We start from the raw sequence: 228,355 nt of genomic DNA, 5'->3' as shown, positions 1-228,355 counted from the left end.
TGCCGAGACGGACGCCGCAGGCCGATCCGGCGTTGGAACTGATGTTGGCTGCATGGCGGCTGGCATACCGCCGGCCTCATGACCGTCTTGTGACGAGGCCCTCAGAGGTTCAGCGCGACCCACAATTTGCGCCTGGCTGGCCAGCCACGCAGACGCGCCGTTCCCCGGGTGGCGCTGGCTATAGCGCGCCGGTAGAGCTGGACCGGCGCCCTGTCGAGCGCGATCGGGCCCTCGGTTACATCAGGGGGCGACAGGTCCCCGATAGGCCAAGGGGGGCGATCCGGGACCTTTCCTTGGCAACCACAGAGGCTACGGCGGAGAAGGCAGCCACGCTGCCCAGGCTGCGGGTCTCGCGCCGCGTAACGAGATACTCCCCGGCCACGATCTCGAAGTCAGAGACGGTGATTGCCCTGAGCCGAGGGTCGAAACCTCGCTCCTGATCGAGCACGATGCCGATGCCGATCCCCGCCGCAACCGCCTCCTTCACCGCTTCACGGCTGCCGAGGATGAAGCCAGACGGTATGGAAACTTTCATGCGCAACCTCTCCAGCAAGATGATCGCGCGTCTCGCCGCGACGGCGACATTCGCGCTCGCGAGCGGCGCTGCCCTGGCCACGCAGGTCGTGATCTACAACGCCTCCGACTGCGTCAACAGCGCGCTCGTCCGAGCCCGTATGGAGGGCGGTCTCTCGACGACCTCCATGGGCGACGCCAGCATCGGGTTTTCCTTGCCGATGACCGTCAGCGATTCAGAGCTCGATCTGATATTCGAAGCCGTCCGGAAAGTGGCCGAGGCGATCCAACGCTGAACGTCGGATCGTCCGCGCGCCGTCGGATATCGACAAAGGCTTCGGCAGCAGCCCCACCTGCGGCGAGTTCGGCGCGCGGTCGCCGCGGTTCGACAACGCCGTTTGCGGACGCTGGATGACCGCTGCGAAGTCCAGCCCGGGCTGACGTCTCCAAGCTGCGGGCACGCCGCGCTGGCGTGCAACCCGACGCCTAATCGCTCGGCAGGCTGCGAGCGGTGAAATCGCAGCATCGCTGCGCGATGGCGGCGACGCGCTCGGCCAATGGCGAAATATCGCCCTTGCGATGCACGGCGTAGTAGCGCAGCGGCGGGATCGGCGGCTCGGTCTTGATGACGCGCAGGCGGCCGCGGGCGATCTCCGAGCCGAAATGGCTGGCGGTCAGGAAGGTGACGCCGAGCCCGGCCGCGGCGAGCGCCGCCAGGACGTTCAGGCTGTTGCACTGGACCACGCGATTGGACTGCAGCCCGTTGGCAGCCGCCCAATCCAGCACCAGCTTCTGCAGTCCCGAGCCATAAGTCTGGCTCAGGATCGGGTACTTCGCCATCTCACCCAGCGGGATCACGTCCTCCTGCGGGCCGAACCCAGGCGCCGACACCCATTCGAGCTGGACGGAATCGAGCGGCAGCATGGCGAAGTCGGTGCGCTGCGGCGGGTCGAGACCGATGGCGAGATCGAGCTCGTTGGCGCCGAGCTTGCCGAACAGGTCGACGCTGGCGGCAACTTCGGGCACCGGCACGACATTGGGATAATCCTGTTTCATCGCGACGATCAGCTTGGGCAGCCAGGTCAGGGCGACGAGTTCGGTCGTGCCGAAGCGGAAGGGGCCCGAGAGTGTCGCGGCGCCCCCAGCCGCCTCGCGGAAGCGCGGCTCCAGCGCCAGTAGCTCGGCGGCGATCGGCAAGCTCGCCTCGCCGGACCGCGTCAGACGCAGGACGTGGCTGGCACGGTCGAAGAGCGGCCCACCGACCACGGCCTCGAGCTCGATGATCCGCTTCGATACGGTCGATTGCGCCAGATGGAGATGGCGCGCCGCCTCGGTGAAGCCGCCGAGCCGGGCAGTCCAGTAGAAGGCCTCGATCTGCCTCAGGCTCGCTGGCATCGCTCTCCCCGCCTTCTCTGCCGCCGCGTTTCCTAATGAAGAAAAGCGATCGATGCCGAGAAATATATTCGCTTTCTGTCATCGGCACCATGTCACATAATTTCTGTAATGACTCCCTACGGGACAGAATCTTCCATGCCGCTGATCGGTCATCGCAATAATCCAAGCGGCCTCGCCGTCCCCCGCGCGATCCTCGACGGTTTCCGGGACGCTCCGGTCTCGATCATCTCCGACGTGATGAACCGCCTGCACGGGACCAAGTCGCTGCGACCCTATCATCGCTCCGGCCGGCTCCTCGGCACGGCAGTGACGGTCAAGACCAGGCCCGGCGACAACCAGACGCTGCATCGCGCCTACGAAGTGCTGCGGCCGGGCGATGTCCTCGTCGTCGATGGCGGGGGCGACCTGATCCAGGCCCTGGTCGGCGAGATCATGATGAGCCGCGCACGCAAGATGGGCGTCGCCGGCTTCGTCATCGACGGCGCGATCCGCGACGTCGACGCGTTCCAGCAATCGGATTTCCCCTGCTACGCCCGCGGCGTGACGCATCGCGGCCCCTATAAGAGCGGGCCGGGCGAGATCAACGTGCCGATCGCGATCGACGGCATGGTGGTGATGCCGGGCGATGTCGTGGTCGGCGATACGGATGGCGTCGTCGCCTTCGATCGCGCCGATGCGGCCGAGCTCCTCGCCTTGGTGCGCCAGCAGGAAGAGCGCGAGGCAAACGCGCTCGCCGCGATCGCGGAGGGACGCGTCGACACCTTCTATATGGGTGCCGAGAAGGCCGCGCCGTGACCGCGCCTGCGATCTCACTCTCCGCGCGCGTCAGCCGGATCAAGCCCTCGCCCAGCATGATGGCGCGCCGGCGCGCCCAGGAGCTGCAGGCGCAGGGGCACGACATCATCGACCTGACCACCGGCGAGCCCGATTTCGACACCCCTGCCCATATCCAGCAGGCTGCGAACGCCGCCATGGCCGCCGGCGAGACGCGCTATGCACCGGTCAACGGCACGGTGCGCCTGCGCAAGGCGATCGTCGCCAAGTTCGCGCGAGAGAACGGGGTCAGCTACGCCCTCGACCAGATCGTCGTCAGCAGCGGCGCCAAGCAGGTGATCTTCAACGCGCTGGCGGCAACCATCGGCAAAGGCGACGAGGTTGTCATCCCCACGCCCTATTGGGTGTCCTATCCAGACATGGTGCTCGCCTGCGACGGCACGCCGGTGACAGTAGCCTGCGGCGAGAATGCCGGCTTCAAGCTCACCGCCGCGGCGCTGGAGGGCGCAATCACGCCGCGCACGCGCTGGCTGATCCTCAACACGCCCTCGAACCCGACCGGGGCCTTCTACGCCGCTGCCGAGATGACGGCGCTGACCGAGGTCCTGAAGCGCCATCCGCAGGTGGCGCTAATGACCGACGACATCTACGAGCATATCCGCTTCGACGACGGCGAGCCGGTCTGCCCGATCGCGATTGCGCCGGAGCTGCGCGAGCGCACCCTCCTCGTCAATGGCGTCTCCAAAACCTATGCGATGACCGGCTTCCGGATCGGCTATGGCGCCGGCCCGAAGGCGCTGGTCGAGGCGATGAACGTCATCCAGTCGCAGACGACCTCCGGCGCCGCCTCGATGTGCATGGCAGCGGCCGCGGCAGCGCTCGAAGGCGATCAGAGCTTCGTCGAGGAGGCGCGCGCCGCCTATCGGCAGCGACGCGACCGGGCGGTCGAGCTGCTCGACGCAATCGACGGGATGAGCTGCCTGAAGCCCGACGGCGCCTTCTACGTCTATCCGAGTTGCGCCGGCCTTATCGGCCGGCGCCGGGGGGACGGGCGGGTGCTCCAGAGCGATCTCGACGTCGCGCTCTACTTCCTCGAAGCGGCGGGCGTCGCCGTCCTCGACGGCTCGGCCTATGGGCTCTCGCCCTATCTGCGCCTGTCGATCGCGACCTCGCTCGCCACGATCGAGGACGCCTGCGCGCGCCTGAAGCGGGCAAGCGAAGCTCTGCAACGACCATAACAAGGGGATAAGGATGAAGGTCTTTTCGGTTCTCGGCCTCGCGGCCGTCCTCACCGCCGGCCTCGCGGCCACCGCCCAGGCCGACCAGCTCGCCGACATCAAGGCGCGTGGCAAGCTGATCTGCGGCACGCTCGGCACCTCCGAGCCGTTCTCCTTCCAGCATCCGCAGACACGCGAGATCGTCGGCTATGATGTCGACATCTGCAAGAAGGTTGCGGAGGCGGTCGGCGTCCCGCTCGAGCTGAAGACGATCGCGGTCGAGGCCCGCATCCCGGAACTGCTGCAGGGGCGGGTCGACATCCTTGCCGCCAATCTCGGCTATACGCCTGAGCGCGCCCAGCAGATCGACTTCTCCTATTCCTATTTCGTCAGCCAGCAGAAGCTGCTGACCACGAAGGAGTCGGGCATTACGACGATCGAAGGGTTCGGCGGCAAGAAGATCACCGCGCTCAAGGGCTCCACCTCCGAGCAGGGCGTGCGCCGGCTGATCCCGACCGCTGAGACCGTGACCTTCCAAGACACCTCCGCCGCCTTCCTGGCCCTGACGCAGGACAAGGTCGACGCCTTCTGCGCCTCCGAACTGATCCTGGTGAAGCTCGCCAAGCAGTCCAAGGTGCCGATGATCGTGGTCGAGAAGTCGCTCTTCGTCGAGCCGTGGGGGCTCGGCCTGCGCAAGGGCGAGGCGGCCTTCAAGGCTCTGGTCAACGAGACCCTCGCGAAGGCCACCGGCTCGGGCGAGATCGACAAGACCTTCTCGAAGTGGTTCGGGCCGGACACCGCCTTCAACATCCAGCGCGACTACAAGATCGAAGAGATCAAGGGCTGATCTGCAGCGGCGCCTCGGGAACCAGTCGATGACCTATGTCTTCGATCTCGGCAGCGTGCTGAGCGGGAAATATCTCGACTGGTTCCTGACCGGGCTTGCCACCACCCTGGCTCTGACGGCGGTGGCCTGGTGCCTCGCCATGACGATGGGGATCGTCCTGACCCTCATCAGGATGATCCCGTTCCCGCCGCTCGGCTGGTTCGTGGCGCTCTATGTCGAGTACCACCGCAACGTGCCGCTGCTGGTCCAGCTTTTCGTCTGGTATTTCGGCGTGCCTTCGCTGCTGCCACGCCCGGCCCGGCAATGGATCAACGCCCATCACGGCGAATTCCTGTTGGCGGCGGTCGCGCTCGGCCTCGCCGCGGCGGCTTATGTCGCCGAGGATATCCGCAGCGGCATCCGCTCGATCCCGAAGGTGCAGTACGAGGCCGCCCGTTCGATCGGCTTCGGCTATCTCGGCGCAATGGGCTATGTCGTTCTGCCGCAGGCGCTGCGCATCGCCGTGCCGCCGCTGATCAACCAGACGCTGCTCCTGTTCAAGAACACCAGCCTCGCCATGGCGATCGGCGTCGGCGAGCTGACCTATCGGACCCGCGAGGTCGACAGCTACACCTTCAAGACCTTCGAGGCCTTCGCGGTCGCAACCGCGATCTATCTCGCCATCTCCTTCGGCATCATGGCGCTGGGCAGCTGGTGCGGCCACCGCCTCAAGCTCGAGATGCGCTGATGCTCGAGATCCTGCAGAACAACTGGCTGCTCTTCCTGGTCGGGCAGTATCCGCACGGGCCGATCGGCGGCCTCACCATGACGCTGTTCATGGCCTCGATCTCGCTGGCGCTGTGCTTTCCCTTCGCCATCGCGCTGGCACTCGCCCGCTTGAGCCCCTGTCGCTGGCTGCGACTGCCGGCGACCGTGATCGTGCATACGGTGCGCGGCCTGCCGCTGGTCATGTTCATCTTCTGGGCCTATTTCGTATCGCCGCTGATCATCGGCCGGGCGGTCGGCGGGGTCGAAACGCTGGTGATCGCGCTCGTCGTCTACGAGGCGGCCTATCTTTCCGAGATCATCCGGGCGGGCATCGAGAGCCTGCCGAAGGGCCAGGTCGAGGCGGCGACCTCGCTCGGCCTGCGCTACTGGCCGACGACGATCCAGGTCGTGCTGCCGCAGGCGCTGCACAACATGCTGCCGAGCATGGTCAGCCAGTTCGTCTCGACCATCAAGGAGACCTCGCTCGGCTACGTCATCAGCGCCCACGAACTCACCTTCGCGGCCGCCCAGGTCAACAATGTCCTGCTGACGCAGCCCTTCGAGGTCTATGGCATCCTGGCGCTGACCTATTTCGCCCTCTGCTTCGCGCTGACATCGCTGGCGCGCCTCATCGGGCGGCGCATCTCGGCCGGCCGTGGCGGCACGCCCGGCATCGTGATCGCGGCGTGAGGCAAGCATGATCCGCTTCGAAAACGTCGACAAATGGTTCGGGGCGCTGCAGGTGCTGGCCGACGTCTCCGGCGAGGTCCGCCGCGGCGAGGTGAAGGTCCTGGTCGGCCCCTCCGGCTCGGGCAAATCGACTTTGATCCGCACCGTCACGCGGCTCGAGACGATCCAGGGCGGGCGCGTGCTGATCGACGGCGCCGACGTCGCGGCCCGCAGCCTCGACATCAACGCGCTGCGCCGGCGAGTCGGCTTCGTCTTCCAGGCCTACAACTTGTTCCCGCATCTCACCGCGATCGGCAACATCACGCTCGGCCTGACCAAGCTGCGCGGCATGTCGAAGGCGGCAGCGCATGAGCGCGCCATGGAGGAACTCGCCTGCGTCGGCCTGACCGAAAAGGCGAACGAGATGCCCGGCATGCTCTCGGGCGGACAGAAGCAGCGCGTCGCCATCGCCCGCTCGCTGGCGATGGACCCGGCGGTGATGCTGTTCGACGAGCCGACTTCGGCGCTCGATCCGGAGATGGTAGGCGAGGTGCTGGCCGCGATGAAGCGGCTCGCGGCGGCCGGCATGACCATGATCTGCGTCACGCATGAGATCGGCTTCGCTCGCGAGGTCGCCGACGAAATCTGGTTCATGGAAGCCGGCAGGGTGATCGAGCGCGGCAGGCCAGCAGAGCTGACGCATGCCGCCGCTTGTCCGAGGCTCGCAGCCTTCCTGCGCATGGTCGGTCATCACCGATAGGCTTCAGGCTGCCTTTCCCGAGCAAGCCGCGCCTCGAACGCGGACTGGCTCGGGCCGCCCCGAGCTGTTGGCGCTCGTTCCGCGCTTCGTTCGGCCTTGGTATGCCTGTGAGAACGGTTCTTGTTTCGCCCCCAAAAAAGCCCTTCGAGGCCGGCACTGCCACGCTCGAAGAGCTGGCCGGCGTCGGACTAGACCTCACTTCAGCTTCGTCTTCGCTGCCGGGAAATCGCGCCAGAAATGGCCGGTGCCTTTCCGGATGACCACGTCCTGCGGCAGGATGTCGAAGGGCGTGTGGGCCGGCAAGGCGCGCAACTCCTCGAAGCGGTTGGTGAAATCGGTGCCCCTGAGCAGGTCGAACAGGTCCTCGAAGCGGTCGATGACGAAATAGGTCGCCTGGAAATCGTCGATGTAATAGCCGGTGCGCAGCACGCGCTCGAGATCGAAAGCCAGGTGGTGGGCGGAGGGGTCGTCCACCACGTATTTCGCCTCGCCGAAGGACGAGACGATGCCGGCGCCGTAGATGCGGATGCCCTCGGGCTTGCGGATCAGCCCGAATTCGATGGTGTACCAGTTGAGGCGGGCGAGGAACTTCACCCCCTTGGTCTCGACGGCGACCAGTCCGATACGGCCATATTCGTTCATGTAGTCGGCATAGGCGGGATTGGTCAGCAGCGGCACGTGGCCGAAGACATCGTGGAAGATGTCGGGCTCCTCCAGATAGTCGAGCTGCTCGCGGCTGCGGATGAAGGTGCCGGCCGGAAACTGGCGGTTGGCAAGCATCTGGAAGAAGGGGCGCGACGGGATCAGCCCCGGCACCGCCACCACCTCCCAGCCGGTCAGCCGCCGCAACCGTTCGTTCATGCGCGCGAAATTCGGCACGCCTTCGGGGCCGATGCCCAGCGCGGCGAGGCCGTCGAGATATTCCTGGCACACATGGCCCCTCAGGGTCCGCAGCTGACGCTCGAACAGCACGCCCCAGATGGCGCGGTCCTCGGCGGTGTAGCGCTCCCAGCCCTGGTCGATGATGCAGTCCTCGACGGTCTGCGCAGTCAAAAGAGCATGTCCGGACATCGGTTCACTCCTGAGAGCCGGCCCCCAACTCCGGCAGCGAGGCTCCGCATAGCCATAACGAGCGACATGGCCTCGCAGATCCGGCAGCGCCGGGAGTGAATCCAGAATACCCCCTTGGCGGCCAGGCGCGAAGGACGTGAAAGCTTCAGAGCTGCGCTCCCTGCCTGCAGGAGAAAGTGGCCGTGCAGCTACCGGTGGGGCTGCGGCTCTCCAGTTTGCGTGGTTCCGCATGCGGCTTCGCAGGCCGTTTGACAGCTGGCGTGCGATGCAAAGAAAGCCGGTGCCAGCCCACGCGGCCACCTCCGTGGAGCGGCTCGCGATTGCCAGTAGGGTCGGGAAGGACAGAATCTACCGCCGCTTCCGGTCAAGGCGCGCCTTGTTCGCAGTCTATCATCAATCCTGTCTCTTGTTGGGATGCTGCATTTCCCAGTCGCGGACCGCCTCCTTGAGCGCTTCCAACTCGCGGAAACTGCTCCCATCCTGCACCGAGAGCGCCTTGATGCGGTGTTTGACGAGCGCGTAGTCTTCAACTGTCTCGATCGTGAAGCTAGGCGGGTCTGACCTGCAGGATTCCCGCCCGTGTTTGATTGCCGTTTTCATGGGCGACCTCCGCGGACGATGGAGCGTTCGATAATTGATACTCCAGATTTAAGCGCCGGCATTTGCGCCATATCAAACCGATCGCCGCTGCAGGATGGCCGCTGCGCGCGGCACTCCGCCTCCGCAGCCTTATCGCCGTGGCCTCCCACGGCCGACGCGGGGCCCGTCGTCTGCTCCCGGCCAGGCAGACCTCCGAACGCGAGCCAATAGTCGGGTTCCGGCCCAGGTGGTCAGATGGTGCCCACGTCGAGGAAATAGACGGAGCCGGATCGCCGTCATCTCGCAACCCGCCAGCCCGTATCCCTGAGCTTCCGAGCCGGCGTTTTTTTGATTTCTCTCAAAGTGGCGGACATCGATGCGTGTTTGGATCACTCATCGTCCCCGGCTGGCAGGGTGCCACGCGCCGGGCTTCGATCGAGCGGCGCGAGCGCGCAATCCGCGGAGTGACGCCGCCCGCCAAGTCTCACAGGAGGCGATCATGGCAGAAGCACCAACCAAACTCCCGATCAAAAGCGAAACGCGCAAGCCTGGCCTCCCTCAATCCGAATTGGTCGGATTCGATCGCTTCTGGAGCGAGATGGATCGATTGTTCGACAATTTCGGCTTCCGTCCGGGCCGGCGGCCCTTTGCGGCTCCGCTATCCCTCGATTTGTCTCTGCCCCGCTTCGAACGCTGGGGGAGCGTCCCTGCCGTCGACGTTTCCAAGACGGACACGCTCTACGAGATCACGGCGGAGCTCCCGGGCATGGCGCCGGCTGACGTGCAGGTCAAACTCTCGGACGGGCTCCTGACGGTCAGTGGAGAAAAGAAGAGCGAAAAGGAGCGCAAGGACGAAGATGCTTATGTCTCCGAGCGGCACTACGGCTCGTTCCTTCGCTCGTTCCGGCTGCCGGACGATATCGTCGCGGACAAGATCGAGGCTCGGTATGCGAATGGCGTTCTGAGCATCACCGTGCCGCGGCGGGCCAAGGCTCAGCCAAAGGAAGACGTCATCCCGGTCAAAGCGGCCTAACTCGACCGGAAGCCCTCGCCGGCCGGCGCAGTTGAAATTCTCATGAACCAGATTGCTCGCCGCGCCGGCCTCTCGAGCTGAAGACGGCCCCGCATGCCAGAGCGCCCGTCCGCGATCACGAGATCATCGCAAGCATCCGGGTGATTGGCTGGATGATGTCGAGGAGCGGCCATGCTTGCGACACAACTCACGAAGCATGAAGAGCGAAGCATTCGAAGAACCCACTCCGCGTTGATCCCTGCCTACATCTTGCGCGATGACGGCAGCGTCATGAAGTTCTGGCCAAGCGGACATGTCGAGCAGATCGTTCCCCCGCGCGGCGACGACGCTTGTCAGGGCGTCAAAAGAAGCGAGAAAGCGACCAGCTAGCGAGAAGAGGCCACCGGCGGCGCAGCCATCGGGCGGCCTCAAAGCAAGGCCGCTCACGCGCGTTCGTCGACCAGCTTTCTCTCAAGACGGTCAAGAAGTTCGCGTTGCGCCTCCAGGATGCGCAGCCGGGCCTCGGGAAGCGAAAACCACGCCGCCCGGTCGATCTCGGGAAAGCGGCGGATATGACCGCTGCCGCGCGGCCATTCCATCTCGACCTCACTACTGCAACGAGCCTGCTCCGCCGCCAGATCGCCCCTCAGCGCAAAAGCTTCAACGACCTTCCCCGCCCGTTGCTGAATGCATCCGAGCGCAACCAGGGGGCCGGTCGGCACCGTCCCCAATTCTTCTGCGAACTCCCGTCGCGCCGTTTCCTGCGCCGTCTCGCCCGGCTGCGGCTCGCCCTTGGGGATAGACCAGGCGCCTAGATCCTTGCGCTGCCAGAAGGGACCGCCCGGATGGACGAGAAGGACCTCGGCTCCTTCTTCCGCAAGGCGGTACATCAAGATGCCGGCACTGAATGAAGCCATCAAAAAACCTCGGCCCGCGCCCGAATTTGCGATGTGTCAAGGACCGGGCGACGCGGCCCGAGGAAACTCCGCACTGCCGCAGCTCAGGCGGCCGAGACAATCAGGAGGTTCACATGCCTACGATGAAGCCTGTCTCCGACTCCCTCGCTGCCGACCAGATCGGGGCCACAGCGATGATCAATGAAGGAATGCAGATCGTCAAAACCCAGCTCGGCTCGGCAACCGTGCTGCCGCAGAAGATCTGGGAAGCCCAGTTCGCCATGGTCTCCGAAGTCCTGGCCTTCATGGGGCGCCGAATGCAGGCCCAGGCGGAATTCTGCGCCAAGCTCGGTCGCTGCAAGGAGATCGCCCAGGCGGTCGACGCCCAGCAGGATTTCGCCAAAGGCGTCGGAGGCGCTTACGCCGACGAGGCAGAGAGACTGTCCACGCTCGCCCGCCAGAACATGGACGCCTGGACCGGGATCAGCACGCAGTACGCGTCGAACTGGACGAGCGCCCAGAAGGCCGCGGCCTGAGAGGCGCCCTCGAGCCCGTCCGAGCTGCGCCTCGCCGGTCAGCTCGGACGGCTCATCCGGCAGCCTTTGCCGTTCGATGTCATGATGCCGAAGCGGCAGTCGGTAGCAAAGGTCGCCCCGGACTGCCGTCAAACCGGCAGAAGCGGTTCGCAAACATGCACCCTGAGAGCCATATACTCCTTGAGCTTGATCAAGGCCGGCTCGGTATAGCGCCGGTACCGTTCCGTTGCGCGCTGGCCGGAGAAGCCGATGAGAGCGATGGTTCTGAAGGTTCCGGGTCAACCGCTTGTCGAGGAGCGACGCCCCGATCCAGTGCCCGCGCCCGGGGAGCTGCGCATCCGGATCGAGGTATGCGCAGTCTGCCGCACCGACCTGCATGTCGTCGACGGTGAATTGCCCGGCTTGAAATGCCCGCGCGTGCCGGGGCACGAGGTCGTCGGCCGGGTCGATCTGATCGGCAACGGCATCGCGCGCGAGCTGCTCGGCCGGCGGGTCGGCCTCGGCTGGCTGGGGCACACATGCGGACATTGTCGCTATTGCCGCAGCCTTCGGGAAAACCTGTGCGACGAGCCGGAATTCACCGGCTACACGCGCGATGGCGGCTTCGCCACTCATGTCATCGCCGACGCGGCCTATGTCTTTCCGCTGGACGGCTTTGACGATCCGGTCGCGGCCGCGCCGCTGATGTGCGCGGGGCTTATTGGATGGAGGAGCCTGCGTAGCGCCGGCGCGGCCCGGCGGGTCGGCCTCTACGGATTCGGGGCTGCCGCTCACATCCTCGCGCAGATTTGCCATTGGCAGGGCCGCGAAGTCTACGCCTTCACGCGCCCGGGCGACGAAGCGGCGCAGGCCCATGCGCGCGCGCTTGGAGCGTGCTGGGCCGGCAGTTCGGAAGACAAGCCGCCCGAGCCTCTCGACGCGGCGATCATCTTCGCTCCCGTCGGGGCGCTCGTTCCATTGGCCTTGAGCGCGGTAGCCAAGGGCGGGCGCGTCGTCTGCGGCGGCATCCACATGAGCGACATTCCGAGCTTCGGCTACGACCTGCTCTGGCAGGAGCGAGAGCTCGTCTCGGTCGCCAACCTCACCCGGGCGGATGCAACCGAGTTCCTGGGAATCGCCCGGCAGGCCGGGATCGTCACCAAAACCACCGCCTATCCTCTCGAAATGGCGAACGAGGCCCTGTCCGATCTGCGTGCCGGCCGATTGCAGGGCGCCGCGGTCCTGGTGCCGTGAGGCTGCGCGCCATCATCGCCGCGGCTTTCGCCCGGCCTTCCAAGTACCCGCGGGAAGGAGCCAGTGCGCCGGAGCCGCCACCGTCCTTGCTGCGTTTCGTCCTGATATCCGGCGGATGGCATCAGGCGGCGGTCTGTGCGCTGTCCGTCGCGGTCTCCCTGCTCAACGCAGCTCCGATCGAGACGCAGCGACGCATCATCGACACGGCGGTACACCGGGGCCCGATCGCCGTCATCCTGTCGCTCGTGTTGGCGCAATGCACCATCCTGATCGTCTACGGGTTGGCGAAGCTGGCGATGAACATCTATCGCGCCTGGCTCGGCGAATGCGCGACGCAGGACCTGCGCCTCGTGGTGACCCGGCGACTCGCGCAAGCGGATGAGCAGAATCCCTCCTTGGCCAACGGAACCGGCCTCGCCATGATCCTGGCGGAGGCGGACGACATCGGCGGCTTTGTCGGTGCCAGCCTCAGCCTTCCAATCGTCGAGGCCGGCTTCCTGATCAGCGTCTTCATCTATCTCGCTGCGCTCGATCTGGAGATGATGGCGGCCAGCCTGTTGATCCTGGCGCCGCAATTCGTCTTCATTCCAATGATGCAGCGCGCGATCAACCGGCGCATCGCGCAGCGGACCCGGCTGCTGCGGCGCTTCGGCGACGAGATGCTGTCTCCCGGCACCTGGGAGAGGGGCGCGCAGCGCCTGGACGAGGTCTTCACCGTCGACATGGGCGTGTTCAAGGTGAAGTTCTCGCTCAACTTCCTGATGAATCTGACGACGTCCGTCGGCAGCCTCCTCGTCCTGGGCATCGGAAGCGTGCTGGTCGTGCACGGCCGGACCGAGATCGCCACCGTCGTCACCTTCCTGTCCGCGGTCGGCAAGATCGTCGATCCCTGGAATGACATCGTCGACTGGGGCCGCGGTTTCGCGATGACCATGGTGAAGTACGATCTTGTCGTCCAGGCGCTTGCCGGCCCCCCTCCCCCCGACGATGGAGCCCGATCCGGAGCCCCCCGCTCAGAACGGGCCTAGCCGGCTGCGATGACCGGCAGGATGCCGCGAAGCGGGGCCGCGAGCGCCCCGCGAAGCCTTCATGGCAAGGGGTTTCAACGCCTCCGCCAGCGCGAGATAGACGAGCGCGATCGCCAGGATCGACGCCAGGATCGGGGCCGGCAGCGGCACGAAGCCGAAGGGGCGGCCGAGCGGTGTCAGGGCGAGGGCCAGCGCGGCGGCGAGCGCGCCGAGAGAGGTCAGGACGAGAAAGCGGTGCGGCCGGCTGCGCCAGAAGCGTGCCGAGGTTCTGATGACGAAGATCACCAGGATCTGCGTGAGAATCGACTCGACGAACCAGGCGGTGCGGAACGCATCCACGCCCGTACCGAAGACGCCGAGAAGCAATACGAAGGTCGCGGCGTCGAAGAGCGACGAAAGCGGCCCCATCACCAGCGTGAAACGCAGGACCGCACCCATGTCCCAATGCTGCGGCCGCGCGAGATCGCCAGGATCGGCCTCGTCGAACGGGATGCCGGTCTCCGAGAGATCATAGAGCATGTTGTTGACCAGGATCTGCAGCGGGTTGAGCGGCAGGAACGGCAGCACCATCGAAGCGAGCGCCATCGAGAGCATGTTGCCGAAATTCGAGCTCGTGCCCATGCGGACATATTTCATGATGTTCGCATAAGTGCGCCGGCCTTCGGCGATGCCCTGCGCGAGCACGCCGAGATCGGGAGCGAGCAGGACGATCGCCGCCGCCTCGCGCGCGACCTCGGTACCGCCCTCGACCGAGAGGCCGACATCGGCGGCGTGGATCGCCGGCGCATCGTTGATACCGTCGCCGATGAAGCCGACCGTGTGCCCTGCCCTGCGTAGCGCCAGCACGATGCGCGCCTTCTGCTCCGGCGCGATCCGGACGAACAGGTCGATATCTCGCACGCGGGCAGCAAGCGCGGCGTCACCCAATGCCGCGATCTCCTCCCCAGTCATCAGGCCACGCGACGGGAGCGCCAGAGTTTCGGCGAGATGCCGGACGACGGGAGCCGCATCTCCCGAGATCACCTTGACGCACACGCCGGCCGCCGCGAGCTGGCGGACCGCCACACCTGCCGAGGCCTTGGGTGGATCGACAAAGGCAGCACACCCGGCAAAGACGAGCCCGGCCTCATCCTCGCGGACCAGCGTGTCGGTTCCCGGCGCCATGGATCGGCGGGCGACACCGAGCAGGCGCAGCCCCTGTGCACCCCTGGCATCGATGAGGGCGAGAATCCCGCCCCGTGCCGCATCGTCGAGCTTGACGGCCTTGCCATCCGCTCGCTCGAACCGGTCGCACAAGGCGAGCAAGGCTTCGGGAGCGCCTTTGACGATCATCTCCCGCTCGCCGCCTCTCTCCACGAGGACCGAGGAACGACGCCGCTCGAAATCGAACGGCAGATCGGCCAGCGACCGCCAGGAACCGTCATCTTCTCCCGAGGTGGCAAGCAGGGCAGTGTCGAGGTTGTTGCGCAGTCCGCTGCAGAAGCGGCTGTTGACGCGGGCGAGCTCGGTCACGTCGGCGCTTTCGGTGCCGTCGCAGCCGAAGCTCCCGACATGGGCTATCCTCGCTTCCGTCAGCGTCCCAGTCTTGTCGGTACACAACACGTCCATCGCGCCGAGATCGTGGATCGCGGAAAGACGCTTCACCACGACCTTGCGCTGTGCCATCCGCATGGCGCCACGCGCCAGTGTCACCGTCATCACCACAGGCAGCAGCTCGGGCGTCAGTCCCACGGCCAGCGCGACGGCGAACAGGAAGCTCTCCATCGACAAGCCGTGCTGCACGAGCTGCGTCAGCAGGACGAACAGCACCAGGAAACCGGTGAGGCGCAGGATCAGCATGCCGAGACCGTGGACGCCCCGCTCGAAGGCGGTGGGCGGCTCGCTCGCCTGCATCGAGCGAGCAATCGCGCCCAACCGCGTTTCGGCGCCCGTCGCGGCGACGAGCATGCGGACATCACCCGAGACAAGGCTGGTTCCACCAAACAGTGCTGTATTGGTTCCGTCGTTGCCCCGGTCGGACGGCGTCGCCAGTTTCTCGACAGGGAAAGGCTCGCCGGTGAGCACCGCTTCGTCAGCCATCGCATCATGGCTTTCGAGGATCAGTCCGTCGGCCGGGATGAGATCGCCGGCATGAAGGGCGACAACGTCGCCCGGGACGACCTCCCGCACCGGAATCTCGACAGCTTTTCCACTCCGAAGTACCGTGACGTGCACCGCCACGGTGCGCCGCAGCGCGTCGACGGCGTTCTCAGCCTGTGTCTCCTGCACGACATCGAGGGCGATCGACACCAGAACAATCAAAACAATGATGAGCAGGCTCTGCCAGTCGCCGGTCGCGCCCGAGATCAGCGCAGCGATCAGCAGGATCGCGATCAGAGGTTCGACGAGCCGCTTCGCGATCTTGAATAGCAGCCCGCGCCGTAGGCTGGTCACCGCGAGATTGGGGCCACCGCTGCGCAGGCGCTCCGCCGCCTCGCCGTCGCTCAAGCCAACCGGAGTCGACCGAAGTCGTCGCAGCAGCGCGTTCCGGTCTTCTCGCCAGAACTCTCCCTCGCCTGTCGCTGCCGCTTTCGCGGGGGCCGTGGTCATTCCGTGTGCGACCCCCATGGGCATCATCGGGTTCTCGAGCGCCGTGAAGGCAGAGTTCAGCAGATGCGACCGGGAAACGAAACCGATCCGGCCCTCAGGGGGTAATCGCAACCTTGAGCACGCCGTCCCGCTGCTGCGCGAACAGCTCGTAAGCGTCCTTGATGCGCTCCAGCGGGAAGCGGTGCGTGACCAACCCGCCCAGATCGACCCGGCCGGACGCGACGACATCGATCAGGCGGCGCATCCGTTCCTTGCCGCCAGGGCAGAGCGTCGTGACGATGCGGTGGTCGCCGAGCCCTGCGGCGAAGGCGCCGAGCGGGATCGTCAGGTCGCTCGAATAGACGCCCAGCGAGGACAGTGTGCCGCCCGGCCGCAGCACGCGCAGCGCTGCAGAAAAGGTCTCCTGCCGCCCGAGCGCCTCGATCGCGACGTCGACGCCCCGCCCGTCGGTCAGGCGCATGATCTCGTCGACGGGATCGCCCTTCGAGAAGTCGACGATCTCGTCGGCGCCAAGCCTGCGCGCCATCGCCTGCCGCTCCGGAATGCTCTCCACCGCGATGATGCGCGTCGCCCCCATCAGGCGGGCGCCGGCCGTCGCGCACAGCCCGATCGGCCCCTGCGCAAAGACGGCGACGCAATCGCCGATCCTGACCCGGCCGCTTTCGGCGCCGGAAAAGCCGGTCGACATGATGTCGGGGCACATCAGCACCTGCTCGTCGGTCAGCCCCGACGGCACATGGGCGAGATTGACCATGGCATCGGGCACGAGCAAGTACTCGGCCTGCGCGCCGTCGATGGTGTTGCCGAAGCGCCAGCCACCCATCGCCTTGAAGCCGTGGCGCTCGCCGGGGCCGTCCTGCGAGGCGCAGCCGCAGAGGCAGGCGGCGCTGTGTCCCGAAGGCGTGATCGCGCCCGCGATCACGCGCTGGCCCTCCCGGAAGCCCCTCACCTCCGAGCCCAGCTTCTCGATCAAGCCGACCGGTTCATGGCCGATGGTCAGGCCGCGCGCGACAGGATACTCGCCCTTGAGAATGTGGATGTCGGTGCCGCAGATCGTCGTCGTGGTGATGCGCAGCAGCGCGTCGAGCGGACCGACATCCGGAACCGGCTTGTCTTCAAGCTCGATGCGACCTGCCTCCTGGAATACGGCCGCGCACATCATCTTGGGTCGGCTCGTCCGCGTTGCCCTCGGAGCGGACGGTGCGTCGGACTGAAGCATTGGCGACATGTTCGCTCTCCGAAATCGTCGTTGAGATCGCGTGGCCTCAACCTGCCGGGAATCCGCGCCGTTGGATTTGATTCAGCGCAAACCGCATGAAACCCGCGCGCATTTGACGAAAATCAATGCGGACAACCTGCTTCCGCCGCTCAATACTTGGACAAGGGTAGCACTATCGATGCGGAGGTCGGCATGAACGATATCATCCTGTCTTCGGGCACCACCGCAACGGTGCAGCCCAATCCCGGGACCGCCTATCGTGACATCGCGGTCCATCTCGACGGTTCGCCGGAAGACGAAGTGCGTTTGGCTCATGCCGAGGCGCTGGCAGTGCACCACGGGGCGCGGATCACCGGGATCTTTACGAATCTTCTGCCCGATCCTGCCCTTTTCGTGGGTGAATTCGGCACCTCCGCGATCGGGCAATTGGTCGATGACGTCACCGCGGAAGGAGACGCCAGCGAAAAGCAACTGCAACAGCGCCTGAGCCGCCTTGGGGCCGCTCACGAATTGCGCCGCCTGGACGCCTTCCCCGGCCTTCTCGAGCAGTCCGTCACCAGTGAAGCGCGCTGGAACGACCTCTTTGTCGCGACCTGTCCGCGCGGCGACGGCCACGCGCGCTGGCGCCCCATGATCGAGAGCGTCTTGTTCGACGGGGGGAGAGGGCTCTACCTCCTCCCCCCGCAAGCCGTACCACGCTCCGCGATCCGAACCGTTCTGATCGCATGGGTCGACACGCGCCAGAGCGCCCGTGCGGTGGCAGAGGCATTGCCTTTGATCGCCCAGGCGACGCAGGTGCAGATTATTACGGTCAGGGAAGCAACGCATGGACGGCTGGGGGGCGCCGAAGTCCTTGCCGATATCACCGCTCACCTCGCGCGCCACGGTGTCGAAGCAGCCGCAAGCGTGCTGAATTCGCGGGGGTTCATCCCGGATGCCATTCTCGCAGAAGCTGAGAGGATTTCGGCAGACCTGATCGTCGCAGGTGCCTACGGCCATTCGCGTTTCCGCGAATGGGTACTCGGCGGGGTTACCGAGGAACTCCTCGCCAGCGCATCTATCCCGCTCTTGTTCGCGCACTAAAGCAGCCGAGGACATCCCGCGCCTCCTTCGAACAGCTCGCCAGGAGAGGTCGATGGATTCTGTTGATCCGGAAGACCCCGGACAAAAGAGCGAATTCGCGGTGCGTGTCCGGGAACTGCAGGTCGTGTTGGACGGCAAGACGATCCTGGACCACCTCGACCTCGACATCATGCGCGGCGAGATTCTCGGCGTTATCGGAGCGTCTGGCTCCGGCAAGTCGGTTCTGGCGCGCACCATACTGGGCCTCGTGCCCAAACGGAGCGGCGTCATCGAGCTCTTCGGCAAGAATCTCGATGACCTGAGAGAAAGCGAGAGACGAGCCCTCGAACAGCGCTGCGGCGTCATGTTTCAGCAGGGCGCCCTGTTCTCTTCGTTGACGATCGCCGAAAATATCCAGCTCCCGATGCGCGAGCTTCTGCATCTGTCGCCAAGTTTGCTGGCCGAGATGGCCATGCTGAAGATCGAGCTGGTCGGATTGCCGCTTGATGCAGCGAAAAAATACCCGGCAGAGCTCTCGGGCGGCATGACCAAGCGGGCGGCCCTGGCGCGAGCTCTCGCTCTCGATCCCGAGATCCTATTTCTCGACGAGCCGACCTCGGGGCTCGACCCGATCGCGGCCGATGCCTTCGATCAGCTCTTGCTGACCCTCAAGGCAAGCCTGAGTCTGACTGTGATGATGATCACGCATGATCTGAGCAGCCTTCACGCGACCTGTGACGGGATCGCGGCAATTGCACGAGGCAAGATCATCGTCGTGGGAACGCTGCAGCACCTGCTGGCGCACGAGGACCCGTGGCTCCGGCAGTACTTCGCAGGCGAGCGTGGCCGGACCATTTTCTCCGATGAAATCACCGCATGATGCTCGGCCCACCGTGGCGGGGCGAGACCGCATGGCTCCGAAACTTCCCGTAATCGCCGCCTGGAACCATGGCGGGACGTGTTCTGTGCGCGTCACTGACCTCCGTGTGGCAGCGCGCCGCCGCCAAAATGCTCGATGACACAACCACCATGTCATCCCGGCAAGGCGCGGACCGCAGCCCCGACGCAAATGATCAACATCATCGCAGGTACAGCCCAACGCAGATGCCAACGCAGTTCTGCGGCATGGCCGCGCCAACGGAAACCGGGGTGAGCGATGGCGACCGACAGGGCGATTTCGAACATCAGCACCGCGACGAGATAGAGGTAACCAAGCGATATCATCTCGGCGACGGGGGTATTGAGAGAGATCGACCCCGGAAAGGAGGATTCGAAGGTGAAGCTGATCGCGGCCAGGGCCAGTAGCGAGGAGAAGATCAGGCCTCCCTTGTCCTGCTCCTTCAAGCCCGGAGACCACAGCACGAACAAGGAGACCGCCAGCACGGCTGCAATGGGAACGAACACACGCAGAAGATAGCGCTCCGCGTAGCGCGCGATCGTCACGGTCGCGTTGAGGCGCGAGTAGGAGCGCGCGTTCCAGCCGATCGCCAGATCGTTGGTGAAACGCAAGCCGACAGGCCGCCAGTCGACGACCGAGAGCGTGTCTTCGACACCGGAGAACGGCCGGTCGGCCTCCGTTGTCAGAACGATCGCCTCCTGCTGCGCATAGCGCGGCAGCGAGAGACCGATCGTCAGGTGCTGCCGGTCGAATGGAAAGGCGTCCATGTTCATTCGAAAGCGGAAATCGCTTTCGAAGCGCTCGATCACCACCACCTCACCATTGGCGTACACCGAGAGAGCGACCGTGCGGGCGTCCTTGTCGCCGATCTGGTTGTCGAGCGAGAGTCCGGGTGACCAGATGGCCTTCAGATAATTGTCGGCCTCCTCGCCCACCCTGTCCTCGCGGGCGAGGCCATGCGCGACGGCGTCGAAAGCAAGGCGCGGGTCGCGCCAGCGCTGTGTCAATTCGAGGTGCAGCCGTCCCTGCCCGGAGACCTCCTTGATCTCAAGGACGTTGAGCACGCGTAACGCGATGTGGACCCGCACCGGCAATCCCGCTGCCTCCGGCAGCGTGGTTCTGCCACTGCTCGCCCTTTCCTCTCCCGATGCGCCCTGAGGCATACCAAGAAGGATCAAGAGAAGGAGGAACAAGCGGCAAGTCATGAAGCGAGCCGCCGCAGGCGCGAGAGCACGAGGAAGCCAACGAAAGCGAGTATGCCGCCGCAAAGGGCGATGACCCATAGCTCCGTGCTCAGGCGGCGCCAGTCCGACCCGGCGTCCTCCTTGAGCATCAGGACGGTTCCGACCAGCTTGCCGGAAAAGTCGACCAGCGGCTGGCTCATGAACGTGTAGCCGCGTTCGCCGATCTGCCTTCGACCGAACTCCACGTCTCGCTGCGGCTGCGCCGCCCGGGCACGCAGGAGGCTCAGGAACAGCTGATCATCGGTCGACGCCATGATGCTGAGGTCGCCGGCCGAAGGCAGTTTGGGGTCGAGCGCAACGCCAACGAGGGACGCTGCGGAGATCACGGCGATTTCGCTATTGGTCGCCGTTTTGACCAGCTCGATCAAGGGGCGAAGGTCCAGCCCGACCTCCATGGTCCCGAAGAACTCAGAACCACTTTGGACGAGTGCGACACCGCGAATGCCGATGCCGGCGATGCCGATCTCGATCCCGGTCTGGGCACGCCGAAGCCGGTTGGCGGCGACGATCATGGCGCGGAAGGCGGATATGTCGTCGCCATGCTGGTCGGGGCGGTGCATGCGCAGCAGGTAGCGCAGGTCCTTGCCGTGATAGCCGAAGATCTGCACGTTCGCCTGCCGGCTGAGGTATTGGTAGGCATCCTCAGACAGAGACTGCAGTCGACCGCGATCTTCAGCCGCCAGCGCTTCGCGGATCTCGGCGTTGCGCGCAAAAGCCTCGGCGAGCGAGAGCGAGAATTTTGCGGCCTGATCGAAACTGGAACTCAGCAAGGAGCCCACGAGCCGCATCTGCTCTTCCCGGCTACGGGATGCGACGTTCTCGAGGCTGCGATGCTGGTGCCAGAGCATCGCCCCGAGAATGAAGGCGATGAGAAGTGCCGGCAGGCCGGCGCCCAGCAGGCGCCTTCTGAAGGTTGGGCCCATTGACATCTCCCGGCAGCCTACCAACGGGTCATCGCCTGGAAGGCGAAGCGATGGGTCGTGGCACCCATGCGGAGGTCGCCATCGTAGGAGCCGGTCACCTCGATCTGCGGCGTGATGAAGCCCGACAGGCTGGCACCGATGACTGCGCCGTCCCGCGCGGCCTCGGGGCTTCGCGTCAGGAAGCTCGCCCCGAGCAGGCTGGTCTGCAGAACGGCGACATTGTCGGCCAGCTCGTGAGACCAGTAGGCCTTGATGTCGAGGCGCAGCTTCGCGTCGCTCGCCAGCGGCGTCGATAGCCGGGCGCCGAGCAGGGAGCGTGCAGAGGTCTGGCTTTGGCCGCGCAGGGTCAAGGCAAAAGCGCCAGCCTGGGTCTCGGTCAGGCCGTCCTGCTGGAAGTAGTTCAGGCTGATGCCGGCTTCGGGCGACAGATCGAGACCGGCAAGCGAGGCAAGACGATATCCGGCGATGACGTTGCCGAAGACACCGTAGCCTTCGCCCTCCCCATGCGCGAGACGCTGGACATTGCTGAGCTGGATCGTTCGGCGGACGTCCGTTTTGCCGTAGCTGGCTCCGATCGAACCGCGCAGCGTCACGGCACCGAAGTCGGCACGGCCATAGGTTGCGAGACTGTAGTTGTCGACCGCGTCGCGGCCGGCAGCATCGGTCTTCGAGTCTCCGTTCGAGCGTGAGTACCCCAGGGCGGCGCCGACCAATCCGGTCTCGAATGCGGTCCTTTCCGCGCCGACAAGGGCACCGGCGAGGCCGAAGCTCGAGCCCGCTCCATTCGCGTCTCGGCCCGTGCGCCCGAAACCGTAGAGCGCTTGCCCCCAGAGCGCACCGTCCGCGACCGGTTGCACCCGGCCAGGCTCAGCCACGGCGCCGCCAAGGCTGGAATAACCGGCAGCTCCCAGACCGGCCACCGGGTTGGAGCGAGCAGCTCCGCCAGCGGTCAGGCGCTGATCGAGTGCCGTGCCCACCGTCCTCTGCGCGTTCATCATCGCCATGCGGGCATCGGCATAGCTCTGGCCGGATAGCGAACTCAGCGAATTTGAAAGTGCGCTGGGTGCCGTGGTGTAGAGCGCATCGAACACCTCCTGCCGCGCCGTATCCGGGCGGGTACCCGCGGCCGGCCGAACGGTGTCGAGCGCCCTCGCGACGGACCAGGCATTGCCGCTCAGGCCAGCGAGGGCGGCGTAGGAGCCGGGGGTCACGATCAGGGAAAGACCCGAGGTACCATACAGGGCGTCAAAGCGGGCGTTTCCAGGCAGGCCGCTGGCCGGCTGGTCCAGTCCGCTGAAACTGCCGCTCAAGCCCCCCTCGGCCACCAACACACGGAAGGCGGTTCCGAGCGCAGGCGTAAAGACATTGCTCGCATCGCCGGTGATACCACGCAGTACCGGGACGATCCGCCCGTCTACCGTGACATGTCCCAACGTGGTCTGGGCGACGAGGCGGGAATAATTGCCCGCACCGTTGCCTGTGCCGGTTCCATCCATGTCGAGGACGAAGCGGTTCGTGCCGCCGAAGCTCACCGGCCCCTTGACGAACAGCGTTCCCGGGGAATTGCCGGGCATGACCGTGCCGGCGCTGAACAGGCCGGCCTCGATCGATCCGGTTCCGCGCAAGGTGCCCTGCCGACCGACGGACACGGCGGAGGCAACGGAGCCGTTCAGTGCGAGCGTACCCCCGACGACGGAGGTGCCTCCACCATAGGTATTGCGGCCGGTCAGCTCGAGGCGACCTTCGCCCCGCTTGATCAGCCCGCCCGCACCGGCAATGTCATTGCCGAACGTCGCCGAATAGCCTTTCGTGTCGACGTCGAAAGTCTGCACAAACTGGCCAGGGCCGCGCACCGCCTTGCCGACGTTGAGCAAACCCCAGCCGTAGATTTCGGGAGAGCCGAGATCGGTCGCTGTGGTCAGGATCGACTGGACCACCTGCGGAGCTGTCATGAACGGGAAGGCTTCGCGGACGAGGGCCGCCGCACCCGCCACATGCGGGGCGGCCATCGAGGTCCCGCTCGAGAGATTATACGGTTGCGTGGGAGAGATTCCCTTGTCCGGAGTCACGGTCGAGAGGATGTCGACTCCCGGAGCGGCGAGGCACCAAGCGGCCGCGATGCCGCAGTAGTTGCTGAATGATGCGATCTTGCGATCGCGATCCACCGCGACGACGGCGAGCGTGTACGGCTGGAGATCAGAGTAGTTCAGGTGGCTTGAGCCGACCTCGTCGCCGTTGTTGTCGAGAAAGACATAGAGGTTCTTGCCGGCATTCTCCGGACGGATTGCCGGGTAGAATGCGGCCCCCGTCGGATTCTGGGCGATCACCGGCTGGTCCTCACGCTCGTTGCCGGCGGCGAAGACCATGACCATGTCCGCAGCGCCGGCCTGTCGAATGGCCGAGACTTCGGCGGAGGTGCCGTCGACATGGTAGGGCTGGATCGGGACGAGGCTGTAGTCCGGGTTTGGGCTGCCGTCCGGCAGGCTCAGCGAGGGATAGGACGGGCCGTAGCTGCCGTTCAGGACCTTTGCGCCCTGCTCGCTCGCGTAGCGGATGGCGGCGGCAACGTCACCGCCGGCCGGGACGATCGCGCGCAAGGCCAGAATCTCGGCATTGTAGGCAACGCCATGCATGCCGTTGCCGTCTCTCGCAGCGGCAATGGTCCCGGCGACATGTGTCCCGTGCGACGTCCTATCCCGATCGAGGAGGTCGGCTGGATCAGGTCGGTCGAAGCCGAAATTGCGGGACAGTGGCGAAAGCCTGCCGGCAAATTCGGAATGAGCCGGGTCGATGCCGCTGTCGACCACCGCCACGAGCACGCCCCTCCCGCTGAGCCCAAGCGAATAGGCGTCGGCGGCGTTGATCTGGGCGAGTCCATAGCTGGCATTGTATTCGGGCGTCACGAAGTACGCGGGCGCCTGCATCGTGAGGGCCGGCGGGAGGCTGCGGGCCGGGCGTCCGTAAAAGGCATCCGGCAGAGGCGTCCCGTCCGACGCCATGGCGACGAGCGGCACGAGAGCCGCAAGCAGAGGCGCTGCGGTCGAGATGAGGAAGGCAGAACGAAGGCCGGAACGGCGCGCGGCGGAGATCGGCATAGGCAAGGCTCGTGGGCGTCGTCCACCAAGCGTGGACCAGTCGTTCGGCGCGTATCATGAAACGAAAACCGAGGAGATGGCTCGCAGGCGACGTTGCGTCCCAATCATCCGGAACGGCGTATCAGGGGGCGTCTGAATGCCTCTTGACGGTGGGCAGATCTCCGGCGTCTAGAGACCTCTCTGATGCGCGGCGACCGGCAGCGCGGCGTGGGCACGGGCGGGCTCGGCGATGAAGGAAGAAGGCAGCCACGCGCGCCGGATTTTCGGCGACTGGCGCGAGACCATCGCGCCGATCTTCGATGTCCGGCCGCTCGCAGCGGACTGGGATACCGGATTTCATGCCGAGCTCGACCGGCATCATCTGAGCACCGCGCTGGTCGGGCGCGTGGCCACGAGCGCCCAACACTACGAACGCTCAGAAGGCCTGATCGGCGCGGTCGGTGTCGATCATCTGCTGATCCAGCTCTACGAGACCGGTCATACGACGCTCGACCTGGACGGGGAGGAAACGCACGCCGGTCCGGGCGATGTCCTGGTTTTCGACCTGTCCCGCCCGGTGCGGTCGCACGCCAGCGACATGCGGGCTGTCAGCCTGGTGCTGCCGCGCAGCCTTCTCGCCCTCGATGCCAGCAGCCTAGACCGCGTGCACGGCACCGTGCTCTCCTCGGCGAGCCCACTCGGCTCCCTGGCGGGAGATCATCTCCGCAGCCTGCTGAAGGCGGCGCCCACGCTCGAACCGACCGCAGCACCCGATATCGCCAAGGCAAGCGCGCAGTTGCTGTCGGCCTGCCTGTCGCCATCGCTGATGCGCGACCGCGAAGCCCCGGCCACGCTGACGGCGACCGTCGCCATGATCTGCCGCTTTATCGACCGCCATATCGGCGATCCCGGCCTGGATGCCAGAATGCTCTGCAGCGCATTTGGCATGTCGCGCTCGGCATTGTACCGGCTGTTCGCACCGATTGGCGGCGTTTCGGACTACATCCGCCAGCGCAGGCTTGCGCGTGCGCGCCTCGCACTCAATGCCGCGACGCGCGGGAGGGGCGGCGTCGGAAAGATTGCGCGCCAGTTCGGCTTTTCGAGCGATGACGCCTTCTCGCGGGCCTTCAAGGCACAGTTCGGCATCGCGCCCCGGGACGCCGCGCATCTGCGCATATCGCCGTCGATCGAACCGGACGTTGGCAGCCTGGCGAACTGGCTACGACAGCTGGCGTGATCGTTAGCCCCCGAAAGGCCTGCAAAGGTCATTCGCGATGCATCAGTCCACGGCCCAGGTCGTGCGGAGCTAATGACTGACCTGTGAAGACGTAGCCAACTCCTCGCACGGCTTTGATGAGCGGGAGCGCATTCTTGTCAGCCTCGATCTTCTTACGCAGGCGTGAGATCTGCGCGTCAATCGCTCGGTCAAACGCCTCGTAATTGCGGCCTCGCGTCAAATTCATCAATGTATCTCGTGAGAAGACGCGCCCGGGATGCTTAGCCATCACCAGCAGGATGTTGAACTCTCCCGTCGTGAGATCGACTTCCGCTCCCTCCGGCGTCACCAGTCGACGTTGCCGCGCGTCGAGCATCCATCCATTGAATCGGATCACCTCCCCTTCTTCGGTATCGATCGATTGAAGGGGCCGTGAATGGTGGCGGCGCAGCACAGTGCGTAACCTTGCCAGGACTTCCCGCAGATGAAACGGCTTTGCGATGTAATCGTCGGCCCCGATTTCCAGTCCGACGATCCGATCCACAACCTCGTCGCGCCCCGTCAGCATGATGATCGGCACATCCGACCTTGTGCGGACCTCGCGCGCCAGCGCCAATCCATCCTCGCCGCCAGGCAAGATCAGATCCAGCAGAATGATGTCGATCGCGAAGCGCTGCAACGCATCGCGCATCCCCCGCCCATCCGCCACCGCGCTGACGTGATAGCCTTCCTCTTCGAAGTAGCGGGCCAACATCTGGCGGATGCGCGGATCGTCGTCCACGACCAAAATATGGGCGTTGCGGGACGCCGGTTCGGCCATGGCGGAATGTTCCGGATAGGGCCACGGGGCGGATGTTACGATCGGTAACAATTTTATGTACACGCTAACACGCAGACCGTTGCAGCGCCATTCGGCGCGCTTTCTTCCCGCCGAGCAGTTCCGCCCTCAGTTCGCCAACTGGCTGTGCCGGGACATGGTCAACGCTCAAGCGATACCGGTGTTGTTCGCCCGCAGGAATGCCGAAAAGCGCGTGTGCAATCTGGTCTGATTGCGTTTGCCGGCAGAGGCCTTTCTGCCAGTCACATTGAAACGCCCCCTCGCGGACGTTGATAGGCCCGAGACGGGTGGAAAGCGCACCTTGCAGAAAAGGCCGTGTCATGTCCGGCGTCAGAGCGCTGGCTGACCTGTCGCACGCTGCATTGCCTCCCTCGAGTGCGTCTGATCAACTCAAGCCACGACACCAGCAGAATCCATCGTCAGCAGTCAAAAACGCCAAAACCGCGATCCCGCTGTGCCGGGTCGATCCGACGGTCTGTGTGAAAGGGCTATTCCATGAAGGCGACGCTCGTATTGCATGCCACGATCCTCGCCCTCGCCACGGCAGGCATGGCCTCGGCCCAACCGGCATCGCCGGGCGGGAATTCCGGCGGTGCCATCAAGGTCACTCCGGACAACTTCGTTCGGGCCGAGTCCGATCTCTACTTCAGCAATGTCGTCAAGGACGGCGGTTTGGGTAAGTTCGTGCATCGGCGCGAGCCTGCGGCGGTCAACAATCAAACCGTGATCCGCCTGAACCGCGACACGCTGTATTCTGCGGCGGTCTTCGATCTCGATGCCGGCCCTGTCACGATCACGATCCCGGATGTCGGCAAGCGCTTCGTGTCGATGCAGGTCATCAACGAGGACCAGTACACCCCGCAGGTCAGCTACGGCTCTGGCGCCCGCACCGTGACCCGCGAGAAGGTCGGCACGCGTTACGCGATCGTCGCAGTGCGCACCCTGGTTGATCCAGCAGATCCGAAGGATGTCCAGCAGGTGCATGCCCTGCAGGACGCGATCAAGGTCAAGCAGAATGGCCCGGGCACCTTCGTTGTGCCCGCCTGGGATCCAGCGAGCCAGAAGAAGGTACGCGATGCGCTCCTCGTCCTGGCCTCGACGCTTCCCGATGCGAACCGCATGTTCGGCACGAAAGCGCAAGTCGACCCGGTTCGTCGACTGATCGGAGCCGCCTCGGCCTGGGGCGGCAATCCCGACAAGGAGGCCATCTACCTCAACGTCACGCCAGCCCGGAATGATGGAACGACGGTCTACAAGCTGAACGTCAAGGACGTGCCGGTGGATGGCTTCTGGTCGATCAGTCTCTACAATCCGGAAGGCTATTACGAAAAGAACCCGCTCGACGCCTATTCGCTGAACAACATCACGGCAAAGAAGAGCGATGACGGATCGATCACGGTTCAATTCGGCGGCTGCGACGGCAAAATCCCCAACTGCATGCCGATCATGAAAGGCTGGAACTACATGGTTCGCCTTTACCGGCCGCGCGCCGAAATCCTGAGCGGCAAGTGGAAGTTCCCGGAGGCGCAAATCGTTCGGTAAGCGCGGTGCGTCGGCGGCGTTCATGCGAAACGCTCACTGCTTTCAAGCAGAGCCGCCGGCTGCAGGTTCGCCGAATGGACAAAGCTCCGGCAAATTTAATCTTCACTGAGATGAGGTCAGCATGTTCCGCGCTCTCAGCATTTTCCTGATATCGGTTGTCGCTGCTCTTCCTCTGAGTGCGGGAGCACAGACTCCCTCTGCGGAGCAGGTGCGCGCCATCGCGAAGGAGGCCTACATCTACGCCTATCCGATCCTGGAAGGCTATCAGACCTGGCGGAAGCAGGCGGTCGACGACAAGGCGCCTGAATATGTCGGGGGCTTCAACAAGTTCCGGCATTATTCGGAGCCTTTCACTCCGGACAACAAGGACATCGTCACGCCGAACAACGACACGCCCTATTCGTGGGCGTGGCTCGATCTGCGGGCCGAGCCGATCGTGGTCTCCGTTCCGGCCGTGGCCAAGGATCGCTACTACGTGATGCAGTGGATCGACCTGTTCACGCAGAACTTTGCTTATGTCGGGGTGAGGTCGACCGGGTTCGGCGCCGGCAGCTACATGATCGCCGGCCCGAAATGGAAAGGCACCAAGCCCGCGGGCATCAAGCGGGTTTTCCGGGCCGAGACCGACATCGTCGGCACGCTGACGCGGACCTCGCTGTCGGGACCCGAGGATGTCGCGAACCTGAAAGCGCTGCAGGCGCAGTACAAGCTCCAGCCCCTGAGCGCATTCCTGGGCCATCCCGCACCTCCGCCGGCGCCCGCATTGTCATTCCCGGCCTATGACCCCGCCAAGGCGCGCACGCACGACTTCATCGGCTATCTCAACTTCATGCTGCAACTGGCTGAGCCGCCCGATCCCAGCGAAGTGGCCTTGCGCAAGCGCTTCGCAACGATCGGCATCGAGCCGGGCAAGGCGTGGGACCCGGCGAAGGTTGCTCCGGCGACGCTCGCCGCCATCGATGCTGGTGTGAAGGACGGCCAGACCGCGATCGACGCGCTCGCGGCGAAGACTTTCGATACGAACGGCCTCTTCGGCTCGCGCGCGCAGCTCAAGAACAACTACCTCAACCGCGCCGTTGCCGCGATGAAGGGGCTCTTCGGCAACTCGATCGAGGAAGCGTGGTATGGCGGCTATCTCTGCGACGGCACGAAGCCATCCGTCGTGCACTTCACGAAAGCCAGCCTTCCGCCGGGACGCTTCTTCTGGTCGATGACGATGTACACGCTGCCGGACCGGCTGCTGTATGCCAATGCGATCAATCGATACTCGATCGGCGATCGAACCAAGGGTTTGGTCTACGGCAAGGACGGTTCGCTGGATATCTACGTCAGCAATACCTCGCCGGGGGCCGGCAAGGAGAGCAACTGGCTGCCGGCTCCTGCCGGGCGATGCAGCCTCGTTGCGCGCGTGTATGGCCCCAGCAGGGCCGCCATGACGGGGAAATGGAAGCTGCCGCCATTGCAGCCCCTCGGCGCCGCACAATGATGCAGCCCGCCGGGCGCCTCTTCCAGAAGCCATGCACATCGAAGGAATTAGCGGTGCGTTCGCGTTTGCTCCTCGATCGAGAGTGCCTTCCGCGACAGAAACGATCTGAGGCAGCGTTCCGGCCCCCCAGTCTCTCGACTGAGCGCCGGCTCAGCAACACGGTAGCTTTGAGCGCGATCCCTCGTCACCTGCGAGACGGCCTGCGCTGCCGGCCTCCCGCTTATCCGATGCCGTGGGTTTCCGGTCGCGTGCAGACCGGATTCGGCCAGATCGCCTGCACCGTCGTGTGAGAGCCGATCTCGGCAAGGGCTGCGGTTGCGACGACGTCGACGTCGCCCCGCGCCGGGATCCACGCCCATTCCGTCGCCGCACCATGCCGGGCGATCTGAGCCATAACGACGTCCGGCGTGGCATCGGAGGGATCGCCGTGGCGCGCAGCCACGCGCTGAACGAGCATCTGTTCGGGTGCCTGGAGCCAAAGGCCGCAGAACGGCACACCGGCGCGCCGGGCAACCTCCTCGATCCGCTCGCGTTCGGCACGACGGTCGAACACGGCATCGGCGACAGCCGCGTGGCCCTGTGCCAGCGCGCTCTCCGCGAGTTGCGTCATCGCGCGATAGGTCCGGGCAGAGATCTCGTCGCTATAGGCATCGGCGGATAGCCGCGTCTCGGCGGCGACACCGCAGAGCTTCTTTCGGATCCGATCGCTGGCCGAGATCCGAGCGCCAGGCGGCGGCCCGAGCGTCGGTGCGACTTGCGCCGCGAGCGTCGACTTTCCCGAACCCGAATAGCCGCCGATGGCGACGAACATGGGCCGCCTCCCCTTCAGAAGGTCGCGGCAAAGCTGCAGATAAGCTTGCGCCTCGGACAACCGCGAAGCCGAAGGTTTGCCGCTATCGATGGCGGTGACATGTGCACGCACGGCAGCTCTCACCGCCATGAAGAAGGGCAGCAAGCGGATGCCGGTCTCATCGCCCGTGGCGTCGAGATAGCGATTGAACAGGATGTTCGCGAGCGGCGCGAGCTTGCGGTGCCAGAGATCCATCAGAACGAAGGCGAGGTCGTAGAGGACATCTACGGTCGCAAGGTCCTCGTCGAACTCCAGGCAATCGAAAAGCAGCGGCTTGCCCTCGACCAGGCAGATATTGCGCAGATGCAGATCGCCGTGCCCGCGCCGGACCTTCCCTTCCCGCGCTCTCCGGTCGAGCAGCCCCGCATGGCGCGCGAGCGCTTCGCGGCAAGCGGAGATGACGGGCTCCACCTCGCTCCGTGACAGTATATCGGCATGGGCGAAGGATCGTTCGTTGACGGTGAGCACGCGCTCCATTCGCTTCGCCCCGTCGCTGTCGGCCGAGACGGGCGCCGTGCGGTGGAAACGTGCGACCGCTCCTGCGAGCTCGGCCATATCGTCTGCCGTGAGACGCCCGCGCTGCGCCATTCGGTCGAACAGGAAACTGTCGTCGAAGCGTTCCATCTCCAGCACAGCGTCGACCAACTCGCCCTGACCATTCAGCGCCAGATCGCCGTTCCGCTCACGCGTGATCCTATGAACCGCACGATACAGATCTGGCGCGGTCCGGCGGTTCAGCATCAGTTCGTGCTCGCACATCGCCAGTCGCCGTTCCGGCGTCGACAGATCGACGTAAGGCAACTTGACCGGACGCTTCAGCTTGAGGGCGCGGGGGCCGATCAACAGCACAATCGAAATATGGGTGGAAACCATCTCGATCCAGTCGGCGCCACCACCGAAGCCGTCGGACGATCCCAGAAAGCAGATCGTTCCATTCTGGCTGGCAATCTGCATAACGAGACTCCGTTCGAACGAACGATCATTCTCCCGTCGCGCAAAACGGCATTGATATTCGTCAAGTTCAGCCGTCTTAAATCTCTTTCCCTTGGAAGAAGCGCGAACAACCGAACAGCGCAAAACGAAAAAGTGCGTCGGCGCAGTTCTCCAACCAGTCCGCGTGCTTGTTTCGGAGGGACAGCGGACGGCTCGCCGCCAATTTATAGGCAGAGCGCTTAGGAAGGCCGTCGCCATGCCCGAGCGAAGCGCGGTTCGCGAACGAATGCTGCGATGTCAGGTTGCAACCGAAGGAGCCCTGTCTGATACCCGAGACGTGCAACCTGGCTATCACGTCACCATGCCGTCAGGGTTGAGCAGGCGCGTTAGCGGCGCTGGTCTGCGTCGCCATCCATGCGGTCAGAGCGCGGCGCGAGTGGGCCTCTCCTGGCGCCACGTTGCAGAACGGCGCTGATCCCTATTTCACCCGGCGCTTGATGTAAGCGACGAGATCCGCAATCTCGGAACGCGTGAGCGACAGGTTCGGCATGCGCGTGTCATGCGGGTTCGCCAGGAAGGCTGCGAGCGTCGCTTCGTCGAAGCGCCCGGCCCTGCTGATCTGGGCGAAAGTCGGGACAGCGTCGGAGGCCCGCCGCTGCCCGGGAGCAACGACATGGCACTCGGCGCACCAGCGCTCGGCAATCCGCTGTCCTCTGGCGCTATCGGCGGCCGCTCCCTCACTCGCAGGTGCCACGAGCAGAGCCGCAACGACGCCCAAATATGCGCGGCGTCCACCTGCCATCCCCATAACCATACCCTCCCCCGAGTTCCCTTCGAGTGGTTCGCCGGCAACCCCGCGCCGGCGGCGACGCTCGCAGCAGCAGGCCGAGGAAGCATGCCTGGGCGCGGCTGCTGCGCGGTTCGGACAGATCGATGGGGCGGTTACACCAGGCCCGGCGCGCGGGAGGCCGCCGGCAAATTCGCCGCGCTCCGCCGTTTGACCGAGTGCTTTCGACTGCCCGTCACTGTCCCCCCTTCAAGCTGAGGATGTAGGCAGCGACATTGGCGATTTCGTCTGCCTCCAAGATCAGGTTCGGCATTGTAGGGTGAGACGTCCGGAGGAACGCATACAACGCCATCCCGGTCATACCGCGCGTGTTCGCGATCGCGCCGAACGGCGGCGCCTGGGCGTTCGGCGAAGAAGGCTGCCCGCGCTCCACCGCGTGACAAGCAGCACAAGCCTGCCGCGCGAACGCCAGCCCCTGTTGCGTGTCACCCGTCTGCTGCGCGCTCAGGCTTGCAGGCACAACCGAAAGGACCGCACCAACCGCAAAGCCCCGCAGGCGTCCCATGACCAGACCCTCGCTGTTAACGCATTTTATTGAATAGAACAGCAGATGGCTATACCGTCGGCGTCGCGATTACCTTGCGTTAGATCCCGCCCCTGGATCAGCGCGCGCTGGTCTGCAGCACGTTGACCGGCCCGTTCCGACCAGGGGCATTCAGCCCGATCGGATCCGGCTCCAGTCATCATCGTACGCCGCAATTCGTTGGGGCGCGAGACCGGAGAAAGCGATCCCGTCTTCGACGGCTCGGTCTGGGAATGAACGAATGGAGCGCTGCTTCACTCCCGAGAGGATGTGCGATGACCGCCGAAAACGTCAGTTCGTTGCACCGAGAGACAGTTTTATCTCCCTGACCATCGCCATGCAGCCTTTTACATCCTGCTTTTGCGCGAGGATACGGGCTTTGGCCAAGCGATCATCGAGCTCGTTCCAAGCCTCTTTGCTGGCCTGCGCCATCGATTGCGCAGTCGGCTGCCGGTGGAGCCTGGCCTGCGCCGTTTCGTCGTACTCAGGGGTCTCTTTCCGGCTCTGAACGAGCTGTTCAATCTGCGCGATCTCGCGCTGGCATTCTCCCGTTTGGCCAAAGGCCAAAGAGCTTTGAAGGCAGATAACTATCGGCAGCGCCACACCTAACCGTTTCATCATGACGAAACCTTCGAGGCGTTGGACCCTCCCAAGCAACGAGCACCCTATCGCAGGGTTGGCACCTAACAATACGGATCGATCGCATCATGGCCGCGCTAGCCGCATCCGGGGTTCGGAGCTTTCAAGATCGAGCCGCCCGGTATGCTTCTCCGGTCTTCGGCGCGACCACGGTCATATCCACGGCTCGTCCGCGAGAACGCGCGCAGTGTAGCATGAACTCATCGAGAGATTCAGTGGCCACTTGAAGCGCTGGGCTATTGACTTGGAGCTTGCGGCGACGCCGCTGAGAACGGCGCCGATCTCGACCGCGCAAGATCCGCATGAGCGCGTCGGAGACAGATCAAGGCCGAACGCAACTGGCGCATCGGTGGACAGGAACGCGTTCCAGATCCGGCTCGGGCCTCCGAGATGCCGGATACATGCGCGGTTGCGGTATCCGTCTGAGCATCATCAAAGAGGTGGCAGATCGCGGGTCCATCCGCCGCCCAGCGCCTGAAACAGGCTCGTCGCGGCAAGAAAGCGGTTTAATCTGACCTGCGCCAGATTATCCTCGGCGGCAAAGAGCGTCTGCTGGCTCTGCAATACGCTGATGAGATTTGCCGTGCCGCCGCGCAACTGCGCTTCGGCGACTTCGAAGGCCCGGCGCGCACTGGTGACGACCTCTGACTGAAGCCTTTCCTGCCGGGTTATCTGGGTCAGCGCCACCAGTGCTTTCTCGACATCGGCAAAGGACGAGAGAACCGATTGACGGTAGGCCTGCAAGGCCTGCAGTTGTGCCCCCCTCGCTTGGTCGAGTTGGCTTTGCAGGAGCCATCCGTCGAAGATCGGCTGCGTCAAGCCGGCGGCCAGCGTATAGTACCAAGCACCCGGTCCAAACAGCGAGGTCAGCGCCTTGCTTTGGAAGCCGCCAATACCTGTAAGCTGGATCTGCGGAAAGAAGGCCGCCCGCGCTGACTCGACGCTGAAATTTGATGCGGCGAGCTGTGCCTCAGCCTCCAGCACATCGGGTCTGCGGTGCAATAGCTCCGATGGCAGGCCCGGCGTCACCCGCGGCACCGAAACCTTTGCCATACCACCGCTGATCACTCTGAAATTCGCAGACGCCCGGGCGAGCAAAAGGGCCAAGGTCACGTTGTTCTGGGCCGCGGCAAGCTCGAGTGGCGGGACCGTCGCCTTCTGCGTCGCGACGAGTGTCTCCTGTTGGGAGAGATCGAGCTGCGACACCGTTCCGGCGTTGAATTGCTGCCGCACCAGCGTCAGTATCCGCTCGGCCGCGGCGACGTTGCTGTAGGCGATCCGCAAGCGGTCGTTGGCCGTCAGGATCTGGAAGTAGGTATTGGCGACGCTGACGGTCGTACTGAGGGTGACGACGTCGCGATTGTACCTGGCCGCTATGGCATTCTCCTGCGCGGCATATAGGGTTGCTCGGTTTTTTCCCCAGAAGTCGATCATGTAGCTCGCCGTCAGCCCGACGCCGAACTGGGACTTCGTGCTGGACCCCGAACTGCCGCTGGTCGTCGGCAGCCGTATGCGCTCTGCGTTGCCAGTTCCAGTCACGGTCGGGAGCAACGGCGCACCGGCGATCCCGGCCTGCGCATCCGCCTGGACAATCTGTGCGACTGCGACCGCGATGTCGAGGTTGGCGGATTGCGCGGCTTCGATCAGGCTCGTGAGCTCTGCGGAGCGGAAGCCGCGCCACCAGTCGAGACCGGGCAGCGCCGCGTCGGGGCTTCGGTTTCCGCCTCGGTAGCTGGCGGGCACCTCCAAATCGGCAGCCGGATGCTCGCTGCCGAGAATGCAGCCCGACAGGCCGAGCGAAATGGCGACCAAGGCACCGATGCCGTGCCAACCGAACGAAGGCGCGTGCCTTGCCGAGATGCAAGTCGAAGCGAACGCAACGCGATCACACATGCATGGACTCCCCCGCCGATTCTCGGAGTTCATCCGATCGCGCCGCGAAGCGATAGACTTGGTCGGGAAACGGGGAAAGTTTCGGCATGGGGAGCCGTCGCAGCGCAGGCTCCACGGCCTCGCCGTCCTTCCCCATCATGCCGTGGCATCCGGGGCGGGCGCAGGCCGACGTCTGCGCAGCTTCCCGCACCAGGCGCGAAAGCGGTCAGCGTAGAGATAAACGACCGGCGTCGTGTAGAGCGTCAGAATCTGGCTCAGGACCAACCCGCCGACGATGGCGATGCCAAGCGGGCGCCGCAGTTCTCCCCCTTCGCCGAAGCCGATCGCGAGCGGCATCGCGCCGAGCATGGCGGCCATCGTCGTCATCATGATCGGCCGGAACCGCAACAGGCAGGCCTCCTGAATGGCTTCGAACGGGGGCAGGCCGCGCTGGCGCTGCGCGTCGAGCGCGAAGTCGATCATCATGATCGCATTCTTCTTAACGATACCGATCAGAAGGATCACCCCGATCAGCGCCATGATGCTGAATTCGACGCCGAAAGCCATCAGCGCGAGCAATGCGCCGACCCCGGCCGACGGCAGCGTCGAGAGGATCGTTAGCGGGTGCACGAAGCTCTCGTAGAGCACTCCCAGGACAAGGTAGATCGTCACCAATGCCGCCAGGATGAGATAGGGCTGGCTGCCAAGAGCGTCCTGGAAGGCGCGGGCCGTTCCCTGATAGGTGCCGTGGATGGTGACGGGCACACCTATCCGGTTTATGGCGGCCTCGATCGACTCGATTGCCGTGCTCAGCGACACGTCCGCCGGGAGGTTGAACGAGATGGTATTGGCGACGAGCAGCCCCTGATGGTTGACGGCGAGCGGCGTCGCGCCCAGCTCGAAGCGCGCGATCGCCGAGAGCGGTATCATCGTCTCCAGCACCGTGCTGACAGCCGAGCCGGTCGAGACCGCTCCCTTGCCGGTCGCGCCGATGGAGTTGGTGGCGAGATTGCGGGCCGCATCCGCCGCGACGCTGCTCGCCGGGGTCGATTTGCCCGCGGCCGCGACCGTGCCGGCGACCGCATTGGTTGCCTGAGAGCCTCCGACCGACCCGCCGGCAGTGCTGATGAAAACCTGCTTCAGCGTTTCCGGGTTCTGCCAGAAGCGCGGCGCCACCTCCATGATGACATGGTACTGGTTGCGCGCGACATAGATCGTCGACACCTGCCGCTGGCCGAAGGCGTCGTAAAGGGTGTTGTTCACCTGCGCCATGGTGAGGCCGAGGCGCGCGGCCGTATCGCGATCGACGATGACGTTGGATTCCAGCCCCTTGTTCTGCTGGTCGCTGTTGACGTCGGCGAGCGTCGGCAGCGCCTGCAGCGCGGCGGTGATCCTCGGCGTCCATTCCGCGAGATCCTCCAGGGTCGAGCCCTGCAGCGTATACTGGTACTGGGCATTGCCGACCCGGCCGCCTACCCGGATATCTTGAACCGCCTGCAGGAAGAGGCTCGCGCCGGGCACGACTGCCAGATCCCGCCGCAGGCGCGCAATCACCTGGTCGGCAGAGACGACGCGTTCGGCGAGCGGCTTCAGCGCGATGAAGACGCTGCCGGAATTGGTCTGCCCACCGCCGGTGAACCCGACGACGGTGTCGACGGCCGGGTCGGCCTTCACGATCGAGACGAAGCGCGAAAGCTTCTGCTGCATAAGCTGGAAGGAGATGCTCTGATCGGCCTGGATGGAACCGACGATGCGTCCCGTGTCCTGCTGGGGAAAGAAGCCCTTCGGAATGGCGCCGTAAAGATAGAAGTTGAGGCCCAGCACGGCTGCGAAGACCAGCATGATCGCCCCGGGATGGCCAAGCGCGACTGTCAGCGTTCGCCTGTATCCGCCAAGCATCCAGGCGAAGACCCGCTCGCTGCCGCGATATAGTCGGCCATGCCGAAGCTCGGAATTCCTGCGCAGGAGCGCGGCGCACATCATCGGTGTCGTCGTCAGCGAGATCAGCAGCGAGATGATGATCGCCAGCGAGGTCGTCATGGCGAATTCGCGAAACAGCCGCCCGACGATGCCCCCCATCAGCAGGATCGGGATGAACACTGCGACCAGCGAGATGCTCATGGACAGGACCGTGAAGCCGACCTCCTGCGCGCCCTTGAGCGCGGCCTCGCGCGGCTCCATCCCGCCCTCGACATGGCGCGCGATGTTTTCGAGAACCACGATGCAATCGTCGACGACGAACCCCGTCGCGACGGTCAAGGCCATCAGCGACAGGTTGTTGAGGCTGTAGCCCAGCAGGTACATCGCCGCGAAGGTGGCGATCAGCGATACGGACACGGCCACGATCGGCACGAGCATGGTCCGCCAGTCCCGCAGGAACGCGAACACCACGGCGATCACCAGCAGGATCGCGATCAGCAGCGTGCGCTCGACATCGTTGAGCGAAGCCCGGATCGTCGTGGATCGGTCGACGGCCGGCGCGAGATCGATGGCCGGCGAAATGGAGGCCCGGAGCGTCGGCAGGAGGGCCTTCACCCGGTCGACCACGCCGATGATGTTCGCGTTGGGTTGCCGGAACAACACGAGGAGAACGCCGGGCTTGCCGTCGACGAGCCCGGCATTGCGCAGATTCTCGACCGAATCCGTCACCTCGCCGATATCGGACAGCCGGATGGGCGCGCCGTCGCGATAGGCGATGGTGAGGGAGCGATATTGTTGCGCCTTTTCTGCCTGGTCGTTGGCATAGATCTGGTAACGGCGATCGCCGACATCGATCCCACCCTTGGGGCTGTGGGCGTTGGCGCTGGCTACGGCGGCGCGGACGTCCTCCAGGCCGATGCCGTATTTGTAGACGGCCTGCGGATTCAGCTCGACCCTGACGGCCGGCAGCGAACCGCCGCCGACGATGACCTCGCCGACCCCTTCCACCTGAGACAGTTTCTGCGCGAGCACCGTGGAGGYCGCATCGTAGAGCTCGCCCCGGGTCTTCGTGTCCGAAGTCAGCGTCAGGATGAGCACGGGCGCATCCGCCGGGTTGACCTTCCGATAGGTCGGATTCGCGCGCAGGCTTGCCGGCAGGTCGGCGCGAGCCGCGTTGATCGCAGCCTGCACGTCGCGCGCAGCGCCGTCGATGTCGCGCTTCAGGCCGAACTGGAGGGTGATCCGCGTTCCTCCGACCGTGCTTGACGAGGTCATCTCCGTCACATCGGCGATCTGGCCGAGATGGCGCTCCAGCGGGCTCGCCACGGTCGCCGCCACATCTTGCGGGCTTCCGCCCGGCAACGTGGCCTGGACCGAAATTGTCGGGAAATCGACCTCCGGCAGGGGGGAGACAGGGAGCTGGAAGTAAGCGACGGCGCCCACCCCGGCAAGCCAGACGGTCAGCAGCGTGGTCGCAACCGGTCGGCGGATGAAGGTCCCCGACGGGTTCATGACTAAGGCACTTCTTGGGCCGGCGGGACAGCCGCCCCGGCACCGGTGGAGCGCACAGCCAGCCGATCGAACCAGAGATAGATCACTGGCGTGGTGAACAGCGTCAGGAACTGGCTGACCAGCAGCCCGCCGACGATGGCGATGCCGAGCGGATGCCGGAGCTCGGAGCCCACGCCGGTTCCGAGCATCAGCGGGAGCGCACCCAGCATCGCGGCCATCGTCGTCATCAGGATGGGCCGGAACCGCAACAGGCAGGCCTGGCGGATCGCCTCGCGCGGCGCCCTGCCCTCGTTGCGCTCGGCGTCCAGCGCAAAATCGATCATCATGATCGCGTTCTTCTTCACGATGCCGATCAGGAGGATAATGCCGATGATCGCGACGATGGTGAGCTGTTGGCCCGCCATCATCAGAGCCAGCAGCGCGCCGATGCCCGCCGACGGCAACGTCGAGAGGATCGTCAGGGGATGGGTGAAGCTCTCGTAGAGCACTCCCAGCACGATATAGACTGTCACGATCGCCGCGAGGATCAGCAGGACCTGGTTGGACAGGGACGCCTGAAATGCCTGCGTCGTGCCCAGGAAGGTGCTGACGACGCTTCCTGGAAGGCCGATTTCGGCCTGGACCTGCTTGATCGCGCTGACGGCCTCACCGATCGAGGCGTCCGGGGCGAGGTTGAAGGAGATCGTGGCCGAGGGAAATTGGCCGAGATGGGACACCTGCAGCGGTGCGGTTCCCTCGCGGATCTTCGCGACGACCGCCAGCGGCACAGGTCCCCCGCCCACCGATGACGGCAGATAGATCGCCGATAGCGATCGTAGCGAGGTCTGCAGCAACGGATCGGCCTCCAGGATGACACGATACTGGTTTGCATTGGTGAAGATCGTGGAGACGATGCGCTGTCCGAAGGAGTCGTAGAGCGCGTTGTCGATTGTCGCCGGGGTGATACCGAAGCGAGCCGCCTGGTCGCGGTCGATATCGACGAAAACGGCGAGCCCTCGTGCGGAGATATCGCTGGCGACCTCGGCAAGCTGCGGAAGCTCCGCCAGCCGCTCGACGAGCTTCGGTGTCCATTCGGCGAGCTGAACCGCGTCGGCATCCTGCAGGACAAACTGGTACTGCATTCGGCTGACGATGCCCTCGACCGTCAGGTCCTGCACGGGCTGCATATAGAGCGAGATACCCGGCAGCGAGGCTGTGCGCTGCCGCAGGCGATCCATCACCACCGCGATGTTGGACGCGCGCTCCTCATGAGGCTTCAGATTGATCAGGATCCGACCGCTGTTCAGCGTGCTGTTGGTGCCGTCGACGCCGATAAAGGAGGATAGGCTTACGACATCGGGGTCCTTCAGTATCTCGGCGGCGAGCTCCTGCTGCCGCGTGGCCATCGCGGCGAAGGAGACCGATTGCGGCGCCTCCGTGATCGCCTGGATGATGCCGGTGTCCTGTTGCGGGAAGAAGCCCTTGGGAATGACGGCGTAGAGATACCCCGTCAGCCCGAACGTCGTCAGGGCGATCAGCAGCACCATCGTCTGCCGGTCGAGCACCCAGTCCAGCATCCGGGCATAGCCGGCGATGATGCTGTCGAAGGCCTCGCGGCTCGCGCGCTGGAAGCGGTTCTCCGTGGTCTCCGCCACTGGCTTCAGCAGCTTGGCGCAGGCCATCGGGACCAATGTCAGCGAGACGACCGCCGAGATCAGGATCGTCACCGACAGCGTGACGGCGAACTCCCGGAACAGGCGGCCGACCACGTCGCCCATGAACAGCAGCGGGATCAACACAGCGATCAGGGAGACCGTCAGCGAGATGATGGTGAAGCCAATTTGCTCGGAGCCGCGCAGCGCGGCCTCAAGCGCCGCATGTCCCTCCTCAAGATAGCGGGAGATGTTCTCGATCACGACGATCGCGTCGTCGACCACGAAGCCGGACGAGATGGTCAGTGCCATCAGCGTCAGGTTGTTGAGACTGAAGCCCAGCAGGTACATCACGCCGAGCGTCCCGACGAGCGAAAGCGGGACGGACAGGCTCGGGATCAGCGTCGCGCGCGGGCTGCGCAAGAAGACGAAGATCACCAGAACGACGAGTATCACCGCGAGGCCGAGCTCGTATTCGACGTCACGGACCGAAGCCCGGATGGTGACCGTGCGGTCGGTCAGAATCGTCATGTCGACGGCCGCCGGCAGCGATGCCTTGAGTTGCGGCAACAGCGCCTTGATACTCTCGACCACCGAGATGACATTGGCGCCCGGCTGACGCTGGATGTTCAGGATCACAGCCGGCGTCGTGTTCATCCAGGCACCGAGCTTGTCGTTCTCGGCTCCGTCTACGACTTCTCCGACATCGCCAAGCCGGACCGGAGCGCCGTTCTTGTACGCGACGATCAGCGAGCGGTAGCCGCCGGCGGAGCGGATCTGGTCGTTGGCGTTGATCGTCGAAGCCCGCATCGGCCCGTCGAAACTGCCTTTCGGCGTGTTAACGTTGGCGTTGGCCAGCGTGGTGCGCAGGTCATCGATGTTCAGGCCGTAGGCGGCGAGCTTGCGGATATCGGCACGGATCCTCACGGCCGGCCGCTGGCCGCCGCTGATGCTGACAAGGCCCACGCCGGGAAGTTGCGATATCTTCTGCGCCAGCCGCGTGTTGGCGAAGTCCTGCACCTGCGTGAGCGGAACAGTGGCGGAGGTCAGCCCAAGAGTCAGGATGGGCGCGTCGGCGGGGTTGACCTTCGCGTAGATCGGAGGCGCCGGGAGATCCGCCGGCAGGAGGTTGCCCGCGGCGTTGATCGCGGCCTGCACCTCCTGCTCCGCAACATCCAGCGAGATGTTCAGGTCGAATTGCAGAGTGATGACCGAGGCGCCGCCCGAACTGACCGAGCTCATCTGGTTCAGGTTCGGCATCTGGCCGAACTGCACCTCGAGCGGCGCCGTCACCGAGGAGGTCATCACATCGGGGCTGGCGCCCGGATAGAAGGTCTGGACCTGGATGGTCGGGTAATCGACCTCGGGCAGCGCCGCCACCGGGAGAAACCGGAAGGCGAGGATGCCCGAAAGCATGATGGCCACCATCAGCAGCGTCGTGGCCACGGGCCGCATAATGAACGGCCGGGACGGGCTCACGGGGCTGACCTCGCGCCCGCGCGGCGGCCAGTGCCCGCAGGCGGCGGCACCGTTGCATCGAGGGGCGCCCGCACGCTGATCCTGGCGCCTTCACGCAGCTTGTCGGCGCCGTCGATGACGACCGTGTCGCCCGGCTTGAGACCCGACAGGACCTCCACATGGTCGCCATCGGTCACGCCGAGTTCGACCTTGCGGACCGAGACGGTGTCGTTCGCGTTGACGATATAGACGAAGGTACCCGGCACGCCGCGCTGGACCCCCGCGGACGGGATTTGCGTGACGCCTTTGCGCGTATCGAGCAGCAGGCGAATGTTGACGAACTGGTTGGGATAAAGCGACCGCCCCTCGTTTCCGAAGAGTGCACGCAGCTTGATCGTTCCCGTGGTGGGATCGATCTGGCTGTCGAACGTCTGCAGCGTCCCATCTGCGAGCTTCGCCGTGCCGGCGCGGTTGAATGCCTGGACCGGCAGCGTAGCGCCCGTCCGCAGGCGCGCGGCGACCGGCTGCAGATTGTCCTCCGGGAGGGTGAAGAGCACGCTTATGGGCTCGAGCTGCGTGATTACGACGATGCCGCTCGCGTCGCCGGCCGTAACGTAGTTTCCCGCGTCGACCTGGCGCAAACCGGCGCGCCCGTTGATCGGCGAAACGATCCTGCAATACTGGAGATTGACTTCGGCCGCCGTGACCTGCGCGTGATCGGCGGCGACGGTTCCCTCATATTGAGCGACCTGCGCGATCTGCGTATCCAGAGTTTGGTGCGGCACGGCGTTCTGGGCTGACAGTCTCCTGTAGCGCTCCAGGTCGACCCGTGCCCCGCTGAGCAGCGCCTCGTCGCGCGCCAACTGCCCCTTCGCCTGGGCCAGGGCGGCCTCATAGGGACGGGAATCGATCTCGGCTAGCAGATCCCCCTTGCGGAGGTCCTGCCCCTCCTCGAAATCCACCCCGAGGAGCTTTCCGGCGATCTGGGACTTGACCGTGACGGTCGCGAGCGCAGTGACGGTACCAAGCGCATCGAGGTTGATCGCGATATCGCCCTGCGTCGCTTTCGCGGACACGATCGACATCGCTTGAACGCCGCGGTTGGCTCCCACCGGCTTCTCGGCACCCGGTCGCACCCACCACCACAATCCGAGCCCTGCCGCGACCAGAACGACCAACAGCGCGCCAAGACGGCCGCTCCGCGGCTTCGGCGAGACCGTTTGCGAACGATCTGTCACAGGAGCCACGGCTGGGAACTCGGGCTTCTGGTTCATCGCTGCACCGATGCCGCTTATAACTCCACCGGCATGCTATACGTATTTTCGCAGCGCCGCACATGAAACGGGCGTAACCTTCCGTTCATCTCGGACAAATCCATGTGCCTAAGCGTTCATAGGGCGAACTGCTATGATCGCAGCCGCATGGGCTTCGCATGCAACGACGGTGGCCGGTCATGCAAAGCAACGCACCTCTGACCGGATCGGGGCAGCACTCTCCCGGAGGCCCTTCACGTCGCGGAGGTTTTGGGCGCAATGTGCTCGCCGGCTTGACACTTGCGGCGATCACCATCCCGGAGCAGATGGCAACGGCGCGCCTCGGCGGCTTCCCTGTGCAGGTGGGGTTGTTCGCCTTCGTTGCAGCGACGCTCGGCTTCCTGCTGCTGGGCGCCAGCCGGGTCCTCACCGTCGGAGCCGATTCGACGATCACCCCCATCTTCGCCGGCGCGCTCGCCGCGCTTGCGGCCGGTGGCATCATATCCCCGGCGGCGGCGCCGACACTCGCCGTGCTGGTCGGCCTCCTGCTGCTTGGGGCCGGCTTCCTGCGCTTTGGCTGGATCGCCGATTTTCTGTCGACGCCGGTCGTGTTTGGTTTCCTGGCCGGCATCGCAGCCCATATCGTCGTGTCCCAGCTCCCGAGCCTGCTGGGGCTGAACGTGCAGGCGAGCAGTCTGCTTCCCCGGTTGGCGGAAATTTGGGCGGCGCGTGCAGCCAGCAATCCGTTCTCGGCCCTGCTGGGCCTCGGCGTGCTCGCCGTCATCGTCCTCTGCGAAAGGCTGGCGGCCTGGCTGCCCGGGGCCTTGATCGCCTTCGCCCTGGCGACGGCTGCGGTCGTGGTGCTCGGTCTGGAGAGCCGAGGCGTCGCAGTGCTCGGCTCGTTGCCCGAGGGGTTGCCGCCATGGCCGGGCTTCGATCTGTCCTGGGCCGATTTGCGGTCGCTCGTCCCGCTGGCCCTGATCGTCGCGCTCATCGTGATGATGCAGACGGCGACAGTCAGCCGGTCCTTCCGCGACCCCGATGGCTGCGAGCCCGATGTCGGGCGTGACTATCTCGGACTGGCGGGCGCCAACCTGCTTGCCGGGCTGGCTGGCACATTCCCCGTCAACGCCAGCCCGCCACGAACAGCCATCGTCGTCGAGAGCGGGGGCCGCAACCCTGTCTCCGGTCTCGCCGCCGCGGCGCTGGTCCTGGGGCTCGCGCTCTTCGGCGCCGATGTTCTCGCCGATGTCCCCGAGGCAGCCTTTGCCGGCGTTCTCTTCTTCGTGGCCGGGCGGATCTTGAGAGTGGGCCTGATCGTGCAGATCGCGCGCCAGAGCCCGCAGGAATTCGCGCTCGTCCTGCTGACCGCTCTCGCCGTTGCCCTGCTGCCGATCGAAAGCGGCGTGGCCATCGGCATTGGCCTGTCCTTGCTGCACGGCATCTGGATGACGACCCGCAGCCATCTGGTCGAGTTCGGTCGTATCGCTGGCACGACGATCTGGTGGCCACCGGGTCCGGGGCAGCCGTTGACGACCCTTCCGGGAATCCTCGTCGCCGGCTTTCCTGCGCCATTGCTGTTCGCCAATGCGTCCGGGTTCCAGCAGGACCTGCTCGACCGGCTCGCAGAACAAAAGCCGAGGCTGGTCATATTGGAGGCCAGCGGCATTGCAGCCATCGACTATACGGCGGCGCAATCGCTGCTTGCCGTCGCCCGGGCCTGCGAAGAGCAGGGAACCACCTTCGCGATCGCGCGGGTGGAATCCGCACGGGCCCGCGAAGCGCTGGAGCGCTTCGGCATTGTTCGCACGATTGGAGAAGGCCGGATTTTCCACAGCGTCGACGAAGCTGTTACCCAGCTTGGCGGGGGCACTCCCTGCTGAACGGGAAGCGGAGAACATCCGGCATATCAACGAGGTTCGAAAAGGCGCCGAAGATCAAGGGCATCGTCATCTGCGACCGCGCCGAGATTTCCATCACCGGAGCCGACATCCGGCTGCCCGAGGCTGTCTTCGCCAAGGCTCGGAAGCCGGCATACGGACGCTGCAGGCGCAAATGGTAGCAGGCTGCTGTCGACAGGTTGGAGTTCTACGCCGAACTCGCAGCGCTCGATCGAGAAAAAGCGGCGTTCAAGTCTTCCCTCACAAGGTGGGCGTCGTCGCCCTCCAGATCAGATCCGGCTCGATGACGATACCTTGCTGGGCGTTGCGGCCCGCGATCCGGTCGAGCAGCATCCGCATCGCCATCTCGCCGAGATCCTGCTTGGCGATCCTGAGCGTGGTCAAAGCCGGCGACACCAGCGACGCAGCCGGAATGTCGTCGCATCCCACGATCGCGATATCATCCGGCACCCTGATGCCCGCCTGCTCGAGCGGCTTCATCAACCCGAGCGCGATCAGGTCGTTGTAGCAGATCATGGCATCGATCCGCGCGGCCTCGGGCAGGAATCGGGCGGCGATGTCGGCTCCGCCCTGAAGGTCCGGCGTGCAGGGCTGGTCGAAAGCGAGGGAGAGCCCATGGCGCGCCAGGGCCGCCTCGATCCCCTCCCGCCTTTTGCGCCCGCCATGCGACGAGGCCAGCCCGGCAGCGAAACCGAAGCGCCGCCGCCCCTGGGCGACAAGCTGCGTAATGAGGGCCTCCACGCCGGAGCGGTAGTCGACCTCGATGGTGCCGGCATGGCGCTTGGCGACGGATCGGTTGATCAGCACAACGGCCCGGTGCGGCGCGACCGCGCGCAAGAGCCGCTCCTCGTCGAGGCGAGCGCTGCAGATGATGACCCCGTCGACGCGCTTGTCGAGCAGCGTGCCGAGCACCTCCTCCTCGCGCTCGGGATCCTCGACCACATTGCAGGACAGCAGCGTATAGCCGGCCGGCCGCGCCACGAGCTCGGCTCCCCGGATGATCTCGGGGAAGAACGGGTTGACGATATCCGGCACAACGATGCCGACCGTGTGGGAGCGGTCACTCTTCAGGCTCTGGGCGAAGGCATTAGGCCGGTAATTCAGAGCCTGGGCCGCCTCCAGCACGCGCTGGCGTGTTTCCTCACCGGCGCCGCCTCGGCCGTTGAGTACGCGCGAAACCGTCATCGGCGAGACACCGGCCGCCGTGGCGACATCGGTGATCGTGGACGGCCGCAGGGCTGGTTTCATCTCCATGTCGCCTTATCTCACGATAACGATAACTTTTTCCAGAGGCTTCCTTCACAGCCGAAGGCGCAATTTTTTCCAGCTCGATCGCACTATAGTGTCGGTATAGGGCATTCCTCATCGCCGACCCAAGCAGGCTTGACGCCTCGATTGAGATAACGATAACGTATCCCCATAGCGCCCGCCATGAGCAGAAGGCGCAGCGGAGGAAACGATGGCAGCTTTTCCTGGGCGCGCCCTGCGTGGCGTCGCGCTGTCCCTGATCCTTGCCCTCTCCGGCGCCGCCGCGGCCGCCGAGTACCAGGAGGCGCCGGGGCTTTCGGAGCTGGTGAAGGGCGGCAAGCTGCCGCCGGTCCAACAGCGCCTGCCCGAGAAGCCGCTGGTCCTCGCCCCGGTCGAGAAGGCCGGCAAGTACGGCGGCACCTGGCGGCAGGCCCTGATGGGCGGCAGCGACTCGCTGATCGAGCGCTCCGTCGGCTACACCCGCCTCGTCCGCTGGAACCGCGACTGGACCGCGGTCGAGCCCGACGTCGCCGAGAAGGTCGACATCAAGCCGGACGGCACCGAATACGTCTTCCACCTGCGCAAGGGCACGCGCTGGTCGGACGGCGCGCCGTTCACGGCCGACGACATCCTGTTCTGGTACCAGGACGTGCTGATGAACAAGGAACTGACGCCGTCTGCGCCGCGCTGGCTGCGCAGCGGCAACGACCCCGTCACCGTCGAGAAGATCGACGATTACACGGTCAGGTTCCGCTTCACCGGCCCGAACGGCATGTTGCTGGAGAACATGGCGACGACCTTCGGCTCAGACATCCTCGCGGCGGCGCCGGCGCATTACCTCAAGCAGTTCCACAAGAAGTACAATCCCGACGGCGTCGACAAGCTGGTCGCCGAAGCCAAGGCAGCGAACTGGGCAGCGCTTTTCCTCAACAAGACCAGCTTCCCCGGCCGCTGGCGCGATACCGGCCGGCCGGTGCTCGATCCCTGGAAGCTGACCGTGCCCTATGGCGGCACGACCCAGGTCGTGCTCGAGCGCAACCCCTATTACTTCAAGGTCGATCCGGCGGGGCGGCAACTGCCCTATATCGACCGCGTCACCTTCGACATCATGGGAGACCAGCAGGCGATCGTGCTGAAGGCGATCAATGGCGAGCTCGACATGCAGAACCAGCGCCTCAACGGGCTGGAGACGCGCATCGTGCTCGCCCAGAACCGCGAGCGCAGCGGCTACCGGCTGTTCAAGGCGCAGCCGGCCTGGTCGAATGCGATGTGCATCTCGCTCAACCAGACCAGCAAGAACCCGGTGCTGCGCGAGGTCTTCCGCAACAAGGATTTCCGCGTCGCGCTCTCTCTCGCCATCAACCGCGACGAGCTCAACGACCTGATCTATGCCGGCCAGTCGCAACCCTATCAGGCGGCGCCGCGCCCGGGCACCGCGCTCTATGACGAGCAGATGGCGACGCAGTACACCAAGTACGATCCCAAGGCCGCGAACGAACTGCTCGACAAGGCCGGCTTTGCCAAGCGCGATGCGCAGAAATTCCGGCTGGCACCCGACGGCAAGCGCATCTCCTTCGCCGTCGATGCCGCAACCTCGCGCCGCTACCAGATCGACGCGCTCGAGCTGATCAAGAAATACTGGGCCGCAGTCGGCATCGAGATGCAGGTGAAGACGGTCGAGGAGTCCTTCGCCTTCGCCCGCATGCTCGCCAACGAGCATGACGCGATGGTCTGGATCGGCGGCGGCGGCTACGACTTCCTCGGCATCCTCGATCCGAAATGGTACTTCCCCTACGAGAACCAGGCGGCCTTCGCCTCGGCCTGGGGGATCTATTTCCAGAACCCGAAGGATCCCAACGCCGAGGAGCCGCCGGAGCCGGCCAGGCAGCAGCAGGCGCTCTACGTCCAGATGCAGAAGACTCCTGGCACGGCCGGGCAGATCGAGGTGATGAAGAAGATCCTCGCGATCGCCCGTGACCAGTTCTACGTGATCGGCACGAACATGGACGCCGACAATTACGGCGTCGTGAAGAACAATATGCGCAATGTGCCCGATCTGATGCCGGACACGTTCTTCTACATGACGCCGGGCCCGACCAATCCGGAACAGTACTTCTACGAATAGTTCCGGTCAGCGATCCGCAGCCCGGAGCATCTGCTCCGGCCCCCTCCCCGCCCGACCGCACCGGAGGCCCCAGATGCTCCGCTACATGCTGAGACGGCTCGTCTATACGCTCGCCACGCTGGCAGCGGTGTCGGTGGTCGCCTTCCTGGTCATCCAGTTGCCGCCGGGCGATTTCCTGACCTCGTTCAGCGCCAAGTTCGCCGAGCAGGGCGGCTCGCTCGACAACGACACGCTGTCCGCCCTGAAGCTGCGCTACGGGCTCGATCAGCCCTGGTACGTACAATACTGGCTGTGGATCTCAGGCATCCTGTTCCGCGGCGACTTCGGCGAGTCCTTCGAATGGAACAAGCCGGTCTCCGAGCTGATGTGGGACCGGTTCGGCCTCACCGTCCTGCTCTCGGGCATCACCCTGGTCTTCACCTGGCTGGTCGCCCTGCCGATCGGCATCTACAGCGCGGTCCGGCGCTATTCCTGGCTCGACTATGTCGTGACTTTCCTCGGCTTCCTCGGGCTCGCCGTGCCGAGCTTTCTGCTGGCGCTGGCGCTGATGTACGTGTTCTCACGCTATTTCGGCATGAGCGTCAGCGGGCTGTTCTCGCCGCAATATGTCAACGCACCCTGGAGCCTGGCCAAGGTCGGCGACCTCGCCATGCATCTGTGGCTGCCGGTCTTCGTGCTGGCGACCCATGGCACGGCGGCGCTGATCCGCGTCATGCGCGCCAACCTGATCGACGAACTCTACAAGCCCTATGTCCAGACCGCCCGCGCCAACGGGCTCGGCGAGATGGAGCTTCTGTTCAAGTACCCGGTCCGGGTCGCGCTCAACCCCTTCGTCTCGACCATCGGCTGGGTTCTGCCGAACCTCGTCTCCGGCGCGATCGTGACGTCGGTGGTGATGAGCCTGCCGACCGCGGGGCCGCTGCTGCTCTCGGCCCTGCTGGCGCAGGACATGTACCTCGCCGGCAGCTTCATCCTGATGCTGAGCGCACTCACCGTTATCGGCACCCTGATCTCCGACCTCCTGCTCGCGTGGCTCGATCCACGCGTGCGCTACGCCTGAGGCTGGAATGAGCGACATCGCCGCGCCCGCCGCTCCCGAAACCGCCGCCCCGGCGGTCCGCAGGCTTGCCGAAGCCAGTCAGTGGCGGCTGATTGTCCGCCGCTTCCGCCGGCACCGGCTGGCCTATGCCAGCTTCTTCGTCGTCATCGGCATCTATCTCGTCGCGCTGCTGGCCGAGTTCTTCGCGCCCTTCGCGCCCGACGCCTACAATGCCCGCTTCACCTACGGCCCGCCGCAGGCGCTGAGGTTCTTCGGCACGGATGCGGCCGGCGAAACGCACTTCATGTATGTCAACGGCTACCGGATGAGCTTCGACCCGGTGGCGCTGAAGCGGAGCTTCGTGGTCGACGAGAAGTCGGTCCATCCGGTCGTCTTCTTCGCCAAGGGCGAGCCCTACAAGCTCTTCGGGCTGATCCCCTGGGACCGGCATCTGATCGGCCCGGCCGACCCGTCCCAGCCGATGTATCTCTGGGGCGCCGACCGGCTCGGGCGGGACGTGCTGTCGCGCACCATTCACGGCGCGCGCATCTCGATGTCGATCGGCCTCGTCGGCGTCGCGGTCAGCCTCTTCCTCGGCCTGCTGCTCGGCGGCATCTCCGGCTATTACGGTGGCTGGATCGACGAAGTCGTCCAGCGAAGCATCGACTTCCTGAAGTCGATCCCGACCATCCCGCTCTGGATGGGGCTGGCCGCGGCGGTGCCGGCGAGCATGGACCCACTGCTGGTCTATCTCTGGATCACCATCATCCTCTCGCTGATCGGCTGGACGGATCTGGCGCGCGTGGTACGCGGCCGCTTCCTCTCGCTCAGGACCGAGGATTTCGTTCTGGCGGCGCGGCTCGACGGCTGCTCGCGCCAGCGCGTCATCTGGCGGCACATGGTGCCCTCCTTCACCAGCCATATCGTCGCCTCGGTGACGCTGGCGATCCCGAGCATGATCCTCGCCGAGACGGCACTCTCCTTCCTCGGCATCGGGCTGAAGGAGCCGGTGGTGAGCTGGGGCGTGCTGCTCAAGGACGCGCAGAGCATCATGGCCCTGACCACCGCGCCCTGGCTGCTCGCTCCCGGCGCCGCGGTGGTGATCGCGGTGCTCGCCCTCAACTTCCTCGGTGACGGAATTCGCGATGCGGCCGATCCCTATGCCTGAGCCCCGCCCTTACCCGAGCCCGGCGCCGGCGGACGGCGCCACGCCGCTCGTTGCCGTCAGGGACCTCAAGGTCCAGATCGGCACCGATGACGGGCTGGTGCGCGCGGTCGACGGGGTGACATTCGACGTGCGGCGCGGGCGCACTCTCTGCATCGTCGGCGAGTCCGGCTCGGGCAAGAGCGTCACCGGCCGCGCCCTGATGAGCCTGTTGCCGCCGAGCGGCCGCATCGCCTCCGGCAGCATCACCTATTCCGGCCGCGACGGCGAAGCGATCGACGTCACCGCGCTCGACCCGCGCGGCCGCCGGATCCGCGGCCTGCGCGGCAAGGAGATCTCGCTGATCTCGCAGGAGCCGATGGCGGCGCTCTCGCCGGTCCACACCATCGGCCAGCAGCTCGTTCCGGTGATCCGCCGCCATCTCGATCTCTCGAAGAAGGCCGCCGAGGCCCGCGCCGTCGAGATGCTCGGCCGCGTCGGGATCCCAAGGCCGGCGGAGCGGCTGAACAACTATCCCTTCGAATTCTCCGGCGGCATGCGCCAGCGCGTTTGCATAGCGCTCGCCCTCTCCTGCCGGCCGCGCCTCCTCATCGCCGACGAGCCGACGACCGCGCTCGACGTCACCACCCAAGCCAACATCATCGACCTGCTGCAGGAACTGCAGCGCGAGGACGGCCTCTCGATCCTGTTCATCACCCATGATCTCGGAGTGGTCGCCGAGATCGCCGACGATGTCGCGGTGATGTATCTCGGCAAGATCGTCGAGCGCGGCACGGTCGAGGAGATCTTCGCCGATCCGCGCCATCCCTATACGCGGGCACTGCTGAAATCCGTGCCACGGCTCGGCGCCGGGCGCGGCTCCCGGCTCGCCGCCATTCGCGGCATGGTGCCCTCGCCCTTCGACCGGCCGGCGGGCTGCGACTTCCATCCGCGCTGCGATGCGGCGCTCAAGGGCGTCTGCGACGTCGCCGATCCCGGCACGGTCTCGATCGGGCCCCGGCGGGACGTGCGCTGCATCCTTGCACGCCAGCCCTCTGCCATGGAGGGCGCCCGTCATGGCTGATCCCGCTTCGCTTGCACCCGACGTGCTGCTCGAGGTGCGCGGGCTCACCAAGCTGTTCCCGCCGCGCCGGACACTGTTCCAGCGCAAGGCCGCCAATCCCGTGCGCGCCGTCGAGGATGTCTCCTTCGCGATCCGCCAAGGCGAGACGCTGGGCCTTGTCGGCGAATCCGGCTGCGGCAAGTCGACCGTGACGCGCCTGTTGCTCGGCATCCACCAGCCGACCGCCGGCACCATGCGCTATCGCCGGAAGGACGGCGGCAGCGTCGATCTCGACCGTCTCTCGGAGAATGAGCGGCTCGCCTATTGCACCGATCTGCGCCTCGTCTTCCAGGACCCGCAATCCTCGCTCAATCCGCGCCTGCAGGTCCGCGACATCGTCGGCGAGGTGCTGAAGGTCAACCGGCTGGTGCCGCCGGGCGAGATCGAGGCCAAGGTCCGCGAGCTCCTTGCCAAGGTTGGCTTGCGGCCGGAATACGCCCGGCGCTATCCGCATGCCTTCTCCGGCGGCGAGCGCCAGCGTGTCGGGATAGCCCGTGCGCTCGCGACCCATCCCCGCCTCGTCGTGCTCGACGAAGCCGTCTCGGCGCTCGACGTGAGCGTCCGGGCGCAGACGCTCAACCTGCTGCGCGACCTGCAGGAGGAGTTCGGCCTGACCTATCTCTTCGTCAGCCACGATCTCAGCGTGATCGAGTATATCTGCGACCGCGTCGTCGTGATGTATGTCGGCCAGATCGTCGAGATCGCGAGCTCCGAAGCGCTCTTCGCCCGGCCGCTGCATCCCTACACCGAGGCGCTGCTCTCGGCCCTGCCGATCCCCGACCCCGCCCATCGCCGGCAGAACCGCCGCATCCGCCTGCCGGGCGAGGTCGCCGATCCCGCGAACCGCCCGAGCGGTTGCGCCTTCCATCCACGCTGCCGTTTCGCCACCGAGATCTGCCGCTCGACCCAGCCGCCCTTGCGCGATCTCGGCGACCGCAGCGTCGCCTGCCATCACGCCGAGACGCTCACGCTCCGCGGCGTCGACGCCATCCAGATCGGACAAGCCACACATGCCTAAGCACATACCCGCCCGCGACAACGCCAACAGCGCCATCGTCAGCGACGATCCGGCCCTACCGCACGTCCATTTCAACCTGCTGAGACTGCAACCGGGCGAGATCGTCGAGCAGCGCCTGCCGCGGCATGAGAGCGTCCATGTCGTGCTCTCCGGTACGGTCGACATCGTCGTCGACGGGGAACGCTTCGCGGCCGTCGGCAAGCGGCGCGACATCTGGTCGGGCGAGGCGGATTCCGTCTATGCCCCTCCGGGCAGCGCGGTGCGGCTGGAGAATGCCGCCGGCCCCGTCGAGATCGCCGTCGCCGGCGGCCTCTGCGACGACGACGGGCTGAAGCCCTTCCGCATCGCGCCGGAGGCGGTCGCGATGGTCGATGTCGGCTCGCCCGACACCCATAGCCGCCGCCGCATCTTCCACATCCTCGGCCAGAACGGCCAGGGGCGCGCCGGAAACCTTCTCGTCAGCGAGCTCTATGCCGACCCCGGTTGCTGGTCCGGCTATCCGCCGCACAAGCACGATGCCGACCGCGAGGGCGAGACGGCGCATGACGAGCTCTACCATTACCGCTACCAGCCCGGCACCGGCTTCGGCGCCCAGATCATCTATGCCGACGGCCAATCAGAATGCTTCATGGTGCAGGATCGCGACACGATCCTGGTCGATCGCGGCTATCACCCGACCGTCACCTCGCCCGGCCATCGCTGCTACATCTTCACCATCCTGGTCGGGAAGACACAGCGCGGGCTGGTCCAGCATTTCGACGACCGGCACGCCCACCTGATGGCCGCGATCCCTGGCATCCAGTCGATGCGCGACAAATTCAAGTGAGAGTGCATCCGTGACTCCCACAGGAGCTCATCCTGAGGAGCGAGCTTCAGCTCGCGTCCCGAAGGGTGTTCCAGAGCGCACTGGATCATCCTTCGAGACGCGCCTGTGGCGCTCCTCAGGATGAGGGCTGAGGTTTCGATCTCATTAAAATTAGCCGGCAACAAATTAACTCCGCTATCAGCGAAGGACCCGTCATGTCCGAAAAGACCCGCATAGACATCGACCTCGCCGCCCCGACCAAGCGGTTCCGGCGCTTCTGGCGCAGCACGGGCTTTTCACCGGCCGAGCTGCTGCTGGAGCCGGAGATGCGGCAGACGCTCGCCTATGTCGGCGCCGTGCCCAATCGCGGCATCGAATACATGCGCGTGCACTACATGCTCGATCTCGTCACCGCGTCGTCTTTCGGCCGATACGACTGGTCGCGGCTCGATGCGGCCATCGACGTCATGCTCGAGCACCGCATCCGTCCGTTCTTCGAGCTGATGGGCAATCCCTCCTACATCTACACCGACTTCAACGACGTCGCGCAGGCGCATCATTGGCGCGACTTCATGGGTGAGATGGCGGAGCGCTACCGTGCACGCTACGGCGCGGACGAGCTGCGCCAGTGGTATTTCGAGACCTGGAACGAGCCCGACATCTGGTGGAAGCTCGGCGGCGAGACCGGCTTCAACAACTACTACGACGCCTGCTCGGAGGCGCTGAAGGCGGTCGATCCCCAGCTCAGGCTCGGCGGCCCCGGCGTCGCCCGGCGCATCCCGCCGATCTTCAAGAGCTTCCTCGCCCATTGCGACACCGGCACCAATCTCTTCACCGGCGAGACCGGCATGCGGCTCGACTTCATCTCGGTGCATGAGAAGGGCGTGAAGAAGCATGCCGAGGATTTGACGCCGAACAGCCTCGCCATCATCCGGCACGAGATGATGGCGGTCGACTATATCCGCGAGCATCATCCGCGCTTCGCCAACCTGCCTTTCGTCAATGACGAATGCGACCCGCAGATCGGCTGGCATCTCTACCATACCTGGCACGGCATGCCCTATTTCGCCGGGCTCGCCGCCAAGATCATCGACCAGCACCAGCGCCTGATGATCGATGGCGAAGGCGTCGACTACGAGGTCCTCAGCAATGACAACGGCTTCGTCGGCCACTGGGGGCACCGCACGCATCTGACCTATTTCGGGAAGCGCCCGGTGCGCGCCGCTCAGGCCGAGCACAAGACCGACATCGCTGCGCTGGAAGCGCGCCGGGCAGAGCCCGAGCCGTTCGATCTGGTCAAGAAGCCGGCGCTCAGCGTCATGGAATTGCTCGGCCTGCTGAGCGAGCGCCGATTCACACTCGACGGCCAGGGCCTCGACCCCGACCGCAGCGGCCTCGGCGCGATCGCGACGGCGCTGGGAAGCGCCTCCGAGCCGTCCGGCGCGAGCGTGCTCCTCTACAACAGCGTCGACCGCATCTGGCAGTCTGGCGAGAGCACAGTGGAACTCGCTTTTTCCGGGTTGCAGCCCGGTGCCTATGCGCTCGCCACCTTCCGCATCGCCCATGGCAAGGGCGATCCCTTCACCGTCTGGGAGGATCTCGGCGCGCCCGACCTGCCGGGTGCTGCGGAGCTCGAAGCGATGCGCCTGGCGCAGGAGCCCGCCCTGACCGTCGAGCATCTCCAGATCGGCGGCGCTGCGACGCGGCACGAGGTCCAGCTCGACATGCCGCTGCCGTCGGTAGCCTTGGCCGCGCTCGTCCGACGCGTCGATGCCGCGCCCGCGGCGCCCTCCACTCCCCGCCTCCAGGTCTTTGGCGGGCTGAACGGCAGCAACCGCGTTCTGTTCTGGGAGCCGGCGCCATACGAGAGCATCCAGCTCTTCGACGTGCTCTGGAGCGCGCAGGAAAGCGGCCCCTGGCAGGTGATCAACCCGGCCGGCCTGCTCTCGAGCGTCTATCTTGATCCACGCGACGCGACCGGCTTCTACCGCATCCGCGCCCGCGATCTGTTCGGCCGTGTCAGCGCCGACAGCAACTCCATTGCGGCAGCCTGAGAGCGCTCGATATCGGCGAGTTCTCAGACGCGCGACCGGCAAGACGGAGCAACCTCGTCAGGCTGGCCCGACCGCGATATTCCCGGCAGAAGCGGACTCTGGTGTGCCTGAAGCCCGCTTCCTGCCCAAAGCAGACTATCGTTTGAACGATAGTCTGCTTCTGGCGGATTGGGCGGGGTCCACGCCACTTGCCGAAGACAACCGTGTCAGGCCCCTCTCGGCTCTGCAAGTTGCGCGGTGGCCGCCGGCAAAGCCCTGGTCATTCGGCCGGAAGCCGCGCCGCGAGATTTTTCGCTGCCGGCACGATGGCTTCCGCCAGCTTGTGCTGAGCCGCCTCGTCGAAGCGGCTCATCAGCGTCGAGAGCGAGAGCGCGCCGCGCAGATGGCCGGCACTGTCGATGACCGGCGCGGATACCGCCGCCACGTCGGGATCGCGCTCTCCGCGCGAAATCACCAGGCCAGCGTCCCTGATTGGTTGCAGTGAAGGGTCGTGGAGCTCGGTGAAGGCGAGCAGCACGCGCCCGGCGGCGCCGCGGCCGAGCGGCAGCCGCACGCCCTCATCGAGGTGATGGCGGGCCGAGCGCGGCGAGTTGAGCCGGTAGAGGCAGATGCGCTGATCGCCGTCACGGATGTAGAAGGAGGCCGTCTCCTGCGTTGCCTCGACCAGGGCGCGCAGCGTCGGGCGGACATATTCGCCGAGATCGAAGCTGCGCCGGTAGAGCGAGCCTAGCCGCCAGAGCTCGGGCCCCAGGCGAAAGGTACCGTCACCCCCGCGCGTGAGGAAGCGGGTGTGCTCGAGCGAGGCCGCCAGCCGCAGGATCGTGCTCTTGTAGAGCCCCGTCCGCCGGGCCAGCTCGGCAAGGCTCAGCTCCTGGGCCTGCTCGCTGAAGGCCGAGAGAATGGCCAGCGCCCGCTCCACCGCGTCGACTCCCTCCCGTTTCGTGCCGGGTTCGGACATGTCTACCTCGTCATCAAGATCGTTCTGTCTAGTAGAACGCAGTTTGCATCATCATGCAAGAAGCCAAGGCTCACGAGCTTTTTCCGTTCTGTTGAGCGAAACCCTCTTGACGCGACCATCCAGGCCCTGCTAGAAGCGCGACAAAATAGAATGATGTTCTATCAGGAGGAACGATGACAGAGGGGACAGCAGCTGTTCGGCTGCACGACGTCGCTGTGCGCTTTGGCGCCTTCACCGCCGTCGGCAACATGAATCTCACCGTGGGCGACACCGAGTTCGTGGCTGTGGTCGGGCCGACCGGCTGCGGCAAGTCGACCATCCTCAACGTGGTCACCGGGTTGCTTCGGCCGGCCGCCGGTGAGGTCACCGTGTTCGGCAAACCGCTCCAGGGCCTGAACGGCGACAGCGGCTATATGCTCCAGCAGGAAGCGATCCTTCCCTGGAAGACCGCCGAGGACAATGTCGCGCTGGGCCTGATCTTTCGCGGCATGAACAAGGAAGAGGCTCGAGCCAAGGCGCAGATCTGGATGGCCCGGGTCGGCCTGAAGGGCTTCGAGAAGCGCTATCCTCACCAGCTCTCGGGCGGGCAGCGCAAGCGCGTCGCCATGGCGCAGACGCTGATCATGGAACCGCGCATCGTCCTGATGGACGAGCCATTCTCGGCTCTCGACGTGCATACCCGTCGTCTGATGCACCGGATCCTGCTGGATCTGTGGCAGGCGGACCGCCGCTCGCTTGTCTTCATCACCCACGATCTCGACGAGGCGATCACCCTTGCAGACCGGGTCGTGGTCATGTCAGCCGGCCCCGCCAGCCGCGTGATCGGAGAGGTCAACATCACACTGCCGCGGCCGCGCGACGTCTCGGCGCTGGCGACCACCGATGCCTTCGTCAGCCTTTACCGAGAGATCTGGAATCTCCTCGGTGCCGAAGTGGAGAAGAGCTATGTCGTCCAGTAAGTCGCAGACGCTCGCCTTCGCGCCGCCAGTGGACACCACCGAGGATGCCATCGAGGCGCGCCGGCGCAGCGCCGCTTCCGCCTATCGCATGAAGATCAGGCTGACCCGGCTGGTGCTGATCGGTGGCTTCTTCGCCGCCTGGGAAGCGGGCGCCAGAAGCGGCATGATCGACCCGTTCTTCTTTCCGGCCCCCTCGGCCATCCTCGGGCGCATCGCGCAATGGTTCGCGGAGGGCGACATCTGGCGCGACCTCGGCATCACCCTGCTCGAGACCGTCCTGTCGTTCGTGCTCGGTGTCACCGGCGGTACCGCGCTCGGCATCTGGCTCGGCCTCTCGCGCTTCGCGGCCGACGTCATCCAGCCGATCATAAAGGTCTTCAACGCGATCCCGCGCGTGCTGCTGGCGCCGATCTTCGTGATCTGGTTCGGCCTCGGGCTCGCTTCCAAGGTCGCGCTCGGCATGACGATCGTGATCTTCATCGCCTTCTTCAACACCTATCAGGGTGTGCGCGAGGTCAATCCGGTCGTGCTGGCCAATGCCCGCCTGCTGCGGGCCAGCAAGCTCTCGCTGCTGCGGCACGTCTACATCCCATCGGCCATGAGCTGGATCCTGTCGTCGCTCCGCGTCTCGGTCGGCATGGCGGTGATGGGAGCGGTGGTCGCCGAATATCTCGGTTCCTCGATGGGCCTCGGCCATATCATCGCGCAGGCCGAGGGCGTGATGGACGCCACCGGCGTCTTCGCCGGCATCGTCGTGCTCTCCGTCTTCGTGGTGTGCCTCGATCTCGTGGTCGACCGCCTCGAAAAGCGGCTCCTCGTCTGGCGTCCGGCCCCGTCGCTCGACGACGCCTGACCCGCATCGCAACGACAAACATAATCGAGCAGGAGGAAACAGATGACATCGTTCGCAAGCCGGGCTGCGGCCCTCGCCCTCGCGCTGCTTCTCCCGGCGGGCGCTACGCGCGCCGCCGACCCCGAGAACAAGGCGGTTAGCCTCGCCGTCGGCTCCGCCATTCTCAACTACATGCCGCTGGCGCTCGCCGACTCCCTCGGGAACTTCAAGAAGGAAGGCCTCGACGTCACGATCCAGAACTTCCAGGCCGGTGGCGCCAAGGCGCTGCAGGCACTGGTCGGCGGCTCGGTCGACGGCGTGGTCGGCTTCTACGACCATACCATCCAGATGCAGGCGAAGAAGAAGGATATCTCCTGCGTCTTTCTGCTCAACGACGTCCCCGGCATCGTGTTCGGCGTCCGCGCCGATCTCGGGGACAAGGTGAAGAGCGGCGCCGACCTGAAGGGCATGAAGGTCGGCATCACCACGCCGGGCTCGTCGACCGACATGATCGCGCGCTATTACGCCAAGGTGAACGGGCTTGGGCCCCGTGACGTCGAGTTCATCGGCGTCGGCAGCGGCGCCCCGGGCATGAAGGCGCTCGAAAGCAAGGCGGTCGACGTGTTGGGTTTCTACGACCCGACCGCGACCATCCTGACCCGCAAGAACGCCGTGAAAATCCTGTTCGACGGCCGCACCGAGGAAGGGTCGAAGAAGGCCTTCGGCGGCGTCTATCCGACGGCCTGCCTCTATCTCAACCAGAGCTACATCGACAAGAATCCGGAAACCGTGCAGCGCCTCGCCAACGCCATGTTGCGGACCGTGCGCTGGATTCATTCGAACAGCCCGGAGGCCGTCGTCGATGCGATCCCGGCGGCGTACAAGCTCGACGATCGCCAGCTCAACATCGAGATCATGCGCGCCTCGACCGGGCTGTTCTCCAAGGATGGCCGGTTCGCGCCGGAAACCCTGAAGACGCCGCTGTCGGTGCTCACCGCCTATGATCCGGCGATCGCCGCCGCCGGTATCGACCTTTCCAAGACCTACACGAACAAGTTCGCCGACGAAGCCGCAAGGCGTATCGGCAAATAATCCCGCGCAGCCGGAGACAGAAGATGACTATGCCACTTGCGGGCGTGCGCGTTCTCGACCTCTCGAACGTGCTCGCCGGCCCGTTCTGCGGGTACAACCTCGCCCGCCTGGGCGCCGAGGTGATCAAGATCGAGAAGCCGGACGGCGGCGACCTCGCCCGCAAGCTTGGCGCCGATCCCGAGATGGCGGCACGCCTCTCCGGCCTTTCCTTCGTCGCGGTCAATGCCGACAAGCAGTCGATCGCGCTCGATCTCAAGGCGCCGGAGGGTCGCGAGGTCTTCCTGCGGCTCGTCGCCACCGCCGACGTCGTCCTCGAGAACTTCCGCCCCGGCGTCATGAAGCGGCTGGGCCTCGCCTATGACGACCTGTCGCAGGTCAATCCGCGCCTGGTCTACTGCGCGATTTCCGGCTTCGGCCAGACCGGGCCCTGGGCGGGGCGCCCGGCCTACGACCAGATCGTGCAGGGTCTCTCCGGTGTCATGAGCGTGACCGGCGATGAGGAGAGCGCCCCGCTTCGCACCGGCTTTCCGATCTCCGACACGATCTCCGGGTTGACCGCTGCCTTCGCGATCTCGGCGGCGCTCGTCGATCAGAAGCAGAGCGGGCGGGGTCGCTTCATCGACGTGTCCCTGCTCGAATCGACGCTCGCCGCGATGGGCTGGGTCGTGTCGAACCATCTCAATGCCGATGTCGATCCGCAGCCGATCGGCAACGAAAACTTCACCGCCGCCCCGTCCGGGACCTTCCGGACAGCGAACGGGCCGCTCAACATCGCGGCCAACGAGCAGAAGCAATACGAGGCGCTGTGCCGCCTGATCGAACGGCCCGAGCTGATCGACGATCCGCGCTTCGCATCCCGCCAGGCCCGCAAGGACAATCGCCGGGCGCTGACCGCGGCGCTGGAACAGGCGCTCGCCACGCGCCCGGCACGCGAATGGGAGCGTCTGATGAACGCTGCCGGCGTGCCGGCGGGCTGCGTCCTCACCGTGCCGGAGGTGATGGCGGAGCCACAGGTGGCGCAGCGCGGCTTCGTGGAGCCCGTCGATGCCCAGGGCCGCGGCGGTCGCCCGCTGCGCGTGACCCGGCCAGGTTTCCTGCTGGACGAGCCGTTCGCGCCGCCGGCACACCCGCCCGCACTTGGGGCGGACACGACCGCCTGGCTGCGGCGCCTTGGCTATGGCGAAGACGAGATCGAGAGCCTGATCGCGCGCCGGATCGTCGGCTGCGAACGGCACAGGAGCGCAGCATGAACGGTGAAGCTCCGTCCTCGGATCGTGACAAGATCGCCGAGTACTGGTCGACAGGGATCGCGGACATCGCGCCGGGCCGCATCGCCTTTCGCGGCTATCCGATCGAGGAGCTGATCGGCGCCGTCTCCTTTCCGGCGATGATCTGGCTGATGCTGCGCGGCGAGCTGCCGAGCCCGGAGCAGGAGCAACTGCTTCAGGCCGCGCTCGTCGCCTCGGTCGACCACGGCCCGCATGCGCCCTCCATCGCCATCTCGCGCATGGCGGTGTCCTGCGGGCTGCCGCTGAACGGAGCGCTGGCCTCCGCGCTCAACACCCTCGATGACGTGCATGGTGGAGCAGGCGAGCAGGCGCTCGAACTCTATGACGAGCTGCTGGCGAGATGTGCGGCGGGCTGTGGCATGGACGATGCGGCAGCAGCCGCGATCGATGCCTTTATCGCGACGCGCGGCAAGTACCTGCCCGGCTTCGGACACCGCTTCCACCCGGTCGACCCACGCTCCGGCCGCCTGCTGGCACTCGTCGACGCCGCGGTCGGCAAGGGCGGCATCACCGGCCGCTACGCAACGGCCGCACGAGCGGTCGAACGCTGCCTGGAGCGGCGCAAGGGGCGGCTGATCCCGATGAACATCGACGGTGCCACCGCGGTGATCTATGGCGAGCTCGGCTTCGCCGCGCCGCTCGCGCGCGGCGTGTTCTGTCTGTCGCGGGCGGTCGGCATCCTCGCCCATGCCTGGGAGCAGAGCGGACGCGGCGAGCGCAACAAGGGGCCGATCCCGCGCAGCTTCGCCTATCGCTACGACGGGCCGTCACGACGGCCCGTGCCCAGCCGCGAGCGATGAACGCGCCGGTTGCCAATTATCTGCCGCTGCGCCCCGACTGGCTGGCGCAGGCACCGGAGGCTGCGCTCGAACCAGAACTGCCAATCGTCGACGCCCATCACCATCTCTGGGACCGGCCGGGCTGGAGATTCCTGATCGACGATTACAAGGCAGAGCTCGCCGCGAGCGGCCATCGCATCGTCGCCTCCGTTTTCATGCAATGTCAGACAGCCTATGATGCAACCCAGCCGGTGCATCTGCGCCCGGTCGGCGAGACCGCCTATATCGCGGCCGAGGCGGAGCGGCTCGGCCCGGACCAGCCTGCCCTGTGCTCCGGCATCGTCGGCCATGCCGATCTGCGCCTGGGCGCGGCGGTCGAGGACGTTCTTCTCGCGCATCTGGAGAAGGGGTGCGGCAGGTTCCGTGGCATCCGTCACATCACGGTGTGGGACGCCGACCCGACCTTGATGAACCCGCTGAGCGCCGGCCCGCCCGGCCTGCTCGGCGACGCCCGTTTCCGGGAAGGGTTCGCCCGGCTGGCACCGCTCGGGCTAAGCTTCGACGCCTGGCTGTTCCAGCCGCAGCTCGACGAACTGACGGCGCTGGCGCACTCCTTCCCGGAGACGACGATCGTACTCGACCATCTCGGCGGCATCCTCGGCGCCGGTGCCTATCAGGGGCGGCGTAACGATCTGTTCCAGGTCTGGGAGCGCGCGATCCGCAACCTCGCCCGCTGCCCGAACGTGGTCGCCAAGATCGGCGGCCTCGGGATGCGGATCAACGGGTTCGGCTTCGAGCGAGGAACGCGGCCGCCCGATTCACGCGCGCTCGCCGACGCGTGGCGGCCTTATGTGGAAACCGCGATCGAGGCCTTCGAACCGAGGCGCTGCATGCTGGAAAGCAACGCACCCGTGGACCGTGGCTCTTACGCCTGCGCGGCAGGCTGGAACGCCTTCAAGCGCTTGACGGCGGACCTCTCCGCCGACGACAGGTCGTCGCTGTTTTCGGACACGGCCACGCGCATCTATCGCCTCTAGCGGGGGCGGCGCGGAAGCGAATGGTGTGGCTCGATCGGCATTCCCGCCCTCATGCCTCAAGAACACCCTCCCCTATAGCTGGCGACACTACCCGCAGAAGAACAGAAGTATTGCGGCGGACTTCTTCAACGCAATTTGCCTATATCGGGCACTTGGTGCGTCGACTTACGGGAAGCGCGATGATCCCGGTCGCTCCGAGCTCGTCGTTTCGACCGCGAGGGCGTACGATCCTGGCGGCCGACACTAGGACGCCAGACGCCTGTTGACGCTGCGTGCGATCGAGAGGGCGAAAGCTGTCAGCAGGAAAAGAAACACGCCGGGCGCGATCGCGAGCCAGGGAGCACGCGAGAAATACGGTCGTGCGTCGGCGATCATCGCTCCCCATTCCGGAGTCGGGGGAGCGACACCGATGCCGAGGAATCCGAGCGCGGCAATGTTCAGGATGTTGTGCCCGAACTGTAGCGGAAGCAGGCCGGTGAAGACAGGCAGGAGTTGGGGAAGGATATGCCTCCTGAGGAGATAGAGGCGCCTCCCCCCTGCAGCCCGGGCGGCGGTGACGAATTCGCGCTCCCGGAGCGAGTACGTCGTGGCCCGGGCGATCCGCGCATATTTCACCCACCCGGCCATCGACAGGGCGAGAACGAGCGACAGCGCTCCACCGCCAAGATAAACGGAAAGGATCAGCGCGATCACGATCTGCGGCAGCGCAGTCAGCACGTCCATCGCAAAGGTCAGGGCGCGGTCGAGCCGCCCGCCGATCGCGGCGGCCAGCATGCCGATGCCCAGGCCGATCGCGAATGACAACGCCGCGATGGCCAGCGACAGACAGACATCGAGCACGAAGCCATGTGCGATGCGGGCGAGCACGTCGCGGCCGAGATGGTCGGTCCCGAGCAGGAATTCCGCCCCGGGCGGCCGCAGGCTGGCGCGGAGCGAGCCGTCGAGAGGATCGCGCATCAGTCCGTAGCCGATCGGCACCAGCAGGAGCGCCGCCAGCAGGATGCGCGCCCGCCCCGCCCGCCAATGCCGTTTCAACACGCGGGCCTGTCGAGCCTGATGCGCGGATCGATCCGCGCGACGGCCAGATCCGCGGCGAGGTTGACCATGGAAACCGTCAGCGCAATGACGCCGATCGCGCCAAGGAAGGCCGGGCCGTCATGGCTGTCGAGGGCATCGGTCAGGTAGCCGCCCAGGCCGGGGATCGAGAACAGGCGCTCGACCACCACCACGCCGCCGATCAGGAAGGCGAATTGCAGCGCGAGATAGGGGATCAACGGCACGAGCGCGTTGGGCAGGGCGTGGACGAATAGCACCCTGCCCTCGTCCAACCCCTTCGCTCGCGCGGTCGCAATATGAGGGGCGCCGAAAGCGTCGCTCAGGGCATCGTCCAGAAGAATGGCGTTGAAGCCGAACTGGCCGAGCGCCAGGACGGCGACCGGCAGGACGAGATGCGTCCAATCCGCGAAACCGCTGACCGGCAGCCAATCAAGTCCGATGGCGAAGACGATGATCAGGAGCGCGCCGAGAAAGAAGGTGGGCAGCGCAACCGAGCCGACGGCGAGAAACTCGAGTCCCCGGGCGGCGAGCGGTGTCGCAACCGCGCGTTTCAAGGCGACGAGGGCGAAGGTCAGCACGAGCGACAGAAGCGTCGCGAAGAAAGCGAGAAGCCCGGTCGCGGAGAGCCGCCAGCCGATTTCGACCGCGACCGGGCGACCGGTCCGGATCGAATGGCCGAGGTCTCCGCTCACGGCGCCGAGGAGCCAGCGCCCATATTGCACGACCAGCGGAGCGTCGAGCCCGAAGCGCCCGGCAATGGCTGCGACGTCCGCCTGCGAGACGGCCGCGGTCTGGTCCTGGATAAAGACCCGCGTGAGGATCACCTCCGCCGGCTCTCCCGGGACCAGACGCAGGAGCACATAGGTCAGGAAGGTGGCGCACAGGACGATCGCAACCGCCAGAGCCAACCTCCTGAGGACATAGGCCGTCATCTAGTGGGCGACCTTCATGCGCGGATCGAGCATGTAGTCGTGGGCGATCGGATTGAAGGCGTAATTGGTGATGCCGGGCTTCATCACGACGTTGACGCCATAATGAGCGATGGTCAGGCACGGCTCCTCCTCGGCCACGATGCGCTGAACGCGGTTATAGACGGCCGTGCGCTCGGCTTCGTCATGCGTCGAAAGCACTGTCGCGAGGTCGTGGTCGACCTGCGCATTGGCGTAGCCCCAGCTGTTGATCGCCCCCCGCGAATGATAGGTCTGGCGCAGGTAGAAATCCGGATGCGGATACATGGCCGTGGCCAGGGCGGCGAGCTTGGCGTCGCCGGGTTTCATCTCCCTGGCGATCGCGGAGAAGGTCGTCACCTTGATCTCGACGGGCGCCCCCAGCTTGCGGAGCTGGTTCTGGAGCGCCCCGGCGATCGGCACGAGCCCCGGCCGCTGCGCATAGGTGTAAAGGGTGAAGCCGAGCGGCTTGCCGTCCTTCGTCATGACGCCGCCCGCCCCAGGCGCATATCCGGCGTCCGTCAGGAGCCTTCGGGCTCCCGCCAGATCGGGCTTCGGCACGACGATGGACCTGTCGGCGAAAGCCATGGTGTCCGGGAAGGCACCGATGCCGGCGCGGCCCATGCCAAACAAGACGTATTGCGCGATCTCCTCCCGATCGATGGCGAGCGACAGCGCCTTGCGGACACGGAGATCGGCGAAGGGCGTATCCTTGAGGCTGCCGAAGCTCAGCACATAGTTGCGGGCGGTGACGTTGCGCGAGACGGTGAAACCCTTTCTCGCAAGCACGTCGAGGTCGCCGTAAGGGACCTCCGAGGCGAAATCGACGCTGCCCTTCTGCAGTTCGAGCGACCGGGTGGTCGGGTCGGGAATCCCGCGGAAATTGATCGCGGGAATCGAGGGCTTCTCGCCCCAATAGCCGTCGAAGCGCTCGACGGTGAAGCTCTGCGCGGCCGGTTGCCAGGCCGTGATCCTGAAGGGGCCGGTGCCGATCGGGCGCTCGATCGCGCCGTCGTCCGACCGGGGTGACGTTGGAGATACGATCGCCGCGCTGGAATACACCAATGCCGCGGGCAGCGCCGGGAACGGCTCGGAGGTGGTGATGGCGACGGTGCCGGCGTCGCGCGCCTCCAGATCGGCTATCTTGGTGTAGCTCCTGACGGAGCCGCTGCGCTTCAGCGTGTCGGACAGGCTCGCGACCACCGCCCCGGCCGTCAGCGGCGAGCCGTCATGGAAACTCACGCCCGGCCGCAATTTGAAAAGCCAGACTGTGTCGCTCTCGCGCGTCCATGACAGCGCCAGCCCTGGACCGAGAGTGAAATCCGGATTGCCGGCCACCAGCGTCTCGGTGACCATCGCCTTTTCCTTCATCAGGGTGCCGTCCTGAGAGGGATCGAGCGTCGGGATTTCCCAGATCTCGGCCACGCGTAGCGGCTTCTCATGTGCCGCGGCGAAGGAAGCGGCGAGCAGGGTCGCGGCCAGAGCAAGGGTGCGCAGATGGGCACGAAGCATGACGCATATCGTATGAGGTTTGGATAGAAAACTCATACGATATGCGCGGAAGGCTGTATCGCCGAAATGTTAAGCAACGGGACGCCCGGAATGCTCAGTGATCGTGCTCGTGAGGATGCTTGTCGTCGGCCGCGGTCGCATCGGGCACGATCTGAAGATGGCCATGCCGGACGCCGCGCTGGCTGGTGACGCTGTCGGCGAAGGCGCGGACCTCGCCGCTGGAACCGCGGAGCACCGAGACTTCCAGGCATTCATGCCGGTCGAGATGAACATGCAGGGTCGCGACCGAGAGATCATGATGGTCGTGCTGCTGGTTCGTCAGCCGGCGTGCGAGATCTCGCGTCTCGTGATCGAAAACGTAGGCAAGCGTCGCGAAGCAGGGTGCGTCGGGATCGGCGTTGGCCTCCACGCGGGCCGCCTGTCGCAGAATGTCCCTGATCGCCTCGGAACGGCTGCCATAGCCTTTCGAGGCGCTCAGCGTATCGACGAATGCGAGCAGATCCGCATCGATGGTAATCGTGATCCGTTCCACCTTTACCCCAATTCTGACCCAGCGGATCGGCTGCAAAGTAGAGCGAGCACCGGGCAATTGCGAGACGAAGATCGCTCGCGTCAGACGCCTGTCTTGCCGTGCGCTAGGATTGAAACAGGCGGCTATACTGCGTCTCGTGCCAGGCACTTGCCATGGCCAAGGCCGGGGACAGGCTGCCGACCTCGTCGTCGCGGACCGATCGGGCGCGGGTGCCCGCCTGCTCGATCGCATCGACGGCCTCGACGAGGATGCGCTGTCCCGCGGTATGGCCGAGCGGGACCAGCCGGATCGCCGCGTTCACCTGTCCCTCGACATAGACCCACAGCAATCCGCTCAGCGCCGCAGCAGGAGCGATGCGCCAATGATGGGCGGCCAGCGCAAAAGCGCCCGAAAAGGTCAGTTCGCCACCGCGATGGTATGAGGCGGCGGGGACCTCGAGATCGACGAGGAGGCGCAGGAGCGCCTCGCCCAGGCGTCTGTCCTCCAGTTGGAATTCGCGGCTTTCTCGCCCCGCCGCGAGCCAGGCATTCGCCGCGCGGAAGCCTTCCCGGTCGCCGGCTTCCAGAGCATTCGCCATGCGCCAGAACAGGGCGCCGTCCAGCTGCGCGACACTCGTCCGGAGCGTGCCGAGAATCCAGTCGCGCGCCGTTGCCTCGTTCAGGACCCAACCGGCCTGAACGGCCGCCTCAAGGCCGCGGGAATAGGAGAAGCCGCCGACGGGCAGGCCCTGACTGACCAGGCGCAGCAGATGCAGCGGGATCGTATCCTGGCCGGCTGGTGAAGTTGAAGCCGAGTCCATCGATCAGCTTTCTGCCAAGCCATGCTCCTTGCGACGGCTTTCCGACAGGCCGCCATATTCGACGATGAAGTCTATGACGTCTTCGAGCCCCTTGCCGCGGGAGAGGTCGGTGAAGCCGAAGGGGCGCGTGCCACGCATCCGCGCCGCGTCCGCGCGCATCACGTCGAGGTCGACATTCACATAAGGCGCAAGGTCGCTCTTGTTGATGATCAGGAAGTCGGAGCGCGTGATCCCCGGCCCGCCCTTGCGGGGGATCTCCTCACCCTGGCAAACCGAGATGACGTAGAGCGTCAGGTCGGCGAGATCGGGCGAGAAGGTCGCCGCCAGATTGTCCCCGCCGGACTCGATGAAGACGATATCGAGACCGGGAATCCTCCGGTTGATCTCGGCAATCGCCTGCAGGTTGATCGAAGCGTCTTCGCGGATCGCGGTATGCGGGCAGCCGCCGGTTTCGACGCCGACGATCCGGTCTTCCGGCAGCGCCTGCCGGCGTGCCAGGATCATCGCATCTTCCTTGGTGTAGATGTCATTGGTGATGACGGCGATGGAGAACTCCTCCCGCATCGCCTTGCACAATTTCTCCGTCAGCATCGTCTTGCCCGACCCGACGGGGCCGCCGATACCGACGCGGAGGGGGCCGTTCTTGGATGTCATCGGTGCAAATGCCTCGGCTTGCGGGATCGGCGCTCCACGGCTTCAGCCGTGATGGTGACCTTGCTCCCCGTGAGTATGGGGATGGGAATGGTGCTCGCCATCCCCATGATGATGCCCCGAACCGCCATGCGAGTGGCCGTGACCGGAATAGGCGCCGCGAACCGGATTGAACTCCGCCACGATCTCCTCGACCCTGGCGCCAAGTCCCTCGAGCATCGCCTTGATGACATGATCGCGCAGGATCAGGATTCGGTCCGCCTCGATGGCCGCGGCGAGGTGACGGTTGCCGATATGCCAGGCGAGCTCCGTGACATGGACGGGATCTTGGCCGCGGATGGCGTAAAGGGGCTCGCTCGCGGCCGCGATCTCGATGACGCCGCTTCCTTCCAGCAGCAACTCGTCACCGGCCGTCAGCACGACCGTCTCGGGGAGATCGACCAGGATCTTCCGGCCATCGACCAGTTCGATCGCCCGGCGACGCAGGTGACGCTCGTCGTGCTGAAGGACCGCCCTGCCAAGCACCGGCTCATGGCTCGTCCCCATCTGCGATGCGCGCCTGACGGCTACCGCTTTCAACATTCGACATCCCGCCCTGGCTGATGTGGTGCCCGGCCTTCAGCGAAACGACAGGAGGGGCTCCAGTGACGCTTCCGCAATGAAGGCTCGCTAGGAGTTAACGCAAAGAGCGCAGCTGCACTAGTATCCAGTCGGGAACCATTTCGATGCTCGACGGAGCGGCAGTCAGCCAGCGTGAAGTAGACTGTATTGAAATGGGGCTGTGGGCAATTTTTGAGCTATCTGACCGCCGATTGCCGCTTTTATTTGCTGCGCTGCCGAAGCCATGCGACGCAACCCGGCTTCAATTGAGCTTGTTTTTGATCCAAAACACTTGAACGATTTGGCTGAAGAGCGGTTCATGAATGCGACCATGGCAGTTCCGCATTCGGAAGCTGCGCGGTTACCTGCCGATATGAACGAGCGTGCACGCCATGTCGCGCAGCCGAGCCATTGGCTTGCCGAGCTGGAGTTGTGGTTCGCGTCGAATGCCGGCAAGAGCCGCCTCATGCGCCGCCGCCATCTCGGCCCGCTCGTCGTGCAGCGCCCCTTCCATCCGGAAAAGGATGGAACCTGCCATGTCTATCTGCTGCATCCGCCGGGTGGCGTTGCGGGCGGCGACAGGCTCGACCTGCGTTTTCATCTCGATGCCGAAGCGCGCGTGGTGCTGACGACGCCCGGTGCGACGAAATTCTACCGCAGCGACCAGGACAGCAGCACGCAGTCGACCTCCATCGAGGCCGGGGCCGGGGCGGTCTGCGAATACCTGCCGCAGGAAACGATCCTTTTCGATGGTGCCGATGCCTGCATCGAGACCAAGGTGTCGCTCGCGGCCGACGCCACCTATGTCGGGTGGGACTTTCTCTGCCTGGGCCGTCCTGCCGCCGATGAGCGTTTCGAGACGGGAAGACTCAGGCAACGCGTCGAGATCACGCGGGACGGCAAGCCGATCTGGTTCGAGCGGATCGAACTCGCCGGCGGATCCGCCCTCCTCCGCGCAGCATTTGCGCTGGCCGGGCAGCCGACATGGGGCACGATGGTCTATGCCGGGGCAGTTCCTAACGACGCGGCGGAGCAGGTACAGGCCGCCATCGGCGAAAGCGCCCCGGGCACCTTTTCAGTCAGCCAGCTCGAACAGGTGGTGGTGTGCCGCTACCTCGGGCCGCGGGTCGCGGACGGCAAGGCGCTGTTCGTCCGTGCATGGGATAGGCTGCGGACGCTGGGCCAAGGCAAGGCCGCGAGCGCGCCGCGCATCTGGGCAACCTAGACACTCTAGCCGCTGAGCGAGGGAAGGCGATGGAACTTCTTCCACGTGAAAAAGATAAGCTCCTCCTCTTCACGGCAGCGTTGCTGGCGGAACGAAGGAAGGCGCGCGGGATCAAGCTGAACTATCCCGAAGCGGTTGCCTATATTTCGGCGGCCATCCTCGAAGGCGCGCGGGAAGGCCGCACGGTGGCGGATCTGATGTCCTATGGCGCGACCCTGTTGACGCGCGAGGACGTGATGGAGGGCGTCCCCGAGATGATCCACGACGTCCAGGTCGAGGCCACCTTCCCGGACGGAACCAAGCTGGTCACCGTCCACAGCCCCATTCCGTGAGGTTGCGACATGATCCCAGGTGAATTCTTCATCGAGGACGGCGAGATCGAGCTCAATGCCGGGCGCGAAACCCGGTCGATCGACGTCGCCAATTCCGGCGACCGGCCGATCCAGGTCGGTTCGCACTATCATTTCTACGAGACCAATGCGGCGCTGCACTTCGACCGCGAGGCGGCGAGAGGCTTCCGGCTCGACATTCCCGCCGGGACGGCCGTGCGCTTCGAGCCCGGACAACTGCGGACGGTCCGGCTCGTCGCGCTCGCCGGCGACCGGATCGTCTACGGCTTCAACGCCAGGGTCATGGGAAAGCTGGAGGCCTGAGATGGTGCGCATCACCCGCGAAAACTACGCGTCCCTCTACGGCCCGACCAAGGGCGATCGCATCCGCCTCGCCGACACCGAATTGGTGATCGAGATCGAGGAAGACCGCACCGTCTATGGCGACGAAGTCACCTTCGGCGGCGGCAAGGTCATCCGCGACGGCATGGGCCAGGGCCAGCGCAATGCCGCCGAGGTCGTGGACCTCGTGATTACCAACGCGGTCATCCTCGACCATTGGGGGATCGTGAAGGCGGATGTCGGCATCAAGGACGGGCGCATCGCCGCGATCGGCAAGGCTGGCAATCCCGACATCCAGCCCGGCGTCGACATCGTCATCGGCCCGGGCACCGACGTCATCGCGGGCGAAGGCAAGATTCTGACCGCGGGCGGCATCGACAGCCATATCCATTTCATCGCGCCGCAGCAGGCGGACGAGGCGCTCAACAGTGGCACGACCACGCTGGTCGGCGGCGGCACGGGGCCTTCCGTCGGCACGCTCGCCACCACCGTTACACCGGGGCCCTGGTACATCCACCGCATGCTGGAGGCGATCGAGGACCTGCCAGTCAATGTGGGCCTGCTCGGCAAGGGCAACGCCAGCCTGCCGGAGCCGCTGCGCGAGCAGGTTCGGGCCGGCGTCATCGGCCTCAAACTGCACGAGGACTGGGGCACGACCCCGGCCGCGATCGACAACTGCCTGACGGTTGCCGACGAGATGGACGTCCAGGTCGCGCTGCATTCGGACACGCTGAACGAGAGCGGCTTCGTCGCCGATACCTTCGCGGCGATGAAGGGCCGCGCCATCCACTCCTTCCATACGGAAGGTGCCGGTGGCGGCCATGCACCGGACATCATCACCGCGGCGGGGCAGGAGAACATCCTTCCGTCCTCGACCAACCCGACCCGCCCCTACACGATCAACACCATCGACGAGCATCTCGACATGCTGATGGTGTGCCACCATCTCAGCCCGCAGATTCCGGAGGATGTCGCCTTCGCCGAGTCGCGCATCCGCAAGGAGACGATCGCGGCGGAGGATATCCTCCACGATCTCGGCGCCTTCTCGATGATGTCGTCGGACTCGCAGGCCATGGGCCGCATCGGCGAGACGACGCTTCGCTGCTGGCAGACTGCGCACAAGATGAAGGTTCAGCGGGGACCGCTGCCCGAGGACAGCGAGCGCAACGACAATTTCCGGTGCAAGCGCTATGTCGCCAAATACACGATCAATCCCGCGATCACGCATGGCTTCGCCCATGAGGTCGGCTCGGTCGAAATCGGCAAGCGTGCCGACCTCGTGCTCTGGAAGCCGGCCTTCTTCGGCGTCAAGCCATCGCTGGTCCTGATCGGTGGCATGATCGCCACCGCGCCGATGGGAGACCCGAACGCCTCGATCTCGACGCCGCAGCCGGTGCATTACCGGCCGATGTTCGGCATCCTCGGCCGGGCGCGCGGCAAGACCGGGGTCACCTTCGTCTCGCAGGCGGCACTCGACGACAAGATCGGCGACAAGCTCAATCTGCAGAAGCAGTTGGTGGCGGTGAAAGGCACGCGCGGCGTCCGCAAGAAGGACATGATCCACAATTCGCTGACGCCGAAGATCGAGGTTGATCCGCAGAACTATCAGGTGCGCATCGACGGTGAGCTCATCACCTGCGAGCCGGCGGCTTCGCTTCCCATGGCCCAACGCTACTTCCTGTTCTGAAGTCCCCACGGGCTCGGCATGGCCGCCTGGCCGTGCCAAGCCGGGCCCCGAAGCCGCGTTGAACCTCCCGCGTCCCTCCCCGGCAGGACCATTCAGCCGCCCTGCGCTGCAATCAGCCCGACTTTCGCCCGCGCTCGTTTTCGGAAGGAAGGCGCGCATATTCCTGCATCTACGGCGTGATGTGCCTGCTGGCTGCGGTCGTCGAGCCGCATCCCGATTGGATGGGAGTGTTCCCGCATGCCGAGAGCGTCGAACGGTCGATCCGGCGCCGGACGGTGTCGTTCGTCCGCCGCGCCGAGGAAGAGCGGACGATACCGCGTTCGATCCATGACGACCCCACCGAAAGGGACACCCCGATCGCTTCGTCTGCAGCGAACAGCCGTGCATTGACGGCCAAAGGCGAACGGCCGCTTCTGCAATTCCAGAGCATGCGCCGATCAGATCGCGGTCCGATCCGATTGGATTCCGCGTTCTCTATGGATCATGGCCGTTTCGAACGCGATCGGCATCTCCAACGACATTCGCCGCTGCGTCAGCACCGAACTCACCGGCGCCGGATACGACGTCAGGCGTTCGGCCCAGACATTCCCTTTCGCCGCACTCCATGCGATCGGGATTGTCGATGGGACGTGTTCGGGTGGAGCCGATCCACAGCGCGACGGTATGGCGATCGCTGTCTGAGGTTAGGCGACGGCCGCGGATCCTCGTTCGCGCGCATCGCGCAAGATCGAGTTCGACAGGAGTCGCAGAATGTTCCTGAGCGTTTTCGACGTCTTCAAGATCGGCATCGGCCCCTCGTCTTCGCATACGATGGGGCCGATGACGGCTGCGGGGCATTTCTTGGACCTCCTGCGCCGATGCCCCGCTCGTGGTCGCGCGGCGGCAGTCGGGGCGACGCTGTACGGCTCGCTCGCATTCACGGGAAAGGGCCATGCCACGGACCGTGCCGTGACGCTCGGCCTTCTCGGCTGGACGCCGGCCGAGTTCGATTTCGACGCGGCGGAGCGTCAGTTCGAGGCACTCGGTCGCAGTCATCTCCTGCACCTCGAGGGACTGCCGCCGCTCGCGTTCGATCCAGCCACCGACATCGTCTTCGACTACGGGCCGCCCTTGCCCGGTCATGCAAACGGGCTCGTTCTGTCTGCTCGCGATTCCACCGGGGCGGTGGTGTTGAGCGAGACCTACTATTCGATCGGCGGCGGCTTTGTGGTGACGGCACAGGAGCGCGAGGCGCCGCCGTCCGCGACGGAGGCGGCATCCTGGCCCTATCCCTTCGCGAACGCGGCGACGATGCTGCGCATGGCGCAAGAGAGCGGGCTGTCCATCGCGGAGATGAAGCGCGCGAACGAGATCCACCTCCAGCCGCCCGAAGAGGTCGAACGCGGTCTCGCCCGCCTCTGGTCGGTCATGAATGGGTGCATCGAACGCGGCCTGAACCAGGACGGCGAACTGCCGGGCGGGCTGCGCGTGCGGCGGAGAGCGGCGAGACTTCATCGGCAGCTCATTGCCGAGCGGCAGGCCAATCGCTCCCAGCCTCACGCGGCCGCGGACTGGCTCAGCGTCTACGCAATGGCCGTGAACGAAGAGAATGCAGCCGGCGGCAGGGTGGTGACCTCCCCGACCAACGGCGCCGCAGGCGTCGTGCCCGCGGTGCTGCGCTATTATCTGGATCATTGCATCGGGGCGGAACCCGAGAAGATCACCGATTTCCTGCTCACGGCTGCGGCCATCGGCGGATTGATCAAGCACAACGCTTCGATCTCCGGAGCCGAGGCAGGTTGCCAGGGCGAAGTCGGTTCCGCAGCCGCGATGGCAGCCGCCGGCTTCTGCGGCGTGCTGGGTGGATCGCCGGCACAGATCGAGAATGCCGCGGAGATCGCCCTCGAACACCATCTCGGCATGACCTGCGATCCTGCGGCGGGCCTCGTCCAGGTGCCGTGCATCGAACGCAACGGAATAGGCGCCATCAAGGCCGTCGCGGCGGCATCGCTCGCCCTGCGCGGCGACGGCTCGCATTTCATGCCGCTCGACAACTGCATCGAGGCCATGCGGCAGACAGGCGAAGCCATGAACGAGCGTTTCAAGGAAACCAGCCTCGGCGGCTTGGCGGTCAATTTGCCCGAATGTTGAGCCGCGTCTTTTCGCATACCGCCCGCAGCGGGGCCCTCGCTGCGGCAAACTCACAGTCAAAAAGGATCTGATCGATGCTGGTGGATGACTTCCGTTCGGATACGGTCACGCGCCCCGACAAGGGGATGCGTGCTGCCATGGCTGCGGCTGAGGTTGGCGACGCCGTCTATGACGACTGCCCGACCACCAAGCGCCTGGAGGCCATGACCGCCGAGCGATTGGGGAAGGAAGCCGCCCTCTTCTTCCCCACCGGCACGCAGGCCAACCTCGCCGGGCTGATGGCCCATTGCGGCCGCGGCGAGGAGTATCTCGTCGGCCAGATGGCCCACACCTATCGGCTGGAAGGCGGCGGCGCGGCCGTGCTGGGCTCGATCCAGCCGCAGCCCCTGCCTAACGAGCCGGACGGAACGATCGCGCTGGAGGCCATCGCCAACGCGATCAAGCCGAACGACTTTCACTTCGCGATCACCCGGCTGCTGGCGCTGGAGAACACCTTCAACGGCCTCGTCCTGCCCGATGCCTATCTGGAGGCTGCGACAGGGCTCGCCCGCTCGCGCGGCCTTGCGACCCATCTCGACGGCGCCCGCCTGATGAACGCGGCCGCGGCGAGCAACCGCGATGCCGCCTGGATCGCCGGGCAGTTCGACACCGTGTCCCTGTGCCTTTCCAAGGGCCTGGGAGCGCCGATCGGCTCCATCCTCGTCGGCCCGAAGGAGTTCATCGAAAAGGCCCGCCGGATCCGGAAGATGCTGGGCGGCGGCATGCGCCAGACCGGCGTGATCGCTGCGGCCGCGATCTACGCGCTGGAGCACAACGTCACACGGCTCAGCGAAGATCATCGGCGCGCCGCGGATCTCGCGGCGGTGCTCGCGCATTTCCCCGACCTTGGCGCAGGATCGGCACGCACGAACATGGTGTTCATGACGCCCAAGGGGCTCGACGTCGGCGCCTTCGTCGAGTTTCTGCGCAGTCGCGGTATCGCGGTCAGCGGGCGCTACGGAACGCTGCGCTGGGTCACCCATCTGGACGTCGATGACGAATCCGTAGGGCGCGTCGCCGAGGCCTGCGAGCTCTTCTTCGACAGGCTGAAGCTCACTTCCGACTCCAGATTACACGCTTAACTCTCTGTAAAAGATAAGTTTTTGTGATTTCTGAAGCGGAGTCTATGGAGATCGTCGGTTGTCGCTTTGCAGCTCGCGGCTGTGTGAGCTGCATCACGGAGAGGAGCCACGAATGGACGCACATTCCCGATAGCCGGGGGGCCGAAACCTAGTGCACCCGCTCGGGAGGAGCCATCATGCCTGCATACAGCCTCACGACGCTGACGGCCGGAAAGACGAGCATCGCTACCTCGGTCATCGAAACGCTTGCCGCGCAACTGAGCGGCAGCATCCTCGACACGAGCGACGCAGGCTACGATGACGCGCGCGCAATCTGGAACGGGATGATCGATCGCAGACCCGGGCTGATCATACGCTGTATGTCCGCCGCCGATGTCGTCAGCGCGGTTCGCTTTGCGCGCGACAACGGCCTGCTCGTCTCGGTGCGGGGCGGTGGCCATGGCATCGCCGGGAATGCCGTCTGCGATGGCGGCCTGATGATCGATCTTTCGCAGATGAAATCAGTCCGCGTCGATGCGGCGGCACAGCGTGCCTGGGTCGAACCGGGTGCAACCCTTGCCGATGTCGACAAGGAGACGCAGGCCGCCGGGCTGATCGTGCCGACGGGCATCAATTCGACCACAGGTATCGCCGGGCTGACGCTGGGAGGCGGCTTCGGCTGGATCACGCGGAAGTTTGGCCTGACCCTGGACAACCTCGTGTCGGTGGAGATCGTTACTGCCGATGGCGAACTCCGGCGGGCCAGCGCGACGGAGGATCCGGACCTGTTCTGGGCTCTTCGCGGCGGCGGCGGCAATTTCGGCGTCGTGACGGGGTTCGAGTTCCGGCTTCACAGGTTTGGCCCCAACGTCCTTTCCGGCCTCGTCGTGCATCCGCTCGACGATGCCGAGCTGGTCCTGAAGAACTACCGCGCGGCGCTCGAAACCGCCCCCGACGAGCTGACTTGCTGGGCTGTGATACGGCAGGCACCGCCTCTCCCGTTTCTGCCGGCGGAATGGCACGGCAAGGAAGTTCTGATCCTCGCGATGTGCTACTGCGGCGACATCGCCGAGGGCGAAAAGGCGACTGCCAGGCTGCGCTCGATCGGGATGCCGATCGCCGATGTGGTGGGAGCCGCCCCCTTCACCGCATGGCAGCAGGCGTTCGATCCCCTGCTCACACCGGGCGCCCGCAACTACTGGAAAAGCCACGATTTCACCGATCTCTCGGATGCGGCTATCGAAATCCTGATCCGTGCGGCGCGCCAGCTGCCGGGCCCGGAGTGCGAGATCTTCATCGCTCATGTCGGCGGCGCGGCAGGCCGCGTAGCCGCCGCCTCCACGGCGTTTCCCCAGCGCAGCTCGCATTTCGTGATGAACGTCCATGCGCGATGGCGTGAACAGAGCATGGATCGGGCCTGCATCGGCTGGGCGCGAGACCTATTCGAAACCGCGAGACCGCTTTCTGCCGGGACGGCCTATATCAATTTCATGCCGGCCGACGAGGCGGATCGTGTCCAGGAGGCTTACGGAGCCAGCTATCATCGCCTCGCCATGCTGAAGCAGCGTTACGATCCGTCGAACCTGTTCCGCATGAATCAGAATGTGACGCCGATGACGAGTACAAAAGCTGCCTGAGCCTGGAGCATTTCCGCGTTTCTCCGAAACGTGGAAATGCTTCATCACTTTATTTCGCGGCATTCTTGCGCGGACCGGCGTCCGCTTCGCTCGCAAACGCTCTGGTCGCGCGTGCCGAACGGCCGCGCGCCGGAGGTCGCGATCGCGTCGATACGCAAGCGTCGCAAGCCTCTGCCGCCAGAAACGACGTTCTTCGATTTATCCTGCCGGCCTAGTGTGCGCATACTTGCCAGATGACGGGGGCGATTATGCGGGCGTTTTTGATCGCGTTTCTTTGCACGGCGATATCGACGGCAAGCGCGGCGGCTGACACCCTGGCACGGGCTCGCGAGACCGGTACATTGCGGCTTGGCTTCCGGGCCGATGCGCCGCCCTACTCCTATCGGACGACCAGGGGGGAGCCATCCGGATACATTGTCGACCTCTGCCGCGAAGTCGCTGCCGGCGTGAAGAAGACGCAAGCCATCCCTGCCCTCAAAATTGAATATGTCGAGGTCTCCTCAGCGGATCGCCTGGAAGCGCTGCGTGATGGCAAGATCGATCTTCTGTGCGACCCGACTTCGATGACGATGTCGCGCCGCGCAATCGTCGATTTTTCGCTCCCGACCTTCATTGACGGCGCCGGGGTTCTCCACCGGAGCAGCGAAATCGTCCGCCTCGAGGATCTGCGCGGCAAGAAGATCGGCGTATTGCGGGGCACGACGACAGAGGAAGTCCTGAAGGCGACTTTGGCGCAACTCGGAATCCAGGCCGAGATCATTCCGATGCCGACTCATCCGGACGGTGTGCGGAGCCTATCCGCGGGAAGGGTCGACGCCTATTTCGCCGATCGCGGGATCCTCAGCTACCATCTGCTGAACAGCCCGAACCGCTCCGGCATGAAGCTCTCCGACCAGTATTTCACGTTCGAGACCTACGCGCTGGCTCTGCCGCGTGGCGACGAAAAGCTGCGTTTGCTCGTCGACGCCACGCTTGCGGAGCTCTATCGCACGGATCGTGTGAAGGAGATCTATGCCCGTAGCTTTGGAAGCTTCCCGCCCGATCAGTTCACGCGCGCCCTCTTCGTGATCAACGGCGTGCCGAAATGAGCGCGGATTGAAGAACTTTACATCTGCGGACGTCGCGCGTCCGCTAGCGGGCAACGATCCAGCGCTCGCGCTTGGCGCGGTTGCTGCGCGCCAAGGTCATAGCCGCGACGACGGGCGGAGGTCAGGGTCCGACAAGTTGGCCGCCGTCGACCACGATGCTTTGGCCGGTGACCCAGCTGGCCTTGCCCGAAGCGAGGAAAAGCACGACCTCGGCGACCTCCTCGGGCTTGCCCATCCGTCCGAAGGGGATATTGGCCAGCGTCGCCCGGTAGAGCTCGGGGTTGGACGTCTTGCGATTTTCCCACGAGCCGCCCGGGAACTCGATCGAGCCCGGCGCGACGCAGTTCACCCGGATGCCCTTCCGCGACAGCATCTTCGCCTGACTTGCCGTGTAGTGCATGACGGCCGCCTTGATGGCGCCGTAAGGCGCCGAACGCGAGGAGGCCCGCAGGGCTGAGATCGACGAGATGTTCACGATCGACGAGCCCGGTTCCATATGCGGGATTGCCGCATGGCTGCCCCGTACAACGGCCATCATGTCGACGCTGAGCGAGGCCGCCCAGCCCTCCTCGTCATCCGATTGGCCGAAGCCGGAGGCATTGTTGACGAGGACATCCAGCCCTCCGAGAGCCTTCACCGCCTCGGGCACATAGGTCGCAATCGCATCCGCGTCAGCAAGGTCGACGCTGGCCGCATGAGCTGTGACGCCGAGCGCCTCAATCTCCCGGCGCGTCGCCTCGAGCGGTCCCGCGCCCCGCGCACAGATGGAAACGGATGCGCCGCCCGCCGCGAAGCCAAGCGCGATGGAGCGTCCGATGCCACGGCTGCCGCCCATCACGATCACTCGCTTGCCGGTGAATTCCTTGGCCATGCGGGCACTCCCCTTCCGACTGCGTCTTGGCGCCCTTATTGCTGCGGTCACAGGCTCGGTTTCAAGACCCGTCAACGCGCGGGCAGGGTTGCGCAACCGGCGGGCGAGGATGGCCGGGCTCCCGCCGGTTTGACGGCAGATGAGGCCACCGGACCAAACGCGGGCTCTCGAGAAGGACCGCGCCTGGCGCCCTCACCTGCGTAATCGCCACCTCGGCGCCGGGCAGATCGAACGACCGGGACTGGCCAGCCCCGGTCATGGCAGTCCTTTGGATATCACGCGGATTGCCGGCCTGAGCTTGCTGCGGCGGACTCATTTGCCGCTCGTCGCCTGCGGTATTCCGGGACAGGCAGGCCACCCCAGCCCCAGTTGTCGAGATCGACTTCCTCGATCACCACGAAGGTGGAGTCGAGCGGCTTGCTCAGCACGTCGAGCAGGAGCCGGCTGACGCCGGCGATGAGCTTGGCCTTCTCCTCGGCGGTTGCCGCGGTACGGCCAGGGCCGGAGCCCTCCCGCGTGACCTGGATGGTGACGATCGGCATGAAAGCCTCCTTCTGGTTCGGCTTGCGCTTTAGTGGCCGGCGCTCTGTCCGCCATCGACATGCAGGATCTCGCCCGTGACGAACGGGGCGCTCTCCAGGAACAGCACGGCGTCGACGATGTCCTTGATTTCGCCCATGCGCTTGACCGGGTGGAGATTGGCCAGGAACTCGTGCGTCTGCGGCGCGTGCATCGGCGTCTTGATCACGCCCGGCGAGACCGCGTTCACGCGGATGCCGCTCTGGGCGTATTCGATCGCGAGCGCCTTGGTCGCCGAATTGATGCCGCCCTTGGTCAGATTGGCGAGTACGGTGGGGACGCCGGCGATCGCGTGGTCGGACAGGCTCGTGGTGATGCTGACGATGTGGCCCGAGCCCTGCGTCAGCATCGCCCCCGCGGTCTTCTGGGTGATGTGGAAGAAACCGGCGAGGTTGGTCGCGATCTTGCCGGCAAAGTCTTCGGCCGTGTAATCGGTGAAGGGCTTGGCGATGAAGATGCCGGCATTGTTCACCAGCGTGTCGATCCGTCCAAAGCGGGCGAGTGCTTCGCGGACGACCGCTTCGGCCGTCGCGGGATCGGCGATATCGCCGGGAACCGCGAGAATGTCGAGGTCAGTGCCCTGCTTGATGGAGCGCGAGGTCGCGACGACGCGATAGTTGCGATCGCGGAAACCCTTGACCAGCGCGGCGCCGATGCCCTGCGAAGCACCGGTGATGATCGCCACCTTCCGTTCGTTGCTCATGATGATCCTCGTCTCTTCGACAGCGCGCGGAATGCACGCCGCCTGGCCGGCTCGGCCTGGTGACCACCATTTTGGGAATTTCATCGTTCGACTGAATGCGCGACGCTCGGCAGTCATTCTTCCATGAATCGGAAGAATGATGGTCTCAGCGCTGCATCGCCACCGACTCGGCCGAAAGCCGGGCGAAGTCCGCGCGCAGCCGGGGCACCGCGAAGTCGAGGAACGCCCTGACCTTCGGCACGCTCGAACGCCCCTGCGGCAGCACCAGATTGACTGGGCGTGCCGGTGGCTCGGCGTCCCGCAGCAGGAGCTGGAGCGATCCATCCTGCACGCGCTCGGCGACGTGATAGGTGAGGAGGCGGGTGACGCCCAGCCCGCCGACGGCCGCGCCGAGCGCCGCCCGCACGCTGTTGACGATGAGTCGCGGCTTGAACTGGACGGAGCGGGGAACCGAGCCGCCCTTCGCGGGCGGGAAGACCCAGGCGTCGCGCCCGAAATCGGTGCAGGCGACGATGCTGTGCCTGCTGAGATCGCCGGGCTCGGCGATGCGCGGGTGCTGGCTGAGATAGCGCGGCGAGGCCACGATCACCGGCCTGACGCCGCCGCCGATGCGGATCGCCGTCATCGCGGAATCCGGCAGCTCCAGGATTCGCAGGGCGATGTCGATCCCCTCCTCGATCAAGTTCGCGCCCCGCACGAGCAGGACGAGATTGACCGAGACGGTCGGGTAGGCCTCGACGAAGGCGTCGATGATGGGCCGCAGGATCTCCTCGCCGCTGATCGGCGGCGCCGTGATGGTCAGGGTGCCATGCGGCGCGACGCGCTCGCCGGCCGCCACGGCTTCGGCTTCCTGCAATTCGGTGAGGACGCGGCGGCACGCGGTGGCATAGCGCTCGCCGATCTCGCTCAGTCTGATCGCCCGGGTGGTACGGTGGAGCAGCGTCGCGTCGACCTGCTGCTCGAGGAAGGCGATCGCCCGACTCACAGCTGCCGGAGACCGCCCGAGCTGGCGCCCCGCCCCGGCGAGGCTCCCCTCGTCCAAGGCGGCTATGAACACCTTCATCGCGTCGATGCGATCCATGCAGTGCCAGTAGCCTCGTAACGCCCAACCTTCGCGGTTTCAGCAGCTTGTCAAGCGCGGAGCCTCGGCGACCGGATGGCACACTTGCCCTCGTCGACGCGCGCAGCCGGTATCAGCCGGGCGCGACATCCGGGTCGTCTCGTCAGAGCCATGCGCATCAGTGCAATGGGATCCAGAGCGGCCGCCGCCTAAGGGCTTTCGTTCCTCTTCTCGTTCAGCGGCGGAAGCTACCGGCTGCTGTTCGTGATCGGCGCCGCAGCGATGATCCTGGCTTTGACGATCGACCTCGTCGCAAACCGATCGCCAAAGAGCTCCCAGCGGAGGCCTATCGCGGCTAAGCTCCGTCCCGCCCGCCAACAACCGGGCACCAATCGAAGAGGTTCACCGTGAACGCGACAGGAAACACGAGACTCCTGGATCTCCTGGGCATCGATCTGCCGATCATCCAGGGCCCGATGGCTCTCGCGACGACACCGGAGATGGTCATCGCCGTGAGCGAGGCCGGGGGGCTCGGCTCGCTGGCGGGCGCGCAATACAACGAGGCGGGCCTCAGGGCCGCGCTCGACAAGGTGCGGGCCGGCACGCGCCGGCCGATCAATGTCAACTTCTTCTGCCACACGCCCCCGAGCGACGATCCGGCACGGCAGGCAGCCTGGCTCGCACGGCTGTCCGGCTATTACGCCGAGGCCGGCCTCGATCCGGACATGCCGAAGACGCCGAGCGGCCGCACGCCCTTCGACGCAACCCTCGCGACTGTCATCGAGGATTATCGGCCCGAGGTCGTCAGCTTTCATTTCGGCCTGCCCGCTCCCGAATTGTTCGAGCGGGTGAAGCGCGCCGGCGCCAAGGTGATCGCCTCCGCCACCACCGTGCCCGAGGCGCGCTGGTTGGCCGAACACGGCGTCGACGCCGTCATCGCCATGGGCGCCGAAGCCGGCGGCCATCGCGGCACTTTCCTGACCGACCGGATCTCCGAGCAGGTTGGCACCTTCGCGCTGGTGCCGCAAATCGTCGACGCCGTCTCCGTCCCGGTCATCGCGGCCGGCGGCATCACGGACAGACGCGGCGTCAGAGCCGCTTTCGCACTTGGCGCCGCTGCCGTCCAGGTCGGCACCGCCTATCTGTTCACGCCCGAGGCGAACATCTCGCCGATCTACCGCAAGGCGCTCGGCATGAGCGAGCGGCCGACCGCGATCACCAACCTGTTCACCGGCCGGCCGGCGCGCGGCATCGTCAACCGCGTGATGTCGGAACTCGGACCGCTGTCGGAGCTGTCGCCGGCCTTTCCGACCGCCGGCACGGCGCTGGGGCCGCTACGCAGCGCGGCCGAGGCGGCAGGTCGCGACGACTTCACCCTGCTTTGGGCCGGCCAAGCCTTCCCGCTCGCAAGGCCGATGTCGTCCGCCGCTCTGACACGGATGCTGGCGGGCCTGGACTCCTGACGGTGTCAGCCGGGGCCAAGGGCGCAGAGCTGTGTCGGATCAGGCGGATATCGACATCGATGTTGCGGCGGATCGCCCTTGAATAGGGGCGGATCTCATGCGCATCATCGACGATCGCCTGCCGAGGCGGTGTGGGCGAAGCCGGGACTTCGCTCATCCTGCTGTGTCCATGCCATCCTCATGGCAATCAATACGCAGCTGAAAAACCGCTTCGCATCGCAGCTGCCGACATGACCCGGCCCCGGCCGATATGAGCACAGGACCACTTTCAGGACATTCGCAAAGCGAGGAGTCCGATATGAGCGACACTCAGGAACATAGCGAAACTGCGGGTGGAGCGGCCAAGGTGCCGGGCGTCGACCTGAAGCTCGAGGTCGTCGCCATTCCCGTCGCGGATGTCGATCGTGCGAAACGGTTCTACAGCGGATTGGGCTGGCGGCTGGATGCCGACTTCCCGGTTGGTGCCAGCTTCCGCGTCGTCCAGTTTACGCCGCCTGGCTCGCCCGCCTCGATCCATTTCGGCACCGGCATCACCTCGGCTGCGCCCGGCTCGGCCAGCGGTCTTTATCTCGTCGTCTCCGATATCGAGGCCGCGCGCACCGAACTCGTCAAGGGCGGCGCCGAGGTCAGTGAGGTATTCCATCGGACGGGGCCGGGCCAGCCGGCACTCAGCGGCCGGGATCCGCAGGGGCGCAGCTATCTTTCATACGCGACCTTCACCGACCCGGACGGCAATGGCTGGCTGCTGCAGGAGATCACCCAGCGCTTCCCCGGACGCGTGGACAGCGGCAACACCGCATTCGCGTCGTCGGACGACCTCGCTGCCGCGCTCAAACGCGCCGCCGCCGCGCATGGCGAGCACGAAAAGCGCACCGGCGAGCACGACGAGAACTGGCCGGAATGGTATGCCGACTTCATGGTAGCCGAGCAGAGCGGCGCGCCATAGCCGAGCTGACCGGCATCGGCGCGGCGAGCCGCTGGCGCAACGAGACGTCCGCCGACAGCCACGACCGTAGTTCCCGTCCCAGCATGGATGGAGGCCCACGCCATGGAGCTCAGCTTCGACGCCATCATCATCGGTGCCGGACAGGCTGGCCCTCCCCTCGCGGGGCGGCTGACCGCTTCAGGGATGAAGGTGGCCTTCGCCGAGCGTCACCTGTTCGGCGGGACCTGCGTCAATACCGGCTGCATGCCGACCAAGACGCTGGTGGCAAGCGCCTATGCCGCGCATCAGGCCCGTCGCGGCGCCGAGTACGGGGTCGGGATCGACAGCCCGATCCGCATCGACATGGAGCGGGTCTCGGCCCGCGCCAATACCGTCGCGACCAATGCCCGCACGGGTGTCGAGAGCTGGCTGCGAGGGATGGAGGGTTTGACCGTCTTTCTTGGGCATGCGCGTTTCGAAGGCCCTGACCGCGTCCGCATTGGAGAGACCCTGCTGAGCGCGCCGCGCATCTTCATCGATGTCGGCGGGCGCGCGAGCGTGCCGGACATGCCGGGCATCGCCGAGGTCGACTACCTGACGAACACCTCCATTCTCCGGCTCGACACCGTGCCGAAGCACTTGGTCGTCGTGGGCGGGAGTTACATCGGGCTCGAATTCGCGCAGATGTATCGCCGCTTCGGCGCGCAGGTCACTGTCGTCGAGAAGGGGCCGCGGCTGATAGCCCGTGAAGACGAGGACGTCTCCGAGGCTATCCGGGAGATCCTGACGGAGGAAGGGATAGCGGTTCGCACGAACGCGACCTGCATCGCGTTCAAGCCGCAGCAGGACGGCGTGGCTGTCGGCGTCGACTGCACCTCCGGTGATCCTGAGGTGGTCGGCTCGCACGTCCTGCTGGCGGTGGGACGCCGGCCGAACACCGATGATCTCGGCCTCGACCAGGCCGGCGTCGCGACGGACGCCCGCGGCTACATCACCGTGGACGATGGCCTCGCCACCTCCGTTCCCGGCATCTGGGCGCTGGGCGATTGCAACGGTCGCGGCGCCTTCACCCACACCGCCTATAACGACTTCGAGATCGTCGCCGCCAATCTCCTCGACGGCGCGAGCCGCCGCGTCAGCGACCGCATCCCCGCCTATGCGCTCTATATCGACCCGCCGCTCGGCCGAGTCGGGATGACCGAGACCGAGGCCCGCAAGAGCGGGCGGCCCCTGCTGGTCTCGAAGCGACCGATGACGCGGGTAGGCCGCGCCGTCGAACGGGCCGAGACCAAGGGTTTCATGAAGGTCGTGGCCGATGCCGATACCAAGCGGATCCTCGGCGCCGCGATCCTCGGCGTCAGCGGTGACGAAGCGATCCACGGCGTCCTCGACACGATGAATGCCGACGCCCCCTACCCGACCCTGCAATGGGCCGTGCCGATCCACCCGACTGTCTCGGAGCTGATCCCGACCGTGCTCGGAGATCTCCGGCCGATCGCGTGAGCCAAGTACCCACTGACATGATGTGACGCTGAGTCATCGCTTCTGTGATCCGCCCATGGCGGCAGATCGGCCGGGGCGGCCGCAGCGGTCCTAACGAGGAAGGTATCTCGATGGCCGAAGCATTCCAGGAACCGGGTCGTCTCAGGTCAACGACCGGCTCGCTGCAGCATTTCTCCAGCCTGCACGATTGGCGGCGGCAGGTCGCCGATCTCTATGCGACGATCCGCTCCATGCCGGGGCACGAAGGATGGGAGCTTTGGCGCAGCACGCGCGAGCGGCTGTTTCGCGAGCACGTGCAGTCGCCGCTTCCGCCGGAACGACGCGCCCGCTTCGGCGGTATCGATTGCTTCCCCTACGATCCGGCACTCCGCTTCGATGTCGGTCTGCAGAGCGTCGGCCCTCGCGAGGCGATCGATATCAGCCTCGGCGAGGATGAGGCGGTCCGGCTCGTCCCGTTCGCGCTCACCGATGGGCTCGGCGCCGCGCTCGGCAAGGAACTCACGCTGTACTGGATCACCGGCTATGGCGGCGGCGTCTTCCTGCCCTTCGGCGACCTGACCAACCGCGACGAGACCTATCCCGCCGGGCGCTATCTCCTCGACACGATCAAGAGCGCCGATCTCGGCACGAGCGGTGACGGCCGGCTGATCCTCGACTTCAACTTCGCCTACTTCCCATCCTGCGCCCATTCCGACGCCTGGGTCTGCCCGCTTTCGCCAGCCGAGAATCGCCTGCCGAAAGCGGTCCGAGGCGGCGAACGGAACCCGCTGCCCACCGGATAGTTCGAGCATGAGCCGATCGGGCGCCGGCCAACGCGGCAGGCCAGCTTCCCGCCCCGTCGCTTGCACCGGCCGCCCCGCTTGCTAGCCTGTCACCCACCGACGCTCAGGAGCTTACCGCCATGCGTCTCATCTCCATGCTCTTCGCGGCTGCTGCGCTCATCGCCTCTTCCGTGACGGCCGTTACGGCACAGACCATCAAGATCGGCTCGAAGAACTTCACCGAGCAGTTCATCGTGGCGGAGCTCTATGCCGCCGCCCTGGAGAAGGCCGGCTTCAAGGTCGAGCGCAAGATCAACCTCGGCGGCACGCTGGTCGCGCACGAGGCTCTGAAGAGCGGCGCGATCGATCTCTATCCGGAATATACGGGCACCGGCTTCAACGCGGTGATGAAGGCGACGACGACCGAGACCGACCCAGAGAAGGTGCGCCAGATCGTCAAGGCCTATTACGAGAAGGAGTTCAACCTGACCTGGCTGAAGCCGTCCAACATCAACAACGGCTATGCCATCGTGGTCCGGCCGGAGACGGCCAGGGACTACAACCTCAAGACCCTCAGCGATCTCGGCAAGGTGGCGAACAAGCTCAGCCTCGGCGCCGGCACCGAGTTCGTCGACCGGCGTGACGGCATCGCCGGGCTGAAGGAGGTCTATGGCGCCGAGTTCCGCGAGTTCAAGCAGTTCGCCGCACTGCGCCTGCGTTACGACGCGCTGACGCAGAAGCAGATCGACATCGCCAACGGCTTCTCGACCGACTGGCAGATCGCAGCCGAGAAGTTCGTCGCGCTCGATGACGACAAGGGCCTGTTCCCGCCCTATTTCCTGGCGCCCGTCGTCCGCCCCGACATCGCGAAGAACGAGAAGGTCGTCGCGACACTCGAGAAGGTGAACGCCCTGCTCGACAACCCCGTCATGCAGGAGCTCAACCGCCAGGTCGAGGTCGACAAGAAGGAGCCACGCACAGTCGCGGCCAGCTTCCTGAAAGCCAAGGGGCTGTGAGATTCAGCGCTCGAGCATTTTCGTATTTCGATTCAAGAGAACGCCCTATCTCTCTGTTTTGTCGCATTTTCTTCACGCGAACCGGTGCCCACTTCACTCGAAAATGCTCTAGGCGATCCCTCTCATGACCTGGACGTTCGAGAACTACGACCGCCTGCTCGTGGCTCTCTGGGAGCATATCCAGCTCGTGGGTACGGGCCTTCTGATCGCGCTGGCGATCGGCCTGCCGCTCGGCGTCTTGTCGGCGCGGCGCCCTCGCCTCGCGCTCGGCGTCCTGCTGGTCGCCGGTGCGCTCTACACCGTGCCTGCCCTGGCGATCTTCGCGCTGCTCATTCCCTATCTCGGCCTCGGCTTCTGGCCGGCCATCGTCGCGCTCGTCGCCTATGCGCTCCTGATCATCATCCGCAACACCGCGACGGGTTTGCGCGAAATCCCGCGGGATATCCTCGATGCCGCAGATGGCATGGGCTACGGCCCATGGCGCCGCCTCTTCGCCATCGAGCTGCCGCTGGCGCTGCCCGTGATCATCGCGGGCATCCGCATCACCGTGGTGACGCAGGTCTCGGTCGCCACCGTCGCCGCATTCATCAATGCCGGCGGGCTCGGCGACATCATCTTCCAGGGCATCACCCAGGACTTCGGCGAGAAGGTCTTTATCGGCGCCGTCGTGACCTCGGCGCTGGCCATCTTCTGCGACGAGAGCCTGCGCAGGTTCGAGATCCGGCTGCGCGCCCATCAGGCGGAGCAGGCCTGATGTATGGCTGGATCTCGGCACATCCGGAGACCTTCGTCACCGCCCTCCGGAACCACCTCTGGCTGAGTGCGGTATCGCTCGCCGCCGTGCTGTTGATCGCCCTGCCCGCCGGCCTCGCCCTGACGCGTCATCGCAGCTGGGCTCAGCCCGCCATTGCGCTCGCCAACATCCTTCGGACTATTCCTTCGCTGGCGCTGCTCGTGCTCCTGCTCCCTGTTCTGGGAACAGGCTTCCTGCCCTCGGTGGTCGCGCTGACGCTCTACGGTCTGCCGGCCCTGCTGCTCAACACCTATACCGGGGTGAGCGAGGTCGATGCCGACATCGTCGACGCCGCGCGCGGCCAGGGCCTGTCCGATGCCCAACTGCTGACGAGGATCGAGATTCCGCTGGCCCTGCCCGTCATTTTCGCCGGCATCCGCACCGCCGCCGTCCAGATCGTATCGGCGGCGACGCTGGCCGCTTTCATCGGCGGCGGCGGGCTGGGCGAGTTGATCACCAGCGGCATGGCCAACTTCAATTTCCCGCAGTTGATCGCCGGGGCTGTCGCGGTCGCGGCCCTGGCCTTCGCGACGGAGATCATCTTCGCGGGCCTCGAAAGGCTGGCGGCCCATCGGATGCAAACGAAACCAGCATGACGATCCGCCTGGAACAGGTCACCAAGCGCTTTCCCGGCACTGCGCAGCCGGCCGTCGAAAGCCTCGACCTCACGGTCGAGGCCGGCAAGCTCTGCGTGCTGATCGGCCCGTCCGGCTGCGGCAAGACCACGACGATGCGCATGATCAACCGGCTGATCGAGCCCAGTGCGGGCCGCATCCTCGTCGGTGACCGCGACATCGCCCAGGGCGATGCGGTCGAGCTCAGGCGCCATATCGGCTACGTCATCCAGCAGGTCGGCCTGTTCCCGCACATGACGATCGCCGAGAACGTCGCGACCGTGCCGAGGCTGCTCGGCTGGGATGTCGCGCGCATCCGGGTGCGTAGCGAGGAGATGCTGGCGCTCGTCGGCCTCGACCCGGCGCAGTACCTGTCGCGCTATCCGCGCCATCTCTCAGGAGGGCAGCGCCAGCGCGTCGGCGTGGCGCGGGCGTTGGCGGCCGACCCGCCGGTGATGCTGATGGACGAGCCCTTCGGCGCCGTCGATCCGATCCTCAGGAGCCGCCTCCAGGAGGAGTTCCTGGCGATCCAGAAGCGCCTGAGAAAGACAGTGATCTTCGTCACCCACGACATCGACGAGGCGATCCGCATGGGCGACGTCGTCGCCATCATGCGCGACGGCAAGCTCGTCCAGTACGACACGCCCGATCGTCTGCTTGCCGCACCGGCCGACGATTTCGTTGCCGATTTCGTCGGCGCCGACCGTGCGCTGCGCCGGCTCTCACTGGTGAGCGCCGCCGACGCCGTCGAGCCGGGCCATGCGCTCGATGGCTTCGAACTTCCCGGCTCCCTCCAGCTTCGGGGCGTGCTGTCGGCGCTGCTCGCGGAGGGCCGCGATGCCGCGACCATCGTCGACGAGCACGGTCGGCCCCTTGGCCAGATCACGCTGGCGGCGCTGCGGGCGCGCAGCGCCGGTCGCGCCACGGCCGGGAGCGACGTGGCCTGACTCAATGCGGCGCGGCCGCATCGTCACGCGCGCTCAGCTTGCCGCTGCCGTTCTGGCCACAAGGGAGCTTGCTGCGTACGGGCTGGAAGGGGCTTTCGGCGAATGGTCGATCTGTCGTTGGACCTGAGCGACGACATGCCGGGAAAACGGCCCCAGATGGAGATAGAGCGCGACCATCATCATCACATAGGGCAGCGCCTGGCGGTTGTGCGTGAGGCAGTCGACCACGGTCTTCCAGAACTCGCGACGGACGCCTCCCTTCGCCGTCGTCATTCGCCAGATCAGGCGCCACGAAGACTGCAGCTCTTGCCACTCCATCGATTTCGGCAGCTCCAGGCGACGATTGCTGCAGTCGAGCATGCGCCCTACCCGCCGAACGCGGCCGAAGAACGCCTGAGGCGCGTAGACGGCTTCCAGCACCGCCTTGTAGTCCTCCAGAATAGCGCGGCGCGGGCGGCTGGTCATGAAGTTGAGCCCTGCGGTGCATTGGTCGCCTAAGCCCTGCGCATGGTCGGCATCATTGGGGATGGACAGGCGGCCTTCCCGATCAAGGCGCCGGGTCAGCTGGGTGTTGGGCAGCGCATAGAGAAGGCCGACCATGCAAACCGGAATCGCCGTGTCCTCGATGCAGTCGATCATGCCCCGCGCGACACTTCCCTTCTCGCTGTCGAAGCCGAGGATGAAGCCGGCATTCACGAACAGGCCGGCCCTATAGATCCGGTGAACGCTTTCCTCGAGGCTGCGGCGGGTGTTCTGCTTCTTCTGCGTCGAGATCAGCGTATCGGTATCCGGGCTCTCGATGCCGACGAAGATCGTGAAGAAGTTGGCCTCGCTCATGGCCTGCATCAGGGCAGGATCGTCCGCGAGATTGATCGAGGCCTCGGTCGAGAACTCGAAGGGGAAATTCCTGTCCCGAATCCACTGGATCAGGACGGGCAGGAATTGCTTGAGCGCCTTCTTGTTGCCGATCAGGTTGTCGTCGACGAAGTCCACATGGCCGCGATATCCGAGGGCGTGGAGGGCCTCCAGCTCCCTGACGATCTGCGCGCTCGTCTTGGTGCGGGGCACGCGCCCATAGAGCTCGATGATGTCACAGAACTCGCAGTTGAACGGGCAGCCGCGCGAGAACTGCACGCCGATGTGCAGGTAATGCGCGAACTTCAGGAGGTCGAAGCGCGGTGTCGGGCTCTTGGTGACGTCGGTCTTGCCCATCTCGGAACGGAAGACACCGCTCCGGGTCCCCGCGCTCCAGGCCTCGACGAAGCCGTCCATGATCTCCTCTGCCTCGCCCAGCACCAGAAAATCGGCGGCTTCGTAGATCTCGGGAGTCGAGGTTGCGTCGGGGCCACCGACCACGACCGGCTTTCCCGAGGCGCGACACTGCGCGATGACGGCGAGCGTTCCGTCCTGCTGCGGCAGCATGCCTCCGGTCATGACCAGATCCGCCCAGGCGAGGTCCGGCTCGCCAAGTTCCTCCGCGTTCAGGTCGACGAGCCGAATCTCCCATGTCGCGGGAAGCAGGGCAGCGACGGTGATCAGGCCCAGCGGCGCGGCCGGGTGGCGCGCACCGGCCAGTTCGCAGGTCGCCTTGTAGTTCCAGAAGGAATTCGGGTTGAACCGCGGATAGATCATCAACACTCGGCAGCGATCGCTCGACATGTCATCTTCCCTGTTCGTGCGCAGCGAGGCGACGCAGGGCGCGTGGACCCTGCCTCCGGTCACGACGAGGCAACCGCTCCCGCCGGACCTGATGCCCGGCAGCCGTAGAGGATTTCGCTGCTTTGGATTGCAAGGCCTATGCCCGGAAGTCTGGGGTGCGATTTCCTCGATCGAACAATACGTTGGGTGAATCGGCCCCCTTGGGGGACCTCCAAAGATGTGGCGGCACGACAAAATTTGGGGGAACCTTAAGGATGGCCAACGCAACCGGCGTGCGCGTCGACCGCCGCCGCCAGGATCGCGGGAGAGTTCACTCCAGCGTTTGCCGACGTGCTGATTGCTGGGCCTGCTCGCAGCGATATGGCGAGGCCGCAGCACCATCCGCGATGCACTGACCCGGGACGGAAAGGTTGTCTCAGGGCCGGCATGATGCCGCCAACCAAATTGTCGGAGCTGCAGCCCTGGCTTACCTAAGGGCTGGCCGATCAAAAATCTGAAGGGCTCTGAACCAACTCAACGCGGAACCTCTGGGACAGCAAGCGTCACAGCGCGGATTGAGGCGCACTCTTCCGGCATCCCTGAGCGAATAGCGTTGCTCAAGCTGTATCAATGTGCCGGGCGCGCTCCGGCAGCGGTGTCGTTGAGTCGGGGCAGGAACCAGGCGAGGAGGCCGACCATCGGGATGAACGAACAGATCCTGTAGACGGTCTCAATGCCGAGCAGGTCCGCGAACTCGCCGAGCAGCGCCGCCGCCAAACCGCCGAGTCCGAAAGAGAGCCCGTAGAAGAAGCCGCCGACGAGCCCGACGCGGCCGGGGAGCAATTCGAGCGCATAGATCAGAATCGCGGCAAAGGCGCTCGACATGATCAGGTTGATCACGATGGTCAGCACGCCCGTCCAGAACAGATCGGCATAGGGCAGGATCAAGGTGAAGGGCAGCGCGCCCAGGATCGAGAACCAGATGATCTTGTTGCGGCCGATCCGATCGCCCAGCATGCCGCCGCCCAGCGCGCCCACCGCCGAGGAGGCGAGGAACAGGAACAGCATGACCTGCGAATTCTGCACGGAGATGCCGAATTTGCCGATCAGATAGAAGGTGTAGAACGAGGTGAAGCTGGCGGTGTAGGCGTTCTTCGAAAACAGCAGCACGATCAGGATCGTGATCGCGAAGGCGACCGAGCGACGGCCCGGCCGCGCGGGCGCTGCGCTCCTTGCTGCGGCGGCCTTGGGCGGACGAGCGCGGTCCAAACGGGCATAGCTCGATGCCGTCCAGATCATCAGCATCATCGCGACGAGCGCCGCGACCGAGAACCAGGCGAGGCTTCCCTGCCCGCGCGGCACGATGATGAAGGCAGCAAGCAGCGGTCCGAGCGCGCCGCCGGTCTGCCCCCCCACCTGAAAGATGCCTTGCGCAAAGCCATGCTGTCCGCCGGAGGCATTGCGCGCCATCCGTGTTGCCTCCGGATGGAAGATCGACGAGCCAATTCCGACGCAGGCCGCCGACAGGAGCAGGAACCCGTAGCTCCCGGCATAAGAGAGACCGATGAGACCGGCGAGCGTGAAGCCCATGCCGACGACCATCGAATAGGGCATCGGATGCTTGTCGGTATAGAGCCCGACCGCGGGCTGCAGCAGCGAAGCCGAAACCTGGAAGGTCAGCGTGATCAGGCCGATCTGACCGAAGTCGAGGCGATAAGCTTCCTTGATGATCGGGTAGGTCGCCGGGATCAGCGATTGGATCATGTCGTTGAGCAGATGCGTCACGCTGAGCGCGATCAGCACCGGCATCATGGCACGCTGGGGCAAGGAGGCGGTCTGTGCGCTGGTGGTCATCGCGGAGCCTTCCAGCACGCCCGGCCGGAACGATTCCCACCCGGCATGCAGAAAGCGCTCTCTAGACGATCTCCTGGGCGCAAACAATTTCGTGAGCCGGCGCCACGGCGATGCAAATAATGCATGCGCTGGCCGTAAGCCAGCCGTTGGACGCGGTATCCGGACCGCCAGCACCGTGCGTCCTTCGCTCATCGGCGCAGGAACGTGTGGTCAGGCGTGGCCCCGCTCTTGTCTCCGCACCGATTTTATCTTCAAGTTCGCCCGTCACATAGCCGACAGTCGCAGCGTCCAGCGTCGGCACGATATGGATTGCTTGGACGGCCGGGTTGCGAATGGTTTCGGTAGAGCTCAAGACCGTTTCGAAGAGCTGGGGCGGAGCCGCGGCCGTCGATGCCATCAGCTTCACCGTCGAAGGCGGCAATCTCGTCGCGCTGCTCGGCCCTTCGGGCTGCGGCAAGTCGACCACGCTGAGGCTGATCGCCGGGCTGGAGGAGACCAGCAGCGGCACGATCGCGATCGGCGGGCGAGACGTCACCCACTCCTCGCCCTCGCAGCGCGGCATTGCCATGGTGTTCCAGAACTATGCTTTGTTCCCGCATCTGAGCGTGGCCGAGAACATCATGTTCGGGCTCAAGGTCCGCAAGGTCTCGCGTGCCGAGCGCGACGAACGCCTCGCCCGCGCTGCCTCGATCCTCGGGCTTTCCGCCCTGCTCGAGCGCAAGCCGTCGCAGCTTTCCGGCGGCCAGCAGCAGCGCGTTGCGCTCGGTCGCGCCATCGTCGCCGAGGCGCCGGTCTGCCTGATGGACGAGCCGCTCTCCAACCTCGACGCCCAGCTGCGCGTCGAGATGCGCCGCGAGATCCGCGAACTGCAGCAGCGCCTCGGCATGACCATGGTCTACGTCACGCATGACCAGGTCGAAGCGATGACGATGGCCGATCAGGTCGTGCTGATGCGCAACGGCAAGATCGAGCAGGATGCTCCACCCGACGTGCTCTACGAGAACCCGGAGACGATCTTCGCGGCACGCTTCGTCGGCACGCCGCCGATGAACGTGCTCCCCCTCGCCACCGTGCAGGCGCGCGGCGGCACGCTGACCCCGCCCGCCGGCCTCGACCCGGCGGGGCTCGCGGTCGGCATCCGTCCCGAGATGATCGAGATCGCGGACAGCGGTGTCGCCGCCGATGTCGTCGCGGTCGAGTATCTCGGCTCCGACACGCTGCTCGAAACCCGCATCGACGGCCATTCCTTCATCATCAAGCGGCCCGGAAAAGTCCGGGCCACAGCCGGCGAACAGGTCTACATCACGTTGTCACAATCGGCGCTGCACTGGTTCGATCTGGCGTCCGAACGGAAGGTGGTTCGCAACTGAACCGGCCGAAGCGTCGGACGTGCGGACCATCCCAGCAAGGGAGAGAGGATATTATGGACAGGCGTGAATTTCTTGGCGGCACGGCCGCCCTTGCGGGCGCGACCGCACTCCCCGGCATCGCCCGGGCGCAGAGCACGGAGCTTTCGTTCTTCTATCCGGTCGCCGTCGGCGGGCCGATCACCAAGCTGATCGACAACTACGCCGCCGGCTTCGAGAAGGAGAACCCCTCGGTCAAGCTGAAGCCGATCTATGCCGGCACCTATCAGGAAACCATCGTCAAGGCGCTGACCGCGCATAAGAGCGGCACGCCGCCGGTGCTCTCGGTGCTGCTCTCGACCGACATGTTCACCCTGATCGACGAAGAGGCGATCGTGCCCTTCGACGACTTCATCAAGACCGACGAGGACAAGAAGTGGCTCGCCAGCTTCTTCCCCGGCTTCATGGAGAACAGCCAGACCGGCGGCAAGACCTGGGGCATCCCGTTCCAGCGCTCCACCGTGGTGCTCTACTGGAACAAGGAGCTGTTCAAGGAAGCCGGCCTCGATCCCGAGAAGCCGCCGAAGACCTGGGCCGAGCAGCTCGAATTCGCGCAGAAACTGACCAAGCGCGACGCCGCCGGCAACGTCACCCAATGGGGCATCCAGATCCCCTCCTCCGGCTTCCCCTATTGGCTGTTCCAGGGGCTATCGACGCAGGCCGGTGCGATCCTCGCCAATCCGGCGGGCGACAAGACCGATTACGCCAACCCGGGCGTGGTCGAGGCGCTGCAATACTGGGTCGACCTCGCGCAGAAGCATAAGGTCCACCCGCCTGGCATCGTCGAATGGGGCACCACGCCGCGCGACTTCTTCGAGAAGAAGGTCGCGATGATGTGGACCACCACCGGCAACCTCACCAATGTCCGTGCCAACGCCAAGTTCCCCTTCGGCGTCGCGGTGCTGCCCGCCGGCAAGAAGCCGGGCAGCCCGACCGGCGGCGGCAACTTCTATCTCTCGAAGAAGGCGACCAAGGCCGAGCAGGAAGCTGCCTTCAAGTTCGTGCGCTGGATCACCACGCCCGAGCGCGCGGCGCAGTGGAGCGCGGATACCGGCTATGTCGCGGTGACGCCGGCCTCCTACGAGACCGAAGCGATGAAGAAATACGTCGCCGACTTCCCGCAGGCGCTGGTCGCGCGCGACCAGTTGCCGAGCGCAGTGGCCGAGCTCTCGACCCATGAGAACCAGCGCGTCACCAAGGCGCTGAACGATGGTCTGCAGGCGGCGCTGACCGGCACCAAGACGCCGCAGAAGGCGATGGAAGATGCGCAGGCCGAGGCCGAGCGCATCCTCAAGCCCTACCGGTAGAGTATGTCGATGAAGTTCAGCCGTCATTGCGAGCGCAGCGAAGCAATCCATGGGACCGTCGAGCCCTGCCGTCCCTGGATTGCGTCGTCGCTCGCACTCCTCGCAATGACGGGGCGGTAAGCCGATGACGAACCGCGCGACCGCAACGATCCATGGCTGGCTGCTCCTGCTGCCGGCCATGGCGTGCCTGGCCCTGTTCACGCATTGGCCCGCGGTCGCGAGCTTCATCGAGAGCTTCTACTCGACACCGAAGGCGCGCCGCCCGGCGCGTTTCGTCGGGCTCGAAAACTATCAGCAGATGCTGGGCGACCCGATCTTCTGGAAGGCGCTGAGCAACAACTTCTGGTTCGCGCTCGGCACCATCCCGACCTCGATCGCGCTGGCGCTGCTGATGGCGGTCTGGGTCAATGACAGGATTGCGGGGCGAACACTCGTCCGCATGGCCTTTTTCACGCCGACGATCCTGCCGATGATCGCGGTCGCCAATATCTGGCTGTTCTTCTACACGCCGCAATACGGCCTGCTCGAGCAGGTCATCGGCCTGTTCGGCGGTCGCTCGACCAACTGGCTGGGATCGCAGGACACGGCGCTCTACGCCATCACCATCGTCGCGATCTGGAAGGAAGCCGGCTTCTTCATGATCTTCTACCTCGCGGCGCTGCAGGCGATCCCGCCCAGCCTCGGTGAGGCCGCGGCGATCGAGGGCGCCTCGCGCTGGACCTTCTTCCGGCGCATCCAGTTCCCGCTGCTGATGCCGACGACGCTGTTCGTACTGATCAACGCCGTGATCAACGCCTTCCGCATGGTCGACCATATCGTGGTGATGACGCGCGGCGGCCCGGACAACGCGACCACCCTGCTGCTCTATTACATCTACCAGGTCGGCTTCGGCTTCTGGGATACGGCCTATGCCGCGACGCTGACCTGCGTGCTCCTGGTGCTGCTCGCGCTGGTGGCCTTCGTCCAGTACGGCTGGCTCGAACGCAGGACGCACTATCAATGAGCGCCCCGACGCGCACAGACCCTTACGCGCCCAAAGGCTTCTCGCTCACGCTGGAATCCATCGGCGCGATCCTGCTCGCCCTCATCTGGGTGCTGCCGCTGGCCTATGCCGTCTGGGCGGCGTTCCACCCGGCCGAATACACGACGCGCTTCGTGCTGACCGCGCCGCTGACGCTGGACAATTTCACGCGGGCCTGGGCCGCGGCGCCCTTCGCCCGCTATTTCCTCAACACCTTCATCCTCGTGACCATGATCCTCGCCTTCCAGCTCGTGCTGGGGACGCTCGCGGCCTATGCGCTGGCACGGCAGGATTTCTGGGGCCGTGACATCGCCTTCGTGCTGATCCTGGCGCAGCTGATGATCATGCCGGACGCGCTGATCGTCGAGAACTACCGCACGCTGGCCAAGGTCAACCTGATCGACACGATCCCGGCGATCGCCCTGCCCTACATCGCCTCGGCCTTCGGCATCTTCCTGCTGCGGCAGACCTTCAAGACCGTGCCGAAGGAACTCGACGACGCCGCCCGCGTCGAGGGAGCGAGCCCGCTGCAGGTGCTGATGCGGGTCTATGTCCCGCTCGCGAAGCCGACCTACATCGCCTATGGCCTCGTTTCGGTCAGCTACCACTGGAACAACTTCCTCTGGCCGCTGCTCGTCACCAACTCGGTCGAGTCGCGGCCGCTGACGGTGGGCCTCCAGGTCTTCTCCTCGGCCGACCAGGGCATCGACTGGGCGGTGATCTGCGCGGCGACGCTGATGACCTCGGCACCGCTCCTCGTCGGTTTCCTTCTGTTCCAGCGCCAGTTCGTGCAGAGCTTCATGCGCGCAGGCATCAAGTAGGGTCGAGGCCGGCTCAATGAAGCTGATCACCTGGAACATCCAGTGGGCACGCGGCGTCGACGAACGCGTCGATCCGCGCCGCATCATCGACCACGCCAGGCAGATGGCCGATTTCGACGTGCTCTGCCTGCAGGAAGTCGCGGCCAACTTCCCCGATCTCGACGGCAACGACCGCACCGACCAGTTCGCCCTGTTCAGCGAGTTGCTGCCGGGCTTCACCGCCATCGAGGCGATCGGGGTCGACGTCTCCGACAGCCAGGGCGGGCGCAAGCGCTTCGGCAACCTGCTGCTGACCCGGCTGCCGGTGGCGCAGGCGCTGCGCCACACCCTGCCCTGGGAAGCGGCGGCGACGCGCAACATGCCGCGCGTGCTGGTTGAGGCCATGGTCGAGACGCCCTTCGGCCCGATCCGGCTGATGACGACGCATCTGGAATATTCCTCGCCCATCCTGCGCGCCGCGCAGGTCGAGGGCATTCGGCAGATTCATCGCATGGCCGCCGCACGGCAAGCGACGCCTCGCCAGCCCGGTCCCCACACCTATGCGCCGACGCCGAACGCTGCGAGCGCGATCCTGACGGGCGACTTCAACATGCGGCCGGACGACGCCGGGCTGGCGCAGCTACTCGCGCCGTTCGACGGGAATGTGCCGCCGTTGGTCGATCTATGGCCGGTGCTGCAGGGCGATGCGCCGCATCCGCCCTCGGCCTTCATCTGCGATCAGACCTATGGTCCGCCCGGCTGCCTCGACTATGTGCTGGCGACGCCGGATCTTGCCGAGCGGGCACGCGCCATCGTCTACGACATCGAGACGCGAGCCTCCGACCACCAGCCCATCCTGGTCGAGTTCGACCTCGGATGATCTTCACCCGGCAGGACCATGACCGGCTCGACGCCATCCTGAGCGAGGCGGCCCGCCGCGAGGTGATGCCGCGCTTCCGGCTCCTCGCCGATAGCGATATCCGCGAGAAACAGGCACCGGGCGATCTGGTTACGGAAGCCGACGAGGCCGCCGAGCGCTTCATCTGCGCCGAGCTGGCGAAGGCCTTTCCGGGTGCCGCGCTGATCGGAGAGGAGGCCGTGACGCGCGAGCCCGCGCTGCTCGGCCAATTGGGCGATGCCGATCTCGCCTTCGTCATCGATCCGATCGACGGCACGCTCAACTATGCCTGCGACCTGTCGCTCTTCGCAGTGATGGCAGCCGTCATCGCCAGGGGCGAGATCGTCGCCTCCGTGATCCACGATCCCGTTGCCGGAGACAGCGCCATGGCGCTACGCGGCGAAGGCGCCTGGCTTCGTCGCGCCGATGGCTCCAGCCGCGACCTGCGCGTCGCCCCGGCCGTCGCGACGCGCCACATGAACGGCATGGCGAGCTGGCAGTATTTCCCGGAGCCGCTGCGCAGCACGCTTCCAGGTCGCTTTCCGGCCTTCCTCGAAGTCGGCTCGCTGCGCTGCTGCGGGCAGGAATACCGGCTGGCGGCGGCAGGACGCCTGCAATTCCTGCTCTACGGCGTCCTCAACCCCTGGGACCACGCACCGGGCGTGCTGCTCTACAGCGAGGCCGGCGGCCACGCACGACTGCTCGACGGCCGCAGCTATTCCCCGGCCGAGCGCCCGGCCGGGCTGCTCTGTGCGCCCGACGCAGAAAGCTGGAAGGAAATCCGCGGGATTCTGCTCAATTGAACGGCGCCCGCCGCCCGAACCCGGACCTCTGACCGGAACCCTTCACTCCGAATCTCTCACGGCCTTGAATCCCGATCAGGCCACCGCCGCCATATCCGTCTGGACGGCGGAGACAAGACGCCTTTGCCGCAACTCGGGGTGCTCTTCGAACGGCTGGAGCGGCGTCATCCAGCGCTTCAGCGTCTGCGCCCTTGCGATGCGAGCCGAAAAAGGGTCGGCGCCGTGGACCGTCCAGGCGATGGTCTCACCGAGCTCGAGAAGAGCGAAGGCGCCGGCAGGCCCGGGCATCGTCGTGAAGCTCTCGGTAAGAGACTGCAGCGTCAGGTGCGGGATGCCGTCGACCGTGGTCAGCGTGTTCCAGTGGACATGGCCGGCGATGCAGATCACCGGCACTTTCGCCCGGGCGAGCACAGCACGGACGCGCTCGGCACCGGGATAGGTCGAGGATGCCGGATTACGCTCGAAGTAGTAGTTGCTGGTCTGGGCGTGGCCGGAGACCGGAACATGGCTCATCACGACCAGCGGCCGATCGGCGGCCTCGATGGTCGCGGCGAGCCAGATGAGGTCGGCCTCGCGCAGCACGAAGCCGCCCGGTCGGTGGATCCGCGAATCCGCGGCCCAGAGCACGAGGCGCCAGTCGCCGAGGTCGACGGTGCGATGGCCGAGCGCCTGGCCGAGGATCTCTTCGTTCTCGGCGACGCTGAGATGATCGCGATCATGGTTGCCGCAGAGATGGAAGCGCGGCGCCGCGATCGGCGCGAAGGCCTCCGCAACCTCCCGCTCCAGCCGCAGATCGGTGGCGTGATCGACGTCGGAGATGCGATCGCCGAGATCGATCACGGCGTCGGGCTGCGCATCGGCGGCGAAGCGGCGGAATTCCTCCATCAGCCGCAGGGCCGCGGTGCCGATTTTGGTGAAGCTGTTCGCACCGTGATGGATGTCGGCGACGAAGGCGAGGCGAAGGGATCGGGTCATGGCGTGGCTCGTCGAGCAGGGTCGGAAATAGGAGGCGGGAGCCGGCGATACCGGCTCCCGCAATTGCATCAGCGCGCTGCGAGCGTCGCGCGGCCGGCGCGGAAGTCGAGCACATAGGGGATGTGCCCCTGCAGCGGCCGCCAGGCGAGCGAGCGCTTCATGCCGTAGGACTCGTAGGGCTGGTAGAGCGGCAGGACCGGCGGGTCGTTCTTGATCGCCTGCATCAGCGCGGCATAGGCCTGCTTGCGCTCGGTGAGGTCGGTCGAATAGCGGAACTTGTCCCAGAGCGCGACATAGGCGTCGTCCGCCTTGAAGCGGCCTTCCGAGGCCGAGTTTCCGGTCGGTGCCCACATGATGCCAAAGGCGCCGGCGGGATCGGGGAAGTACATCGGGTTCGACCAGCCGCGGGCCATCATGGTCGGATCGGAGCCCGTCCACTGCTCGGTGACGTTGAGCTGCATCTTGACGCCCACGGCGCCCCACATCTCCTGGATCGCCTGCGCGGCGAGGAGGCCGTTGGTGTAGTAGGCCGCCTGGATGTCGTAGCGGATCGGCGCGCCGTCATAGCCGGCTTCCTTGAGCAGCGCCTTGGCCTTGGCCGGATCGTATTCGAAGGTGTTGAGCTCGGGCATGTAGAGCGGGCCGAACTGCGCGAAGCTGTGGCTCGTCGGCACCTTCGCCTTGCCGAACCAGAGCGCCTCATTCAGCGTCTTGCGGTCGATGGCGTAGGAGAGCGCCTGGCGCAGCTTCGGATTGGCCATCTTCGGATTCTGGGTGTTGAAGATGACGACGTGGAAGAGCGGCGTCTGCATGCCCTCGACCTTGAGCTTCGGATCGGCGGCGATCGGCTCGAGCTGATCCGGGGGAACATTGGTGATCAGATCGACCTCGGCGTTCTTCAGCGCCGTCAGGCGACCGGACAGCTCGGGAATGCGGGTCACCGTGACCTTCTGGAAGGGAGCCTTCTCGCCCCAGAAGCCGTCATAGCGCTCGTAGACCAGGCGCTGGTTCGGCACGAATTCGGTGATCTTGTAGGGCCCTGTGCCGACCGGCTTCAGCGCGAAAGCCTCGAAATCGGAGGCTTCGGCGACATTAGGATCGCCGGTCAGGCCCATCACGTATTTCTTCGGCACGATCATGCCCTGCTGCACGTTGAGCAGCGTCTCGAACAGCGGCTCGGGCCGGGTCGCGGTGATGCGCACGGTCTCGGCGTCGACGGCCTCGACCTTGGCCATGTTCGGCAGCGTGTCGCGCTTGCGCACGGTATAGGGCGCGAAGGTCGAGTTGATGATGCGGTCGAAGGAGAAGACCACGTCCTCGACCGTCATCGGGTCGCCGTTGTGGAAGGTCACGCCCTGGCGGATCTTCAATTCGAACACGGTCGGCGAGACCTGTTTCCAGCTCGTGGCGATGCCCGGCTGCCAAACGCTCTCGGCGCGGGTGGCGTCCTTGCCGATCAGCGGATCGAAGGCGTTGAAGTAGAACTGCGAGCCGACATTCGAGAAGTCGCGGCCGGGATCGAGCCAGGGCGCCATGTTCTGGACACCGACCTTCAGCTCCTGCGCCTGGGCGAAACTGACGAGAGGGGTCGCCGACAGCGCAGCGATCGTCAGTATTTTCAAGATCTTGAACATGTTTCTAATTCCTTTGGATGAACAGCACGAATGGCGAGCGGGCGTTCAGCGCCCGCGCAGGCGCGGATCGAGACGGTCTCGCAGCGCATCGCCGAGCAGCATGGCGACGAGGCTGACCAGCACGATCACGACAGCCGGAACGGCGACGATCCAGGGGGCGGATGCCATGTAGTCGCGCCCCTGCCCGACCATCGAGGCGAGCGTCGCCGTGGGCGGCTGGACGCCGAGACCGAGGAAGGAGAGTGCCGATTCCAGCAGGATGAGGTTCGAGAAGTTGAGGCTCGCCATCACCACGACCGGCGAGATCAGGTTCGGGATCATGTGGACGGTGGCGATGCGCCAGGGGCCGGCGCCGGCCGCTCGGGCGGCCTCGACGAAAGGCATCTCCCGCAGGCTGAGCACCTGGGCCCGGATCAGCCGAGCGAAATGGGCCCAGTAGGCGATCCCGAGCACGCAGATCAGCACCGTCACATCGGTCCCGGCGAGCGCCACGACGAAGAGCGCGACGAGGGTGAAGGGCAGCGACATCATGATGTCGACCAGGCCCATGATCAGCGCATCGGCCCAGCCGCGCAGCAGCCCCGCCGCGAGCCCGAGCGCCGCACCGATGGCGAGGCCGAGCAGGGTCCCGAAGAGCGCGAGTGAGAGAGTCAGACGCAAGCCATGGAGGCAGCGCGAGAGGAGATCGCGGCCGAGCTGGTCGGTGCCGAGCCAATGGAGCGGGTTGGCGCCGGCGATGCCGACCGGAGGCTTCAGGCGTGCGAGAAGCCGCTGCTGGTCGGGCTCGAAGGGCGAGACCAGCGGCGCCAGCGAGGCGAGCGCGACCAGGAGAAGCCCGAGCAGCGCGGCGGCTACGACCAGCGTATCGAACCTGCCTGCCCAGGCAAACCTGATCCGCAGCAGCCTGCGGGGCGGAAGCATCAACTTGGCGTCAGCGATCTCGGCCATGGCGGTCAGGCTCCGACGAGGCGCACGCGCGGATCCGACGCCGCATAAGCGAGGTCGATCGCGACGTTGACGAGGATGACCGCACTCGCGACGACGAGGACGCCGAACTGCAAAACCGGGTAGTCGCGGCGCAGCGTCGCGCCGACGAGCAGGTCCCCCACCCCGTTCCAGGCGAAGACGGTCTCGACCACGACGGCACCCGAGACCAGCGTGGTGATCTGCAGGCCAAGCACGGTGATCACCGGGATCAGCGCATTGCGCAGCCCGTGCCGCAGGACGATGGCTGGCTCGGAGAGGCCCTTGGCGCGGGCCGTGCGCATATAGTCCTCGGAGAGGACGTCGAGCATGGCGTTGCGGGTGTAGCGGGTCAGCGCAGCGACGAAATAGGCGGCCAGCGCCACGGTGGGCATCGCATAATGCAGCAGGGTGGCGGAGCCGGCGCTCGGCAGCCAGTGCAGCGTGTAGGAGAAGATGAGCAGCAGCAGGATGGCGAGGACGAAATTCGGGACCGCGTAGCCGAGAAAGGCGATGAAGAGCACACCTTGGCCGCGCGGCTGCCCACGCCAGAGCGCGGCGAGGACACCGAGCGGCACGCCGACCGCGACGGTCAGCGCCAGGGTCGCGACCAGGAGCGAGGCGCTCTGCCAGAGCCGCTCGCCGAAGATCACCGCGACCGGCCGGCGCTCCATCAGGCCGAGGCCGAAATCGCCCGAGAGCAGCGACTTCCAGAACAGCAGGTATTGTTCTGCGATGGGCCGGTCGAGGCCCCAATAGGCGATCATCTCGGCGCGGGAGGCGGCGTCGAGCCCTTCCGGCATCAGGAAGTCGATCGGATTGCCGGTCAGCCGCGTCGCCAGAAAGACGGCGGTGACGATCGCCCAGAGCGTGATCGTCATGCGCAGGAGACGGCTGCCTAGGAATACGAGCATGGCGTCCTCTGGGACGGGCTGCGGGGCGCTGCGCGGCCGCTTCAAGCGGCGGGAGCCCGAGCCTTCTGGCAGCCTTCCATGACAGGCTCATGAATATAATTTAGGTCGACGACTGTTTGACACTGAGACAATCTCAGTTCATGCCTGCCGCGATCCGAGACGGAGTTTGCAGTGCGCGCAGCGGACGATATTCGTGGCTGGCTGATCGATCTCGACGGCACATTGGTGTGCGGCGGCCGGGCGATGCCTGGCGCCAGCGCCTTCCTCGACGCCTGCGCCGGCCGTTTCGTCGTGGTTTCGAACGATGCCGAGCATACGCCGGCAGAGTTGAGGCGTGGCCTGCGGCGGATGGGGCTCGACATTCCGACTGACCGTATCGTGCTGGCGGGAGCGGTCGCGCTCGACGATATCGCCGCGCGCCGTCCCGGAGCGCGCGTGCTCATGCTGGCGAGTCGCAGCCTGATGCGCCATGCGCGCCAGCGCGGCCTCGTGCCGGTCAGGGAGCAGCCGGATGTCGTCTTTCTCGGCCGCGACCGGTGGTTCAGCCACGCGCGGCTGGCGCTGGCGGCCAATGCCGTGCGGATGGGGGCCGAGCTCGTCGTCGCCAATCCGGACCTCGTCCATCCGGGCGCCGACGGCTCGGTCGTTCCGGAAACCGGCGCGTTGCTCGCCGCGCTGCTCGCCTGCACCGGCCCCGTGAGCTACCGCCTCATCGGGAAGCCGGAGCCGACCCTGTTCGCCGCCGGCCTCGCCCTGCTCGGATTGCCCAAGCGGGCTGTCGCGATGCTCGGAGACAATCCCAGGACCGATGGCGAAGGGGCGCGCCGCTTCGGCCTGCACTATGTCGAGGTCACAGACGGGGTGCTCCCGCAACTCCATATCGAGACGACTTGCCCGCACGAGCAAGACATGATCGCCTTGTCGGCATGAGCTCATCTCATCGAAAGCCGCATGCCGACGTCATGGCGGAAAGCCCCGACAAGGCGCGCAATGGCGGCAATGACGGCTTCGATGGCGTGATCGAGCGGCTGACGGCGCTGCGCGCGACGCTGCCACCGGCCGCCGCACGCATTGCGGACGTCTTCCTCAGCCATGCGGCCGATGTCGTGCACATGTCGGTGACGGAAGTGGCCGAACGCGCGGAGGCGAGCGAGGGCAGCGTGATCTCGCTCTGCCGCCAGCTCGGCGCGCGCGGCTTCCAGCAGGTCAAGATCGCGCTGGCGCGCGATCTCGTGCAGCCGGTGCAATTCATCCACGAGGATCTCGCGCGCGCCGACGACACCGGGACGGTAATCGAGAAGATCTTCGGCAGCGACCTGCAGGCGCTCCACGACACCATGAAGGTGCTCGACCGCGGCGCAATGGAGCGTGCGGTCGCCGCGATCCGTGGGGCGCGCCGGGTCGAGCTCTACGGCATCGGCAGCGCCGCCCCGATCGCGGAGGACGCCAATTACCGGCTCCTCCGCATCGGTATCGAATCCAAGGTCGTGGTGGATTCCCACGTCCAGGCGATCAGTGCCTCGCTGACCGGCCCGGACGTCGTGACGATCACGATCTCGCATTCGGGATCGACACATGAGACTGTCACCGCGACCAGGCTTGCGCGAGAAGCCGGCGCAACCACGATCTGCATCACCAACTTCGGCAAATCGCCGCTGCTCGCCTATGCCGACATCGTGCTCAACACCATGGCGCGCGAGACCCAGTTCCGCACGGAGGCGATGACGAGCCGCATCGCCCAGCTCGCCGTCATCGACGCCCTGATCGCCTGTCTTTCGCTGGCCGATTACGACAAGGCCGTCGCGACGATCGGCAAGACCTTCGACGTGCTCTCGACGAAGCGGTTCTAGTCGTCCGGGCCGGGGCCTTGCTCTCACTCGCGTCGCGGATGCCGCGATGGCATGGCGGCCGTTCTCTGAATGCACGCGGTCGTCAGGGCTCGCGCGCAACGCGGAAACCGTTGGTGTAGAAGCGCACATCGGCTTCGTATTTGAAACGGGCGGCCGAGCGCAGATAGCGCGGGTCGTTGTTGAAGGAGCCGCCGCGCAGCACGCGCTCGCGGCAGCCGGGCACCACATAGGCGCTGCCGTCGGGCGGGGCGCTGCGATAATTCTCGCTCCAGCAATCCGCGACCCATTCGGCCGCGTTGCCAGCCATGTCGTAGAGGCCGAAGGCGTTGGGCGGAAACTGGCCCGAAGCGACGGCGCTGCGGCGCGGCTGATCGTTGCAGCCCAGGCAGTTCGCGCGGTCCTTCTCCACGGTTTGGCCCCAGGGATAGGTCGTTGTCGTGCCGGCACGCGCGGCATACTCCCATTCGCTCTCGCTGGGCAGCCGATAGCGCTTCCCCGTCTTGGCCGAGAGCCAGGCGAGATAGGCGTTGGCGTCGTTCCAATGAATATCCGTGACGGGGCGCTTTCCGCGCCCGAGCCCGCGATCGTCAGGCCGATAGTTGCAGCCGCCCTCGTTCACGCAGCGATCCCATTCCTCGAGGCTCACCTCCCGCATACCGAGATAGAAGCTGCGCACCGCAACGGGGTGAACGGGCTTCTCGAACTCGTAAAGATCGTTAGAGCCCATTTGGAAGGAGCCGGGCGGTATCGCCACCAGCTCGGGGCAGTCGCTGCAATCGCGGATCGGAGCCGTCTTGGACGCTGCTGCAGCGGGCGTTGCAGTGACCGGAAGCGGAGTGGCCGAGGCTGCAGCCGCAGCCGCCCCGGGCTTGCCGCGGTAGAGCTGCTCGCGGGTGCGCGCCAGCGCCGAGAAACGGCCATTCGGATAGGCGTCGAGATAGGCGCGGTATTCGCTGGCATTCTGGCTGTTGCGGATCGATTCCCAGAAGGCGAGTTCGAAGGCGTCCGGCGAGGCGTCGGGGCCGCTCGGTGGCAGGATGACGGCGCGGTTCGCCTGCGCGACCGCAACGGGCTGGCCGACAGGCTTCACAACGAGCCCCTTCGGCGGCTCGGATGAGAGCCAGATTTGCTGGCTGCGCCGGCTCGCCCGCGCCACCGCATCGCGCACACGGACGATTGCGGCCGCCATGTCGAGACCGGGCGTGCGGATCGCCTTCAGCCATTCCTCGACCACGGGATTGCCGCGCGGCCCGGAATCCGCGACCGTCTTTCCCGGCGAGGCCGTGAACATCACGGCAACGGTCTCGAGCGGCTCGGTCGCGCGCAAGCCCCTCCCCCGCGTCTGCCAGGGATTGTCCCGGCTGGCATCGATCAGCACGAGGGCACTGGATGGCCTGGCAATGATCAGCGGGTCGATCACCTCGTCGAGATCGACCGCGTCCTGCACCGGGTTGGGCGAGATCGGCACGAGGAAGTCGCGGTCGCGCTGTTGCACGGCGTGGCCGGAATAGAAGACCACCGCCAAGGCGCTGGGGCGCAGCTTGCCGGCAAACTCGGCAATAGCCTGCCGCATCTCGGCACGGTCGCCATTTTCCACCGCGATCACCTCGAAGCCACCTTCGCGCAGAGCCGCGGCAACCGCGCGCCCCTGTGTCGGCGCCTGTGCGACGGCCGCGTCGGGGTAGGCGCCGTTGGCGATCACGAGCGCAACCCGGGCGGGCGGCGCCGCCTCCTGCGGCAGTGCAGGCATTGCCGCGAGCGCAACGAGCGGGACGGCGAGGAGGAAGGAGCGCAACCAGTCCATGCTAGCGACCATTCGTCATCGGCGGCGTCTCGGGGCGCGGGCCGCCGCAGTCTCAGCGCACATAGATCGTGATCTTCTTCGACATCACGGGCGGATCATGCGGCGTATGGTTATGGTCCCCGACCAATAATTGCAGCGTATGAGGCCCTTTCGGCAAGGTGACGACAACCTCCGTTTGACCGTTGCCAAGATGGATATTGTTGTAATCGGACGGAATCGGCTGGTCGGGCGGGCCGGGATCGGTGTCGATCAGCAGATGATGATGGCCGGTCGCCGCGTGGTCGACGCCGGCCGGTGCGACCCCCATGTTGTGCAGCCCGATCCGGACGGTGAAGCGCTCCGGCACGCGCAACCCGTCGAGGGGATAATGGAAATAGACCTGCGCGCCGGGCGGCGCCTTCTGCCGCTTCGCGGCCTGCGCCAGCGCATCAGTCGGCCAGAAGGGACCAGCCGTCGCACAAGACCAGACCGCCAGGAGGACAGCGACGCTAAGGCGCAAAACGCTCATCGACGCCTCACCGGTTTGCGGCCGCCCGGCATCACCATGACCGTGATGCGCTCCGACATGACCGGCGGATCGTGCGGCACGTGGTTCTCGTCCGCGAGCAGGAGCTGCAGCGTGTGCTTGCCGGGCGGCAAGGTGATGCGCCGCTCCGTCTGGCCACCGCCGAGATGGATGTGGTTGAGGTCGGACGGGATCGGCTCGTCGAGCGCCGGCGTCGCCACATCGACCAGCAGGTGATGGTGCCCGGTGTTCGGCTTGGCGACGCCGGCCGGTGCGACGCCCATGTTGCGTAAGCCGAAGCGGATCGTCGAGTTCGGGAAGATCGTCTCGCCATCCTTCGGATAGATGAAGTAGACGGCGGCGTCATTGGGCGAAGCTGTGCGCGGGCGCCCCGCTCCCGCTGCGGGGGCAGCGGGCGCCGCAGGGCCGGCCTGCGCGGTATCGACGACGCGCACCCGGATCCGCTCGGACATCACCGGAGGGTCATGCGGGACATGTTCGTGATCGCCCAAGAGGAGCTGCAGCGTGTGCTCGCCGGGCGGGAGCGAGAGTTCGACCTCGGTCTGGCCGCGCCCGAAATGCAGATGGTTGAAATCACTGGGGATCTCGCGGTCGAGCGCTGGAACCTCCGTGTCGACCAGCAGGTGGTGATGGCCGCCATTGGGGCTCATCGTGCCGGCGGGTGTGATGGCGATGCCCTCGATGCCGAAGCGGATCTTCGCGCGGGTCGGAATCGTGGCGCCGTCCTTGAGGTCGATGAAGAAGACCCGGGCGCCGGGAGCTGCGGCGGAGCGCGGCTTCTCGGCCGGATCGGCCGCGACCTCGACGGTGATCCGCTCCGAGACGACCGGCGGATCATGCGGCACATGGTTATGGTCGGCGAAGAGAAGCTGGAGCGTGTGCCGGCCGGGCGTCAGCGCGATCTCGGCCTCGGTCTGCCCGCCGCCGAAGTGGATGTGGTTGAAATCGCTCGGGATCGGCTGGTCGAGCGGCGGGAGCTCGGTGTCGATCAGGAGGTGATGGTGCCCGGCATAGCGCCTGGCCTGCCCGGCGGGCGCGATCTCCATGCCAGTGATCGCAAAGCGGACGGTGAACTTGCCGGGAACGCGGTCATTGTTGGTGAGGCCAACGAAGCTGAGCTTGGCGGTAGCCGGGGCCGGGCTGCGCTGCATCGCGCGCGCCTGGGCCGCAGCCTCCCCGATTGGAAGCGCGATGGCGATGGCGCATGCCAGAGCCGCCGGTACCAGGGCGGGTATGAGGCGAAGCGCCCTCGATGGCATCGACGTCCCCCATCCACGAGATGGATACAGGGAGGCTACCAGCGCGGCTGCTCTCCTTCAAGCAGAACACCTGGCACTGACGCAGCTGGAGAGGCTTTGTTCTGGAGTCCGGCCAAATCCTGCAGTAGCCTCCCCCAAGGAAGGGGACCATGATCCTCATCGCCAGACTCTGCGGGCTGATCATGCTCATGCTGACGGGCCTGGCCATGGCGGCGCCGGCTCCGGAGCGCCGCGTTGCGCTCGTCATCGGCAATTCCAGCTATCGCAACGCGCCGGCCCTGCCGAATACGGTCAACGACGCCCGCGACATGGCCGCGGCGCTGCGCAAGGTCGGATTCGAGGTGATCGACGGTGTCGATCTCGACAAGCGCGGCATGGATGCGGCGCTGACCCGCTTCGCCCGGCTGGCGCAGGACGCCGATTCCGCCATGTTCTATTTCGCCGGCCACGGCTTCCAGTTCAACGGCGAGAACTATCTCGTGCCGGTCGAGGCCAAGATCGAGGACGAGGTCGGCGTCCAGTACGAGACGACGCGGCTGAACGACGTCGTCACGGCCCTGAACTTCGCCAAAGGCGTCAAGATCATGGTGCTGGACGCCTGTCGCAACAACCCCTTCGTCAACCAGCTCGCCAAAAGGCAGGCGACACGCGGATTCTCTGTCGGCTCCGGCCTCGCTCCCGTGGCGCGGGCGCAGGGCATGGTCATCGCCTATGCGACGCAGGCCAACGACGTCGCAGCGGACGGTGCTGGCCGCAACAGCCCGTTCACGGCGGCGCTGGTGCGCGAGATCGACCAGCCGGGGTTGGAAGTGGCGACCCTGTTCCGCCGCGTCCAGAAGAGCGTCTACGACGCCACTTCCGGCCGGCAGACCCCCGAGCTCTCGCTGTCGCTGCTCGGCGACTTCTACCTCAACCGCGAGGAGACCGACGCGGATGTCTGGCAGCGCATCCGCTCCAGCGACGAGCCCGGCGTGCTCCGGGACTTCATCCAGCGCTATCCGGCGAGCTTCTTCGCCATCGATGCACGCACGCGGCTCGACCTGATCGAGCGCCGCTCGCTCGCGACGAACGAACGCGACAAGCTGGTGCGCGAGTTCGCAGAGCGCGAGCGCGCGCTACTGGAGCGGCTCGAGCGGGCCGAACAGGGACGTCAGCAGGCCGCGACCGATCTTGCCCGGCAGGAGCGCGACGATACGGTCCCGCCGCCGCCCGCGACCGGGGATAGCACGCGGGCGAAGCCGGCTCCTATCCAACCCAAGCCACCGACCGGGGACGCGGCCGAGCGCTCCCGTCTCGCCGACGAACTGGCCCGGCGCGAGAAGGAATTGGCCGCGCTCGAAACCGAGAAGCGGCGCTTGGCCGAGGAACGCCGCAATGTCGAGCAGGCGCTGGCGGCGCGGCTCGGCACTTTGGCGCCCTCGCCGCCCGATCGCTCGACGCAGCCTCAGGCCATGCCGGCCAGCGCGGCGCGCCCGGGCGAGCGCCGCGCCGAAGCTCCGGCTGCCGGGGCGCCGGCCAAGGCGAATTGCAGCGAGCTTCTGCTTCGGGCCCAGCTCGGCGAGCTGACGCCGGCAGCGCGCGAGCAGCTTCAGCAATGCCGCTGAGCGGCATGGGATCGAGTGAGGCGAGAGCCCGGCACGGGGAGGAATGAAGCTTGTCGATCGTCACGCGCCTCGGCCGCATTCTGACTCCGCTGGCGCTTCTGGCGAGTGCCGCTACCGCATGGGCACAACCGGCCCCCCCGCCCACGCCAGTGCCTTTCCCGCAGGCTCTGCAGAAGGCGGCCGACGACCTCTTCGGCAAGGCCACGCTCACCGAAGAGCAGGTCGATCTCGTCATCGACCCGCTGATCGACGCAGCCTCCGGCTCCCAATCGAGCGCCACCCGCTCGATGCAGCAGACGCTGATCGAGATCGTGCGCAAATCCTATCCGCGTTTCGCCGTGCGCGCCTTCGATAGCGAGGCACTGGCGCGCAAGCCCGTCGTGCTGGTCGGCACCTTCACCGCCGTCAACAACCAGGGGACGGCGGACGGTCCGAAGGACGCCTATCGGATCTGCCTGACGCTGGCGGATCTGAAAACGAACAGCGTCGTCTCGAAGGGCGTGGCGCGCGCTCAGATCGAGGGCGTCGACGCGACGCCGACCCCATTCTATCGCGACTCGCCGCTCTGGGCGCAGGACCAGGCCACCAACGCCTACATCAAGACCTGTCAGGGCACGAAGCTCGGCGAGGCGATCGATCCGGCCTATGTCGAACGACTGACGGCGAATGCCTTGGTCAATGACGGCATCCTTGCCTATGAAGCGCAGCATTTCCGCGAGGCGCTGGCCTATTATCGGGCTGCGCGCAAACTGCCGGGCGGCGAGCAGCACCGGGTCAGGATTGGGACCTACCTCGCCGCCAGCAAGCTCGCGCGACGCGACGACATGGTCGATGCCTTCGGCGACCTCGTCGATTACGGGCTGGGAAACAACCAGCTGATGGTGAAGCTGCTGTTCAAGCCCGGCACCACCCAGTTCATCGACGATCCGCGGATCACCGAACCCTATCCGATGTGGCTGAGCCAGATCGCGACGCATGCCCGTCAGAAGGGAGCGTGCCTGGAGATCGTCGGACACACTTCGCACACCGGGCTACCGCAGGTGAACGAGCGACTTTCGACGCTGCGCGCTCAGTTCGTCATGGATCTGCTGCTGACCGGTGCGCCGGATAACCGCAACCGCATGATCGCGACCGGGCGCGGCTTCAAGGAAAACCTCATCGGAACCGGCAAGGACGACAGCAGCGACGCGCTCGACCGGCGGGTGGAATTCAAGGTGATCGGCTGCTGACGACGCCATTGCGACGTCAGATGTTCGCGAGGTTTATCCGTGCGCTCCTGCGAAGTCGTTTTCGGACTACGAACAAGATCGACAGCGCCGGAATTGAACGCTACCTCAGCTGTGGGGCGACAATCGGGGCTAAGATATGCGTGGAGCATGGATCAGATTGGCGGGCACGCTGATCCTGTTCTTTGCGCGCTTCCTGACTGCCGTCCGCGGACGGTGGGCAGGCGCGGCCCCAGCTGCCGAGCAGCGGATCTATTACGCCAATCATGCAAGCCACGGCGATTTCGTTCTGATCTGGACCGTTTTGCCGCGCCGCATGCGATTTGAGACCAGGCCAGTGGCAGGGAGCGATTACTGGCTGAAGAGCCGCATGAGGCGTTTCATCGGTTGCGACGTCTTCAACGCCGTTCTGATCGATCGCGATCGCGCGAGCCGCACAAGTGACCCGATCGTCCAGATGACGGAAGCGTTGGATGCCGGCTCGTCCCTCATCGTCTTCCCGGAAGGCACGCGCAACACCACGGAGGCCCCGCTCCTGCCGTTCAAGAGCGGGCTGTTTCACCTTGCGAAGGCGCGGCCGAACGTCGTCCTCGTGCCAGCCTGGATCGACAATCTCAACCGGGTCATGCCCAAGGGCGAGTTCGTGCCGATCCCGCTGATCTGCACGGTTACATTCGGCGCACCACTTCGTCTTGCCGATGCGGAGACTAAGCAGGATTTCCTGGCCAGGGCGGAGGCGGCCCTGCTCGCCCTGTCACCGAAGGCGAACGCGTCATGACCATGCCGCATCCCGATCTGGTGGCCGTGCTCGCCGGCATCCTCGGCGTCCTGGTCCTCGCCTCCACCATCGGCTTCGTGCTGCAGCGCAAGCTCTCGCCCGATGGCTCCAACGCCGTGGTCGAGAACCTGAACGACCGCATCCGGGCCTGGTGGGTCATGGTCGTGCTGATGGGGCTGGCGCTGGTCGGCGGCAAGACCGGCGTGACGCTGCTCTTCGCCTTCTGCTCCTTCGCGGCCCTGCGCGAGTTCATCACGCTGATCGATACGCGCCGGGCCGACCACTGGGCGCTGGCGGCCGCCTTCTTCGTCGTGCTGCCGGTGCAGTACTACCTGATCTGGATCGAGTGGTACGGCCTCTATTCGATCTTCATCCCGGTCTACGCCTTCCTGCTGATGCCGATCATCGCGGCGCTGCGCGGCGACACCGACCATTTCCTCGTGCGCATCGCGGAAGTGCAGTGGGCGCTGATGATCTGCGTCTTCAGCACCTCGCATGTGCCGGCGCTGCTGAGCCTCGATATCGCCGGTTATCAGGGACGCAACGTCCTGCTGATCGCCTTCCTCGTCATCGTCGTGCAGATCAGCGACGTCCTGCAATATGTCTGGGGCAAGCTCCTCGGCCGCACCAAGATCGCGCCGAGGCTCTCGCCCTCGAAGACGGTCGAGGGGTTCGTCGGCGGCGCGCTCAGCGCCACCGCCGTCGGTGCCGGCCTGTCCTGGATGACGCCGTTCACGCCGCTCCAGGCCGCCTTCCTCTCGCTGGTCATCGTCCTCCTCGGCTTCTGCGGCGGGCTCGTCATGTCCGCGATCAAGCGCGATCGCGGCGTCAAGGATTGGGGGCATCTGATCGCCGGCCATGGCGGCTTCATCGACCGGCTCGACTCGGTCGTGTTCTCGGCCCCGATCTTCTTCCATCTGGTCCGCTACGGATGGTCGGCCGTATGATCCGGCCGCTCGCACGCCTGATGCGCAGCAGCGTCGTCCATGTCGCCTTCGCCTTCCTCGCCATGGGGAGCTGGGCGACATTCGCCAACCGCGCCCATCCGATGCCGGCGCCGCTTCAGGCCGGGCTGATCCAGGGGGCGATCTCGGCCACGATCACGCTGATCCTGAAGCGCTCGATCGAATATCTCGCCAGTCGTTTTACCGGCCTCGCCGCGCTTCTGGCGCCGCCCGCGATCGCCGGGCTCGTCTCCGTAAGCGTGCTGACCGTCATCCACACGATCGGCGGCACGCCGGAAATCGGCAGGACGATCGCCGTCCCCCTCACCGTCGCGACCAGCTATGCGGCTCTCTACAATCTCTCGCTCTGGCGGAGCAGGAAGGCCTGAACCGTGGCGCAGGACGACAATCGACGCCCGCTGGCGAGCCGCGATTCCGGCTGGGCCCGGTCCATCGCCCGCCTGCTGAGCGCCGCGGCCGTGACGCCGAACCAGATTTCGATGGCGAGCATGGTGATGGCGGCCTTCGCCGGCATCGCCTTCTGGCAGGCGGGCGCGGTGGATGCCTGGCCCCGCGCCGCCATGCTCTTGGCGGCCGCCCTGTTCTGTCAGCTCAGATTGCTCTGCAACCTGTTCGACGGAATGGTGGCCATCGAAGGCGGCAAGCAGGAGCCCGATGGGCCGTTCTGGAACGAATTCCCGGATCGCGTTGCCGATATCCTCATTCTCGTCGGCGCCGGTTACGGGGCTGGCGTGCCGGCCTTGGGCTGGGCGGCTGCCGGTTTTGCCGTGCTGACCGCGTATACGCGCGAACTTGGCCGGGCCTGCGGGCTGCCGGCCGATTTCTCAGGCCCGATGGCCAAGCAGCACCGCATGGCGACGATCACTGCGGCAGCCCTGCTGTCACTGCTGGAACCGCTTTGGCGCGGCCACGACGAGGTACTGACGATCGCTCTCTGGCTCATCGCCGCCGGGGCCGCCGTAACCACCCTCAGGCGGGCTAGGAATATCGCACGAGGTTTGCGCGCGCGCTGAGTGCTCGCAAACCTCGGCGCAGGAGCGGAAAAGCTTTCGGGCGGCCCGAACGGATGAACATGCAGTCGCATGCACCTGGGGCCTTGGCGGTGGCGCGCTCACGCGACGCCCATGTCGGCTGGCGCGGGCCTCCCGAGAATCCCGCTCAGGACCTGCGGGATAAGTCCGCCGGATTTCAGCAGGGTGACCTCGAGCGACGTTTCGATTGCGGCGCGCAAAGTGAGCTGGACGGGTTTTCCGTGAGAGCGGAGGATCGTCAGCGGGACCGCGCAACGGGGCGTCAAATGGTCCGGGCAGAGGTCGATCGCGAACAGGTCGTCTGAGCGAATATCAAGCACGTCGGGATGGATGCCCTTCGGAAGCAGAAGCGGCAAAATCCCCATTCCAATCAGGTTCGTCCGGTGGATCCGCTCTATACTCGATGCAATGACGGCGCGAACGCCGAGCAGCGCCACCGCCTTTGCCGCCCAGTCCCGCGAGGAACCCATCCCGTACCGTTCGCCCGCAACAAGGACGAGGGGCGTCTTCTCCCGGGCATAGCGTTCGGCGGCCTCGATCAAAGGCACGATGTCCCCAGAAGGTTCGTGACGCGTGACGCCTGCTGGCACCTCTGTCGGCACCAGCCGATTGACGGCCTGCCGGTTCGTGAAGGCGCCGCGGATCATCACCTCGTAGTTGCCTCGCCTCGAGGCGAAGACGTTGAGGTCCGCAGGGGCGCCGCCTTGCGCGATGATGTGCCGGCCGGCGGCACTGTCCGGGCGGATCTGATTGGCAGGCGAGATGTGGTCGGTGGTGACGTCGTCGCCCAGGACGATCAGGGGCCTGGCATGCCCTTCTGTCGGAGGCAGCCCGCAAGTCCGGACGAACGGAGGCCTTCTCAGATAGGTGGAGGCCGGATCCCATGGAAATTGCGGTCCAGCCGGCGCATCCAGATCGACCCAAAGCGGGCGAGTGGCCGCCTCGTGATAGGCTGCATCGAAGTCCGCGACGTCCCAACCGGAGGCCACGGCAGCGTCGATTTCGGCACCTGTCGGCCAGATCTCGTGCAGCATCACCGGCCGACCATCGGCCTCAAAACCAACCGGTTCCCGCGTGATGTCGATGTTGACCGTGCCGGCGAGCGCGAAGGCGATGACAAGCGGAGGCGAAGCCAGAAATCCGTTTTCGAGATCGGGGTGGACGCGACCCGGGAAATTGCGGTTGCCGGAAAGGACCGCCACGGGCCGGAATCCTGGCCTGCCGAGCTCGCTTCGCACGACATCGAGCAAAGCTCCCGAGTTGCCGATGCAGGTCGTGCAACCGTAGCCGACGATGCCGAACCCCAGTCCCTCCAGATCGTCCAGCAGACCGGCACGACGCAGGAAGCATTCAGCGGTCGGTGACCCCGGCGCCAGGGAGGTTTTGACGTAACCGGGCGGCTTCAATCCGCGGGCGCGGGCCTTCCGGGCCAAGACGCCGGCGGCGGCGAGCAGACTGGCGTCCGATGTGTTCGTGCAACTGGTGATGGCTGCGATCACGACAGCCCCGTCCGGTATAGTAACGTCGCCCGCAGTCGACAAAGGTGGCTTGAAGGCGGAGCGAGTGCCGCCGGCAGGCAGCCTGTCCTGCGGGCGACGCGGACCTGCCACGCTTGCTTCGATGGCGTCGAGGTCGACTGTGATCGTTCTTGTGAAGCGCGGTTCAGCGTCGGGATCAAACCAGAGATCGCAGGCCTTCGCATAGGCCTCGACCAGGCTGCAGTCCCGGGGCGGCCGACCTATCCGCGCGAGATACGCCAGAACCCTCTCATCGATGGGGAAATAGCCGGTCGACGCCCCGTATTCCGGCGCCATATTGGCGATCGCAGCGCGCTCTCCAACCGAAAGCGTCGAGACGCCCCAACCGAAGAACTCGACAAAATCGCCTGTGACCCCGATGGCGCGCAGCGCGCGGGTCACCTCGAGTGCGAGGTCAGTGGCCAGCACGCCATCCCGCAGTCGCCCGACGAGTTTCACGCCGATCACATCAGGGATGCGCAGGACGACCGGGACGCCAAAGAGAGCCCCCTCGGCCTCCAGGCCGCCGACGCCCCAACCGAGCACGCCGAGACCATTGACGGTGGGTGTGTGGCTATCGGTTCCCAGCAGAACGTCCGGGAAGGCACGGCATTCGCCCTGGTGCATCTCGCTGGCGACGACCTTGGACAGTCGTTCAAGATTGATCGTGTGCATGATGCCCGATCCCGGGGGGTGAACCCGGATGCCTGGCATGGTCGAAGCCGCCCACTTCATCAGGCGATAGCGCTCGGCGTTGCGCGCAAATTCCTTCTCGAGATTCCGCTGGAATGCATCGGCGCGGCCGAAGAAGTCGACGCCGGATGAATGGTCTGTGGAGACATCGACAGGAATGCGCGGCGTCAGGAGATCCGGGTCGCGCCCGCTTTCGGCGAGGACGTCACGCATCGCGGCAATATCGACCAGCGCCGGGCCGCAGGTCGTATCGTGCATCATGATCCGGTTTGGCAGGAACGGGATTTCGACAAGACTGCTGCCGCCTGCGAGCCACTCCCGAAGCGCCCGCGGAAGATGCGCGGTCTCCTCTGCGGGAGCCGACCGCATCGCATTCTCGAGCAAAATGCGCAGGACATGCGGCAATCGCCGAAAATCCGCCCCGAGGAGCGATGCAACGTCGAGGCGGCGGAACGTCTCGCCCGCCGCCTCCAAGGACTTCCATTCGGCTTTCTGTCTCAACTGCACGTTCTCGATCGGGCTTGAAGCCCGCCTTGTTCAAGATGTCGGCTCGAGGGGGGACCCGGCCGTCACCAGCTTCTGCATGGCGGCGCCGGCCAGGCTTGCCCTTGAGCGATGTTGTTCAGCCACCCAGCAGGCGCCGAAGTTTTCTGACGGCGGCATCCGGCGACGAGAGAACCGGCCGTGACGTCAGCGCCCGGCAGGCCGCGCCTGCACGCGACGTCGAAAAATGAGCGAGCAGGATCGCGTCCCGCTCGCCGAGTTCGGCCACGCCTTCGGAAACGCGCTGATTATGCGTTTCGGCGTCGCCGGCCCTGAGCGCCTCGATGGCACCGGAGGCCAGGTACAAGGTCAGCCGGGCACTCGGCCTGAGCCGCTTTGCTTCTTCTGCAAACTCCTGCTCCATCATGGCGACGGCCGGACCGAAGGTCGCGACCATCCCGATGTTTTCGCCATAGCCGAGGGCCTCCTCGAACATCGCCGCATTCGGCTTCAGGACTGGAACCGGCAGGATGCGAGCCGCCTCCTCGATGGCCGGCCCGAAGGCCGAGCAGGTGAAGAGGATCGCGCTTGCGCCGGTCGAGAGGCCGTACCGAGCCAGCGCCGCAATGCGGCGCGACAAGGCCTCGGTGAGCTCCCCAGCGGCGGCCCGATCCAAGGCCAGGCCATCGTCCAGGACACCGATCGTATCGGCCTCAGGCCAGATATGCCGAAACGACTGGGCGATCGGATCGACGGCCACCGGCGTCGCGTGGACGAGCGCAATGCGGATGCGGTCGGACATTGGTCCACCCTCAGGGATTGTACAGCCAGGTCGCCGAAGCCGGGATCCGGCAGTGCGCGACTGCCGCGCTCAGCGGCTCGTGACCTTGTGCGCGCAGACGCAGATCCCCCCGCTTCAGCCGGTACTCCCATTTCTCTCCGAGATAGATGCAGCCCTCGACATCGAACGGCGCGCTGCCGGAGCTCGCCTCCGGCGAAACCGAGATCGCCTCCATCCGGATGACGGCACGCACGGCGTTCGGGTCCGCGGGAGCCTCCCTGTCCTTCCAGACACCCGGCAGGGACAGGCCAGCGCAGGCGATTGCATCGGCTTGCCCTGACGCCCTTACAAGCTGACCGCTCAAGACGTTGTTCGTGCCCATGAAGTCGGCGGCGTAGAACGTCTCCGGCTTGCTGTAGATGTCGAGCGGGGTTCCCGACTGGACGATGCCGCCGCCCTTCAGCAGCAGGACCTGGTCAGCGATGGCCAGGGCTTCGGCCTGGTCATGCGTGACCATGATGGCACAGATCTTCAGATCGAGGATCAACTTGCGGATCCAAAACCTTGCTTCCTCACGCAGTTTTGCGTCGAGATTCGAGAGAGGCTCGTCGAGGAGCAGGACCTTCGGTTCGTAGACCAGGGCGCGGCAGATCGCGACGCGCTGCTGCTGACCGCCCGACAACTGGTCGGGATAGCGTGCCGCAAGATGCGCAAGGCCGAGCTTCTCCAGGATGGCTTCGACCTTGGCCTTGATTTCGCTCGCACCGACATTCCGGAGCTTCAGGCCATAGGCAACGTTCTCGAAAACGGTTCTGTGCGGCCAGAGCGCATAGGACTGGAAGACGAGACCGATCTGCCTCTGCTCGGGCGGCAGCGCGACACCGGCCTTGTCGTCGAGAACGCTGGTGCCACCGATCTTGATGACACCGATCTCGGGCTGCTCCAGGCCGGCGATGCAACGCAGCAGCGTGGTCTTGCCGCTGCCCGAGGCGCCGAGCAACGCGACGATCCTGCCCTTCTCTGCAGTGAAGCTCGCCCCGGACAGGATCTGCAGGCCGCCCAGCCATTTCTGGACGTTGTCGACGACGAGGTCAGTCATGGATCTTGGCTCCCAGCCGCAGGGCCAGCGTCAAGCCGACCGCAGTCAGCAGGATTGAGATGAAGGAGAGCGCGGCGATCTGGTCCATCGCGCCCGACGTCAACAGCGACACCATCAGCGAGCCGATCACTTCGGTTCCGGCGCTCATCAGATAGACGCCGGTGGCATACTCGCGCAGGAAGACGATCATGATCATCGCCCACGCGCCGGCCAGTCCCGGGCGAACCAGCGGGATCACCACGTCCCGCCAGGTGTGGAAGGTCGTGGCACCGGCGGTGCGCGCCGATTCCTCGAGCTCCGGCGCCACCTGCAGCAACGTCGCCTGGATGATGCGAAGGCCATAGGACAGCCCGACGATGACGTAGGCGATCAACAGGCTGAACAGCGTCGTCCGCAGCGGCACCAGGAAAGGCACGAACAGGAACAGCCAGAAGAAGGCGAGACCGACGATCAAGCCCGGCAGCGCCCGCGGGATGAGGACGGAGTAATCCAGGAGCGTGCCGGTCCGGCCGTGATTGCGGTGCCCCGCAAGACCGACCAGCAGGTAGAACGCGACCGCGAGCGCACCGCCGACGGCTGCCAGCAGGACCGTATTGACGATACCGCGGGACAGGCTCTGGATCTCGAAGACCGCGCGGAAATTGGCGAGCGTCCATTGCTCGGAGAGCCGGACGCCCTCGCCCCAGTTCTCGACGAAGGCGCGCAGCACGACCCCGCCCACCGGCAGGACCACCGAAACCAGCAGCCACAGCCCGATGATCGAGAGCGCGATCAGTTGCCCCGCGCCGCCGAGCTTGAGGAGATTGGTGCGCGCCCCCTTCCCGCCCACGGCCGCGAAGCGGCGGGCATGGCGCAGGAGCCGGCGCTGGATGAAGACCAGCGGCAGGGTGATAAGGATGAGGAAGACCGTCACGGCCGCCATGACCTGATAGGTCGGCGCGCCGAAGATCGTATTGACCTTGTAGATGTAGGTCGTGAGCACCAGGATGCCATTTGGGTCTCCAAGCACCAGGGGGATGCCGAAGGTCTCGAAACCCAGCAGAAGATTGAGCGCCGCGCTGAAGACCAGTGCCGGGAGCACCATCGGCAGCGTGACGTCGAGAGACACACGCCAGATGCTGGCCCCCGCCGTTCTGGCAGCCTCTTCCAGGTCGCTGGGCAGGCGGCGCATCGCTGAAGCGACGTAGAGATAGACGGTCGGGACGTGGCTGAGGCCGCCGATCAGGATGATGCCGGGGAGCGTGTAGATGCTCCAGGGAGCTGATCCGAAGATGTTCCGGAACGCGATCGTGACGAAGCCGGACGGCCCGACGGCTACCGTGTAGCCGAAGGCGAGCACGATCGAGGACAGGAACATCGGAACCAGGACGAGCGGCTCAAGCCAGCCCCGCCCCTTGAGATCGGTGCGCGTGATCAGGAAGGCCAAAAGCCCTCCCAGCGGCACGGCGACGACGATCATGCCGATGGCGTAGAGGGTCGTCGTCCAGAGAGCCCGATAGAATTCGGGGTCTGTCAGAATGAACTGATAGGCTTCCAGGCTGGGTCGAGCCGCCTCGTCAAAGAACGGAGCGCTGAGAAAGCTCTGGTAGATGATGAGAGCGGCCGGCGCCGCGACCATCGCGAACAGGGCCAGGATAACCGTGGCCCTGAAGCGGGGTGCTTGAGCTGCGAGTGACATTGGATCCCTCGGAGGACTGACGGCTCAGCCGCGCAGCGCCTCTTTCCAGCGGCGGAAGAAATCCGTGCGGTTCTTCGGCTCGGTTGCCTCGAGGAGCGCGGCCGTGACCGGGATCGGCTTGAGGTTACCCTTGGCCATCTCGGTCAGCTTGGTCAGGTTCAGACCGCTGGTGACGTCGGTTCGGATCGAGGGCGCACCCACCGACGCCAGCGCCGACTGACCCGTGGCACCTATCAGGAAGTCAAAGAAGACCCTGGCCGCGTTGGGGTGCGGGGCGCCCTTGGAGATATTGGCAACGCGCGAAAACGCTGCGGTGTGGTCCGAGGTCAGGATGTAGCCGAGCGCCGGATTCTTCGCCGCCCACTCGATGGCGTAGGAGCCGATGACGTTGAACGCGAGCCAATGCTCTCCGGACACGATTTTTTCGCGCATCGCACCGGAACTGCCGTAGGTCTTGCCCTCGGTTGCTCCGAACGCGCGAACGAGGTCGAACGTATCCGGCATGTTGCGGGCATCGTTGCTGAAGAACAGGAAACCCGTCCCGYTCTTTTCCGGATCGAACGTTGCGAGCTTGCCCTTCAACGCATCCTTGTTGTCACGCATGAACGCCAGCAGTTCCGGCCTGGTCTGCGGCAGCTTGAACTGGGCGAGCTGAGCCTTGTTGTAAAGGATTCCGACCGGCTCGACCGTGGTGCCGTAGAGGGTGTCGTTGAAATTGGCCCAGCTCGGCAGATGGCTGGCTTCGGGCGACTTGTAGGCCTCGGCAAGCCCCTTCTGGACAAGCACCATCTGGAGGTCCATCGCCGAGGTCCAGACGATATCCGAGCCGACCTGCTTGGCAGCCGCTTCGGAAATGATGCGGTTGTAAGCGCCGTTGGTGCCGAGATCGTTGTAATCGACGCGAATGCCGGGAAAGGCCTTCTGGAAAGCCTCGACGATCGGGCGCCCTTGCACGTCGTCGGTCGAGGTGTAGATCGAAACGACACCTTCGGCGCGCGCCTTTTCGATGACCGCCTTGTAGTCGGCCGGATAGCCGGCGGGCAGTTCCTGGGCACGGGACGGCGAACCACAGCCGAGCGCCCCAAGGCCCGCAGCCGACGCGAGCACGAATTGCCGACGATCCATCATTGCTACCCTCCCGTTGCTTTTCATTGTGGGGAGGAGCCTATCTTCGCAGATTGGCTTTATCAAGATATAAAACCATTTTCCTTTTGACGCGCATTTTGGCGCCTCGAAGGCCCCTCGCGCCTCGCCGGGAAACGGAGCTAGGCGGCGCGGTCGGCGTCGCCCGATTTCGGATGCACGACCGGTGACTTGGAAGCCAATGCGCCGCTGAGATGCCGGCGCATCAAATGGGCCGCCTCCAGATTATCTCCCTTGGCAAGGAGATCGAGGATCTGGAGGTGTTCGGTGCTCTGAACAGCAATGCGCTGCGGATTCACTTTCAGGCGGTATTCCGCCAGGCGCCGGAGCTGGTTCGCCCGCTCCAAAGCATGGAAAAACATCGGATTGCCCGACATTTTGATGATGCCCTCGTGGAACTCGGCACCGGCAGCGGTCATGGCCGCGGGAGCCAGCCCCTCGAGATTGCCTGAAGCGAGGCGCTCCTGGGTTCGACGGAGCGACGCCGCCATGGCCTTGTCGAAACGGAAGCTTGGCTCGAGTAGCGCTGCCGGCTCGATCACCGCCCGGAAGCGATAGATTTCCTCGAACGCCTCGGCGGTTTTGGCGACCTGGCGCAGCTTCCAGCCATATCCCGGCTTCGGTTCCGCCCAGCCTTCGCGAGCGGCACGGGACAGAAGATCCTGAGCCTGCGAGCGCGTGAGATTGTATCGCTCCCGGACGGCCTGCTCGGTCTGTTCCGCGCCGATCCGGTCTTTCAGCCAGTCTTCCGCCAGCTGGTAATAGGGATCGCTCTCCGCAGGACCGAATGGTTCCAGCGCGCCCTCCCCGCCCTTGCGGCGCTCCGTCGCGAGCACGAAGAATCCGCGATTACGCCGATTCTCGATAACCCCCTGATCGCAAAGGAGAGCAAGCGCCTCGCGAACAGGCGAACGCGAAACCTCGAAGCGCTTGGCGAGCGCTTCGGTCGCGAGGTGCGAACCTGTTCCAAACTCTCCCATCCCAATGCGCGCGATGATGTCGTTGGCGATGCGAAGAGCGAGAGGGCTATTGGGCATGACGGGCGCCGATTGAACTCCATGAGTGATCGCAGGTCGCGTGGGCGATGGCAATCACCCCAGGCCACCTTGACCCATTATTGGTTTTATTACATTTAATAGCCAATTCAAAGACCGTGACGGTGCCCGAGGAAAGCCAAAATGAAAATTCTCGTCCTGCCCTGCGACGGCATCGGCCCGGAGATTGTCTCCGCCTCGATGGCTGTCCTCGAAGTCGCGAGCGACCGCTTCGGTCTCGGCCTCCAGTTCGAATACGACGATGTCGGCTTCAAGAGCCTCGAGAAGCACGGCACCACGCTGCGCGAAAGCGTGCTTGATCGGGCGCGGTCGGATTTCGATGGCGTGATCCTCGGCACCCAGTCGCACGCCGACTACCCGGCGCCCGAGAAAGGCGGACGCAACGTTTCCGCCGGCTTCCGCATAGGCCTCGATCTCTACGCCAATGTGCGCCCGGCCCGCACGCGCCCCTTCATCGAGTCCAACATGAAGCCCGGGAAGACGATGGATCTCGTCATCATGCGCGAGGCCACCGAGGGGTTTTATCCGGATCGCAACATGCATCTCGGCTGGGCGGAGTTGATGCCCTCGCCGGACATGGCGATCTCGCTGCGCAAGATCACGGCTCACTGTTCGAACCGCATTGCGCGGCGCGCCTTCGAGCTCGCCTCCAAGCGCCGCAAGAAGGTGACGGCCGTCCACAAGGTGAACAGCTTCCATCAGACCGACGGCCTTTTTCTGCGTGAAGTGCGCAAGGTCGCCGCGGAGTTCCCGGATGTGAAGCTCGATGACCTCCTGATCGATGCCTCGACGGCGCATCTGGTTCGGAGCCCCGAGCGGTTCGACGTCATCTGCGCAACAAACTTCTATGGCGACATCATCTCGGATCTGGCCAGCGAGCTGTCCGGCAGCCTGGGTCTTGCCGGCTCGATGATGGCCAGCGACACGCATTGCTGCGCCCAGGCCCAGCATGGTTCCGCCCCGGATATCCAGAACCAGGACAAGGCGAACCCGGTTTCGATGATCCTGTCTTGCGGCATGCTCCTGCAGTGGTTAGGCGAAAAGCGCAAGCTGCCGGCTTTCGAGCAGGCGTTCCATGCCATCGACAAGGCCATCGACACCGTGCTGACCGATCCCGCCTCACGCACTCCCGATCTTGGCGGCAAGGCCGGCACGACGCGCTTCGGCGAACTCGTCGCCGAAACCCTGCGGACGGCCTGACGATGGGCGAAGAGGCAAAGCTCATCAGCCAGATCGTCGGCGCTCCGCCGGATGCGGTTCGCCACGTGCTATCGCGTCATGGCGTGCTGCGAGCCGGCATCAACCTGTCGAACTTTCTGCTTGTTTCGAGCCAGACAGCCGATGGCGGCCCGGCCGGCGTCTCACCCGACATGGCGGCCACCTTGGCGGCCTGCCTGAGCCTGCCGCTGAAATACATTCCCTATGAATCGCCCGGCAAACTCGCAGATGCGGCTGAGCGAGACGAGTGGGACGTGGCGCTGCTTGGGGCCGAACCCCAGCGCGCCGCCGTTATCGACTTCACCCCGGCCTATGCCGAGATCGAGGCGACCTATCTGGTTCCTCCGGGATCGTCTCTGCAATCCCTGGCAGAGGTGGACATGAGGGGGCGGCGCATCGCGGTTGCCGCCCGCACGGCGTATGGCCTGTGGCTCGAACGGAACGTCCGCGAGGCCGAACTCGTGACGGGGCTCAATTTCGACGAAGCTTATCAGCATTTCGTCGACGGCAAGCTCGATGCTCTGGCAGGCCTGAGGCCGAAGCTGATCGAGGACGAAAAGAAGCTACCGGGTTCGCGGATTCTTCCCGGCCGCTTCATGGCCGTCCAGCAGGCGCTCGGCACGCCCAAGGCGTCCGGCGTCGCGCTCGATTATCTTCGCAGCTTCGTCTCGGCGGCCATCCAAACGGGACTCGTTGGTCAGTTGATCGCCAGGCACGGCGTGGTCGGGCTCTCGGTCGCCTGGACCAACACCGACAGCTGAAGCGACGAAAGGCCGGATGAACCCGGCAAAATCGGGCTCCTTCCGACAGGTGGATTTCTTCGCCCTCGCGCTCGCCACCCTCGAAGGCTTGGCGCGGGCGGTGGTTTCCGGGAAGGATCTCCGAAGCGCTGTTTACGCGGCTGACGGGCTCGACCAGATTGCGAAGCTCCTGATCCTCAGCTCCGGCCGCAGCGACAAGTTTCGTGGCGAGACCGAAGTCGAGGAACTCAAGTGCGTCTTCGGGGGCTGAGCGCGATGTCTCTCACGATCGGTATGGTGGCCCATGACAGCAAGAAGCCGGATCTCGCTGCCTGGGCCGTGCAGCACGCAAACTTGATCGCGCATCATACCGTCATCGCGACGGCGACGACGGGTGGCGTGCTGAAATCCTCGCTTCCCGATCTCAATATCCGCCTGGTCAAAAGCGGCCCGCTTGGCGGCGATCAGCGGGTTGGCGCGATGATTGCGCAAGGCGAATTGGACGTGCTTCTGTTCTTTCCCGATCCCCTCGCCGCCCAGCCTCACGACGTCGACGTCAAGGCACTGCTGAGACTGGTCCTCGTATACGACATCCCCGCAGCCTTCAGTCCCAGCACTGCGAGCGCCCTCGCCCGATCAGGCCTTTTCGATCGATAGACACGGCGCGATGCGACGCTGGCGGCCCCGCCAAGGGCCGCCACGTCTCAAAAGAGGGTCCGCGGCTGGAGACAGGCCCCTGGCAATAGGCGCCGGCCCCAGTCCGGTCAGTAGGTCTGGCCGAGGTACTCCGCGATGGCCTTGGCGTCCTTCTCGTCGATCGGGGCCTTGTAGACCTTGATCATCTTCTGGACCTCGGCATCCCAGAAGGCCTGCCCCTTCCTGCTCGGCTGGTAGTTGATGTAGTCGACCGAGTGACAGGCCGTGCAATTGTTCTTGGCGGCCTCGAAGCCCGGCTCGGAGCCGGGCTTGAGCGTGGCCGTCTCGTCCGGGAGCTTATAGGTCTTCGGAGCGGCGAGCGCGGTTCCGGCAAGGGCAAACGCCAGGATGAATACGGCGCCGAACGTGCGGGGGCGGCAAGTGGTCATCGTCATGACAATCTCCCTCACGCTGCCGTGACGCGCGTCGTCTCGACGACATTGCGCAGGTAGCCGGACGGGTTCCAGAGCGGTTGCATCGGCTGGGTCTGGCCCTTGGCGTTGGTGGCCTTGACCATGAGCTTCTGCTCGCCGGCTGCCACGGGGACATTCGCCTTCCATTCGCGGAAGGAGTACTTGCCGAGATCTTGCCCCAGACCGGCCTTGACCCAGGACTGCCCGCCATCGCCGGAAACCTGGACTTCGGCGATGCCGGCGCCCCCATCGAAGGCGATGCCGCGCAGCGCCAGTTGGCCCGCCTTGACCTTCGCGCCGTCCAGCACGTTGGTGATGAAGGAGCGAACGGTGAAGCGGTTGATCGGGATCGTCGCCACGGGCGCCTTTCCGGGCTCGACGCAGGCGCAATCATTGTCGGGAATCCGGTAGGCCGTCTTCATCCAGAAGCTGTCGAGCTCCTTGTCCAGCACGGTGATCTCGTTCAGGTGCTTGACCCAATAGGTGCCGTAATAGCCGGGCACGACGAGGCGCAGCGGATAGCCGTTGAGCCAGGGAAGATCGGTCCCGTTCATGGCATAGGCCAGCATGACTTCACCGTCGCGGGCATGGTCGAGCGCGAGCGCCTTCGTGAAGTCGGGCGTATCGGGCGAAACCGGGCCGTCGAGCCCCCCGAAGGCCACCTGCACGGCTCCCGGCTGGACCCCGGCTCGTTCCAGCACAGCCTTGAGCGAGACGCCGCGCCAGCGCGCATTGCCCATGGCACCGTTGCCGAGCTGGCCGCCGGCGACCCGCGGCTCGACGAAGCCGCGGCTATTGCCGGAGCACTGGTTGACCGCAACGACCTCGATCGCAGGGAAGCTGCCTTTCAGTTCGCGCAGCGACAGCGAGAGCGGCTTGGATACCTTGCCTTTCACCTCGAGCCGGAAGGTTTCGGGATCGATCTCCAGCGGAATGTCGGCGAGATGGTAGCGAACGAAGAAGGCGTCGTTCGGCGTGATGACACCATCGTTGAAGACAGAGAACGGCGTCTCAAGCTGCGGCGGGCGAGCTGTCTGCTGGATCAGCGGGCGTTTTCCCGGCACTTTGACGAGTTCGCGCTCGCCGTTCTCGAAAGGCAGTTTGACGGTTTCGGCGGCCAGGACCGAGAAACGCGATCCAGCGATCGCGACGGCTCCCACCCCCAATGCGGCACTGCCGGCAGATGTCAGCATCTGTCGTCTGTTCAACATGGCGTTTCTCCCGAGGACACATTCCTCGGGAGATTGAGACGCATGAGAGCGTCGATTTATTCCATATCGAGGAAAGAAAGTGGTCAGGCGCCGCAAGGCTGGCCGATATTCGGCACGTCCCGGAGAGCCGCAACCTGCTCGTCGGTCGGCGCCTGCTTCTGACGGGTCAGCTTGGCGATGACGTCGGCAAGGCGGTCGAGACGCGCTGGATCCATGCCCTGGCTGAGCAGCGCATAATCGGCTCCCACCGCACTCCACGCGCGAATGCGCAGCCCATCGCGGTCGGACCTGGCCGGCGCTGCATTCCAGCGTCCGGAATGCGGTGCCATCCAGAGCCCGAGCCGGCAGCCATGTGGGCCGCGATAGCCGGCCAGCAGGCCTCCATCGCCCGACGTCGGATCGAGCGAGAGATAAGTGAGCTCCAACGCGGAGGCACGCAAATCGGGAAGGTGTCCGCTCTGGGCGGCAGCGAGATCGATCCGGACGCGCTGCTCCAGCGCCTCAGCCTGGCGTCCTGCGATCCAGTGGCGATGAGCCTCGACCGCTGCGGCGAGCACTCCGTCAGGCGCCGTCGCCGGGCCGGAGGGGCGCAGGGCGAGGAAACCGATGCATGCTGCGAGCGCCAGAGCGGCCGCGATAGGCAGGGCCGCGCTGAAACGACGCCTGCGCGGCAGCATGAATGCCGGCGGCGCCATCTCGGGAGGCAGGCGGCGTGTGACGGCGCGCAGCCGCGACAGCGTCGCCACGCGCTCGGCCAGCCGTGGGTCACAGGCGATCGCGGCCGCAACATTGGCTGCGTCCTCGGGCGAGAGCTCGTCGTCGACGTAGGCATTCAACCTGTCGAGGGAAACTCTGTCTCCCCCAGCCGATGTTTCACCGTGCATGTCGGTGCCTCGACTGGAGCGGGCGCAGGTTCTCGCGCTCGATGACTGCCAGCAATGCCTGCCTGGCCCGGCTCAACCGGCTCATGATCGTCCCTTGCGGCATGCCCAGGATAGATGCGACCTCGCCATAGCTGAACCCGGCCAAATCAACCAGTTCGATGATCTCGCGGTGGTGGGGCGGTATTTGCTTCAAGGCCTGCCGAACGGTGATTTCAGCAATGATGCTGTCATCGTAGCGATAGTCGAAGCCGGGCCCCTCCTCCACAGCTCCGTTTTCAGGCTCGTCATGGATGTGGCGGGTGCGGCGATAATTGTCGATCCAGGCATTGCGGACGATCTTGAACAACCAAGCGCGCACGGCTTCAGGGCGGGGCTGAGCACCCGAGCTCCCGAGAGCCTTGAGAGCGCAAGACTGGAGCAGGTCCGCAGCAGCGTCGGCATTGTCGGTCAGGCGGAGCGCATAGGAAAAAAGGCTCTTCCAGTTGCTGCGCAACGCTTCTTCGATCATCGCTCGCAGGGCAACACCTCTCGAACCTGATGCTGTCTCGCTCCGTTGGCGGCGCCTCTGCCGGGAGCCCCGATACAAATTTACGAGATGCCCAGCAGTCGGATCAGGCCGACGCTGACCGCGGCGAGCGCGAGCAGAGAAAGGAAAACCGCCGCCGTTACGCTCCGACCAGCCCTGGCAACCGCGCGAATGTCGACGCCAAGCCCCAACGCGGCCATCGAGATGATCGTCAGGATCGTCGCAGCTTGAGCGATAGGTGCAAGAGCAACCGCCGGGATACCGCCGTGCGAACGGAGCGCCGCCATCGCCAGGAAGGCGATGATGAACCATGGGACGAGCTTATGCACGGGCAAGCGGCTACGGGGCTGGTTCGCTCCGGCGAAATTGTCGGCCTTGGCCTGCGCCCGGCTGCTCAGAATTGAAAGGATGAGAACGACCGGCCCAAGCATCAGCACACGCACGAGCTTCACGAGCGTTCCGATCTGGACACTGGTGGCCGCAACCGGTGCCGTTGCCGCAAGAACCTGCGGGACCGCGTAGACGGTGAGGCCCGCCAGCACGCCGTATTGGATATCCGACAGTTGCAACAGCGGCACCAGCAGCGGAAGGCCCAGCACCACCAGGACGCCCAGCACCGCGGTGAATGCGATGGATGCCGCCACGTCGTGACCGCTTGCGCCGATCACGGGCGCCACCGCCGCGATGGCCGAGTTGCCGCAGATCGAATTGCCGCAGGCAACCAAGACGGCCATGCGCTTGGGCAGGCCCAGCACGCGTCCGATCAGAAAGCTGACGGCAAGCGCGACTGCGACGACCGCGGCGATGCCAACGATCAAGCTTGGCCCGGCCGCGATGATGGCCTCGGCATTCAGCGACGCTCCGAGGAGCACGATCGCGATTTCCAGAACCATCTTCGATGAAAACGCGATCCCCGGCAGCCAGAACGTCGAAGGGCGCCAGAAGGTCCGCACGGCGGTGCCGAGCAGGATTGCCAGTACGAGAGCCTCCAGCCACGCACGGCCCGTCAGATGTGCTTCCAGCACTTCGAGGCCGTAGGCCGCGGCGCTGATGAGCACGCAAAGCCCAAAGCCAGGCAGGAGTTGCCCAGCTCGCTGGATTGGCGAACGGAAGATTGCGGAAACGTCACTCATGGATGGGGCGCCAGGGATTAGAATAACTCTTTCTTTCTGGCACCATCTTTTAGAAAAATCATCCAATCAAACGCATTGAATCGAACGTTCTGATCTGCTTTGCCGAACGCTTCCTGCTGGCCTCGGCCGATGGCGGACACCCGGCTCAACGCGCTCCGGGCAGCGTGCATCGTCAGCCGAGCTGCGCGGCAAGCGCTTTTCTTCTCCGACACGCCGCCACCTAGGCGCGAGGCCGCATCCTGTGGCGGCGAGGTATCTGCCGCCGAACACATGGCTGCCACGAGGACGCCGCAGAAGACGTTCATGCATTGGGCAGGAACTTGCGATACTATCGTCGGTTGAGTGTTGAGAGCCGTCGTCGAGGAGACCACCGATCGGTGGATGGCTGCCATGATCGAGAGAGACAGCGAGGTATTCCGCTTATTCTCCGAGGATTACCGGAGCTACTCACAGGAGGAGATGAGCCTGCAGGAATACCTGCTGGCATGTCGCGAAGATAAATCGATGTATGCCTCCGCGGCCGAGCGGATGGTCGACGCTATCGGGAAGCCGACATTGTTCGACACCAGCAAGGACGAGCGGCTCGGCCGGATTTTCGGTAACAGGACCATCAAGATCTATCCCTCCTTCGCCGATTTCTACGGCATGGAAGATACGATCGAGCGGATCGCCGGCTATTTCCGCTATGCCTCGCAAGGGCTGGAGGAGCGCAAGCAGATCCTCTATCTCCTCGGCCCGGTCGGCGGCGGCAAGTCCTCGCTGGCGGAGCGGCTGAAGAAGCTCGTGGAGGAGCGGCCGTTCTACACGCTCAAGGTGGGCGGCAAGATCAGCCCGGTGTTTGAATCACCTTTGGGCTTGTTTCACCCGGACCGCATGGGCGGTCTGTTCGAGGACAAATACGGCATCGCACGGCGGCGCCTCTCCGGCCTGATCTCGCCATGGGCGGCGAAGCGGCTCGACGAATTGTCCGGCGACATCTCCAAGTTCAGCGTCGTCAAGCTGATGCCGTCGCGGCTGCGCCAGATCGGCATCGCCAAGACGGAGCCGGGCGACGAGAACAACCAGGATGTCTCGACGCTCGTCGGCAAGGTGGACATCCGACAGCTCGAGAATTTCAGCCAGTCGGACCCGGATGCCTATTCCTATAGCGGCGGGCTGAACCGGACGACGCAAGGCCTGCTCGAATTCGTCGAGATGTTCAAGGCGCCGATCAAGGTTCTGCATCCTCTGCTGACCGCGACCCAGGAGGGCAGCTACAACGGCACAGAGAATTTCGGCGCGTTTCCCTACCAGGGCATCGTGCTGGCTCACTCCAACGAGTCGGAATGGCTCCAGTTCAAGAACAACAGGAACAACGAGGCGTTCCTTGACCGCATTCTGGTGATCAAGGTGCCTTATTGCCTGCGCGTTACCGAAGAGCGGGAGATCTACGAAAAGCTGCTGCGCGAGAGCGAACTCGCCAACAGCCCCTGCGCTCCCGAAGTGCTCGACATCCTCAGCCGGTTCTCGGTCTCGACACGGCTGACCGAATTCGAGAATTCGCCGCTCTACACAAAGATGCGCGTCTATGACGGCGAGAATCTCAAGGAGCTGGAGCCCAAGGCAAAGGCAATCCAGGAATACCGCGACGCCGCCGGAGTCGACGAAGGCATGACCGGCGTGAGCACGCGCTTCGCCTTCAAGATCCTTTCGCAGACATTCAACTACGATACCCAGGAACTCGCCGCCGATCCCGTGCACCTGATGTACATCCTGGAAGGGGCGATCAAGCGCGAGCAGTTCCCCAAGGAGACGGAAGCGGCCTATCTCGACTTCATCAAGTCGGAGCTTGCCACACGCTACGCCGAGTTCATCGGGCACGAGATCCAGAAGGCCTATCTCGAATCCTATGGCGAGTACGGCCAGAACCTGTTCGACCGCTATATCGCCTATGCCGATGCGTGGGTCGAGGACCAGGACTACAAGGATACCGATACCGGCCAGATCCTGAACCGCCAGGTTCTGGACAACGAACTATCCCAGATCGAGAAGCCGGCGGGCATCGCCAATCCCAAGGATTTCCGCAACGAGGTCGTGAAGTTCACGCTGCGTGCGCGGGCCCGCAACAACGGCCGCAATCCTTCCTGGACCAGCTATGAAAAGCTCCGCGAGGTCATCGAGAAGCGGATGTTCGGACAGGTCGAGGATCTGCTTCCCGTCATCAGTTTCGGCTCGAAGCAGGACAGCGTGACCGAGAAGCGGCACCAGGGCTTCGTCGAGCGTATGGTGGAGCGGGGTTACACCGAGCGCCAGGTCCGGCGCCTGGTGGATTGGTACATGCGCGTGAACAAGGCGGGTTGACGTCGGCCCGAGCGGTCCCATGCCCATCTTCATCGACCGTCGATTGAACCCGAAAGACAAAAGCCTCGGCAATCGCCAGCGCTTCCTGCGCCGCGTGCGCACGGAGCTGAAGCGGAACATCCAAGAACAGATCCGATCCGGCAAGATCGCCGATGCGGACGGCGAGCGTGCCATCTCGATGCCCGCGAACGAGACGCGCGAGCCGAGCTTTCGCGATGCGAAGGATAGCGGTCATCGCCAATACGTCCTGCCCGGAAACAAGCATTTTTCTCCGGGGGACCGGATGCCGAAACCGGGCCAAGGTGGCGGGGCGGGATCGTCACCGGGCTCGCAGTCGTCCGAGGATGACTTTCGCTTCGTGCTGTCGCGCGAAGAGGTGCTCGACCTGTTCTTCGAGGATCTCGCGCTTCCCGACATGGTCAAGCTCAACCTCAAGGAAATTCTCGCCTTCAAGCCGCGGCGGGCCGGCTTTTCGGTGAGCGGGTCGCCCACCAACATCAGCGTCGCGCGCACCATGCGTAACAGCCACGGCCGCCGCATCGCGCTCCGACGGCCCAAGCGCGCGGAGCTCGAGGCAATCCTGCGGGAGCTGGCCAGCCTTGAATCCCACCGAGCAGATCCCGAGGCCCGCCAGCGTATCGCCAGCCTGCGCGAGGAACTCGACCGGCTGGAGCGCCGGCGCAAGGTCATCGCCTTCGTCGACCCGGTCGACATCCGCTTCAATCGCTTCGACCCGCAGCCCCTGCCGAACGCGAAGGCGGTCATGTTCTGCCTCATGGACGTCTCGGGCTCGATGGGCGAACGCGAGAAGGATCTCGCCAAGCGCTTCTTCGTCCTGCTGCATCTTTTCCTGAAGCGGCGCTACGACCGCACGGACATCGTCTTCATCCGCCATACCCACGCGGCGCAGGAGGTGGACGAGGAAACCTTCTTCTACAGCACGCAGAGCGGGGGCACCGTCGTCTCGACTGCGCTGGATGAAATGCATCGCATCATCAAGCTGCGCTATCCTAGCCGGGAGTGGAACATCTATGCCGCCCAGGCTTCGGACGGCGACAATCTTGCCACCGATTCCGAGCATTGCCTGACGCTGATGGATGGCGAGATCATGCGCCTGTGCCAGTATTTCGCCTATGTCGAGATCATCGACGAGCGCGAAAGCGAGATCTTCGGCTCGACCGACAACGGAACATCGCTCTGGCGCGCCTATCAGGCCGTCAAGGACAGGTGGTCGAATTTCGACATGAGCCGCATCGCCAAGGCGGCCGACATCTACCCGGTCTTCCGCCAGCTCTTCACCAAACAACAGGCACTGCAGCGCGACTGAAAGGAGCGCCGATGCCCAAGCACGCGCCCAGGCTCGACCTGCTGTTCTCCGGTTCGGACTGGAATTTCCGGACGCTCTCGCGTGCTTACGACGTCATCGAGGCTGTTGCGAAGGAGGAGCTCCATCTCGATATCTATCCGGTCCAGATGGAAGTCATCTCGTCCGAGCAGATGCTCGACGCCTATTCATCCATCGGCATGCCGCTGATGTATCGCCACTGGTCCTTCGGCAAGCATTACCTCCATCATGAACTGCTCTATCGCAAGGGCGGACGCGGACTCGCCTATGAACTCGTGATCAACTCCAATCCCTGCATCGTCTATCTGATGGAGGAGAACACCATGGCCCTCCAGGCTCTGGTGACCGCGCACGCGGCATTGGGCCACAATCACTTTTTCAAGAACAACTATCTGTTCCAGCAATGGACGGACGCCGGCGCCATCCTGGGCTATCTCGATTTTGCCAAGGGCTTCATCGCCCGCTGCGAGGAAAGGCACGGCGTCGCGGCGGTGGAGGCTATTCTCGATGCCGCCCACGCGCTGATGGACCAGGGCGTGTTCCGCTATCGCCGCCCTCCGAAGCTCTCGTCCGACAAGCAGCGCGAGGGCCTTCGCGAGCGGCTGGAATACGAAGAGCGCTCCTACAATGATCTATGGCGCACAGTCCCCCGCCCGGCGGACGGCACCAAGGCCGACGAGACGGAGGATACGGTCGCCGAGCGCAAGAAGGCGCTCAATCTCCCCGAGGAGAACCTGCTCTACTTCCTCGAAAAGAACAGCCTGATCCTCGAGCCCTGGCAGCGCGAGATCCTCAGAATCGTGCGGGTCATCGCGCAGTATTTCTACCCCCAGCGGCAGACGCAGGTGATGAACGAAGGCTGCGCTACCTTCGTGCACTACACGGTCATGAACGCGCTGTTCGACCAGGGCCGGATCAGCGAAGGCGCCATGCTGGAAATCCTGCGCAACCACTCGAACGTCGTCTTCCAGCCGGCCTTCGACGATCCCCGCTTTTCCGGCATCAATCCTTATGCGCTGGGCCTGGACATGATGCAGGATATCCAGCGTATCGCGACCGAACCCACTGCGGAGGATCGCGACTGGTTTCCCGAGATCGCGGGACAAGGCGACTGGCGCGCGATTCTGCTCGACGCCTGGGCCAATCACCGCGACGAGTCTTTCATGCGCCAGTATCTCAGCCCCACCCTGATCCGAAAATGGCGGATGTTCCTGCTGTCCGACGCGGCCGATGAACGCTTCTACACTGTGGCGTCGATCCATAACGAACGCGGCTACGAGCGAATAAGGGCTGCGTTGGCCCAGAAATACGATATTGGCGCGAGCTATTCCGATATTCAGGTCGTGGATGTGGACCTGCTCGGCCAGAGGCATCTGCGTCTGCAGCACAGGGTCAATGGCGGCATTCTGCTGGAAAGCACCAGCTGCGACGCGACGCTGCGCCGTATCCATGAGCTTTGGGGTTATGAAGTCAACCTGGAAGGAGTGGACGCGCAGACGGGAGCCAGGATCTACGAGCGATCCAGCCGTCAGCTTGCGTAACAACTGCTCCACCCGACAGAATTGGCCCAGCCTGAATTATATCCGCAGGCAAAGCAGTTCCAGCCATCCGCTAATTCGCGATGACTACTCACCAAAACCTCGGGAACGAGCCGTAACGCGCAGCCGGATCAGCAGGATGGATCCGATGTCGGAGTTCATTGATCATAATGAGCGCGATGGCGCCGCAATACCCCCACGTCGCAATGGAGGCACCGCACCGGCCGCAGACGACTTCACTCTCTGGCTTGAGGATGCTCGGAATCGAGACATGTGGGGAGCCACATGTCTCGCAACGAAACTCGTTCTGATCCATGCCGAAACCCCCGGCTTACTGGTTATTCGTCGCGGCAAGCCGCGTTCCAGTTCATCGTCGCCAAGGATCGTTAGGGGTGGCGCTTGCCGGCCCCGCGACCTCGAACAAGGCCGATATCGGCCCCTCTACCTGAGCAGCGCTCCGGCCCCATGCTGCCGAAACCCATGTCAGTAAGGCTGGCCTGCTGGATCAAGTCGAGAAGCGACGATCCTTCTCCGTGACCAGCAGAACAATGTCGGCAGCAACAGATCGATCGTGATCCGGCCGGCTGCAAGGCCGCCTGAGGGAACTGGGCGGCCGCCGCAGGATCGGCGCCTCCGGCTTACATCCAAGCGCAGAGTGCGAGTTCGGAAAGCGCGCTCGATGACGGCGGGCTGAGCGCTGCCAAGGTCAGCAAATCCCATTTATCCTTGAGCAGTTTCCGGAGCTTGCCGACATCATTTGCGGCAACGGGTGCGGAGTTATGTGTACGGAGGATAGCTTTCCTGTCGGCGACCGCGATGTATCCGGATGCCTCGCACCGGGGGCACCCTTCGATGTGCCCGGGATAGGCGAGGTTCGCGACCGAACGAAGGCCCCGGCAGCCCGGACAAACCATTTGTGTTTTCATGCTTCCCCCGCGTTCAACCCCAAGCGGACGGCCATTCTTCTTGTAGAAAGCCCCCATCTTTCAAAAGAGTAAAGCACAAATTATACGCAACGATGCCATCCATTTGAGAGGCGAGCACGTCGTATTGCTCCGCTGTTCCATTACTCAAACGGGAATCGGATTCTGTTGCTGTCTAACTCTACGGCAATTTACGCCGCACAGCCTGCAATTGCGAGACACCGACCGATCGAACGCAACACGGTAACGATCACATCGCGTGGCTGTTCGCGCTCTTGCACGCCCATCACCAGCGGTCGTCGTAGTCGCGGCGATAGCCATAAGCCGGCGCCCAGGGAGGCGGGCCGCCGTATCGGCGTCCGTAGCCGTATCCGTTCCCGCCACCATAGCCGGGACGACGCTCATGGTAGCGCTGGCGCTCCATATTCTCCTGAATGATCATCAGGCGCTCACGCTTGGCTTCGCTCATCGTGAATTCTGCCGCCTGCTTGTCGAGGCGCCGAGCAACATCTCCGGGCAACGCCTCGCTGGCGCGCACCGACGTCAATGAAGCGGCAATGCCGAAGCCAACAAGTGCTGTGATCGCAAACCGACGCATGGGAATCTCCCTTTTTGCTCTGGCCAGTAGAGCAGTCGGTTATCGAACGTGGCCTGAACAGGATTGTTCGCGGGCGTTCATCTTCCCAGCTTCCCGTTCGGCGGTATCCCCGTCTTTGAGAGCCGTACGAGAGCCATGAAGGCGTGGCGGGGGGCATGCTGGAAGGAAGAGCACGCCAGACGGCGGTTCCTCTTTGCGCCGGCGGTCAAGGAGTGGCCCTGCATCCGCCGGTCGACCGCCAAACGGCGTTGGGTTCGGCCCCTATCGGGAGCCGGGCAGCAGGAACGGCGCGCCCTTCACCGATACGAAAACGGTCTGTCCGATCTGCGGCCGGTCCATGCTCGAAACCTGTGCCGTGAAACGGATTTCCCCGCCGCCATGGTTCGTCCGCAGTGCCACAGTGCATTGCGCGCCCCGGAAAGCGACGCTCTCGATCAAGGCTTCGAGGCCCGGACCGACCGGCGACAGCTGGAACTGCTCAGGCCTGAGCATGATGGTGCCAACCCCGCGGCGACCTCCTGTCTCGGCTTCGAACTCGCCAAGCCCGCAGGAGACGCTCTTCTCCTCGATTTTGGCCTCGAACAGAACGGCGCTTCCCAGGAACAGGGCCGTTTCGACATCCGCCGGCCGCCAATAAAGCTCGGCCGGCCGGCCTGATTGCACAAGCCTGCCTTCACGCATCACCGCGAGCTGATCGGCAAAGGACAACGCCTCACCCTGATCATGAGTGACCAGGATGGTCGTGATGCCGGCTCGGGCGAGCACGCGCGCCACAGCCTGCCGGACAGTCTCGCGCAGCCCCGTATCGAGCGCGGAAAACGGCTCGTCGAGGAGCATCAGGGCCGGTTTCCGGGCGAGCGCGCGGGCGAGCGCGACACGCTGCTGCTGCCCTCCGGAGAGCTCGTGCGGCCTGCGGGTCAGCATCGCGGCATCGAGCTCGACGAGCTCCATCAGCTCGCGCAATCGGCCCGCCCGGTCCGGCTCGTTTCGCGGGATGCCGAAGCCGAGATTGCCGGCAACGTCGAGATGCGGGAACAGCGCCCCGTCCTGAGTGACATAGCCGATCCGGCGCCGATGTGCGGGGGCGATCGCCGGCCCGTCGGCCAGCACCTGCCCGTCGAGCACCACAGTTCCCGCATCGGGGGCTTCGAAGCCGGCGATGACACGCAACAGCGTCGTCTTTCCCGAGCCGGAGGGCCCGACGATGGCGACGCGGCTGCCCGCCTCCACGGAAAGGGACACGCGATCCAACGCCACCGTCGCACCGTAGCGCTTCGAGACTTCCGAGATGACGAGCTGGGTCATGCGCCGAGGGATTTGCGTGCCTGAGCGTGCAGCAGCGCGGTCATCGGCAACGAGAGAAGGATCATCAGCACCGCATAGGGCGCGGCATTCGCATAGTCGAGTTCGCTGGTGAGCGCCCAGAACTCCGTGGCCAGCGTGCGGGTGCCGTTGGGAGCGAGCAGCAATGTCGCGGTCAGCTCCGTTGCCACGCCCATCGCGACGAGTGCCATCGCGGCGGCGACGCCGGGCGCTGCGAGCGGCAGCGTCACCGACAGAAGCGTCCGGGCCGGGTTGCGGCCGAGCGCCGCCGCAGCGCGCTCCAGCTCGACCGGAACCTGCGCGATGCCGGCCCGCAGCCCGACCAGCGCGCGCGGCAGAAACATGAGGACATAGGCAAAGACCACGGTCGCAGCCGTCTGGTAGAGCGGCAAGGCGATGCGCACCGTCACGGTGACGAGGGCCAGCGCCACCACGACACCCGGCAGCGCACCCAGATAGCTGTGGCAGCTTTCCAGCAAGCGGGTCGCCCGGCCGGGTACGCGGACCGAGAGCCACGCCATCGGCAGCGCGGTAGCAGCGGCAGCGAAGGCGCCGGCAGCGGCATAGCCCAGCGTCTCGACCAGGGACGCCGCCAGCGCGCTCTGCCGCCAGACATCGTCTCCTGCGGCCATGAGCCATCGGGAGAGCGTCAGCGCGGGTACGCCGAGGCTGAGCGCGGCGAAGGCGAACGGCAGCGCCAGGGCCGGCAGCCGCCAGGCTCCGAGCCGCTGGCGCGGTGCCGGGCGCGGCGCGCCGGAGCCGAGCCGGGCATAGCGCGCGCCGCCGCGCAGCAGCCATTCGAGCCCGATGAGCCCGCAGCAGCTCAGCACCAGCACGCCCGCGAGCATGTTCGCCGCCGGGCCGTTATAACTCGACTGGAACTGGTCGATGATCGCCGTGGTGAAGGTGTCGAAGCGGATCATGGCGTAGAGCCCGTATTCGGCGAGCAGGTGCAGCCCGACCAGAAGGCTGCCGCCACAAATCGCAAGCCGCAGTTGCGGCAGCACCACCCGCAGAAGGACGCGCGACGGAGACTGCCCGAGCGAGGCTGCTACATGTTCGAGTTCAGGGTCGAGCCGGCGCATCTGCGCGGCGACCGGCAGATAGAGGAAGGGGAGATAGGCGAGGACCGAAACCAGCACCGCGGCCGGCAGCCCGTGGAAGCGCGGCAGGAAGCTGACCCAGGCATAGGACTGGACGAAGGCCGGCACTGCGAGCGGTGCGACCGCGAGCCAGGACAAGACCTTGGCGCCGGGCATGTCGCTGCGCTCGGTGAGCCAGGCCAGCGTGACCGCCAGCAGGATCGCAGGCGGCAGCGTGCAGAGTTCGAGCAGCAACGTGTTGACGAGCAATTCGCCGACGCGTGGCCGCCAGATCAGCGAGAAGGCCGTCTGCCAACCGGTCTCGATCGCAATCCAGACGATGAATCCCAATGGCAGCAGGGCGCAGAGGGAGACGCCGCCGGCGAGCAGCAGCATTGCCCGGCCGGCGAGATTGCGTTGCCGCCTGAGCGGCAAAACCGGCAGAGCCGGCGTATCGACGGAAAGAGAAACGGTCATGGGACAATGCGCGTGCGAGCGCATCTCGCACGCGCAATTAATCTACGCAACCGGGTCAGAGCAGGCCCGCGGCGGTCATCAGCTCGGTGACCTTCTTGCTGTCGAGCTGCGAGGGCTCGACCTTCGGTGCGTCGAGCTTGGCGATCGGCTCCAGCTTCGGGTTCGAGGCCTCGCCGTTGCCGATGGCGTATTCGAAGGAATCACCCTCGCGCAGGACGGCCTGCCCTTGCTTGCCGCTCATCCACCTCACGAAGGCTTCCGCCTCCTTCTTGTGCTTGCTGGATTCGAGCACGCCCGCGCCCGAAGTGCTCAGGAAGGCGCCGGGATCCTGGCCGCGGAAATAGTGCAGCCCGACATTGCCGCTGTTCTCAGCCGTCTTCGCCTGATCGCCGAAGTAATAATAGTGGTAGATCACCGCGCCCTCGACCTCGCCGGCATTGACCGCCTTCATGGCGACGCTGTTGCCGCGGTAGGCGCTGGAGTTGTCCTTCATCGCCTTGAGCCAGTCGCCCGTGACCTTCTCACCCTTGAGAACGAGGAGCGCGCCGACGATCGCCTGGAAGTCAGCGCCCGACGGCGAGGCGGCCCAGCGCCCCTTCCACTTGGCGTCGGCGAGATCCAGCATCGACTTCGGCAGCTCCGCCTCCTTCAGCTTGCGCTTGTCGTAGGCGAAGACGGTGCTGCGCGCGGCGACGCCCGTCCAGCGCCCGCTCGCGGGGCGAAACTGCGCCGGAACCTGATCGAGAACGTCCTTGGGCAGCGTCTCGAACAGCCCGGCCTTCTCGACCAGCACCATGGCCGGGGAATTCTCGGTGACGAAGACGTCCGCTGGAGAGGACGCGCCCTCCTGGACGATCTGGTTGGCGAGTTCGGTATCCGACCCCTTGCGGATCGTCACCTTGATGCCGGTCTCTTTGGTGAAGCCGTCGGCCCAGGCCTGCGTCAGGCTGGCGTGCTGGGCGTTGTAGACCGTGATCCCGTCCTGAGCCCGAACCGCGTTCGCCGCGCCGAGGGTGATGGCGAGAACGCCGATACGAAGAGCAAGGGACGAGTACGACGCCATGGTGACCTTCTCCTGCCAACGCAGTTCGTGAACTGGGCCGGCGTTAGATTCCCAAGCGTCAAAGCTGTCAATTATTATTGTCTAGTTTATAATCTTTCGAAACAATACGAATCCGCCGACAAGCACTACTGTCGGGCTGCGTTTCACCGCCCTCCCCCTCGGTATGATCTTCCGAACGGGATGGGCGGCGATGACGCCCGCTCACACCGTCCGCGTTACCTTGGCCAAATGGGGCGGCCGATCGGGATCCAGACCGCGGCTTTTCGCCAGAGCCGCGACCGCGCCGTAGAACGCGCGGACTTGCGCCAACGGCAGCAGCGGGGCTGGCAGCGCAGGCGGCAGAGGCAGGCTCGTGCCATGCCCCCCCTCGCGCGCACCGGCATAGCACAGGTCGGCGCCGAATTGCGCCAGGGCGGACGCGGCGTCAGCGACGCTGGTGCTGCCCTCGTCGCCCGGGTCGAGCGCCAGAGCCGGGAAGCCCGGCCCGACCAGAGCGAGCGGGCCGTGCCGCACCTCGGCGGCGCTGAAGGCCTCGGCGTGGATCCGGCAGGTTTCCTTGAACTTGAGCGCGATCTCCTGCGCGATGCCGAAGCTCAGGCCACGCCCGATCACATACAGACTGCGCGCTTCGCGCCAGGCCGAGAGAGCCGGCCCCCAGTCGCAGCGGCCGGCGGCATCGAGCGCTTCGGGCGCCTGCGCCAGCGCGGCGGACAGGGCATCGTCCTGCGCCCATTCGGCCGCCAGATGCAGGAAAGCGAGACAGGTGGCGAGGAAGCTCTTGGTCGCAGCGACGCTGTGCTCCGGCCCGGCCCGCAGCGGCACGAGCACGTCGACCATCTCGGCGAGCGGCGAAGCCTCGTCATTGACGAAGCCGACCACGAGCGCGTCGGCGCGTTTTGCGGCTTCGGTCAGGCGCAAGGCATCGGGACTGCGGCCCGACTGCGACACGGCGATGAACAGGGCACGGGAGAGGTCGAGTTCGCCGCCATAGACCGAGGCGAGGCTTGGTCCGAGCGAGGCGACGGGCAGACCGAGCGCGAGTTCGATCAGATATTTGCCGTAGGTTGCCGCATGGTCCGACGAGCCACGCGCGCAGGTCGCGACGAAGGCCGGCCGCTTGATGCGCAGGCGCCCGGCCAGATCGGCCATGATGGCCGCGTTTTCCGTCCGCTGACGGAGCGCGACAGCTGCGGACTCTGCCGCTTCTCGGGTGAGCAGAGCTTCAACCATGGTGGCGCAACGGTGTTTCGAGCAGATGGTCCGCGAGGTGGGCGACGTGCCGCGGGTCGAGCTTGCTTCCTGCACCTCCGACGCTCTGAACCGAGAGCGTGCCGCAGACGACGCCCTCGGCAAGTGCGCGAACCGGAGAGCTTCCGGCAAGCCAGGCCGCCAGGAAGCCGGCATTGAAGGCATCGCCGGCGCCTGTCGTGTCGAGCACCTCCCGGCACGGCGCGGCCGGCAGGGTGACCTGCTCGCCGCCGTGGTAGAGCCGCGCTCCAGCGCCGCCGTCCTTGATCGCTACCAGTGCAAAATGCCGGGCGAGCCGCTGCCCCGCGAGGTCGAGATCATCGCAACCGGCGATCACGCGAGCTTCCGCCGCATTGGGCAGGAAGATATCGACGCCGCTGCAGCGTGCGAGGAGATCAGGCGAGCGGATCAGCGCGTCATCCCAGCTCGGATCGAGCGAGACTGTGAGGCCGTGACGGCGGGCCTCGCTTACCACATCGGGAATCTCGGCCAGCGTCGCGAATTCGGCGATATGGAGATGGCAGGCGCGGGTATCACCGAGCGCGGCGTTCAGTGTCGCCGGGCGCGCCGGACCGGCACGGCGCGAGAGAAAGGCGCGCTCGCCATCATGGATCATCGCGACGGTGAGCTGCGGACCCGCATCGGCGGCGCATTCGAGAAAGGCGAGGTCGACGCCGCTGGCTTCGAGTGCAGGCCGCAGCGCCTGCGAGATCGGGTCCTCGCCGAGGCGCGCAAGCAGGCCGGCAGGCCGGCCGAGCCCGATCAGATGCGCAGCGGTAATGAAGCCGCCGCCACCGGGAACGACGGCGACCTCGTCGGCGAAACGCTCCTCCCCGAGCCGCGGCATGGCCGCCAGCCCCCGGAAAACGAGATCGCAATAGAGCCGGCCGATGCTCAGCACCAGCCCGTCGGGCTGCGGTCGTTCGGCCATCACAGGGCCCGCTCACTCTTGGCGTCGAACAGGCGCAGCGCCGATGCCGGAGCGCCAAGCCTGACAGCAGCGCCGATGGCAGGCGGCCTCTTGGCCGAAGCCGAGGCGAGCAGCAACCCGCCTTCGGTATCGACATGCACGAAGGTTTCCGGCCCGAGCGGCTCCACGACCGCGACCGTCCCGGAGAGCACGAGGTCCGCGCCCTCGCCCGGCTCCAGCACACGCAATTCCTGCGGGCGGACGCCGACGAGGAGCTCGGCTGGAAGCGGACCGGACCAGGCAACCGGCGCCTCGCCGAGCTGGAGGGTACTCCGACCGGCTTCGGAGGCTGCTCTCGCAGGCACGATGTTCATCGTCGGCGAGCCGATGAAGCGCGCGGTGAAGACATCCGCCGGCTTCTCGTAGAGCTCCATCGGCGCACCGACCTGCAGGATGCGCCCGTCGCGCATCACCACGATCCGGTCGGCCAGGGTCATCGCCTCGACCTGGTCGTGGGTGACGAAGACGATGGTGGTGCCGAGCCGCTGGTGCAGCCGCTTGATCTCGAGCCGCATCTGCCCGCGAAGCTGCGCATCGAGATTGGAGAGCGGTTCGTCGAACAGGAAGACGGCCGGATCGCGCACCATGGCGCGCCCGATCGCGACGCGCTGGCGCTGGCCGCCGGACAGGGCCGAGGGCCGGCGCTCCAGCAGCGCGGTCAGGCCGAGCACTTCGGCGACCTCTTCGACGCGCTTGCGCTTCTGCGCCTTGTCCAGACCGGAGGTGTAGAGGCCGAAGGCGATGTTCTCGGCCACGCTCATATGGGGATAGATCGCGTAGTTCTGGAACACCATGGCGATGTTCCGTTCCTTGGGCTCCAGCTGATTGACGATGCGCCCGCCGATCGCGATGGAGCCGCCGTCGATCTCCTCCAACCCGGCGATCATGCGCAAAGTCGTCGACTTGCCGCAGCCGGAAGGGCCGACGAAGACGACGAACTCCCCGTCCTGGATGTCGAGGTCGATGCCATGCACGACCTGCGTCGGGCCATAGCTCTTGACCAGCTTCTCGATCGCGATCCCGGCCATCAGACGGCTCCTGCCAAGGCGGCGAATGCGCCGTTCAATTCCTGCCGCGCAGCCTCCTCGCGCTGCGCCGTCGCGGCGGCGGCGTCCTCGGCTGCGGCAAGCTCGGTGCGATAGCCGGCAAGCGCCGCACCCAGCGCCTTCGGACCCGGCCCGCCGAAACGCTCGCGCAGGGCGACAAAATTCTCCGGCGAGACGGCGAGCGCGAAATCCTCGCGGCTCAGGGCAGGCTCGCGGCCAGCAGCATGGCGGAAGGCATCGACGAAGGCGTCGTAGCCATCGCGCTGCAGGTCGCCATCCCGCGCGACAACGGAGCGCGCGACCGCCGAGGCGATCTCGTGCGCGACCCGGAACGGCAGGCCCTCGCGGCGCACCAACGTGTCGGCAAGCTCGGTGATGGTGATGCAGGACCGGCGGATCGTCTCGGTGACGCGGCGGCTGTCGACCGAAAGCTTCGGCAGCAGCGCGGCGAGCAGATCGAGCACACGGCCCCCCGTCTCGAAGGCCTGATAGCCCGCTTCCTGGGTCTCGCCCTCGCTGTCATTCATGTCGGTGAACGGCGTGTTGTGAACGATGTCGCGGGCCATGCGGGCGCGGCTCATCGTCTGCGAGGAAAGATGACGCAGATGCTCGATCGGAACCGGATTGCGCTTCTGAGGCATGATCGAAGAAATCTGCACGAAGGCATTGGGAACATAGATCTGTCCGACCTCGAAGGCCGTCCAGAACTGCAGGTCCTGGATCACCCGGCCGAGATGCAGGAAGACGAGCTCGACCGCGCTGAAGACGCTGGTCACATAGTCGACCGCGGCGATGCAGCCATAGGAGTTCTGCAGCGGCGCCTTGAAGCCGAGCAGGTGCGCGACACGGTGACGGTCGAGCGGGAAACCGCTTGTGGTGATCGCGGCGGCACCCATCGGGCAGAGATCGAGGAGCTCGCGCGCCTGCGTCAGGCGCAGGTGGTCGCGCAGCATCACCTCGATGGCGGCCGAGAGATAATGCCCCAGCGTCGAGGGCTGGGCGGGCTGACCATGGGTATAGGCAACGATCAGTGTCGCCCTCTCGCGCTCGGCCAGCGTCAGCGCAGCGGCAATGACGGCGCGCAGGCGCGCGGCGAGCTGGTCCAGCCGCGGCTTTAGCGCGAGCTTGAACAAGGTGTGGTCGATGTCGTTGCGGGACCGACCGGTGTGCAGCCGGCCGTCATCCTCCGGTTTCAGGCGCTTGCGCAGCTCGGCTTCGACGAGGAAGAAATAGTCCTCGACCTCGCCGGTGTAGCTCAGCGCCGCTGGATCGATTTCGCGCTCGATCGCGGCCAGTGCGTGAGCAATGCCGGACGCCGTCTCACGGGGGAGAACGCCGGTCTCGGCCAGCATGACGAGATGGGCGCGGTCGATGGCGCGGAAACCCTCGACATGATGGGTCTTCGCCCCATCGAAGAGCGGGCGCAGCACCGTTTCCTTGTAGACCGGATCGGGAAAGATGGACTTGTCGCGCGAGCGCGGGTCGGCGTTGTCGGTCATCGGACTTATCCCTTCAGCCCGGCGAGCACGACGCCGCGGACGATATAGCGCTGCAGCACCAGGAAGACGGTGAGCGTCGGCAGGGTCGCGAGCGCCGCCCCCGTCATGATGAGTTCCCACTGCACCTGCGCCTCGACGGCGAAGCTCGTGAGGCCGACGGGGAGCGTGTAGAGCTCCTTGCTCGTCGTCACGATCAGCGGCCAGATGAAGGCCGTCCAGTTGCCCAGGAAGGTGAAGATCGCGAGCGCCGAGAGCGCAGGCGTCACCAGCGGCATGGCAATGCGCCAGAAGATCGCGAATTCGTTGAGCCCGTCGACGCGCGCCGCCTCGAGGAAATCGTTCGGCACCGTCTCGAAGAACTGCTTCATCAGGAAGGTGCCGAAGGCGGTCATCATGCCCGGGAACATGATGCCCCAGTAGCTGTCGAGCCAGCCGAAGTTCTTGGCCATGACGTACCAGGGGATGACCAGCATCTCCGTCGGGATCATCAGCGTCGAGAGGATGGCGATGAAGACCAGATAGCGGCCGCGGAACCGGAACTTCGCCAGCGTGTAGCCCACCAGGCTGTCGAAGAAGACGTTGGAGAGCGTGACCGCAGCCGCGATGCCGAAGGAGTTCGCGAACCAGCGCAGGAAACGGCCGTCAGAGAGAACCGTGACGTAGTTCTCGAGCGTCGGATGCGCCGGGAAGAAGGCGAGATCGTAGATCTCGGAGGAGTCTTTCAGCGAGGTCGCGAACATGAAGGCGAGCGGCGTCACCATCAACAGGCCGCCGCCGAAGAGCAGCAGCCAGGCGAGGATGCGACCGGGTCCGGTACGGCCGGAGAGTGGCGAGGCGATGGCGCTCATCAGCGGTCCCTCAGCAGGCGCAGCTGCAGCAGCGAGACGCAGAGCAGAACGAGGAAGAGCACGACGGTCTGGGCCGCAGCATAGCCCATGTCGAAGGAGGAGAAGGCAGTCTGATAGATCATCAGCACGAGCGGCTTGGTCGCGTTCAGCGGCCCGCCGGGGTCGCTGCTCGTCTGGCTCGTCATGTTGTAGACCTGATCGAAGATCCGCAGGAAGCCGATCGAGGAGAAGACGACGAGGAAGATGATCGTCGGCTTGAGCAAAGGCAGGGTGATCCGCCGGAGGATGGCGAGGTCGGGAAGTCCGTCGATGCGGGCCGCCTCGTAATAGGTGGTCGGGATCGCGCGCAGGCCGGCGAGGAAGATCACGACCTGGAAGCCCAGCCCCGCCCAGATCGCCGGCGCGAGCACGGCAGGCAGCGCCTGCGTCGTCGAGCGCAGGAAGGGCTGCTGGGGAATGCCAAGCCCGGCGAGCAGGTTGTTGAACAGGCCGATCGGCACCGGCTGGTAGAACCAGCGCCAAACCCAGGCCATCGCCGCCGCCGTAGTGAGGAAAGGCAGGAAATACAGCGCCCGGATGAAGCCGTGCATGAAGCGGACACGGTCGAGGTGATAGGCGATCGCGAAGGACAGGATCAGGCTCAGCGGCGTGCCGATGACGAGGTAGAGGAAGGTGTTGGCGAACACCTTCCAGAACACCGGATCGGTCAGCAGGCGCTCGAAATTCGCCAGCCCGACGTAGGTCGGCGGCGTCATCAGGTTCCACTTCGTGGTCGAGATCACGAAGGCCTCGAGCGTCGGGTAGAAGCGAACCAGCCCGTAGAACAGGATCGGCACAGCCAGGAAGGCCCAGGCCCAGACGACCTGCTTCTGTCGCAGGCTGAGGCCCTGCCAAAGGCGCCCGCCGGAGCGGGCGACATCGGTGTCGATTGTCATATGCGTCCTGTCCCGATGGCCTGCTCAGACAGCTGCGATCACTTCTTGTAGAAGCGGTCGAGGATCGCCTGCTCGGCCTTGGCGGCCTCGGCAAGCGCCGCCCTGGGCTCCTGGTCCTGGAGCAGAACGCGGTTGGCCATGTCGAGGATCACCTGGCGCTGCGGCATCTCGTCGACGAACACGGTCGCCTGCGAGTAGTTCAGCGCCTTCAGGAACGGGCCGTAGACGGGATGGGCGAGGTTCTTCTCGGTCTCAGCCGCGGCCTTGCGCGCCGGCAGCTCGCCGACGGTCTCCAACCAGAGCTGCATCGCCTCGGGCGAGGTCACGAAGGCCAAGAACTTCTTCGACGCCTCGAGCTTCTCGCCGGTCGGCTTCGTGGTGATGGCATTGACCCAATAGCTGGCGAAGTTCGACTTCGTCCCGTCGGGTCCGGCCGGCAGCTCGGCGACGCCCCACTCGAAGTTCTTGATGCCGCCGAACGCGCCGAGGCGGAACGAACCGTCGATCGTCATCGCCGCACGGCCAGCGCGGAAGGCGGCCTGGCCCTCATCCATGAAGCCGGCGAGCCCGACCTTGTGGACGCGCTGGAGATCGGCATACCAAGCGAGCGACTTGGCGCCGGCCTCGCTGTCATAGGTCACCTTGCGGTTGTCGGCGCTGTAGGGCGCGCCGCCCATCTGGCGCAGCAGCACCTCGCGCCACCAATGGTAGTCCTGGCCGGGCATGTCGAGCGTGATACCCGCCTGCAGCATGTTGCCCGCGCCGTCGCGCTTCGTGGCCTTCTTGGCGACGTCGAGGAACTCGTCGAGCGTCTTCGGCGGCTTGGCCGGATCGAGCCCCGCCTCCTGGAAGATCTTCTTGTTGTAGAACAACGCCAGCGAGCGCACCGCCGTCGGCAGGCCGTAATATTCACCGTCGCGCTTCATCGCCGAGACGATCGGATAGAACTCCTTCTCGATCATCTCCCGCGGGAAGGCGTCGCGCGGCAGCGGCCGGATGACCTTGCCGGCAATGAAGTTGTCGACCCAGCCATAGAAGAGCTGGACCACGTCCGGCCCCTGCCCCGCGGGCGCCGCTGCGACGATCTTGGTCTGGTAGTCGGCATAGGGGAAGGTCGTGTGCTTGACCTTGATGTTCGGATTGGCGGCCTCGAAGCGCTTGATCAGCTCGTTCATCGCCTTGACGCGAGCGTCGAACACATACTGCCAATATTCGATCTCGACCGCCTGGGCGCGGGCGCCGGCGATGGCGCCGACAGACATCAACATGCCCAGGAACAATCCGCGAAAGCCGCGCATGGTCTCTCCCCTCTGGTTGTGACGCCCGATTCATCTGCTCCCGGCAGACGGGGCTGTCTGGCGCCATGCTTTTCCCGGCGCAGGATCGCTGTCAACAAATTAATTCACTTGAATTGAATTAATAACCGCCGCAGCTTGTCGAGACGAAGAACCCCGGTTTCCGATGCCGCACCGCAAGCCTCCCGCAGCGCAAAGCGCCGCCCTCGGCGCCAACCCCGAAAGGGCGCGCCACCACAACCGCCGCGTTGTGCTCGAGACCTTCCGTCAGCACGGCCGGCTCGGCCGCTCGGATATCGCCCACCTGACCCGGCTGACCGCCCAGACCGTCTCGAACATCGTCGCCGAGTTGCTGGAAGAGGGATATCTGATCGAGCTCGGCCGCCGGCGCACGGCGCGGGGCCAACCGCCGGTAGAGTTCGCCCTCAACGCCGATGGCGGCCTCACCGCCGGCATGGAGATCGCGGCGGACCACATCACCACGGTACTGGTCGACCTGACCGGGGAAGTCAGGGCTCAGCGCGTCGCCCCCCTCCCCGACCTTGCCGTGGAAGCGGTACAGGCGCTGGCTGCGGGAGAACTGGCGCGGGCGCGAGCGGCACAGGGACTTCCGGAGCGCCTGCTCGGCTGCGGCGTGGTGATGCCGGGCCCGTTCGATTTCGAGGGCACGCTCACCGTCGGCTCGACGGCGCTGCCGGGGTGGACCGGCCATGATGTCACGGCCCTGATGAGCGCCGCGCTCGGCACCTCGGTCACGATCGAAAACGACGCCACGGCTGCCGCGGTCGGAGAGCATCTCTACGGGATCGGCCGCAATCTGCGGCACTTCTGCCTGGTCTATTTCGGCCTTGGCCTCGGCCTCGGGCTCATGTTCGACGGCGAGCCCTATCGCGGTGCCTTCGGCAACGCCGGCGAGATCGGCCACATTCCGGTGGTGCCGCATGGCGAGACCTGCATCTGCGGGCGCCAGGGCTGCCTCGAACGCTATGTCTCGCCGCCGGCGCTGCGGGACGCACTGCGTCGCGCCGGCATCGACCAGATCGATGCCGGCGGAATCGCGCGCCTCCACGCCGAGGGGCATCCGGTCGTGACAGGCTGGATCACCCAGGCGGGAGCATTGCTCGCCCCCGTGCTGGGCTTGCTGGAGAACCTGTTCGATCCGGAGACCATCGTGCTCGGCGGCGCACTGCCGGACAGCGTCATCGATGCGCTAATCGCAGCGGCGGGGCCGTTGCCGCTCTCCGTAGCAAGGCGTGGCGATCGCTCGGTTCCCCGCGTCCAGCGCGGCGCCACGGGCCAATTTACCGCCGCGCTCGGCGCAGCAGCGCTACCGCTCCTGGACGCGACGGCGCCGCGGCTCGTGCGCAATCCGACAACGGCCGACGAGAACCACTCCGCGGCCGCCGACGGCACTGCCGCATCCTGAGCGCCCGCCGCAGCGGCGATCCGGCAGATCGTGCTCGCTGGTGCCGCTATGCCCCTGCCAGCGGTCGCTCGGCCATCTCCGTTGCGACGCCGGCATCGATCGGCGTGTCGTAGGTCATCAGGATGTAGCCAAGGACAGAATAGAAGCCGACAGTCGCGATCAGGTCGAAAACCGCCTCGCGGCCGAGCGCGGCGGCCAGCTCGGACTCCAGCGCGACCGAGAGGCGCCGGTCGTCGAAGAGGGCATCCACCGCCCGCGCGATCAACCCGTCCTCGCCCTCCGGCATGCCGCGCAGCGCAGCGATACGCGCGTCGCTCATGCCCAGAACCCGAGCCCGGCTGACATGATGGGCCCACTCATAGGGCGAGCCCATGCGATGGGCCGCGCGCAGGATCACCACCTCCGAGCGCACCGGCCCGAGCGCACTGTCCTTGACGACGTGCTGGCGCAGCGGTGCCCAGGCCTGCAGCAGCGCCGGATGATGCGCCATCGTCCGGTAGACATTGAGCGCGCCGGCGAAACCGGTCTTCATCCCGGCGAGGGCTTCGGGCCAGTCGGCATCGCTGATCGGCGGGCAGGCAGAACGCGTCATCGGATGTCTCGCAGGGCTCAGGGCGTGAGGTATTTGGCGTAGAGCACGGCCATCCGGTCGGCCCCGATGCCGGTGAAGCTGCGATAGCGCACGACCTCGGCGAGGTCGATATCGACCCGCAGCACGTCCTCGCGATCATCGTAGAGCGCGCCGAGCGCGCGACCGTCCGGCCCGAGCGCACAGGAGCCGCCGAAGAAGCGCTGCCCGCCGCGGTTGCAGCTCAGAAAGAAGGCGCCGTTCTCGGTCGACTGCGTGCAGGCGCGATGGATCAACCGCCTCGTCCGAGGCCCCCGAGCGCGCCGAGCAGCGTGTGAAACAGCGGCAGGCTTCCGCTTTCAGCAGAACAGAAAATCACTCTCTGTCAGGGTTTCCGCGAAATTGTGGAGAGTCACCTGATCCGCCCCTGCGGTAACGATGACGTCGGAGCCACTTTGCGTAATGACGAGATCGGCGAACGATTCTACGCCCGCCACGCCACTGAACTCGATTTTATCGTGCTGGCACTGGCTGAAGTCCTCGATGGTGTTATTGGTTCCGACCGTCATTGAACCAGCGTCCTTGAACACGAACCGATCGGCACCGCCCTGAGCGTGGTCGCTCAGTTGTCCGTCACCCCACATGTCGTTGCTGACCGTGGATCCCGGTGCAGCGGTTCCGGCGATCAAGGTGTCATCGCCGCCCTTGGCGAAGCCCGACAGGCTTGCTGCGTCACCGAAGAGAACGTTCGTCACCGTGCCACTGCCGCTGTTGCTGCCGCCGGTAAGCGTATCGTTGCCAGCTCTCGCAGCTTCCGACATGAATTCCGCGTCGCCGTAGAGTTGGTAGTGAACATCACCGGCGCCGGCGTTGTCGCCGCCGGTCAGGGTATCGTTGCCGCCCCTGGCATCGCCAGACATCGTCTGGGTGTCGCCATACGCGATATCGTTGAATAGGCCTGACAGCGTCACGCTGCCTGGCAGCACCGCCACGTCGTCGCCGCCCTGGGCGTGGCCCGACATGCCGCCGGCCGCGTCGCCGTAGAATACGTTGGCAGAGTCGCTGCCAGCTATCAAAGTGTCGTTGCCGCCTTTGGCGAAGTCCGACATGTTGCCGCTCGCATCGCCGAAGAAGTTATTCGAGGAGAGGATGGCGCCGATGTAAGTGTCGTCCCCGCCCTGAGCATGGCCGGACATGCCGCCGCCCGCGTCGCCAGAGAAACTATTGGAGGAGTTGCTGCCGGGGCTGAAGGTGTCATTGCCGCCCTTGGCATGGTCGGACATGTTCCCGAGCGCATCACCCTGGAAAAAGTTGGTGGAGTTCTGCCCGCCCGTAAAGATGTCGTCGCCGCCCTGAGCGTGCCCGACCATATTGCCGCCCGCGTCCCCGTTGAAAGCGTTGATCGCGTCGCTGCCCCCGGTGAAAGCGTCGTTGCCGCCCCGACTGTGGTCCGACATATCGCCGCCCGCGTCTCCAAAGAAGTTATTGATTGCCCCCGCGCCGCCCGTGAAAGTGTCGTTGCCGCCTTGAGCATGGCCGGACATGTTGCCGCCTGCGTCGCCGAAGAAATAATTGCTCGACTCTGCGGCTCCCGTGAAGGTGTCGTTGCCGCCCTTGCCGTGGTCCGACATCTCACCACCCGCATCGCCGTAGACAGTGGTGAAGGATTGGAATGCGCCCGCAAAAGTGGCTGTGAAGGTATCGTCGCCGCCCCGCGCAGAATCAGAAATGTCGCCGAGCGCATCACCGTAAAAAGTGTAGGTGGCGGCGCCGCTCTCGGTGAAGATGTCGTTGCCGCCCCCGGAATGATCGAGCAGACTGCCGCCAGCGTCGCCGATCAGAACATTGTTGGTCGGATTGCCGGCAAGAATGTCATCGGTGCCCAATTGATGATCGGTCAGATCACCCGGGGTAAACGGGACGCGGTGAGACATGACATGCTCCCACTGAGTTACCCCAGCGCCCGCCGCGATATTAGGCTGATACGCCCCAGTCCACAACGACCGCAAACGGGCTAGTTCCTTTGGGTCGATGCCAGCCTGGGGGGCCATACTTGCTGCGATGTGGTCCACGCCGTGGCCCCGAGGCGCGCATCCATTAGCTGGCTATTCCGGATCGGGGCACCCGCGGCCCATGTGCACGGCGCCAAATCTCCGGTCGCAGGGGCCATCAAAAGTCCGCTTCCGGCACCGAGCGAGGTCGGCCAAGTGTGATCCGGCCGCCCCTCACACCGGCGGCATCGTCTCGAATTTCGGCAAGGCCGGATCGACGTGATCCCAGGCATGACCGCGCGCCGCGTAGGTCACCACCTGCGGAGCGTACCGGCTGGGATCGTCGAGGCTCGCGGCGTGCACGGTGAACAGATCGGGCATGGCCGCGAATGTCAGATATACCGGCGATCCGCAGGCGGGGCAGAAGCCGCGCGTCTTCACATTGCCGCTGTCGGCGACCACGTCCCAATGCGTCACCTCCCCCGCAAGCTTCACCTGCGCGCGCAACGGGAAGGTCAGGTAGGATCCATGCCCGGTGCCGCTCGTGTGCTGGCAGTCGCGGCACTGGCAGTCGTTCATGAAGATCGGCTCGCAAGAAATCTCGTAGCGGACCGCGCCGCAGGCGCAGCCGCCGGTGTAAGCGTCAATCATCGCTCTCTCCTGTCATGAAGCGTCGATGGATCGCGCGCAGATAGCAGCGATCGGAGCCCGCTCCGGGGCACGGCCTCGTGCCCGGTCAGTCCTGCTCGCCGGCGATGCTGCCGATGCTCGGGACGACCTTCTTCCAACCGTTGCCCATTGTCTCGAAAGCGGACTGGTTCCTCGGCACGACGAAACCGGCATGGACGAGGCGCAAGCGTGTTCCGTTCGCTGTCCTGAAGAGCGTCCAGCTGACGACCGTGTCCAGCAGCGAGCCGTAGCCGGCATTCGCCTCGTGCCCGCCCTTCCAGCTATAGACGAGGCTCTCGTTCGGGATCACCTCCAATACCTGGCAATGAATGGTGCCGTCCCAGGCGCCGGCGGGTTTGGTCTGGAAGGTGAATCGCCTGCCCTTCACCGGCTCGAACCCCGTCGGCGCCATCAGCCAGCGGCCGATCAGTTCGCCGGTGGTCAACGTCTTCCAGAGAGTCTCCGGCGCGTACGGGAAGACCTCCTCGACCACGATATCCCTGGTGTCGGATGCGGTGTCGTTCATGGATCGATCTCCTTGAGAAGGGCACGGAGGTCGCCGAACCGGTCGCGCCAGAAGGCGCCGTAGTGACTCATCCAGTCGGCCAGCGGCTCGAGGCCTTCGGGCCGGGCGCGGTAGTAGACCTTGCGCCCCTCGGGGCGCTCGGCGACCAGGCCAGCCTGCTTCAACGACTTCAGATGCTGGGAGACTGCTCCCTGCGTCACGCCGCTTCCCCGCGTCAGCTCGACAACGGTGATCTCGCCGGACTGGATGATCCGCTCGAACACCGCCCGCCGGGTCGGAACGGCAAGCGCCTGCATGACGGCGTCGATGGCGACGGTTGCGATCATGAAAATCAAATAGCTTTCGCTAATTGATTAGTCAAGACTATTATCTGAAGCGCCGTAAGGCATGTCCGCGTTTCTCCGAAGCGCCGACATGCCTTACGGCGCTGTTTTATCGCATTTTCTTCTCGTGAACCGGTGTCCACTTCGCTCGAGAATGCTCTAGACAGCCCGGCTGTAGCGGCGCGGCGATTGCTCGACATGGGCATCGAAGACCGATGCCACCTTGCGCACGAGCAGGCGCGCATTCTCCGGGAGGAGCACGCGGCTGCCATCGAAGTCGACCACCCCCTCCGACGCCAGTTGGTCGAGGGCGCGTAACGCGGGTGCGAGAACCTGCGGATCGACCGGATGCCGTGCGCAGACGGCATCGATATCGACCGCGAGATCGCACATCACACGCTCGATCAGCTCGGCCCGCAGGCGGTCCTCGGCGCTCAGGCCGTAGCCCCTGGCGGTGGGCAGCAAGCTGTCGGCGATGCGCTCCGCATAGCGGCCGATAACCACCTCGTTCTGGACATAGCCCTGCGGCAGGCGCCCGATCGCCGACGCCCCGAAGCCGATCAGCGCCTCACAGGGATCTGTGGTGTAGCCCTGAAAGTTGCGATGGAGCCGGCCTTCCGGCAGCGCCCGGGCCATCGCGTCATCCGGCCGGGCGAAATGATCCAGCCCGATGCGGACATAGCCCGCGGCAGTGAGGCTGCGCGCCATCGCCTCCGCCTGCTCGTGCCGCGCTTGCCCGTCGGGGAGGTCTTCAGTTGCGATCCGGCGCTGGTGCTTCTTGAATTCGGGCACATGGGCATAGCCGAAGATCGAAAACCGATCGGGCCGCATCGCCAGGCATTGCTCGACCGTGTCGAGGCAGGATTGCAGCGTCTGCTTCGGCAGGCCGTAGATCAGGTCGAAGCTGACGGCGCGGATTCCCTCCTCGCGCAAGCCTGAGACCACGGCGGCGGTCTGCTCGACGCTCTGGATGCGGTTGATGGCCTTCTGCACGGCGGGATCGAAGCTCTGCACCCCAAGGCTCGCCCGATTGACGCCGGCCGCCGCCAGCGCGGCCGCCATCGCAGGTTCGAGGCGGCGTGGATCGATCTCGACCGCAATCTCGGCGTCGGGATGGACAGCGAAATGCTGGCGCAGCAACCCGACAAGCGCGACGAAATCCGCCGGCTCGAGGATCGTCGGCGTGCCGCCGCCGAAATGGACGTGACGCACGTCAACAGATGCGCAGAGATGCTCGGCGACCAGCGCGATTTCGCCGCGCAGCGCTGCGAGATAGTCGATGATCGGGCCGTTGCGCAGCGCCACCGTGGTGTGGCAACCGCAATACCAGCACATCGAACGGCAAAACGGGACGTGCAGATAGAGCGACGTCGTCGTCCCCGCCGCGAGCGCCTTCAGCCACTTCGCATAGGATGGCCCGTCCACTTCCGCATGAAAGTGAGGGGCTGTCGGGTAGCTGGTGTAGCGCGGAAGCCGCTCGTCTCGATATGGCGTGGCCTGCATGGCGCGGCTCCGATCAATTTTAAACCGAGCCCTTGTTTAGTCGTCAGCGCGATCCTCTTCTTTGACATGCTGCAAACTCGCGCGGTGTCAGAGGCCTTCCATGCATGTGTCGAGGCCATGTCTTCTCCAGGTCGCAGCCATCAGTCTTATCGCGGCGAATGTCCGGCCTACCCGGTGGGTCCAAGCTCCTGCGTTGCAACCGTCCGGACCGCCTGTGTGAGCTTGTCGAGCAGCCGCACCGCCAATCGTGTGCGCTGCCAGTAAAGCGCAACCCCGATCCGCTTTTGCGGTGGCAGCTCGATCAGGCGGCCCGCGGCAACCAGCGGGCTCGCGAGCGGCACGGGAGCCATCGACCATCCCAGCCCGGCGAGCGTCATATCCAGCATGCCCTGCGTCGACGGCGTCCAGTGAATCGGCGGCGAGATCGTCGCTCCCCATGCCTCCCGCGCCCATCGCGACTGCAGTTCATCGCGGCGGTCGAAGCGCATCATCGGAGCGCGCTGCAGGCTCGACGCATCGGCGCCCGCCGGAAAATGCCTGCTCGCAAATGCCGGGCTGGCCACGGCCAGGTATTCGACAATGCCGAGTGGGTGAATCCTGCAGCCTGCGACGGGGGCCGGGTCCGCCGTCACCGCCGCCAGGACATCGCCCGTGCGAAGCCGCTCGGCTGTATGAGCCTCGTCGTCGAGGACAAGATCGAGCAGGCCACCGGTTTCAGTCGCGAATTGAGCTGCCGCCCCGGGAAACCATGTGCTGACGCTGTCGGCGTTGACCGCGACACGCACCGCATAGGGGCCGGCGTCCGGCCCTGCCGTCAGACCGGGCAGAGCGCCGACGACTTCGGTTTCGATGAGCCGGACCCGCTCGACATGGGCACATAGCTTGGCGCCGATCTCCGTAGGGCGGCAGGGCGAGCCTCTTGTCAGCAGGATCGCTCCGAGCCGTTCCTCGAGGCCTTTCACACGTTGCGAGACTGCCGAGGGCGTAACGCCCAGCGCTGCCGCCGCCTTTTCGAAGCTGCCTTCGCGTGCGACGGCGGCGACTGCTGCCAACGCCTGATAGTCGAGCATTAGTCTGCCTAAATCAGCATAAGTGAATTTAGTTAGACTACATCGATGCCCGGACGCATCAAGCCCGCATGACCAGCGCTCTCCTGCCTGCCTTCGCCAAAGGCTTTGTTCTCTCCGCCGGCCTCATCGTCGCCATCGGCGCCCAGAACATGTTCGTCCTCCGGCAGGGGCTGAAGCGCGAACATGTCTGGCCCATCGTCCTCTTCTGCGCGGCGGCGGATGCCTGCCTGATCGTCGCGGGGGTGAGCGGCCTGGGCAGCGTGCTTGCGCTCGTTCCGGGTTTGTCGCTGGCACTCGGTCTTGCCGGAGCAGCCTTCCTCGCCTGGTACGGCGTCTCGGCGCTGCGCCGGGCAGCCAGCCCAACCGCGCTCATCGTCGATCAGCAGGCGGGGATCAGCCTCGGTGCCGCGCTTGCGGGCACCGCCGCCTTCACCTTCCTCAATCCGCACGTCTACATCGACACTGTCATGCTGATGGGCGCCGTCGGGACGAGCCTGCCGCCCGTCGAGCGCACGCCATTCATGGCCGGAGCGGCGAGCGCGAGCTTCGCCTGGTTCGCTTCGCTGGGGTTTGGCGCGCGCTTCCTGGCGCCGCTCTTCGCCCGACCGGCAGCCTGGCGCATCCTGGATCTCGCGATCGGCGTCATGATGCTGGCGCTCGCCGCGAGCCTGGTGCGCGGCGCGCTGGCGAGTTGACGAGTCGGAGTTATCCAGCCTCAGTCACCGGATCGGGATGATGCTGGCTGCATCGCCACCAGGCGATCCCGCACCAAGCCATGAAAGGCGAACGGAGCAGACCATGGCGGGAACTTCGATCTTTCGGGGATTGTCAGCCTTTCCGCTGACGCCGGCCGATGCTGACGGCGTGGTCGATACGCAAGCCTTTGCCCGCATGCTCGACCGGCTCGTCGCGGCCGGGGTCGATTCCATCGCGGTGCTGGGCAGCACCGGCACCTACGCCTATCTGGACCGGAGCGAGCGAGCCCGCGCATTGGCTGCGGCCGTCGAGACCGTCGCAGGCCGCGTCCCGCTCATTGCCGGCATCGGTGCCATGCGAACCTCATGGGTGCGGGAGCTCGCCGGGGATGCGGAGCGGATGGGCGCTGATGGGCTGCTGCTGGCTCCGGTCTCGTACACACCGCTTACGCAGGACGAGGTCTTCGCCCAATTCGAAGCGGTCTCGGCGAAAACCGAGCTTCCGGTCTGCATCTACAACAATCCCAGCACGACCCATTTCACCTTCTCGCCGGAGCTGATCGGCCGCCTTTCCAGGCTGGCGAATATCGCGGCGATCAAAATGCCGCTGCCTGCGGACGGGAATTTCGAAGGCGAAATGAGCCTGCTGCGATCGTCCTGCCAGAGTGGGATGACCGTCGGATATAGCGGCGATTGGGGCGCCGCCTCGGCGCTCCTGGCAGGCGCGGATGCCTGGTACAGCGTCGTCGCCGGCATTCTACCTGCCGCCGCTCTGCGTTTGACGCGCGCCGCGATGGCCGGTGATGAGGAATCAGCTGGCGCTGCCAATGCTGCGTTCGAGCCGCTGTGGGCGCTGTTTCGCGCCCATGGCAGCCTGCGCGTGATGTATCGGATCGCGGATCAGCTCGGGCTTCAGCCCGGATCGCCGCCATTGCCGATCCAGCCGCTCGCCGGCTCCATCGGCGCGGCGGTCGAGGAGGCACTTCAGCTTATCGAGAAATCTGCGGCAGGCGGGAGCTGACCGGCGCCTTTCGCGCCGGCCGGCGGATGTCGGCCAGTCACCGAGCGCCTGGAAGCGGGCTAAGCCTTCTGCATCAGGGCAGAGCGCAGCTGAAGCAGCTCCTCGCACACCGCCTCGAGCTCCTGCACGACGAAGCCGTTGCGTAGAGTGGGGCAGTGTTCGGCGAGCCTGTCGCCGAGGATGCCGGTGAAGGCGACCTTGCCTTCGGGCGAGACGACAAGGCCGTTTTCCTGCTCGAACGCCGCATTCCAGGCAATCGCTTCGGCATCAGTGACGCCGCCCGGAAGATCGAGCTCAAGCGCCCCGTTCACGAGCCGGACCGGATAGCCGCCCGGCAAGCCGTTCGGCCCCGGCACATGCCCGCGCCAGGAGCGGCCGGAGGCCATGGCGAGCAGCATGGGAACGCCGCTCGCTCCCGATATCTCGATGACCGGTTCGGGTGTGAGCTGGATGTCGGCGAAGCGCGCATAGACGTCCGCGACCTCGGAGCCATCCAGCCAGACGCGAGGCGGCCGCCCGCCCCGATCCTCCGGCCGGCGGCGCCAGGCTGCGAGGTTCTGATAATGGGCGAGAACCTTGACCTCGCTTCCCGGCGGCGTGGCAGCCGATCCTGCGAAGACGTTGGACAGGATCGCGACATTGCCCATGCCGCAAGCGACCTCATGGCCCATTGCACGGATCATGCCGTTGACCACGTCGGGGAAGCCGCAATTGACCAGCGTCACCGGCTTGCCTCTGCGCGTGATCGCCGCAGCGACGCGCGAAGAAAGCAGCGCCTGGAAAACCGCAGTGGCGCTCAGGCCGCCCTCGGCCACGAGCTGCGTCCAGGCATTGCCGCTCTGGGCGATCACCTGCGAGGTCTGGATCGAGGCAGCCTGGACGACGATGCGCGGGCCGGTTGCGGCGAGCAGATCATCCGATGCGTTCGGAGTGAGCAGGTCGACCGCGTGGGTGGTGAAGCGCGCCTTCTTGCCGAACAACGCCGCGCGGGCATTCGCCGCGGTCCGCAGCCAGTTCAGCCGCTCGCGGTTACGGCCGGCGATGACGACCTCGACAGGCCCCTCAGCCGTCGCGGCGATGTCGAAGGCGATGCGCGCGGCGAATCCGCCGGTTCCGGAAACAAGGATATCGCAGCCGGCCATCTCAGTGCCCCATCGCCATCGCAGCCCTGTCCCAGCAGTCGTCGAGCCGGGGCGAGAGCTTATGCTTCATGATGCGCTGGCTCGCCGTGCGTTCGAATTCGTCGACGACGGCGATGTAGCGCGGGTTCTGGTAGGGAGCGAGGCGCTGGCCGAGCCAGCCGGACAACGCGCGCGGATCGATGATCGCGCCCTCGCGCGGCTTGACGAAGAGCTTGATATCCTGCTCGCCAACGTCGGCCGCGACGCCGATCATCGCGCAATCCTCGACCGCCTCATGCTCGGCCGCGACGTGCTCGACCTCCCAGGCCGAGACGTTCTCGCCCCTGCAGCGCACGCTGTCGGTCATCCGGCCGTGGAAGTAGAGATTGCCGTCGGCGTCGAAGGAGCCGAGATCGCCGGTATGGAAGCCGTCCGCGCGCAGGGCCTTCGCCGTCGCCTCGGGGTTGTCGAGATAGCCGGGGAAGATGGCGCCGGGAATGCTGGTCTCGATGACGATCTCGCCGCGCTCGCCGGCGGCCACCGCCCGGCCTTCCGCATTCTGCAGCTTCACCGTGAACCAGGGCATCGGCCGCCCGACCGAGCCGACCACGCCGGTGACGTTGCAGGTGGTGAGGCTGGAGGCTTCCGTCATGCCGTAGCACTCGCGGATATCGATACCGAAGCGATCGCGGAACTGCGGCCAGATGTCCGGCGGGCAGCCGCCGCCCCAGGCGATGCGCACGCCATGATCGCGGTCGCGCGGCGAAGCCGGCTGCTTCAGCAGGATCTGCAGGATGCCGCCGAGATAGTGGATATGGCTCGCGCCCTCCGCCCTGACCTGATCCCAGAAGCGGCTGGCGCTGAAGCGCTCGACCATGGCGAGCGTGATGCCTCTGATCATCGGCAGAGGCAGAAGCTGCGCCCCGCCGATGTGGTAGAGCGGCTCCCAGACGAAGAAGACATCATCCTGCTTCGCAGCCGAGAGCAGCGCGACGCTCTCCGCCGCGAGCCGCAGCATGCGGTGCGAGACGATCACGCCCTTCGGGCGCCCGGTCGTGCCGGAGGTGTACATGATCGCGAAAACTGCATCGGCGGACGGAGCGGGCTCCTCGAAGGAGCCGGTGCCGGAAAGAACGGCGTCGAGCTCGCCGCCCGGCTCATGGGCGAGCAGCGAGAGCTCCGCTTCGGACGCCATCGCCTCGGCGATCTGCGGCGCAAGCTCGGCATCGGCGACGACAAGGCGCGGCTGCGAATGCGTCAGCAGGTAGCGCAGCCCCTCCCCGCGCTGCTGGGCGTTGACCGGCACCCAGGCGACGCCGGCGCGCGCGAGGCCAAAGACCACCGCGATGGTCGCGATCGAATTGCGCATCATCACGGCGACCCGGTCACCGGCGACGATGCCGCGGGCTCTCAGATGCGCGGCGAAGGCGGCTGAGCGCCGCTCGATCTCGGCATAGGTCACCGGCTCGCCGCAGAAGCGCGCATAGACGCGCTGCGGTTCCGCTGTGGCACGCGCTGTCAGAAGGCTCACGAAGCCGTTGTCGTCAGGAGGCGTCATGTTCGTCGGTCAGTCGAGTCGGGAGGTGGAGCGGAAGCGTTCCGCGATGAGCAGCATCGCCGTCACCACGACGAAGACGACGACCGAGACCGCCGCGAGCGTCGGGTTGAGCTGCAGGATCATGTCGTCCCACATCTGCTTCGGCAGCGTCGTCTTGATGCCGCCCGAGACGAAGATCGCGATGGTCAACTCGTCGAAGGAGGTGATGAAGGCGAAGAGGAAGGCCGCAACGAGACCTCCCTTGACCAGCGGGATGGTGACGCCCGTCAATGTCCGCACCCGGTTCGCGCCCAGCGTCGCCGCCGCCTGGTCGAGGCGCTGGTCGTAGGTCTTCAGCACGGCTGCGATGGTGACCAGCGTGAACGGTATTGCCAGCACGGTGTGGCCGATGACGAGGCCGAGATCGGTCGCGATCAGCCCCAGCCGCGCGAAGAGATAGAACAGCCCGACGGCGATGACGATGCGCGGCACGATCATCGGCGCGAGGAAGAAGGCGAAGATCAGCCCGGCCCAGCGGGTACGGCTGTTCGCCAGTGCCAGTGCGGCGAAGCCGCCGATCGCCGTTGCTGCCAGCGCCGTGACGAAAGCGACCGTGAAAGAGCGGATCGTCGCCTGGATCCAGAGCGGCGAGCTGAAATAGGTCTGGAACCAGCTCAGCCCGTAACCCGGCGGGGGGAACTCCAGGAACTGCGAGGAGGTGAAGGCAAGCGGAATGACGAGCAGTGTCGGCAGCACCAGGAATGCGATGACGAGCCAACAGAAGGCGGGCAGCAGCATCGCGCAGACGCGTTTGCCGAGCAGGGATTGCGCCAGCGTCGCGAGACGACCTGCGAGGGTGGCGACCGCCGAGAGGATCGCAAGGCCGAGGTCGCGGATACGGCCCGTGCCGACCTGGGCTGAGCCGCCTGCGATGGTCGAGAGCCCGAAGACCCGGTCGTAGATCACACAGGAGACCAGCGCGGCCACCAGCATCATCGCCGACAGCGCCCCGGCGAAGGACCAGTTCAGCAGCTCCTGCACCTGCGTGATGATGAGCTGCGCCAGCATGGTCTCCTGCCGCCCGCCGAGAAAGGCCGGTACGATGAAGAAGCCGAGCGAAGAGATGAAGACGAGCAGCCCCGCCGCCGCCACGCCCGGCAGGGAGAGCTTGAAGTAGACGAGCCAGAAGGCGCGCGCAGGCGCGGCGCCCAGCGTCTGAGCCGCCTGGACCAGGCGCCGGTCGATGCCGGCCAGCACCGGCAGCATGGTCATCACAGCCAGGGGCACCATGGCGTGGACCATGCCGACCATCACGCCGAACTGGTTGTTGATCAGCGAAAGCGGCTGGTCGACCACATGCGAGCCGGTCAGCAGGGAGTTGATGACCCCGCTTCGGCCGAGGATCAGCATCCAGGCGAAGGTCTTGACGAGATAGCTCGTCCAGAACGGCACCATGACGAAAAGCAACATCCGCCCGCGGAACATGTCGGGCAGGCGCGCGAGCCAATAGGCCAGCGGATAGCCGATCAGCAGCGACCACAGCGCCGTCCAGCCGGCGATGCGGAAGGTGATGCCGAGCACGCGCAGATAGACGTCGGTCGCGGCGATGCGCTGATAGGCATTCGCCGAGAAGGCTCCGCTATCCGGGTCGACGACGCTGAGACCGAGAAGCTGAGCAACCGGCCAGACGAAGAAGACCGCAAGGAACAGAACGCCGGGCACCGCCAGCCAGAGCGCGCTGAGGCGCAAACTGCTCGTGCGCGCCGGCGCGCCGCTGATGCTGACAGTGCTCATGCGACCAGCACCGCCTTGTCGCGCGGCCAGCCGGCGACGATGGTTTCCTCGATTGCGGGCACCACATCGTCGGGGCCGAGGCGCAGCACGAGCTGGCCGCCGTCCTGAAGCGCGGCGATGACGCGCGTCTCGGAGCCGGCATAGACGATCTCGCTGACGCGCCCGTTCACCGCGTTGCCGTCCTGTGCGCCGAGGCGCAGGTTCTCGGGCCGGATAACCAGCGCCGCATCCTGGCTCTCGCAACGCGCTCCGCGCGGCAGTGCGAAGTGTCCATGCGCGGTTTCGAGCGAGCCGTTGCCGTCCCAGCGGCCGCGGAAGATGTTGGAGATGCCGATGAAATCGGCGGCGAAAGCGGTGCGCGGGCGCTCGTAGATCTCGCGCGGCGTGCCGAGCTGCTCGATCCTGGCATGGTTCATCAGGCAGATGCGGTCGGACATCGCGAGCGCCTCCTCCTGATCATGCGTGACATAGACGATCGTGGCGCCGCTCTCGCGGTGCAGCCGCTTGATCTCGATCTGCATGTGCTCGCGCAGCTTCTTGTCGAGTGCGCCCAGCGGCTCATCCATCAGGATGATCGAGGGCTGGTAGACGAAGCAGCGCGCCAGCGCGACGCGCTGCTGCTGGCCCCCGGACAATTCGCGCGGGAAACGCCCCGCAAGATGCCCGAGATGCACCATCTCCAGGGTTTCCGAGACACGCTTCGCGATCTCCGCGCCCGGGCGCCCGCGCATCTTGAGCGGAAAGGCGATGTTCTCCGCCACCGTCAGGTGCGGAAACAGCGCATAATGCTGGAAGACAAGGCCGATATCGCGCTGATGCACCGGCATGGCCGACTGGTCGCGGCCATCGATGACGACCCTGCCCTCGCTCGCCTCGACCAGCCCGCAGATAAGCTGCAGCAGCGTCGTCTTGCCGGAGCCCGAAGGCCCCAGCAAAGTCAGGAACTCGCCCTCGGCGACACTGAGCGAGCTGGGCTCGAGGGCCGTGGTCGCGCCATAGCGCTTGCACAGACCCTCGACGACGAGCTTGGCGGTTCTTGTTTGGGTCATGGTCATCGCGGCGCTCGTCGCCATCGCCATCAGGTCAGGAGCCAGGAGTTGAAGCGCTCGCTCACCTTGGCGCGGTTGGCGCTCCACCAATCCTCATTGGCGATGGCCATCAGTTTCAGGTTCTCCGGCGAGGTCGGCAGGACCTTGGCGCGCTCGGCGGGGATCGTCTGATAGGCGTCGAGATTGGTCGGGCCATAGGCCAGGGCGTCGGTGAAGACCGCCTGCGCCTTCGGGTCCGAGCAGAAGCGGACGAACTGGCGGGCGACATCCGCCTTCGGGCCGCCCTTCGGCAGTCCCCAGCCCTCGATCGAATAGAGGCCCTGGTTCCAGACGATCTTCGCCGGCGCGCCGCCGTCGATCGCCGCCTGCAGCCGGGCGTTCCAACCCGTGGTCATGTCGACCTCGCCGCTCTGCAGGAGCTGCGTCGACTGGGCGCCACCAGTCCACCAGACCGCGATATGCGGCTTGATCTTGTCGAGCACCTTGAAGGCGCGGTCGATGTCGAGCGGGTAGAGCTTGTCGAGCGGCACGCCATCGGCAAGCAGGGCCTGCTCGAGGCTGTCGATCGGGTTCTTGCGCATCGAGCGGCGGCCCGGGAACTTCTCGACGTTGAAGAAGTCGGTCCAGCTTGCGGGCGCGTTCTTCACCTTGTCGGTCCGGTAGGCGAAGATCGTCGAATAGACGTCCGTGCCCATGAACTCGGGCGAGATCGCCTGCGGCATCAGCTTCGGCACGTCGGCATGGGCGAAGCCGATCGGGTCGAGCAGGCCTTGCGCCTTCAGGATGTCGCGGGCCGAGAGCGTCAGCGTGCAGACGTCCCAGGTGTAGGACTTCGTCTCGACCATCGCCTTGAACTGCGCGGTCGGCTCCGCCTCGCGCGCGACGTTGACCACCTTGTTGCCGGTCGCCTTCTCGAACGGGTCATAGAAGGCCTTGCGGAAGGCGGGACCGAACGGGCCGCCGGGATCGGCGACCGTGATCTGCACGGCGGCGCGTGCCGTGCCGATGAGATAGGGTGCCGCAAGCGCGCCTGCGGCAGCGCCGCCGGCCAGTTGCAGCAGGGTACGCCTCGTCGGATTGGTGCTTCTGCTCGTCATCGTCTTCTCCCCTTCAAGCGGTTTTCCGCATTTCCCCGTGGGTGATCAGGTCGTCAGGCGCTCTTGCGCGCGGCGCGCTTGGCGAGAAACGCTTCCATCATCCGCGCCGGCTCGCCGGTCGCGTAGGCCTCGCGCTGGGTGCGGATGCCGGCGGCCAGGCACTCGCGGAAGCTCTCCTCGGTGACCTCGCGGAAGCGGGCCTTGTTGAGCCGCATGGCGACAGGCGCCTTGGCCGCGAGCTCCTCGGCCAGCGCCAGCGAGGCCTCCATGACCTTATCCTTCGGCACGATCCGGTTGATCAGGCCGATGCGGAAGCACTCGTCGGCATCCATCATGCGGCCCGTCAGGGTGAGGTCGATGGTCCGGGCGAGCCCGATCATCTCCTTCATGATCCAGGGGCCGGTCACCGAGGCGATGCCGGAATTGATCTCGGGCTGGCCCATGGTGACGCCGTCATGGCCGATACGCAGGTCGCAGAGCAGCGCGACCTGGAAGGCCGAGCCAGCCGCAACGCCGTTCAGCGCCGCGATGATCGGCTTCGAGAGCGAGCGGATGCGGTCATAGAGGCGCTCCCACTCATGCATCCAGGCTTCGGCCCGGTCGGGATCGAAGGTCTTGGTCTCGTTGAGGTCCTGACCGGCCCCGAAGGCACGATCCCCCGCCCCGGTGAGGATGATCGCGCGCACCGCCTGGTTCGCCTCCAGCTCCTCCAGCCCCTCGACGAGGCGGGTTCGCATGGGCGCGTTCCAGGCGTTGAGGATCTGCGGGCGGTTGAGGGTCAGGAAGCCGACCGCGCCGCGCACCTCGACCAGAACAGAATCCTTCATGGCGCTCTCCGATGAGTGTTTATTTCTATACGATAACTTCTATTGAATAATCAACGAGATTGCGCCACCTTGTCAAGGCCGCCGGTCACAGCCATTGATCGACCCAGGAGAGCAGGCCCAGATGACGATGCCCGAACCGAAACAGAACGGCCGCAAGCGAGCAGCCGCGACAGCCGATGAGGCCGGGCGCAAAGACGATGTGCTGATGGTCAACTCGGTCGAGAAGGCGTTCCGCGTTCTCTCCGCCTTCGGCCGCCAGCATCAGACGCTGAACCTGTCGCAGGTCGCGTCGGAGACCGGTATGGATCTCAGTGCTGCGCAGCGCTTCACGCATACGCTCACCAAGCTCGGCTATCTGCGGAAGGACGCGCAGACCAAGCGCTTCGAGCTGACCGCCAAGACGCTCGATCTCGGCTATCATTTCGTGCGCAGCAGCCGCCTGCTCGATCGGGCGATGCCCTATCTCATGCACCTGAGCAAGGAGACCGAGGAGACGATCAACCTGACCGTGCGGGACGGCACGGAAATCATCTTCGTCTCGCGCTTCCTGAGTCGGCATGTGCTGAACACCGACGTCATCATCGGCACGCGGATGCCGGCCTATTGTACGGCGCCGGGCATCGCCATGCTGTCGCGCCTCCCCGAGGACGAGGCGATGGCGATCATCGATGCGTCCGACCTCAAGCCGCACACGCCCTCGACCACGTGGCAGCGCGAGGCGCTGCGCGAGAAGCTGCGCCAATCGGCGGCCCAGGGCTACGCCACGGCCTTCGAAGAGGTCTATCTCGGCGACGCCTCCATCGCGGCCGTGATCGTCGATCACCACGGCCAACCGGAGGCGGCCGTCAATATCGCCACGTCGACCTCGCGTTACAGCCATGCCGAGGTCGTCGCGCGCTTTTCCTCCCTCGTCATCGCAACCGCGCACGCCATTTCCCGCGTCTGAGCAATGCGGAGGAAGCGCTTGACAGGTCGTCGGCCGACTTATCAATATCCAAGAGAAACTATTGCATTGAAATAACTCGCCAGGAATTCGCATGGACGCTCCGAAGCCCCAGTTCCGCCGCGTGGCGGCGCGCGCCGGACGGCAGGCGACACTCAGCTTCGACGGCACGACCATCAAGGCGACGGTCGGCGACAGCGTCCTCGCAGCGCTGCTCGAAAGCGGCGCCTTGATCCGCCGACTGGAATTCGGCGGCGAGCCGCGCGCCGGCTTCTGCCTCATGGGCGCCTGCCAGGACTGCTGGGTCTGGAGCGCGGAAGGCGGCCGGATCAGAGCCTGTACCACGCCGGTCTCCGACGGGATGGCGCTGTTCGCCGAGCCGCAACCGCTGGCCGCCGCCCATGGCTGACATCGTCATCGTCGGCGCCGGTCCGGCCGGCATCAGCGCCGCCGAGGTGCTTTGCGCGAAGGGCCTGAGGCCCATCCTGATCGATGAGGGGGCCAGGGCCGGCGGGCAAGGCTATCGGCGTCCCGCGGATGATCTCGCCCTCGACATGAACCGGCTGATGGGTTCGGAAGCGCAGCGTTACGCCGCCCTGCATCGCCGCTTCGAAGCTCTGCTCCCCGCCATCGACTATCGCCCCCGCACGCTCGTCTGGGCCATCGACGGCAAGCAGTTGCATCTGCTGCACGAGGGGAAGGCGGAGACGCTGGCCTTCGACAAGCTGCTGATCGCCAGCGGCGCGATGGACCGGGTGGCCCCCATGCCCGGTTGGACCCTGCCGGGAGTGTTCACGCTCGGTGGCGCCCAGGTGGCGCTGAAGGATCAGGGTTGCCTGATCGGGAGCCGCGTCGCCTTCCTCGGCTCCTCCCCGCTGCTGGCGCTGGCCGCCAAGCAATATCGCGACATGGGCGCCGACATCGCCGTCATCGCCGATACGACCCCGTTGTCGGCCAAGGCCGCCGCCATGCCGGCGCTGCTTCCCGCGCCGCGAACCCTGCTCCGCGGGCTCTGGTACATGGGCGCCTCGCTGCGCGCCGGAACCGCCATGCTGCATGGGGTGACGCCGGTCGCGATCGAAGGCGCAGGGCGCGTCGAGGCGCTCGTCCTGCGCGACGCCCAGGGTCGCGAACGCCGCTTCGCCTGCGACGCCGTCGCACTCGGCCATGGCCTGAAGCCTGAAACGCAACTTGCCGACCTGGCCGGGGCGCAATTCGCCTACGACACCGATTTCAGGCTGTTCCTTCCAGAAATCGACCGAATGGGCCGGGCGCGACCGGGCCTCTACCTCGCCGGCGACGGCGTGCGAATTGGCGGGGCCGATGCGGCCGAGGCGAGCGGCGCCTTGGCTGCCCATGCGATCCTGTCGGATATCGGACAGGCTCAGGACATCGAGGCCATCAGGCAGCTGGCGCGGCAGGTCGAGCGCTTGCGCAGCTTCCAGCGGGGGCTCGCCCTCGCCTTCGCCTGGCCGAAGGCGCAAATCGCCGCCCTGCCCGATTCCGTGACGCTCTGCCGCTGCGAGAACGTGACGATCGGCGAGGTGCGCGCGGCGATGGCGAGGGATCTCGGTCCGGTCGAGGTCAACCGCGTGAAGGCGATGACGCGCTGCGGGATGGGGCGCTGCCAAGGCCGCGTCTGCGGCCCCGCCTTGCAGGAGATCGTCGCGGCCAGTGCCGGTAGCGACGGCGCCACTGCCGGGAGGTTGCGCGGCCAGGCACCGGTCAAGCCGATCGCGCTCGCCGCAGCCGGGGATGGCGCATGAGCCCGCACAGCACGGATGTCGCCATCATCGGCGGCGGGCTCGTCGGGGCCTGGACCGCCTTCTTCCTGGCGCGGCGCGGACAACGCGTGACCCTGGTCGAGAAGGGCGTCGTCGGCGCCCAGTCTAGCGGCGTCAACTTCGGCAATCTGCGCCTCCAGGGGCGGTTTCCGGGCCAGTATCCGCTCTCCCTGCGCTCCCAGGCGCTCTGGGAGGATTTCGACGCGCTGATCGGCGAGGACTGCGAGTTCGAGCAGACCGGGCATCTCTACCTTGCCTATGACGAGGAAGAGCACGCCAAGCTGGAGGGCTACGCCAAGGTCTCCGAGTCCTATGGGCTTGCGATCGAGCGCGTCGGTCCGGCCGATCTCAGGCGACGCTGGCCCTGGCTCGGCGAGCGCGCCGTCGCCGCCACCTACTCGGCCCGCGACGCTACCGCCAATCCACGCCTCGCCACGCCGGCTGTCGTGCGCGCCGCGGCGCGGCACGGCGCGGTGATCCGCGAGAACACATGCGTCGCCGCTGTCGATCGTTCAGGCGACGGCTTCATGCTGACGCTTGCGGATGGCGGCACGCTGAGCTGCGGCGCGCTCGTCAACAGCGCCGGCGCCTGGGCGCTGGAGATCGCGGAGCGCTTCGGCGAAACGGCGCCCCTCTTTCCCGCGGGACCGCCGCAGTTCGTGACGGAGCCTTTCCCCTACATGATCGAGCCTTCCGTCCAGGCGATCGACGGCTCGGTCATCTTCCGGCAGATCCCGCGCGGGAACATCATCCTTGCCGGCTATCCGCGCACGGCGGCCGATCCACAGGCGAACCGGGCCCCCGTACCGCCGGTCAAGACGCTCGCGGCGATGAAGGCGCTGGCGCGCGTCGCGCCCGTGCTCGCGCAATGCCATGTCATCCGCGTCTGGTCCGGCATCGAGGCCTATCTGCCCGACATGATCCCGGTCATCGGGCCGAGCGAGACGACGCCGGGGCTGTTCCACGCCTTCGGTTTCTGCGGCCATGGCTTCCAGATCAGCCCCGGCGTGGGGCTATGCCTCGCCGAGATGATCGTCGACGGAGCGACGCAGACGCCCCTGGAGCCGTTCTCAATCGGCCGCTTCCGGTCAGCAGCTACGGTCAGCGAAAAGTTCCGCAAGGAATTCGACTGAGGCTCGCCGGGATCGGTGCCAGCCCCATCAACGGGCCACCGTTCGGAAGCCCGGCCATGTCCGCGCAAGGGTGAGGCGCACCCGCGTCATCCGGCCGTCGCGCGAGACGGCAAGCTCACCGCCATGGGCCGTCGCAACCTCCACCGCGATGGACAGGCCAAGCCCCGAACCGGTGGAGGCTGCGCCTTTCGCGAAAGGGAGGAGGAGATCTTCGGGCGGCTCCGGAAACCCGCCGCCGTCATCGGCCACGTCGATCCATGCATGCTCCGCGTCCTCGCCCACCGTCACGACAAGCCGACTCTCGGCACCGTGCTTCAGCGCGTTGTCGATCAGGTTTCCCAGGGCTTCGCGCAGGCTCACGGCATCGCCGTTCACGATCGGCGGCGGCTCGGCCGGTATGAAGGCGATGTCGACCTCGCGGGACAGCGAGAGCGGCACCGTCTTGGCCAGAACGGCCTTCGCCAGCTGGTTCAGATCGACCGCCGCCATCGCGGCGGCATCCTTGCGGTGGATCACCATCGCATGGTCAAGAAGCTGCCCGGTGAGGCGGCCGAGTTCGGCTGTGCGTTCATGGATCCGCTTGACGGTATCGACCTTGCGCCGCGATGCGGGCGTCGCAAGCAGGATTTCGACCTGGGCATCGAGCGCCGCCAGCGGCGTGCGGATCTGATGGGCGGCGTCGGCGATGAAGCGCTGCATGATCGCCATGCGCTCGGACAAACGGCGCATGAAGTCGTCGATCGCCTCGACGAGATTGCGGATTTCCGCCGGGGGCTCGGCCGCGATCGGCCTGAGATCGTCGGGCCGGCGGCTCGCGATCTCGCGCTCGATGCGCGTCAGGGGCTTCAGCGCCAGCGTCACGGCATAACCCGTCGCCAACAGGGCGAGCAGGCTCATGACCGCAATGACGCCGAGCGCCTTGAGCGTCAGGTCGCGGGCGAGCGCGCGCCTCGCATCGGTCGTCTGCGCGACGACGATGGTCGCCCAGTTGTTCGTTCCGGGAAGATCGATCTGCCGGGCGAGGCTGGCGATACGCACCGGCTGGCCTTGATAGAGACCATCCTCCAGAACGACCCCGGCACGGATATCGACGGGGTCGGCATCCGAAGCGAGATCATCGTAGCCGGCGACCACGACACCGCGCGGATCGACGACCTTGTAGAAGACGAGATCGTAGGCGGCGAGCGTCGCGATCGTGGAGACGGGCGGATCGACCGTCACCACCCCGCCCTGCACATAGACATTCTCGGCGATCTGCACCGCGCCGCCGGCAAGCAGCCGGTCGTAAGCCTGCCGCGCGGCAAGCGAGGATGAGTGCCAGGCCGCCAATCCGAGCAAAATCGCCCCTGCCGACAGCACCGCCGAGAGCACGGCGACGATGCGGAAACGGAGCGACAGGCGCAGATCAGAGAGCAGCAAGCTGATACCCCAATCCGCGCAGGGTCCGGATTTCGACCGGCGTGTCCGCGAGCTTGCGGCGCAGCCGCGCCACGAATTGCTCGACTGCGTTGGGGCTGGCCTCCTGGTCGAAGTTGAAGAGCTGTTCGACCAGTTCCTCCTTGGGCACGATCCGCTCCGGCCGGGCGGCGAGGATTTCGAGTACGGTCAGCTCGCGGCGCGTCAGGTTGAGGGGCCGGTCGCCGACTGTCGCGACGCGCCCTGCCCGGTCGATGGCGAGAGGCCCGACGCGCAGCATGTTGTCGGGCTGGCCAGCACTGCGCCTGAGCAGTGCCCGCGCCCGCGCTTCGAGCTCACCATAGTCGAAGGGCTTGACCAGGTAGTCATCGGCGCCGAGATCGAGCGCGCCGATGCGCTCGTCCACGGCCGAACGCGCCGTCAGCACAAGCACCGGCGTCGTCAGCCGCCGCGCCCGCATCTGCCGGAGAACCGCCAGCCCATCCTGCCCCGGCAGGCTGAGGTCGAGGATGACGAGGTCATAGGCCTGCACCGCCAGCAACTCGGCAGCCGTGACGCCGTCCTGCTCCCAATCGACGGCGTGACCGATCTTCTCGAGCCGCATCACGACGGCCTCGGCGATATCGGCGGTGTCTTCGACGACGAGCACGCGCAAGCGGATCTACCTCCCTCAACGAGCTTCCGACAGGCCGGGCAGCGCCGGTCAGGTTCACGTCAGCTTGCTACGCTATCTCATCTCGCAAGCGCCCATAAGTGCGCATGGAAACGAGACATGGGAGGGTGCATGCTGGCCCCGTTCGACGCTGCTTCTGCGACTCCGCTCCTCACGGTCGAGGGCGTGACGCTGCAATACAAGACGCCGGACGCGGTGGTGACCGCGACGCGGCGCGTGTCCTTCGACGTCTATCCGTCCGACCGCTTCGTCCTGCTCGGCCCGTCCGGCTGTGGCAAGTCGACTCTGCTCAAGGCGATCGGCGGCTACCTGACGCCCGTCGAGGGCGACATCAGCCTGAAGGGCCGCAAGGTCTCCGGACCCGGGCCGGACCGAATGATGGTGTTCCAGGAATTCGACCAGCTCCTGCCCTGGAAGACGGTGCGCGAGAACGTGGTCTTCGCGCTGACGGCCTCGGGCCGTGCCACGCAGGCGGAAGCCGCCGAGCGCGCCCGCTCCTATATCGACAAGGTCGGCCTGACCAAGTTCATCGACAGCTACCCGCACATGCTCTCCGGCGGCATGAAACAGCGCGTCGCCATCGCCCGCGGCATGGCGATGGAGCCCGACGTGCTGCTGATGGACGAGCCCTTCGCCGCGCTCGACGCGCTGACCCGCCGCAAGATGCAGGACGAATTGCTGCGGCTCTGGGACGATACGAAGTTCACCGTGCTGTTCGTCACCCATTCCATCGAGGAAGCCATCCGCATCGGCACCCGCATCCTGCTGCTTTCGCCGCATCCGGGCGAGGTCAAGGCCGAGCTCAACAGCGTGCCGCCCGAGGAGATGGGCACCGGCAAGCAGGCCGCGCTCGAAACCCGCATCAACGACATGCTGTTCGCGCATCATTGAGCCGGAGGTGACCGACATGACCGATCTCGTCAGCTTCCGTCCGGAAATCATCCGCGACGTCAACTCCAGCGACGCCCCCGTCGTCGCCAAGACCATCGGCTGGGCCGAGCGGATCTATCGCCTCGGCTTCGTCCGCAAGGGCTTGATCCTCGCCGTCCTCGCCATCGCCTGGGAGGTCTATGGCCGCTGGCTCGGCAACCCGCTGCTCTTCCCGACCTTCGGCCAGACCCTCGCGGCCTTTGTCGAGAACATCGCAAATGGCGTCATTCCGCAGCGCATGCTGGTTTCGCTGCAGACCCTCATCATCGGCTACAGCATCGGCATCGTGCTCGCCGCTCTGCTCACGACACTGGCGATCGGCTCGCGCATCGGTGCAGACCTGCTGGAAACGCTGACCTCGATGTTCAACCCCTTGCCCGCCATCGCGCTGCTGCCTCTCGCGCTGATCTGGTTCGGGCTCGGCACCGGCAGCGTGATCTTCGTGCTCGTCCACTCAGTGCTCTGGGCGATCGCGCTCAACACCCATGCCGGCTTCCGCTCGGTGTCGAACACGCTGCGCATGGTCGGGCAGAACTATGGGCTGCGCGGCCTGAAGCTGGTGCGGCTCATCCTGATCCCGGCCGCCTTCCCGGCGATCCTGACCGGCCTCAAGGTCGGCTGGGCCTTCGCCTGGCGCACGCTGATCGCGGCCGAGCTCGTCTTCGGCGTCTCGTCGGGCTCGGGCGGCCTCGGCTGGTTCATCTTCGAGAACCGCAACCAGCTGGAGACGGCGAATGTCTTCGCCGGCCTGTTCACGGTGATCCTGATCGGCCTCTTCGTCGAGAACGTCATATTCGCCACCATCGAGCGCAAGACGATCCGCCGCTGGGGCATGCAGCACTGACACCGAGGCATTTCCGCGTTTTTCCGAAACGCGGAAATGCCCTTGTCTTATCGCATCTTCCTCGCGCAAGCCGGCATCCACTTCGCTCGAAAATGCTCTGGTTTCACAAGGCCGAACGGCCGTCACTCGGAGGGAAACATCCAATGACATTCAAGACTTTCCTGCGCACCGCCTTCACGGCCGTAGCGCTCGGCGCGGCACTTGCCGCCCCGGCCCGCGCCGAGGTCAGCGAGGTCCGCGTCTCAAAAGGCTTCGGCATCCTCTACCTGCCGCTCATCGTGATGCAGGACCAGCAGTTCCTGGAGAAGCGCGCCAAGGCCGCCGGCCTCGGCGACATCAAGGTGACCTGGCTGATGCTCGATGGCGGCAACGTCATCAATGACGCGATGATGGCCGGCACGCTCGACTTCGCCGGCACCGGCGCGCCGGGCTTCGTCACGCTCTGGGCCAAGGCCAAGGGCATCCCAGGCGTCGAGGTCGTCGGCGTCTCCGGCATGAGCTCGACCTCGCTGTGGCTGATGGCGAACAAGCCGGAGCTGAAGTCGCTCAAGGACTTCACCGCGACGGACAAGATCGCCCTGCCCGGCATCAAGACCTCGCTCGCCGCCGTCGTGCTGCAGATGATCGCGGCCAAGGAATTCGGCGACGCCAACTACGCCAAGATGGACCCGATGACGGTGAGCCTGCCGCATCCGGAGGCGCTCGCCGCGCTGATCGGCGGCAAGACCGAGATCAAGGCGCATTTCACCTCGCCGCCCTTCCAGTACATCGAGGCCAAGAGCCCGGGCATCCAGCGCGTGCTCAACTCGGTCGACTATCTCGGCAACCTGACGCTCGACGTCACCTTCGCGCCGAAGAAGTTCGTCGACGCCAATCCGAAGATGACCCAGGCCTTCATCGACGCGATGGACGATGCCACCGCACTGATCGAGAAGGACAAGAAACTCGCCGCCGAGATCTTCGCCAAGAGCTCGAAGGTGAAGGTCGATGCCGCCGAGGTGCAGCAGATGATCGAGGACAAGGACTCGCGCTTCACCGCCACGCCCGAAGGCGTGATGCAGTTCGCCGAGTTCATGCACAAGGCCGGCTCGATCAAGGTGAAGCCCGCCAAGTGGAGCGACATGTTCGTGCCGCAGCTCGCAGGCCGTTCGGGCAGCTGAACCGGGCACGGATCGAACTGAATATATCCTGTGGGGCGCAGCCGCGTGCCCCGCAGCGCCGGACCGGCGAGCAGCGGGCCGCCGGCCGACTCAGGAAAGCCAGCCTGGCAACCGGGCTGGCGCGGCGCCGGTGAGAGCCGCTTCGATGCAGTCCTCGAATGTCCCGAGCCTGACGGTGCAGCCGGAGAGCCCCGGTCCGTAATGCGCGTATTTTCCGGAGTTGGTGAGGACCACCTTCGCCCTCTCCGGAAAGACCGGGCGCGTAATCGAGCACCAGCAGAGATCGGGAACCACGTCGACGCCGCTCCGCCGCAGACCTGCCAGCGTTCCCTCGGCCTCTGCTGCTGCGACGACGTCCCGCCCCGTGGTGATGATGACGGAGAGATTTCCGGCAAGGCGATGTCCGTCAAGTCGCTCAGCGACGGCCCTGCACTCTTCCAGTGAGGCGTGAGGGCTGCCGATCGCGACGAGATCGATGCCCGCCGGTCCGTCATTCAGGTGGCGCCAGCCGGCTGCCAGCGCAGCACGCGTGATGACGACCTCGTCTTCGGGGCTGCCGCCGAGGCTGTCCGCTTCCGGCGTGATGCCCTCGATATGCAGCATGGCCGCCGCCGAGGTCGTACCGAACGCGGCGCAGAGTGCCTTGAGATCGTCCCGCGCCGGGCGCGCCTTCGCGAGCCCCTTGATCAGCGGGACCCGGTCCGGCGAAGCCAGGCCGGTGAGATAGCCGATGAGCGGCCAGGCCGAGCTGTCCGCTCCTTCCGGCAACTCCACCCGAACCGCACGGCGCGCACGCCGGCCTTCGTCGAGAAACGCCCCGGCAAGCGGCGCACGACCGGAGACCGCGATGCAGAAATCCAGGAAGTCGGGGTGTTTCGCGGTCCGGGCTCCCAATACCGAATTGGCAAAGATCACGGCATTCGATTCCGACCAGCCGATCGCCTCCCCCAGGGCGGGCGGCCCCGGCAGGGAATAGGGAGCGCAGGTGAAGCTCGGCCGGCAGCCCATCCGCACATAGGCGTCCGCCAGGCGCGCCGCAGGCTCGCCGAACTCCGGCGCCACTCCCTGGCGGCGCCAGTTGGCGTGATCCACCGAAATCGCGTTCATCGTCGTCGGGACGCGAGTTCGGGCGCCCAACTGCTCCATCTTCTCGGCGAAGATGAGATTGGCCGGACCGGCATAGATGCAGCCATCGACATGGGCCCGCGTCACGTCGACGAGCGCCGTCGCGCCCTGCTGGCGTGCCATGGCACAGACGATCCGCATGGCCTGCTGCGCTGCGATCCCCTCGTCGCCAGCGAGCAAGCGGCGATCGCTGGTGGAAAGCTGCAGGTCGCCATGCACAGCCGCGGAAAGGGGGATTTGCACCCGCCCGCCATCAGCCAGGACAGCGTCCGGCACGATCTCCGCCTCGGCAGCGGAAGCGAGAGCGGCGAACGCTTCTTCCGGCAGGCGAACGACCGGAATGGAGCGTCCGAACATCTCCGCCGCGACGATGGCGCCGAGCGTCAGCGTATCCTCAGGGCCGGCGAAGATCAGCGCCGCGGGACAGCGCCCCGAGAGCGCGAGCTCCAGCAACACGCCGGATCCTGAGCAGGAGCCACGGCTGGTCGGCATCAGCACGACCGCGCCGGCAAGCGAGACGCCGTGCGAGGGATGGTGCACGTCGATCACCGTTCCCGTAGCCGGATCGACACCGCCCCAGAAGCTCAGCGGCTCCGCCATCACGACGATCGGCCCGGAGGCCGTGCCGGGAAGGAGGGAGATTCCGGCGTGGTGCTGCAAGGATGAGTCCCTATCGCTGATCATTGGATGCCGCAGTCGATGGCAGGGGGCACGGAGAAGCACTTCCCCAGCACTAGAGCATTTCCGCGTTTCTCTGAATCGCTGAAATGCTCCATCTCTTTGTTTGATCGCATGCTCTTCACGCGAGCGGGAGATCATCCGGTCGAGGATTTCCTTTGTGAAGCCCGGTGCGGCAAGCCAAGCGACTCCCTTTTTTTAAGCCAGGCACTTCCTGTGAGCCGAGTTTGTCCGGCCTCCGTCAAAACTTCGGCGGCCCGATCTCCAACAGGTCGGAGGGAGGAACGATATCGCGCAGGCGGCGTGTGGCGTCGGCTTCGGAAGGAGCCGCAACAGCCGGCTCTGGCGCCCTCCCCAAATGCGCGAGGCTCGGCCAGTAAACCACCGCCGCCGTCACGCATAGCTGCACCAGGATGAAGGGAGCGAGCGACGCCATAGCGGCCCGCAACGGCGCTCGCCGGGTCGAGGCTGCCCGCGTCATCGTCAAAGCGTAGCCGAGCGGCGGAAGCAGGAAGCTCGTCTGGAGGATGAGCAGAGTCAGGACAGCGACCCATTGCGCATCCTCGACCCGCATCAAGATCGGCGGCAGCAGGATCGGAATCAGCACGAAGATGATCTCGAAGGCATCGAGAACGAAGGCTGCCAGGAAAATCAGGCCGAGACCCGCCCCCAGAATCCCCAGAGGACCGCCGGGCACCGCCTCCATCCAGCCCGCGATGAGCCGGTCGCTTCCGAGCACGCGAAAGACGAGCGTGAAAGTCGTCGCCGCAACCAGCAGCGCCATCAATGCGCCGGTCATCGCCAGCGTATCGTCGAGGGCCGCCTTCAGCCGCGCAAGATTCAGCTGGCGGCTCAGCACTCCCGCGGCCAGCAGGCCGACCGCCCCCATCGCAGCGGCTTCGACCGCGTAGAAATAGCCGAGCGCGACGCCGACGAGCAACCCGCCGATGAAGCCGACGGTGAGGAGCGCGAGAGCAGCTTCCGCCAGCGTCGGCACCGGAAGGCGCCGGCCGGACTCCCGGCGCAGAAACGCCAGGGCGAGGCAGGTCGCGAGAAACAACCCGGCCGGCAACATGGCGCCGCGGAAAACGTCCTGTGTGTTGACGATGCGATCGACCCGTCCGGTCGCATTGAGCGCGATGGTATGAGCCGCCATCATCGCATCGCCGAGCAGGATCAGGACGAGCGAAGGTGGAACCAGCACGCCGAGCGTGCTGGCGACCGTCAACAATGCAACGCTCTCGGCGGGCGTGACCTCATGTTCGGCCAGAGCGGGCTCGATCGCTCGCGTCAGGGCGATAGCATTGGCGCTGACGGAACCGTTCATCGGCCCCAGGATGGCACCGAGCGCGAGCGTCGCTCCGCGTGCACCACCGAAGGGGCACAACGCCGCGCGGAACAGAATTCGAGCGAGCGGCAGGCGGTTCAGCAGCGCTCCCATGAAGACGAACAGCGGCAGTGCCTGTAGCAGATCCGATTCCAGCAGGCCGACGAGCCGGCTCGGCAGCGCGGCAAAGAGCCCGGCTCCGGAAGCGTCGAGAACAGCGGACACGGCGGCACCTATCGCCGCGAGGCAGATCAGAACGCCCCAGACAGGCAACCCCGTCGTGATAGCGCCCAGCGCGACGCCGCCGAGCATGACAAGTCCGAGCCACTGGCTCACGCGGGCCTCCGCAGCAAACCGAGCACGCCGGATGCGAAGACGAGCGCAGCCAGGATGAAGCCCGAGGCGCGAATGAGGAAATAGCCGGGATTGCCGGTATCCGGGAACGATTCGAGCCCCCGAAGGCTGGCCAGCAAAGCCGGCCAAYCGACGATCAGCAGGAACAGGGACCAGGGCAGAAGCCCAAGCACGATGAGCCCGATCTCAAGCGCCCGGCGCAGCTTCTCCCCATGCCGATGCGCCAGGGCATCGCTCGCCAGGTGAGCACCGGAACGGGTGGCCGCCGTCAGCGATACGGCGACGTAAAGAGCGAACACGCATTGCCCGAGATCGTTCGCTTCACGCGACCAAGCTTTGAAAAGGTCGCGCAATGGCCATTGCAAGAACAGTAAAAGGACGAGCGGCAACGCAAGCCATCGGGCTGCCAGACAGATCGCACCCAGGCCCCGATCGAGCCCGTCAACGAAGACTTGCATGGAATCGCTCCCGAACGAGCCTCCATCAAACATCTTTCCCTAACGCAGGTAAGCCACCCCGATAGCGATCGACGCCTGTTGAGTTGATCGAGCTGTCGAGGCGCTCTTCACCCTGCGGCGCGGTCCTCGACCGACCTATACCTAGGTATAATCGGCGATGCCTTCGTCCGATTGATCCAGCCCATGACAGGGCGCAAACAAGGCATGGCGTCGCAGCAATCGGGCGGCTCCTCCACACATCGCACGGCGCTCCTGCGGGAGGGAGAGTGACGTCGATCGGCTGCGAGGTCGATCTGCGATCTCGCACGCCTGCGTTTCCCCGTACGCGCGCCGGGCATTGCCCGGTGCGAAGGACGACTTCGAGCAGATCGAAGGAGATGCGTCATGAACAATGTGCTCGCCTTTCGCCGGCCGGCGCTCCCATTCGAATACGGGACGACGCGGCCGGATTGCTGCCGCGTGCTGCACTTTGCTCCGCGCATGGCGGCGAAACGGCCCCGCCTCGTTGTCGAATGGCGGCTCAACGATGTGGATGGGCGCCTGGAATGCCGCTGGCAGTCGGCAGGTGGCGAGGACGCGGCCCGACGATCCTGTTTCGCGCATTCCCGGACCTTCCGGCGGCGGGCAAGCGGCAACGCGGCATTCTCCATTGGCCATGCTGGCCACTGTTCAGCCGGTGCTCCGTGATGACATTCCTGTCCAACAGCCCCGAGCGGTCCAGCACCCTTGCCGCCCTCGCCCGCGAGCGCGTGCTGCCGAATACCTACGACCTCGCCGCCTTCGCGCTGCTTGCCGCGCTCGCCGTGCTGGTATTCCACGGCGCGGTGGCGATGCATGCGCCGCTCGCCGGCCTCTCCACTGCGCCCATGGCGCTCGATCCGGCCTTGCTGCCCGAATATGCCCTGCGCACGACGATGCGGATGTTCGCCGCGATCATCGCCGCGCTGGTCTTCACCTTCGCGGTAGCGCCCCTGGCAGCCAAGAGCCGCCGCGCCGAAATGCTCATCATCCCGGCGCTCGACATCCTGCAATCAGTTCCGGTCCTCGGGTTCCTGACATTCACCGTCGCCTTCTTCATGGGGCTGTTTCCGGGCAGCCAACTCGGCGCGGAATGCGCCTCGATCTTCGCGATCTTCACCAGCCAGGCCTGGAACATGGCCTTCTCCTTCTACCAGTCGCTGCGGACCGTCCCCCGCGACCTGGACGAGGTCAGCCGCAGCTTCGGCCTGTCGTCCTGGCAGCGCTTCTGGCGGCTGGAGGCTCCGTTCGCGATGCCCGGCCTGGTGTGGAACACCATGATGTCGATGTCGGGCGGCTGGTTCTTCGTCGTGGCGTCGGAAGCGATCACCGTCGGCGACACCACTGTCCAGCTCCCGGGGCTCGGCTCCTGGCTCGCCGTCGCCATCAAGGAACAGGACTTCAAGGCCGTGGGCTGGGCCGTGCTCGCCATGGCGGTCGTGATCGCCCTCTACGACCAGCTCCTGTTCGGCCCGGTCGTCGCCTGGGCCGACAAGTTCCGCTTCGAGCAGACGGCGGGGCAGCGCAAGCCCCACTCATGGGTCTACGGACTGGCGCGCCGCACCCGGCTGTTCAAGCGACTGATGAAGCCATTCGCCTGGCTCGGCAGCCGCCTGCTGCTCTTGCGGCTTCGGCGCGTATCCTCACGAGCGGTCAGGATCGCCCCGGCGGCGAGCCGCGCGCTGGACTACGCCTGGCTCGGCCTGATCGTGGCTCTGGGCTCCTGGCCCGGCTGGGTCGCCGTTTCCTATGTCGGGCAAAGCCTGACCTGGGTGGATGCCGGGGACGCGCTGATGCGCGGGCTCGTCACCCTGCTGCGGGTCGTCGTGCTGATCGCCGTCGCGAGCGTGATCTGGGTGCCGGTCGGCATATGGGTCGGTCTGCGACCCGGCGTTTCCGAGCGCGTCCAGCCGGTGGCGCAGTTCCTCGCCGCCTTTCCGGCAAATGTGCTGTTTCCCTTCGCGGTCATCGCGATCGTCAGCACCGGCGCGAGCCCGGAGATCTGGCTCTCGCCGCTGATGGTGCTCGGCACACAATGGTACATTCTGTTCAACGTCATCGCCGGGGCCAGCGCCTTTCCGACCGACCTGCGTGAGGCGGCCCGTGTCTATCAGCTCCGCTCATGGGTCTGGTGGCGCCGCGTCATCCTGCCGGGGATCTTTCCGTACTACGTCACCGGTGCCCTCACGGCCTCCGGAGGCTCCTGGAACGCCAGCATCGTCGCCGAAGTCGCGAGCTGGGGTGACACCAAGCTCGAGGCCTACGGGCTCGGCTCCTACATCGCCAACGCGACCGAGGCCGGCGACTTTCCCCGTGTCGTGCTGGGCATCGCCGTGATGTCGCTCTTCGTCACCCTGCTGAACCGCCTGCTCTGGCGCCCGCTCTATGTCCTCGCCGAGCGCCGCATGCGCCTCGACTGAAGCTCTCGAAAGGACTTGATCCATGGACAGCGTCACCGCGCCTTCCGCATCGAACGGCAACCTCTCGGCCCCGCTGATCCGGGCACGGCAGGTCTGCCAGAGCTACGACAAGGGCGCAACGGGCTCCCTCGTCGTGCTCGACAAGGTCGACATCGCGCTGAAACCCGGCGAGATCGTAGGACTGCTCGGGCGCTCCGGCTCCGGGAAATCCACCCTTCTGCGGGCGATCGCGGGGCTGATCCAGGCGAGCGGAGGAACCGTGGAATTCTGCGGCCGGCCGGTGACGGGACCGAGTGCCGGCGTCGCCGTCGTCTTCCAGAGCTTCGCACTGTTCCCCTGGCTGACGGTGCTGGAGAATGTCGAGCTCGGCCTGGAGGCGCAGGGCGTGGCGCCAGCCGAGCGGCGCAAGCGGGCTCTCGCCGCCATCGACCTCATCGGCCTCGACGGCTTCGAAAGCGCCTATCCGAAGGAGCTATCGGGCGGCATGCGCCAGCGTGTCGGGCTTGCTCGCGCGCTGGTCGTGCATCCCAAGGTCCTGCTGATGGACGAGCCGTTCTCGGCGCTCGATGTCCTGACCGCCGAGACCCTGCGCACGGATCTGCTCGACCTGTGGTGCGAGGGTCGGATGCCGATCGAGGCGATCCTGATGGTTACCCACAACATCGAGGAGGCGGTGCTGATGTGCGACCGCATCCTGATCTTCGGCTCCAACCCCGGCCGCGTCATCGCGGAGCTGCGCGTCGAGTTGCCCCAGCCGCGCAACCGCCTCGAACCCGCCTTTCGCGCTTTGGTGGACGATATCTATGCACGCATGACCGCCCGCCCGGGCGCGCCGGCGCGCGAAGGCTTCTTCCCCGGCACCGGCATCGCAATGTCGCTGCCGCGCGTCTCGACCAACCTGATGGCCGGCCTCATCGAGGCGATCGCGGCCGAGCCCTACAAGGGCGAGGCCGATCTGCCGCTGCTTGCGGCGCAGCTCCACCACGAGATCGACGATCTCTTCCCGGTGGCAGAGACGCTGCAGCTGCTCCGCTTCGCCGACCTCGAAGGCGGCGACATCAGGCTCACCGCGCCGGGGCTGCGCTTCGCCGACAGCGAAGTCGACGAGCGCAAGCGGCTCTTTGCCCAGCAGCTCGCCACCTATGTGCCGCTGGCGGCCCATATCCGCCGCGTGCTCGACGAACGGTCAAGCCACCGGGCTCCGGCCGGACGCTTCCGCGACGAGCTCGAGGACCACATGTCGGAGGATTACGCTGCGACAACCCTCAAGGCCGTCACCAACTGGGCCCGATACGGCGAATACTTCGCCTATGACGAGGCCGCCGACCTCTTCACGCTCGAAAATCCGAGCTGAGGCACCCTCGGTATCGAGGCCGGGCTTGCCGCCCCTTGCGCCCGAGGACGGCTTCCCTCGACCATAAACGCTTCCGCCTGGGACGAACGGGGCTCGGCCTTGCCCTCCCCGTGCTGGCAGGCGCGATCTTCCTTGCGGACACGATCACCGTGAGCGTCCGCGATACCGGCATCAGCCTCGCCCCTGCCGCAATCGAGCGGATCTTCGACGCTTTCCACTCGACCAAGCCCGGCGGGATGGGCATGGGCTTGGCCATCAGCCGCTCGATCGTCGAGGCGCATGGCGGGATGATCTATGCCGCCGCAAATCCTCCCCGCGGCATGGTCTTCGGTTTCACCTTGCCGGCCGGCGAAACGGGATCGGAACGGAACCGTGCATGACGAGCAGCCGATCGTCTTCGTCGTCGACGACGATCCTTCCGTCCGCGACGGGCTGGACAGCCTGTTCCGGTCCGTCGGCTATGCGGTCGCGACCTTTGGCTCGGTCCCGGCCTTTTCGCTGCACAGGCGGCCCGACAGGCCTTGCTGCCTCGTCCTCGACGTCAGGATGCCCGGGCCGAGCGGCATCGACTTCCAGGCGGAGCTTGCGGGCATCGGCGACCCGCTCCCTATCGTCTTTCTGACCGGCCATGGCGACGTGCCCATGGCGGTGCGCGCCATGAAAACGGGCGCGGTGGAATTCCTGCTGAAACCATTCCGCGAACAGGATCTGCTGGATGCGGTGCGCGCGGCGATCGGACAGGATCGAGCGCGCAGGTCGGAGGAAGCGGGTCTGGCGGAACTCAGGGCGCGCTTCGCGACGTTGACGATGCGCGAGAAGGATGTGCTGGCCTTCGTCGTCGCAGGCCGGCTGAACAAGCAGATCGCAGCCGACCTCAAGCTGAGCGAAGTGACGGTGAAGGTGCATCGCGGCCAGGTCATGCGCAAGATGGGCGCCGCGACGCTGGCCGACCTGATCGGGCTGGCAGGCAAGCTGACAAGATAGCCTTTTTGCGGGTCCGGCAGCCGGTCCCGGCGCCACGGCGTTCACGGGGCGGGCTGCCAATCGAGCTCGACGGCACTGCGGCCCTGCCCTGCATTGTAGCGAATGGCCGATCTGAGGGAGTCCTCGACCGCCGCGCGGTCGGCGCCTCGCGGGCATCCGGTCGTCTCGTATCGCAATGCTTGCCGCCTCAACCACACCGCCCACTGCCGTTCGATGACATCCAGGGAGCCGCCTGCCGGAAACGGCTGCGAAACATAGAAGCGGCGATCATTGCCAGAGCCCGCGTAGCAGAAGCGCCAATCCGCGGCCGACGCCGGCAGCGCAGGCTGAACCAATGCGCACAGCAGAAAAAGAGCGATCGTCGCAAGCTTACGCCTGCCTCTTCGATGAAAATGCTTCATCCGGGCGCTCATGCCGATCAGCGGCTTGCCTCGCACCACGGGATTCAAGCGAACATGCCGGTCGCGACCGCCCATAGCAGGAAGATGCCCATCCCGGCCCGATAGATCACGAAGGCCCAGCTCGACATCCGCTCCAGATACCGCATCAAGCCCCAGATCGCGGCGAAGGAAGCCAGCGAGCCCGCGATCAGGCCGACCGCCAGCAGTGCTACGGCATGGGCGTCTATGCCGACCTTGGCGATCTCCCAGGCTTCCTTGAGCCCGGCCAGAGCGATGGCCGGCAGGCCGAGCAGGAACGAGAACCGCGCGGCCTCGTCACGCTTGAAGCCCAGCCCCAGCGCCGCGGTCAGGGTCGAGCCCGAGCGCGAGACACCGGGGATCAAGGCGCCGACCTGGGCGAGGCCGACCAGCAGGAAATCCCGCCAACTCGCCTGCTCCACCGTACGACGGTGGCTCGCAAACCATTCCGTCGCCGCCAGCAGCAGCGCCATCACCAGCGACGCCGCGCCGATTACCTCCAGCGAACGCAAAGGCGAGCCGCAGCGATTGAGCATGGGCGCAAGCGCAACACCCGCCACCACGATCGGAATCGTCGCAAGCACGATGCCGAGCGCCAGCCGGCCCGGCCCTGTCGCGAACTTGCGGGTCCTGAGCGCCGCGAGCCCCCCGCCGACGATGCTGCCGACATCGCGCCTGAAATAGCTGACCACAGCCGCCAGCGCGGCCAATTGCATGAGCGCCGAGAACGCGGAACCTGGATCGGGCCAGCCAAGCAGGGCTGGCACAACCCGCATATGGGCGGTCGAGGAGATCGGCAGCAATTCGCTGACGCCCTGAACGAGCCCGAGCACGACGATCTGCCCGAAATCGAGCATGGCGAACCCCGTATCGAGTCCGGCGGAACAAGCGGCTGCGGCCATAGTGATGGGTCTCGTGAGAAAAGTGGCGCGCCCGAAGCATAAAGCGTTCCAGAATGGATGGCCGACCCGAAGCCTCCGCTGTCACGCTAGATGGGCCGTTCCATGCGCGCCTCGCGCGTCCCGCCGCCTCGTCGCATATGCGTTCGTGGCCACGATCCGCGCTCCAAGTTTTGTAGCTCCGCTCAATCCTTGAAGTTCGTGCAGCGCATCAATTCGGAGAGTCAGACCATCGCCCGGCCGTCGGAACAACGCACCGAACGCCGGCAGCTTTCGAGCAGGTCGAAGGATCTTGTCGGCGTGATCTTCGCCGCGCTCGACGCCACTGTCATGCCACCAACATCAGAAGCCTGTGCGGCACTCTGGAAAGCACGAGTCAGGCACAGGCAGGCACCTGGCCTGATCATCTCGATCGAGTCGGCCGCAAGCTGGCGGCCGCACCCGAAGTCGGACGAGTATCGCGCCCACCGATCGCGCCTGCGCCGACAGGATCGCAACATTGATGCCGGTGGCTGGATGGGCGGCTTCAGCGGCCATGCATCCGAAAGGTTGGTGAAAGTTTGGCGGACTAGAGAACTGGCATCGCCGCCAAACCGCCCTCAGAGAGCGGGGCTCGGCGAGAGGACACAAACAAGGAGCTTGCCCATGCGCATCCGTGCCGCCATCTATTCGCTTGCCCTAGCGTCAGCGCTAGCCGGCTCCACCGCAGCGCTCGCCGCTGACAAGATCACGATCATTGTCGGCGGCTACGAAAAGCAGATCTACCTGCCCGCCAAGCTCGCCGAGAGGCTGGGCTACTTCAAGGACGAGGGGCTCGACGTCGATCTGCTCAACGAGGCGGCCGGCGTCGATGCCGAGAACGAGATGCTGGCCGGGGCGGTCCAGGGCGTCGTCGGCTTCTACGACCACTGCGTCGACCTGCAGGCCAAGGGCAAGTTCGTCGAGTCGGTCGTCCAGTTCAGTCAGGCGCCGGGCGAGGTCGAGCTCGTCTCCAGCAAATATCCTGACGTCAAGTCGATGGCCGATCTCAAGGGCAAGAACCTCGGCGTGACCGGCCTCGGTTCCTCCACCAACTTCCTGACCCAGTACCTGATGATGAAGTCGGGTGTGCAGCTCAGCGACTTCACCTCCGTGCCCGTCGGTGCCGGTGCCACCTTCATCGCCGCGATTCAGCAGGACAAGATCCAGGCGGGCATGACCACGGAGCCGACGATCACACGGCTGCTCAAGACCGGCGAGGCACGCATCCTCGTCGACATGCGCACGGTGGAAAAGACCAAGGCCGCGCTCGGCGGCACTTATCCCGCCGCTTCGCTCTACATGACCACCGCCTGGGTGGAGAAGAACAAGCCGACGGTGCAGAAGCTCGCCAACGCCTTCGTCAAGACACTGAATTTCATCAAGACGCATAGCGCCGAAGAGATCGCCGACAAGATGCCGAAGGACTACTATATCGGCGACAGGGAAGGCTATGTGAAGGCACTGGCCGACGGCAAAGAGATGTTCACCTCGGACGGCGTGATGCCGCAGGGCGGCCCCGAGACGGTTCTCGCCGTGCTCTCCGGCTTCTCGAAGAACATCAAGGGCAAGCAGATCGACCTGTCGAAGACCTACACGACCGAGTTCGTGAAGGCGGCGAAGTAGGTCGCGCATCCCGAGGGCGGCCGGAACACCGGCCGTTCCTCACCCTGCCCTGTCACCAAGCGCCATCGAGCGACGCCGCTTTCGCGGCGAAGGAGGCCTTATGTCCGTAACCGACACGGCCGGCAGCCCGGTCGTCGAACTGATCAACGTCTCGCGCCGCTTCATCACGCCGGACGGCAAGTCGATGACCGCGATCAGGGACTTCAACATGAGCGTGGCGCGCGGCGAGTTTGTCGCCGTCGTCGGCCCGACGGGCTGCGGCAAGTCGACGACGCTCAACCTCGTCACTGGCCTGGCGCGACCGTCGAGCGGCGAGGTTCGGCTCTTCGGCCAGCCTGTCACCGATATCGACCCGCGCATCGGCTTCGCCTTCCAGACGGATGCGCTGTTCCCCTGGCGCAGTGTCATCGACAATGTCGTCGCCGGCCCGCTGTTCCGCGGCAAGCCGCGCGACGAAGCCTATGCCAAGGCGCGCGAATGGCTCGCCCGCGTGCATCTGAGTGGCCACGAGACCAAGTACCCGCACCAGCTCTCCGGCGGCATGAGAAAGCGCGTCTCGCTGGCGCAGACCTTCATCAACGAGCCGCAGGTTCTGCTGATGGATGAGCCGTTCTCTGCTCTCGACGTCCAGACGCGCGTCGTCATGCACGAGGTGTTGCTCAACCTCTGGTCGGAAGCCAGGGCCTCGGTGATCTTCGTCACCCATGACCTCGAGGAGGCCATCGCACTCGCCGACAAGGTCGTTGTGCTGACCTCCGGTCCCGGCACGGTGAAGGCGGTCTATCCGGTCGAGCTGCCGCGCCCGCGCGTTGTCAGCGAGATCCGCTACCAGGACGACTTCATCGCGCTGTCCCGCCGGATCTGGGACGATCTGCGCGCCGAGGTCGAGCGTGGCGCCGCCCGCGACGAAGCCCGCGCAGCTTGAGGAGAGCGGCCATGACCGATGCAGTTCTCACGACCTCCACCGCATTCCGCCCGGGAACATCCGACGCCGAAATCGAGGCCGCCGCGGCCAAGGCGGCCCGCCACCGTCGTCACAAGGTGCTGTTTTGGCGTTGGGCGATTCTGCTCGCCATTCTCGGCGGCTGGGAACTCGGATCCCGTACCGGTGTCATCGACGAGTTCTTTTTCTCCAGCCCGAGCGCGATCTGGAGTCGACTCGTCGAATGGACGGTCGAAGGCACCTCCGAAGGATCGCTTTGGCTGCACCTCTATGTGACGATGGAAGAGGCGTTGCTTGGCTTCGCGCTTGGGTCAATCGCTGGCATCGTCGTCGGCATCGCGCTCGGCCGCAATCAGATGCTCGCGGACATCTTCTCGATCTACATCAAGGTGTTCAATTCGATTCCTCGCGTCGTGCTGGCGCCGATCTTCATCATGATCTTCGGGCTCGGCATCGGCTCGAAGGTGGCGCTCGCCTTCATCATGGTCTTCTTCGTCGTCTTCGCCAACGCCTTCCAGGGCGTGCGCGAGGCTGACCGGAATCTCATGGCCAACGCGCAGATTCTCGGCGCTCGCGGCTGGCAGCTCACCCGCGCAGTGGTGATCCCTTCGGCGATGAGCTGGATCTTCGCCTCGCTGCATGTGAGCTTCGGCTTTGCCATCATCGGCGCCATCGTCGGCGAGTTCGTCGGCTCGCGCCACGGCATCGGCCTGCTGATCAACATCGCCAAGGGCACCTTCGACTCGGCCGGCATGTATGCGGCGATCGTGGTGATCATGATCGTGGCGCTCGCCGCCGAGTATCTCATGACCTGGGTCGAGGGCCGGCTCGCGACCTGGCGCCCGGCGCCCTTGCAGGACCAGTACTGAAGTCTCATGCCGGCGGCGCTTCTCCGGGAGCCGCCGGCAACCTGACCTCGACACGCAGCCCCGGCGGGGGCTGCGTCTGCGTGAGCAGGATCGTGCCGTGATGAGCGGCGACGATCTCCCTGACGATCGCAAGCCCGAGCCCGGTGCCCTCGACGGTCGAAGGAGCGAGGCGGTGGAAGCGCTCCAACACCCGATCGCGATCCTCCGCCGGAATCCCGGGGCCGTTGTCCTCGACGACCAGCAGGATGGCTGCCCCCGCCCGCTCCAGCTTCACCGCGACCGCACCGCCCTGCGGAATGTGGCGCAGGGCGTTCTCGACCAGATTGACGACGAGCGCACGCAGCAGCGTGACATGGCCGATAACGGGCAGCGGCTCCTCGGCAGCATCATAGGAGAGGTCGATCGCACGGTCGAAGGCGATGCCGGCCAGCCCCTCGGTGGCTGAACGCGCAATCTCGCCGAAATCTAGCTCCTCCTTGCGCAAGGCCGCGCCGCCGGGCTCCGCCCGCGCCAGGGTCAGAAGCTGGTTCACCAGCCGGCCCATCGCATCGACACCACCGTCGATCGCGGCAAGCGCTTCCTGTCGCAACTGCGGGTCGTCGTCGCGACGGGCCATCGCGATCTGCGTCTTCAGCACTGCAAGCGGCGTCCTGAGCTGGTGCGATGCGTCGGCGACGAAGCGCCGCTGCAGGGCGATGTAGGCCTGCACGCGCTCGAGAGCATGGTTGAGCGCGTCGATCATCGGCCTGAGCTCGCTTTGCACGCCGTCGCGATCCAGTGCCTGCAACGATTCCGGGCTGCGGCTGCGCAGCTCGTTGCGCAAGCGCAGCAGCGGCGCGAGGCCGCGCCGCAGTCCGAACAGCGTCAACAGCGCGGCCATACCGACGAGGAGGAGCTGGTCCCGCAGCGAGGTCAGCCAGATCTCGTCGACGAGCCGGTCGCGGCCATGGAGCGTGGTTGCGACGATCACCAGCGCATTGCCGCCGTCCACCTTCGAGATGACCGGCTGAGCGAGAGCGACGGCGCGCATGGCCTCGGTGCGGAACGTACCCTCGTAATAGGCGGGCTCCAGTCCGCGCGGTGGTGCTGGCGGCGCGACCACGTCTGGAAAGCCGGCGATGAGCTCGCCTGAAGGCGAAAGCACCCGATAGATCACCTTGTCGCGGTCGGGCGAGGCGAACATCTCGAGTGCCGAAGGCGGAATCAGCGCCTCGACGCGGCCGTCGGTCTCCTTGACCTGTTCGGCGATGACACGGGCCGAGGCGAGCAGCGTGCGGTCTGTGATCAGATCGGCCGTCCGCATGGCATCCCGGTGCGAGGTCCAGCCGTTGAAGGCGACGACCGCCACCAGCGGCAGCAGCAGCCAGCCCAGCAATTCGGCGCGCAGGCTTCTGCTCACCCCGCAAGCCTCAGCGCATAGCCGAGGCCGCGCAGCGTGCCGATCGAGACGCTGCTTCCGCCGAGCTTCTTGCGGACGCGATGGACGTAGATCTCCAGCGCATTGTCGGTCGCATCGTCGTCGAAGCTGAAGACGGTGCCCGTCAGCTTGGCCTTGGGCACGACGCGCCCGCCCGCCAGGATCAACGCCTCGAGCACGCTGAACTCCCGCGCCGTCAGATCGAGCTGGACGCCGTCCAGCGTGAACCGCCGCGCATCCGTCTCCAGCATCAGCGCCCCGAAGCTGACCTGGGCCGTGCGGCTGTCCTGCCTGCGCCGCAGCTGGGCGCGGATGCGGGCTTCGAGTTCGTCGGGCTCGAAGGGCTTGACCAGATAGTCGTCGGCGCCTGCGTCCAGCCCGGCAACGCGGCTGGAGACGGCGTCGTTGGCCGTCAGGATGATCACGGGCGTCACGCCACGCCGCTGGCGAAAGCGACGCAGCAATTCCAGCCCGCTCATCTGCGGCAAACCGATGTCGAGAATGATCAGGTCATAGTCCTGCGTGGCCAGGGCGGCATCCGCGTCGATGCCGTCATGGGCGCAGTCGACGACATAGCGGCTCCTCTGCAGCAACCGCGACAGCCAGTCTGCAAGTTCGCGATTATCCTCGATCAGCAAGATCCGCATGCAGTTGAGTACCGAGCCCTGAGATTATCGAAAGGCAGAATCGAACAGGATCACGAAAGAGGCAGAGGGGGCGAATATCCGTATCCGTAGCGGCTTTCCGCCCTGTCCACAAAGCTCGACGTGTTGGCAGAACCGCTCTAAGGCAGAACGCGCTCCCGAGCGCACCGCTTCATTGCGGAGCGGGCACAGCAGCTCTCGCGTTCGACCTCCGCAAGCCAGCGATTTCTGATCGACCTATCCTGCGGAGCCGGTCCAGGCGCGCACCGTTTTTCGAGCAGTCCGAAGACGCAGGCGCCGGTTGCGCGAGCGTCTTCGCGATGTGCTCTCGCCTGGAACTGTCAACCCGGAACATCGGGCGGGACGCTTCCCAAAACGTGAACCCTGTTTCCGAAAAGCCCGAACAGGGCGAGAACGACTTCCCGGGCAGTACCGCCCGGGAAGTCGTTCTCCAGCAGGGTGCGGTTCCAGAGCGTCTGGCGCCAGCGCTCGATCTTGCCCTGGGTCCGGGGATGAGCGAGTGCTCTATTGCAGGCAGAGCGCCGACAGGCGATCGGCCGGAAGCTTGACGGCACGCCCGTCCTCGATAGCGATGACGCCTTCCAGTGGCCCCTTCGGGCAGTCGATGCCGTCGAGCAGCAGCATGAAGCCGAACCGCTTGCCCTTCAGATCGGGCCTTTCGAATATCGTCGCCATGTCCGGCCGTACGCGGCGGGTGCCGACGATCCCGAGGATGTTGCCGTTCTGGCGGATCGCGAAATGCGCGACGAGATCCGGCGCGGCGAGATCGATGGCGTAGCCGCGGATCACCCAGGTGCCCTTGGGCAGGCGCTCGACCTGATCCACATCCGCCCGGACAGCCTCTGCCTCCGACTGCGTCGGTGCCATCAGGATGCGGCGAGCCTGTTCCAGCTGGGTCTCGGCCTGGCGCGTCTCGCGTCCGGTGACGAAGGCGATCGCCAGGAAGGCGGCGATGAAGGCGAGAGCAGCCGCCCGCAGCCGCGCCGGGCGCTCAGCATCGATCGCGCGCTTCAGCCGGCGATACAGTGCGACGTCGAGCGGGCCGAGCAGCAGGGCGACGCCGATCGAGCCTACCAGCCAAGAGACCCACACGAGGGGCGTCGGCGCGGCAGCGCCGAGCAGCGCACCGAGGATCGTGATCACCGGCACATGGCAGAGATAGAGCGCGTAGCTTGCATCGCCCAGCCGCGCACCCGCGCGGCCGAGCCAGCCCCGGCCTCCGAGCGCCGGCGCACAGATCAGCCCGGCAACGAGAAAGCTTGCGGAGACCCCGATAAGCAGCCGGAAATGCGCCTCCTGCGACAGGATGCTCGCTACCGCGAGTGGCAGGGCGAGGCACGCGAGCAGCGGATGCAGCCAACCACGCGTCCGCGCCTCGGAGGCCAGGTATCCAAGCAGGAACGGGAACGTCACGACGCTGAGCGGGATCGTGCTCAGGATGGGCATGCCCTCGACGTGCTCCCCTCCGCCCAGGCTGTAGGCAAAGCAGAGAAGGCCGAGCCAGGCGATGACGATGCGCGTCCGGAGCGCGGCGAGCCCGACGAAGCCGAGCAGGCCGAGGCCGATGTAATAGGACATCTCGTAGAGCAGCGTCCATTCGACGCCGAGGAAATAGCCGCGCGGCCCGGAGGGCGCGAGCGAGAGGGAAATCAGGTTGATGCCGCGCGGCGCGCCGAGCAGCAGCAGGGCCAGGGCGAAGAGCCCGACCATGAGCAGCATCAGCGGATAGATCCGTGCGACGCGGCTCATGACGAAGCGCGCCGGATCGTCCCGTCGCAGGACCTCGGCGATCAGGTATCCGGAGATCGCGAAGAAGATCGCGACACCGAATGCTCCGAAGAAGCCGGAGAATATCGACAGAAAGCGATCGTCTCCCCGGTAGGCCGACAGGTATTCGGAGCAGTGGTAGAGCACCACGAAGAGGGCGGCGAGGCCTCTCAGATAGTGCAGATAGAGGTTGCGCCGGTCGACCTTGCTCGCGGCAGCCCCGGCGATCGTATCCGGAGCCCTGGCTGGTTCCAGAGGATTGCCATAGCGGTCAGCCAGATCGGTCAAAATGCCGCTCCCCCGACGCGGCCACCTTCTGCGAGCGGCTCGATCCCATCATTTCCTGTCTAACGGGAATCCGGCATCTCTGGAAAGTCTCATTTTTACTTTCCAAGATCAATCAAGACCCAACTCCACTGAAAAGCCGCCTTCGAAGGGCGAAAGTCGGGACGAGGAGCGCGAGCCAGCGGCGATCACCGATGCGATCGACCGTTACCAGGAAGCCGGATCTGAAGGCGCCGCGTGGCGGGCAAGGCCGCCGCCCTCCTGCCAAAAGGAGCGCCAAGCATCCCCGGAGCCGAATAGGCTATGTCTTCAGCAGCTCATAGATTTCGGTCTCATCGGCGCTCTCGCGCAGCCCCTTGAACGATGCGTGGCGCAGCTTGCCATCATCTGTCCAGGCACGGAATTCGATCTCTGCGACCAGCTCTGGCTTGACCCAGCGATAAGCCTTACTTCGACCTGTCATGTTGACCGCGGGCTTTTCAGTAATGATCCGATCCATCTGTTTCCGCAGCGCTATCGCGCTCGCATCGGTGAAACCAGTGCCGGCACTTCCGACATAGACGAGCTGGCTGCCCTCCCGAGCGGCAACCAGAATGCGACCGACACCGCCCAACGCCTCGGTGGAGGCCTCATAGCCAATGATGATGAAGCTCTCGGACTGGACGCACTTGATCTTGAGCCATTCCCCACCTCGCCCGGATCGGTAGGGGGCGGATCGGCGCTTCGCAATAATGCCCTCCAGCCCCATCTCGCAGGCCATCCGCAAGAATGCCGGCCCATCCGCGTTGATGTCCTCGCTCAGGTGGATGGAATTGTGCGGGGAGTCTCCCAGGATGTCCTCGAGAATGCCTCTTCGCTCCTCGCAGCCGAGCGCGCGGACATCATGGCCGTTCAGATAGAGCAGGTCGAACGCATAGAAGATCGCCTGGGTAACGATCCGCGTCCCGCCGAAACCGCCTAAAGCCTTCTGCAATGCTCCGAAGTCCGGGGCGCCGCGTTCGTCGACGACGACTGCCTCCCCATCCAGAATTGCGCTGTCGACACCAAGTTCGAGGGCGTCGTGCGCAATGACGGGAAAGCGTGACGTCCAGTCATGCCCACCGCGTGTGATGATCCGAACCCGCTCGCCAGGCTCAATGTGGAGAGCGACGCGATAACCATCCCATTTGATCTCATAAGACCAATCACGGCCGTTCGGCGCCTTGCTGCTCAATAAGGCGAGGCATGGCTCGACGCGCTGCGGCATTGGATCGGTAAAGAGACGCTCTAACTTCCGCCGCCGGGTGAGCGGCCCCTGAAGCGTATGCCCGCCCAGCCCGGCCCTGAGAACTCGCCGCGCACACATGGACGCAACTCCGCAACGAACGAGTAGAAAACGAGCGACGGATCGAATCGTTCCACCATGGAACCGCGCCTCGATCGACCCGGTAAAATCCCTCACCAGGGTGTTGCGTGAGATGCGAAATGCCCAGCTATCGGCGCAATTTCCGAACTGCGCAGGCGAAATCGTCCTACCATTCGCCCAACAAAAAAGCCCCGCCAGCCAGAGCTGACGGGGCCATGGGGGCGTGCGCCGACGCTAGAAGCTGACCCTGAGCTGCGCCGATCCACCGATGCGGCTTCTGTTGGACGCAAGTTCGCCGTCGAGGTTGAGGCCAAGCGTGACGCGCTCGCTGAGCCTGGCGCTGATGCCGGCGGCAAGCAGCGCGCTGTTGCGGTCAGCTTTGGCGCCGGTGGCCGTGAAGGCCGCACCGGGGAGACCGACGAAGCTTGCGGTCAGCTCAGCATCGCGCTGGAAGTAATGCGCCCAGGCCGCCCGGACATAGCCGGTGACGGGAACCCCGGCGAAGACGCTGTCAGCGTCGAGTTGCACGCCGAGTTCGCTGCGCGAGGTCGTCTCGCTACGCGTGGCCAGGGCGAGCGCGCCGGCGCTGGCACCGGCCCAGTTCGCCTCCGTTACGGCCGGATTGTGTGTCCGCGTCGCCTGGACCGCGGCAAGCGGCGAGAAGCTCAATCCGTTCCAGGCGAACGCCGCCACGCTCGCCTGCAGGCGTCCGCTCCAGGCCGTGGTCTCGTAGGATGAGGACAGGCTCGAGCCCAGCGCCGGGATGCCGCGGCTGACGTCGTTGTCGAGCCGGGCATAGCCTGCTGCGGCACCAAGCTTCACCGGGCCGAGCTGCGTCACTCCGTAGAGGCCGGCCTGGAACACGTCGGCGTCGATCTTGCCGAGCAAACCTGGCAGTGAGGCACGCGCCTTGCCGCCTGCCATCGCAAGGCCGGCGACCGTGCCCGGCATCAGCCGCACGTCGATGCCGGTAGCGAGATGGGCGTCGTCGATCGTGCGCCGGGCCGACCCGACCGCAGCGTTTCCATCGGTGCGGCCATAGGAGCCGAAGGCCGAGCCCCAGACCGAATAGTTGGGCGCATCGAGCCGCGCCGGCGCGGGCGGCTGATCGGTGCCCTTGCGCACCAGCCCGGAGAAGGCGGCCGCCCCCGGCCCAGCCGCGCCGGTGCCAAGCCGGCCTGCCGCCATTGGATCGAGCATGGCGCGCAGGAACTGATCGGCCGCAGCATTCGCCATCGCCGGCGCGGCGGTGTGGATCTCGCCGGAGAGCTGGTTGACCGCGGCGGGGATCGCCGCCGCCGGCAGGTTGTAGATGCCGAACAGCGATGACGGGTTGCCCCCGGCCGCGACCGCCCCGTCGATCGCCGACGCCACCGCATAGGCGTTGGACGGTGCGACGACGCCGAGGCGGGGCGCGCCGGGTGTGGGTGTCGTCGGGCCCACGACGATCGGGGCCAGCGGCTTCGGGGTCAGGGTGAGCTGCACGTCGGTCGCGGTGTAGTTCACCGCCGTGGTGACGCCATCGCCGAAGGAGCCGTTGGTCTCGACCGGGTTGAAGGTGCCGCTACGCCCGCTCTGGGCCGAGAGCAGCGTGTACGGGCTGTTGAAGCTGTAGGCGCCGCCGAGCGGAATGATCTTGAGCGTGCCGGCGAGCGCGGCCGTGCCGGTGACGTTGACCCGGTCCGAGACCGCGCCCTGCACCTCGGCCTCGTAGACAGAGCCTGAGCCGAGCGTCAGGTTGCCATTGACTGTCATCGTGCCCGGCGAGTTGCCCGGGGCCAGCGTGCCGGTGATCACAACGCCGGGAACCTGGCCGGTGCCGCTGAGACGGGCACCCGGCGCAATTGTGAGGCCGGACGAGGAAGCGATCGAGCCGTTGACAACAAGAGTGCCGCCGGTGATCGACGTTTCGCCAGTGTAAGTATGGTTCCCCGTCAAAGTCAGGACACCCGGCCCTGCCTGCTCGACGCGCCCGCTGCCGGAAATGATGCCGGCATATGAAACGCTGTTCGAGCGGTTATAGACCAGCGCGCCGTTATTGTTGATCGCACCGACATATGAACCTGTGCCGCCGAGCCAGCCCGAAGTGCCGCCGTTGCCAAGCTGAAGCGTGGTGCCCGCATCAATGGTGACAGGAGCCCGCGAACTGCTCGTTCCAGTCAGGATCAACCGGCCACCGCCGGCAACGGAAATCGCGCTCGTGTTCGGCCCYGTCACAACCCCGGCATAGATAGAGTCGTTCGAGCGATTGAAAATGAGCGTGCCGTAATTGGTGATATCGCTCGTAATCGAACCGGAAGCTCCACCGTCGCCGATGCGGAGCGTTGCGCCAGCGGAAATGCCCGCACCTCCGGTAAAGTCGCTGGCACCCGTGAGGGTTTGCGTTCCGCCGGTAATCTGGAGACCACCGGCGCCATGGATCGTGCCGGCGAAAGTTCCGGAGGCGCTATTCACGATCACGCCGGCTGCGCCGAGTTGAACCTCGCCACTCGACGCGCCCGTCAAAGCCTTGATCTGAGCGGAGGCCGCCGCGGTAACGTCGAACGTGCCATTCACCTCGACGCCACTGGAGGTGTTTATGCGCCCCTGGCCGGAGAGGGCGAATGTGCTGCCCGACGCGATGGTCGTGGCACCGGTATAGGTGTTCATGCCGGTCAGCGTCAGGACGCCCGGCCCCGTCAAGCCCACAGCCCCCGCACCCACGATCACGTTTGAAACCGTGACGTCCGTGGCCTGGGAGAAGGTCACGGAACCAGCCTGGACGGCAATGTTTCCGGAGAGCCCGGATGTCGCGTTCGACAGCGTGAGAGTGTTCGTTCCGCCGGTAAAGCGTAGCGCGTCAAGGCTGCCGCTTCCTGAACCAGCGGAAATTGTGCCGGAGTTCACGATTGTGAGGTTTTGCCCGCTGATCCCCACGCCCGCGGCACCTTGAGGTCCGTTGCCGGTGCCGCCGCTGCCGCCGGCGATCGAACCCGAATTCTCAATAGTTGCTCCCGTCGTCGTGTTGACCACAATGCCTGAGCCGCCCGTGCCGCCGGTGCCGTCGTCGAGACTAGCTTGATAACCGCTTCCCGCGCCGACGCCCCCATTGCCGCCCGTACCGCCATTGATCGAGCCGCTGTTGACGATCGAGGTGCCGTCGAGCACGGCGCCGGCGCCGCCGCCGCCGCCGCCGCCGCCGCCGGCCCAATTTCCGGTGCCGGCTGCGTTGCCGCCATTGCCACCTCTGCCGCCGGTGATTGTCGATGTGTTGGTCAGTGTCGAAGCCACAGTGGCGCCACGCCCACCGCCACCGCCACCGCCGCCTGCGCCGACCAAGCCAGAGCTGCGGCCACCGCCGCCGCCGCTATCCGGGCCGCCGCCAGTGCCGGTCCCGGAACCGGTTGGCCCGGTTGCGCCACCAGCCGGGCCGCCGCCGGCGCCGCCGCCGCTATTGACGCCACCCACACCGCCGGAGCCGCCGACAAAACTCCCATCGCCAGCTAGGCCGCCGGTGCCACCAGAACCGCCCGTGCCGCCAACGGCATTTCCGCCGTCGCCACCGTTCGCGCCGGTAAACTGGGCGTTGGCCGCGCTGCTACTCGCAAGCGTTACGGCTAGGATTGAGGCACTTCCCAACAGCACGGAAGCGGCTGCGCTCAAGGCGATAGCGCGGGTTTGACGAGGCGCAGGCATGGAATCGGTCTCGAATCGGTAAAGGCAACGGACCGGCAATGATTGCTTTTTGGGCAGTCCGCGACCACCCGAAATCGCCCATTAATGAAATGCCGCAATGGCCGTTGCTCGTTTCCCACACTCGTGCCGCGCCCCTCAGTCGGATCGCGCCGATGCTGATTTCCAGATCGGCATCTTCGAAGAGATGGTGGCGGAGATACGCCAGACGACGCCGAGCGTCGTGCAGGAAAGCTGCTCTAGTGTGCAACGCCTGCGGGAACCTGTGCTGCAGCCGATGCGGACGTGACTGCTGACCGGATGAAGAGTGCTGGCCGGAGGAGCGCGGCTTCGACGACGCTTGCGACGATTTCGGCCTCGGGGGCTGCTGCCAACAGCCGGCGCCGGCTTGTCTGCGAGGCGGCCGAAGCCGTCGTTCCGCGCTCAGACCAAGTTCGCCCGCATGATCTGCACGACTGTTCCGCCCCCGTGCGCCCCGGCAGCAAGCAGGCGCGCAGCAGCAGTCGCGATCACCCCGCGATACAGATGGAATCGGTCCAGGCAATCCCGGCCTGTCTCGATCGCATCCGGCTCAAGCTCGTTCAAAGTCGCGTATCCGATCTGGCAGGTCGCCCGCTCGCGGCCATCCACCATGCAAAACCGAACGCTCTGCCTCCAATGTTGGAGATCAGGTTCGGTGTGCTCATCAAAAATGAAAGCCATGGCTGTTTGCCCCGTGAATTCGAGGGCGAGGAAAGTCTCTATGGCAAGCGCTGCCGACAGAACGCCGCGCGGAACGCTCAAAATGTTCAATGCCGGCAGAACGGCAGAGTTCCATTGCGCGACAGGATTGTTGGGGAGGGCCGCCATGTCCGATCGGCGAGACCACGACTTCAGTGACATCGGCGACTGCTGCCCGAGGCGCTGGATGCCAAAGCCTCGGCCAGCACGCTAAGTAGGGCATGACGATGCCCAATGAGCCGATCTTCCGGACAAACGGAAGCGGAGCAACGAAGAAGGGCGGGAAGCCGCAGCCGCCCTCCCCGCACGCCTGCGATTGCGGACGCGCGCCTCCCTTTCACCGTTCGCGGAAGATGCGCGTCGCGTGATCCATGAACGGCTTGATCAGGTAGGACAGCGCCGTGCGTTCCTCGGTTGAGATGAAGACCTCGACGGGCATGCCGGGCAGCAGGCGGCGGTCGCCGAGGGACATGGCGGCCTCCTCGATCTGGACCTCGCCGATATAGAAGCTCTGCCCGCTCACGGGATCCTTCGTCGTCGCCGGCGAGAGGTGCGTGAGCTTGCCGGCGACCTCCGGCGTGGTGTTGCGGCTGAAGGCCGAGAAGCGCATTCGCGCGGTCTGTCCGACGTGAACCTGGTCGACATCGTTCGGCCCGATACGGACTTCGACCATCAGGCGCGAATCCTTCGGGACGACTGTGGCAAGCCGCGCCGCCGGGGTGATCACGCCCCCGACGGTGAAGATCATCAACTCGTTGACCGTACCCGCGATCGGCGCCCGGATCTCCATCCGGGCCAGCCTATCCTCGTTGGCGACACGGCGGTCGTTCAACTCGGAAATCCTGGCCTCGACCTGGCGCAACTCGCGCTGGGCCTCGGTCCTGGCGGTCTCGTCGATCGCGATGATCTGCAGGCGCGCATCGCTGATGCGCAGCTTGGCGCGGGCGAGCGTCGCGTCGATCTCGCCGCGCTCACCCAGCAGCCGGGCCCATTCGCGATTGATGTTGAAGACCTTGACGCCGTCGATGATGCCCTTTTCGAAGAGTTTCAGGTATTTGTGGCGCTCGAGATCGACGAGACGTATTTCTTCGATCTTGGCGACCTGACGCGCTTCCAGCCCGCGGATCTCCTCGCCCGACTGGACGATCGATATCTCCAGCTGCTCCTTGCGGCTGTCGCGGTTGGCCTTGTTGCCGGCGAACAGCCGGCTTTCACCCTCGAGGATATGGCCGACTTCGTCCGAGAGCTTCGCGATCTCAGACGGATAGGTGACGCTCGCCAGGTTATCGCGCTCGGCGACGAGCCTGGCCTTGCGGCCGAGATTCTCCGCGAGCTGCGAGCGGATGATTGAGAGTTCGGCCCGGATCTGGACGTCGTCGAGGCGGAAGAGAACCTGCCCTTCCTCGACATGGTCGCCCTGGCGGACTGCTATCGACTGGACGATGCCGCCATCGCGATGCTGCACCTCCTTGAGGTTCTGGTCGATCTTGACCGCCCCCTGCGTGACGACGGCGCCGTTCAGCGCTGCGTTCGCGGCCCATCCGCCACAGCCGACCACCAGCAGCAGGGCGAACGCCGAGCCGGCGACGACATGGCCGCGCAGCCCGAAGCTCAGGCGGCTGTCCCGCTTCTTGTTCGTGGCCTTCGCGAAGCCGGCCGTGAAATCGTGATTATGGGCGTTCATCGGCATTTTCTCCTCGCCGGCCGTTCGGTGCGGCCGGTTCTTGCCTCAGACGTAGTAGAGCTTGTGGTTGCCATAGATCTCGATCGAGAAGTCCTTCGCATCCTCCTGCTCGACATAGACGTCGACATAGGTGCGCTCGTCCTCGCCGATCTTCTCGATGCGGAAGCGGAAGGGGCGATTGTCGCTGTCGTCGCCGTAAGCCTGACCGAAGCCGTCGTCGTTCTCCCGGCGATCCCTGTCGTCATCGTCATCATCGTCGTCGCGGCGCGAGCGGAGCTGATACTGCTTGATGACGATGCGGTCCCCGGCCTCGAGATCGAGGATCTGGTGGACGAGATCCTGCGTCCGTTCGGCATCGTCGTCTCGCGTGAAGACGAAGCGGTCGTCGCCTTCGCCGCCCTTCAGCGTGACGGCCTTCTCTCCGACGATCAGGCAATCGTCGCCGCGGCCGCCGAGGATGGTTTCGAAGTCGATCACCGTATCCTCGCCGATCTCGACGCCGACGGCCTTGCCGCGCTTCAGATCGACCGTGACGCCCTGCCTGGTGGCGGAGAGATCGAGCGTGTCCTGCCCCTCTCCACCGTCGTAGCAGTCGGCGTCGGCGTCCGCTGTAGCGACGATCCAGTCGTCACCCGCCCCACCCTCCACCCGGTCGGAGCCCGCACCGCCGTCGAGAACGTCATCGCCGCCGCCGCCGGCGATGGTATCGGTGCCCTCTCCGCCGAAAACGCGGTCGTTGCCACCGCCGGCCGAGACCCAATCGTCGCCGGGACCGGCATCGACGAGGTCGTTGCCATCGCCGAGGGTCACGCGGTCGTTGCCGCTGCCGGCGAGCACGATGTTGTTGCCGTCACCGGCCGTGACGGTGTCGTCGCCGTCGCCGGCATCGACAATGTTGTCGCCGGAGCCGCCGTCGACCATATCGTCGCCGTCGCCGCCATCGATGATGTCGTCGCCCTCGCCCCCCGTGATAACGTCATTGCCCGCGCCGCCATAGATCGTGTCGTGGCCGTCGCCGCCATGCAGGCTGTCATTGCCGGCGCCGCCATGGATGATGTCGTTGCCCGCGCCGCCGAAGACGATGTCCTCGCCGGCTCCCGCCTCGATCTGATCGTCCCCGGCGCCACCGACGATGTGATCGTTGCCGGCTCCGGTCACCACGATGTCGTTTCCGCCGCGCGCGTCGACGATGTCATTGCCGGCTAGGCCTGTGATCCGGTCTCCGCATTCGCTGCCGAGCAGCCGGTCGTCGCCGGGGGTGCCAACGATCTCCTGATATTCGAGCACGCGCAGCGTCGCCGTCTGGCGCACATAATCCTCACCATCGCTGATCCAGTAGGACAGCGTGACCGTGCCGTACCAGCCCGCCTGCGGCTTGAACGTCCAGCCACCCTCGATGACGGTAAGCTGGCCATAGGAGGCCTTGAGCCCAACGACGGAGAGCGGGTCGGCATCGGCGTCGGTCGCGCCCATGAGCAGGGCAAGGCTGGCAATCATCAAGGTCTGGCAACCGCCGATATCGGCCAACTGGACCGGGCCTGAGACGCGCGGGGCGCGATTGCGCGCCTCCCCCGGCGGGTCGCCGCCATCATCGTCCTCGTCCGCCCCCCCGCCGCCAGCGTTCGAGCCTGGACCCGGACCACGGGTGTCCGGGCCGGGGTCGACGCTGTGATCCGTTTCAGCCTGCCGCGCCGAAGTGCCGCCACCCCGCGCCCCGGAGCCGCCACCATCGATGGCACTCAGGGTGAAACTGCGCCAGCCATTGTCGTTGTTCGCCATGAAGCCGACGCCGAACTCGAGGATCGGCGAGGGATAGCGCGGCAGCGGCAGCTGGCTGTAATCGATCAGCCGCGAGTCGATGTTGAGGAAGTCCGGCAGGCCCGGTACGGTGAGGCCAAGCCCACCCGAGCCTATCGCCTCGGCATCGGCCGGCTCCTTGCCCAGCGAACCAGTCTCGTCGACCTCCTCGCCCGAGGCCGGCGACGGTTCCTCGCCTTCGGCCAGGGACGGCTTGCGCGGGGCTTCCGCCGGCTGGACATTTTCCTTCGTGGCGGGGGGCGCCGCCGCGTCAGTTTTCGCCTGGCCGGGGAACAGGCTCTTGAGATAGATCGCGACCGCGGTGATGGCGAGCGCGAGCACGCCGGGCCAGCGCGGCGCGGGCGCGGATTCGGCCTGCGCCTTGCGATAGATCTGTGCCGCGTCGGGAGCCTGAGGCTCCGTCGCCTTCTTGGTCTTGATCGTGATCATGCCGGCACCCGGCCGTGAAGGGCCCCCGGATGCTCGCCGAACCCGACCGCTCGCGGCATGGAAACGGCGCGCTCGCTGCCAGCCTGGGCCGGCGCCGGAGCGCTGGCCGCAGCACGCGGCTGGGTCGGGGCGAGCACCTTGTCGCGCGGGCCGAAGGCGACGAGCTTGCCGGCCTGGATCAGCCCGACATCGTCCACGGCTTGGAGCGCGCTCGGGCGATGGGCGACGATGACGACGATGCCGCCGCGCGCCTTAACCTGCTCGATCGCGGCCGTCAGCGCCGCCTCGCCCTCGCCGTCGAGGTTGGAATTGGGTTCGTCCATGACGACAAGGAAGGGATTGCCGTAGAGCGCACGGGCGAGGCCGATGCGCTGGCGCTGGCCAGCCGACAGGGCAGAGCCCTGCGGGCCGAGTTGGGTCTTGTAGCCCTGGGGCAGCCGCAGGATCATCTCGTGAATGCCTGCGGCCATCGCCGCCGCGACGACCTCGGCCGGATCGGCGTTCTCGGCCAGGCGCGAGATGTTCTCCTCGACGGTGGCATCGAGGAGCGCGACCTCCTGCGGCAGGTAGCCGAGATGGCGGCCGAGCGTTTCCTCCGGCCATTGCTCGAGCTCGGCGCCGTCGAGGCGCACCGCGCCGCGCAGGATCGGCCAGATGCCGGTGATCGCCCGGACCAACGTGGTCTTGCCTCCACCGCTCGGCCCAATGATGCCCACAGCCCTGCCGGCCTGGATATCGAAGCTCGCCTCGCTCAGGAGCACCTGGCCGCTGCCGGGTGCCGCCACCGTGATCTTGTCGACCTTCAGCGCATGGCGCGGCGCCGGCAGTTCCATCGGCTCGACGGCCTTGCTCAGCGCCGTCATGGTCTCGCGCAGGCGCTGGAAAGCCATGCGGGCGGCGACGAAAGGCTTCCAGTTGGCGATCGCCTGATCGACCGGCGCGAGCGCCCGGGCGGAGGCGACGGAAGCCGCGATGATCGCACCGGCGGAGAGCTCGCCCTTGATCGTCAGGTAGGCGCCGAGCCCCAGGGTCGCCGATTGCAGGACCATGCGCAGCACGCGCGAGATCGCGCCGAAGGTGCCGCCGAGATCGCTGGAGCGGGTCTGGAGCAGCAGGTGCTCGCGGTTGACCTCGTCGAAGCGCTCGACAGCGCGCGGCGCGAAGCCCATCGCCTTGAGAACCTCGGCATTGCGGGCGTTGCTGTCGGCGATGGCACCGCGCGCGACCGCCGCTTGCCGGGTCTCGTTGTTGATGCGGCGGGTCATCACCTCGCTGAGCAGCGTCAGCAGAGTCAGCACGAGGGCGCCAGCCAGCGTCAGTCCGCCCAGCCAGGGGTGCAGGAAGTAGACGAAGGCCAGATAGAGCGGGATCCAGGGTAGGTCGAACAGCGCGCCGGGCCCCTGCCCGCCCAGGAAACTGCGGACCGTGTCGACGTCGCGGCCCCGCTCCATCGCCTCGGCTGTCGAGAAGCCGAAGCGCGGCATGTCGATGGTGACGCGATGCGCAATCGGCGCGATCTCCTTGTCGAAGCGCGCACCGACACGCACCAGCACCTGCGAGCGGATGACGTCGAAGCAGCCCTGGAAGAGGTAGAGGCCGATGGCGAGCGCCGAGAGCGCCGCCAGCGTCTGGAGGCTGCCGCTGGTGAGCGCCCGGTCGTAGACCTGCATCATGTAGAAGGAGCCGGTCAGCGCCAGCACGTTGATGAGGCCGGAGACGGCAAAGAGAAAGAGCGCGATGCTGCGCAGCCCGCGCGTCAGCCGGGCGGCGTCGCGCTTGCGAGCGGAGGAGAGCGTCTTGGACGGTGCCATTCTGGCCCCCGAGAACAATGAGTGAAAGAGAAGGATCGGGCGGGCGGCCCCCCGGTCCGCCCGCCCGCCGCCGGTTCGATCAGACGATGAAGCTGTTGGCGGTCAGGTTGTGACTGCCCTTCAGGTTGATCTGGAACTCGGCATCGGTCGCCGCATCGACGTTGCCCTTGACGATGGTGTACTGGCCATCCGCCCGGGTCTCGTAGGTGACCGTGAGCTGGCCCGAGGCGGTGAAGCTTGCGCCATTGACCAGAGTGAAGCTCTGGTTGCCGGCCTGGCTCGCATCCGCGTCGATCGCGCTGAGGTCGAGACGATCACCGGGCTGGAAGTCGAGGATGGTGTCGCCATCCGCGCCCGTCGTGCTGAGGAAGCGGAAGGTGTCGTTGCCGGTGCCGCCCTCCATCACGTTCACCGCTTCGCTGGCGGTGATCGTGTCGTTGCCCGAGCCGGTCGCGACGTTCTCTATGCTCCACAGCGTGTCGGTGCCGCTCTGGCTGCTGACCGCGCTGCCGCGTCCGTTGAGGCCATTGCCGAGATCGACGGTGAGGTTCGCCGTGATCGCCGAGAGATCGAGCGTGTCGATGCCGCTGCCGCCGTCGGTGTTGTCGCCGAAATAGGTGTCGTCACCGTCGCCGGCCGCGCCGACGATGAGATCGTCCCCATCGCCCGCAACCACCGTGTCGTTGCCGGCACCGGCATCGATCAGATCGTCGCCTGCCCCGCCGAAGATCCGGTCGTTGCCGGCCTCGCCGTAGAGCATGTCGGCTCCTCCGCCGCCGAAGACCTGGTCGTCGCCTGCCCCGGCAAAGACCACGTCGCGGCCGTCTCCGGCATCGATGAAGTCCGCCCCGTCTCCGGCCGAGATCGCATCGGCGCCGGCATTGCCGATCAGGGTGTCGTCGCCGGCGAGGCCGACGATGTTGTCGGCGCCCGCCGTGCCGATCAGGACATCCGCCGCCGCCGTGCCGGTGCGCAACGCGCCGCCGGTCGTGGGATTGGGCGCCGGCGTGCCCGGACCATCGTCATCGTCGTCGCAGCCACAGGACGGATCGTCGTCATCGTCCCCGCCACCGTCGGGCGTATCGTCATCGTCCTCGTGATCGTCGTCGTCATCATCATCGTCGTCGCCGGCGATGCGAACATGCTGAACGCCGTCGCTGGAGAAGGTCACCGCGTGGTTCGGCCCTTCCAGGGTGATGGTGCCGTCGCCGTTATCGATGACGTCGTAGTCGTCGATGCTCGAGCCTTCCGGCAGCTCGACGACATCCTGAGGGCGCATTGTGCCGACGATGGTGTCCCGTCCGCCATTGCTGCGGAAGACGATCCGGTGGGCCGAGGTGAGGCTGGAAATGTCGACGACATCGTCCCCGGCCGAGCCCTCGATGGTGATCGTCGAGTAATTCAGGCTCGTGCTGTCGAAATTGCCGATGACCTGGATCGTGTCGGCTCCGCTGCTGCCGGCATCCGGCCCGCCGTTGCCGTTGTTGGCGGTCACGTTCAGCGAGCCGACGGAGATCTCCTCGATGTCATCGAGTTCCGCGACGACGCTTTCGACGCCGTTGACGGTCCGGGTGATGACGATCTCCGTCGAGGCGAGGAATGTGGTGTTCAGTGTTGCCGCGAGACCGGAATTCTGACCGGCGGTGACGGCATAGATGCGGAACAGCTCCGCGCCCTGGACGCCGGTCAGCACATAGGTATCGGTGCCGGCGCCGCCATCGATGATGTCGCGGCCCTGATTGCTGGTCTGGTTGATCGTATCGTTGCCGCCGCCGGCGAAGATGATGTCGTTGCCGGCACCACCGTTGAGCGTGTTGGCCGCGTTGTCGCCGACGAGGATATCGTTTCCATCGCCGCCGTTGATGGTGTTGTCGTCACGCACGACCGTAACGCTGGCCGTATCGGTGCCGGTGCCGCGGTAGGTGAAGGACCCGCCGTTGTTACCATTGCCGTTGCCGGTATCGGTGATCGTCACGCCGTTTGTGCCGAGTGTAGCGGTCAGGCTGTTGGTCGCCGTGATCGCCGCGATCGCCATCGGGCTGTCGGGATCGACGTCATTGGCCAGCAGCGCCCAGTTCGGGATCGTGAACGGGTTGCCGTTGGTCCAGCTCGTCACGATGCGGTCGTTGTTGGCGATCATCGGGTCGTCCACCGCGACGACATTGATCGTCGCCGTCGCCGCCTGGCTGTCGCGGATGCCGTCATTGACCGTGACTTCGATTGTCCGCGGCGTGGTGCCCGGATTGTCGGAGCTGCTGGAGAAACGGACGGCGTCGAGCGCCCGCTGATAGTCCGCAGCACTCGCCTGGCCGGTCAGCAGGAGGACGATCTCGCCGTTGACGACCGTCTGCGCCACGGCGATGGCGGCGGGGCGGCCGTTGGCGGTCGTCGCCGAAAGCGTGTCGCCGGCGGCCATGTTCTTCAGGACGACGCGGGCCGACGCGATCGTGTTGCTTCCGGAAATGCCGGAGAGGCTGGAAATGCCAACCGCGGCCTGGTTTTCGGTGAACGTACCGGTCCAGGCCGTCGATCCGTCATTGGACGGCGTGGTGTACAGCACGTTCACATTGTCGATCAGGACGGACTCGTTGTTGTTGTTTACCCCGCTGAAGACGAAACGGACCGCCGAACTGGCCGAGAACGGGCCGGTCAAGATCAGGTTGGCCGTGCCGCCGCCGGAGGCGCCGTCGATCGTTTGTACCGTGGTGAAGTTGGTGCCATCGGCTGAGAACTGCACCAGCAGGTTCTCGCCGTTGTCGAGGCCGCTTTCGTCGTAGCTGAAGCTCAGCGTCGCGGTGCCCGCACCGACCATGGACAGATCGACCGTTCGGGTGATGGAAGCCCCCGGCGTCGTCGAGCCCTGGCCCGTATCCTGCCGGAATTCAAGCTGGCCTCCGCTGATCCGGATCTCGCCGGTGGTCGCGGCGTTCGTCGCGCGGTCTCCGGTCTCGGTCCAGGCCGTCGCCCATGTCGCCGTTCCGTTCGAGTTCGCATAGTTCGCGGAACCGAAGGTGTCGCGGTAGTTCGCGCTGTCATAGGCGTGGAGGTCTACCGTCAGACCGCGAAGATCGAGCACGCGGTCAGCGAACTGGATGCGTTCGATGTTGAACAGCCGGTCGGTGCCCTCGGATTCGAGATTGCGGCCGGTCGCGGCATCGATCACGCCCACTGTCGGATTGACGTGGGCGACCGTGACGCTGCCGTCGGCGTTATAGGTGACCTCGTAGTTCTCGAAATTGTCGTAGTAGACCGCGGTATCGACGTCGCCTTCCCTGCCGCCGTCGAGGATCTCGCGGATGACCTGCAGCTGTCGCGGCTTGATCTCGCCGGAGAACAGGCGGGTCTGGATCTGCGCGATCGAGTCGATGCTGAAGGCGGACCAGCTCTGGCCGCGCGTTTCATCGGGCGAGACCAGGATGCGGACATTCAGCCACTTGTCGCCGTCGATGATGTCGTTGCCGCCCATGCCGCGAATCGTGTCCGAACCGCCGCCGCCGAGGATGATGTCCGAACCATCGGACGTATCCATGACGGCGATCTCCCTCGCCCCTGCGGGATCGATCGGGTTGCCGTCCGCGCCCAGATTGTGCGGATTGTAGATTGTGAAGCGCTGGAGGTGGGCGACGAGCTCGCGCAGCCCCTCGATCCGGTCGACATTCTTCTCGAGCAAGGCGTTCGAGAAGCTTTCGATCGGCGCGTCAGGATCGACCTGCGTGGCGTTGCCATTGGGGTCGTACCCGCCGATCACCACGTCGCGCCCGGTCAGCTTGTCGTTGCGGTCCCAGCCCGAAAGCCCCTCGACCAGATCGTAGCGGTCGCGCAGGATGTTGTTCTGCTGGTTGACGAAGATGCTGATGTTCATGTTCGCATCAGCGTCGTAGTTATTGTTCTTGAACGTCGTCCAGTCGAAGCCGGCCATGCCGTTCGAGCGGTTGACGCCGATGCCCTGCACCATGATGTCGTCGCCGGATTCCGCGTCGAAATCGGTGTCGTTCTCGCCGGCGATCATCACGTCGTGGCCGATGATGCGCGAGTTGAAGAACAGCTGGGAATTGTCGCCGGTCAGGGTCGTCATGTTGCCCTGAGCCTCCATCCAGTCGTCGCCCTCGTTGCCGAGGATCGCGCCGCCGCCGCCCGTCGGCGCCCGGATGAAGTCGTTGCCCTGGCCTCCGGACAGGGTCTTCTGATCCTCGCCGCCGGTCAGCACGTCATTGCCGTCGCCACCGAAGATAAGGTCGAGGCCCATGCCGCCGTTGATGACGTCGTCGCCGCCCTCGCCCTTGATCACATCGCTGGCGCCGATATCGGTGCCGCTGTCGGTGATGATGTCGTCGCCGTCGCCGCCATGCAGGTGGTCGACGCCGAAGCCGCCCTCGATGCGGTCATCGCCGCCCTCGCCCCAGATGGTGTCGTCACCCGTGCCGCCGATCAGGGTTTCGCCGGCATTCGTGCCGCCGAGCACGACATGCTGATCACCCGTGAAGCGCAGATAGTTAGTGCCGCGGACGACCAGGGATTCCGTGCCGGTGACGGCGGAGATGACGTCTGCCTCGCGTGTCGGATCCGCATTGCCGATGCCATGGTTCCACTGCTTGGACTGATCCATGGTGATGATGTAGTCGGCCGTCTGGAACGCGGCGCCGTTGATATGCAGGCCGCTGTCCTCGGTGTCCGTATTGCGGCGGATCAGATCCGCAAAGCTGTCGGCCTCCAGCTGATTGAGCAGGTTCAGGCCCTGCGTGCGGCTGAGATAGTAGAACCGGTCGCCGTTCTGCAGGTTCTGGATCTGGAGTTCGAAGACAAAAGTAAAGGTCGAGCCGAGCATGCCGCCGAAGGGCATCAGTTGTTCGGCGAGGCCGCCGATCCAGAAGTCGACCTTGTTGAGGCCTGTTTCGCGGGTTGCCCAGCTGCCGGTGGCGTTGAGGTAGTCAAGGCGGGCCTGCCGTTCCCCGGATGTCTCGCCGGAGACGCCGAAGACCAGGTCCCAGGCGGCATCGCGCTTCGCCTCGGCTGTCGTCGCACCGGTGATCGTCTCGTGGGTGCCGTAGGCCGCGATGAAATTGACGATCGAGAGCGGGTTCTTGATGTGCTGGGCGAAATCAGCCCAGCTCGCATAGGGCTTGAGATAGCTGTCGTTGGTCTGTTCGAAGATCTGGCGCCGCGCCTCGTTGAGCGAGGGGATGCCGGTTTCCCGGGCGCGGGTCATGTTCACTGCGGCAAGGTCGAGCGGCAGGCCGACGAGATTGTTGCGCAGCGCGCTGGTCAGGAACTCGTCGATCTCGTTGCCGGCCTGCTGGGACATACCGCGCAGGATTGCGCCCGAGGCAGCGTGGGCGTCGACGCCTGCATTGTCGAAGGCAAGAGGGTTGAGGAACGCCTGGATCAGGCCAAGCTCCGACGGGGCCGCCGCCCCCTGGGCGTTGAGCCCGAGCATCTCGACGTTCTCGTTCAGCATCGAGTGGCCGAAGCGGTAGACGACCTGCGCAAACTCCTCGAAGATCCGGCTGTCGACCTCGACGGAGTGCGAGAAGACGAAAGCGTCGATCTGCGGCGCAACGGCGCGCACGAACTCCTCGAAGACAAGGTGCTGGTAGACCATCTCGGTCGAGAAGCGCGCCGCCTGGAAGAGACGCTCGCCATCCCAGACGAGCGCGCTTGCGTCGGTCGGGAACGTCGTGACGTCGACCAGCAGCCATTCGTTGATCAGCGCGAGATCGCCTTCGGCCAGCAGCGTCTCCTTGATCGCGTTGACCTGCCGGTTGTGCTCGCTGTGAAAGACCGTATGCGTCGCCGTCAGCGCGATGTTCTCGTTGCCACGACCGTCTCCGACGACGAAATGGGCGTTCAGCAGCTCATCATCATAAGTAAGATTGAAGCCGAACACGTTGGGAAGGATCGGATTTCCGGCGACGCCATCGGCGTCGGGCAACACCTCGACCGGCGCGGTTGCGGGATTGCGGTCGTGATCGATCGGCGCGCTCGGCACGGCATTGTGGGCGATGTCGTTGAGGAATGCGCGGCCCGCGCCCAGGCTGTTCAGCCCATCCAGCGGCTGCTGGAGGTTGCCTTCGACGGGGCCGGACGCAGTGACCATCAGCGGCAAGCCGTTGGCGCCGCGAACGAACTCGCCGTAGAGGTCCGTCACGAGCAGCGGCACGCTGTGAACGTTGAGGTCTTTCAGCTCGATGCCCAGCATGTTCCGGGCCTGAGCCTTGATGTCGGCCCAGGTCGGCGGTCCGCCGGTCGCGCTCGCCAGCATCTCGCCAGTCGCCATCGGCTTGCCGTTGACCATGACATATTCGCGCAGGAACACCTGGTGCGACGGGTTGGAGGTGTAGACCTGGTTGAGGTCGATCCACGGCGTCGTCTCGTTGCGGTGGTCGCGAATGTCGTCGGCCGTGCCGAGCTGTCCATCCGGCCCCGGATCGTTGGTGGCGCGGGTCAGCACCATGAAGTTGGTCGCGCTTCCCGGGACATAGAGCGGATCGTCCGGCTGCAGCGGGATGATGACGTTTCCGCTTCCGCCCTTCGAGGTGAGGTCGAGGCCGTGATCGAAGAACTGGCCGAAAATCGTCATGAAGCCGTTGAAGGAGGCGGTGTCGCCGAGATCGGCCGCGATGTTCTTGATGAAGACGTTGTCGCCATCCATCGTCACGCCATGCGAGGTGACTTCGTCGAGCACCGCCTGTTCCGCAGACGCCGCAGCAGCAGCGGCAGCCGCCGTCGCGGCAGCGCCCGTCGGGATCGCGTCGCGAGCCGCCACCGCATCCGCCAGCGCTTCGGTCGCCTGCGCGAGCTCGCCGTTCGCAGCAGTAAGGGTCGCGTTGGCAGCAGCGAGATCGCCCGCAGCCTCATCGGCCTCCGCCTGCGCCGCCCCCACCGCGTCGGACAACGCCTGCTGCTGTGAAACCGCGGTCTGCAGCGTCGCGACGTTAGCCGCATGCTGCGCCTGGGCTGAGTTGAGGGCGGCCATCGCGTCCTCGTGGCCCTCGACAGCGAGGGCATGCGCGATTTGCGCATCTTCCCGCACGTCTGCCGCCGCCGCAAAGGCTGCGGCATTGGCGGGGGTCGGGTTGGCCTGGAATGCGCTGAGCGCAGCGGATTCCGCTGCCTGCGCCAGGCCGAGCTCGGCAAACGCCGTGTTCTTGGCAATCTCGGCCTCGGCGGCTGCAGCCGCCGCGGTCTGGCTGGCGACCAGCGAAGTGGCCGCAGCCTGCTGCGCAGCGGCAAGGACGGGCGCGTGCGCATTCCGCGCCGCAATGGCCGAGGCCAGGGCCGCGGCGGCGGCGCTGGCGGCGCTCGCGGCGTTGGCCTGCTGCGCCGTGACGGTATCGACCGCAGCCTGCGCTGCATTCCGGGCGGCCTGCGCGTTCGCGACGACGACCTCAGCGGCGGCAACCGCGGTGCCAGCCGCTGCTACAGCGCCGGCAACAGCCGCCTGCGCTGCACGAGCGACAGCCTGCAGTTGCATGACCTGGCCGACGATCGCGAGGGCGCCAGCGCCGGTGATGCCGACGGACGACAGCGCTGCCGCAAGTGCCGCCGGATTGTTCAACGACTGGTCGGCGACGATATTGGAGATCAGGCGGGGCTGGCTGTCGTAGACCGAGCCTGTCGGGTCCGCATAGCTCGTCGGCGCTCCGGTGCGCGGATTGATTTCCGCGGGCGCGTAGTTCGGCGTCAGCAGCCGGACCATCACCTGATCCGACGAGCCGAAATGCGTCATGTTCGGCTGGAAGTTGTTGAAGGACCCATCGACCGTGCGTAGGCCATAGGGAAGCAGCGGGCTCGAGACGAGTTGCTCCAGCGCGACGCGCGGATCGACGCCGGCGTTGATTGCGGCGGTATGCGCCTCGGCGATCTTGATCTGCTTCAGGATGAATTCGAGATCCTGCGTGTCGAGTTTCATGGCGTCCTCGCTCAGCGCGCCAGCGCTTCCTGGTTCCGTGCCCCACGGTCCGCCGAGCATTTCGGGCGCCTTACCAAAAGGAAGCGACACCCATGATCTGAGGATCAACCCGACAAAGCGCGAATTAACGTTTCGTTAACTCGCATGATCGTGTCGTCTCATCTGCCGCGAAAGAGCGGAAAGTCGTACGGTTTTCGAAGACTTTAGTACGCGGCAGGAATCGACTTCTGGACCTGCTGTCTCTGCCCTCAAGACCAGCAGCGAAACTAGACCTTGGTCCAGTTTCCTACCCGCGCGATACTTTAGTCATGCGCAAGAATTATCAGAATATAATGTGCTACCTTGGCGGCGATGATATCGATCCGAGCGGCCGACCCCGCGGCCACACGAGTAACAATGTCGATTGACGAACAAGACGGCAGGAACGCCGCCGGCATTTCCTTCGGGAAGGCTGCGCAAAAGCCCGCAGCGACGACCGGGGCCTGGCTTCCCGGCAGCCTCTCGGCGCAGTTCCTGGCTGCCGGCGGCCTTCTTATGCTCATAGCGATGCTGGTGGCGGGCTATCTGATCACGGAACTGGTGACGGGCGGCGCGATCAGACACAAGGCGGCTTCGACCGCCCTCTTCATGGAAAGCCTCGTCGGCCCGGCCGCGCAGGAACTCTCGGCTTCGAAGAAGCTCTCCGGCGCAGCCGTTGCGAAGCTTGACGCGCTCCTGTCCGACGAACAGTTCAAGCGCCGCTTTCCCTATCTGGAAATTTGGACACCGGACGGGGTCGTCGCCTATTCGAACACCGCGCAGATCATCGGGCAACGGTTCAAGCAACCCGAAGGACTGAAGCGCGCGCTGGGTGGCGAAGTCGCGGCCGCCTTCACCGACCTCTCGGCGGCCGAGCATGTGATCCGCGGCATCGGGACCCGCTATCTCGAAATCTACAGCCCGATCCGACAGCACGCATCGGGCCAGATCATCGCGGTCGCCGAGATACACGAGCAGACTGAGCATCTGCACCGCGACCTGGCGAGCCTGAGGACGAGCAGCTGGGCAGTCGTCGCGATGGTCACGCTGGCGATCATGGCAGGTCTTTTCGGCATCGTTCACCGCGGCAGCAAGACGATCGAGACCCAGCGCGCAGCGCTGGCGCGAAGGGTCTTCGAGATGGAAGAGGTTTCCCGCCACAACCGCCTGCTGAAGGAGCGGTCCCAACGCGCCTCGGCGCGTGTGACGGAGCTGAACGAGCAATTCATCCGCACGCTCGGAGCAGACCTTCACGACGGGCCGGCCCAGCTGATCGGCTTTTCGATCCTCAAGATCGACGAGATCCGCAAATCCACCGGTCCAGCGGCGACCGAAAAGCTGCTCCGGCCGATGCAATCCGCGCTCGACGAAGCGATGCGGGAGATCAGAAGCATCGCCAAGGGCCTCCTCCTGCCAGAGATCGCCGAACTGCCCCTTCATGAAGTGATTTCGCGGGCGGTGCGGGCGCATGAGGCGCGCACGTCCTCGCAGGTCGCCCTGGCGACGGCGGAAGTCCGGGCTCCCGTTTCCGATGCCGTCAAGATCTGCGTGTTCCGGTTCGTCCAGGAAGGACTGAACAATGCGTACCGCCATGGTGGCGGCATCGGCCAGGAAGTCGGCAATCTCATCGACGGCTTCGCCCTGCGTGTCTGGGTGCTCGACCGTGGCTCGAACCAGATCGCGTCGTCGGACTGGGCAACGAAAGGCGGGATGGGCCTGCACGGCCTGCGCGAGCGCGTGGAAAGTCTCGGTGGCAGTTTGACGGTGGAGGCGGAGCGCGATGCGGGACCCCGGATCCAGATGACCCTCGACCTCAGTGGAGGACTGCTCCTTGGATGAACGGCGCTCCATCATCGTCGTCGATGATCACGCGATCTTCCGGGCTGGCGTGGTCCAGATCCTGTCGACGAGCCCGAACCTCGAAGTCGTCGGACAAGGCGCCTCCGCCAGCGACGCCGTCAAACTCGCTGAAACCCTGCGGCCCGACCTTGCCTTGATCGATATTTCCATGCCGGGCGGAGGGATAGCCGCAGCCAGCGAAATCCATGCCTGCTGGCCACAGGTAAAGATCGTCATGCTGACGGTTTCAGAGGAGGAACATCTCGTTCTGCAGGCCCTGGAGGCCGGGGCCTCGGGCTATGCGCTGAAGGGCATACCCGCGACGCAGCTCGTCTCCGTGGTGCATTCGGTCCTGAGCGGAGAGTCCTATCTGCCGGCAAGCATGGCAGCGCGGCTGGTGAGCACGATGCTGGGACGACAGGGAGACCACACGCCGGCAGCCCGGATCGCCGCTTTGTCCCCCAAGGAGGAGCGCACTCTACGATTGCTGGGGCGGGGCCTGACCAACAAGGAAATTGCCGAGGCGACAGGGGTTCAGGTCAAAACCGTCAAATTTCATATCTCCAACGTCTTCTCGAAACTCGGCGTGAGAAGCCGCGTCGAGGCAGCGCTCTTTGCGCAGAAGCATCTTGTCTAAGGCTGCCACGCTCCGAACCCCGACCGGCGACGCGTGCGAACCCCTGCCTCCTCCACAGCATTCACCTAGAGGCGCCCGAACAGAGATATCGTATAACCTCCCTGTCGTTCATCTATTCGCCTTGCACGATAGAGAAACTACGGTAACGTCTACCTTCAATCAACTATTCTGTTAAACAACAGAGCGTCTCACGGATGCCGAATCCGGAAACTCAAAAACCTGCAGAAGAATCAGAGGCCGGAGGCCGGACCGTTGCATCGCCCTCGGGCGGATCTAGATATCGGCTAAGCTTCTTGTCCATTCTCGGCGCCCTGCAGCAGCATTGGGCTGCCCAGAGCCTGGAGCGACGCTTTGCGATCGCCGTTTCGCTCGTCATCGGACTGTCGATGGCGACCCTGGGATACTGGGTCGAACGCCGCATCCGCAGCGGCTGGGAGCAGGGCATGGCCGAGATCGGCGCCCACTATCTCGAAGCCTTCCTCGCCCCGCATATCCTAGACCTCGAGCAGGCCGATACGCTGTCGGAAGACAGCAAGCGAAGAATCAAGGCGCTGGTCACGGACAGCCGCCTCGGCCAGCGCGTCACGATGATCAAGATCTGGAACCGGGCGGGAAAGCTGGTCTACAGCACCGGCAAGGCCCGGGAGGGAACACAGGTTCAGCTTCAGCCCCCGCTCCTCGCCCGGCTCATGAACGGGCAGGTCGTCGTCTTGACCCAGAGCGACAGCCATGGCGACGAACAGCCCGCTCAGCGGCTGCTGGAAAGCTACGCCCCCATCTACAAGCCGGGCACAGGCACGATCCTCGCCATTGGCGAATTCTACGAAGTAAGCCATTCGCTCGATCGCGAGATCCAGCAGCTGCGCTACGCGACCTGGTTCCTCATCCTCAACGTCGCGATCATCATCGGCTTCCTGCTCTACCTGACGATCCGTCGCGCCAGCCGCATCATCAGCTCACAGCAATCGCAGCTCGAAGCCAATCTCGCGCGCGCATCGGCGCTGGCCAAGCGCAACAACATGCTGCGCCGCGCAGCGGATCGCGCCAGGCTCGACGCGGCCGTCTCGAACGAGGTGTATCTCGCCCGTATCGGGGCAGACCTGCACGACGGCCCGATCCAGATGCTGAGCCTGCTCATGCTGCGGCTCCCCGACGAACCGCCGGAGCTGCGCGCTCAACTCGAGCGGCTGATCCAGCAGACGCTGGCGGAACTGCGCAATCTCTCGGCCGGATTGGTGCTACCCGAGATCCGGGACTTCTCGCCAGCCGACACGATCGAGGCCGCGATCAAGCGGCACGAACAGCAGACCGGCACGGGCGTCGCGCGCGACCTTGCCGACTTGCCGGAGCAGATGCCCGAGGCAATCCGCTTCTGCGCCTTCCGTGTCGTGCAGGAGGCGCTGATGAACGCCTACAAGCACGCGCAAGGCCGCGGCCAGCGCGTCGCAACCCGCTTCGCCGCCGAAACGCTGGAGATCGTCATCTCCGATGACGGCCCGGGCCGTGGGGTTCCGCCGGCGCAACCCTCGCAGCAGCGACCGCGGCTCGGCCTGCAAGGACTGGAAACCCGCGTGAAAGCCTTGCGCGGCAGCCTTGCCATCACGCCGCAGCCCGAGGGCGGGCTTCTGTTCAGGGTGCTCCTGCCGGTGCGCCGGCGCTCCCTGACGACGAAAGTGGAATGAGCAGCGGGACCGCGGCCGAGTCGGCCTCAGCGACCAGTTGAGGCGAGGTCGGCCGGTCTCAGCTTCTGCGCGGCGATGACCACCTCGAGCCGGTTGCGAGCTCTGAGCTTGGCCATCAGATTGGTCATGTAGCTCTTGACCGTCTTCTCGCTGAGATCGAGGCTGCGCGCGATCTCGCGGTTCTGCTTGCCGCAGAGTAGGAGGCGGACGATCTGCTCCTCGCGGACGCTCAGTTTCGCGCTGAGGAGAGCCTGCTTCTCGACGGCTTTGTTGTTGAGAGCGCCGATCACCTTCGCCGCAAAGGCAGGAGTGATATAGACCTCGCCACGTAGCGCGGCCTCGACCGCATCGAGCAGCTCGCTGGCGCTGCTCCCCTTCAGCACATAGCCCGCTGCGCCCGCGCCAAGCGCCTTCACGGCATGCTCGGTTTCGGTAGAGGCGGTGAAGACCACCACCCGACAGGCCGGCGCAATCTCGCGCAACTCGGCGATCGCGCCAAAGACGTCGCCAGGCATATTCAGATCGACGATCAGAACGTCGCAGGCGCGCCGGCTGAGGATCTCAGCGATGTCTGCCGCGCTCGCGCCCGTCTCGACCACGAGATAATTGTCGCGACGGGACAGCACAGCCGAAATCCCCTCCGCCAGAAGCGGATGGTCATCGACGATCGCAATGGCGATCTGGGCAGCCGATCTATCCTGCATTCTTCAATTCTGGCTCAGAATAAACCCGCAGTAAAGGCGCCGATTAACATACGGTTAACCCAACGTAGCCGTTTCTCATCCTGTTGCCTTTTGCATAGATAGATCGCCTACTGGAGTGCACCCTTGAGGCGGACCGCGTGACAGCGCGCAATTGACCGGGGAGCCGGGCTTTCGAAGGATGGAAGCTCGTGGCCCGACAGCGCATCCACGGCCTCGCGTTCGAGCGCCAGGTGGCGCAAGGTTATCGGCCCGTCGAGACACTCCACAGCCTCGCTCGTCGGCATGATCCGTCACGCAGCCTGATCCGATCCACATCCGGAAGTTCGCCGACCCAGCTCTGGCGGTGCCTTGTCCTGAGGTACAATAGCGCGTCGAGACCGTTTGGGCGCCAACTGACAAGTCCTATCAGCTTTTGCGGGCTGCCGAGCCGCCAGGCTTGTAAGCCGGCGAGTGCCGGAGCCCCACCCTACCCGGATGGGAGGGGCAAACTGCGATCTCCTCGTCGACGATGTGGCGGAGAAAATTACGCCCGCGCTCAGAACGCGAAACAGTGAACTGACACTGGGCGCGAAATTCCGGTGCAAGCCCGACGGCCACGCACATTCTCGTCTAAGGGAGGCAGCCATGAAGCTCGCAGGACTCCTGTCCTCGATTTCGGCACTGGGCATTCTCGCCCTCGCGGCGGCGCCGGCTAGCGCCCAGACCACCGACGGCGCCACAGGCGCGCCAAACGCGACGATTGTAATCGACGGCAAGCAGTTGCCGGCTCCCCCGCAGAAATTCGAGGGCGTCATCAACCAGCTCGCCCAGGATTCAAAGCCGTTCTGGCCGGCGCGCATTGCGCCGCGCCAGGGCGCACCGAACGTGCTGCTGATCATGACGGACGATGTCGGCTACGGAGCGCCTTCGACCTTCGGCGGTGTCATTCCGACGCCGGCATTGGACCGGATCGCGAATGATGGCCTGCGCTACACCAACTTTCATTCGACGGCGCTGTGCTCGCCCACGCGCGCGGCTCTTATCACCGGACGCAACCACCACTCCGCGGGCTTCGGGGTCGTCTCCGAGCAGGCCACGGGCTACCCCGGCTACAACAGCATCATCACCGAGGACAAGGCGACCATTGGCCGTATCCTCCTCGACAACGGCTACCGCACCTCCTGGTTCGGCAAGAACCACAACACGCCGGCCTTCGAAGCCTCTGCCACCGGTCCCTTCAAGCAGTGGCCGAGCGGCATGGGTTTCGAATATTTCTACGGTTTCATGGGCGGCGACACCAGCCAGTGGCAGCCGGGAACCCTGGTCCGAAACACGACCTACATCTATCCCTACCTGGGCAATCCGAAGTGGAACCTGACCACGGCGATGGCCGATGACGCCATCAGCTACATGAATCAGGTCAACACACTCACTCCGGACCAGCCGTTCTTCCTCTACTACGTGCCGGGCGGCACCCATGCGCCGCATCATCCGACGCCCGAATGGATCGAAAAGGCGACGAACCTCCACCTATTCGACAAGGGCTGGAACGAACTGCGCGAACAGATCTTCGCCAATCAGAAGAAGCTGGGCACGATCCCGCAGAACGCCAGGCTCACCCCCTGGCCCGATGACCTACTTAAGCGCTGGGATGCCCTCTCGGACGACGAGAGGAAGATGTTCAAGCGCCAGGTCGAGGTCTACGCAGCGTATCTGATGTACACGGACCACGAGATTGGCCGCGTCATCCAGGCGGTCGAGGACATGGGCAAGCTGGACAATACGCTGATCATCTACATCAGCGGCGACAACGGCTCGAGCGCCGAAGGCACGCTGGTCGGCACGCCCAACGAGGTCGCGATGTTCAACGGCGTCGAGGTCTCGGTCGAGGATCAGCTGAAATACTTTTACGACGTCTGGGGCTCGGACCGAACCTACAACCACATGGCGGTGCCATGGAGCTGGGCCTTCAGCACGCCGTTCAGCTGGACCAAACAGATCGCCTCGCATTTCGGCGGGACCCGCCAGGGAATGGCGATCTCCTGGCCGAAGGTGATCACTGACAAGGGCGGCATCCGCCAACAGTTCCACCACGTCATCGATATCGTGCCGACGATCCTGGAGGCGACCGGCGTCGCCCAGCCGGACGTTGTCGACGGCATCAAGCAGAGCCCGATCGACGGCGTGAGCATGGCCTACACTTTCGACAAGGCCAATGCGAACGCACCGTCGACCCACAAGGTCCAGTATTTCGAGATGATGGGGGACCATGCCATCTACAATGACGGCTGGATGGCCAGCAGCAAGGTGATGCGCGCACCCTGGCAGATCCAGGGCGGCCTCGGAGCCGACCCCGCCAAATATCCGTGGGAGCTCTATGACCTGCGCAACGACTGGACACAGGCCGAGAACGTGGCCGCGAAATATCCCGAAAAGGTCAAGGAGATGGACTCCCTGTTCTGGCAGGAGGCGAAGACGTATCAGGTGCTGCCGCTCGATGCGACCGTCGCCACTCGCATGGTAACGCCACGGCCCAGCCTCACCGCCGGCCGTAGCCAGTTCACCTGGACCACCCCGCTGACGGGCATCCCGAACGGCGACGCCCCCTCCATCCTGAACACCTCCTATACGTTCAAGGCGGAGGTCGAGGTCCCGGCCGACGGTGGCGACGGCATGCTGATCACCCAAGGCGGGCGCTTCGGGGGCTATGGCCTCTACATCCTGAAGGGCAAGCCGACCTTCACCTGGAATCTCGTCGACCTGAAGCGGGTGAAGTGGCAGAGTCCGGCCGTGCTCACGGCCGGCAAGCACGTGCTCGAGTTCGACTTCAAATATGACGGGCTGGGCATGGGCACGCTCGCCTTCGCCAGCCCCAGCGGCATCGGCCGCAGCGGAACCGGCACGCTCAAGGTGGATGGCCAGGTCGTCGCCACCCAGGCTATGCCGCACACCATCCCGCTCATACTGGCCTTCGACGAGAGCCAGGACATCGGGTCCGACACCGGAACGCCGGTCGACGACCAGGACTACCAGACCCCCTTCGCCTTCACCGGAAAGATCGGAAAGATCACGCTTTCTATCGACCGCCCGCAGCTCACGCCGGCGGATGTCGAGAAGCTCAGGGCCGCTCTGGCGAAGGCCGGCGACGGGCCCGCGCCCGATGAGACGGTGGGCGTGAATCCGATCGGCGGGCTGAGCGGCGTCGCCGCCAGGGTTGAGAAGCTGCAGGACTGCCGGCAGCAGGCCTTGGCTCAGAACCTCACCCTGTTCGACCGCATCAAGTTCGTCCAGTCTTGCGCCCGCTAGAACAGGACTGGCATCCATGACCGGCCCGGCCCCCGCAGGCGCCCCGGCCGGTCATGGCGCCGCCGCATGAGACGGGGGACCAGGGTCATGCGATTTGCCCTATGGACAGGGGCTCTCCTCGTCATCGCCGCTATCGCGGCCGCAGTCCATTTCTGGTCCCCGCACGCGACTTTGCGGGTGACGACGGGCGCCTTCGGCACGGATGCCCAGCGCTTGATCGGTGCCCTCATCACCGAGGTGACCAGGGATCATCCCCGCGTGAAGCTCCAGCCGGTTCAGGTCGACGACCTGGCTGCCAGTTCGAGAGCGATCGAAAACGGCGCTGCCGATCTCGCCATAATCCGCAGCGACGTCTCGCCGCCGATCAATGGCCAGACCATCGCGATTCTGCGCCGCGACGTCGTCGCCTTCGTGCTGCCGCCGAAATCGGCCATCGACAGTATCGACAAACTCTCCGGCAAGACGATCGCAATTCCGCAAGGGCGCTTGCAGGAGGTCAACGCCGCTCTGCTCGACCTCATCCTGGGCTATTACAATGTCGCGCCGCATGAGGTGAAACGGCTCTTCCTGTCGCCCGAGGAGATGGTCGCCGCCGTTCATCAACGGCATATCGCCGCCATTCTCGCCGTCGGCCCGGTCGGACCCGGGGATGTGGTCGGCGCCGTGCTGGCCATGGCGAGGGGAACGGCGGGAACGCCGACGATCCTGGCGTTCTCCGACGGGGATGCCTTCAATCGGCGTTTTCCGGCCTTCGAGTCTTATGATGTGCCGGAAGGTGCCTTCAGAGCTCGCCCGGAAACCCCCGACGACACCGTGACGACGCTCTCGGTGACCTATCGGCTCGTCGCGCCCGACAGGATGCTCGATCTCGTCGCCGGGGCGATCGGCCGGACCCTGTTCACGTCGAAGCCCAAGCTGGTCGCGCTCACACCCCTGGCGAGCCAGATTGAAGCGCCCGACCCCGATGCCAAGAATCCAATCCTGCCGATCCATCCCGGCGTCGCCAACTACCTCAACAACGGCGAACAGAGCTTTTTCGATGAGATCCAAGGCTATTTCTATCTCGCCGCCGCTGTCCTCAGCATCCTCGGTTCGGTAGCCACGATCATCATCGGGCGTGCGAAGACGGGGCGGATGCGCCAGGAGCAGAAGCGGATCGGGCAGTTGATCCAGATCGCCGATCAAGCCCGAGGCGCCGATGCCGAGACGCTGGAGGCGCTCGAGCACTCGCTTCATCGCCTGATCGACGAAGCCGTGGGTGCCGCCGGCCGCTCGGGCGGCGATTCCACGATGGTCCTCGCGATCAACCACGCCCGTTATTCAGTGACGGCGCGTCGAGCACAACTGAACTCCCAGGGGACGCAGAGTCCGACGCAGCCTTCCCTGTCGATGTAGAAAGCGATGCCCTCGGCCCCGGCAGCCTGCGTCGCGTCCGGGAGCTCCTCTGGAACCGCGGGCTCGGCCCGACGACCGCCCCGTGCTGGAGCCTATCACAGGCATAGCCATCGCGGTGCTGGGATCCACAGTCGCATAGGCGCGCGCGCTACTGATTTTGGCATGCCGGGCGAGGCGAGCAAAGGTCTCCACCAGCTATCACCACTCTCGTCTCGCCGAAGTCGAACGTCTGACGGACCCGCGCGAGACGGAACGATCGGCGTCGGCGAGCAGAACGGCGAAATCGTGCAGAACTGCCCGTAGCGCGGCCCGCTCGCCGCCATACTCAGCGACCAGATCGTTGCTTTCGCATTCGATTTCATTCGCCAAGTCGGTTTCGGGTGCGGGTTCGGGTGACATGGCTTGCGCCCTCGAGTATCAGAACATTTTAAGAACAAACCGCCCCTGGGAGTCAGGCCATGAACGTCGATACCTTCTTCCTGCAGCCATTCAAGACGCATCGAAAGAAGCTGGTTCCGGCGCAGCGCGTGCTGGCGAAAACCAAGCACCACGCGCTGAATGAGGGCGAGCGGCTTGGACGCATTGCCGAAGGCGTGGCGGTCGTGCACGTCGTCGCTGACGACGAGACCGGCGAGGTTGCTTCCATCGACGTCCTCGCCCGCCACGGCGCCATCCCAGAGGAGTTCGAGGAGCAGATCAGAGCGCTATGAAGCGCAACGCACGTCGCGCCTACGACAAGGACGGACAGGAACTCTCACCGGCGACCGTCTCCGGCCATCAGCAGTTGGGGCTTCGCCGGATCGAGATTTACTGCAACGATTGTGGCCACCACCGGAACGGGATCGACATCGCAGATTTGCCGCCCGAACAGGGGATGAAAGCGGCGACGGCAAGGGTTTTGTTGCTCTCTGGAACCGACTTTGCGATTTCCTCGGGCTCAACCTCGGCGTAGCGGTCTTTGTCGATCTCGAAGCCCTTGATCTGGTGTTCGCGGTCGACCGGCTCATCCGTAACCGGATCGACGAATTCGCGCCGCACCCGATGGCCGGTATCGCGATTGATCATGTGGAACGAAATGCGCTCCGATGTGCTGGCCCCGGTATAGGGCGCGACCGGGCAGCTGATCTCGCCAAACTTCAGATAGCCTTTTCAGTTCGCACGCGCCGCGACCATGGCCCCCACCCCGCGCGCAACAACACGATTCAATGCCGGGCCACCGCACATGTTCCCGCCTCGCGGAACTGATTCGTTCGCCCGGCATTGAGTCCGTCGTTTCGTTGCCGGAGTTGCGTTGTCATGGCCGAACGAACCTATTGGAAGGGCTATCTCAAACTGTCGCTGGTAACCTGCCCGGTCGCGATGTCGCCGGCGACATCCGAAAGCGAGTAAAGTCCGGTTCCACACACTGAACCGCGAAACCGGCAACCGGATCGTCAGCCGCTACGTTGACGCCGACAGCGGCAAACCCGTCGGGCCCGATCACCAGGCCAAAGGCTACGAGGCCGAAGCCGGCCGCTTCGTCGTCATAGAGGATGAGGAGCTTGAAGCGGTGCGGCTCGACACCGTCCGCACGATCGACATCGACAAGTTCGTGCCGCGCGACTCGATTCCGTGGCTCTATCTCGATAGTCCCCGCTACCTCGTTCCGGACTGCGATGTCGGCGAAGAAGCCTTCTCGGTGATCCGCGACACTATGACCGCGTCCAAGATGGTCGGCATCTCACGCGTGGTTTTGTATCGCCGGGAGCGCGCCGTCATGCTCGAAGCCCGCGACCGCGGCATCGTGCTTTGGACGCTCCGCTACGGCGACAAAGTCCGCGACGAGCAAGCGTATTTCTCCAGCATCGAGCGGGAGAAGCCTGAGCCCGAACTGCTCGATCTGGCGCAGAAATTCATCAAATCGAAGACCGCAGACTGGTCGCCGGAGATGGTCAAGGATCCGGTGCAAGCACACCTGCTTAAGCTGATCGCGTCGAAGAAGCGCCGGAGGGGCGCGCGGGTTTCTGCTACTCGCGAGGACGGACGGCCGGCCAATGTCGTCAACCTCTTCGACGCTCTGAAGAAGCGCCTCCAGGCTGACAAGTCGCTTCGCAGCTAAGCGCCATGGGTCATAGTGCAAACCCCCATCGTCCCCGTACGCCGGCCCCCGGCGAGCAGGCGAGAACTCTATCGAGAGCGCTGCCAGGACGATGAAGGCAACCGCTACACGGTGATCGTTTGGCAGAACAAGCCGGGGCTATCGACCGTCTCATACTCGCTGGAGGACGGGACACCGGTCCATTACGAGGACGAGTGCCTCTCGCTTCCATCGGGAAAAATGATAACCTGTTGTCTGGACTGACGGTCAGCCCATTTCGGGCAGCACGCGAATCTGGCACGGCCGGCGCATGCCCTACCCGCCTGACAACCCGCCCACGGAGTTCTCAGTTTTCGCCGGCCGCGAGGTGTCCACGTGGTCGGAGGAATGGAAGCACGAGTGCGAGGTGCGGTTTCCGGCCGAGGTCGATCGCCAACGGCTATAGATTGATCCAAGACTTGCCGGGGCGGCACACCTATGGCGAATTGACGAGTATTGTCGACGGTTTCTGGCTTCTAAGACGGTTTGATCAACACGCCATGGCGCTCGCAAAGTCGCTCACCAGCATGTTACATCAGTCGATCGATCCCTGGCTATCGGCGACCCGAAAGGTGCGGTTGCGGGATTACGGCCTGAAGCCAGGCGAGATCCTACCAGTAGCGCATCTTCATCCCGAAACGCCGCACTGCTGCGGACACCCGCTATGCGGTCTTATTGTTGCCGACGCGCGTCGGTTCCATCGCCGCAATGCGCCTCAAACGGGCCTTCGGCGCTGGGTCGTGCCAACTGCGATGCTGGTTGATATGGGTCGTTTTCCGACATCGGACGCCTATATGCGAGCCGTTTCAAAGTGCTCTCGCGGCAATATCGTGCGTGCCGCCAAAAAGGCCGCACGCCTCGGTGTCAGCTGCGTGCCAATCCACGCGGACGGTTATGCAGCAAGCATTGCAGCCATTGCCGCGTCCAAACGCTTCAGATCCGGTGGCCCAGTCCTGTCAGCATGGGTCAGTTCTGGGGCAGGCCTCGTCGATTCACGGGAGCAACCTACGGCGCCTCCCTGCGCCTCGCATTGGACACTGACGTGGGGCGCTTTCGTTCACGAAGATTGTGGTGCGCGGCTGATCGCACATGTTTCGCTGAGACGGGTCGGTGACATGTGCCGCACGCACGAGATCATGTGCCACGGTGACTATCTAAAAACCGGAGCCTTGAAATTTCTGTTCCTCGAGGTGGCCCGCTGGCTCATGGACAGACGAGCACCTGAAGCTCAGGGGCTCCGCTGGTTTATGTATGGCGCCATGGAACACGGCGGCGTCGGACTGCATGAATGGAAGCGATTGCTCTGTTTCGAGCCCGCCAACCTGGCTTTTGCGCCGGGATGACCCTTCCTGTTTCACCATCGCAGCACTGATGGTTACGTAGTGTTCGCCGAGTGGCATGGGCCTCTGATGCTCGAGGAGGCAGCAGGCCCGCCCGCCGCCCGTGGGATGGCAATGTTTGCCGTCAGCGCCCTCGGCTTTCTGGCTGGCTGGTCGTTGGGAATCATGACCTGGTCGGCTACCTGGCGACGTGCAAAAGCTTTGTCCGCATCTTCTGATCGCAGTCATCCGTAGGTCGGCTATCGACCCATCTTGGACGTTGGCGCGAACGCAAAAAGCCGGCGCCACCCTGAAGGATGACGGCAGCCAAGTTTAGGGAGGAAACGCCCGAAGGCAGCCGGCTAGGCCGGCCAGTCCGTTTTGCGGCGTTCAGCCGCCCGATTTCGGGGGCATCGGGATAGACGGCGGGCCATCCCGCCAGCAGCGCGCCCAGCGGATCACTGCGTCACAAACCGTCATACCGACGAGGCCGAGCAGCGAAGCCGACCGAACCCTCGATATCGCCTGTCGGATAGGCCCAGAGGTCGAGCCATTTCCGGATGAGTGTCATCGCCACTGGCGTCGCGTAGCCGGCCCCGCCGCCGCGGACGACCGCAGGGCCAGAACCTTCAACCGCCCATGACCTTCATGGCGGCGTCCATCGCCTTCTCCTTTGGGTTTGCGGTGCAGTAGGTCTTCATCTTGGCATCGACCTCAGCGGCCATCTTGTCCATGGCAGCGTCGCCGGTCTTCGGCGTGCCGCCAGTGGCCACGACGGTCTTGAGATAATCCGCGCAGGTCATCTCGGGGTCGGTGGCCTGAGCAGAGGCAGAGAGGGAAACGAGCGTCAACGCAAAGGCCGCGGCGGCAGTGCGGCGTGTCGTAGTCATAGGCATGATGAAAATCCTGAAGCGCCAGCCGACATGATGTCGGTAATACGCATGCCTCAGGTGCACAGCGCCGCACGATCGCGCAAGCGATATTTCCTTGGCGAATCTTCCAGTTGGCGGTCGCTCTACATCGGAGGATGGGGAAACGAAGGTGGCCCATCGCGCCAGCGCTGCACCCAGCGGATCACTGCGTCGCAGACGGTCATGCCACAGAGGCCGACGACGAAGACGACAGAACCGCCCACATCGACCGAGGACAGGGGGAAGCCCCACCATTCAAGCCAGCGCACGGCGATGGCGTTGGYTGTCGGGCCGACGCTTCCGGCTGTGAGGGCTCCGTATCCGACGAGCAGGCCCTCGACCGTGGTGATCAGGTAATCGGCCCTCACGCCTTCGGGCTTGAGCGCGATGCTCGTGATGTTATCGCCGAGCGCCTCGCTATGTTGGCTTAGAGGCGCCGATGAACCTCGAGCTCGAAATGGGGCAAGATAAAATCCGCCATCTGGTTCTGATGAGAAACCTATGGCGCTACAGGCCATCGCAGATCATGACGCCGCACGACTTCAAGTTCATCACCTTTGGCCCTGGCATGCTTGTCGGGAACCAGAACCTCCCTCCGCCTGAGTATCAGCGGCGAGCGATCGAGCTGAATGCCGACTGGTGGCCTGCTGCCGGTTTGTGAACAGTCGGTTAGGCTAATCCGACCTTCTTTTCGAACTCGGCCGGGCTGATGTAGCCGATGGTCGAGTGCCTGCGAACGGCGTTGTAGAACCGCTCGATGTAATCGAACACGTCGGCGCGAGCATCGTCGCGTGTCCGGTAAACCCTGCCTCTGATCCGCTCGGTCTTCAGCGACGAGAAGAAGCTCTCCATCGCGGCATTGTCCCAGACGTTACCCGCGCGGCTCATCGAGCAGGTGACGCCGTTGTCGGTCATGAGCKTCTGGAACTGCTCGCTGGCATACTGACTGCCTTGGTCCGAATGGTGCAGCAGGGCATCAGGTTTTCCCCGACGCCAGATCGCCATCATTAGCGCATCGGTTACGAGGCCGGCGGTCATCTCAGCCTTCATCGACCAACCCACCACCCGGCGGGAGAAGAGGTCGATGACCGCTGCAACGTAAAGCCAACCCTCCGCGGTCCATATATAAGTAAAGTCGGCGATCCAGCGCTGGTTGGGCCGTTCGGCGTGGAACTCCCGGCCGAGCGTATTCGGGGCGATGGCCGATCGCCGGCCCTCATCCCTYGGAAGGCTGCGCCGACGCGGCCTGGCACGCAAAGCCTGGGCACGCATCAGCCGCTCGATGCGATGCAGGCCGCAATCGATGCCTTCCGCCAGCACGTCCCGCCAGACGCGCCTGGCGCCATAGGTCCGATCCGAACCAAGGAAGCTTGCCCGGACCCTGTTGCCGATCTCCTCGTCGTCGCGTGCACGCCTGCTCGGCGATCGGTTGAGCCAGGCATGGAAGCCCGAGCGCGACACATCCAGCGCTTCGCAAAGCCATGCCACCGGCCAGATYCCCCGGTGCTTCGYAATGAACGTGAACCTCATGTCACGTCCYWCGCGAAGWAGGCTGCGGCCTTTATGGAATGGCCCGCCCCTCCCTCTGGCGCCATGTTGGCACCGGAACCTGGAGGAGAGGGCGATGACTAGGACTCCGATAGCCGTGCTCGGAATCGATCTCGGCAAGAACAGCTGCAGCCTCGCCGGTCTCGACGCGACCGGCGCAGTCATCCTGCGTCGGAAGATGACACGAGAGCGCCTTGTGGCGTTCGCTGCCGAGCTGCCTTCGTGCGTCGTCGCGATGGAGGCGTGTTGCGGCGCGCACTTCCTGGGGCGCGCCTTTGCGGATCGAGGACCCCAGGTGCGATTGATGTCCCCTGAGTACGTGCAGCCCTACGTCAAGGCGCAGAAGACCGACGATCGAGACGCGGAGGCGATCGCGGAGGCGGCCACGCGGCCGACCATGCGGTTCGTGTCTCTCAAGACCGAGGCCCAGCTCGACCTCCAGGCCCTGCATCGGGCGCGTGAACGCCTGGTGCTCGCTCGAACGGCGCTGATCAACCAGCTTCGAGCTGTCCTGCTCGAACGCGGGATCATCCTTCCGAAGGGGCGAAGCGTCCTCATGCGACGCCTGGACGAGGTTGGCGCCGACGGCTTGGCAAGCAGCCCCCGCACCCGGGAGTTGGTCAAGGACCTAAGAGATGAGTGCGCGGTTCTCGATCAGCGGATCATGGCTTACGACGCCGAGTTCGCAGCCCTTGCGCGTGACGATGTTCAAGCGCGTCGATTGTCCGGGATTCCCGGTATCGGCGTGATCAACGCTACGGCTCTTCTGGCAGCCGTAGGCGATGGCAGTGCTTTCGCCAGAGGGCGAGACCTCGCGGCCTGGCTTGGTCTGACACCGCGCCAGCACTCTACCGGCGGCAAGACGAAGATGCTGGGCATCAGCAAGCGCGGCAACCGCTACCTGCGCAAACAGCTGATCCACGGCGCACGCGCGGCCCTGCCACACTTAGCCGCCAAGTCGACGAGAATGGGTGACTGGTTGAGAAACATGCTGGCTCGGGCCCATACGAACGTCGTTGTCGTGGCGCTGGCCGCAAAACTGGCTCGGGTTATCTGGGCGGTTCTACGCCACGGGAAGAACTTCGATCCAGGCGCCGCTGCGGCAGCCTGATCGGCGAGGAATGCGGCTGGCCGAACCCGGCCGCCCGAAATCTGCGAGAGGTGAAAGACAGATGGCATAACGGTCAGACCGGCGGCTCGGAGATCCTGGTCCTAAATGCGGCGCCCGACGCCGTGGCTTTTATGAGGACCCGGGACGCGCGGATATCCATCTTGGCCAGGGCCAGCCCCTGAGACCGGATACGTTGATGCAGACCGATCATGCCAACCAGACGACACCCTTGCAGACGGGGCGGGCCATACGTTTTTAGGATGTCRCGCTCCGCCTTGAGCTTGGCCACCTCYCGCCGCAGCTTCTCGATCTCAAGCTGCTCCGRCTTCATYTGACCGTGGCCGGGAAAGGCCTGCGCAGGATCGGCMGARAAGAGCTTCACCCATTTGCGMAGCTGGTTCTCATGGACATCCAAATCCCGAGACGCCTGCGCCACACTCACTCCGCGATCCTTGATCAGGCGGACCGCCTCGATCTTGAACTCACGCCCAAACTGTCTTCGCCGCATACCCCACCTCCGGGTTCATGAAACACCCAATCT

Annotated in this window: 196 protein-coding genes and 4 pseudogenes; 98 read left to right on the top strand and 102 right to left on the bottom strand. The window is 65.5% G+C overall.

What is annotated here, in order from left to right; translation table 11 throughout:
• Positions 1–235: 235 nt before the first annotated feature.
• Positions 236–535, bottom strand: a complete 300-nt coding sequence (locus AC1DNE_RS13605) for a type 2 periplasmic-binding domain-containing protein (protein ID WP_441470155.1) — start codon at positions 533–535, stop codon at positions 236–238.
• On the opposite strand from AC1DNE_RS13605, the gene AC1DNE_RS13600 reads away from it, so the two are divergent.
• A complete protein-coding gene (locus AC1DNE_RS13600; RefSeq protein ID WP_441470156.1) occupies positions 534–809 on the top strand; it encodes a hypothetical protein in 276 nt (91 codons plus the stop codon). The genes AC1DNE_RS13605 and AC1DNE_RS13600 overlap by 2 nt on opposite strands.
• 190 nt (positions 810–999) lie before the next feature.
• Here the strand turns inward: AC1DNE_RS13600 and AC1DNE_RS13595 are convergent, their stop codons facing one another.
• Positions 1,000–1,908, bottom strand: coding sequence for a LysR family transcriptional regulator (locus tag AC1DNE_RS13595; protein ID WP_476765660.1), 909 nt, complete (start codon positions 1,906–1,908; stop codon positions 1,000–1,002).
• 135 nt (positions 1,909–2,043) lie between these two features.
• Between AC1DNE_RS13595 and AC1DNE_RS13590 the strand changes: the two genes are divergently transcribed.
• Genes AC1DNE_RS13590 through AC1DNE_RS13565 form a run of 6 tightly spaced genes read left to right on the top strand, consistent with a single transcriptional unit; the run spans position 2,044 to position 6,922 of the window.
• Positions 2,044–2,703: an RraA family protein gene (locus tag AC1DNE_RS13590; RefSeq protein ID WP_441470158.1), complete on the top strand. Its 660-nt coding sequence runs from the start codon at positions 2,044–2,046 to the stop codon at positions 2,701–2,703.
• Positions 2,700–3,920, top strand: a complete 1,221-nt coding sequence (locus AC1DNE_RS13585) for an aspartate transaminase (RefSeq protein WP_441470159.1) — start codon at positions 2,700–2,702, stop codon at positions 3,918–3,920. The genes AC1DNE_RS13590 and AC1DNE_RS13585 overlap by 4 nt, the downstream gene beginning before the upstream one ends.
• Before the next feature lie 13 nt (positions 3,921–3,933).
• Positions 3,934–4,746, top strand: coding sequence for an ABC transporter substrate-binding protein (locus AC1DNE_RS13580; RefSeq protein WP_441470160.1), 813 nt, complete (start codon positions 3,934–3,936; stop codon positions 4,744–4,746).
• 28 nt (positions 4,747–4,774) lie between these two features.
• Positions 4,775–5,473, top strand: coding sequence for an amino acid ABC transporter permease (locus tag AC1DNE_RS13575; RefSeq protein ID WP_441470161.1), 699 nt, complete (start codon positions 4,775–4,777; stop codon positions 5,471–5,473).
• Positions 5,473–6,183 (top strand): amino acid ABC transporter permease, encoded by a 711-nt coding sequence (locus AC1DNE_RS13570; RefSeq protein WP_441470162.1) that lies wholly within the window; start codon positions 5,473–5,475, stop codon positions 6,181–6,183. The genes AC1DNE_RS13575 and AC1DNE_RS13570 overlap by 1 nt, the downstream gene beginning before the upstream one ends.
• 7 nt (positions 6,184–6,190) lie before the next feature.
• Positions 6,191–6,922, top strand: coding sequence for an amino acid ABC transporter ATP-binding protein (locus AC1DNE_RS13565; protein ID WP_441470163.1), 732 nt, complete (start codon positions 6,191–6,193; stop codon positions 6,920–6,922).
• Positions 6,923–7,117: 195 nt separating this feature from the next.
• Here AC1DNE_RS13565 and phhA read toward each other — a convergent pair whose 3' ends face one another.
• A complete protein-coding gene (gene phhA / locus AC1DNE_RS13560) occupies positions 7,118–7,993 on the bottom strand; it encodes a phenylalanine 4-monooxygenase (RefSeq protein WP_441470164.1) in 876 nt (291 codons plus the stop codon).
• Positions 7,994–8,386: 393 nt separating this feature from the next.
• Positions 8,387–8,593: a hypothetical protein gene (locus tag AC1DNE_RS13555; RefSeq protein WP_441470165.1), complete on the bottom strand. Its 207-nt coding sequence runs from the start codon at positions 8,591–8,593 to the stop codon at positions 8,387–8,389.
• Positions 8,594–9,071: 478 nt separating this feature from the next.
• Between AC1DNE_RS13555 and AC1DNE_RS13550 the strand changes: the two genes are divergently transcribed.
• Both AC1DNE_RS13550 and AC1DNE_RS13545 read left to right on the top strand, forming a co-directional pair.
• On the top strand, positions 9,072–9,605 hold the full coding sequence (locus AC1DNE_RS13550) for an Hsp20/alpha crystallin family protein (protein ID WP_476766656.1): 534 nt from the start codon (positions 9,072–9,074) through the stop codon (positions 9,603–9,605).
• A 171-nt stretch (positions 9,606–9,776) separates the two neighbouring features.
• Positions 9,777–9,974: a hypothetical protein gene (locus tag AC1DNE_RS13545; protein WP_441470167.1), complete on the top strand. Its 198-nt coding sequence runs from the start codon at positions 9,777–9,779 to the stop codon at positions 9,972–9,974.
• A gap of 53 nt (positions 9,975–10,027) precedes the next feature.
• Here AC1DNE_RS13545 and AC1DNE_RS13540 read toward each other — a convergent pair whose 3' ends face one another.
• A complete protein-coding gene (locus AC1DNE_RS13540) occupies positions 10,028–10,501 on the bottom strand; it encodes an NUDIX hydrolase (RefSeq protein WP_441470168.1) in 474 nt (157 codons plus the stop codon).
• A 113-nt stretch (positions 10,502–10,614) separates the two neighbouring features.
• Here AC1DNE_RS13540 and AC1DNE_RS13535 point away from each other — a divergent pair, with 113 nt between their 5' ends.
• The 3 genes from AC1DNE_RS13535 to AC1DNE_RS13525 all read left to right on the top strand — a co-directional run bounded on the left by AC1DNE_RS13535 (position 10,615) and on the right by AC1DNE_RS13525 (position 13,277).
• Positions 10,615–11,016, top strand: coding sequence for a phasin family protein (locus AC1DNE_RS13535; protein ID WP_441470169.1), 402 nt, complete (start codon positions 10,615–10,617; stop codon positions 11,014–11,016).
• Between the two features lie 249 nt (positions 11,017–11,265).
• Entirely contained in the window at positions 11,266–12,249 is a 984-nt protein-coding gene (locus tag AC1DNE_RS13530; RefSeq protein ID WP_441470170.1) for a zinc-dependent alcohol dehydrogenase family protein, read from the top strand.
• 86 nt (positions 12,250–12,335) lie between these two features.
• Positions 12,336–13,277: an ABC transporter ATP-binding protein gene (locus tag AC1DNE_RS13525; RefSeq protein ID WP_476766655.1), complete on the top strand. Its 942-nt coding sequence runs from the start codon at positions 12,336–12,338 to the stop codon at positions 13,275–13,277.
• Here the strand turns inward: AC1DNE_RS13525 and mgtA are convergent.
• Both mgtA and AC1DNE_RS13515 read right to left on the bottom strand, forming a co-directional pair.
• Positions 13,263–15,866: a magnesium-translocating P-type ATPase gene (mgtA, locus tag AC1DNE_RS13520; protein ID WP_441470172.1), complete on the bottom strand. Its 2,604-nt coding sequence runs from the start codon at positions 15,864–15,866 to the stop codon at positions 13,263–13,265. The genes AC1DNE_RS13525 and mgtA overlap by 15 nt on opposite strands.
• 94 nt (positions 15,867–15,960) lie before the next feature.
• Complete coding sequence (locus AC1DNE_RS13515; RefSeq protein WP_441470411.1) at positions 15,961–17,085, bottom strand: NAD(P)-dependent alcohol dehydrogenase; 1,125 nt, start codon at positions 17,083–17,085, stop codon at positions 15,961–15,963.
• Positions 17,086–17,277: 192 nt separating this feature from the next.
• Here AC1DNE_RS13515 and AC1DNE_RS13510 point away from each other — a divergent pair, with 192 nt between their 5' ends.
• Both AC1DNE_RS13510 and AC1DNE_RS13505 read left to right on the top strand, forming a co-directional pair.
• Positions 17,278–18,168, top strand: coding sequence for a universal stress protein (locus tag AC1DNE_RS13510; RefSeq protein ID WP_441470173.1), 891 nt, complete (start codon positions 17,278–17,280; stop codon positions 18,166–18,168).
• Positions 18,169–18,220: 52 nt separating this feature from the next.
• Complete coding sequence (locus tag AC1DNE_RS13505) at positions 18,221–19,027, top strand: ABC transporter ATP-binding protein (protein WP_476841107.1); 807 nt, start codon at positions 18,221–18,223, stop codon at positions 19,025–19,027.
• 152 nt (positions 19,028–19,179) lie between these two features.
• On the opposite strand, the gene AC1DNE_RS13500 is transcribed toward AC1DNE_RS13505, so the two are convergent.
• The 3 genes from AC1DNE_RS13500 to AC1DNE_RS13490 are packed head-to-tail and all read right to left on the bottom strand — an operon-like array spanning position 19,180 to position 24,307.
• Positions 19,180–20,208: a neurotransmitter-gated ion-channel ligand-binding protein gene (locus AC1DNE_RS13500; protein WP_476766654.1), complete on the bottom strand. Its 1,029-nt coding sequence runs from the start codon at positions 20,206–20,208 to the stop codon at positions 19,180–19,182.
• Positions 20,209–20,246: 38 nt separating this feature from the next.
• A complete protein-coding gene (locus AC1DNE_RS13495; RefSeq protein ID WP_441470176.1) occupies positions 20,247–21,212 on the bottom strand; it encodes a cache domain-containing protein in 966 nt (321 codons plus the stop codon).
• A 17-nt stretch (positions 21,213–21,229) separates the two neighbouring features.
• Positions 21,230–24,307, bottom strand: a complete 3,078-nt coding sequence (locus AC1DNE_RS13490) for a S8 family serine peptidase (protein WP_476766653.1) — start codon at positions 24,305–24,307, stop codon at positions 21,230–21,232.
• Between the two features lie 229 nt (positions 24,308–24,536).
• Here AC1DNE_RS13490 and AC1DNE_RS13485 point away from each other — a divergent pair, with 229 nt between their 5' ends.
• On the top strand, positions 24,537–25,523 hold the full coding sequence (locus AC1DNE_RS13485) for an AraC-like ligand-binding domain-containing protein (RefSeq protein ID WP_476766652.1): 987 nt from the start codon (positions 24,537–24,539) through the stop codon (positions 25,521–25,523).
• A 28-nt stretch (positions 25,524–25,551) separates the two neighbouring features.
• Here AC1DNE_RS13485 and AC1DNE_RS13480 read toward each other — a convergent pair whose 3' ends face one another.
• The gene (locus AC1DNE_RS13480) at positions 25,552–26,322 is read right to left on the bottom strand and encodes a response regulator (RefSeq protein ID WP_441470179.1); all 771 of its coding nucleotides are present in this window, start codon (positions 26,320–26,322) and stop codon (positions 25,552–25,554) included.
• 513 nt (positions 26,323–26,835) lie between these two features.
• Here AC1DNE_RS13480 and AC1DNE_RS13475 point away from each other — a divergent pair.
• Together AC1DNE_RS13475 and AC1DNE_RS13470 are read left to right on the top strand one after the other, a co-directional pair.
• On the top strand, positions 26,836–27,882 hold the full coding sequence (locus tag AC1DNE_RS13475) for a DUF1254 domain-containing protein (protein WP_441470180.1): 1,047 nt from the start codon (positions 26,836–26,838) through the stop codon (positions 27,880–27,882).
• Between the two features lie 208 nt (positions 27,883–28,090).
• Positions 28,091–29,368 carry a DUF1254 domain-containing protein gene (locus AC1DNE_RS13470; RefSeq protein WP_441470181.1) on the top strand — a complete coding sequence of 426 codons (1,278 nt, stop codon included), beginning with the start codon at positions 28,091–28,093 and terminating at the stop codon, positions 29,366–29,368.
• 220 nt (positions 29,369–29,588) lie between these two features.
• Here AC1DNE_RS13470 and AC1DNE_RS13465 read toward each other — a convergent pair whose 3' ends face one another.
• The 8 genes from AC1DNE_RS13465 to AC1DNE_RS13430 form a co-directional block, all read right to left on the bottom strand.
• Positions 29,589–31,172, bottom strand: coding sequence for a bifunctional aminoglycoside phosphotransferase/ATP-binding protein (locus AC1DNE_RS13465; RefSeq protein ID WP_441470182.1), 1,584 nt, complete (start codon positions 31,170–31,172; stop codon positions 29,589–29,591).
• Between the two features lie 457 nt (positions 31,173–31,629).
• Positions 31,630–31,905, bottom strand: coding sequence for a c-type cytochrome (locus AC1DNE_RS13460; RefSeq protein ID WP_441470183.1), 276 nt, complete (start codon positions 31,903–31,905; stop codon positions 31,630–31,632).
• Positions 31,906–32,173: 268 nt separating this feature from the next.
• Positions 32,174–32,503 carry a c-type cytochrome gene (locus AC1DNE_RS13455; RefSeq protein ID WP_441470184.1) on the bottom strand — a complete coding sequence of 110 codons (330 nt, stop codon included), beginning with the start codon at positions 32,501–32,503 and terminating at the stop codon, positions 32,174–32,176.
• A 309-nt stretch (positions 32,504–32,812) separates the two neighbouring features.
• On the bottom strand, positions 32,813–33,142 hold the full coding sequence (locus AC1DNE_RS13450) for a hypothetical protein (protein WP_476766650.1): 330 nt from the start codon (positions 33,140–33,142) through the stop codon (positions 32,813–32,815).
• Positions 33,143–33,592: 450 nt separating this feature from the next.
• Positions 33,593–35,053 carry an efflux transporter outer membrane subunit gene (locus AC1DNE_RS13445; RefSeq protein ID WP_441470186.1) on the bottom strand — a complete coding sequence of 487 codons (1,461 nt, stop codon included), beginning with the start codon at positions 35,051–35,053 and terminating at the stop codon, positions 33,593–33,595.
• A 135-nt stretch (positions 35,054–35,188) separates the two neighbouring features.
• The gene (locus AC1DNE_RS13440; protein ID WP_476841088.1) at positions 35,189–38,464 is read right to left on the bottom strand and encodes an efflux RND transporter permease subunit; all 3,276 of its coding nucleotides are present in this window, start codon (positions 38,462–38,464) and stop codon (positions 35,189–35,191) included.
• A gap of 2 nt (positions 38,465–38,466) precedes the next feature.
• On the bottom strand, positions 38,467–41,574 hold the full coding sequence (locus AC1DNE_RS13435; protein WP_441470188.1) for an MdtB/MuxB family multidrug efflux RND transporter permease subunit: 3,108 nt from the start codon (positions 41,572–41,574) through the stop codon (positions 38,467–38,469).
• Positions 41,571–42,827 carry an MdtA/MuxA family multidrug efflux RND transporter periplasmic adaptor subunit gene (locus AC1DNE_RS13430; RefSeq protein ID WP_441470189.1) on the bottom strand — a complete coding sequence of 419 codons (1,257 nt, stop codon included), beginning with the start codon at positions 42,825–42,827 and terminating at the stop codon, positions 41,571–41,573. Before AC1DNE_RS13430 ends, AC1DNE_RS13435 begins: the two co-directional genes overlap by 4 nt.
• Before the next feature lie 260 nt (positions 42,828–43,087).
• Between AC1DNE_RS13430 and AC1DNE_RS13425 the strand changes: the two genes are divergently transcribed.
• Positions 43,088–44,689, top strand: a complete 1,602-nt coding sequence (locus AC1DNE_RS13425) for a SulP family inorganic anion transporter (protein WP_476803764.1) — start codon at positions 43,088–43,090, stop codon at positions 44,687–44,689.
• A gap of 258 nt (positions 44,690–44,947) precedes the next feature.
• On the opposite strand, the gene AC1DNE_RS13420 is transcribed toward AC1DNE_RS13425, so the two are convergent.
• A complete protein-coding gene (locus AC1DNE_RS13420; RefSeq protein WP_441470191.1) occupies positions 44,948–45,955 on the bottom strand; it encodes a LacI family DNA-binding transcriptional regulator in 1,008 nt (335 codons plus the stop codon).
• A 211-nt stretch (positions 45,956–46,166) separates the two neighbouring features.
• Here AC1DNE_RS13420 and AC1DNE_RS13415 point away from each other — a divergent pair, with 211 nt between their 5' ends.
• The 7 genes from AC1DNE_RS13415 (at position 46,167) to AC1DNE_RS13385 (ending at position 55,263) form a co-directional block, all read left to right on the top strand.
• Positions 46,167–48,080, top strand: a complete 1,914-nt coding sequence (locus tag AC1DNE_RS13415) for an ABC transporter substrate-binding protein (RefSeq protein WP_441470192.1) — start codon at positions 46,167–46,169, stop codon at positions 48,078–48,080.
• Positions 48,081–48,153: 73 nt separating this feature from the next.
• On the top strand, positions 48,154–49,140 hold the full coding sequence (locus tag AC1DNE_RS13410) for an ABC transporter permease (RefSeq protein ID WP_441470193.1): 987 nt from the start codon (positions 48,154–48,156) through the stop codon (positions 49,138–49,140).
• 7 nt (positions 49,141–49,147) lie between these two features.
• The gene (locus AC1DNE_RS13405) at positions 49,148–50,287 is read left to right on the top strand and encodes an ABC transporter permease (RefSeq protein WP_441470194.1); all 1,140 of its coding nucleotides are present in this window, start codon (positions 49,148–49,150) and stop codon (positions 50,285–50,287) included.
• Positions 50,280–51,347 (top strand): ABC transporter ATP-binding protein, encoded by a 1,068-nt coding sequence (locus AC1DNE_RS13400; RefSeq protein WP_476766646.1) that lies wholly within the window; start codon positions 50,280–50,282, stop codon positions 51,345–51,347. Before AC1DNE_RS13405 ends, AC1DNE_RS13400 begins: the two co-directional genes overlap by 8 nt.
• Entirely contained in the window at positions 51,340–52,404 is a 1,065-nt protein-coding gene (locus AC1DNE_RS13395) for an ABC transporter ATP-binding protein (RefSeq protein ID WP_441470196.1), read from the top strand. The genes AC1DNE_RS13400 and AC1DNE_RS13395 overlap by 8 nt, the downstream gene beginning before the upstream one ends.
• Positions 52,397–53,230 (top strand): 5-deoxy-glucuronate isomerase, encoded by an 834-nt coding sequence (locus tag AC1DNE_RS13390; protein ID WP_441470197.1) that lies wholly within the window; start codon positions 52,397–52,399, stop codon positions 53,228–53,230. The genes AC1DNE_RS13395 and AC1DNE_RS13390 overlap by 8 nt, the downstream gene beginning before the upstream one ends.
• 194 nt (positions 53,231–53,424) lie before the next feature.
• Positions 53,425–55,263 (top strand): GH39 family glycosyl hydrolase, encoded by a 1,839-nt coding sequence (locus tag AC1DNE_RS13385; protein ID WP_441470198.1) that lies wholly within the window; start codon positions 53,425–53,427, stop codon positions 55,261–55,263.
• Positions 55,264–55,522: 259 nt separating this feature from the next.
• On the opposite strand, the gene AC1DNE_RS13380 is transcribed toward AC1DNE_RS13385, so the two are convergent.
• Entirely contained in the window at positions 55,523–56,221 is a 699-nt protein-coding gene (locus AC1DNE_RS13380) for an IclR family transcriptional regulator (protein ID WP_441470199.1), read from the bottom strand.
• Positions 56,222–56,394: 173 nt separating this feature from the next.
• On the opposite strand from AC1DNE_RS13380, the gene AC1DNE_RS13375 reads away from it, so the two are divergent.
• The 6 genes from AC1DNE_RS13375 (at position 56,395) to AC1DNE_RS13350 (ending at position 62,209) form a co-directional block, all read left to right on the top strand.
• Complete coding sequence (locus AC1DNE_RS13375; RefSeq protein ID WP_441470200.1) at positions 56,395–57,180, top strand: ABC transporter ATP-binding protein; 786 nt, start codon at positions 56,395–56,397, stop codon at positions 57,178–57,180.
• Positions 57,181–57,268: 88 nt separating this feature from the next.
• Positions 57,269–58,033 carry an ABC transporter permease gene (locus AC1DNE_RS13370; RefSeq protein WP_441470412.1) on the top strand — a complete coding sequence of 255 codons (765 nt, stop codon included), beginning with the start codon at positions 57,269–57,271 and terminating at the stop codon, positions 58,031–58,033.
• A gap of 42 nt (positions 58,034–58,075) precedes the next feature.
• Positions 58,076–59,104 (top strand): ABC transporter substrate-binding protein, encoded by a 1,029-nt coding sequence (locus tag AC1DNE_RS13365; RefSeq protein ID WP_441470201.1) that lies wholly within the window; start codon positions 58,076–58,078, stop codon positions 59,102–59,104.
• A 23-nt stretch (positions 59,105–59,127) separates the two neighbouring features.
• Positions 59,128–60,354 (top strand): CaiB/BaiF CoA transferase family protein, encoded by a 1,227-nt coding sequence (locus AC1DNE_RS13360; RefSeq protein WP_441470202.1) that lies wholly within the window; start codon positions 59,128–59,130, stop codon positions 60,352–60,354.
• Positions 60,351–61,193 (top strand): citryl-CoA lyase, encoded by an 843-nt coding sequence (locus tag AC1DNE_RS13355; RefSeq protein ID WP_441470203.1) that lies wholly within the window; start codon positions 60,351–60,353, stop codon positions 61,191–61,193. The genes AC1DNE_RS13360 and AC1DNE_RS13355 overlap by 4 nt, the downstream gene beginning before the upstream one ends.
• Positions 61,190–62,209, top strand: a complete 1,020-nt coding sequence (locus AC1DNE_RS13350; RefSeq protein WP_476766645.1) for an amidohydrolase family protein — start codon at positions 61,190–61,192, stop codon at positions 62,207–62,209. The genes AC1DNE_RS13355 and AC1DNE_RS13350 overlap by 4 nt, the downstream gene beginning before the upstream one ends.
• 243 nt (positions 62,210–62,452) lie before the next feature.
• Here the strand turns inward: AC1DNE_RS13350 and AC1DNE_RS13345 are convergent, their stop codons facing one another.
• From AC1DNE_RS13345 to AC1DNE_RS13315, 7 genes are all read right to left on the bottom strand, one after another.
• Positions 62,453–63,247, bottom strand: a complete 795-nt coding sequence (locus tag AC1DNE_RS13345) for an ABC transporter permease (protein WP_476766644.1) — start codon at positions 63,245–63,247, stop codon at positions 62,453–62,455.
• A complete protein-coding gene (locus AC1DNE_RS13340) occupies positions 63,241–64,197 on the bottom strand; it encodes an ABC transporter permease (protein ID WP_476766643.1) in 957 nt (318 codons plus the stop codon). The genes AC1DNE_RS13345 and AC1DNE_RS13340 overlap by 7 nt, the downstream gene beginning before the upstream one ends.
• A complete protein-coding gene (locus AC1DNE_RS13335) occupies positions 64,198–65,724 on the bottom strand; it encodes an ABC transporter substrate-binding protein (protein ID WP_476766642.1) in 1,527 nt (508 codons plus the stop codon).
• Positions 65,725–65,818: 94 nt separating this feature from the next.
• The gene (nikR, locus tag AC1DNE_RS13330; RefSeq protein ID WP_476766641.1) at positions 65,819–66,256 is read right to left on the bottom strand and encodes a nickel-responsive transcriptional regulator NikR; all 438 of its coding nucleotides are present in this window, start codon (positions 66,254–66,256) and stop codon (positions 65,819–65,821) included.
• A 103-nt stretch (positions 66,257–66,359) separates the two neighbouring features.
• On the bottom strand, positions 66,360–67,055 hold the full coding sequence (locus tag AC1DNE_RS13325) for an urease accessory protein UreF (protein WP_476766640.1): 696 nt from the start codon (positions 67,053–67,055) through the stop codon (positions 66,360–66,362).
• 3 nt (positions 67,056–67,058) lie between these two features.
• The gene (gene ureG / locus AC1DNE_RS13320; protein ID WP_476766639.1) at positions 67,059–67,709 is read right to left on the bottom strand and encodes an urease accessory protein UreG; all 651 of its coding nucleotides are present in this window, start codon (positions 67,707–67,709) and stop codon (positions 67,059–67,061) included.
• A gap of 42 nt (positions 67,710–67,751) precedes the next feature.
• Positions 67,752–68,288, bottom strand: a complete 537-nt coding sequence (locus AC1DNE_RS13315) for an urease accessory protein UreE (protein ID WP_476766638.1) — start codon at positions 68,286–68,288, stop codon at positions 67,752–67,754.
• A 262-nt stretch (positions 68,289–68,550) separates the two neighbouring features.
• Here AC1DNE_RS13315 and AC1DNE_RS13310 point away from each other — a divergent pair, with 262 nt between their 5' ends.
• The 8 genes from AC1DNE_RS13310 (at position 68,551) to AC1DNE_RS13275 (ending at position 77,844) form a co-directional block, all read left to right on the top strand.
• Complete coding sequence (locus tag AC1DNE_RS13310; RefSeq protein ID WP_476766637.1) at positions 68,551–69,531, top strand: urease accessory protein UreD; 981 nt, start codon at positions 68,551–68,553, stop codon at positions 69,529–69,531.
• A 29-nt stretch (positions 69,532–69,560) separates the two neighbouring features.
• Entirely contained in the window at positions 69,561–69,863 is a 303-nt protein-coding gene (gene ureA, locus AC1DNE_RS13305; protein ID WP_441470213.1) for an urease subunit gamma, read from the top strand.
• Between the two features lie 9 nt (positions 69,864–69,872).
• Positions 69,873–70,184, top strand: coding sequence for an urease subunit beta (locus AC1DNE_RS13300; RefSeq protein WP_441470214.1), 312 nt, complete (start codon positions 69,873–69,875; stop codon positions 70,182–70,184).
• Between the two features lies 1 nt (position 70,185).
• Entirely contained in the window at positions 70,186–71,889 is a 1,704-nt protein-coding gene (gene ureC / locus AC1DNE_RS13295) for an urease subunit alpha (protein WP_441470215.1), read from the top strand.
• Between the two features lie 750 nt (positions 71,890–72,639).
• Positions 72,640–74,019 (top strand): L-serine ammonia-lyase, encoded by a 1,380-nt coding sequence (locus AC1DNE_RS13290; protein ID WP_476841087.1) that lies wholly within the window; start codon positions 72,640–72,642, stop codon positions 74,017–74,019.
• 74 nt (positions 74,020–74,093) lie between these two features.
• Entirely contained in the window at positions 74,094–75,140 is a 1,047-nt protein-coding gene (gene ltaE / locus AC1DNE_RS13285) for a low-specificity L-threonine aldolase (RefSeq protein ID WP_441470217.1), read from the top strand.
• A 176-nt stretch (positions 75,141–75,316) separates the two neighbouring features.
• Positions 75,317–76,756: an FAD-binding oxidoreductase gene (locus tag AC1DNE_RS13280; RefSeq protein WP_476766636.1), complete on the top strand. Its 1,440-nt coding sequence runs from the start codon at positions 75,317–75,319 to the stop codon at positions 76,754–76,756.
• 233 nt (positions 76,757–76,989) lie between these two features.
• Positions 76,990–77,844 carry an amino acid ABC transporter substrate-binding protein gene (locus AC1DNE_RS13275; RefSeq protein ID WP_476766635.1) on the top strand — a complete coding sequence of 285 codons (855 nt, stop codon included), beginning with the start codon at positions 76,990–76,992 and terminating at the stop codon, positions 77,842–77,844.
• A gap of 121 nt (positions 77,845–77,965) precedes the next feature.
• On the opposite strand, the gene AC1DNE_RS13270 is transcribed toward AC1DNE_RS13275, so the two are convergent.
• The 4 genes from AC1DNE_RS13270 to AC1DNE_RS13255 form a co-directional block, all read right to left on the bottom strand.
• The gene (locus AC1DNE_RS13270) at positions 77,966–78,715 is read right to left on the bottom strand and encodes an SDR family NAD(P)-dependent oxidoreductase (protein ID WP_441470221.1); all 750 of its coding nucleotides are present in this window, start codon (positions 78,713–78,715) and stop codon (positions 77,966–77,968) included.
• A 275-nt stretch (positions 78,716–78,990) separates the two neighbouring features.
• Positions 78,991–79,257 carry a tautomerase family protein gene (locus AC1DNE_RS13265; RefSeq protein ID WP_441470222.1) on the bottom strand — a complete coding sequence of 89 codons (267 nt, stop codon included), beginning with the start codon at positions 79,255–79,257 and terminating at the stop codon, positions 78,991–78,993.
• 29 nt (positions 79,258–79,286) lie between these two features.
• Positions 79,287–79,997: an SDR family NAD(P)-dependent oxidoreductase gene (locus AC1DNE_RS13260; RefSeq protein ID WP_441470223.1), complete on the bottom strand. Its 711-nt coding sequence runs from the start codon at positions 79,995–79,997 to the stop codon at positions 79,287–79,289.
• Between the two features lie 145 nt (positions 79,998–80,142).
• A complete protein-coding gene (locus AC1DNE_RS13255; protein WP_441470224.1) occupies positions 80,143–81,078 on the bottom strand; it encodes a LysR family transcriptional regulator in 936 nt (311 codons plus the stop codon).
• Positions 81,079–81,464: 386 nt separating this feature from the next.
• Here AC1DNE_RS13255 and AC1DNE_RS13250 point away from each other — a divergent pair, with 386 nt between their 5' ends.
• The 8 genes from AC1DNE_RS13250 (at position 81,465) to AC1DNE_RS13215 (ending at position 89,079) form a co-directional block, all read left to right on the top strand.
• On the top strand, positions 81,465–82,520 hold the full coding sequence (locus AC1DNE_RS13250) for an NAD(P)H-dependent flavin oxidoreductase (protein ID WP_441470225.1): 1,056 nt from the start codon (positions 81,465–81,467) through the stop codon (positions 82,518–82,520).
• A gap of 298 nt (positions 82,521–82,818) precedes the next feature.
• Positions 82,819–83,466: a VOC family protein gene (locus AC1DNE_RS13245; protein WP_476766633.1), complete on the top strand. Its 648-nt coding sequence runs from the start codon at positions 82,819–82,821 to the stop codon at positions 83,464–83,466.
• 102 nt (positions 83,467–83,568) lie between these two features.
• The gene (locus tag AC1DNE_RS13240; RefSeq protein WP_476766632.1) at positions 83,569–84,948 is read left to right on the top strand and encodes an FAD-containing oxidoreductase; all 1,380 of its coding nucleotides are present in this window, start codon (positions 83,569–83,571) and stop codon (positions 84,946–84,948) included.
• A 110-nt stretch (positions 84,949–85,058) separates the two neighbouring features.
• Entirely contained in the window at positions 85,059–85,730 is a 672-nt protein-coding gene (locus tag AC1DNE_RS13235) for a DUF1684 domain-containing protein (RefSeq protein ID WP_441470228.1), read from the top strand.
• 119 nt (positions 85,731–85,849) lie between these two features.
• Positions 85,850–86,725 carry a glycine betaine ABC transporter substrate-binding protein gene (locus AC1DNE_RS13230; protein ID WP_441470229.1) on the top strand — a complete coding sequence of 292 codons (876 nt, stop codon included), beginning with the start codon at positions 85,850–85,852 and terminating at the stop codon, positions 86,723–86,725.
• 124 nt (positions 86,726–86,849) lie between these two features.
• Positions 86,850–87,479 carry an ABC transporter permease gene (locus AC1DNE_RS13225; protein ID WP_441470230.1) on the top strand — a complete coding sequence of 210 codons (630 nt, stop codon included), beginning with the start codon at positions 86,850–86,852 and terminating at the stop codon, positions 87,477–87,479.
• Positions 87,479–88,114: an ABC transporter permease gene (locus AC1DNE_RS13220; RefSeq protein ID WP_441470231.1), complete on the top strand. Its 636-nt coding sequence runs from the start codon at positions 87,479–87,481 to the stop codon at positions 88,112–88,114. Before AC1DNE_RS13225 ends, AC1DNE_RS13220 begins: the two co-directional genes overlap by 1 nt.
• Positions 88,111–89,079, top strand: a complete 969-nt coding sequence (locus AC1DNE_RS13215; protein ID WP_441470232.1) for an ABC transporter ATP-binding protein — start codon at positions 88,111–88,113, stop codon at positions 89,077–89,079. Before AC1DNE_RS13220 ends, AC1DNE_RS13215 begins: the two co-directional genes overlap by 4 nt.
• Positions 89,080–89,112: 33 nt before the next feature.
• Here AC1DNE_RS13215 and AC1DNE_RS13210 read toward each other — a convergent pair whose 3' ends face one another.
• Both AC1DNE_RS13210 and AC1DNE_RS13205 read right to left on the bottom strand, forming a co-directional pair.
• Entirely contained in the window at positions 89,113–91,119 is a 2,007-nt protein-coding gene (locus AC1DNE_RS13210; protein ID WP_441470233.1) for a B12-binding domain-containing radical SAM protein, read from the bottom strand.
• A 225-nt stretch (positions 91,120–91,344) separates the two neighbouring features.
• Complete coding sequence (locus AC1DNE_RS13205) at positions 91,345–92,571, bottom strand: MFS transporter (RefSeq protein WP_441470234.1); 1,227 nt, start codon at positions 92,569–92,571, stop codon at positions 91,345–91,347.
• Between the two features lie 332 nt (positions 92,572–92,903).
• Between AC1DNE_RS13205 and AC1DNE_RS13200 the strand changes: the two genes are divergently transcribed.
• The 6 genes from AC1DNE_RS13200 to AC1DNE_RS13175 all read left to right on the top strand — a co-directional run bounded on the left by AC1DNE_RS13200 (position 92,904) and on the right by AC1DNE_RS13175 (position 98,806).
• A complete protein-coding gene (locus AC1DNE_RS13200) occupies positions 92,904–93,941 on the top strand; it encodes an ABC transporter ATP-binding protein (protein ID WP_441470235.1) in 1,038 nt (345 codons plus the stop codon).
• A 53-nt stretch (positions 93,942–93,994) separates the two neighbouring features.
• Positions 93,995–95,284, top strand: coding sequence for an ABC transporter substrate-binding protein (locus AC1DNE_RS13195; RefSeq protein WP_441470236.1), 1,290 nt, complete (start codon positions 93,995–93,997; stop codon positions 95,282–95,284).
• A 124-nt stretch (positions 95,285–95,408) separates the two neighbouring features.
• The gene (locus AC1DNE_RS13190) at positions 95,409–96,287 is read left to right on the top strand and encodes a carbohydrate ABC transporter permease (protein ID WP_441470237.1); all 879 of its coding nucleotides are present in this window, start codon (positions 95,409–95,411) and stop codon (positions 96,285–96,287) included.
• On the top strand, positions 96,284–97,126 hold the full coding sequence (locus AC1DNE_RS13185) for a carbohydrate ABC transporter permease (protein ID WP_441470238.1): 843 nt from the start codon (positions 96,284–96,286) through the stop codon (positions 97,124–97,126). The genes AC1DNE_RS13190 and AC1DNE_RS13185 overlap by 4 nt, the downstream gene beginning before the upstream one ends.
• A 16-nt stretch (positions 97,127–97,142) precedes the next feature.
• Entirely contained in the window at positions 97,143–97,985 is an 843-nt protein-coding gene (locus AC1DNE_RS13180) for an endonuclease/exonuclease/phosphatase family protein (RefSeq protein WP_441470239.1), read from the top strand.
• On the top strand, positions 97,982–98,806 hold the full coding sequence (locus AC1DNE_RS13175) for an inositol monophosphatase family protein (RefSeq protein WP_441470240.1): 825 nt from the start codon (positions 97,982–97,984) through the stop codon (positions 98,804–98,806). The genes AC1DNE_RS13180 and AC1DNE_RS13175 overlap by 4 nt, the downstream gene beginning before the upstream one ends.
• Before the next feature lie 75 nt (positions 98,807–98,881).
• Here the strand turns inward: AC1DNE_RS13175 and AC1DNE_RS13170 are convergent, their stop codons facing one another.
• The 4 genes from AC1DNE_RS13170 to AC1DNE_RS13155 all read right to left on the bottom strand — a co-directional run bounded on the left by AC1DNE_RS13170 (position 98,882) and on the right by AC1DNE_RS13155 (position 103,292).
• A complete protein-coding gene (locus AC1DNE_RS13170; RefSeq protein ID WP_441470241.1) occupies positions 98,882–99,781 on the bottom strand; it encodes a metallophosphoesterase family protein in 900 nt (299 codons plus the stop codon).
• 68 nt (positions 99,782–99,849) lie between these two features.
• Positions 99,850–101,415 carry an ABC transporter substrate-binding protein gene (locus AC1DNE_RS13165; RefSeq protein ID WP_441470242.1) on the bottom strand — a complete coding sequence of 522 codons (1,566 nt, stop codon included), beginning with the start codon at positions 101,413–101,415 and terminating at the stop codon, positions 99,850–99,852.
• A 45-nt stretch (positions 101,416–101,460) separates the two neighbouring features.
• Positions 101,461–102,363, bottom strand: coding sequence for an ABC transporter permease (locus AC1DNE_RS13160; RefSeq protein ID WP_441470243.1), 903 nt, complete (start codon positions 102,361–102,363; stop codon positions 101,461–101,463).
• A gap of 5 nt (positions 102,364–102,368) precedes the next feature.
• The gene (locus tag AC1DNE_RS13155) at positions 102,369–103,292 is read right to left on the bottom strand and encodes an ABC transporter permease (RefSeq protein ID WP_441470244.1); all 924 of its coding nucleotides are present in this window, start codon (positions 103,290–103,292) and stop codon (positions 102,369–102,371) included.
• Between the two features lie 171 nt (positions 103,293–103,463).
• Here AC1DNE_RS13155 and AC1DNE_RS13150 point away from each other — a divergent pair, with 171 nt between their 5' ends.
• Positions 103,464–104,222 carry an HAD-IIA family hydrolase gene (locus tag AC1DNE_RS13150; protein ID WP_441470245.1) on the top strand — a complete coding sequence of 253 codons (759 nt, stop codon included), beginning with the start codon at positions 103,464–103,466 and terminating at the stop codon, positions 104,220–104,222.
• Positions 104,219–105,142: a MurR/RpiR family transcriptional regulator gene (locus AC1DNE_RS13145; RefSeq protein ID WP_441470246.1), complete on the top strand. Its 924-nt coding sequence runs from the start codon at positions 104,219–104,221 to the stop codon at positions 105,140–105,142. Before AC1DNE_RS13150 ends, AC1DNE_RS13145 begins: the two co-directional genes overlap by 4 nt.
• Positions 105,143–105,224: 82 nt before the next feature.
• On the opposite strand, the gene AC1DNE_RS13140 is transcribed toward AC1DNE_RS13145, so the two are convergent.
• The 3 genes from AC1DNE_RS13140 to AC1DNE_RS13130 are packed head-to-tail and all read right to left on the bottom strand — an operon-like array spanning position 105,225 to position 108,623.
• The gene (locus AC1DNE_RS13140; RefSeq protein ID WP_476841086.1) at positions 105,225–106,946 is read right to left on the bottom strand and encodes an SUMF1/EgtB/PvdO family nonheme iron enzyme; all 1,722 of its coding nucleotides are present in this window, start codon (positions 106,944–106,946) and stop codon (positions 105,225–105,227) included.
• Positions 106,947–106,998: 52 nt separating this feature from the next.
• Positions 106,999–107,454 carry a DUF4399 domain-containing protein gene (locus tag AC1DNE_RS13135; protein ID WP_441470248.1) on the bottom strand — a complete coding sequence of 152 codons (456 nt, stop codon included), beginning with the start codon at positions 107,452–107,454 and terminating at the stop codon, positions 106,999–107,001.
• Complete coding sequence (locus tag AC1DNE_RS13130) at positions 107,451–108,623, bottom strand: DUF4399 domain-containing protein (protein WP_476766044.1); 1,173 nt, start codon at positions 108,621–108,623, stop codon at positions 107,451–107,453. The genes AC1DNE_RS13135 and AC1DNE_RS13130 overlap by 4 nt, the downstream gene beginning before the upstream one ends.
• Positions 108,624–108,880: 257 nt before the next feature.
• On the opposite strand from AC1DNE_RS13130, the gene AC1DNE_RS13125 reads away from it, so the two are divergent.
• The 6 genes from AC1DNE_RS13125 (at position 108,881) to AC1DNE_RS13100 (ending at position 114,317) form a co-directional block, all read left to right on the top strand.
• On the top strand, positions 108,881–110,335 hold the full coding sequence (locus AC1DNE_RS13125) for a caspase family protein (RefSeq protein WP_476766043.1): 1,455 nt from the start codon (positions 108,881–108,883) through the stop codon (positions 110,333–110,335).
• A gap of 50 nt (positions 110,336–110,385) precedes the next feature.
• Complete coding sequence (locus AC1DNE_RS13120) at positions 110,386–111,564, top strand: OmpA family protein (protein ID WP_441470251.1); 1,179 nt, start codon at positions 110,386–110,388, stop codon at positions 111,562–111,564.
• A 136-nt stretch (positions 111,565–111,700) separates the two neighbouring features.
• A complete protein-coding gene (locus AC1DNE_RS13115; protein ID WP_476766042.1) occupies positions 111,701–112,339 on the top strand; it encodes a lysophospholipid acyltransferase family protein in 639 nt (212 codons plus the stop codon).
• Entirely contained in the window at positions 112,336–113,286 is a 951-nt protein-coding gene (locus tag AC1DNE_RS13110) for a phosphatidate cytidylyltransferase (protein ID WP_476803767.1), read from the top strand. The genes AC1DNE_RS13115 and AC1DNE_RS13110 overlap by 4 nt, the downstream gene beginning before the upstream one ends.
• Positions 113,271–113,672: a hypothetical protein gene (locus AC1DNE_RS13105; protein ID WP_441470253.1), complete on the top strand. Its 402-nt coding sequence runs from the start codon at positions 113,271–113,273 to the stop codon at positions 113,670–113,672. Before AC1DNE_RS13110 ends, AC1DNE_RS13105 begins: the two co-directional genes overlap by 16 nt.
• Positions 113,673–113,675: 3 nt before the next feature.
• On the top strand, positions 113,676–114,317 hold the full coding sequence (locus AC1DNE_RS13100; RefSeq protein WP_441470254.1) for a CDP-alcohol phosphatidyltransferase family protein: 642 nt from the start codon (positions 113,676–113,678) through the stop codon (positions 114,315–114,317).
• A gap of 98 nt (positions 114,318–114,415) precedes the next feature.
• Here AC1DNE_RS13100 and acnA read toward each other — a convergent pair whose 3' ends face one another.
• From acnA to AC1DNE_RS13070, 6 genes are all read right to left on the bottom strand, one after another.
• Positions 114,416–117,019 carry an aconitate hydratase AcnA gene (gene acnA / locus AC1DNE_RS13095; RefSeq protein ID WP_476766040.1) on the bottom strand — a complete coding sequence of 868 codons (2,604 nt, stop codon included), beginning with the start codon at positions 117,017–117,019 and terminating at the stop codon, positions 114,416–114,418.
• 148 nt (positions 117,020–117,167) lie between these two features.
• Complete coding sequence (locus tag AC1DNE_RS13090) at positions 117,168–117,830, bottom strand: aspartate/glutamate racemase family protein (RefSeq protein ID WP_441470256.1); 663 nt, start codon at positions 117,828–117,830, stop codon at positions 117,168–117,170.
• A 10-nt stretch (positions 117,831–117,840) separates the two neighbouring features.
• Complete coding sequence (locus AC1DNE_RS13085) at positions 117,841–118,908, bottom strand: ABC transporter ATP-binding protein (RefSeq protein ID WP_441470257.1); 1,068 nt, start codon at positions 118,906–118,908, stop codon at positions 117,841–117,843.
• Positions 118,901–120,586 (bottom strand): ABC transporter permease, encoded by a 1,686-nt coding sequence (locus AC1DNE_RS13080; protein ID WP_441470258.1) that lies wholly within the window; start codon positions 120,584–120,586, stop codon positions 118,901–118,903. Before AC1DNE_RS13080 ends, AC1DNE_RS13085 begins: the two co-directional genes overlap by 8 nt.
• A 24-nt stretch (positions 120,587–120,610) precedes the next feature.
• Positions 120,611–121,711: an ABC transporter substrate-binding protein gene (locus AC1DNE_RS13075; RefSeq protein ID WP_476841085.1), complete on the bottom strand. Its 1,101-nt coding sequence runs from the start codon at positions 121,709–121,711 to the stop codon at positions 120,611–120,613.
• A 140-nt stretch (positions 121,712–121,851) separates the two neighbouring features.
• The gene (locus tag AC1DNE_RS13070) at positions 121,852–122,820 is read right to left on the bottom strand and encodes a GntR family transcriptional regulator (RefSeq protein WP_441470260.1); all 969 of its coding nucleotides are present in this window, start codon (positions 122,818–122,820) and stop codon (positions 121,852–121,854) included.
• Between the two features lie 87 nt (positions 122,821–122,907).
• Between AC1DNE_RS13070 and AC1DNE_RS13065 the strand changes: the two genes are divergently transcribed.
• Genes AC1DNE_RS13065 through AC1DNE_RS13050 form a run of 4 tightly spaced genes read left to right on the top strand, consistent with a single transcriptional unit; the run spans position 122,908 to position 125,399 of the window.
• Positions 122,908–123,984 carry an isocitrate/isopropylmalate dehydrogenase family protein gene (locus AC1DNE_RS13065; RefSeq protein WP_441470261.1) on the top strand — a complete coding sequence of 359 codons (1,077 nt, stop codon included), beginning with the start codon at positions 122,908–122,910 and terminating at the stop codon, positions 123,982–123,984.
• A gap of 2 nt (positions 123,985–123,986) precedes the next feature.
• Positions 123,987–124,763 carry a transporter substrate-binding domain-containing protein gene (locus AC1DNE_RS13060; RefSeq protein ID WP_441470262.1) on the top strand — a complete coding sequence of 259 codons (777 nt, stop codon included), beginning with the start codon at positions 123,987–123,989 and terminating at the stop codon, positions 124,761–124,763.
• A 16-nt stretch (positions 124,764–124,779) separates the two neighbouring features.
• The gene (locus AC1DNE_RS13055) at positions 124,780–125,013 is read left to right on the top strand and encodes a hypothetical protein (protein ID WP_476766038.1); all 234 of its coding nucleotides are present in this window, start codon (positions 124,780–124,782) and stop codon (positions 125,011–125,013) included.
• A 5-nt stretch (positions 125,014–125,018) separates the two neighbouring features.
• Positions 125,019–125,399 (top strand): methylglyoxal synthase, encoded by a 381-nt coding sequence (locus AC1DNE_RS13050; RefSeq protein ID WP_441470264.1) that lies wholly within the window; start codon positions 125,019–125,021, stop codon positions 125,397–125,399.
• 107 nt (positions 125,400–125,506) lie between these two features.
• Here AC1DNE_RS13050 and sorB read toward each other — a convergent pair whose 3' ends face one another.
• The 6 genes from sorB to AC1DNE_RS13020 form a co-directional block, all read right to left on the bottom strand.
• A complete protein-coding gene (gene sorB, locus AC1DNE_RS13045; RefSeq protein ID WP_441470413.1) occupies positions 125,507–125,827 on the bottom strand; it encodes a SorB family sulfite dehydrogenase c-type cytochrome subunit in 321 nt (106 codons plus the stop codon).
• A 17-nt stretch (positions 125,828–125,844) separates the two neighbouring features.
• A complete protein-coding gene (sorA, locus tag AC1DNE_RS13040) occupies positions 125,845–127,062 on the bottom strand; it encodes a SorA family sulfite dehydrogenase catalytic subunit (protein WP_441470265.1) in 1,218 nt (405 codons plus the stop codon).
• Between the two features lie 83 nt (positions 127,063–127,145).
• A complete protein-coding gene (locus tag AC1DNE_RS13035; protein ID WP_441470266.1) occupies positions 127,146–127,946 on the bottom strand; it encodes an anti-sigma factor in 801 nt (266 codons plus the stop codon).
• Positions 127,936–128,454: an RNA polymerase sigma factor gene (locus tag AC1DNE_RS13030; protein WP_441470267.1), complete on the bottom strand. Its 519-nt coding sequence runs from the start codon at positions 128,452–128,454 to the stop codon at positions 127,936–127,938. The genes AC1DNE_RS13035 and AC1DNE_RS13030 overlap by 11 nt, the downstream gene beginning before the upstream one ends.
• An 80-nt stretch (positions 128,455–128,534) precedes the next feature.
• The gene (locus AC1DNE_RS13025; RefSeq protein ID WP_441470268.1) at positions 128,535–129,605 is read right to left on the bottom strand and encodes a YeiH family protein; all 1,071 of its coding nucleotides are present in this window, start codon (positions 129,603–129,605) and stop codon (positions 128,535–128,537) included.
• A 17-nt stretch (positions 129,606–129,622) separates the two neighbouring features.
• Positions 129,623–129,910: a hypothetical protein gene (locus AC1DNE_RS13020; protein WP_441470269.1), complete on the bottom strand. Its 288-nt coding sequence runs from the start codon at positions 129,908–129,910 to the stop codon at positions 129,623–129,625.
• A gap of 85 nt (positions 129,911–129,995) precedes the next feature.
• Here AC1DNE_RS13020 and AC1DNE_RS13015 point away from each other — a divergent pair, with 85 nt between their 5' ends.
• Genes AC1DNE_RS13015 through AC1DNE_RS13005 form a run of 3 tightly spaced genes read left to right on the top strand, consistent with a single transcriptional unit; the run spans position 129,996 to position 134,831 of the window.
• Positions 129,996–131,945 carry a PrkA family serine protein kinase gene (locus tag AC1DNE_RS13015; protein WP_476766037.1) on the top strand — a complete coding sequence of 650 codons (1,950 nt, stop codon included), beginning with the start codon at positions 129,996–129,998 and terminating at the stop codon, positions 131,943–131,945.
• A gap of 19 nt (positions 131,946–131,964) precedes the next feature.
• Positions 131,965–133,272: a YeaH/YhbH family protein gene (locus AC1DNE_RS13010; RefSeq protein WP_476766036.1), complete on the top strand. Its 1,308-nt coding sequence runs from the start codon at positions 131,965–131,967 to the stop codon at positions 133,270–133,272.
• Between the two features lie 11 nt (positions 133,273–133,283).
• Positions 133,284–134,831: a SpoVR family protein gene (locus tag AC1DNE_RS13005; protein ID WP_476766035.1), complete on the top strand. Its 1,548-nt coding sequence runs from the start codon at positions 133,284–133,286 to the stop codon at positions 134,829–134,831.
• Between the two features lie 1,206 nt (positions 134,832–136,037).
• Here the strand turns inward: AC1DNE_RS13005 and AC1DNE_RS13000 are convergent.
• From AC1DNE_RS13000 to AC1DNE_RS12950, 11 genes are all read right to left on the bottom strand, one after another.
• The gene (locus AC1DNE_RS13000) at positions 136,038–136,349 is read right to left on the bottom strand and encodes a hypothetical protein (protein ID WP_476766034.1); all 312 of its coding nucleotides are present in this window, start codon (positions 136,347–136,349) and stop codon (positions 136,038–136,040) included.
• 261 nt (positions 136,350–136,610) lie between these two features.
• Positions 136,611–137,654 (bottom strand): ABC transporter ATP-binding protein, encoded by a 1,044-nt coding sequence (locus AC1DNE_RS12995; protein WP_476766033.1) that lies wholly within the window; start codon positions 137,652–137,654, stop codon positions 136,611–136,613.
• The gene (locus AC1DNE_RS12990; RefSeq protein WP_476766032.1) at positions 137,651–139,231 is read right to left on the bottom strand and encodes an ABC transporter permease; all 1,581 of its coding nucleotides are present in this window, start codon (positions 139,229–139,231) and stop codon (positions 137,651–137,653) included. The genes AC1DNE_RS12995 and AC1DNE_RS12990 overlap by 4 nt, the downstream gene beginning before the upstream one ends.
• A gap of 55 nt (positions 139,232–139,286) precedes the next feature.
• Positions 139,287–140,294 (bottom strand): iron ABC transporter substrate-binding protein, encoded by a 1,008-nt coding sequence (locus tag AC1DNE_RS12985; RefSeq protein WP_441470276.1) that lies wholly within the window; start codon positions 140,292–140,294, stop codon positions 139,287–139,289.
• 201 nt (positions 140,295–140,495) lie between these two features.
• Entirely contained in the window at positions 140,496–141,443 is a 948-nt protein-coding gene (locus tag AC1DNE_RS12980) for an SIS domain-containing protein (protein WP_441470277.1), read from the bottom strand.
• 73 nt (positions 141,444–141,516) lie between these two features.
• Positions 141,517–142,473, bottom strand: a complete 957-nt coding sequence (locus AC1DNE_RS12975) for a carbohydrate kinase family protein (protein WP_476841084.1) — start codon at positions 142,471–142,473, stop codon at positions 141,517–141,519.
• Positions 142,473–143,540 carry an ABC transporter ATP-binding protein gene (locus AC1DNE_RS12970; RefSeq protein ID WP_441470279.1) on the bottom strand — a complete coding sequence of 356 codons (1,068 nt, stop codon included), beginning with the start codon at positions 143,538–143,540 and terminating at the stop codon, positions 142,473–142,475. The genes AC1DNE_RS12975 and AC1DNE_RS12970 overlap by 1 nt, the downstream gene beginning before the upstream one ends.
• Complete coding sequence (gene argH / locus AC1DNE_RS12965) at positions 143,540–145,057, bottom strand: argininosuccinate lyase (RefSeq protein ID WP_441470280.1); 1,518 nt, start codon at positions 145,055–145,057, stop codon at positions 143,540–143,542. Before argH ends, AC1DNE_RS12970 begins: the two co-directional genes overlap by 1 nt.
• A 5-nt stretch (positions 145,058–145,062) precedes the next feature.
• Positions 145,063–145,905: a carbohydrate ABC transporter permease gene (locus AC1DNE_RS12960; RefSeq protein WP_476766029.1), complete on the bottom strand. Its 843-nt coding sequence runs from the start codon at positions 145,903–145,905 to the stop codon at positions 145,063–145,065.
• Complete coding sequence (locus AC1DNE_RS12955) at positions 145,905–146,840, bottom strand: carbohydrate ABC transporter permease (protein ID WP_441470282.1); 936 nt, start codon at positions 146,838–146,840, stop codon at positions 145,905–145,907. The genes AC1DNE_RS12960 and AC1DNE_RS12955 overlap by 1 nt, the downstream gene beginning before the upstream one ends.
• 38 nt (positions 146,841–146,878) lie before the next feature.
• Positions 146,879–148,138 carry an extracellular solute-binding protein gene (locus AC1DNE_RS12950; protein ID WP_476766028.1) on the bottom strand — a complete coding sequence of 420 codons (1,260 nt, stop codon included), beginning with the start codon at positions 148,136–148,138 and terminating at the stop codon, positions 146,879–146,881.
• 163 nt (positions 148,139–148,301) lie between these two features.
• On the opposite strand from AC1DNE_RS12950, the gene AC1DNE_RS12945 reads away from it, so the two are divergent.
• Positions 148,302–149,561, top strand: coding sequence for an ROK family transcriptional regulator (locus tag AC1DNE_RS12945; protein WP_441470284.1), 1,260 nt, complete (start codon positions 148,302–148,304; stop codon positions 149,559–149,561).
• A gap of 46 nt (positions 149,562–149,607) precedes the next feature.
• Here AC1DNE_RS12945 and AC1DNE_RS12940 read toward each other — a convergent pair whose 3' ends face one another.
• From AC1DNE_RS12940 to AC1DNE_RS12905, 8 genes are all read right to left on the bottom strand, one after another.
• Positions 149,608–150,153 (bottom strand): carboxymuconolactone decarboxylase family protein, encoded by a 546-nt coding sequence (locus AC1DNE_RS12940; RefSeq protein WP_441470285.1) that lies wholly within the window; start codon positions 150,151–150,153, stop codon positions 149,608–149,610.
• A 17-nt stretch (positions 150,154–150,170) separates the two neighbouring features.
• Positions 150,171–150,425, bottom strand: a complete 255-nt coding sequence (locus AC1DNE_RS12935; RefSeq protein WP_441470286.1) for a nitrilase-related carbon-nitrogen hydrolase — start codon at positions 150,423–150,425, stop codon at positions 150,171–150,173.
• Between the two features lie 63 nt (positions 150,426–150,488).
• A complete protein-coding gene (locus tag AC1DNE_RS12930) occupies positions 150,489–152,063 on the bottom strand; it encodes a hypothetical protein (protein ID WP_441470287.1) in 1,575 nt (524 codons plus the stop codon).
• 291 nt (positions 152,064–152,354) lie between these two features.
• Positions 152,355–152,771 carry a GFA family protein gene (locus AC1DNE_RS12925; RefSeq protein ID WP_476766026.1) on the bottom strand — a complete coding sequence of 139 codons (417 nt, stop codon included), beginning with the start codon at positions 152,769–152,771 and terminating at the stop codon, positions 152,355–152,357.
• An 85-nt stretch (positions 152,772–152,856) separates the two neighbouring features.
• On the bottom strand, positions 152,857–153,315 hold the full coding sequence (locus AC1DNE_RS12920; RefSeq protein ID WP_441470289.1) for an SRPBCC family protein: 459 nt from the start codon (positions 153,313–153,315) through the stop codon (positions 152,857–152,859).
• Complete coding sequence (locus AC1DNE_RS12915) at positions 153,312–153,641, bottom strand: ArsR/SmtB family transcription factor (RefSeq protein ID WP_441470290.1); 330 nt, start codon at positions 153,639–153,641, stop codon at positions 153,312–153,314. Before AC1DNE_RS12915 ends, AC1DNE_RS12920 begins: the two co-directional genes overlap by 4 nt.
• 156 nt (positions 153,642–153,797) lie before the next feature.
• Positions 153,798–155,141 carry an oxygen-independent coproporphyrinogen III oxidase gene (gene hemN / locus AC1DNE_RS12910; protein WP_441470291.1) on the bottom strand — a complete coding sequence of 448 codons (1,344 nt, stop codon included), beginning with the start codon at positions 155,139–155,141 and terminating at the stop codon, positions 153,798–153,800.
• 167 nt (positions 155,142–155,308) lie between these two features.
• The gene (locus AC1DNE_RS12905) at positions 155,309–156,211 is read right to left on the bottom strand and encodes a LysR family transcriptional regulator ArgP (protein WP_441470292.1); all 903 of its coding nucleotides are present in this window, start codon (positions 156,209–156,211) and stop codon (positions 155,309–155,311) included.
• A gap of 68 nt (positions 156,212–156,279) precedes the next feature.
• On the opposite strand from AC1DNE_RS12905, the gene AC1DNE_RS12900 reads away from it, so the two are divergent.
• Both AC1DNE_RS12900 and AC1DNE_RS12895 read left to right on the top strand, forming a co-directional pair.
• Entirely contained in the window at positions 156,280–156,906 is a 627-nt protein-coding gene (locus AC1DNE_RS12900; protein ID WP_441470293.1) for a LysE/ArgO family amino acid transporter, read from the top strand.
• A 103-nt stretch (positions 156,907–157,009) separates the two neighbouring features.
• The gene (locus AC1DNE_RS12895) at positions 157,010–157,927 is read left to right on the top strand and encodes a dihydrodipicolinate synthase family protein (RefSeq protein ID WP_441470294.1); all 918 of its coding nucleotides are present in this window, start codon (positions 157,010–157,012) and stop codon (positions 157,925–157,927) included.
• A gap of 59 nt (positions 157,928–157,986) precedes the next feature.
• Here the strand turns inward: AC1DNE_RS12895 and AC1DNE_RS12890 are convergent, their stop codons facing one another.
• Genes AC1DNE_RS12890 through AC1DNE_RS12865 form a run of 6 tightly spaced genes read right to left on the bottom strand, consistent with a single transcriptional unit; the run spans position 157,987 to position 165,352 of the window.
• Entirely contained in the window at positions 157,987–159,069 is a 1,083-nt protein-coding gene (locus tag AC1DNE_RS12890) for a hypothetical protein (RefSeq protein WP_441470295.1), read from the bottom strand.
• Between the two features lies 1 nt (position 159,070).
• Positions 159,071–160,606: an AMP-binding protein gene (locus tag AC1DNE_RS12885; protein ID WP_441470296.1), complete on the bottom strand. Its 1,536-nt coding sequence runs from the start codon at positions 160,604–160,606 to the stop codon at positions 159,071–159,073.
• A 9-nt stretch (positions 160,607–160,615) separates the two neighbouring features.
• On the bottom strand, positions 160,616–162,379 hold the full coding sequence (locus AC1DNE_RS12880) for an ABC transporter permease subunit (RefSeq protein ID WP_441470297.1): 1,764 nt from the start codon (positions 162,377–162,379) through the stop codon (positions 160,616–160,618).
• Positions 162,376–163,434, bottom strand: coding sequence for an ABC transporter ATP-binding protein (locus AC1DNE_RS12875; protein ID WP_476841083.1), 1,059 nt, complete (start codon positions 163,432–163,434; stop codon positions 162,376–162,378). The genes AC1DNE_RS12880 and AC1DNE_RS12875 overlap by 4 nt, the downstream gene beginning before the upstream one ends.
• A gap of 23 nt (positions 163,435–163,457) precedes the next feature.
• Positions 163,458–164,525, bottom strand: a complete 1,068-nt coding sequence (locus AC1DNE_RS12870; protein WP_441470299.1) for an ABC transporter substrate-binding protein — start codon at positions 164,523–164,525, stop codon at positions 163,458–163,460.
• Positions 164,526–164,578: 53 nt separating this feature from the next.
• Positions 164,579–165,352, bottom strand: a complete 774-nt coding sequence (locus AC1DNE_RS12865; RefSeq protein ID WP_441470300.1) for an enoyl-CoA hydratase/isomerase family protein — start codon at positions 165,350–165,352, stop codon at positions 164,579–164,581.
• Positions 165,353–165,473: 121 nt separating this feature from the next.
• On the opposite strand from AC1DNE_RS12865, the gene AC1DNE_RS12860 reads away from it, so the two are divergent.
• The 4 genes from AC1DNE_RS12860 to AC1DNE_RS12845 all read left to right on the top strand — a co-directional run bounded on the left by AC1DNE_RS12860 (position 165,474) and on the right by AC1DNE_RS12845 (position 169,212).
• Positions 165,474–166,298, top strand: a complete 825-nt coding sequence (locus tag AC1DNE_RS12860) for an IclR family transcriptional regulator (protein WP_441470301.1) — start codon at positions 165,474–165,476, stop codon at positions 166,296–166,298.
• Positions 166,299–166,389: 91 nt separating this feature from the next.
• Positions 166,390–166,704: a (2Fe-2S)-binding protein gene (locus AC1DNE_RS12855; RefSeq protein WP_441470302.1), complete on the top strand. Its 315-nt coding sequence runs from the start codon at positions 166,390–166,392 to the stop codon at positions 166,702–166,704.
• Positions 166,697–168,061: an FAD/NAD(P)-dependent oxidoreductase gene (locus AC1DNE_RS12850; protein ID WP_476841082.1), complete on the top strand. Its 1,365-nt coding sequence runs from the start codon at positions 166,697–166,699 to the stop codon at positions 168,059–168,061. The genes AC1DNE_RS12855 and AC1DNE_RS12850 overlap by 8 nt, the downstream gene beginning before the upstream one ends.
• Positions 168,058–169,212 (top strand): NAD(P)/FAD-dependent oxidoreductase, encoded by a 1,155-nt coding sequence (locus AC1DNE_RS12845; protein WP_441470304.1) that lies wholly within the window; start codon positions 168,058–168,060, stop codon positions 169,210–169,212. Before AC1DNE_RS12850 ends, AC1DNE_RS12845 begins: the two co-directional genes overlap by 4 nt.
• Before the next feature lie 27 nt (positions 169,213–169,239).
• Here AC1DNE_RS12845 and AC1DNE_RS12840 read toward each other — a convergent pair whose 3' ends face one another.
• Positions 169,240–170,631 carry a sensor histidine kinase gene (locus AC1DNE_RS12840; protein ID WP_441470305.1) on the bottom strand — a complete coding sequence of 464 codons (1,392 nt, stop codon included), beginning with the start codon at positions 170,629–170,631 and terminating at the stop codon, positions 169,240–169,242.
• A complete protein-coding gene (locus AC1DNE_RS12835) occupies positions 170,618–171,283 on the bottom strand; it encodes a response regulator (protein ID WP_441470306.1) in 666 nt (221 codons plus the stop codon). The genes AC1DNE_RS12840 and AC1DNE_RS12835 overlap by 14 nt, the downstream gene beginning before the upstream one ends.
• Positions 171,284–171,412: 129 nt before the next feature.
• Between AC1DNE_RS12835 and AC1DNE_RS12830 the strand changes: the two genes are divergently transcribed.
• From AC1DNE_RS12830 to AC1DNE_RS12820, 3 genes are all read left to right on the top strand, one after another.
• Positions 171,413–172,192 carry an ABC transporter ATP-binding protein gene (locus AC1DNE_RS12830; RefSeq protein WP_476766018.1) on the top strand — a complete coding sequence of 260 codons (780 nt, stop codon included), beginning with the start codon at positions 171,413–171,415 and terminating at the stop codon, positions 172,190–172,192.
• A 16-nt stretch (positions 172,193–172,208) separates the two neighbouring features.
• Entirely contained in the window at positions 172,209–173,075 is an 867-nt protein-coding gene (locus AC1DNE_RS12825; protein WP_441470308.1) for an ABC transporter permease, read from the top strand.
• 143 nt (positions 173,076–173,218) lie between these two features.
• A complete protein-coding gene (locus AC1DNE_RS12820; RefSeq protein WP_441470309.1) occupies positions 173,219–174,235 on the top strand; it encodes an ABC transporter substrate-binding protein in 1,017 nt (338 codons plus the stop codon).
• A gap of 90 nt (positions 174,236–174,325) precedes the next feature.
• On the opposite strand, the gene lhpI is transcribed toward AC1DNE_RS12820, so the two are convergent.
• The 3 genes from lhpI to AC1DNE_RS12805 form a co-directional block, all read right to left on the bottom strand.
• Positions 174,326–176,020 (bottom strand): cis-3-hydroxy-L-proline dehydratase, encoded by a 1,695-nt coding sequence (lhpI, locus tag AC1DNE_RS12815; protein WP_441470310.1) that lies wholly within the window; start codon positions 176,018–176,020, stop codon positions 174,326–174,328.
• Positions 176,021–176,279: 259 nt separating this feature from the next.
• Positions 176,280–177,701 carry a TRAP transporter large permease subunit gene (locus AC1DNE_RS12810; protein ID WP_441470311.1) on the bottom strand — a complete coding sequence of 474 codons (1,422 nt, stop codon included), beginning with the start codon at positions 177,699–177,701 and terminating at the stop codon, positions 176,280–176,282.
• Positions 177,698–178,108, bottom strand: coding sequence for a TRAP transporter small permease subunit (locus AC1DNE_RS12805; protein ID WP_476841081.1), 411 nt, complete (start codon positions 178,106–178,108; stop codon positions 177,698–177,700). The genes AC1DNE_RS12810 and AC1DNE_RS12805 overlap by 4 nt, the downstream gene beginning before the upstream one ends.
• 453 nt (positions 178,109–178,561) lie before the next feature.
• Here AC1DNE_RS12805 and AC1DNE_RS12800 point away from each other — a divergent pair, with 453 nt between their 5' ends.
• From AC1DNE_RS12800 to AC1DNE_RS12780, 5 genes are read left to right on the top strand one after another with little or no spacing between them, the layout of a single operon-like run.
• Complete coding sequence (locus tag AC1DNE_RS12800; protein WP_441470313.1) at positions 178,562–178,864, top strand: hypothetical protein; 303 nt, start codon at positions 178,562–178,564, stop codon at positions 178,862–178,864.
• On the top strand, positions 178,864–180,615 hold the full coding sequence (locus tag AC1DNE_RS12795; RefSeq protein ID WP_441470314.1) for an ABC transporter permease: 1,752 nt from the start codon (positions 178,864–178,866) through the stop codon (positions 180,613–180,615). Before AC1DNE_RS12800 ends, AC1DNE_RS12795 begins: the two co-directional genes overlap by 1 nt.
• 22 nt (positions 180,616–180,637) lie before the next feature.
• On the top strand, positions 180,638–181,969 hold the full coding sequence (locus AC1DNE_RS12790) for an ABC transporter ATP-binding protein (RefSeq protein ID WP_476766016.1): 1,332 nt from the start codon (positions 180,638–180,640) through the stop codon (positions 181,967–181,969).
• 35 nt (positions 181,970–182,004) lie between these two features.
• The gene (locus tag AC1DNE_RS12785; RefSeq protein ID WP_476766015.1) at positions 182,005–182,349 is read left to right on the top strand and encodes an ATP-binding protein; all 345 of its coding nucleotides are present in this window, start codon (positions 182,005–182,007) and stop codon (positions 182,347–182,349) included.
• On the top strand, positions 182,342–182,953 hold the full coding sequence (locus AC1DNE_RS12780) for a response regulator transcription factor (protein WP_476766014.1): 612 nt from the start codon (positions 182,342–182,344) through the stop codon (positions 182,951–182,953). The genes AC1DNE_RS12785 and AC1DNE_RS12780 overlap by 8 nt, the downstream gene beginning before the upstream one ends.
• A gap of 41 nt (positions 182,954–182,994) precedes the next feature.
• On the opposite strand, the gene AC1DNE_RS12775 is transcribed toward AC1DNE_RS12780, so the two are convergent.
• A complete protein-coding gene (locus tag AC1DNE_RS12775; RefSeq protein ID WP_476766013.1) occupies positions 182,995–183,402 on the bottom strand; it encodes a hypothetical protein in 408 nt (135 codons plus the stop codon).
• Positions 183,399–184,274, bottom strand: a complete 876-nt coding sequence (locus AC1DNE_RS12770) for an undecaprenyl-diphosphate phosphatase (RefSeq protein ID WP_441470319.1) — start codon at positions 184,272–184,274, stop codon at positions 183,399–183,401. The genes AC1DNE_RS12775 and AC1DNE_RS12770 overlap by 4 nt, the downstream gene beginning before the upstream one ends.
• A gap of 642 nt (positions 184,275–184,916) precedes the next feature.
• On the opposite strand from AC1DNE_RS12770, the gene AC1DNE_RS12765 reads away from it, so the two are divergent.
• The 3 genes from AC1DNE_RS12765 (at position 184,917) to AC1DNE_RS12755 (ending at position 187,727) form a co-directional block, all read left to right on the top strand.
• Entirely contained in the window at positions 184,917–185,915 is a 999-nt protein-coding gene (locus AC1DNE_RS12765) for an ABC transporter substrate-binding protein (protein ID WP_476766011.1), read from the top strand.
• 100 nt (positions 185,916–186,015) lie between these two features.
• Entirely contained in the window at positions 186,016–186,840 is an 825-nt protein-coding gene (locus tag AC1DNE_RS12760) for an ABC transporter ATP-binding protein (RefSeq protein ID WP_441470321.1), read from the top strand.
• Positions 186,841–186,851: 11 nt separating this feature from the next.
• Positions 186,852–187,727 carry an ABC transporter permease gene (locus AC1DNE_RS12755; protein ID WP_441470322.1) on the top strand — a complete coding sequence of 292 codons (876 nt, stop codon included), beginning with the start codon at positions 186,852–186,854 and terminating at the stop codon, positions 187,725–187,727.
• A gap of 4 nt (positions 187,728–187,731) precedes the next feature.
• Here the strand turns inward: AC1DNE_RS12755 and AC1DNE_RS12750 are convergent, their stop codons facing one another.
• The 5 genes from AC1DNE_RS12750 to AC1DNE_RS12730 all read right to left on the bottom strand — a co-directional run bounded on the left by AC1DNE_RS12750 (position 187,732) and on the right by AC1DNE_RS12730 (position 196,881).
• Positions 187,732–189,126, bottom strand: a complete 1,395-nt coding sequence (locus AC1DNE_RS12750) for a sensor histidine kinase (protein ID WP_476766009.1) — start codon at positions 189,124–189,126, stop codon at positions 187,732–187,734.
• On the bottom strand, positions 189,123–189,791 hold the full coding sequence (locus AC1DNE_RS12745; RefSeq protein WP_476766008.1) for a response regulator: 669 nt from the start codon (positions 189,789–189,791) through the stop codon (positions 189,123–189,125). The genes AC1DNE_RS12750 and AC1DNE_RS12745 overlap by 4 nt, the downstream gene beginning before the upstream one ends.
• A gap of 522 nt (positions 189,792–190,313) precedes the next feature.
• Complete coding sequence (locus tag AC1DNE_RS12740; RefSeq protein WP_476841080.1) at positions 190,314–191,864, bottom strand: acyltransferase family protein; 1,551 nt, start codon at positions 191,862–191,864, stop codon at positions 190,314–190,316.
• A gap of 298 nt (positions 191,865–192,162) precedes the next feature.
• A complete protein-coding gene (gene ligD / locus AC1DNE_RS12735; RefSeq protein WP_441470326.1) occupies positions 192,163–193,206 on the bottom strand; it encodes a non-homologous end-joining DNA ligase in 1,044 nt (347 codons plus the stop codon).
• 234 nt (positions 193,207–193,440) lie between these two features.
• A complete protein-coding gene (locus tag AC1DNE_RS12730; protein ID WP_476766005.1) occupies positions 193,441–196,881 on the bottom strand; it encodes an autotransporter outer membrane beta-barrel domain-containing protein in 3,441 nt (1,146 codons plus the stop codon).
• A gap of 97 nt (positions 196,882–196,978) precedes the next feature.
• On the opposite strand from AC1DNE_RS12730, the gene AC1DNE_RS12725 reads away from it, so the two are divergent.
• On the top strand, positions 196,979–197,167 hold the full coding sequence (locus AC1DNE_RS12725) for a hypothetical protein (RefSeq protein WP_441470328.1): 189 nt from the start codon (positions 196,979–196,981) through the stop codon (positions 197,165–197,167).
• Between the two features lie 134 nt (positions 197,168–197,301).
• Here the strand turns inward: AC1DNE_RS12725 and AC1DNE_RS12720 are convergent, their stop codons facing one another.
• The 5 genes from AC1DNE_RS12720 to AC1DNE_RS12700 form a co-directional block, all read right to left on the bottom strand.
• Positions 197,302–197,727 carry a DUF1488 family protein gene (locus tag AC1DNE_RS12720; RefSeq protein WP_476766004.1) on the bottom strand — a complete coding sequence of 142 codons (426 nt, stop codon included), beginning with the start codon at positions 197,725–197,727 and terminating at the stop codon, positions 197,302–197,304.
• A gap of 208 nt (positions 197,728–197,935) precedes the next feature.
• Positions 197,936–199,282, bottom strand: coding sequence for an HlyD family type I secretion periplasmic adaptor subunit (locus AC1DNE_RS12715; protein WP_476841079.1), 1,347 nt, complete (start codon positions 199,280–199,282; stop codon positions 197,936–197,938).
• A 45-nt stretch (positions 199,283–199,327) separates the two neighbouring features.
• Positions 199,328–201,529, bottom strand: coding sequence for a calcium-binding protein (locus AC1DNE_RS12710; protein WP_476766002.1), 2,202 nt, complete (start codon positions 201,527–201,529; stop codon positions 199,328–199,330).
• On the bottom strand, positions 201,526–203,340 hold the full coding sequence (locus tag AC1DNE_RS12705; RefSeq protein WP_476766001.1) for a type I secretion system permease/ATPase: 1,815 nt from the start codon (positions 203,338–203,340) through the stop codon (positions 201,526–201,528). The genes AC1DNE_RS12710 and AC1DNE_RS12705 overlap by 4 nt, the downstream gene beginning before the upstream one ends.
• 79 nt (positions 203,341–203,419) lie before the next feature.
• The gene (locus AC1DNE_RS12700) at positions 203,420–211,249 is read right to left on the bottom strand and encodes a peroxidase family protein (protein WP_476766000.1); all 7,830 of its coding nucleotides are present in this window, start codon (positions 211,247–211,249) and stop codon (positions 203,420–203,422) included.
• Between the two features lie 396 nt (positions 211,250–211,645).
• Here AC1DNE_RS12700 and AC1DNE_RS12695 point away from each other — a divergent pair, with 396 nt between their 5' ends.
• The 3 genes from AC1DNE_RS12695 (at position 211,646) to AC1DNE_RS12685 (ending at position 215,425) form a co-directional block, all read left to right on the top strand.
• Positions 211,646–213,106, top strand: coding sequence for a sensor histidine kinase (locus AC1DNE_RS12695; RefSeq protein ID WP_476841078.1), 1,461 nt, complete (start codon positions 211,646–211,648; stop codon positions 213,104–213,106).
• Positions 213,099–213,743, top strand: coding sequence for a response regulator (locus AC1DNE_RS12690; protein WP_476765998.1), 645 nt, complete (start codon positions 213,099–213,101; stop codon positions 213,741–213,743). Before AC1DNE_RS12695 ends, AC1DNE_RS12690 begins: the two co-directional genes overlap by 8 nt.
• A 293-nt stretch (positions 213,744–214,036) precedes the next feature.
• Positions 214,037–215,425 carry a sensor histidine kinase gene (locus tag AC1DNE_RS12685; protein ID WP_476765997.1) on the top strand — a complete coding sequence of 463 codons (1,389 nt, stop codon included), beginning with the start codon at positions 214,037–214,039 and terminating at the stop codon, positions 215,423–215,425.
• A 26-nt stretch (positions 215,426–215,451) separates the two neighbouring features.
• Here the strand turns inward: AC1DNE_RS12685 and AC1DNE_RS12680 are convergent, their stop codons facing one another.
• A complete protein-coding gene (locus tag AC1DNE_RS12680) occupies positions 215,452–216,129 on the bottom strand; it encodes a response regulator (protein ID WP_476765996.1) in 678 nt (225 codons plus the stop codon).
• A gap of 624 nt (positions 216,130–216,753) precedes the next feature.
• Between AC1DNE_RS12680 and AC1DNE_RS12675 the strand changes: the two genes are divergently transcribed.
• Both AC1DNE_RS12675 and AC1DNE_RS12670 read left to right on the top strand, forming a co-directional pair.
• Positions 216,754–219,414: an arylsulfatase gene (locus AC1DNE_RS12675; protein WP_476765995.1), complete on the top strand. Its 2,661-nt coding sequence runs from the start codon at positions 216,754–216,756 to the stop codon at positions 219,412–219,414.
• A gap of 87 nt (positions 219,415–219,501) precedes the next feature.
• Positions 219,502–220,809, top strand: a complete 1,308-nt coding sequence (locus tag AC1DNE_RS12670; protein WP_476765994.1) for a TAXI family TRAP transporter solute-binding subunit — start codon at positions 219,502–219,504, stop codon at positions 220,807–220,809.
• Positions 220,810–221,007: 198 nt separating this feature from the next.
• On the opposite strand, the gene AC1DNE_RS12665 is transcribed toward AC1DNE_RS12670, so the two are convergent.
• Complete coding sequence (locus AC1DNE_RS12665; protein WP_441470340.1) at positions 221,008–221,208, bottom strand: hypothetical protein; 201 nt, start codon at positions 221,206–221,208, stop codon at positions 221,008–221,010.
• 59 nt (positions 221,209–221,267) lie between these two features.
• Here AC1DNE_RS12665 and AC1DNE_RS12660 point away from each other — a divergent pair, with 59 nt between their 5' ends.
• A complete protein-coding gene (locus AC1DNE_RS12660; RefSeq protein WP_441470341.1) occupies positions 221,268–221,519 on the top strand; it encodes a hypothetical protein in 252 nt (83 codons plus the stop codon).
• Positions 221,520–221,676: 157 nt separating this feature from the next.
• Here the strand turns inward: AC1DNE_RS12660 and AC1DNE_RS12655 are convergent.
• Positions 221,677–221,949: pseudogene (locus AC1DNE_RS12655) on the bottom strand (Ku protein); the annotation flags it as partial.
• 156 nt (positions 221,950–222,105) lie between these two features.
• On the opposite strand from AC1DNE_RS12655, the pseudogene ku reads away from it, so the two are divergent.
• The 3 genes and pseudogenes from ku to AC1DNE_RS12640 all read left to right on the top strand — a co-directional run bounded on the left by ku (position 222,106) and on the right by AC1DNE_RS12640 (position 224,268).
• Positions 222,106–222,907, top strand: a pseudogene (ku, locus tag AC1DNE_RS12650) (non-homologous end joining protein Ku).
• 289 nt (positions 222,908–223,196) lie between these two features.
• Positions 223,197–223,331 carry a DUF7696 family protein gene (locus AC1DNE_RS12645; protein WP_441470342.1) on the top strand — a complete coding sequence of 45 codons (135 nt, stop codon included), beginning with the start codon at positions 223,197–223,199 and terminating at the stop codon, positions 223,329–223,331.
• A gap of 1 nt (position 223,332) precedes the next feature.
• Positions 223,333–224,268: a hypothetical protein gene (locus tag AC1DNE_RS12640; RefSeq protein ID WP_476841077.1), complete on the top strand. Its 936-nt coding sequence runs from the start codon at positions 223,333–223,335 to the stop codon at positions 224,266–224,268.
• 605 nt (positions 224,269–224,873) lie between these two features.
• Here AC1DNE_RS12640 and AC1DNE_RS12635 read toward each other — a convergent pair.
• Both AC1DNE_RS12635 and AC1DNE_RS12630 read right to left on the bottom strand, forming a co-directional pair.
• Positions 224,874–225,140, bottom strand: a complete 267-nt coding sequence (locus AC1DNE_RS12635; protein WP_476765993.1) for a hypothetical protein — start codon at positions 225,138–225,140, stop codon at positions 224,874–224,876.
• Between the two features lie 119 nt (positions 225,141–225,259).
• The gene (locus AC1DNE_RS12630) at positions 225,260–225,523 is read right to left on the bottom strand and encodes a hypothetical protein (RefSeq protein ID WP_476841076.1); all 264 of its coding nucleotides are present in this window, start codon (positions 225,521–225,523) and stop codon (positions 225,260–225,262) included.
• Positions 225,524–225,594: 71 nt separating this feature from the next.
• Between AC1DNE_RS12630 and AC1DNE_RS12625 the strand changes: the two genes are divergently transcribed.
• Entirely contained in the window at positions 225,595–225,816 is a 222-nt protein-coding gene (locus AC1DNE_RS12625; protein ID WP_476841075.1) for a hypothetical protein, read from the top strand.
• Between the two features lie 8 nt (positions 225,817–225,824).
• Here AC1DNE_RS12625 and AC1DNE_RS12620 read toward each other — a convergent pair.
• Positions 225,825–226,718 (bottom strand): annotated as a pseudogene (locus AC1DNE_RS12620) (IS3 family transposase); the annotation flags it as partial.
• Between the two features lie 61 nt (positions 226,719–226,779).
• Between AC1DNE_RS12620 and AC1DNE_RS12615 the strand changes: the two are divergent.
• Positions 226,780–227,814 (top strand): IS110 family RNA-guided transposase, encoded by a 1,035-nt coding sequence (locus AC1DNE_RS12615; RefSeq protein WP_441470346.1) that lies wholly within the window; start codon positions 226,780–226,782, stop codon positions 227,812–227,814.
• 253 nt (positions 227,815–228,067) lie between these two features.
• Here AC1DNE_RS12615 and AC1DNE_RS12610 read toward each other — a convergent pair.
• A pseudogene (locus AC1DNE_RS12610) lies at positions 228,068–228,322 on the bottom strand (transposase); the annotation flags it as partial.
• Between the last annotated feature and the right edge of the window lie 33 nt (positions 228,323–228,355).

It is taken from the genome of Allobosea sp. 05L423 (genome assembly GCF_056397745.1).
The sequence above is the reverse complement of the archived record's forward strand: the minus strand, read 5'-3'. Positions and strand labels throughout refer to the sequence as shown.

What these genes read in the sequence shown, in the direction of transcription:
- AC1DNE_RS12615 (WP_441470346.1), top strand. Translation starts at nt 226,780, where the DNA reads ATGACTAGGACTCCGATAGCCGTGCTCGGAATCGATCTCGGCAAGAAC.
- AC1DNE_RS12900 (WP_441470293.1), top strand. Translation starts at nt 156,280, where the DNA reads ATGACCAGCGCTCTCCTGCCTGCCTTCGCCAAAGGCTTTGTTCTCTCC.
- AC1DNE_RS12720 (WP_476766004.1), bottom strand. Translation starts at nt 197,727, where the DNA reads ATGGCGGCCCTCCCCAACAATCCTGTCGCGCAATGGAACTCTGCCGTT.
- ureA (WP_441470213.1), top strand. Translation starts at nt 69,561, where the DNA reads ATGGAACTTCTTCCACGTGAAAAAGATAAGCTCCTCCTCTTCACGGCA.
- AC1DNE_RS12995 (WP_476766033.1), bottom strand. Translation starts at nt 137,654, where the DNA reads ATGACCCAGCTCGTCATCTCGGAAGTCTCGAAGCGCTACGGTGCGACG.
- AC1DNE_RS13180 (WP_441470239.1), top strand. Translation starts at nt 97,143, where the DNA reads ATGAAGCTGATCACCTGGAACATCCAGTGGGCACGCGGCGTCGACGAA.
- hemN (WP_441470291.1), bottom strand. Translation starts at nt 155,141, where the DNA reads ATGCAGGCCACGCCATATCGAGACGAGCGGCTTCCGCGCTACACCAGC.
- AC1DNE_RS13310 (WP_476766637.1), top strand. Translation starts at nt 68,551, where the DNA reads ATGCGACGCAACCCGGCTTCAATTGAGCTTGTTTTTGATCCAAAACAC.
- AC1DNE_RS13595 (WP_476765660.1), bottom strand. Translation starts at nt 1,908, where the DNA reads ATGCCAGCGAGCCTGAGGCAGATCGAGGCCTTCTACTGGACTGCCCGG.
- AC1DNE_RS13485 (WP_476766652.1), top strand. Translation starts at nt 24,537, where the DNA reads ATGAAGGAAGAAGGCAGCCACGCGCGCCGGATTTTCGGCGACTGGCGC.
- AC1DNE_RS13495 (WP_441470176.1), bottom strand. Translation starts at nt 21,212, where the DNA reads ATGGGCCCAACCTTCAGAAGGCGCCTGCTGGGCGCCGGCCTGCCGGCA.
- AC1DNE_RS13355 (WP_441470203.1), top strand. Translation starts at nt 60,351, where the DNA reads ATGAACGGTGAAGCTCCGTCCTCGGATCGTGACAAGATCGCCGAGTAC.
- AC1DNE_RS13300 (WP_441470214.1), top strand. Translation starts at nt 69,873, where the DNA reads ATGATCCCAGGTGAATTCTTCATCGAGGACGGCGAGATCGAGCTCAAT.
- AC1DNE_RS13290 (WP_476841087.1), top strand. Translation starts at nt 72,640, where the DNA reads ATGTTCCTGAGCGTTTTCGACGTCTTCAAGATCGGCATCGGCCCCTCG.
- AC1DNE_RS13110 (WP_476803767.1), top strand. Translation starts at nt 112,336, where the DNA reads ATGACCATGCCGCATCCCGATCTGGTGGCCGTGCTCGCCGGCATCCTC.
- AC1DNE_RS13335 (WP_476766642.1), bottom strand. Translation starts at nt 65,724, where the DNA reads ATGCTTCGTGCCCATCTGCGCACCCTTGCTCTGGCCGCGACCCTGCTC.
- AC1DNE_RS12970 (WP_441470279.1), bottom strand. Translation starts at nt 143,540, where the DNA reads ATGGCCGGGATCGCGATCGAGAAGCTGGTCAAGAGCTATGGCCCGACG.
- AC1DNE_RS12705 (WP_476766001.1), bottom strand. Translation starts at nt 203,340, where the DNA reads ATGGCACCGTCCAAGACGCTCTCCTCCGCTCGCAAGCGCGACGCCGCC.
- AC1DNE_RS13395 (WP_441470196.1), top strand. Translation starts at nt 51,340, where the DNA reads ATGGCTGATCCCGCTTCGCTTGCACCCGACGTGCTGCTCGAGGTGCGC.
- AC1DNE_RS13245 (WP_476766633.1), top strand. Translation starts at nt 82,819, where the DNA reads ATGAGCGACACTCAGGAACATAGCGAAACTGCGGGTGGAGCGGCCAAG.
- AC1DNE_RS12870 (WP_441470299.1), bottom strand. Translation starts at nt 164,525, where the DNA reads ATGACGAGCAGAAGCACCAATCCGACGAGGCGTACCCTGCTGCAACTG.
- AC1DNE_RS12635 (WP_476765993.1), bottom strand. Translation starts at nt 225,140, where the DNA reads ATGCCTATGACTACGACACGCCGCACTGCCGCCGCGGCCTTTGCGTTG.
- AC1DNE_RS13035 (WP_441470266.1), bottom strand. Translation starts at nt 127,946, where the DNA reads ATGCACGGTGAAACATCGGCTGGGGGAGACAGAGTTTCCCTCGACAGG.
- AC1DNE_RS13480 (WP_441470179.1), bottom strand. Translation starts at nt 26,322, where the DNA reads ATGGCCGAACCGGCGTCCCGCAACGCCCATATTTTGGTCGTGGACGAC.
- AC1DNE_RS13365 (WP_441470201.1), top strand. Translation starts at nt 58,076, where the DNA reads ATGACATCGTTCGCAAGCCGGGCTGCGGCCCTCGCCCTCGCGCTGCTT.
- AC1DNE_RS13540 (WP_441470168.1), bottom strand. Translation starts at nt 10,501, where the DNA reads ATGGCTTCATTCAGTGCCGGCATCTTGATGTACCGCCTTGCGGAAGAA.
- AC1DNE_RS13015 (WP_476766037.1), top strand. Translation starts at nt 129,996, where the DNA reads ATGATCGAGAGAGACAGCGAGGTATTCCGCTTATTCTCCGAGGATTAC.
- AC1DNE_RS13235 (WP_441470228.1), top strand. Translation starts at nt 85,059, where the DNA reads ATGGCCGAAGCATTCCAGGAACCGGGTCGTCTCAGGTCAACGACCGGC.
- AC1DNE_RS13125 (WP_476766043.1), top strand. Translation starts at nt 108,881, where the DNA reads ATGATCCTCATCGCCAGACTCTGCGGGCTGATCATGCTCATGCTGACG.
- AC1DNE_RS13600 (WP_441470156.1), top strand. Translation starts at nt 534, where the DNA reads ATGCGCAACCTCTCCAGCAAGATGATCGCGCGTCTCGCCGCGACGGCG.
- AC1DNE_RS13005 (WP_476766035.1), top strand. Translation starts at nt 133,284, where the DNA reads ATGCCCAAGCACGCGCCCAGGCTCGACCTGCTGTTCTCCGGTTCGGAC.
- AC1DNE_RS13375 (WP_441470200.1), top strand. Translation starts at nt 56,395, where the DNA reads ATGACAGAGGGGACAGCAGCTGTTCGGCTGCACGACGTCGCTGTGCGC.
- AC1DNE_RS12885 (WP_441470296.1), bottom strand. Translation starts at nt 160,606, where the DNA reads ATGACGCCTCCTGACGACAACGGCTTCGTGAGCCTTCTGACAGCGCGT.
- AC1DNE_RS13315 (WP_476766638.1), bottom strand. Translation starts at nt 68,288, where the DNA reads ATGTTGAAAGCGGTAGCCGTCAGGCGCGCATCGCAGATGGGGACGAGC.
- AC1DNE_RS12850 (WP_476841082.1), top strand. Translation starts at nt 166,697, where the DNA reads ATGGCTGACATCGTCATCGTCGGCGCCGGTCCGGCCGGCATCAGCGCC.
- AC1DNE_RS13455 (WP_441470184.1), bottom strand. Translation starts at nt 32,503, where the DNA reads ATGGGACGCCTGCGGGGCTTTGCGGTTGGTGCGGTCCTTTCGGTTGTG.
- AC1DNE_RS13170 (WP_441470241.1), bottom strand. Translation starts at nt 99,781, where the DNA reads ATGACCCGATCCCTTCGCCTCGCCTTCGTCGCCGACATCCATCACGGT.
- AC1DNE_RS13530 (WP_441470170.1), top strand. Translation starts at nt 11,266, where the DNA reads ATGAGAGCGATGGTTCTGAAGGTTCCGGGTCAACCGCTTGTCGAGGAG.
- AC1DNE_RS12855 (WP_441470302.1), top strand. Translation starts at nt 166,390, where the DNA reads ATGGACGCTCCGAAGCCCCAGTTCCGCCGCGTGGCGGCGCGCGCCGGA.
- AC1DNE_RS13160 (WP_441470243.1), bottom strand. Translation starts at nt 102,363, where the DNA reads ATGGCCGAGATCGCTGACGCCAAGTTGATGCTTCCGCCCCGCAGGCTG.
- AC1DNE_RS13570 (WP_441470162.1), top strand. Translation starts at nt 5,473, where the DNA reads ATGCTCGAGATCCTGCAGAACAACTGGCTGCTCTTCCTGGTCGGGCAG.
- AC1DNE_RS13200 (WP_441470235.1), top strand. Translation starts at nt 92,904, where the DNA reads ATGGTTTCGGTAGAGCTCAAGACCGTTTCGAAGAGCTGGGGCGGAGCC.
- AC1DNE_RS13050 (WP_441470264.1), top strand. Translation starts at nt 125,019, where the DNA reads ATGTCTCTCACGATCGGTATGGTGGCCCATGACAGCAAGAAGCCGGAT.
- AC1DNE_RS12725 (WP_441470328.1), top strand. Translation starts at nt 196,979, where the DNA reads ATGGCCGTTGCTCGTTTCCCACACTCGTGCCGCGCCCCTCAGTCGGAT.
- AC1DNE_RS13225 (WP_441470230.1), top strand. Translation starts at nt 86,850, where the DNA reads ATGACCTGGACGTTCGAGAACTACGACCGCCTGCTCGTGGCTCTCTGG.
- AC1DNE_RS13490 (WP_476766653.1), bottom strand. Translation starts at nt 24,307, where the DNA reads ATGCCGATCTCCGCCGCGCGCCGTTCCGGCCTTCGTTCTGCCTTCCTC.
- AC1DNE_RS12985 (WP_441470276.1), bottom strand. Translation starts at nt 140,294, where the DNA reads ATGGCGTCGTACTCGTCCCTTGCTCTTCGTATCGGCGTTCTCGCCATC.
- AC1DNE_RS13240 (WP_476766632.1), top strand. Translation starts at nt 83,569, where the DNA reads ATGGAGCTCAGCTTCGACGCCATCATCATCGGTGCCGGACAGGCTGGC.
- AC1DNE_RS13165 (WP_441470242.1), bottom strand. Translation starts at nt 101,415, where the DNA reads ATGTTCAAGATCTTGAAAATACTGACGATCGCTGCGCTGTCGGCGACC.
- AC1DNE_RS12895 (WP_441470294.1), top strand. Translation starts at nt 157,010, where the DNA reads ATGGCGGGAACTTCGATCTTTCGGGGATTGTCAGCCTTTCCGCTGACG.
- AC1DNE_RS12875 (WP_476841083.1), bottom strand. Translation starts at nt 163,434, where the DNA reads ATGACCATGACCCAAACAAGAACCGCCAAGCTCGTCGTCGAGGGTCTG.
- AC1DNE_RS13145 (WP_441470246.1), top strand. Translation starts at nt 104,219, where the DNA reads ATGAGCTCATCTCATCGAAAGCCGCATGCCGACGTCATGGCGGAAAGC.
- AC1DNE_RS12890 (WP_441470295.1), bottom strand. Translation starts at nt 159,069, where the DNA reads ATGGCCGGCTGCGATATCCTTGTTTCCGGAACCGGCGGATTCGCCGCG.
- AC1DNE_RS13205 (WP_441470234.1), bottom strand. Translation starts at nt 92,571, where the DNA reads ATGACCACCAGCGCACAGACCGCCTCCTTGCCCCAGCGTGCCATGATG.
- AC1DNE_RS12980 (WP_441470277.1), bottom strand. Translation starts at nt 141,443, where the DNA reads ATGGCCGATCTGGCCGGGCGCCTGCGCATCAAGCGGCCGGCCTTCGTC.
- AC1DNE_RS13230 (WP_441470229.1), top strand. Translation starts at nt 85,850, where the DNA reads ATGCGTCTCATCTCCATGCTCTTCGCGGCTGCTGCGCTCATCGCCTCT.
- AC1DNE_RS13000 (WP_476766034.1), bottom strand. Translation starts at nt 136,349, where the DNA reads ATGCGTCGGTTTGCGATCACAGCACTTGTTGGCTTCGGCATTGCCGCT.
- AC1DNE_RS12700 (WP_476766000.1), bottom strand. Translation starts at nt 211,249, where the DNA reads ATGAAACTCGACACGCAGGATCTCGAATTCATCCTGAAGCAGATCAAG.
- mgtA (WP_441470172.1), bottom strand. Translation starts at nt 15,866, where the DNA reads ATGACCACGGCCCCCGCGAAAGCGGCAGCGACAGGCGAGGGAGAGTTC.
- AC1DNE_RS13030 (WP_441470267.1), bottom strand. Translation starts at nt 128,454, where the DNA reads ATGATCGAAGAAGCGTTGCGCAGCAACTGGAAGAGCCTTTTTTCCTAT.
- AC1DNE_RS13090 (WP_441470256.1), bottom strand. Translation starts at nt 117,830, where the DNA reads ATGTCCGACCGCATCCGCATTGCGCTCGTCCACGCGACGCCGGTGGCC.
- AC1DNE_RS12880 (WP_441470297.1), bottom strand. Translation starts at nt 162,379, where the DNA reads ATGAGCACTGTCAGCATCAGCGGCGCGCCGGCGCGCACGAGCAGTTTG.
- AC1DNE_RS12715 (WP_476841079.1), bottom strand. Translation starts at nt 199,282, where the DNA reads ATGAACGCCCATAATCACGATTTCACGGCCGGCTTCGCGAAGGCCACG.
- AC1DNE_RS12695 (WP_476841078.1), top strand. Translation starts at nt 211,646, where the DNA reads ATGTCGATTGACGAACAAGACGGCAGGAACGCCGCCGGCATTTCCTTC.
- AC1DNE_RS12760 (WP_441470321.1), top strand. Translation starts at nt 186,016, where the DNA reads ATGTCCGTAACCGACACGGCCGGCAGCCCGGTCGTCGAACTGATCAAC.
- AC1DNE_RS13130 (WP_476766044.1), bottom strand. Translation starts at nt 108,623, where the DNA reads ATGCAGCGCAGCCCGGCCCCGGCTACCGCCAAGCTCAGCTTCGTTGGC.
- AC1DNE_RS12795 (WP_441470314.1), top strand. Translation starts at nt 178,864, where the DNA reads ATGACATTCCTGTCCAACAGCCCCGAGCGGTCCAGCACCCTTGCCGCC.
- AC1DNE_RS13385 (WP_441470198.1), top strand. Translation starts at nt 53,425, where the DNA reads ATGTCCGAAAAGACCCGCATAGACATCGACCTCGCCGCCCCGACCAAG.
- AC1DNE_RS13410 (WP_441470193.1), top strand. Translation starts at nt 48,154, where the DNA reads ATGCTCCGCTACATGCTGAGACGGCTCGTCTATACGCTCGCCACGCTG.
- AC1DNE_RS12765 (WP_476766011.1), top strand. Translation starts at nt 184,917, where the DNA reads ATGCGCATCCGTGCCGCCATCTATTCGCTTGCCCTAGCGTCAGCGCTA.
- AC1DNE_RS13220 (WP_441470231.1), top strand. Translation starts at nt 87,479, where the DNA reads ATGTATGGCTGGATCTCGGCACATCCGGAGACCTTCGTCACCGCCCTC.
- argH (WP_441470280.1), bottom strand. Translation starts at nt 145,057, where the DNA reads ATGACCGACAACGCCGACCCGCGCTCGCGCGACAAGTCCATCTTTCCC.
- AC1DNE_RS13025 (WP_441470268.1), bottom strand. Translation starts at nt 129,605, where the DNA reads ATGAGTGACGTTTCCGCAATCTTCCGTTCGCCAATCCAGCGAGCTGGG.
- AC1DNE_RS13055 (WP_476766038.1), top strand. Translation starts at nt 124,780, where the DNA reads ATGAACCCGGCAAAATCGGGCTCCTTCCGACAGGTGGATTTCTTCGCC.
- AC1DNE_RS13370 (WP_441470412.1), top strand. Translation starts at nt 57,269, where the DNA reads ATGAAGATCAGGCTGACCCGGCTGGTGCTGATCGGTGGCTTCTTCGCC.
- AC1DNE_RS13080 (WP_441470258.1), bottom strand. Translation starts at nt 120,586, where the DNA reads ATGTCACTCGCAGCTCAAGCACCCCGCTTCAGGGCCACGGTTATCCTG.
- AC1DNE_RS12845 (WP_441470304.1), top strand. Translation starts at nt 168,058, where the DNA reads ATGAGCCCGCACAGCACGGATGTCGCCATCATCGGCGGCGGGCTCGTC.
- AC1DNE_RS13350 (WP_476766645.1), top strand. Translation starts at nt 61,190, where the DNA reads ATGAACGCGCCGGTTGCCAATTATCTGCCGCTGCGCCCCGACTGGCTG.
- AC1DNE_RS12865 (WP_441470300.1), bottom strand. Translation starts at nt 165,352, where the DNA reads ATGAAGGATTCTGTTCTGGTCGAGGTGCGCGGCGCGGTCGGCTTCCTG.
- AC1DNE_RS12990 (WP_476766032.1), bottom strand. Translation starts at nt 139,231, where the DNA reads ATGACCGTTTCTCTTTCCGTCGATACGCCGGCTCTGCCGGTTTTGCCG.
- AC1DNE_RS12800 (WP_441470313.1), top strand. Translation starts at nt 178,562, where the DNA reads ATGAACAATGTGCTCGCCTTTCGCCGGCCGGCGCTCCCATTCGAATAC.
- AC1DNE_RS13535 (WP_441470169.1), top strand. Translation starts at nt 10,615, where the DNA reads ATGCCTACGATGAAGCCTGTCTCCGACTCCCTCGCTGCCGACCAGATC.
- AC1DNE_RS13405 (WP_441470194.1), top strand. Translation starts at nt 49,148, where the DNA reads ATGAGCGACATCGCCGCGCCCGCCGCTCCCGAAACCGCCGCCCCGGCG.
- AC1DNE_RS13325 (WP_476766640.1), bottom strand. Translation starts at nt 67,055, where the DNA reads ATGGACTCGGCTTCAACTTCACCAGCCGGCCAGGATACGATCCCGCTG.
- AC1DNE_RS13390 (WP_441470197.1), top strand. Translation starts at nt 52,397, where the DNA reads ATGCCTAAGCACATACCCGCCCGCGACAACGCCAACAGCGCCATCGTC.
- AC1DNE_RS13445 (WP_441470186.1), bottom strand. Translation starts at nt 35,053, where the DNA reads ATGTGTGATCGCGTTGCGTTCGCTTCGACTTGCATCTCGGCAAGGCAC.
- AC1DNE_RS12930 (WP_441470287.1), bottom strand. Translation starts at nt 152,063, where the DNA reads ATGTCTCACCGCGTCCCGTTTACCCCGGGTGATCTGACCGATCATCAA.
- sorA (WP_441470265.1), bottom strand. Translation starts at nt 127,062, where the DNA reads ATGTTGAACAGACGACAGATGCTGACATCTGCCGGCAGTGCCGCATTG.
- AC1DNE_RS13420 (WP_441470191.1), bottom strand. Translation starts at nt 45,955, where the DNA reads ATGAAACCAGCCCTGCGGCCGTCCACGATCACCGATGTCGCCACGGCG.
- AC1DNE_RS13065 (WP_441470261.1), top strand. Translation starts at nt 122,908, where the DNA reads ATGAAAATTCTCGTCCTGCCCTGCGACGGCATCGGCCCGGAGATTGTC.
- AC1DNE_RS12745 (WP_476766008.1), bottom strand. Translation starts at nt 189,791, where the DNA reads ATGCGGATCTTGCTGATCGAGGATAATCGCGAACTTGCAGACTGGCTG.
- AC1DNE_RS12830 (WP_476766018.1), top strand. Translation starts at nt 171,413, where the DNA reads ATGCTGGCCCCGTTCGACGCTGCTTCTGCGACTCCGCTCCTCACGGTC.
- AC1DNE_RS13195 (WP_441470236.1), top strand. Translation starts at nt 93,995, where the DNA reads ATGGACAGGCGTGAATTTCTTGGCGGCACGGCCGCCCTTGCGGGCGCG.
- AC1DNE_RS12755 (WP_441470322.1), top strand. Translation starts at nt 186,852, where the DNA reads ATGACCGATGCAGTTCTCACGACCTCCACCGCATTCCGCCCGGGAACA.
- AC1DNE_RS13360 (WP_441470202.1), top strand. Translation starts at nt 59,128, where the DNA reads ATGACTATGCCACTTGCGGGCGTGCGCGTTCTCGACCTCTCGAACGTG.
- AC1DNE_RS13415 (WP_441470192.1), top strand. Translation starts at nt 46,167, where the DNA reads ATGGCAGCTTTTCCTGGGCGCGCCCTGCGTGGCGTCGCGCTGTCCCTG.
- AC1DNE_RS13475 (WP_441470180.1), top strand. Translation starts at nt 26,836, where the DNA reads ATGAAGGCGACGCTCGTATTGCATGCCACGATCCTCGCCCTCGCCACG.
- phhA (WP_441470164.1), bottom strand. Translation starts at nt 7,993, where the DNA reads ATGTCCGGACATGCTCTTTTGACTGCGCAGACCGTCGAGGACTGCATC.
- ligD (WP_441470326.1), bottom strand. Translation starts at nt 193,206, where the DNA reads ATGTGTGCGCGGCGAGTTCTCAGGGCCGGGCTGGGCGGGCATACGCTT.
- AC1DNE_RS12790 (WP_476766016.1), top strand. Translation starts at nt 180,638, where the DNA reads ATGGACAGCGTCACCGCGCCTTCCGCATCGAACGGCAACCTCTCGGCC.
- AC1DNE_RS13175 (WP_441470240.1), top strand. Translation starts at nt 97,982, where the DNA reads ATGATCTTCACCCGGCAGGACCATGACCGGCTCGACGCCATCCTGAGC.
- AC1DNE_RS13340 (WP_476766643.1), bottom strand. Translation starts at nt 64,197, where the DNA reads ATGACGGCCTATGTCCTCAGGAGGTTGGCTCTGGCGGTTGCGATCGTC.
- AC1DNE_RS12950 (WP_476766028.1), bottom strand. Translation starts at nt 148,138, where the DNA reads ATGCGCGGCTTTCGCGGATTGTTCCTGGGCATGTTGATGTCTGTCGGC.
- AC1DNE_RS12660 (WP_441470341.1), top strand. Translation starts at nt 221,268, where the DNA reads ATGAACGTCGATACCTTCTTCCTGCAGCCATTCAAGACGCATCGAAAG.
- AC1DNE_RS12710 (WP_476766002.1), bottom strand. Translation starts at nt 201,529, where the DNA reads ATGATCACGATCAAGACCAAGAAGGCGACGGAGCCTCAGGCTCCCGAC.
- AC1DNE_RS13605 (WP_441470155.1), bottom strand. Translation starts at nt 535, where the DNA reads ATGAAAGTTTCCATACCGTCTGGCTTCATCCTCGGCAGCCGTGAAGCG.
- AC1DNE_RS12955 (WP_441470282.1), bottom strand. Translation starts at nt 146,840, where the DNA reads ATGACAATCGACACCGATGTCGCCCGCTCCGGCGGGCGCCTTTGGCAG.
- AC1DNE_RS12860 (WP_441470301.1), top strand. Translation starts at nt 165,474, where the DNA reads ATGACGATGCCCGAACCGAAACAGAACGGCCGCAAGCGAGCAGCCGCG.
- AC1DNE_RS13505 (WP_476841107.1), top strand. Translation starts at nt 18,221, where the DNA reads ATGGATTCTGTTGATCCGGAAGACCCCGGACAAAAGAGCGAATTCGCG.
- AC1DNE_RS13115 (WP_476766042.1), top strand. Translation starts at nt 111,701, where the DNA reads ATGCGTGGAGCATGGATCAGATTGGCGGGCACGCTGATCCTGTTCTTT.
- AC1DNE_RS12670 (WP_476765994.1), top strand. Translation starts at nt 219,502, where the DNA reads ATGCGATTTGCCCTATGGACAGGGGCTCTCCTCGTCATCGCCGCTATC.
- AC1DNE_RS13500 (WP_476766654.1), bottom strand. Translation starts at nt 20,208, where the DNA reads ATGCCTCAGGGCGCATCGGGAGAGGAAAGGGCGAGCAGTGGCAGAACC.
- AC1DNE_RS13020 (WP_441470269.1), bottom strand. Translation starts at nt 129,910, where the DNA reads ATGAACGTCTTCTGCGGCGTCCTCGTGGCAGCCATGTGTTCGGCGGCA.
- AC1DNE_RS12625 (WP_476841075.1), top strand. Translation starts at nt 225,595, where the DNA reads ATGAACCTCGAGCTCGAAATGGGGCAAGATAAAATCCGCCATCTGGTT.
- AC1DNE_RS13265 (WP_441470222.1), bottom strand. Translation starts at nt 79,257, where the DNA reads ATGCCGATCGTCACCATCCAGGTCACGCGGGAGGGCTCCGGCCCTGGC.
- AC1DNE_RS13105 (WP_441470253.1), top strand. Translation starts at nt 113,271, where the DNA reads ATGGTCGGCCGTATGATCCGGCCGCTCGCACGCCTGATGCGCAGCAGC.
- AC1DNE_RS13590 (WP_441470158.1), top strand. Translation starts at nt 2,044, where the DNA reads ATGCCGCTGATCGGTCATCGCAATAATCCAAGCGGCCTCGCCGTCCCC.
- AC1DNE_RS12940 (WP_441470285.1), bottom strand. Translation starts at nt 150,153, where the DNA reads ATGACGCGTTCTGCCTGCCCGCCGATCAGCGATGCCGACTGGCCCGAA.
- AC1DNE_RS13140 (WP_476841086.1), bottom strand. Translation starts at nt 106,946, where the DNA reads ATGGACTGGTTGCGCTCCTTCCTCCTCGCCGTCCCGCTCGTTGCGCTC.
- AC1DNE_RS12645 (WP_441470342.1), top strand. Translation starts at nt 223,197, where the DNA reads ATGCCCTACCCGCCTGACAACCCGCCCACGGAGTTCTCAGTTTTCGCC.
- AC1DNE_RS13555 (WP_441470165.1), bottom strand. Translation starts at nt 8,593, where the DNA reads ATGAAAACGGCAATCAAACACGGGCGGGAATCCTGCAGGTCAGACCCG.
- AC1DNE_RS13465 (WP_441470182.1), bottom strand. Translation starts at nt 31,172, where the DNA reads ATGCAGATTGCCAGCCAGAATGGAACGATCTGCTTTCTGGGATCGTCC.
- AC1DNE_RS13215 (WP_441470232.1), top strand. Translation starts at nt 88,111, where the DNA reads ATGACGATCCGCCTGGAACAGGTCACCAAGCGCTTTCCCGGCACTGCG.
- AC1DNE_RS13085 (WP_441470257.1), bottom strand. Translation starts at nt 118,908, where the DNA reads ATGACTGACCTCGTCGTCGACAACGTCCAGAAATGGCTGGGCGGCCTG.
- ureC (WP_441470215.1), top strand. Translation starts at nt 70,186, where the DNA reads ATGGTGCGCATCACCCGCGAAAACTACGCGTCCCTCTACGGCCCGACC.
- AC1DNE_RS12975 (WP_476841084.1), bottom strand. Translation starts at nt 142,473, where the DNA reads ATGGCCGAACGACCGCAGCCCGACGGGCTGGTGCTGAGCATCGGCCGG.
- AC1DNE_RS13430 (WP_441470189.1), bottom strand. Translation starts at nt 42,827, where the DNA reads ATGAACCAGAAGCCCGAGTTCCCAGCCGTGGCTCCTGTGACAGATCGT.
- AC1DNE_RS13255 (WP_441470224.1), bottom strand. Translation starts at nt 81,078, where the DNA reads ATGGATCGCATCGACGCGATGAAGGTGTTCATAGCCGCCTTGGACGAG.
- AC1DNE_RS12770 (WP_441470319.1), bottom strand. Translation starts at nt 184,274, where the DNA reads ATGGCCGCAGCCGCTTGTTCCGCCGGACTCGATACGGGGTTCGCCATG.
- AC1DNE_RS13565 (WP_441470163.1), top strand. Translation starts at nt 6,191, where the DNA reads ATGATCCGCTTCGAAAACGTCGACAAATGGTTCGGGGCGCTGCAGGTG.
- AC1DNE_RS13185 (WP_441470238.1), top strand. Translation starts at nt 96,284, where the DNA reads ATGAGCGCCCCGACGCGCACAGACCCTTACGCGCCCAAAGGCTTCTCG.
- ltaE (WP_441470217.1), top strand. Translation starts at nt 74,094, where the DNA reads ATGCTGGTGGATGACTTCCGTTCGGATACGGTCACGCGCCCCGACAAG.
- AC1DNE_RS13275 (WP_476766635.1), top strand. Translation starts at nt 76,990, where the DNA reads ATGACGGGGGCGATTATGCGGGCGTTTTTGATCGCGTTTCTTTGCACG.
- AC1DNE_RS13450 (WP_476766650.1), bottom strand. Translation starts at nt 33,142, where the DNA reads ATGATGAAACGGTTAGGTGTGGCGCTGCCGATAGTTATCTGCCTTCAA.
- AC1DNE_RS13155 (WP_441470244.1), bottom strand. Translation starts at nt 103,292, where the DNA reads ATGCTCGTATTCCTAGGCAGCCGTCTCCTGCGCATGACGATCACGCTC.
- AC1DNE_RS12825 (WP_441470308.1), top strand. Translation starts at nt 172,209, where the DNA reads ATGACCGATCTCGTCAGCTTCCGTCCGGAAATCATCCGCGACGTCAAC.
- AC1DNE_RS12960 (WP_476766029.1), bottom strand. Translation starts at nt 145,905, where the DNA reads ATGAGCGCCATCGCCTCGCCACTCTCCGGCCGTACCGGACCCGGTCGC.
- AC1DNE_RS13190 (WP_441470237.1), top strand. Translation starts at nt 95,409, where the DNA reads ATGACGAACCGCGCGACCGCAACGATCCATGGCTGGCTGCTCCTGCTG.
- AC1DNE_RS12680 (WP_476765996.1), bottom strand. Translation starts at nt 216,129, where the DNA reads ATGCAGGATAGATCGGCTGCCCAGATCGCCATTGCGATCGTCGATGAC.
- AC1DNE_RS13545 (WP_441470167.1), top strand. Translation starts at nt 9,777, where the DNA reads ATGCTTGCGACACAACTCACGAAGCATGAAGAGCGAAGCATTCGAAGA.
- AC1DNE_RS13380 (WP_441470199.1), bottom strand. Translation starts at nt 56,221, where the DNA reads ATGTCCGAACCCGGCACGAAACGGGAGGGAGTCGACGCGGTGGAGCGG.
- AC1DNE_RS13135 (WP_441470248.1), bottom strand. Translation starts at nt 107,454, where the DNA reads ATGAGCGTTTTGCGCCTTAGCGTCGCTGTCCTCCTGGCGGTCTGGTCT.
- AC1DNE_RS13210 (WP_441470233.1), bottom strand. Translation starts at nt 91,119, where the DNA reads ATGGTGCTGCGGCCTCGCCATATCGCTGCGAGCAGGCCCAGCAATCAG.
- AC1DNE_RS12675 (WP_476765995.1), top strand. Translation starts at nt 216,754, where the DNA reads ATGAAGCTCGCAGGACTCCTGTCCTCGATTTCGGCACTGGGCATTCTC.
- AC1DNE_RS12820 (WP_441470309.1), top strand. Translation starts at nt 173,219, where the DNA reads ATGACATTCAAGACTTTCCTGCGCACCGCCTTCACGGCCGTAGCGCTC.
- AC1DNE_RS12920 (WP_441470289.1), bottom strand. Translation starts at nt 153,315, where the DNA reads ATGAACGACACCGCATCCGACACCAGGGATATCGTGGTCGAGGAGGTC.
- AC1DNE_RS12915 (WP_441470290.1), bottom strand. Translation starts at nt 153,641, where the DNA reads ATGATCGCAACCGTCGCCATCGACGCCGTCATGCAGGCGCTTGCCGTT.
- AC1DNE_RS13515 (WP_441470411.1), bottom strand. Translation starts at nt 17,085, where the DNA reads ATGCTTCAGTCCGACGCACCGTCCGCTCCGAGGGCAACGCGGACGAGC.
- AC1DNE_RS13580 (WP_441470160.1), top strand. Translation starts at nt 3,934, where the DNA reads ATGAAGGTCTTTTCGGTTCTCGGCCTCGCGGCCGTCCTCACCGCCGGC.
- AC1DNE_RS13550 (WP_476766656.1), top strand. Translation starts at nt 9,072, where the DNA reads ATGGCAGAAGCACCAACCAAACTCCCGATCAAAAGCGAAACGCGCAAG.
- AC1DNE_RS13510 (WP_441470173.1), top strand. Translation starts at nt 17,278, where the DNA reads ATGAACGATATCATCCTGTCTTCGGGCACCACCGCAACGGTGCAGCCC.
- AC1DNE_RS12665 (WP_441470340.1), bottom strand. Translation starts at nt 221,208, where the DNA reads ATGTCACCCGAACCCGCACCCGAAACCGACTTGGCGAATGAAATCGAA.
- ureG (WP_476766639.1), bottom strand. Translation starts at nt 67,709, where the DNA reads ATGACATCCAAGAACGGCCCCCTCCGCGTCGGTATCGGCGGCCCCGTC.
- AC1DNE_RS13060 (WP_441470262.1), top strand. Translation starts at nt 123,987, where the DNA reads ATGGGCGAAGAGGCAAAGCTCATCAGCCAGATCGTCGGCGCTCCGCCG.
- AC1DNE_RS13010 (WP_476766036.1), top strand. Translation starts at nt 131,965, where the DNA reads ATGCCCATCTTCATCGACCGTCGATTGAACCCGAAAGACAAAAGCCTC.
- AC1DNE_RS13260 (WP_441470223.1), bottom strand. Translation starts at nt 79,997, where the DNA reads ATGAGCAACGAACGGAAGGTGGCGATCATCACCGGTGCTTCGCAGGGC.
- AC1DNE_RS12905 (WP_441470292.1), bottom strand. Translation starts at nt 156,211, where the DNA reads ATGCTCGACTATCAGGCGTTGGCAGCAGTCGCCGCCGTCGCACGCGAA.
- sorB (WP_441470413.1), bottom strand. Translation starts at nt 125,827, where the DNA reads ATGACCACTTGCCGCCCCCGCACGTTCGGCGCCGTATTCATCCTGGCG.
- AC1DNE_RS13400 (WP_476766646.1), top strand. Translation starts at nt 50,280, where the DNA reads ATGCCTGAGCCCCGCCCTTACCCGAGCCCGGCGCCGGCGGACGGCGCC.
- AC1DNE_RS13280 (WP_476766636.1), top strand. Translation starts at nt 75,317, where the DNA reads ATGCCTGCATACAGCCTCACGACGCTGACGGCCGGAAAGACGAGCATC.
- AC1DNE_RS13270 (WP_441470221.1), bottom strand. Translation starts at nt 78,715, where the DNA reads ATGGCCAAGGAATTCACCGGCAAGCGAGTGATCGTGATGGGCGGCAGC.
- AC1DNE_RS12945 (WP_441470284.1), top strand. Translation starts at nt 148,302, where the DNA reads ATGCCGCACCGCAAGCCTCCCGCAGCGCAAAGCGCCGCCCTCGGCGCC.
- AC1DNE_RS13575 (WP_441470161.1), top strand. Translation starts at nt 4,775, where the DNA reads ATGACCTATGTCTTCGATCTCGGCAGCGTGCTGAGCGGGAAATATCTC.
- AC1DNE_RS12925 (WP_476766026.1), bottom strand. Translation starts at nt 152,771, where the DNA reads ATGATTGACGCTTACACCGGCGGCTGCGCCTGCGGCGCGGTCCGCTAC.